Source organism: Stenotrophomonas sp. STK16_22 (assembly GCF_051984505.1).
Lineage (GTDB): Bacteria > Pseudomonadota > Gammaproteobacteria > Xanthomonadales > Xanthomonadaceae > Stenotrophomonas > Stenotrophomonas maltophilia_A.
On record NZ_CP196972.1, the window covers coordinates 3,746,359 to 3,975,382 of the forward strand.

Sequence of the window (229,024 nt, forward strand, 5' to 3'; positions counted from 1 at the left end):
GTTCACCTTCATCCACAGGCTGCGGCCCGGCTCGTTGATGCGCACCGGGTCAGCCGGAAAACCGAAGTCGGCGCTGCCGGCCAGATTCAGGTGCTCGCTGTAGGCACGGTCGAACAGGTTGTCGACGCCCGCGCTGAGCTGCAGCTGCGAACTGAAGCGGTAAGCAGCGTTGAGCGCGAAGGTGGCGAAGCCGGCACTCGGCCCCAGGTCCTGCGCGACCACATTGCCTTGGCCATTTGCGACACGATGCTGGTGGGTCACCGCGCGCAGCAGCGCACCGGCACTCCAGCGCTGGCCTTCCCAGTTCGCGCTCAGGCGTGCTTCCAGTGGTGGCATCTGCGGCAGCGGGCGATGCTGGTCGCGGTTCTCGCCCCAGGCATAGGCCAGCGTGCCGCCCAGCTTCCACTGCTCGGCCACGCTCACTTCCAGGCCCGCCTCGGCACCGGCAATGCGGGCATCGACGTTGCGGGCCTGGCTCATGCCCATCATGCCGCTGCCGTGGTAGGTGAACAGGATGTAGTCCTGGATCTGCCCGGCGTACGCCGACACCCACGCCTGCACACGGGGCCCCTTGTATTGCATGCCCACATCAAGCTGGGTGGTGCGCTCGGGCTGCACGCCGGTGAACGCGTTCACTGCACCGGCCGGGCCGTGGTTGGGCGAGAACAGCTCCCAGTAGTCGGGCATGCGTTCACTGTGGCCGAGGCCGGCGTACCAGGTCAGGCCATCGGCCAGGTCCTGCTCGTAGCGCAGGAAGCCGCTGCCAAGCCATTCCTTGCGCTGCAGGCCAGCGGTCGGGTTCGGCCGGCTGCCCATCATCCCGCGCACCGACTGCCGCTCATCGCGGACGCTGGCGCGGTCGATGCGCAGGCCGCTGATCCAGCGCTGCTCGGTGCCGGCGCCGAGGGTCAACTCGGTGAACACGCCATAGCGGCGGAAGTTGGCATCGGTTTCCCAGGCGGCCTGGCGGTAGGTGTCGCGGCCCATGCCCATGCGCCCACGATGGCGGCTGTCTTCGCCATCCACACCCGCCACCAGCTGCACATCCTGCCAGCGCCACTCGGAACTGACCCGGCCGCCCTGGGTACGGCGGTCCACGTTCGACGCCATCGGCATCGGCATCATGCTGTTCGGGTTCGGCGTGCGCAGCGTGTAGTTGTCCATCACATGGTCGGCGTTGTTGTAGTACACGTTGGCCTGCAGCGTGTCCCATGCCCCCGGCAGGTTGCGCTTCTCGAAACGCGCCGCGTAGCTGGTGCGTTCGAACGCGGCACCGTCCATGCCACGGCCCGCGTAACGCGCGATCGCATCACCGGCACCGGCGGAAATTTCCAGCAGCGTGTCGGCATCCGGCGTCCAGCCGATGGCTACGTCACCGTTCCACTTGCGCCACTTCGACGGCACCACGTCACCGTGGCCGTCCTTGTAGTCATCGGCTTCGGAACGGTTGCCGCTGGCGCGTACGTAGCCTGTCGGGTTACCCAAGGTCAGGTCCAGCACCTGGTCGTTGCGGTTGCGCGAACCGACCAGCGCACTGGCATCGGCACGCAGGCCCGGCTCCTCGAAGCGCGGCGTATCGCGCTCGAAACGCACGGTGCCGGCCGACGCGCCCGCCCCCCAGCGCACGCTCTGCGGGCCCTTGATGATGGTCAGCCGGTCGAAGCTTTCCGGCGCGATGTAGGACAGCGGATTGTCCATGCGCGACGGGCAGGCACCGATCAGGTTGCCATCGTTGCTGAGGATGTTCAGGCGCGAACCGAACATGCCGCGCAGCACCGGGTCGCCGTTGGTGCCGCCGTTGCGGATGGCGGAGAAGCCGGGGACGGTCTTCAGGTAATCGGCACCGTCGCTGGCCGGCACCGGCTGCCGCGGCAGGCGCGGGTCGGTCACCCAGTGCAGCGGGGACGACGGTGCGGCGGCGGTGACCACCATCGTGTCGAGGGTACGTGCCTCTTCGGCAGGCGCAGCGTGGGCCAGTGACGCGGCCACGGCCAGGCCAAGGGCAACCGGCAGGCGCGCGCAGGCGCCCGCGGGGCGGGAAGTCATTTTCATCGGAACAGCTCCAAAGTACGCACGCGCGCACGGCGCCGGGTCAGGCGTCGTGCGGCAGATTCGATAGGGATATCAGCGGACGAAGGAGAAGCGCGGTGGCCCGCGCGCGGCATGCGCCGGCCAACGCAGTGCCGGCAGCACCTGTTGCGACCACGGGAACACCAGGCGCGGCCGCCACAGCAGCGGCAACAGCAGCACCAGCACCGCCAGCCACGGCAGCAGGCGCATGGCCAGCACGCAGTATTCGCAGGCTTCGCCGTGCACGGCGTGGGGGTCGGGCGGGCGGCTGGGCGCGGCCGGCGCGACGCCGTGCTGATCGTGCCCGGCCATGGCCATGTCGTGCATGTCATGGCCCATGGCGGCGTGGTCCATGCCTGCCATCGCGGCATGCTCCATCGGCTGCGCCTGCAGCGCGCGGCTGACCAGTGGCGCAAGCACCATCAACAGCGTCGCCAGGACGGCGAGCTGGAGCAGGAGGCGCTGCGGGCGGGACAGGCGGGTCACCCCGCTAGTTTAGAGCCGGGTCCAGGGTTGCCCGTGCGACGAACCGTCGCAGGAGGGGTTTTTCGGCAGGGCTGCGCCCTGCACCCGCAGAGGCCACGTCCACGTCAAGAGCCGAAGCAACATCAAAAGCTGGCTTCCTGTGGGTAGGCGGGGTGGGTCCGGTTGCGGGGGCCGCTGCAAGTACGTCCATGTAAGCTCGGTCGCCGCATCCATGCGGCTCACGTCCCCGCAACCGGACCCACCCCGCCTTCGACAGATTTCTGCGATCTGCAGTAGATCCACGCCATGCGTGGATGAATCTCCATCGGAATCGAACATTTCGAACTGGAATCGAAAAGCATCCACGCATGGCGTGGATCTACCGTGTCGACCAAGGTCGACACCTACCAACAGCCGCCGGAATCTGTCAGAGGTGGGGCGGTGTCGGAGTGCGGGGTGTCAGCCGCATGGATGCGGCTGCCAAGCTTACAGGGACGTACTTGCAGCGTCCCCGCACTCCGACACCGCCCCGCCAACCCACGGAATGCCGCTTCTGCTGTTGCTGTTGCCTTTGTCCACAGCAGGTGCAGGGCTGCAAGCCCTGCTCGACCAACCCCTCACACCGTGATGGTCTGGGTCAGTGACTCCCACGTCGGTGGCACCGGCCACGCCGCCGCCTGGTTGCCATCCAGCACCCTGCGCAGATCACGCGGATCGATCTGCGGTGCCAGCACGTGCACCAGCTCCAGCGCGTAATCACGCAGCACGCGATCGCGAGGCAGCACCGCCCAGGCAATGCACTCAGTGATCGGCTCCGGGGCCGGCCACGACCTCAGGTCTTCGTCGTTGGAACTGACCGCCATCTCCGCCAGCAGGCCCACGCCCAGACCGGTACGCACGTAGGTCTTGATCAGGTCGGCATCCAGCGCGGTCAGCGCCAGATCCGGCACCAGGCCGTTCGCAGCGAAGGCGCGCTGCAACGAGGAATTCGGCCGGGTCGAGGATTCGTAGCTGATCAATGGCTGGCGGGCCAGCGCGGCCAGGTCTGGGGCGCGGCCGACGCGGTCCAGCGGGTGGCCCTTCGGTACCACCACCAGACGTCGCCAGCGGAACAGCGGCACCGCGATGCCGTCGGTGGGCTCACCGCCAGCGGTGCTGATGATCGCAATGTCGGCATCACCCTGGTTCAAGCGGTCCAGCGCGTCGGCTTCGCCGGCCTGCTGCAGGTGCACGCTCACCTGGGGATAGGCCTGCTTGATCGCTGCCACCGCCGGCGGCAGCACGAAGCGCGCCTGGGTGTGGGTGGTGGTCAGGATCAGCTGGCCCTGGCTCTCGCGGCGCTGGTTGGCCGCGTAGGTGCGGATGTTGTTGGCCTCGGCCAGCACCGCACGAGCGCGGGCGATGACCTCGGTGCCGGCCGGGGTGACCGACTCCAGGCTGCGGCCCTTGCGCACGAACAACAGGAAACCCAGCTCGTCCTCCAGCTGCTTGAGCTGCTTGGACAGGCCGGGCTGGGTGGCGTGCACGCGCGAGGCGGCCAGCGTGATGTTCAGCTCGGCGTCGGCGATGGCAACCAGGTAGCGCAGCTGGGTCAGCGTCATGGGAGGCAGGCGGCGTGGGGCGGAGGTCCACTCTAGGGTCAATTGCCGTCACCAGCTTATAACCAAAGGTTGTTTAAGAAAGGTATCTGGTCATTTCCGGGCGTCATATGCCGGCGCTACGGTCAGCCGGCAGCCGCTGGCCTGAACAGCCAGCCCTCCCCCTTCGCCCGCCGAAGCCCGGCGCGGCCCCGTTTCCGGAGCGCTTCCATGGCCCTGTACGACTCCATCCTCGATACCGTCGGCAACACCCCCATCGTCAGGCTGCAGCGCCTGGCGCCCGCGCAGGTCAGCGTCTACGCCAAGGTCGAGTCGTTCAACCCGGGCGGTTCGGTGAAGGACCGTCTGGCGCTGGCGATCATCCTCGACGCCGAGGCACGCGGCCTGCTCAAGCCGGGCGACACCATTGTCGAAGCCACTTCAGGCAACACTGGCGTGGCACTGGCGATGGTCGCCGCCGCGCGCGGCTACAAGTTCGTGGCCACCATGGTCGAGACCTTCTCGGTGGAGCGCCGCAAGCTGATGCGCGCCTATGGTGCCAAGGTGATCCTGACCCCGGCCGCCGAGCGCGGCAGCGGCATGGTGCGCAAGGCGGCCGAACTGGCCGAGCAGCACGGCTGGTTCCTGGCCAGCCAGTTCGCCAACCCGGCCAACCCGGCCTACCACCGCAACACCACCGCCGCCGAGATCCTGCGCGACTTCGCCGGCAAGCGGCTGGACTACTTCGTCAGCGGCTGGGGCACGGGCGGCACGCTTACCGGCGTGGGCGAAGTGCTGAAGGTCGCGCGCCCGCAGACCCGTATCATCGCCACCGAACCGGCCGGCGCCGCGCTGCTGAAGGGCGATGACTGGAAGCCGCACAAGATCCAGGGCTGGACCCCGGACTTCGTGCCGGACGTGCTCAACCGCGATGTGGTGGACGAACTGGTCTCGGTCGAAGATGACCGCGCGATCGCCACCGCGCGCCGCCTGGCTGCGGAGGAAGGCATCTTCGTCGGCATCTCCGCCGGCGCCACCGTGGCCAGCGCGCTGGACGTGGCCGCCCGCGCTGAACCGGGCTCGGTGATCCTGGCAATGCTGCCCGATACCGGCGAGCGCTATTTCTCCACACCGCTGTTCGCCGATGTGAATGAGGGTTCCGACGACGACTGGCTGGCCGGCCTGCCGTGATGCATCGGGTCGGATCCCTTTCCTGCAGGGAAAGGGCTCTGACCCGGTTTGCCAGAACCATGGATCGCAGGGGTCAGAGCCTTTTCCGTGCGGGAAAAAGCTCTGAGCCCTTTCTGCTTCAGCCTGCGTGAAGGCGTCGCCCGCCATCGTGCGTGAAGGCCGTCGGATCGCAGCGCGTGAGACGGTCATGACGCAGTATCGATGCCCTGTCCCCTACCGTGGGAACAGCCGGCGCAGATGCTGCGCGGAACACCTCACAGGCAGGAGACGGACGCATGAAGATCGAAGTTTGGCAGGGCGATATCACGACCCTGGCGGTGGATGCGATCGTCAACGCGGCCAATGAAACACTGCTCGGCGGCGGCGGCGTCGACGGCGCGATCCATCGCGCGGCCGGGCCGGCATTGCTGGCCGAGTGCGAGCAGTTGCCGGAACTGCGTCCGGGCGTGCGTTGCCCGACCGGCGAAGTGCGCGCCACCGACGCTTACGCATTGCCTGCGCGGCATGTACTGCACACGGTGGGCCCGGTCTGGCACGACGGCCAGCGCGACGAACCGGCATTGCTGGCCAACTGCTACTGGAAATCGCTGCAGTTGGCCGAGTCGCTGGGCGTGAAGTCGATCGCCTTCCCGGCGATCAGCTGCGGTGTGTATGGCTATCCGCTGTACCAGGCCGCGCAGATCGCAGTGACGGAAACACTGGCGTGGCAGCGCAGCCATGCACAGCCGATGCGCATCGTGCTGGTGGCGTTCAACACTGCTACGGCGAAGGCCTACCAGCAGGCATTGAGCGCCGCGGGACAAAGCACGGACAACGAACCGCGCGGATCGATGCTGCCGCCTCTGGGCGATGCGGGCTTCGCCGCTGCGCACTGAACCGCAGCGCTTCCGGTAAAAGGAAAGGCCGGGCATTGCCCGGCCTTTCCCGTTGCGGCCTTGAGGTCATCCACGCTACGTGTGGATCACCTCAACGGCTGGCTGCTTCCACCGCAGCAGCGGCGTCATCGGCCACGGCAGCAGCTGCATCGGCAGCGGCGCGTGCGGCCGAGGCGGCAGCACCGTCGGCGCTGGCACCTTCGACCTGCACGCGCACTTCCACCAGGCCCGCACCGTTGTTCAGGCTGGACACGTCGACGGTGTAGTGACCTGCCGGCAGCGTCTCTTCCAGGCGTGCATTGGTGCCATTGCCACCGTCGTCGTCGGTCAGCTCGACGTCGCCGCCGACCACGCGCAGCACGGTATCGACCTGGCTGGAAATCGCGTCCAGGCGCACGTCGGCCGGACGATCCAGGGTCAGCAGGAAGCGGCGGCGGCCTTCGTTGTCGAGCATGGTGTACGCGCTGCCCGACTTCGGCAGTGCCGTGCCATCGCGATCCACCAGGTTGCCTGGCAGTTCAATGCGGGTGGCCGACAGGGTGAACATGCCATTGACGCCGTCGCCGAGGCCGCGTGCAGTCAGGGTGTACTTGCCCGGCTTCAGCGAGAGGTTCAGGCGCGAGTTGGTGCTGTCGCCGCCGTCATCGTTCTCGGCATCCACGCCCTGGCCGGACAGCTTCAGCACCGGATCGAAGACATCCGAGACCAGGCGGATCTCGTACAGGCCCGCCTTCTCCACCTGCAGGGTGTAGTCCTGCGAGTTGCTGGCCAGCATATCGACGATCTCACCACTGCCCACCAGCGGCTTGCCGTCGTACGGCTTCAGCTTCTCGGCGCGCAGGCGGTACGGACCAAAGGCACTCGGACCGTTGGCGTTGACCGCCACCTGGTAGGTGCCGCCACCGTTGGCACGGAAGGCCAGCGAGACATCGCCTTCGCGTTCGTAACCGGTATTGCTGGTGGACACCAGGCTGCCGTTGTTGAACACGGCGATCGAACCGGTCAGTGCGCCGGTGAGCTTCAGGCCGACCAGTTCCCTGTCTTCCAGCTTGATCTGGTACAGCTGGTGATGGCTGCCGTCGTTGAAGTTGATGCCGCTGCGCGAGGTGATCTCGCCGGACACCGGCTTGTCGAAATCGAGCGACGCGGCCTTGCCTGCGTCACCACCGCCACCGATGCGGTTGCAACCGCCGGCGATCAGGACCGTGGCGACGGCCAGTGTGATTGCTGCCAAACGCATGTTTTTTCTCCTTGGCCTTCCATGTATGTCCCGCACACCGGCCCGGTGCGTGGGGGCGGAAAAGATACCCGCAAAAGCAAACGCCGGCGTGATGCCGGCGTTGCCCTGTTCATCCTGCGATGGGACGGATCAACCGTTCCACTTGCCCAGCGCGGCCAGGCCGTTGTCCTTGGCGCGCTCGTACACGGTCTTCTGGGCGGCAGCGTAGTTGCCCTTCATGTCCTTGGCCCACAGCTTCAGCGCGGCCTGCTGCATGGCGCGGCCGTAGGAGAAGCTCAGCGGCCACGGCAGGTTGCCCAGCTGGTTCATCGCGTTCAGATGCTCGGTGGACTGCTCGTCGCTCTGGCCACCGGACAGGAACACCACGCCCGGCAGGATGGCCGGCACGGTGCTCTTCAGGCACATCACGGTCGACTCGGCCACTTCCTCGACGTCGGCCTGCTCATCGCAGCCCTTGCCGGAGATGACCATCGAGGCCTTCAGGATGGTGCCTTCCAGCAGCACGTTCTGCTGGTACAGGGCATCGAACAGCGAACGCAGGGTGGCTTCGGTGACTTCGTAGCAGGTCTCGATGTCGTGGTCGCCGTCCATGATCACTTCCGGCTCGACCATCGGCACCAGGCCGCATTCCTGGCACAGGGCGGCATAGCGGGCCAGCGCGTGGGCGTTGGACTCGATGCAGGTGCCCGACGGAATGCTTTCGCCGATGTTGATCACCGCACGCCACTTGGCGAAGCGCGCACCCAGCTTGTAATACTCCTGCAGGCGCTCGCGCAGGCCGTCCAGGCCTTCGGTCACCAGCTCGCCCGGGCAGCCGGCCAGCGGGTGCGCACCCTTGTCCACCTTGATGCCCGGAATCATGCCGTGGTCGGCCATGTACTTGGCGAACGGCACGCCGTCCTTGGTCGACTGACGGATGGTTTCGTCAAACAGGATGGCGCCGGAAATGTGCTCGTTGAGCTTCGGCGTGGTCAGCAGCAGTTCGCGGTAGGCACGACGGTTCTCCTCGGTGTTCTCGATACCGACGCCTGCGAAACGCTTGGCGATGGTAGCGGTGGATTCGTCGATCGCGATGATGCCCTTGCCCGGGGCAACCATGGCCTGGGCGGTTTCAGCCAGCTGTTCGATGCTCATGTACTTCCTGTGGCGGGTGCGGGAAAAACGTAAGTATAGCCCCGCCGCCCGTTGCACCGACGTGCAGGGCAGTCTGGAAACGATTCCAATGTCCGCACCGGACAGACGATGTCCTGTTGCGCCGGGTCACGACCCCTTCAGGGATCTGACCCCGGGTCGGACCCGCGCAGCGGCTCCGACCCAGGGCCGCCTGGGTTTACAGATCGCCCAGGCCGCTGGCGCGGCCGTCTTCGCCCACTTCCAGCAGGCGCAGGGTGTTGGTCGCGCCCAGGGTTTCCATGTGCTCACCGCTGGTGAACACGACGCGGTCACCGGCCTGCAGCAGTTCGGCTTCCACCAGCAGGCGGATGCTGCCGCGTGCGGCTTCACGCGGGGTCAGGCCACGGCTGTCGAAGTTGATCGGGTAGACATCGCGCATCAGCGCCATCTGGCGGCGTGCACCGTCGTGGCGGGTGACCGCGAACACCGGCGCCTTGGCGCGGAAACGCGACAGGTAGCGGGCGGTGCCACCGGATTCGGTCATCGCCACGATCGCGCGCACGCCCACGTGCTGCGACAGGAACATGGTGGCCATGGCAATGGCCTGGTCGGCACGTTCCAGGTTGCGCGGCGAGGCGTTGAAGTCGGTCTCGGTCTGGAACTGGCGCTCTGCACCCAGGCAGATGCGCGCCATCGCTTCCACCGCCTTGACCGGCCAGGCACCGGCAGCGGTCTCGGCCGACAGCATCACCGCGTCCGTGCCATCGATGACCGAGTTGGCCACGTCCAGCACTTCGGCACGGGTCGGGATCGGGCTTTCGACCATCGACTGCAGCATCTGCGTGGCGGTGATCACCACCTTGTTCTGCGCCAGCGAGGCCTTGATGATCTTCTTCTGCAGGCCCGGCAGTTCGGCATCGCCGATTTCCACGCCGAGGTCGCCACGGGCCACCATCACCACGTCGCTGGCCTCGACGATCTCTTCCAGGTTCTCGATGGCCTCGGTGCGCTCGATCTTCGACACCAGCGCGGCATCGCAGCCGTGCGAGCGGGCGATCTCACGCGCGTCGTTCATGTCCTGCGCATTGCGGCAGAACGACACGGCGATGAAGTCGACACCGATCTTGGCGACGATGCCGATCAGTTCCTTGTCGCGCTCGGTCAGCGCGCCCAGCGACAAGCCACCGCCCTGCTTGTTCAGGCCCTTGCGGTCGGAAAGCACACCGTCGTTCAGTACGGTGTTGATGATGCGTTCGCCCTGCACTTCCACCACCTGCAGCTGCATCAGGCCGTCGTCGAGCAGCAGCACATCGCCCGGACCCACGTCCTGCGGCAGGCCGAGGTAGCTCACGCCCACCTGGGTGGCGTCACCCGGGCCGGCGCTGGTGCTGGCGATCAGGTCGAAGCGGTTGCCCGCCTTCAGCTGTACCTTGCCTTCGGCGAAGCGCTCGATGCGGATCTTCGGGCCCGGCAGGTCGGCCAGGATGCCGACTTCCACGCCCACGCGGGCCGCGGCAGCGCGCACTTCGGCAGCACGCTTGGCCTGGCCGGAGGGATCGCCATGGCTGAAGTTCAGGCGCACCACGTTGACGCCGGCGCGGAACAGATCCTCCAGCACGCCCGGCGGATCAGTGGCCGGACCGAGGGTGGCAAGGATCTTGGTGCGACGCTGACGCTCGAACATGGTGGATGGGCCTCTCCCGATAAAGAACGGAAATTAGCACATCCTTCACGCCGCATGTATACGGTTACAGCCTTGTGCTGCCTGACTTCGCGGGTCATGGAACGGACATCACCCGGACATACGCTGGCGCAGGGAGTTCTGCAGAGCCGAGCATGGGCTCGGCTCTGCAGGGGACTAGGCCAGCAGCGTTTCCAGCTGCGCCGGCTCACGGGCCAGCTGCCCGGCACCGGCTTCGGTGAGTTCGGCCTCACCGCCAAAGCCCCACAACACACCGACGCTGCGCAGGCCATGGTGACGCGCGCCTTCAATGTCCATGCGGCGGTCGCCGATCATCCAGCACTGCGCGGGCTGCACCTGCAGCCGACGCAGCGCCTCACCGACCAGTTCCGGCTTGTGGCTGCGCGAGCCATCCAGGGTCGAGCCGACGATCTCCTCGAACAGCCCACCGAACGGCAGGTGGGCAAGGATGCGGCGCGCGTGCGGCTCATTCTTGGCAGTGACCACCGCCAGGCGATGGCCACGACCATGCAGCGTGCGAAGGGTGTCTTCCACCTGCGGGTACACCGTGTGCTCGCGCCAGCCCTCGACGTCGAAGCGCTCACGGTAGTAGCCCACCGCCTGTTCCACCCGCGCCGGTTCACCGAACAGCGGCGCGAAGGTGGTGCGCAGCGACGGACCGATCCAGCCCAGCAGGGTCTCCTGCGGTGGCACCGGATGGTCCATCTTCTGCAGCGCATAGGCGATGCAGGCGGTGATACCCACCTGCGAATCGATCAGCGTGCCGTCCAGGTCGAAGAACAGGACATCCTTGCTGCGATCGGCACTCATGCGCCGCGCGCGTCGAGTGCGGCCACCGCCGGCAGGGTCTTGCCTTCCAGGAATTCCAGGAACGCACCGCCACCGGTGGAGATGTAGCTGACCTGCTGGGCGATATCGAACTTGTCGACCGCGGCCAGGGTGTCGCCGCCACCGGCGATGGAGAACGCCGGCGAACTGGCGATGGCACGGGCCAGCGCTTCGGTGCCCTTGCTGAAGGCCTCGAATTCGAACACACCGACCGGACCGTTCCAGACCACGGTACCGGCCTTCCCGATCAGTTGCGCGTACTGCGCCGCGGTCTGCGGGCCGATGTCCAGGATCAGGTCGTCTTCGGCAACGGCGTCGACCGCCTTCACTTCGGCAAGCGCGTCCGGCATGAACTGCTTGGCGGTGACCACGTCCACCGGCAGCGGGATATCGGCGCCACGCGCCTTGGCATCGGCCACGATCTTCTTCGCGGTGTCCAGCAGGTCCGGCTCGTACAGCGACTTGCCGACGTTGTAGCCGGCGGCAGCGATGAAGGTGTTGGCGATGCCACCACCGACGATCAGCTGATCGACTTTGCCGACCAGGTTGGCCAGCAGTTCCAGCTTGGTGCTGACCTTGCTGCCGGCGACGATGGCCAGCAGCGGCTTGGCCGGTGCATCCAGCGCCTGCGCCAGCGCGTCCAGTTCGGCCATCAGCAGCGGGCCACCGGCAGCGACCGGGGCGAAGCGGATGACGCCATGGGTCGAGGCCTGCGCGCGGTGTGCGGTACCGAAGGCATCCATCACGAACACATCGCACAGGGCGGCGTACTTCTTCGACAGGGCTTCATCGTCCTTGCCCTCGCCGAGGTTCATGCGGCAGTTTTCCAGCAGCACCAGCTGGCCCGGCTGCACGTCGACACCGTCGACCCAGTCGCGCACCAGCGGAACCTCGCGACCGAGCAGCTCGGACAGGCGCTGGGCCACCGGCGCCAGCGAATCGGCTTCGCTCCACACGCCTTCCTTCGGGCGCCCCAGGTGCGAGGTGACCATCACCGCCGCACCCTGCTCCAGCGCGCGCTTGAGCGTCGGCAGCGAAGCGGTGATGCGCTGTTCGGAGGTGATGCGGCCATTCTCGATCGGCACGTTCAGATCCTGGCGGATCAGCACGCGCTTGCCGGAGAGGTCGAGGTCGGTCATGCGGACGATGGACATGGGCAACTCTTTGGCTCAGGGACGGGATGCCGGGCTGCGGCAGACGGCCATTGTATCGGGTGCGGGTGGTGGGGGGTCGATGCCTGCGGCAGGCAGAGGCGCACAGCAACTGCAACAGCTACGGCAACGGCCAAAGCGCTGGCGCTTCGTGATGCTGGGGCTGGGCCGGGGTGGTGAGGGCTGGCAGGGGACGCCGTGAATCCGTCCCTGGAGGCTTAGCCGCGCCATCCATGGCGCGGATACCCCTGCCAGCCCACACCACCCGGCCTCGAAAGGTTCATGAGGCGGAGCGGATGGCAAAGGCACAAGCAGTGTGTGGTGTCGGATGAAGAACGAAGAGGTCAGATCCGTTTTCCTGCGGAAAACGGATCTGACCCCGATGGCCGTCGAGCGAAGCGACCCGCTTCCGCTCTTGCTTTTCTTTTTCCTCTTCCGTGGGTGGACGCACACGGAAACTGTCAGAGGCCGGGCGGGGTGGGTTCGCGGGGGTGTCAGCCGCATGGATGCGGCTGCCAAGCCTACAAGGACGTACTTGCGGCGTCCCCCGCGAACCTACCCCGCCCGGCCAAGCGCGGCTTTTGCTTTTGCTTTGCACGACCAACCCCACCCACGAGGGGCTGCGCCGTTCGCCGGAACCTACGCCGAAGGCGCAGGCTTCTGCCGAAGCAGACTGACCGCCAGGCCGCCAACAACCAACACACCCAGCCCCAGCAACGCCCACAGCAGCCACGACTTCCAGTCGTGCTGCGGCTTCAGTGCCGACTCACCGGCCAGCGGTTCCGGGCTGCCTTCCAGGCGCGCCAGCGTCGGCTGCCACGACGGATCATTGCGCTGCCGCAGCTCCTCGATCAGCACACCGATCGGCGCCTCCATCCGGCGCGCAGTCGAGCTGCCCACCGCCAGCGCATACGGCGCCGCGCCCTGGCTCAGGAACACCAGCACTTCCGGCTGATAACCCAGACGCAGGGTTGGAGCCGTCGCCGTTTCAGCCGGATTCGCTACCAGCTTCCAATAACGATCCCGATGCACGCCGCCCAGCGGCTGCGCAGCCGATTGCTGACGCTGGCCCTGCGCGCCCTGCTGCAGCTGATAGGCAATCCACGGTGCACTACGGCGCTGCCATTCCGCGCTCTCGTCATCGCGGCTGAACAATGTCCACTGCACCAGGCTGTTGTCGGTGCTGGCCACGTCAGCACGCGCCGCCGGGAAGCGGCCATCCATCTCGAAGGTGTATTCGCCCTTGCGCTTCGAGGTCGGTTCCAGCGACAGCCACTCCCACGGCAGTGTGGCCGGTGCCGGCGGCAGCTCGGCCAGTACGCTGCGCAACGTTGGCAGACGGGCATCGCCCTGCGCCAGCACACGCAGATAGCGCGCTTCACCATCCACCTGCAGACGGCGCTGCAGCAGGCGCTTGCCGGCGCGCTGCAGATCCACCAGCGGAATGTCGCGGCCAATCGCACGCCAGTGCTGCAGGTCGTCGCTGACGTCCAGCTGCACCTGTGCCTGCAACGGCTGGCCACTGTCCGCCCAATCCAGCACCAGTGCCGCCAATGGTTGCTGGCCGAGCACGCTGGCATCGATCAGCCAACCGCCCTGCCCGTTCGCTACCGCGCCACCACCCACACGCGCCTCGACCCGGCGTACGCGGCCATCGGTATCGCGCTCGGTCAGCAACTGCAGGTCGTTGCGCTGCGCTTCGGCCAGCGGCGGCAACGCGAACCACGGCAGCTCACGCTGCACCGGCGGCTGTGCCAGCGGCTGGTCCGGCGCCAGCAAGGCCGACGGCAACGATTGGCCGGCGGCATTGAACACCTGCACATCACCCAGGTCCGCACTACCGGCGCGACGGTAGATCGCCGGTTCCAGCACAACACGGTAGGCACCCGATTGTGCGCTGGACAACGTCAGCGGCCACTGCTCGGCGTACTGGGTACGGTAATCGGCGGCCTGTGCGGTGACGGCGGCCAGCATGCCGAACATCGCCGGCAGCAGCGCCCTGCTCCACGTCTTCATTGTTTTTCCTCCACGGTCGGCGCCGCGCTCGGCGGTGCCGGTGCCAGATAACCCACGACCGTGCACAGCAGGCCGTAGGCGATGAACGATGCGATGCCCAGCAGGTTGCCCAGGTGCTGGCGATCGACGATGACCAGCTTGGCCAGCACCACGCCCATCAGCACCGCACCCACCATCCACAACACGCGCTGGCCACGGCGCGAGCCCCACACCCAGGCAATCACGCCGAGCACGCTCCACAGCACGGTCAGGCTGGTCTGCGCCAGGCTGAAGCGCATCATCGACGCGTTCCAGGACAGGCCGCCCCACTGATGCACGCCATGCAGCACAACGCTGGTCAACGCGACGAAGGTTGCCAGTGACAGCAGCGGCATGCGGATACCCAGCAGCGCCTGCGGCGCCTGATCGCTGTACAGCCAACGCGCCAGCAGCAGCAGGCTCAGCCACTGCCCGATCTCCGCCGGATTCAGCACCGGCAGCCACAGCAGCGGCGCAGCATCGCCCGGCAGCAGCTGGCCGGACAGCCAGCCGATCGACAACAGGCCGAACAGCACGCACTGCAGCGGCTGGCGCACGCGGTCGAACGCTGCACCCAGCGGCCAGCGCAGCGCATTCCAGCGCCACAGCGACAGCGCCGCCATCAGCAGCCACGGCAGCGTCACCAGCAACGTGGTCCAGCCCTGTGCCAGCCCGGCTTCACCACCGCCCCACAGGGCCAGCAGCGAAAGCAGCGACGGCCACAGCAGCCACCACAGGAACTGCGCGATGCGTGCCACGGTATTGCCGCCTTGGCGCAGGCACAGCAGCGTGCGCACGCCCAGCACCGCGAACACCGCCCAGGCCAGCGCGCCGTAGCCGGCGAACGGCTGATGGTGCGCGTCGCTCTGTATCAGCGCCAGTGGGAAGCCCAGCGCCAGCATCGCGAGTGCGGTCACCCCCAGCGCACGCGCCGGCTGGCGCCGCTGTACTTCGGCGGCCAGCCATGCGGTAACGGCAGCCAGCACCAGCAGTGCATCCACTTCGATGCGGTACGGGAAGAACCGGGTGATCTCGTGCACCAGGCCACCCAGCCACCACAGCAGGCCCCACAGGTAGTAGACCAAGGCAATCTCGTGGCGCTGCCTGCGCTGGTAGCTCCAGGCCGACGCGAAGCCGGCAACGGCCAGCAGCAATGCACCGATCGCGGTCGGGTTGAGCAGGAAGCGCAGGTCCTCATGCCAGTGATCGCCACCGGCCACGAAAGCGAACGCCGCGCCCATCTGCAACAACGCACCGGACACCTGCGGCAGCCAGCGCTTCTGGCGCAGGCCCAGCCAGGCCAGGCCTGCACCTTCCAGCGCGAACACCGCGCCGGTGGCACGCGCCGACAAGGCCAGCGGCACCGCCAGCGTGGCGAAGCCCACCGCCAGCACCGCATGCGACTGCGCCAGCACGGTGTACGACGCGCGCGCAATCAGTGCCCGCGCCAGTACGGCGTAGATCGCCGCCAGGCCCAGTGCGCACAGCGCCAGCGTCATCGGCTGCTCGTGCAGCATGCCGGCCTGCAGCGAGAAGGCGACCAAGGGCGTACCGAACACCAGGCTGCCGTCGACCAGGTCACGCCGCCCGGCGGGCTGCCGGCGTGCGTACAGCAGCGGGATCAGCAGGTAGAAGGCGAAGAACAGCAGCAGGAACGGCTCGGTGCTGCTGAACTTGTCCGGCGCGTACTGCAGCACGCCCCAGAACGTACCGATGCCGAAGGTGAAGGCGAAGCCCAGCAGGTTCAGCGCGCGCCACGGCCGGAACCAGGCAATGGCGAAGATGCCGGCGTTGAGCACCGCGTAGTAGCTGAACAACCCCACGTGGTTGCCGCTGCCGGTGGACAGCCACAGCGGTGCCATGAAGCCTGCGAGGATGCCCAGCACCGCCAGCGTGCGCGAGTTCTGCACCACCGCCAGCACGCACAGCCCGGCCACCAGCGCGATCGAACTGGCGAAGGCAAACCCGGGGTTGAGCAGCTCGAACCGCTTGAACGCGGCGAAGATGGTCAGCAGCAGCACGCCGATGGCACCGCCCTGCAGCGCCAGTGCGAACAAGCGCCGGCGCTCGCGCTGATGCCAACCGAACGCCAGCAGGCCCAGCGCACCCACGGTGACACCGGCCAGGCGCAGCTCGATCGGCAGCACCAGCCAGCCCTGGTCACTGACGTACTTCAACAGCGCGGCAACACCGGCCAGCAGCACCAGCATGCCGATCTTGACCGGCACGTTGCCCTCGGTGAACCAGCGCTTGACCGCTCCGATGCCGCGCTCGATGAAATTCGGCAGCGTCGGTTCGGAAGGCAACGGCGGCTGCACTGGCACGGGTGGCACCGGCGGTGGCGTGACCGGGCGCGGCGCCTCCGCTGCCGCAGGCACCGGTTCGTGCACCGGCGGCGGCGTTGGCTGGGGGGGAGGCGGCGCGGCAGCCGCCACCGGCCGCAGGAACGGCGGATCGGCGCCAGCCGCAGGCATGGGCGCAGCCCGTTCCGGCGCAGGCTCGGCTGCAGCCGGGCGGGCGGCCGGCGCGGTGGCCAAGGCACCTTCCAGCGCGGCCACTCGGCGGCGCAGGCCGGCAATCATCACCAGCGCCACCACCAGCAGCAGCGGGATGGCCAGCAGAACCAGTACCACCAGGGCTATCAATGCTTCCATTGCATGCTTCCATTGCAATCCCGCGCCCCAGCGGCAGCGGTCGACCGCCCCATGCTACGACAGGGCTGGCCCCATAAACGACGAACCCCGGCCAGGCCGGGGTCCGTGCGCGATCTTGGCCGGCCTTACTTGGCGGCGACGACCTTGGCCATTTCCAGGCACTTGTTCGAGTAGCCCCACTCGTTGTCGTACCAGGTGACCAGCTTGACGAAGGTGCCGTCCAGGGCGATGCCGGCTTCGGCGTCGAACACCGAGGTGCAGGTCTCGCCGCGGAAATCGGTGGCCACGACCTTGTCTTCGGTGTAGCCCAGGATGCCCTTCAGCGGGCCTTCGCTCTGTGCCTTCACTTCGGCGCAGATCTCGGCGTAGGTGGCTTCCTTTTCCAGCTCGACGGTCAGGTCGACCACCGACACGTCCGAGGTCGGGACACGGAAGCTCATGCCGGTCAGCTTCTTGTTCAGTTCCGGGATGACCACGCCGACGGCCTTGGCCGCACCGGTGGACGACGGAATGATGTTCTCCAGGATGCCGCGGCCACCACGCCAGTCCTTGTTGGACGGGCCATCGACGGTCTTCTGGGTAGCGGTAGCCGCATGCACGGTGGTCATCAGGCCACGCTTGATGCCCCACTTGTCATTGATGACCTTGGCCAGCGGGGCCAGGCAGTTGGTGGTGCACGACGCGTTTGAGACGATCGCCTGGCCGGCGTAGGTCTTGTCGTTCACGCCGTAGACGAACATCGGCGTGTCGTCCTTCGACGGGGCCGACATGATGACCTTCTTGGCGCCGGCATCGATGTGCTTCTGCGCGGTTTCCTTGGTCAGGAACAGGCCGGTGGATTCGATCACCACGTCCACGTCCACTTCGTTCCACTTCAGGTTGGCCGGGTCGCGTTCCTGGGTCAGGCGGATCTTCTTGCCGTTGACCAGCAGGTCGTTGCCCTGCACCGCCACGTCAGCCTTGAAACGGCCGTGCACGGAGTCGTACTTGAGCATGTACGCCAGATAGTCCGGCTCCAGCAGATCGTTGATGGCCACGATTTCGATGTCGTCGCCGAAGTTCAGCACCGCCGAACGCAGGACGTTACGCCCGATGCGACCGAAACCGTTGATACCAACCTTGATTGCCATGTTCTCAAGCTCCTGCGGCCGCGACGGGTGCGGCGGGATGGATAGGGCCCACAAGTCTAGCAAACCGGGGCTGGCCACCGCCGGCCAGCCCCGGCAGGCAGCAGGCCGGCGGACAGGATTTGATCCGGATCAAAGCGTTAGCGCGATGTGAGGCCGAGACTGGCCGCATCCACCCAGCAACGAGATCACCCCCATGCGCAAGACCTCCCCCCTGATCGTGGCCAGCCTGGCCGCCGCCCTGTCCCTCGCCGCCGCCCCGGCCATGGCCCAGTCCAAGGGCGACTGGACCCTCTCCGCCGGCGTGCACCAGGTGGCCCCGAAGTCGAACAACGGCTGGCTGGCCAACCACACCCTGAAGGTCGACGTCGACAACGACGTCAAGCCGACCATCACCGGTGAGTACTTCATCGCCGACAACCTGGGCATCGAAGTGCTGGCCGCGCTGCCGTTCAAGCACGACATCAACATCAACGGCCTGGGCCGCGTGGGCAGCACCAAGCAGCTGCCGCCGGTGGTGACCGTGCAGTACCACTTCAACAGCAAGGGCAAGGTGTCGCCGTTCATCGGTGCGGGCGTGAACTACACGACCTTCTTCAGCGAAGACACCACCGGTGCGCTGAAGGACAGCCGCCTGAAGCTGCAGGATTCGTGGGGCCTGGCCGCGCATGCGGGCGTGGACTTCGCGATCGGCGAGAAGGGCGCACTGCGCGTGGACATGCGCTGGATCGACATCGACAGCAAGGTGAAGTTGAACGGCGAGAAGATCGGCACGGTCAACATCGATCCGCTGGTCTACGGCGCTTCGTACGTCTTCAAGTTCTAAGCGGTGTGTTGAGCGCGGGGGCTTCGCCCCCGCTCCCCCGCTACACGCAAAACCCTCGCAGCATGTTGCCCCGGTGATTGCCGGGGCTTTTTTGTTCCTGGGACTGAAGCGGTTTCGGAGCGGGGGCGAGGCGGGGAACGGAGCCCCTCCCGCTGCGCTCCCCCTTCGGAACAGGAACGCGCCGCTCTTCAATCCACCTACCCCCGCTAGAATGTGCGCATGAAAGCCCTGCACTCCCTGTTCCTCGCCGCCGCCCTGGCGCCGGCCCTGCTGTCCGTCTCCGCCCCCGCCCATGCCTGGGGCGCGCAAGGCCACCGCCTTGTCGCCGAAGTCGCCGACGCCCGCCTCAACCCCACCGCCCGCGCCGAAGTGGACCGCCTGCTGGCTACCGAACCGGATGCCACCCTGGCCAGCATCGCGCCGTGGGCCGACCAGCTGCGCGCCAAAGACCCGGGCCTGGGCCGTCGCTCGGCCGGCTGGCACTACGTCAACATCGCCGAAGACAACTGCCACTACGAAGCACCGAAGCACTGCAAGAACGGCAACTGCATCGTCGAGGCCCTGAAGGCACAGAGCGCCATCCTCGGCGACCGAAGCCTGACCGACGGCGAGCGCCTGCAGGCGCTGAAGTTCGTCGTGCACCTGGTCGGCGACATCCACCAGCCGATGCACGCCGGTTACGCCCACGACAAGGGCGGCAACGACTTCCAGCTGCAGTTCGGCAACCGCGGTACCAACCTGCACTCGCTGTGGGACAGCGGCATGCTCAACACCCGCAAGCTGGACGACGCCGGCTATCTCCCGCTGCTGCAGAGCCAGCGCGCGCCGAAGCTGGCGCGCCAGTCCAACCCGCAGCGCGACCCGCAGACGTGGGCCGAAGCCAGCTGCCGCATCTCCATGCAAGCTGGCGTTTATCCGGCCTCGCGTAAAATCGGTGACGAATACACCGAGCGCTACCGGCCGCTGGCCGAAGCGCAGCTGCGACTGGCCGGTGAGAACCTGGCGCAGTTGCTGAACCGCGTGCTCGGCACGCGCTGAGGAGAGTTCCGATGCCGGTCCAGGTGCAGTCGTTCTTCCACCGTGACAGCAACACCTTCAGCTATCTGGTCAGCGACCCGGCCAGCGGCGAGGCAGCGCTGATCGACCCGGTCCTGGACTACGACCCGGATACCGACGCCAGCAGTGAAGCGCCGCTGCATGCCGCGTTGCAGGCCATCGAACAACAGGGCCTGCAGCTGCGCTGGCTGCTGGAAACCCATGCCCACGCCGACCATGTGTCGGCTGGGCGCCGCCTGAAGGAGCGCTTCCCGCAGGCCACGCTGGCCATCGGCGAAGGCATCCGCGCGGTGCAGGCCACCTTCGCACCGCGCTACGGCCTGCAGCTTCCTGCGGCCGATGACATCTTCGATCACCTGTTCAGCGATAGCGAAACCTTTGCTCTGGGCGAACTGCGCTGTCAGGTGATCGCCGTGCCCGGCCATACCAGCGACAGCATCGCCTACCTGATCGGCGATGCGCTGTTCACCGGCGACTCGCTGTTCATGCCCGACGGCGGTACCGCCCGCTGCGATTTCCCAGGTGGCGACGCCGCGCAGTTGTACCGTTCAATCCAGCGCCTGCTGGCGCTGCCCGATGCGACGCGCGTGTTCGTCTGCCACGACTACGGCCCCGGCGGCCGCGCATTCGCCAACGAGACCACCATCGGCGAGCAGCGCGCACACAACATCCACGTGCATGACGGCGTGGCCGAGGCGGAGTTCGTCAGCGTGCGCCAGGCACGCGATGCGACGCTGGAAGAACCCAAGCTGATGCAGCCCGCGGTGAAGGCCAACATCCAGGGCGGTGCCTGACACACACCGCTGCGCTCGCCGGGCATGGCCCGGCGCTACCCCGGTCATCGCAAGCGGTCATTTTCCCTGCGTACGCACCACGTGCTGTCCCTTCACGATCTCGAAGGTGAAGGCATACTGCAGGGTGACCGCCACCGGCTCGACGCGCTCGGCGCCGCGACAGTCGCCACGGTCGGCAGGCACCTTGCCAGCCGCGAAGTGGCAGACCGCTGCGGACGAGTATTTCCACATCGCCACGGCGTCCTGCGCAGCCTGCAGCAGGGGCGCATTCTCGCGTGCAGCCCCTGCGGCACAGTCCTGGCGATCGGTCAGCGGCATGCTGCGTTCGACGCTGCCCTGCGCATCCACCACCACCTGCAGGCAGATCGTAGTCGGCGCCAGTTCCGCGCGCGGATCACGATCGCCGACCTCCGGGTCCGGTGCCGCGTAGAGCTGTGGCATCCGGTAACCCTCGGTCGCACCCAGCGAATACACCTGCAACTGCCCACTGCCACCGCCCGCCTGCGGCTGCAGGCGCTGATGGCCGACATTCTCGCTGCGGGTATCAACGGTGGTCAGGCGATCCTGGGTCGCGCATCCTGCCAACAGCGCCGCCATCATCAACAGCGGCGCGGTCTTCACTGGGAGTCCTCGGTGTTGTCCATGGCATAGGTGATCGGAATCTTCACAGCCCCTGCAACGGGCTTTCCGTTCTTTATCGCCGGACGATAGGTCCAGCTCCGCGCAGCGGCGATCGACACCGCATCGAACACACCCGGATTGGTTGCACTGAGCACCTGGACGTCAGTCGGATGGCCGTTGGCATCCACGTCCACGCGCAGGTTCACCACGCCCACCTGGCGCTGTTCGATGGCGGACTTCGGATAGGACGGTGGCGGCATCTTGTCGACCTGGATCGGACGGTCCAGCCCCGCCTTGGCCGCATCTTCTTCAGCATGTTCGAACGGCTCGACGCTGATCGACGGCACGCCCGTCGCGCCACCCTGGCTGGCCCACGCCACCGCGCCCATTCCCAGACACAACCCGACCACCAGCACCTGCCCCGACACCCACGGCAATGCCTTCCGCTTGGACTGCTTCAACATGGCGATACGCTCCTTCAACACGGGTTGGCTGCGCCAATGGCAGACCGCTGGCGCAACCGGATGGACCAGCTGCGCCTTCAGCAGCGTGCTGGCGTAGAGACCGCGCAGCGCAGGCTGCGGGGCAATGGTGCGGGCATCGCAGGCCAGCTCCTGGTCACGCAGGAATCGGCGGGCGGCCCACGGCAGAAGCGGATGGAACCAGAACACCGCGCGTGCCATCAGCAGCGCCCCATTGGCCCAGTGATCGCCATTGCGACGGTGGCTGCGCTCGTGCTGCAGGATCAGTCCCTGCTCCTGTGCGGTGAACTGCTGGTCGAAGTCCGGGCCTACCACGATGCGCGGACGCCACAGGCCGACCAGCGCGGGCAGCCCGGGATCAGCGCTGGCCTGCCAGCTGCCATCTGCGCGTGCACACAGTTGGCCCATGCCACGTTCAAAGCGCCGCTGCGCACGTAGATCGCGTAGCAGACAAAGGACCGCCCCCATCATCCATGCCAGCAGCAACAGCCCGGCCCACGGCAACGACTGCCCTGCCATGCCTTCGACGGCGCCGGGTACCACTTTCAGCGGCAGCGTCGGCACATGCTCCAGAAGTGCCACCTGCGGCAACGGCAGCATCAGTGCCAGCAGCAGCAACGGCAGCAGCCACCAGCTGCGGTAGGCCAACGCCACGCCCCCCAGTCGCACCAGCAAGGGTCGCAGCACCGCCAGCACGACCACGCCCACCGCCAGCCACAGGCTGGCCTGCCACAGCCCATCGAGCAGCTCAGTCATGGTCCAGCTCCTGGATCAGTTTCTTCAGTTCGGCGATGTCCTGCGCACTCAACTGGCCGCGTTCGCTGAAGTGCGCGACCAGCGGCGCAACGCGCCCTTCGAAGACACGACCAATGAAGTCCTGGCTCTGCGCCTCCACCCAGGCCTGCCGCTGCAGCAGCGGCCGGTACAGGTAGCGCCGGCCATCGCGCTCGGCAGTAATCGCGCCCTTGGTCAGCAGGCGGTTGAGCAGGGTCTTGATGGTCGGCTCGGCCCAGTCACGGTGGGCCAGTGCGGCGACCACGTCATCGGCGCTACGCGGTGCCTGCTGCCATAGCACCTCCATCACAACGGCTTCGGCTTCGCTGATCGGGGTCATGGTTTACATCCGTAATCGACGACCCGATTACGCGCGTAATCGAATCGTCTGTCAAGCCCCTCGACTCCAGGTTCATCCCGGCTGCGCCAGCATCGATTCCTCCCGCCCCAGGCCCCGGATGAAAGCGCTGCCCAAGAAGGAATTCCCGGTCGAGCAGGCCCGCCGCTTCCTCGAACCCGGGCCGGTCGTGCTGGTCAGCACCGCCTGGCGCGGCCAGCGCAACCTGATGACGATGGGCTGGCACATGGTGATGGGCTTCTCGCCTTCGCTGGTCGCCACCTTCCTGTGGGACGCAAACCACAGCCATGCGCTGGCGCGTGGCAGCGGCGAGTGCGTGATCAATGTGCCGGGGGTGGAACTGCTCGATACCGTGGTGGACATCGGCAACTGCAGCGGCCGCGAGGTCGACAAGTTCGCCCGTTTCGAGCTTGATGCGCTGCCCGCGCGCGAGGTCGGCGCGCCGCTGGTCGGCCAATGCCATTCGTGCTTCGAATGCCGCTTGTACGACGACAGCCAGGTGGCGTCGAACAACCTGTTCATCTGGGAAATCGTACGCGCCCATGTTGCGCCCCGGCCGAAACTACCGCGCACGATGCATTACCGGGGCGATGGGCAGTTCATGGTGTCTGGCGCCGAAGTCTCCCGTCGACGGCGGTTCAAGCCCGACATGCTGTAATGCCCGCACTCCCCCACACGCAGGACCGCCGCGCATGACCGAACACCTCACCGACCTGGACGCCGCCGTCGACTGGTTGTTTGCGCGCGTGGACGGGCCGCTGCGGATCGGGGCACCGCTGGCACTGGGCAAGCCGCATCGGCTGCTCAATGCCCTTTACGCACGCGTCGAGCACGATCCGTCGCGGCCACTGCAGCTGTATACCGCGCTGTCGCTGAACCCGCCGAAGGCGCGCGGCAAAGGCCTGGAAGCGCGCTTCATGGCGCCGTTCGCGCAGCGCCATTTCGGCGACGATTTCCCGCGCCTGGCCTATGCCGATGCGATCGCGCGCGACGCGTTGCCGGCACATGTGCAGGTGGAAGAGTTCTACATGCAGTCCGGCGCCCTGCTCGGCTCGCGGCAGGCGCAGTCCAGCTATACCAGCCTGAACTACACCCACGCCGCCGATGCGGTGGCGCAGCGCGCGCCGCAGATGATCGTGCAGAAGGTGGCGATGCGGCCGAACGACCGCCGGCTCTCGCTGTCGTGCAACAACGACATCACCCAGGACACGCTGGATGCGATGACCGCTCGCGGGCTGCCTCGCCCGCTGCTGATCGCCGAGATCGATCCGCAGCTACCCTACCTGGGTGGCTCGGCCACGGTCGATGTGTCGTTCTTCGATCTGGTGATCACCCCGCCACCACCGTACCCGGCGTTGTTCGGCCTGCCGCGGCAGCCGGTCGGCGATGCCGACTACGCGATCGGCCTGTATGCCAGCACGCTGGTGCGCGACGGCGGCACCCTGCAGATCGGCATCGGCACGCTGGCCGACGCGCTCAGCCATGCGCTGGTGCTGCGCCACACCGACAACGCGCGCTACCGGCGCGTGCTGCATGCGCTGGATCCGCAGCTGGCCAGCCACCCGCTGGTGCAGGAAATCGGCGGCGTGGACCCGTTCGAAGTGGGCCTGTACGGCTGCAGCGAGATGCTCAACGAGGGCTTCCGCCGGCTGGTACAGACCGGCGTGATCAAGCGCAAGGTGCACGACGATCTGGCGCTGATGCAGCGCATCGAGAACGGCAGCACCCTGTCCATCGACCACGCCACCCTGGCTGCCGAAGGCGAGTACCTTCATGGCGCCTTCTACCTGGGCTCGCCGGAGTTCTACGAGTGGTTGCGCACGCTGCCGGAAGACGAATGCCGTGCGATCGGCATGCGCCGCATCAGCGAGATCAACCAGCTGTACGGTGGCAACGAGACACTGGAACGCCTGCAACGCCGCCACGCGCGCTTCTTCAACTCCTGCATGATGGCCACCGCGCTGGGCGCGGCGGTGTCGGATGCGCTGGATGATGGACGTGTGGTGTCCGGCGTGGGTGGTCAGTACAACTTCGTGGCGATGGCACATGCGCTGCCGGAAGCGCGCAGCGTGCTGATGTTCCGCGCCGCGCGCGATGACAAGGGCCAGCGGGAATCCAACGTGCGCTGGAACTACGGGCACACCACCATCCCGCGCCATCTACGCGACATCTACCTCAACGAATACGGCATCGCCGACCTGCGCGGCCTGACCGACGAGGACTGCGTGCATGCGATGACCGCAATCACCGAGGCCCCGTTCCAGGGCGGCCTGCTGCAGCAGGCACACACTTCGCGCAAGCTGCTGGCCGCCGCACAACCGGATCCGGAGCGCCAGCAGCGCAACACGCCGCAGGCACTGTCCGCGGCACTGGCACCGTTCCGCGTCGATGGCAGCCTGCCCGACTATCCGTTGGGCAGCGACTTCAACGAGATCGAGCAGGTGCTGGTGAAAGCGCTGGGCTGGCTGAAGGCCAACACGCAGACCCGCGGCGACAAACTGCGTACCGTCTGGGCAGCGCTGCGGCAACCGGCTGGCGACGGCGATGCGGTGTACTTGCAGCGCATGGGCCTGCAGGCACCGAAGGATTTCGGCGAGCGCCTGGACGCGAGACTGCTGCGCCTCGCACTGGCACGCACCGCCTGAAAAAAGGGGACGGAGGGGATTAAGTCGTTTGTGCATAAACGACTTAATCCCCTCCGTCCCCTTTTTCTCATCCACGCATGGCGTAGATCTACCGCTCTATCCTCACTGCATCCTCAAGATACAGACGGGCAATCGGTGGATGCGCTCGATGCTCGACCTGCCACAGGTCGTATGCCGCCTGCATCGCCAGCCACATGCGGGCATTGCCCAGACCTGCAAGCTCAAGGCGGAATGCAAGTTCCGCGGAGATGCCAGCGTGCCCGTTGATGATGGTCGACAGCTGTCCGCGCGAATAGCCAAGATGCTGCGCCAGCGCACTGATCGACATGCTTATCGCCGGCAGGATGTCTTCGCGCAGCGACTCTCCGGGATGCGGTGGATCATGCAACGGCATCGAGCAGACTCCTAGTGGTAATCAAGGTAATCGACCAGTTCGACGTCCAGCCCACGAAAGCGGAACACCAATCGCCAACTCGCCGAGACACTTACAGCCCAGTAGCCGCTATAGCTCCCGCGCAGTGGGTGCAGGCGATTTCCGGGCAGCCCCATGTCTCCAGGCAGCCGGGCTTGATCCAGCTGCAGAAGCAAACGCCGCAACCGAGCCACATGATCGGCACGGACTCCGGACATGTCGCCCCGCTCATAGAGCGCCTTCAGGCCCTTGTGCCTGAAGCTGACGATCATGCGGCGCCAGTGTAAGGCATCACCTTACACCCCGTAAATCCACCATGGGTTTCTGCGCCGCTCTTCTTGTCCATGACTACTTCCGGGGGTACCTCGGCAGGCCCTCCTTTTCGCAAGGAATGCAGGCTAGATGAAGAGGCCAACGCGACACTGGTGCCGCAGGGCGCAACATGCCGGACGAAAAAGGGACGGAGGGGATCAAGTCGTTTGTGCAAAAACGACTTAATCCCCTCCGTCCCCTTTTCTCTCGAGCAAAGAAAAGGCCGGCGTGCGCCGGCCTTTCCCTTCCTGCTTCGCGAGGCTGCTTACAGCGCCTTGGCGGCTTCCACCACGTGGGCAGTGGTGATGCCGAAGTGCTTGTACAGCTGGTCGGCCGGGGCCGAGGCACCGAAGGTGTCGATACCAATCACCGCACCGTCCAGGCCGACAAACTGGCGCCAGAAGCCGGTGACACCGGCTTCCACCGCCACGCGCTTGCGCACGGCGTTCGGCAGCACCGATTCACGGTAGGCCGCATCCTGGCGCAGGAACACGTCGGTGGACGGCATCGAGACCACGCGGGTCTTGAGGCCGGCCGCATCCAGCTGGGCCTTGGCTTCGGTCGCCAGCGAAACTTCCGAACCGGTGGCGATCAGGATCACGTCCGGGGTACCGTCGGCATCGGCCAGCACGTAGCCACCGCGCTCGATCTGGGCGATCTGCTCGGCGTCGCGCGGCTGGTGCGGCAGGTTCTGGCGGCTGAACACCAGGCAGCTCGGGCCGTCCTGACGGGTGATCGCGGCCTTCCAGCTCACCGCCGACTCGACCGCATCGCACGGACGCCACACGTCGTTGTTCGGGATGTAACGCAGCGAAGCCAGGTGCTCCACCGGCTGGTGGGTCGGGCCGTCTTCGCCCAGGCCGATCGAGTCGTGGGTGTAGACGTGGATGGCGTGGGCCGGAATCAGCGCGCTCATGCGCACGCCGTTGCGGGCGTAGTCGCTGAACACCAGGAAGGTGGCGTCGAACGGAATGAAGCCGCCGTGCAGGGCCAGGCCGTTGGCAATGGCGGTCATGCCGAACTCGCGCACGCCGTAGTACACGTAGTTGGCGTTGGCGTCGTCGCTGGCAACCGACTTGCTGCCCTTCCACAGGGTCAGGTTGGAGTGCGCCAGGTCGGCCGAGCCGCCGACGATTTCCGGCAGCAGCGGGGCGTAGGCTTCGATGGCCAGCTGCGAGGCCTTGCGCGAAGCGATCGTCGGGCCTTCAGCGGCTACCTGGGCGATGTAGGCATCGGCCTTGGCAACGAAGTCGGCCGGCAGCTCGCCGTGCGAACGGCGGGTCAGCTCGGACGCTTCAGCCGGGTACTGGCTGGCGTACTTGTCGAACAGCTGTTCCCACTCGGCCTGGCGCAGGGTGCCGGCGCCATTGGCGCGCCAGCCGTCGTAGATCGCCTGCGGAATCTCGAACGGACCGTATTCCCAGCCCAGCTGCTTGCGGGTGGCTTCCAGTTCGTCCTTGCCCAGCGGTGCGCCGTGGCTGGATTCCTTGCCCGCCTTGTTCGGCGAACCGAAACCAATGGTGGTGCGGCAGCAGATCAGGGTCGGCTTGTCGCTCTGCGACAGCGCGGCCTCGATGCCGGCCTTGATGCTTTCCGGGTCGTGGCCATCGACATCGCGCACGACGTTCCAGCCATAGGCCTCGAAACGCTCCGGGGTATTGTCGGTGAACCAGCCCTCGACGTTGCCGTCGATGGAGATGTGGTTGTTGTCCCAGAAGCAGACCAGCTTGTGCAGGCCCCAGGTACCGGCCAGCGAAGCGGCTTCATGCGACACGCCTTCCATCAGGCAGCCATCGCCCATGAACACCCAGGTGCGGTGGTCGACCACTTCCAGTTCCGGGCGGTTGAAGCGCTGTGCCAGCAGCTTCTCGGCCAGGGCGAAGCCCACGGCATTGGCGAAACCCTGGCCCAGCGGGCCGGTGGTGGTTTCCACGCCCGGGGTCTCGTGGCGTTCCGGGTGGCCGGCGGTGTGGCTGCCCAGCTGGCGGAACAGCTTCAGCTGCTCGATCGGCAGGTCGTATCCGCTCAGGTGCAGCAGCGCGTACTGCAGCATCGAACCGTGGCCGTTGGACAGCACGAAACGGTCGCGGTTGAACCAGTGCGGGTTGCTCGGGTTATGGCGGAGATAGTCGTTCCAGAGGACTTCGGCGATGTCGGCCATGCCCATGGGCATGCCGGGGTGGCCGGACTTTGCGGTTTCAACCGCATCGGCGGCAAGGAAGCGGATGGCGTTGGCCAACTGGCGACGGGTAGGCTGCGTCATGGTTCTGTCGGAATCGGGAGGCGGCCGCGGACGTGCGGGCGGCCTATTGTCCCATAGTCGCCGGGCGGGGGGTCGGTTCACCTTGCCCGGTCGTGCCGGCCGCTGGCCGGCAGTTGCGCGGAATTCAATGAAGATCATGGAGTTGCCGGCCAGCGGCCGGCACTACCCGCCCCCGGAGTTCGGGGGCTGCGCCATAGGCGCCGGGGTGTGGAGGCCGGTAAGGGGGGCCCGCGATTCGCATCGCGAAACGTGGGAGCGGCAGCGCGCATGCGATGACGCGTACCCGGCCAGCGGCCGGCACTACCCGCCCCCGGAGTTCGGGGGCTGCGCCATAGGCGCCGGGGTGTGGAGGCCGGTAAGGGGGCCCGCGATTCGCATCGCGAAACGTGGGAGCGGCAGCGCGCATGCGATGACGCGTACCCGGCCAGCGGCCGGCACTACCCGTCCCCGGAGTCCGGAGACGGGAATCCGGACTCAGTCCTGCTGCGGGCCCAGCGCCGGGCCATCGTGGGACTCGCCCTTGGCCACCAGGGTGGTCAGGGCCAGGTCGCCGGTCACGTTCAGCGCGGTACGGCACATGTCCAGGAAGTGGTTCACGCCCAGGATCAGGCCGATGCCCAACGGGTTCACGCCCACCATCGCGCAGATCATCGCCACCACCGGCAGCGAGCCTGACGGCACGCCGGCCGTGCCGATGCCACCGAGGATGCAGACCGCCATCACCATGATCTGCTGGCCGATGCTCAGGTCCACGCCGAAGAACTGGGCCAGGAAGATCACCGTCACGCCCTCGAACAGCGCGGTGCCGTTCTGGTTGGCGGTGGCGCCCACGGTCAGCACGAAGCGCGACACGCGCTGCGGCAGGCCCATCTGGTCGGCCACGCGCAGCGCGGTCGGCAGGGTGGCGTTGCTGGAGGCGGTGGAGAACGCCATCACCGTCGCTTCCTGGGTATCGCGGAAGAACGACAGCGGCGAACGACCGGACAGCCATACGGCCGTACCGTAGCTCACCACCATGTGCAGGCCGAGTGCCAGCACCACCACGCCCACGTAGGCACCGAGGCGGATGATCAGCTCGAAGCCGAACAGCGCGGCCAGGTTGAACATGAAGCAGGCCACCGCATACGGGGCCAGGCGGATGACCAGGTTGATCAGGGTCATCGAAATTTCGAACACGCCTTCGATGGCGCGGCGCAGCGGCGCGACCTTCTCGTTGTCGGTCAGCACCATGCCGATGCCGAACATCAGCGCGAAGAACATCAGCGACAGGATCGCGCCGTTGTCAGACGCGGCCTGCAGCACGTTGCTCGGCACGATCGACAGCAGCATGTCCATGCCCTTCGGCGTACCGTGGATGCCCGCGACAATCTCCTTGCTGCGCTCGGCGTTCTCCGACAGCATCATCGCAGCGACCTGCGGGTCGACGCCCACACCCGGCTTGAGCAGGTTCACCAGCACCAGCCCGATGCCCACGGCAATGCCGGACAGCAGCACGGTATAGGCCAGGGTCTTCCAGCCGATGCGGCCGAGGGCGCGGATGTCGCCCATCTCCGACACACCCATGATCAGCGCCGAGAAGATCAGCGGCACGATCAGCATGAAGATCAGGTTGAGGAACAGGCCCGAAGCCGGGGTGGTGATGTAGTCCATTACCCACTTGGCACCGGCCTGCAGACCATCGACGCTGCCGCCCAGGGCGTGCACGATCAGTCCCAGGATCAGGCCGATCGCAAAGCCGATGCCCATCTTCCAATGCAGGGGCAACTTCTTCTTGTCGGCAGCAGCTGCTGTCATGCGCGGGTTTCCTCGAAAAATGAATGCACTCTAACAAAGCGCGCAAGCGGCGCCGGTTCAGGTTCGCCGCGGCGGATACAGCGGCGCCAGGCCAGTGTCAGCGGTGCCTGCAGCCGCCGACCAGTGCGGTCCGTCACGGAAGACCTCGCGCAGGCGCGTGCGCAGCGGCGCAAGATCACCCTGCCCGCCCCATCGGGCCTGCTGCAGTTCCTGCAGCACCTGCCGCTGGGCCGGGTCATCGAGCCGCGTGATGACCTGCTCGATACGTTCGACACCGGCCATCGCACACAGCTGCGCTTCCACCTGATCAAACCCTTCACCATCCAGCGCGCGGCGCAGTTCGGCCACGCCTGCACGTCCAGTCGCCACAGCCGGCACAGCGCCCTTGGCCGCCACGGGCGCCGCCACGCGCGGGCGACGGCCTCGCTGCCAGCCCCACAACAGCGTCAGCAGCCACAGCAACGCCAGGCCGATGGCGGCGCCCATCCACGGCCACGGCCGCTCGGACAAACCACTGGCGCGCGGATCGGTCGCCGCGATACGGCTGTCCTGGCCATCGCCATCCGGCAGCGCCGCATCGGTGTCGATCGGCGGCAGCGGTGCAGGTGGCGCACTGCCAGCCCCGTTACCGGCCACCACGGCCAGCGTCAGGTCCGGCAGCTTCGCTTCCTGTGCCTTGCCATTGCGCACGTCCCACCACGGCAGGCGCGGCCCCGGCACCACCAGCGAACCCGGCTGGCGCGGCACGATGGAATAGCGGCGGGTGATCTTCAGCCGCGGCGTACTGCCATTGAAGGTCTCTTCGTACTGCGCAGGTTCTGCGAACACCTGCGCGGCGTTGCCGACGTCGGGCACCGGCAGATCGGTGAACTGCGCGCGGGTAGCGCCTTCGGCAATCGCCTCCACCACCACGTTGGCCGCCTCGCCGGTACGGGCGCTGGTCGGTGCACTGGTGTAGCGCAGCTGCAGGCCCTGCAGCGGCAGCCATGGCTGCGGCGCCTGTGCCGGTTGCGCCTGCACCTGCAACGTGCGGTCCGCGCCAGTGGCATTCATGCGCCCGTCGCCGCCGCCGAAGAAATCGTCGAAGAAGCCACCGGCACTGCGCCCGCTGAAGCGCGCACCGGCCAGCCGAAGTGCACCGCTGCGCTCGGGGATCAGCAGGAAGCGCCGCTCGACCACGTTGTAGCGGCGGCCGTTGACCTGTCGCACATCGGTGCGGTCATCGCCCACCCGCTGCAACGACGCGCCGGCCGGTGTATCCAGCACCAGTTCGCCGGAGGCCAGCTGCGAAGCGAAATACAACCGCACCACCACGCCTACGCTCTGCTGCACATACGGTGTCTCGTCATCGACAGCGGTTTCGATGAACGCCACCGCATTGCTGTCGGGACCGGCCACGGCAGCGGCATCCACCTGCAGGGTCAACGGTGCGGTACGTACGCTGCCCACCTGCAGGCCCGGCACCACCAGTGCACCGCTACGCCGTGGCGTGAGTGCCACGCCATACAGATTGCGCTGCTGCATGCTGCCGTTGCTCCACGCTACCTGGCGGCTGCTGGTCTGCCCGCTGAGGTCGAAGTCGGTGCGCAACGGTGTGAAGTCAGGGGCGCCCTGGTCGCTCTCGACATTGAGCGTGACCGTGTCGCCCATCGCGATGCGGTCGCGGTCCAGCCACGCACGCGGCTGCGCCCAGGCCAGCAGCGGCAGCCACAGCAGCAGCGCCGCCAGTACCTGTCGGGGCCAGTGCCCGTGCATGTTGATCGCCCGCGTCATCGCCCTTCCCTCTTCCTGCGTTCGTTTTCCAGCTGGAACTTGGCCCGCAGCAATGCGCCCGGATCATCCGGCACGCGCCGCATCCACGCCTCCACCGCCTGCTGCTCCTCGCGTTGGCGTGGGGTGGTGCCGTCGCTGCCTGGCACGGGCTTGCCATCCTGATCGCCTTTGCCCTCACGTGCCTGCTGCATGGCCTGCTGCATGCGCTGGCGCTGCTGCTCATCAGCCTGGGCCTGCGCTTTGGCATCCTCCACCTGTGGTGGCGCCTGCTGTCCATCGCGGCCACGCTCGCCGGGCTGCGGGCTCGACTGGTTCTTGTCGTCACCGGGATTGGGCTGGCCCTGCTGACCCGACTGCGACTGTCCCTGACCAGGATTCTGCTGGCCCTGCTGCGGCTGCTGGCCCTGCGGATTCTGCTGGCCCTGTGAATCGTTCTGCTGCTTCTGCTGCCCGTTCTGCGGTGGCTTCTGCTGATCCTGGCCTTTGCCACCCGACGGCTTGCGCTTGCGCGCGGCATCGACCACGGCACGGTTGGCGACCGCATCGGCCATGCCGGGATGCAGTGCCAGCGCGCGGTCGTAGGCGGCAATGGCTTCGTCGTAGTTGCCCTGGCGGGCCAGCGTATTGGCCAGGTTGTACCAGCCCGCATCGCTGTCGATGCCCTCGAACTGCTTGCGGGCACTGGCGAAATCACCGTTGCGGTAAGCCTGCGCACCTTCGGCCAGACGCTGGTGCTGCACCTGGTCGGCGCGCTTCCACAGCGTGCCCTGCGCCGGCGGTGCGGCCGGCACCGCAGGCGCCTGCGCCTGCGCCTGCACATCACTCATCCATGGCAGCAGGCCCACCGCCAGCACCGCCGCCAGCAGCGCGCGGCGACGGAAAGCGAGCAGCGCCAGCAGCATCACCGGTGGCAGCAGCCAGAACCCTTCATCACGCCATTGCTTGCCCTCGCCGGGCCGCTGCGCCGCAGTACCTTCGCGTGCATCAAGTACGCCCAGCGCACGCAGATCACTGTCATCGGTGGCGATGCGGGCATAGCGGCCTCCGCCTGCGGTCGCCACCGCACGCAGGCTGCCTTCATCCAGCGCGGCCTGGCGGATCTGCCCAGTGCCATCCCGGTACGCCGCACCGGCAGATGTGCCCAGCCCCAGTACCGACACCTGCATGCCGAGGCTGCGCGCCTGCGCTGCGGCCAGTGCCGCTTCATCATCCGCCTGATCGCTGACCAGCAGGATCTGCCCCCGCAATGCCCCGATCTGGCGCATCAACCGCGTCGCCCAGTCGATGCCACGGTCGGCGCGTTGTCCGTCGCGCGGCATCACATCCGGCGACAGCGCGTCCAGATACAGCGCGACGTTGCTGCCGTCATCGGTCAGCGGTGCCACGGTGTAGGCATCCTCGGCATAGACCACCAGGCCCACCTGGCCCCCCTGGCGGGCACGCAGCAGCTCGCCCACTTTCGCCCGAGCCTGCAGCAGGCGCGACGGCGGCAGATCGGTGGCATTGATCCGGCTGGACAGATCCAGCACGACCAGCAGCGGTGCGCTGGCCTGGAACATCGGTTGTGCCTGCTGCCGCCAACTCGGCCCGGCCATGGCCAGCGCTGCCAGGGTCCAGCCCAGCAGCACGGCCCAGGGCAGGCGTGCACGGCGGCGCGTGCCCGCAGCCAGCAGATGCGGCAACAGGTGGGCATCCACCGCTGTTCGCCACACGTCGCTGCGCCGCTGCCGATACAACGCCACAGCGATGATCAACGGCAGCGCCAGCAACGCCCACAGCCATTCCGGACGCAGGAAGTGCAGCGCGTTCCAGTCGGGAAGATTCGAAGCAAGCGCGATCATCGGCGACGCTCCGGCCACAGCCAGGCCAAAGCGCCCAGCAGCAAGGCCAGGCCCAGCGCCCATGCATAGCGTTCCTCGCGCGGTCGCAGGCTTGGTCCCTTCGCAGCGATCGGCTCGAGCCGGTCCAGTTCGGCGTAGATGCCGGCCAGCTGTGCAGTGTCGCGGGCGCGGAAGAACTGGCCGCCGGTCATGCTCGCGATCTTCTTCAAGGTAGCCTCGTCGACCGGATCCTGGTCGGCGGAAATGGGAATACCGAACAGGCGCATGCTGCCATCACCGCCAAAGGCGACGGTGTGGATACGCACGCCCTCGGCACGCGCGACTTCGGCGGCACGCAGCGGTTCCAGCACGCCGGCATTGCTGACGCCGTCGGTCAGCAGAATCAGTACGCGCTGGCCTTCAGGCTGGCTGCGCAGGCGCTTCACCGCCAGGCCGATGGCATCACCGATGGCGGTCTCGCGCCCGGCCAGGCCGACCACGCTGTCGCGCAGCTGGTCGCGCACGCTGGCCAGATCGGCCGTAAGCGGCGTCAGCGTGTAGGCGCGGTCGCCGAAGATCAGCAGGCCGATGCGATCACCGGCACGACGATCAAGGAAATCGGCCAACACGGCCTTGGCCGCGGTCAGGCGATCCACCGCCTGCCCGCCCAGCACCATGTCGCCCTCGCCCATGCTGCCGGACACGTCCATCGCCAGCATCATCTGCCGGCCCTCCTGCGGCGGCGTGATCGCTTCACCCAGCTGTTGCGGGCGAGCCAGTGCGACGCACAGCGCGCACCAACCCAGCCACAACAGCAGCGTGCGCAGCCACGACACGTCAACGCGGCCACCACCGGACAGCGCTTCCAGTTCCGTCGCCGCATAGGGCACCCGCAGCGCAGCGCCGGGATCGGCACGACGCTTCCACCAGCGCATCAGCAACGGCAATGGCAGCGCCAGCAGGGCCAACGGCCACGCCAGCTGCAGGTCCGGCCATGGCCAGTAACTTGCCAGCAGATTCATCGGCGCCGCTCCAGCAGCATGGCCAGATAGCGCTCGCGCGCCCAGCGGCGTACTGCGGCCACCTCGTTGACGTCCACGCGTGGGCGATAAGCACCTTCGGCCAACAGGCTTCGGCGTGCTTCCGGCAATGTGCCCTGCGGATCCACGCGCTGCCACCAGGCGTCATCGCGCAGGGATTCACTGCCGGGCTGCGCCTGGCGTGCGGCGCGACGCAGCAGTCCGGCGATCGCTGCCAGTTCCGCAGCAGCATCGGCGGTGGATGCCAGCTCCTGATCGAACAGCTGCAACCAGCGTTGGCGGCGACGGCGACGCTGCCACCAGAAGAATGCAGCCACCGCCAGCAACAGCAGCATCACGCCGCCGATCATCAGATAGCCCGGTGCCGGCGGCCACCATGATGGAGCGGGTGGCACCTGCACATCGCGCAGCGGCAGGTTCGCGCTCATGCCGGCACCTCGGTCGGGGATGGCGCCAGCCAGGCATCACTGGGCGCGTCGGTGGACAGCACCTGCACATCGACGCGGCGCGCTCCCAGCTGGCGCCGCAGGTCCTGCAGCGGTTCAACGAAATGCGCCTGCCAATGGGCCTGGACCTCGCTGCGGCGCAGGTCGAGGCCGATGCGCTGCTGCAGGGTCTGGAACTGCAGCGCGGCTGACGGAGGCTGCAGTTCCAATGGATCCACCAGCAGCACCAGGCTGAGGTCGTGGTGCTGGGCCAGCGCACTCCAGCGCGCCGGCGGAATACGGATGGCCTGCTGCGGATCGGCCAGCACCAGCACACGTGCACCCGGGCGCAGGACGCGACCGGCATGGTCCAGCGCACGTTCCAGGCCAAGGTCGTCGGCCGGGGGCTGCGCATACCAGCGGGTGAGCGCGTCCAGCACGCGCAATACGCCGCGCGGGCCGCCTGCCGGTGCAATCGGTGGTTCACGGTCGCTGCCACGCAGGGCGCCGATGCGATCGCCCCGACGCTGCGCCGACCACGCGGCGACGGCGCCCGCGCGTGCAGCCTGCACCGATTTGAAGCGCACGCGGGTGCCGAAGTACAGGGCCGGCGAGGTATCGGCCACGATCAGGCTGACCCGCTCGCGTTCGGCCTGGAACAGCTTGGTGTGGGCACGACCGGTACGCGCGGTCACCCGCCAGTCGATATGCCGTGCATCATCACCGGCCACGTACTCACGTGACTCGGCATATTCCATGCCACGCCCGCGCAGCGGCGACGGCGCCTGCCCGGCGTTGCCGGCGCGGCCACGGCGTGGCGGCGGCGGTCGCTGTGCAAGGCGGCGCAGCGCCACCAGTTCGGACAGTTGCGGGCGCAGCCCGTCACCGTCACTGACGGAGGAGGCGTGGTGCAGGGATGGATCGGTCATGCGCAGGCTCAGGGTGCCGGCACCCGGGCCAGCAGCTCCTGCACCAGGCGTTCGCCATCCCAGCCTTCAGCGGTGGCTTCGTAGCTGGGCAGCACGCGATGGCGCAGCACGTCGGCAGCAACCGCACGCACGTCATCGGGGGTGACGAAATCGCGGCCGGCCAGCCAGGCGCGCGCGCGCGCACAGCGTTCCAGCGCGATGGAACCGCGCGGGCTGGCGCCCCATGCAATGCGGCGGCCAAGGCCAGCGTCATAGCGCGACGGATCACGCGAGGCCAGCACCAGCTCGATCAGGTAGCGTTCCAGCGCCGGCGCCATGTGCAGGTCCAGCACTTCGCGGCGGGCATCGAACACATCCTGCATCGGCAGCTTTTCCGGCGCTTGTGCGGCTTCGCCCAACGCACCACGGGCGCGCTCGCGAGCCAGGCGCAGGATCTCCGATTCGGCGGCCTGGTCCGGGTAGCCGATGCGCACATGCATCAGGAAACGGTCCAACTGCGCTTCCGGCAGCGGGAAGGTGCCTTCCTGCTCGATCGGGTTCTGCGTGGCCATCACCAGGAACAGCGGCGGCAGCGCGTAGGTGTGGCGGCCCACGGTGACCTGGCGCTCGCCCATCGCTTCCAGCAGTGCCGACTGCACCTTGGCTGGCGCGCGGTTGATTTCATCGGCCAGCAGGATCGGATGGAAGATCGGGCCGGGTACGAATTCGAAGCGGCCTTCCTGCGGGCGCCAGATCTCGGTGCCGGTCAGGTCGGCCGGCAACAGGTCCGGGGTGAACTGCACGCGGGCGAAGTCGGCCTCCAGGCGCGAGGCCAGCGCGCGGATCGCCGTGGTCTTGGCCAGGCCCGGAGCGCCTTCCACCAGCAGGTGGCCATCGGCCAGCAGCGCGATCAGCAGGCGTTCGACCAGCGCGGCCTGGCCGACGATCTCGGCCGACAATGCGTCGCGCAGCTGGCTGAAAGCGGCATGCAGGCGGGAGGTGGCCGGCGCGGACGGCGGCGAGACGGTTTCGGGCATCGGCGGTGGCAGGTTCATGGGGGCCTTTGACCGGCGCGGGACGGCACGGGTTCCCGACATCATCGCAGGGTGCCCTGCGAATGGCATCAAGAACGGCTGAACGGCCCATCCACGCATGGCGTGGATCTACTGGACATGGGCGGCGTGGATCTACGGGCGGAAACGCAGAAGGGCCGCGCAGGGCGGCCCTTCTGCGTTTCGCGGAGGCGCGGGCTCAGTTCTGCTTGGCCACGCGCAGCACCTTCGGGGTCACGAACACCAGCAGCTCGGCCTTGTCCTTGTTGCGGCCGCGCTTCTTGAACAGGTTGCCCAGGAACGGCACGTCGCCCAGGAACGGCACCTTGCTGATGCTGCTGCGGTCGGTGAACTCGTACACACCACCGATGACCACGGTCTGCCCATCCTCAACCAGCACCGCGGTGTTGACCTCACGGCGGTTGATCGACGGTACCGTGCCGTAGCCCTGCAGTTCGATCAGGCGGTCAACTTCGTCCTTCTTCACCTGCATGTTGAGGAACACGCGGTTGTCGTTGGTGATGGTCGGGGTCACCCGCAGTTCCAGCACCACTTCCTTGAACTGCACGTTCGGGGTGGAACCGGCGCCACCGGCAGCACCGGTGCCACTGATGGTGACGTAGCCGATTTCCTTGCCCTGCTTGATCATCGCCTCGCGCTGGTTGGTGGTGACCACGCGCGGGTTGGAGATCACCTCACCCCGCGACTCTTCCTGCATGGCCGACAGCTCCACGTCCAGCAGGTAGCCTGCGTTGAGGATCGACAGCGCCAGCGAACCCGGATTGCTGGCCGTAGCCACCGGCAGGTTCCAGTTCAGGCCACGCTTGATGGTCGGGCCGCTGGGAACCGGCGCCGGGCCGACGCTGCCACCGGCCTGCCACTCACGGACCGCCTTGGCGTTGGCCAGTGCGGTATCGACCTGCGACTTGCGGGTTTCCTCGTTGGCAGCGAGGCTGCCGCTGAAGTACACGTTGTCGCGGCTGCCGCTGATGCCGAACTTCGCACCCAGCTCGCGGGCGAAGGTGTCGGTCGCGATGACGATGCGGCTTTCGATCAGCACCTGGTCGACCGGGCGGTCGATCACGCTGATCAGCTCGCGCATGCGCGCGATCTTCTTCGGAATGTCGCTGATCATCAGCGTGTTGGTGCGCTCGTCGGCGACGATGCGGCCCCGCCCGGACAGGAAGCCACTCTCCTCCTGCGACGAGCCGCCACCACCGCCATTGCCGCCACCACTGCCGCCACCGATGCCCTTGGCCTCGGTCAGCGCTTTGAAGATCTGCGTGGCGCTGTGGTAGTTGATCTGGACGTAATCGGTGACCAGGTCTTCGCGGTTCTCGATGGCGATGCGCGCGTCTTCTTTCTCCTGCTCGAACTTGGCCAGCTCAGCCTGCGGAGCGACCCAGATCACGCTGCCATCGCGACGCTTGTCCAGGCCCTTGGCACGCAGCACGATGTCCAGCGCCTGGTCCCACGGCACGTTGACCAGGCGCAGGGTCACATTGCCCTGTACCGAATCGGAAGCCACCACGTTGAGATTGGATTCCTCGGCGATCAACTGCAGCACGGTGCGCACCGGCACGTCCTGGAAGTTGAAGGTCACCGGCTTGCCGGTGAAACCGCGCTGACCAACAGCCTTGGCAGCCTGGGTGACGCTGCCGGCGGTGACTGCACCGACAGCGGCCGGCGCCTGCCGCGGGCTGATCTCCACCACGTACTCGTTGCCACTCTGGTAGGCCAGCGACTCCACCGCGCCACCGGTGCTCAGCACCAGCTGGGTACCGGCACCGGACGGCTTGGCGTCGATGCGCTGCACCGGCGTAGCGAAGTCGATGACGTTCATCGGCTTCTGCAGGTTGGCCGGCAGTCGGGCGTTACCGACATCGACCACCACGCTGTTGCCCTGCGTACGCAGGTCCGGAACCGCGCCCTGGCCGTCGAACTGGACGATCAGGCGCCCGGCGCCATCATCGCCGCGCTTGAAATCGATCTTGGCCACCGACAGGCCGGCCGGCGCTGCCGCCGGTGCCACGGTGGCGCCCACCGGCTTTTCCGCCGGTGCGGCGGCCAGCGCCGGAGCGCAGGCCAGCATCAGCGCGACTCCCAACGCGCTGACACGGTTCAAGGTAAAGCGCCGGATGGGACGCAGCCCCTTGGCTTGGTGAAAGGTCATCGTGCTATCCCCAGTAAACGATCATTGATCTTCAAGCGAGAGCGTTGCCGGCCGTTCCAGCCAGCCGCCCGCGCCATCCGGCACCAGTTCGATCAGCTCCACGTGGTCTTCGAAGACCGCCGTGACCCGCCCGTCGCTCTGCCCCAGGTAGCCGCCCGGGCGTACCCGGTAGGTCACCTTGTCCGGCCCCATCACCAGCGCCACGGTGGCGGCGCCGGTGCCGATGGTGCCGACCATGTCCAGTGCGTCCAGCGGGAAGCCTTCCAGCGGCTCCTTGCGCCGGTTCGGATCCGGACGCAATCCGCCATTCCCCTGCTGCGGATTGGTCCAGGCATCGGTGAACGGGTCGCGCAGACCCTGTGCGGAGTATTCGAAGGTTTCGAACTGCTGCATCACCGGCAGCGGCTCCAGCGGCTGTGCCGGTCGCGCACGCTCGCCTTCCACCCACTTTTCAAGATTCGGCGCATCACCCGGCGTGCTGGTCACATCGCGGCCGCACGCGGCCAGCATCAGCACGACGGCAGCCATCCCACAACGCGCAAAGAGGGAACGGATCACTTCTTCTCCTCCTTGCCGGCGTCAGCCGCCTGCTGTGCCTGCACCTCGGTCTCATCCAGATAGCGGTAGGTCTTGACCGTGCCGGACAGCTCCAGCGCACCACTGCGGGCGTTGCCGCTGGTCTTGTCCTTGGGCTTGAGGTTGATGTCGTGCATGGTCAGGATGACCACGCGCGGCAGCGACGCCACGCCACTGACGAAGGCACCGAACTGGTGGTAACTGCCCACCATGCGCAGCTTGATCGGCTTCTCGGCGTAGAACTCCTTGACCTGCTCCTGCTCCGGCTCGAACAGCTCGTTGGTCAGGCCGCTGGACAGCGCAGTCTGCGAGATGTCGATGATCAGGTCCGGCATTTCGGTCTTGCTGGGCAGCTGCCGCAGCATCTGCTGCAGCACCTGTTCCATCTGTGCCAGCTGCTGCTTCAGCGGCGCCAGGTTCACCGCACGCTCCTGCTGCTTGGTGAACTCCGAACGCAGCTCGACTTCCTTCGATTCCAGGCCGGCCAGTTCCTCGCGCTTGCCACTGATCAGCAGCATCCACGCCACGAACATGATCACCAGCGCCAACAGCGAGCAGAAGACGATCTTGGCCTTCTGCGGCCAGTTGCCGATGTCGTTGAAATCCAGGTTCTTCAGATCGATTTTCTGGCTCATGCGCGATCCCCCTGCAGCGGGGCGTTGAAGGCCTGCGGCGGCTGCGCCAGGCGGCTGCCCTCGGGCTTCGGCGCAGGCTTTGCAGCCGGGGCTGCCGGCTGGTTCGGCGTAGCCGGGGCCGGGGTGACAGCAGGTGCGTTGACCGGCGCGGCGGCGGGTGCGGGTGCAGCCGGTGCAGCAGCGGGCTGGCCTGCGGCCGGTGCAGCAGGTGCCGCTGCATCCGGGCCGGCTGCAAGCGGTGCCACTGCGGGCGGAGCCGGCGTTGCCACCGAACCATCGGCGTTGAGGCCTGGCGTACCGGCCACTTCCTCACTCTGTGCCGGCAGCTTCACCTTGACCACGAACACATAGGGCAGCGCCTTGATGTCGGCCAGCGGGCCCACCTTGCCGTCCTTGTCCTTCTCGGGATCACGTGCTTCGATGATCGACAGTTCCGGGTTGGTCATCCAACCGGAGGTCTCCAGATTGCGCATGTACGCCGAAACACGGGCATTGGACTGGGTACGGCCTTCCAGGGTCAGCACGTCGCCTTCCTGCTTCAGCGCGGTCAGCACCAGGCCATCGGGAATCGTGCGCACCAGCGCATCGAACAGGTGCACCATCTGCGAGCGCTTGGCCTGCAGTTCCTCGATCACCTTCTTGCGGGCCAGCAGGCGTTCCTTCTGCGCGTCGAGGCGGTCGATCTCCTTGTTCTGTTCCTTGACCTTCTCGATCTCGGCTTCCAGATAGGCGTTGCGGTCCATCTGGCCGCTCACCTGGCGGTCGTAGTAGAACCAGATCACCAGCGACAGCAGCAGGCCACCGATCGCGGCCATGCCCAGCATTGCGTAGAACTCGCGCTGGCGTTGCTTGCGCCGCTCGGCGCGCCAGGGCAATAGATTGATGCGTGCCATCAGTCGAAGCTCCTCAGCGCCAGACCGGTTGCGATCATCAGCGCGGGGGCATCCTGGGCCAGCGCATGCGCGTTCACCTTCGGCCCCAGGGTCATCTGCGCCAGCGGGTTGGCGACCACGGTCGGCACGCCCAGCTGCTCCTCGACCATTTCCGGCAGACCGCCCAGCACGGCGCAGCCACCGGCCAGCACGATGTGATCAACGCGGTTGAACTCGCTGCCTGCGTAGAAGAACTGCAGCAGGCGGCTGATCTGCTGGACCGTGGCTTCCTTGAACGGCTCCAGCACTTCCATCTCGTAGCTTTCCGGCAGCCCGCCCTGGCGCTTGGCCAGGCCGGCTTCCTCGTAGCTCAGGCCGTAGCGGCGCATGATCTCGTCGGTCAGCTGCTTGCCACCGAACACCTGTTCGCGGCTGTACAGGCTGCGGCCGCCACGCAGGACATTGAGGGTGGTCATGGTGGCACCGATGTCGACCAGCGCGACCACACCCTCGATGGATACCGGCAGCTCGCTGGCAACCAGGGCATAGGCGTTCTCGACCGCGAAGGCCTCCACGTCCATCACCTTGGCCTGCAGGCCACCCAGCTCCAGCGCCGACTGGCGCAGTTCCACGTTCTCCGAGCGCGACGCGGCCAGCAGCACCTGGACCATCTCCGGGTTGTTCGGGATCGCCCCGATCACCTCGAAGTCCAGGTTCACTTCCTCGATCGGATACGGAATGTAGTTGACCGCTTCCAGCTCGATCTGGGCTTCCATGTCGTTCTCGTCGAGCTCGGCCGGCATCGGGATCACCTTGGTGATCACCGCCGAACCGGCGACGGCGGCAGCGGCCAGCTTGGCCTTGCTCCCCGAGCGGTTCATCGCGCGGCGGATGGCCTCACCCACGGCCTCCACTTCCACGATGTTCTTCTCCACCACCGCATTCGGCGGAAGAGGTTCCACAGCGTAATGTTCCACACGAAAACGATTGCCACTGCGGGACAGCTGCAAAAGCTTTACCGCAGTCGAACTGATGTCGACGCCTACAAGCGGCGACTGACTTTTTGGGATGAGCCCCACGGTTTCTCCCCTGCCGACGGGCACTTGGACGCAAGACCTGCGCCCGAGCATTAATAACGTATTCTTAGCAAATGGCAACGGCCCTGCTGTGAAGTCCCTCACGGATTCACCATGCAGCCCCTGACTGTTCCCCTTGCGCTCCCCGGTGCCGACCCCAGCCGCCACCTTGCGTAATCTATACTCTGCGACCACGAAATTCGCAATCGGAATCTGAACCCGATGACTCGACTCCGCCGCTGGCTGCGCTGGATCTTCCTGATTGTCCTGGTCCTGGCGCTGATCGGCGCGGCCGCCGTGGGCGGTCTGTACTACGCCGTGTCCTCCAAGCTTCCCGACGTGCAGACCCTGCGCGACGTGGAAATGCAGGAGCCCATGTACGTCTATGCCGCCGACGGCAAGCTGATGGCGGTGTTCGGCGAGACCCGCCGTACCCCCATCACCATGAAGGACGTGCCCGAGCGCCTGAAGCAGGCGTTCCTGGCCACCGAGGATGCCCGCTTCTACGAGCATGGCGGTGTGGACTACATGGGCATCGGCCGTGCGGTGTGGCTGCTGGCCACCACCAACGACAAGCGCGTGCCGGGTGGCTCCACCATCACCCAGCAGGTGGCCCGCCAGTTCTTCCTCAGCTCCGAGTACAGCTACACCCGCAAGCTGGCAGAGATCCTGCTGGCGCGGAAGATCGAGTCCGAGCTGAGCAAGGACGAGATCTTCGAGCTGTACCTGAACAAGAGTTTCTTCGGCAACCGCGCCTACGGCGTGGCCGCCGCCGCCGAGTTCTACTACGGCAAGAAGCTGAACGAGCTGGACCTGGATGAAATGGCCTCGCTGGCCGGCATCCCCAAGTTCCCGTCTTCGGGCAACCCGATCTCCAACCCGGAACGTGCCCGCCAGCGCCGCGACAACTACGTGCTGCAGCGCATGGCCGACCTGAAGTTCGTCAGCCAGGCCGAGGCCGATGCGGCCAAGGCCGTGCCGATGCACGCCACCGCGCATGAACCGCCGGTGCAGGTCGATGCCCCCTACGTGGCCGAGCTGGTGCGCCAGGAAATGATCGCCCGCTTCGGCGGCGATGTGGTCAACAAGGGTTACCACGTCACCACCACCATCGATGCCACCCTGCAGACCGCCGCCAACCAGTCGGTGCGCGACGGCCTGCTGCTGTACGACCACCGCCACGGCTGGCACGGCGTGGAGAAGCAGGTGCAGGTGGGTGCCGGCGAAGACGCCGCTGCCCTGGCCGAGCACCTGCGTGGCATGTACGGCCAGGCCGGCCTGCTGCCGGCCATCGTCGCCAGCACCGGCGCCGATGGCAGCGCAACAGTGGTGCTGGCAAACCGCAGCGAGATCGTGCTGCCGGCCGGCGCCGCCAAGTGGACCAACAAGACCCCGGGCAAGCTGGTGCAGCGCGGCGACATCGTGCGCGTGCGCGCCGGTGCCAAGGAAGGTGAGTGGCTGCTGGACCAGATCCCGCGCGGCCAGTCCGCACTGGTCTCGCTGGATGCCCACAACGGCGCGTTGAAGGCGCTGGTGGGTGGCTTCAGCTTCTCCGGCAACAAGTTCAACCGCGCTACCCAGGCCCGTCGCCAGCCGGGTTCGAGCTTCAAGCCGTTCGTCTACGCCGCCGCCTTCGACAAGGGTTACAACCCGGCCTCGATCGTGCTCGACGCCCCGGTCGTGTTCCGCGACCGCCGCGGCAAGACCTGGGCCCCGCAGAACGACGGTGGCGGCTTCCGCGGCCCGATGCGCCTGCGTGAAGCGCTGGTGCAGTCGCGCAACCTGGTCTCGGTGCGCCTGCTCGATGGCATGGGCGTGGACTACGCGCGCAAGTACATCAGCGAGTTTGGCTTCGCCGAATCGGAGCTGCCGCCGAACCTGTCGATGTCGCTGGGTACCGCCTCGCTGACGCCGCTGTCGGTGGCGCGCGGCTACGCCGTGTTCGCCAACGGCGGCTCGCGCGTGGACACCTGGCTGATCGACCAGGTCAACGACCGCGACGGCAACCTGGTGTTCAAGGAAAACCCGGCACTGGCCTGCCGCGACTGCGCCGGCAGCAGTGACCAGCCGGTCAACCAGGTGGTCGACGGTTTCAACTTTGGCGCCCCGGCCCCGAAGGTGGACCCGGCTGCGGCGGCCAAGGCCGAAGCCAAGGTCGAAACCCCGGCGGCACCGGCCAACCCGGATGCCCGCACCGCCCCGCGCGCGATCGATGCCCGCACCGCCTACCAGCTGGTGTCGATGATGCGCGACGTGGTCCAGCGCGGTACCGGCGTGCAGGCCAAGGTGCTCGGCCGCGAGGACGTGGGCGGCAAGACCGGCTCCACCAACGACCACCGCGACGCCTGGTTCTCCGGCTTCGGCGGGCCGTACGTGACCACCGTGTGGGTGGGCCGCGACGACTTCCGCTCGCTGGGTTACCGCGAATACGGTGGCAAGGCCGCCCTGCCGATCTGGATCGACTACATGCGCACCGCGCTGAAGGACACCCCGATCGCGCAGAACGACCCGCCCAGCGGCATGGTCCAGGCCACCCTCAACGGCGCGACCGAGTGGGTGAAGGTGGAAGACATGGACCGCCTGACCGACTACGACCTGAACCTCAATACGCCGCAGGCCGACGCCGCCGCGTTCGATATCTTCTGAGGAAGGGTTCGGTAGGTGCCGCTCTGGTAGATGCCAACCTTGGTTGGCGCCGATGCCGCTCTGGTAGATGCCAACCTTGGTTGGCACCGATGCGGCTCTGGTAGCTGCCAACCTTGGTTGGCACCGATGCTGCTCTGGTAGATGCCAACCTTGGTTGGCGCCGATGCCGGCCCGGTAGTTGCCAACCTTGGTTGGCGCCCTGTGCCGACCAAGGTCGGCATCTACCAAAGCGTGGGTGGGGCCAACCTTGGTCGGCACCGATGCGCCTCTGGCAGCCGCCAACCTTGGTTGGCGCCGATGCCGCCCCGGTAGTTGCCAACCTTGGTTGGCGCCCCGTGCCGACCAAGGTCGGCACCCACCAAAGCAGTTGCATCCGCCATACCCACGCAGATGTCACATCCGTGCGCTAGTCTGTAGCCAGGTCGCAACAGGGAGTCATCGCATGCATCGCGCCCGTCAGCATGCTGCCAGCCAGACCCGCGAGCGGCGCCACCGCCTCGCCCACGAAGCCGCCCGCCTGATGGCCGAAGGCGGCATCCGCGACTACCACCAGGCCAAGTTGAAGGCCGCCAGCCGGCTCGGCATCCACGACGATGCCTCCCTGCCCCGCAATACCGAGATCGAAGACGCCCTGCGCGAGTACCAGCGGCTGTTCTCCGGGCCCCAGCACGGCAACGAACTGCAGCGCCGCCGTGAAGCCGCGATGCGTGCGCTGGAGTTCCTGCACGACTTCGCCCCGCGCCTGGCCGGCCCCGTACTGGACGGCACCGCCGACGCCAACAGCCCCGTGCAGCTGCACCTGCACAGTGACGACCCGGAAGCCGTGCATCGCTTCCTGGACGAACACGGCATTCCCGCCGAATCGCGGACGCGCCGCCTGCGCATGGACCGCGAACGCTGCCTGGATGTGCCGGTGTGGGTGTTCAGTGCCGAGGAGCTGACCTTCGACCTGGCGGTGTTGCCGTACGACGCCCTGCGCCAGGCGCCGCTATCACCGGTGGATGAGAAGCCGATGCGGCGCGCGTCGGTGGCGCAGTTGCGGCAGGTGCTGGCCGAGGCGGAGATCACCGCGTATATCGGCGGGTGACGGTAGCGCCGGTCCATGGCCGGCGAGCGCAGCGGTGCCTGCCTTGGGTGGGTGCGGACCGTTGGTCCGCACTGTGCTTCGGGCATTTCGATGGCTGACCGGAGAGCAGTCGAGCATGGCTCGACTCTACAGGGGCGCTGCACCCGTGTTTGGTAGGTGCGGACCGCTGGTCCGCACTGTGCTTCGTGCATTTCGATGGCTGAGCGGAGAGCAGTCGAGCAAGCTCGACTCTACAAAAGCGGTGTTACCTGCTCTGGCAGATGATGCCCATCTTGCTCCCGCTACCAGACAAAACGGGTATCGCGCAGCGGGTCGCTGAGCAGCCGCGGCAACCACGGTGCGGGGGCACGCTGCGGATACTCCCGCATCATCTGTGCGTGCATGGCCTGCAGGTCCCGCAACACCCAGGACTGGTAGTAGATGTCGTTGAACCCATCCGACCAACCACTCTTCACCCGCTCATGCTCGTCTGCCTCCAACGGCGGCATCTGGTCCAGCGGCACCTCCAGGATCGTCGCCAGCGCCGCGTTGATCTGCGCATTCTCCACACCGGCCTGGCGCACGTAGTCCAACCGATCCAGCACCCGCCGGCAATCGTAGGGAAAGCACCCACCTGTGGCCATGATGTAGTCAGCGATGTCCGCCAGCATGTCGGCTTTCAGCCGCCACACCACTTCGCTGTCCATCACCTGCCGTACCCGCATCGTGCGCAGCGTGCTCGCCCGCACCTCCTCCGGCGTAGTGAACGGAGCACCCGGCGTGCTGCCCGAGTGGCGCACCAGCACGATGCGATGGATCGCCTCCCTGGTGACACCCTCGATGCGCAGCGCCGCTGTCTCCGGGTGCACGCGCGGCGTCGGCACGCTCAGCATCCGCCACATGTACCACAGCACCAGCAACAGACCGGCGATGCACAGCCCGCTCATCAGCGTCCACAGATCCAGGTTCCGTGTGTAGTAGCGATAGCGCGCCCGCCAGATGTAGAACGTGCGATAGCTGATGATTCCCTTTACCCATCTGTACATTGCCATCTCCTGGGCAAGGACCCCGGCGCGACGGGGTGGATTACGCGCGTCACGCCGGGGCTCCATGGCTTACCAGCCGATGCCCACACCCACGCCCATGCTGCGCTCACCACTGTTGGTGAACGCACCATTGAGGCTGAAGGTGGCCGAGCCCTTCTCGTTGAGCACGCGCTGGTAGCCCACCGCCATCGCCGACTCACCCTCGCTGTAGCCCACACCCGCACCGAGGCGGTTGTAGGTGGCCAGGCCGGCGGTGTTCATCGCCATCGCCGTCTGCGCGCTGCTCATCGCCGCCATGCGGTTGAAGCGCTTGTCCATCTTGTCCAGGCGTCGCTCGACGTTGCTGATCGCACCATCGGTGTACTCGTTGGCACGGGCCAGCATCTTCTCCAGCTCGGCGGTGTCGACCTGCGGCTTCGGCGAGTCGTCCTTGTTGGCCTTCGGCTGTGGTGTGGGCTTGTCGCCCTCGCCTACCGAGGCGACCTGTTGGGAGTCCTTGCCTTCCGGCACCACAGGAGTTTCCTCGGCCTGCGGCTTCGGCACCGAGGACGACGCCAGTGCACGCGGTGCCGGGGCATCGTCGATGCGCTGCTCCAGCCCATCCATGCGGCCGTTGAGCTGCTGCTGCATCGAATGCAGCTGGCCACCGTTGACCGCATCGCGACTGCCGGCCGCGATCAGGCCGTTGGCCACGTTGGAGATGACCATGCCGTTGGCACCGGCGAGGGTGAGCTGGTTGACGCCGTCGGCGCGAACCGAGGGGGCATCCTGGAAGACAGAGCGGAGCTGGGTTTCGACCTTGTCCACGCGCGAGGCGTTGGTGACGACCGCACCATCCAGCGCTTCAAGTGCGCCATTCAAGGTGGACTGTGTCTGGCCCTGGACGTTGAAGCGCGGGCCGACGATGTTGCCGTTGGCATCGACTTCGCCGCCGAGAGCGGAAAGCGCACCGCGCAGCTGGCCGACGGTGGCGGCGTTGTGGTTGGCGGTGCCGTTGGCGATGTTTACGAGGCGGCGCTTCGTTCCAACATTACCAAACGATACAACTCCTGCCTCGGTCGCATGAGAGCTGGTTCCGAACGCGATAGAATCGCGGGCTCCGGGTTCGACCCTTGATCCAACGCCGAACGCAATGGCTCCGATTGCACCCGGCTCACCAGCCCTACCAACCTCAGCTCCGGTCCCGATGGCAAAGCTGGAATCTGAGCCTTCGTAGACAGTAGATGCTCGTCCGAGGGCAATTGAATTTCTACCCATTGCTTCGGCGAATGTTCCAATCGCCGTGCCACCCTCAATGCCCGTCTTTGCCAAGTTTCCAATGGCGAGACCAGCCGGACCAGCCTGAGCCTGACCATATTCTGGAGCCGTGCCCACGCTGACGTATTGACTGATGCCTTCCAAGGCCGACACACGGCTATTGGTCTCATAGAGCTGACTGCCGCGCACAACGTCCGAGCTATCAGCCGAAAGCTTCGCCTCGGCCACGCCAGTCAAACGCGCACCACCGTAGTCGATGACGCTCGCATCCAACCCACGCATTGCCTGCTGACCCATCTCCCGCTCCTTGCGCATCGCGTCCAGATCATCCCGATTCTGCGAGATCTTCTGCTCTGCGGCGTACAGCTGGCTGCCTGTTACGGCATCACGGCTTCCTTGCGCCACTCGGCCGTCGGCAAGATTGGTCAACACCATGCCATTCACGCCACTCAGCGCGATCTGGCTTGTGCCGTCGGCACGGGCCGAAGGTGAATCCTGGAAAATCGAACTGAGCTGACCTTCCACCTTGTCCGCGCGACGGCCGGCGGTAGTGACGGCACCATCGAGTGCCATCAACGCATCCTCGACGGTGTTCTGCGTACCGCCCTGCACCGTGTAGGTCGGGGCGATGATGTTGCCGCTGCCGTCCATGCCTGCGCCGCCCCCGAGGGTGGCGAGGGAATCATTGAGCTGGGAGACAGTGGTGGCGTTGTGGTCGGCCGTACCGCGCGCGACGTTCACCAGGCGACGAAAAGCAGTTGCACTTCCAAATGAAGCCACTCCGGCCTCATTCGCTTGAGAGCCTTCGCCAATCGCCAGCGAACCATTCGCTCCTTTGCCCACCTTTGCCCCGGCACCGATAGCAACGCCTCCCCGTGCGCCACCTCCCGCAATGCCAACCTCCGCTCCAGCACCTAGTGCAAATCCACTATCGGAATCCTCGTGCACGACTGAGGCGCGGCCAATGGCGACGGAGTTTCTACCGAGTGCCTTTGCCAGGGTCCCCACTGCCGTCCCTCCATCGCTGCCGGTCTTGGCTGAGTTACCTAAAGCGACCCCGGCCAGCCCAGCCTCGGCGCGTTCGATAGTGGGCGCCACGCCGATGCTCAGAAACTGACTTGCGTCTTCCAGAACTGAGATCCGTGAATTGGATGAATACAGTTGTTTCCCGGACACAGCCTCAGCACTGCTGACGCTCAACAAGCCATCCGCCACACCACTGATCTTCCGATTGGCATTGGCGCTATTGCGCACGTCCAAGGTCGTTCCGCTGTTCTTCTCGCCCAATCGCACATTGCCAGAAGCAGATACCTGCGCCACCAGTCCACCCAGCGCTGCGGTCTCGGTCAGCGCCCTGGCTGCATCTGTCTTTGCCGCGGCAGCTTCAGTGCCCGCAGACCTGGCAATGCCCTCCACCGTCGCCACCTTGTCATTGGTCGCGTTGAGCTGCCTGCCGTTGACGGCCTCATAGCTGCTGGCGCCGACCTCACCATCAGTCACACCGGCCAACTTCCGGTTCGCGTTCGCGCTGTTGCGCACATCCAGCACGGTGCCGCTGTTCTTCCCGCCCACACGGACGTCGCCGCTCGCACTGGCCTGGCTCAGCAGCCCGTTGAGCGTTCCCACCTGTGTCAGGGCGGTGTTCGCGGCGGTCTTGGCCTTGTTGGCGTCACTCTGCGCAGTGCTGACATGGGTATTGGTGGCAGCGAGCTGCCGGCCGGTCACCGCCTCTGTGCTGGTGGTGGACAATGCTGCATCGGCAACACCGGTGATCTTGCGGCTCGCATTGGCGCTGTTCCGCACGTCCAGCAGGGTGCCGCTGTTAGTTCCACCCAGCCGAACATTGCCCGAGGCGCCGCTCTCGTTCAGAAGCCCAGAGAGAGCGGCAGCCTTCGCCAGTGCACTGTCAGCTGCCGTCTGAGCCTTGGCTACCGACTGCTGGGCATCGAACAGCTGGCTCCCAGTAACAGCATCCGTGCTGCTCTTGCTGATACTGCCATCTGCAACGTACTGGATCTTTCGCTTGACCGAGGCGTTGCCCACCGAGACCGAGTTGGCGGAATAGGTGACGGACCCGGCTCCCAGTGCCACGGCGTTCTCATGCTTGGCCTGGGCACGATCACCCAGCGCGACCGCACTGACCGTGGTTGCTTTCGACAGATTTCCGAGTGCACTCGCGTACTGCGCAGTTGCCTCGCTGCCACGGCCCAAAGCGGTGCTCTGGCTGGCAGTCGCCTTGCTCAGATAGCCGACAGCGGTACTCTGATCGGCCTGCGCCTTGGCATCGGTCCCCATCGCCACGCTCCAGGTTCCGGTGGAGTCAGCCCTGAAGCCCGCAGCGACGCCTCCATTGCCACTTCGACTGTTGACACCCAGGGAGACACCTGAGTTCGATCCGACAATCTTCTTTCCGTCCACGTCCACACCCGCCAACGCGTTGGCCCCCAAGGCCACGCTGCCACTGTTGTAGGCCTTGGCGGCATCGCCAAGCGCAGTGCTGGCGCCGTAGGTTCCCGTTTCCGCAAGCGCGCCTCTGCCCAGCGCGGGTGCGGCCGCGTCAATACGCTGGGTGGCCTTCTGCGCGATCTCGCGCACCGCTACAAGATCCGTCTTCGCGGTATTGGCAGTTTTCTCGACCGCTGCAACCTTCGTGTTGGTGGCATGCAGCTGGTTACCCGTCATGGCATCCGTGCTGCCAGCACCAATCACGCCGTCGGCAAGATACTGGATGCGGCGCTTCTTGCTTGCGCTGCCAACAGACACCGTGTTGGCTGAGGCGGACACAGAGCCTGTCCCAATTACGAAAGCATCCGTGTGCGAACCCGCCTTCAACATACCATTCAATGATCCGATCTTCTGCTCGGTGGCGTAGAGCTGCTTGCCGGTCACTGCATCGGTACTGGAACTGGTCAGGCGGGCGTCATCAAGGTTGACGATACGGCGCTTCATGGTCTTGTTGCCCACCGATACTGTGTTCAGCTCATCGGCTATGGAATGCACTCCTAACGCCACTGCCCCTGCCTTTGACGCTTTGGAGTTGTAGCCAATGGAAACACCATCGAACTCGGCCGTGGACGCGCCTCCCAAAGCGACTGCCCCAGTGCGGCCTTGAGTTCCAGCCTTAGCCCCTGCACCGATCGCAATTCGTGAAATACCAGCATCAACACCCACTGTCTGCGCTGATCCACCAATGGCAATATCGCCCTCACCGAGTGACCGGGCGCTCTTGCCCAAAGCAATCGCAGCACGCGCAGTCGCCTTGGCCGAGTCCCCCACCGCCACAGAGTTCGTGGCCGCCGCGTTACTGTCCGCGCCCACGGCTACACTCCAGGCTTCATTGCTCTTCGCTCTAAGTCCAATAGCAATACCGCCATTACCACTTGCGCCTGCCAGATAGCCAAGCTCAATTGCGTTTTGGCCCGCACGCGCCGACATTGGAGCCATGCCCACAGTTGGCACCTCTTGGGCAGGTTCTGCGAAAGCGAGAGTCTGTGTGGTTTCAACCAGATCCAACTGCTCCCCGTCTGAATCCAACTCAGCGGAACCAGCCGCGAATGGCAGTGAAATCAGGCACCCCATCAGTACAGTGGCACGCCGTCCCGAAGTGCCCTTCCCCGTCGTGCGTGCCAGTTCACTGCCAACCACCCAGCACTGCTTCGCTGTGCTCCAGATACGACGATAGATATGGTTCATGCTCTCTCCTTAACAGGACAAGGGAAATGAAGCCCCGCACTTGGGCGGGGCAATGAAGGTCAGGCGCTCGGCGCCAGGGTCGTTACGTGATCGCGATAGCTGTCGTTCGACAGTCGATACTGCAACTGCAGGGTGCTGCCCGGCTGGAGCTGGAACGGCAAGGTCAGCGCGGCATCGGGGTAGAGACTTCTGGACAGCTCAAGCGGCGTGCACACGCCACCGGTGTTGCACTCGGCAGCACCGGTGATGCCGACGCGCAGCGTGCCGGTGTTGCGCAGGGTGTTGCCCTGCAGTTGCAGATCCACAGTGCCTTTGGCAGGCACTACGTTCACCAGCGCGCCCCAGACCAGGCTGACACCGACGTTGGCCTGCGCCGCCTGCTCGTCGCCTTCCAGAATGGTGCCGTCAGGGCCCTTCACGCCCTCGAAGTAGATGCGGTAGGCCGCCTCCTTCTCCACCGTCTGCAGCGGAATCACCCGGATCAGGCGATTGCCACCGCCACTGAGCGCGAACTTGCCGGGCGTGATGGCAATCGCCGCATCGGCGGCTTCCACTTCGATCTCTTCCTCGCCCACCTGTGCCGGGTTGGCGATGCGCAGCAGGCGTGCCTGCACGTACTGCGGCTGGGTAGATTGCGAGTACACGCGGATCTTCGTGCCGTGCTTGGCATCCACCGCTGCGCGCATCGGATGAATGGAAAGGTTGGCCTGTGCCGGCGGGGCCAGCAGTGCGCTCAACGGCAACAGGCAGAACAGCAGCTTCTTCATGATGAGCCTCCGTGGGGATCAGGGTTTGCCGGTCGGCACGCGCAGCTCTACCGTCAGCTCGCCGTCGTAGAGACCGGGGCGTTTGCTGGCGATGGGCGTGGGCGGTGTTTCCAGCGTCAGCGGCGTGGGCACGCAGTACACGGGTTGGCTGATGCCCGGCAGCAGCACCATGCGTAGTTGCGCGCTGTCGATGCCGCGCAGCAGCTGTTCCTCGCCGTGCTTCATGGCCAGCAGGTTGCCGCCGTAGTTCAGGCCGACCTGGTAGTCGAGACGCTGGGTGTCGTCGCTGCCGCCGTCCTGATGCCAGACCGCGAAGTCCCGCCCCGGCGGTGGCCGAGGCCCGCTGTCGCGCACGGTGACGCCGAGGAATTCGCTCTGCGAGCCCACGCCGTCGTACAGGCACATGTCTACTTCCTTGCGCCCGGCGACGACCTTGCGAATCGGGTCGTAGCGCAGGTCCATGTTGACCAGGGGAGCGACACCGTCGAAGCCGGGGAAGTAGATCGAGATGGCGTCGTAGTCGGTGACGGTGAAGTCAAAGTTGAAGACGGCGGTGGCTACCGGTGCGGCGGCGGGGTCGGCTTTGATGCTCAGGCGCATCGTGGCCTTCCAGTGGCCTGCGACTAGTCTGGAGAGTTCGGTAGAGGGGAGCTCAAGATTGGCACCGGTACCAGCTGGTTGACTCGAATCGCACTTGAACCAGTACGACGCATTCAAACGCCTCCTGGATAGGTCCCAGTAATCAGTGAAGCAGGACCAATCCGACATGACCCTCCGCAGATATCCCTGTACTCGAAGCTCACTACGCAAGCCGGTTCTCTGCTCTACGAACAGCAGATCAATGTCACTTATGCCAACCGACGCTTCTGGCTCACCATCTATGGCGCACTTCCCAAACTCACTATCAGAAGCAGACTCACAAACAACATGGATCTGCCCATACTTCATCGCCAGGTCGTGACTGAACCCCAACACCGTCCGCGGCGCCCAAAGCTCCACATCGCCCGGCACCGCTGAGCGATCCCAGGTCATCACGATGTCCCGGCTCTGGTCCGTCGGATGCGTTTCCGGCGGCCACTGCGCCCACGCCCTCGGCGCCAGCACCACCAGCGCGCACACCAGCATCAACACCAACAACACACGCCGGTTCATGGCGTTCCTCCTGCAGCAGCGGTCTGGGGCGTGGCGGCAATCAACGCGCGTTCCTGCAGCAGCCGGGTCACCCGGGCCTGCTGGCGGATCTCTGCCGGCAGCTGGGCCACGGCCAGCGGCTCGCAGTGCACGGCGCCGACCAGCAGCACCACCTGGCGGCGCTCGCGCACCTGCAGCGGGCAGTGCAGCAGGCGGTCGTCCTGCAGCAGGTACAGCGTTGTTTCGCGACGCGGGAAATCGGCGACGAAGCCGCCATTGGCGCTGGTGCCGGGCACCGGCGCGTTGAGGATGCGGGCGCCGCCCAGCGGCGCTCCGGCAAGATCCTTGGCGTTGCCGATGAAGGTGTAGGTCACCTCGATCGGCACCGGCATGCGCATCAGCCGCCCGGGGCTGAGGAACATCGGCCGTGCGCCACCCACGCCGGTCACGCGGATGGCGGCGATGCTGTCCAGCGTGCTGGCGTCCTGCACTTCGGCGCGGTGCGACTGGTACGACGACAAAGGCAGCAACCGGCGCTCACCAATCTGCAGGCGTTGCCTGCGCAGGCCGCCCACCTGCAGTTCGGCCGCCACACCACGCAGGTCGATGTCGTCGGTGTCGGCCACCTGCACGGCCAGGCCGGCGTCGGCACCGTTGCTGCCGCTCCAGTAGAAGCCGCGCTTGCCCAGCGCGAAACCGGAGCTGTGCATGCCGCTGTAGGCGGTCTCGCTGCGGCCGCGCTGCTGGTAGTGCGCCAGCGTGGCGCCGCTCTGGCCCAGGCTGTTCTGCAGCTGGCCGCTGAGCGTGGCGCTGTAGCGGTCGCTGTTGTTGGCGCGCAGTTCGGCTGACAGCTCGCGGTACTGCGCATCGACTTCCTGGCGCAGGCTGTGGCCGACGCTGTAGTTGATGTCCGGGCGCTGATGCTGCGGCTGGCGCACGTCCACGCTGTAGCGGCGCTGGCCGCTGCCGGCGGTACCGCGCAGCAGGCGGGTCAGGCTCAGGTTGAAGTAGATGCCGCGGTCGCGTTGCTCACTGCCGCGCAGGCTGTCGCTGGCGCGCTGTTGCCACACGCCCACGCGCGTGGAGACGCTGAAATCCTGCCAGCGATGGCTGCGGCTGAAGCTGGCCTGCCAGGTGCGGCTGAGTTGCGGCTCGCGGCGTGGTTGCCACGGCGGCGGCGGTGGCAGCAGCGGGTCCAGCCCGGCCAGCGGGTCGCCCTCCGCACCGGGGAGCTCGCGCCCGGCGCGCCAGGTCTGGCGCCGCGTGTAGCCCACATAGGCACTGCCACCGGCCAGCGGCAGCGCCATCGAGGCGCTGAGCGAATTGGTGCAGCCCAACTGGTCGCGGGCGTCGGCCTCGAACTGGCAGGCCTTGCCACGCATGCGCTGCTGATAGATGTTCCAGGACGCGGTGCGGCGGTACGAGAGCTGGTGCTGCTGGCCGGTGCTGCCATCGTTGCCGCGCATGCCACCGAAGCTGGCGCGCAGTTCCTGGGTGGCATACAGGCGGCGAAGGTCCACGCGCAGCTCGCCGTAGCGGAAGCCGCCCAGGTCGGCGGCGCCGGCCACCACCGCCACGTCGCGGCCCAGCGGCACGCGCATGCCGGCCACCGCCACGCGTTCGCCATCGAAGCGGTCACTGCGGCGCTCGTTGCGCTTGCCACCTTGCACGAACCACTGCCATTGGCTGTTGGTCCAGTCGCCACCCTTGTCGAACGGCGCGTCTTCGCTGCGCACCAGCACGCCGTCTTCGTAGATGCGCAGGGTGACGTTGTAGTTGCCGAACGGGAAGTTGCGGGTGTCGATCTGGTTGATGCCGGCCTGCAGGTAATAGGTCTGCAGCAGGCGCGTGCCGTCGTAAGCATCCACGCGTGCGTCGCGCGCCAGCAGCACGGTCAGGGGCGTGGCCTGCACGGCGGCATCGGCATCCACATAGGCCTGGGTGGTGCCCACGCGCAGGCCCTGCAGGCGGTCCAGCGGCAGCATGCTGAAGCTGAAAGTGCCGCCCTGCGGGCTGGACAGGTTGCGGCGGTCCATGCGCCCGGCCTGCAGGTAATGCGCCTGCCCCAGGTCATGGCGGTAGTAGACGTTGTCGAACTGGAACGCGCTGTCACTGCCGCGGCTGCGGTAGCGCTGCTGGTTGAAGTTCCATTCGGCGGAGACATGCCCGCGATCGAACAGGCCCAGCACGCCGGTGCCACGCGCGGACAGCGTCTGGTAGTCGCGGCTGCCACTCACATTGATCACCTGCTGGTGCAGGAAAGCGTTCTCGGCGTTGGCGCTGACGGTGTGGAAGCGCTCGGCAGCCGGCTTGCCGGGAATCCATTGGCGGGCAACGAACAGGCGCACCGCGCCCTCGCCTTCGTCGTACAGCGCGCGCACGGCGGCGGGGTCTTCCGGTGGGTCGAGATAGCCGCAGCCGGCAGTGGCGCCACCGAAGCGGCAGGCCAGATGGCTGTTGCGCGGCATGGGTTGCGAGAGCGCGGGCAGCAGCGCGGCCTGCGCCTCGGCGGGCAGGTCGAGCGCCTGCAGCACGCTTGCTGGATCTTCCAGCTGTACGTGCTCCAGGGTCACACTCACCGGCGACAGCCCGGCCGAGCGGCCGAACAGCTGGATGTCGAGTTGTTCGGTCTGGCCTTCAACCAGATCCTCGAAGCCGGGCGGGACGCCGCGCGCCGCCGCCAGCGGCGTTGCCAGCGCCAGGGCGAGCGCGACCGCCAGCCGGGTGATAGCGGGGGCGTGTGGGGTCATGGGGGTACCGCTGGAAAGGCAGCCGGCCCGGCGTGCGGGCCGGCGCGGGGATTACGGCGCGGCGGCTTTCTGGTTCAGCACGATGTTGACGACGCCGGTGTACGTGCCCTTGGTGGCGATCGGCTTCGGGGTGGCCTGGGCGATGGTCAGCGGCATCGAGATCGAAGCACCCGGGGTGGCACCTGCGCCGGTGAACAGATCGGCGGCCTTGAACTCAATCGGGGTCACCGCCAGCGTGCGGCTGTTGAGGCTGACCGTCATCGCCTCAGTGACCTTGCCATCGCCGCTGACCAACACGAACGCGCCGCCGATCTTTGCCTCGATATCGGCAGTCTGATCGTTGGAGTGGATACGAACGCGCTGGGTGTTCGGCAGCAGGCCGCGCACCGGGTCGTGGGTCAGGGTGACCAGATCCGGCAGCGCGCTGCCATCGTCGCGCAGCAGGGCCAGGGTCGGGTCGACGTCGGCGTAGACGGAGATCTTGGTTTCCACGGCGTGCGCGGACAGCGAAGCCGTGGCCAACGCTGCAGCGAGCGTGGCCTTCTTGATAATGGCGTGCATGGGTTGTCTCTCTCGGACAAGGGGGAATGAGAAAGCCCCCCTCCCCTAAGGAGAAAGGGAGGGAGGCGCCGCCCGCAGAGGTGGTTGCGGGCGACGGATAGAATGTTAGAAACCCATTGTCCTGCAAGCCATTCAAGCATTCCTAAAACGTTGAGCGTTAAGAAGAATCTTTGAATTAGTTCAACGTTCCAGGCTTATGCAATTTCCCTCATTCGGTAAATGCAAAAAATCTCATTGCTTCGCCCTTGTAGAGTCGAGCCATGCTCGACTGCTGTTCGCGCTGTGCGTGCGAGTCGAGCATGGCTCGACTCTACAGTGGTTCATCCACGCATGGCGTGGATCTACAGACAAGGTTATGCAACTTCCCTCACGCGTTGAATACAACAAACCCCATTGCCTCGACTCTACAGTGGGCCATCCACGCATGGCGTGGATCTACCGGCCCTGGCTATGCAATTTCCCTCATGCGTTGAATGCAACAAATCTCATTGCCTTGCTTTTGTAGAGTCGAGCCATGCTCGACTGCTGTTCGCGCTGTGCGCGTGAGCCTCAGCCTGCGGGCACCACGGTGACGCGATCAACATCGATGTCGGTCGGCTTGAACCGATGCGTGTCGACCTTGCCATGCAGTTCCACCACGGTGTCCGCACCAATGGTCTGCGGTGGCAGGTCTTCGTCATCGATCTCCACTTCGATCTGGCCACTGGCATCGCGGAACTGGTAACGCTCGTGGCCAAGCTTGGCGACCAGGGTGCCACGCAGCACCACCGGGTGGTCGTCGCGCTGGGCGCGCGCATCGGCCACGGAGCTGGCAGCGGTGCCCGCACCCGGGCCGGTGTACTGCGCGGATGCGTGCGGGCTCAACAGGGCCAGCGGCGTGGCGATGAGGGCAATGGCAAGCAGTCGATTCATGGCGTTCTCCATGGCTGAGTAAGTGCCCTCAGGTTCTATCGCCCCGGATGTGATGCCTATGCAATAGATCCGAAAAGATGTGAAAGCGACATTCAGTGTCAGAATTCGTTCAGATCCTGAAGCAAGGTTTTGTAGAGTCGAGCACGGCTCGACTCTACAAATACCCATCCACGCATGCGTGGACTTCGCGTTGGCGCGTGATCAGAAGAAGATCGCGTACAGGATCAGCAGCGGAATCGGTACGCCCAACAACCAGAGCAGAATCATTTTCATGGCAGGTCTCCTTGCATGGAACGGGGGTTACAGGTCGCGACGGCGGCCGCCCCAGGTGGCGCTGAGGCTGGCGAAGAACGCGCCGATCAGCAGCGTGATGAACAGCCACAGCGCGGCATACGCTGCTGCCTTGCGGGCATCGTCGGCCGCCTGCTTGGCAGTGTTCTTGGCCTTCTCCAGCGCAGCACGCATGCGCGTCTGCACATCGGTCACGCGCGCCTGCGCTTCGGCCTGACTCATGCCGGTCTCGCGCGCGATCAGCTGGGACAGGTACTGGGTGTCGGCCGGATCCAGGCCATCTCCCTGCAGACTGTTGACGATGATGCGATTCACCTCGGCACGCACTTCACGGCGGTCAGCCACCGGGCCATTGCCCGGCATCGGACGCGGCGGTGCGGCCAAGCGCGCGTCGCGCGGGCCGACGCTTGCGACCGGCGGCGGCGGGGCCGCATTCGGATCCATCGGCGCACCCGGCGGAGGCGGCGTTGCAGGATCAGACGGCCCTGCGCTGGTGGCGCTGCGGAACAGCGAGTCCACCCAGTAGTTGAGGTCGCCTTCCGGCGCAGCCGCGGCGGCGCTACCGGCACTCGCGGCGGCAACGCCTGCCGTGGAGGCAGCGGCGCCTGCAGTGGCACCGGCCACTTTCGCGCCCGTGCCGAGTACGCCGCCGATGGCCGAGGTGAGCAGACCGGCGGTGAGCAGCGTGGCCACCGCCCACGACACGAAGCCATGTGCGGTATCGCGGAAGTAGGTTTCGTCGCCGTGGATCTGCGTCCACTTGGTACGCAGGCGTCCTGCCAGATAGCCACCCAGACCGGAAGCCGCCAGCGCGGTGAAGGTGAGCCAGATGATGCTGGACCAACCGAAGGTTTCCTTGCTGACGCCTTCGAACGACCACGGCGACACCGAGGACAGCCCCAGGCCCACGCCGAGAATCAGCAGGATGAGGGACAACGCGGCGGCGGCGGCGGCACCGGCGAAGATTGCACCCCAGGACACGGCGCTTTCGCTTGGCGGGGCGACGATGGGGGCGGCGACGACAGTGCCGACGTCAGGGCCGAGCGGGCCGCGCTCGGGTGGGTCGAATCGGGTACTCATGGGACGGACGCTCCGGATCAGATGCTGCGGGTGCAGCTGGCGTCCTGAGGCTGCGCGAGCGCTTGTGAAGCTGGCGAGACCCTTGAATCACGCGGTCTTGGCGCGGTGAAGAGCGTGCCAACCAAGGTTGGCACCTACCAAAAAGCGGGAACGCGGTAGATCCATGCCATGCGTGGATGGGGAAGCGTGCCAACCAAGGGCGAGGACAAAGTAGATCCACGCCATGCGTGGATGATTTTTCACGAGTGTCGAAAGCGTGCCAACCAAGGTTGGCAGCTACCAGAGCCGAAGCAAAAAAAAACGCCCCGCGGATGCGGGGCGTTCTCGGCACAACCTACGCGAGCGATCAGCCCTGGTAGTCGCGCACGTCGCTGCCGGTGTAGACCTGGCGCGGACGGCCGATCTTCATTTCCGGGTCAACCTGCTGTTCCAGCCAATGCGACACCCAGCCGGAGGTACGGCCCAGGGCGAACATGACGGTGAACATTTCGGTCGGGATCTGCAGCGCCTTGTAGATGATGCCGCTGTAGAAATCGACGTTCGGGTACAGCTTGCGGGCGACGAAGTACTCGTCCTGCAGGGCGGCCTGTTCCAGCTTCACGGCCACGTCCAGCAGCGGATCCTGCACGCCCAGCTGCTTGAGCACCTTGCTGGTCATCTCGCCGATGACCTTGGCGCGCGGGTCGAAGTTCTTGTAGACGCGGTGGCCGAAGCCCATCAGGCGGAAGCCGGAGGTCTTGTCCTTGGCCTTGACCACGGCGGACTCGACGTTGTCGGCGCTGCCGATTTCTTCCAGCATCTTCAGCACGGCTTCGTTGGCACCACCGTGGGCCGGACCCCACAGCGCGGTGACACCCGCAGCGACCGACGCGTACGGGTTGGCACCGGTCGAACCGACCAAGCGCACCGTCGAGGTCGAGGCGTTCTGCTCGTGGTCGGCGTGCAGGATGAACAGCAGGTCCAGCGCCTTCACCACGTCCGGGTTCAGGTCGTACTGGCCGTCAGCCGACTCGAAGGTCTGCTTCAGGAAGCGGCTGACGTAGTCCAGCGAGGTGTCCGGCTTGTTGGCCGGCAGGCCCTTGCCATGGCGGTAGATCAGCGCCGACAGGGTCGGCACCTTGGCGATCAGGCGCACGGCAGCCTGGCGGCGCTGTTCGGCGTCGGACAGGTCCAGCGAGTCGTGGTAGATGGCCGACAGCTGCGCGATTGCAGCGGCCAGGATGGCCATCGGATGGGCATCCTTGGCGAAGCTGCCGATCAGGGTGTTGATCGACTCATCGACGTTGGCTTCGGCGGTCAGCTCATCGGTGAAGGCCTTCAGCTGCTCGGCGCTCGGGCGCTCGCCGTTGATCAGCAGGTAGGCCACTTCGACGTAGCTCGACTTTTCCGACAGCTGTTCGATCGGGTAGCCGCGGTACAGCAGCACGCCCTTGTCGCCGTCGATGTAGGTGATGGCGGACTTGCAGCTGGCCGTCGCGGTGAAGCCGGAATCGTAGGTGAAGAACCCCGTTTCCTTGGTCAGCTTCGCGATGTCGACGCAGTCGTTGCCAAGGGTGGGTTTGATGACGGGCAGAACGACCGACTTGTCGCCGGCGTTGAGCGTGACCTGATCAAGATCGGACACTGTGTGCGCTCCTTCATGGGAAGGCGCCTGCCCAAGCGCATTGGTCAGGCACGTGAATGACGTCCTCGGCCTGTGCCGGGGATCAGGTCATTATCGCACAGCAGCATTTGCCCGGCGCTAGACAGAAGTCGTATACGACAGGCAGCCAGACACCGGCCGTTGAGCGGCCCGGATCGGCAAAAGCGTTGTTACACGAACGCAGTGTTCCGCCCATCCAAACGCCCGTTGGGTTGGCGTTGGGGAAAAACAAACGGCCGCGCAGAGCGCGGCCGTTGGTTCGAAGCTGGATCGACAGATCAGCGCGCGTAGCGCTTCTGGAACTTGTCGATACGGCCCGAGGTGTCGATGACCTTGTGCTTGCCCGTGTAGAACGGGTGCGAAGCCGAGGAAATTTCAACCTTGACCAGCGGGTATTCGTTGCCGTCTTCCCACTGGATGGTTTCCTTCGTCGCCATGGTCGAGCGGGTCAGGATCTTGAAATCGGAGGTGACGTCATGGAAGACGACGTCGCGGTAGTTCGGATGGATATCGGCCTTCATGGGCTCACACCGTAAATGGGCTGGTGGTCAAGAGCGGCATTATAAGCACCGGTTGCCGCCCGGGGCAACCGGTGCCGGTCAATCGACGTCAGTCCGCACCCAGGGCCTGGCGCACCAGGGCCTCGAAACGCTGCTGGTCGTAGGCCATCAGCAGATCGCAGTTGTCCGGCTGGCCGGTCTGGCGGTTCCAATCGACGATGGTGGCGCCGCGGCTGAACGTGCCGTTCAGCTCCACGTTCAGCGGGCGCGACTCGACCTGCAGCTGCCCTTCCGGGTTCAGCGCCCAGGCCATGGCGACCGCATCGGCGGTATACCAGCGGCCACCCTTGCTGTCCTCGGACAGGCCACGGGTCTTGCGCGAGATCAGCTCGTAGAAACGGGCGCGATCGGAATCAGCCTGCAGCCACTTTTCAGCATCCTGCAGCGGCAGGCCATGGGCGACGGTGGCCTCCCAGTCCGACACCAGCAGGTGCTTGAACGAAGTGAACACCACGTGCGCCGCTTCCGGATCGAACGCGATGTTGAATTCGGCCGCCGGGGTGATGTTGCCGTGGCAGGTGACCGCACCGCCCATCACCACGATGCGCTTGATGCGCTCGGGCAGGGTCGGGTCCAGCTTCAGTGCCAGGGCCAGGTTGGTCAGCGGGCCAAGCATCACCAGCATCAGTTCACCGGCGTGCTCGTGCGACAGGCGCAGGATGGCCAGTGCGGCGTGCTCGGCTTCAGCCTGGCGGCTCGGCGGCGGCAGGTCCACGTCGCCGTAGCCGTCACGGCCATGCACGTGGGCGGCGTCAACGGAGGGATGCAGCAGGGGATCCGGGCTGCCGGCAAACACCGGTACGTCGGTGCGGCCGACGATGTCGCAGAGCTTGAGGGCGTTGCGGACGGTGTACTGCAGGCCGACATTGCCGGCGGCGATGGTCAGGGCGACCACGTCATGCCGTTCATCGGCAAAGGCCATCAGCAGGGCCAGGGCGTCGTCCACACCGGGGTCGGTGTCGATCAACAGGGGGATCTTGTGGGTCATCGTTGCCGTCTTCAGATCGGCAACGAAGTGTGGACCGGGATGATGACCGTTGCAATACCGGTCTGCCCCGGCGGCAAAGATGTAGTGGAGAGGGTTGGATCCGTTGCCCCCACCAACGCCCCCGCCCAACGCACTCACGAACATGAACAGATTTAGTTCGGTTCGCTTGGAGCGCCCAACATCATTTGCTATAAAAACTGTTGAACATTTTATAGAAAACAACCATGAAGCTGCCCGCGCCAGCTCCCGATCTGGCAACCCTCACCCGGAAGTACATGGAGACCCTCGGTACCATCCTGGACGCCCGGATCGGGCCCGAGGTGAACGGCGCCTATGAGCACTGGGACAAAGTCCGCCACAGAGCGCCACCGGCGGGCCTGAACGCGGAGCAGTGGTGGCTGGGCATCACGTGGACGCGCGCAGCATTGCTGAAGCCGCTACCGCTGTTGCTGGACAAGACGCAGCAACCCTTCAAGCTGGCACTTACCGATTCAATGCAGCGGCACCTGCACTACATTGATCGGGAGGCCGCAGGCTCGGTGAAGGGTGTGGATGCTGCCAGCGGCCAAGGACGGTTCCTGATCCGCTCGCTGATCGAGGAAGCGATGACCTCATCGCAGCTGGAGGGCGCCTCGACCACGCGGGCGGTGGCAAAGGAAATGCTGAGCACAGGCCGTGCGCCGCGCGACCAGTCCGAGCGCATGATCTACAACAACTACGTGGCAATGAACGTGATCCGCGAGCGCGGCATACGCCCGATCACTCCCGGCGAGATTCTGGAGCTGCACAGCATCCTCACCGACGGCACGCTGGAGCTTCCAACCGACAGCGGGCGTTTCAGAACCGCCGAAGACAACGTTGCGATCTTCGATCGCGGCTCACCACCTACGCTGCTGCACATCCCTCCTCCGGCCGAGGAAGTGCCCGCACGGATGGAGCGGCTGTGCACGTTCATCAATGAGGAAAGCACACCGTTCATCCATCCTGTCGCCAAAGCCATCGCACTGCATTTCCAGATTGGCTATGACCATCCTTTCGTGGATGGCAATGGCCGTACGGCACGCGCACTGTTCTACTGGGCGATGATGAATGCCGGATATTGGATGACCGAGTACTTCTCCATTTCCAGCGTCTTGAAGAAGTCCCCAGGCAAGTACATGCGGGCCTACCTCTACACCGAAAGCGACAACCGGGATCTTGGCTACTTCGTGGCGCAACAACTGGAGGCGATTGAGCAATCGATCCAGGGTTTGCATGCCTATATCGCCAGGAAGCATGCGGAGGATCAGGCAGCGCGACGCGTGCTGCGAACCGCCCGGCTTGGCGGTGTGCCTCTCAATCATCGTCAGCGCGCGTTGCTGGCCAACGCGCTGAAGGATCCTGACCGGACCTACACCGTCGCCAGCCACCAGGCGGCACACACCATTACCTATCCGACCGCATTGAAGGATCTGAACGGATTGGTGGCTTCCGGGCTTGTCAGCAAAGAGCGCGTCGGGAAGGCCTCCGAGTATCTCGTGCTTCCCGGCCTGTCGGAACGTTTGGCGCTGTAGATCTACGCCATGCGGGGATGAGCGTCCCGGGGATTGGGTCAGAGCCCTTTGCTGCGCAAAGGGGTCTGACCCCGCCACTTACGCCGAGGCGTAACGCACGGCGGTGCCGATCCAGCGTTGCACCACGCGATCGGCCAGCGCGGGTTGCTGGGCCAGCAGGCGTTCGGCCAGGTCATGCACGCCGGGCAGCAGGCCGGCGTCGCGGGCCAGATCGGCAATGCGGAATCCGGCCAGGCCGGTCTGGCGCGTACCCAGCAGTTCGCCGGGGCCGCGCAGTTCCAGATCCTTTTCGGCAATGACGAAACCATCGTTGGTTTCGCGCATGGTCTGCAGGCGCTCGCGCGCCATCTGCGAAAGCGGAGCCTGGTACAACAGCACGCAGCGCGATACCGCAGAACCACGGCCGACGCGGCCGCGCAGCTGATGCAGCTGGGCCAGGCCGAGGCGCTCGGCATTCTCGATCACCATCAGCGAGGCGTTCGGCACATCCACGCCCACTTCAATCACCGTGGTGGCCACCAGCAGGTCGATGTCGCCGGCCTTGAACGCCACCATCGTCGCCAGCTTTTGGGCGGCTTTCAGACGGCCATGCACCAGCCCCACGCGCACGCCCGGCAACAGCGCCTGCAGCGATTCGTAGGTGGCCTGCGCCGGGGTGGCATCCAGTTCTTCGCTTTCCTCGATGAGGGTGCACACCCAGTACACCTGCCGCCCTTCCTGGCAGGCCAGTGCGATGCGCTCGATCAGCTCGGGACGACGATCGTTGTTGAGCGCGACGGTCTGCACCGGGGTACGGCCCGGCGGCAGTTCGTCGATGGCCGACACATCCAGGTCCGCGTATTCGGACATCGCCAGCGTGCGCGGAATCGGCGTGGCGGTCATCACCAGCTGGTGCGGCACGCTGTTGCCGCCCGCGCCCTTGTCGCGCAGCGCCAAGCGCTGGTGCACGCCGAAGCGGTGCTGCTCGTCGACGATGGCGAGCGCCAGATCCTGGAACACCACCGCCTCCTGCATCAGCGCGTGGGTACCAACCACCACCTGCGCTTCGCCGCTGGCGACCTGCTCCATCACCTTGGCGCGCGCCTTGCCGGTGACCTTGCCGGCCAGCCACGCGATGCGCACACCGAGCGGTTCCAGCCAGCCGCGCAGGTTGTTGAGATGTTGTTCGGCCAGCAGCTCGGTGGGCGCAGCCAACGCAACCTGCTTGCCCTGCTCCACCGCCAGCATCGCCGCCAGCGCGGCGACCACGGTCTTGCCGGAGCCGACGTCGCCCTGCACAAGCCGCAGCATCGGGCTGGGCCGCGCGAGGTCTTCGCGGATCTGCTTGAACACGCGCGCCTGGGCGCCGGTCAGCGCGAACGGCAGCTGCTTCAGCAGCGCCTTGGCCAGCTTGCCGGGACCGGCCAGCGGCGGCGCATGGTGCGCCTGCAAGGCAATACGCTGGCGGCGCAGGCTGAGGTGATGGGCCAGCAGCTCTTCCATTGCCAGACGACGCTGCGCCGGATGGGTGCCTGCGGCCAGCGCGGCCAGATCGGCATCCGGCGGCGGCCGGTGCACGGTCAGCAGCGCGCTGCGCAGTGACGGCAGGCCGAGGCCATCCAGCCAGCCGCTGGGCAGCAGTTCCAGCGTGCTTTCCTCGGGCAGGCGGTCCAGCGCCTGGCCGATCAGCTTGCGCATGGTCATCGGGCCAACGCCTTCCACGGTGGGATACACCGGGTCGAGGCGGTCGCCGAGTTCGGGATCGTCATTGCGGCCCAGCACCTGGTAGCTGGGGTGGACGATTTCCAGGCCGAGGTGGCCGGGTTTGGGCGTGCCGAAGCAGCGCAGCCGGTTGCCGACCGCGAACTGGCCGACCTGCTGCTGGCGGAAGTGGAAGAAGCGCAGCACCAGGGTGCCCTGCCCTTCGTCTTCCACCGCCACTTTCAGCATCGGCCGGTAGCGCATGCCGCGCTCGACCGCGACCACCCGCCCTTCCACCTGCGCCGGTACGCCGTTGCGCAGGTCTTCGATGCGGGTCAGCCGGGTCCGGTCTTCATAGCGCAGCGGCAGATGAAGCCAGAGATCCTGCAGGGTGGCCAGGCCACGCGCCTGCAGTTTGGCGGCCACGGCCGGACCGACGCCGGCGAGCATCGCCAGGGATGCTTCGCCGGACGGTGACAGGACCGGGGTGACCGCCGCCTTGCGTGCCACGTGGCGGTCAGTCGATGACCATCACCGCGTCGACCTCGAAGTTGGCGCCCTTCGGCAGGCCGGAAACTTCGATGGTGGAACGGGCCGGGTACGGGGCCTGGAAGTAGTCCTGCATGACCGCATTGACCTTGGCGAACTCGCCCAGGTCGGTCAGGTACAGGCCCAGGCGCACGACCTTGTCCAGCGAGCCGCCAGCGGCTTCGGCCACGGCCTTGAGGTTGTCGAAGGCGCGGCGGGCCTGCGCTTCGACGTCACCGGCGCCGACGACGTCGCCGGTAGCCGGGTCGAGCGGGATCTGGCCGGAGAAGTACACGGTGTTGCCGGCGCGCACGGCCTGCGAGTACGGGCCGATGGCGGCGGGAGCCTTTTCGGTGTTGATGATCTGGCGGGACATGGGTCGCTCCGGTGCTTGGGGGAAAACAGAGCGGTGATTGTACCGGGTGGGGGCGCATCCACGCATGGCGTGGATCTACCGCGCCGCTTCGGTAGTGCCGGCCGCTGGCCGGCAAACCCATGAACGTCGGAAGCACCGCGAAGTTGCCGGCCAGCGGCCGGCACCACCGGGTTCTCGTTACTGGCGGCGTACCGACTGCACGACCGACAGGCGGCGCAGGCGGCGCATCACTTCGGCCAGATGGTTTCGGTCGCGCACCTGGATGCTGAACGCCAGCACGGCGGCGTTGAAATCACGGTCCAGGTAGTCCACACGCTCGATGTTGGAATGGCTTTGCGCGATAGCGGCGGCCAGCTGCGCCAGCACGCCGGTGCCGTTCTCCACTTCCACCACCAGCGAGGTGTCGTAGTCGCCGGAAACAGTGGTGTCCCAGCCGATCGGCACCCAGCGCTCGGGCGACTTGCGCAGCTCGGCCAGGTTCGGGCAGTCCATGCGGTGCACCACGATGCCCTTGCCAGCGGTGTGGTAGCCCATGATCTCGTCGCCGGGAATCGGCTGGCAGCAGCCCGCGAAGGTGACCACGCCGCGCTCGCTGCCGTTGATCAGGATCTTTTCCTGCGAATGGTGGCGCGAATGCGGGCCGCCACGCAGTTCGGCGTAGGCCATCAGCGCCTGTGCAGCCTGCGTCGGCATCCAGTTGCCCAGTGCGACCTCAGCCAGCAGCGCCTCCAGGCGCGGGAAGCGGTGCTCGGCGAGGAACGCATCCAGGCGCCCCTTCGGCAGCCGCTCCAACGAGGAATCCATCGCCTCCAGCGCACGGTCGAGCATGCGATGCCCCAGCTGTACGGCGTCTTCGTGCTCCAGCTGCTTGAGCTGGTGGCGGATGGCGGTGCGCGCCTTGCTGGTAACCACGAATTCCAGCCACTGCGGTTTCGGCGTGGCCGAGCGCGCGGTGATGATCTCCACCGACTGGCCCGACACCAGCTTGGTGCGCAACGGCACCAGCTTCTTGTCCACGCGCGAGGCCACGGCCATGTTGCCGACGTCGGTATGCACGGCGTAGGCGAAGTCCAGCGCGGTGGAATTGCGCGGCAGGGCCAGGATCTTGCCCTTCGGGGTGAACAGGTAGACCTCGTCCGGGAACAGGTCGACCTTGACGTTGTCGAGGAACTCCAGCGAGGAACCGGCGGCACGCTGCGAGTCGATCAGTTCAACGATCCAGGCGTGTGCGCGGCTCTGCGCGCTGTTCGGTGAATCGCCGCCGAACTTGTAGGTCCAGTGCGCGGCCACGCCACGTTCGGCGATCAGGTCCATCTCTTCGGTGCGGATCTGCACTTCGATGGGCGAACCATACGGCCCGAACAGCACCGTATGCAGCGACTGGTAACCGTTGGCCTTGGGAATGGCGATGAAATCGCGGAAACGCCCATCCAGCGGCTTGAACGTGGCATGCACCGAACCCAGCGCGTGGTAGCAGCTGGGCACGCTGCGCACCACCAGGCGGAAGCCGAACACGTCCATCACCTGGTCGAAGGTTTTGTTCTCGTCGCGCATCTTGTTGTAGATGCTCCACGGGGTCTTGATGCGGCTGACCAGGCGGTGCTCGATGCCTTCCTTCGCCAACCGCTGCGACAGCTGCACTTCTACCTGCGCCAGCGCTTCGCGGCGGACCACCGGCTGGCTGCGGATGTGCTTTTCCAGGATCGCGTGGCGCCACGGATACAGCGCCTTGAAGCCGAGGTTCTGCAGCTCGCTCTTGACCAGGCTCATGCCCAGGCGCTGGGCGATGGGCGCATAGATCTCCAGCGTCTCGCGGGCGATGCGGCCGCGCGCTTCGCGGCTCTGCGCGCCCAGCGTGCGCATGTTGTGCAGGCGGTCGGCCAGCTTGATCATGATCACGCGCAGGTCGCGCGACATCGCCAGCAGCATCTTGCGGAAGCTCTCGGCGGCCGCTTCCTGGCGGTCGCGGAACTTCAGCTTGTCCAGCTTGGTCACGCCGTCGACCAGTTCGGCCACGGCTTCGCCGAACTCGGCAGCCAGCGCCTCACGGGTCAGCGGGGTGTCTTCGATGGTGTCGTGCAGGATCGCGGCGATCAGCGCTTCCACGTCCAGGCCCAGCTCGGCCAGCACCTGGGCCACGGCCACCGGATGGGTGATATAGGGCTCGCCCGACTTGCGCGTCTGCCCGGCGTGTGCGGCGGCTCCGACTTCCCAGGCACGGCGCAACAGCGGCAGCTGTTCCGGCGGCAGGTAATGGGCGGCGCGTTCAAGCTGGAGGACGTAGTCGGGTACGGCGGCAGCGGGGGCTGCGGCGACCTTGGCAGTGGGGCCTGGGTTCATGCCCGAAGCCTATTCCAGCGCGACGTTTACGGCAAATCCTGAATGCGAAACAGCCCGCACGGGGCGGGCTGTTCGGCACATCCAACGATTGCGTTGATCGATGCGATCAATCGTCGTTCTTGGACATGTCTTCGTCGGCGACCACTTCCGCGGCAGCCCACTCCAGCGCTTCGCGCTCGGCGCGCTCACGCTCGGCCTTCTCGACTTCGTCGATCAGCGCGTTGTCGATCTTGCGGGCGGCGATTTCGCGCAGCGCCAGCACGGTCGGCTTGTCCTCGGTCTCGCTGTTGTCCAGCGTGGCCTGCACGCCGTTGGCGAGCTGGCGGGCACGCTTGGAAGCCATCATGACCAGTTCGAAACGGTTGTTAACGACTTCCAGGCAATCTTCTACGGTGATGCGGGCCATACGGGCTCCCGGCGACCGGTCGGCCGCTCAGTCGAATGAGGGAAAGGGGACGGAGTGTACTGGCAGGGGCTGGACAAAATCAAGCCAACCCCTACCCGATTCTTTTGGAATCAGTCAGTTGCGCCCGGATCGGGGGTCAACAAGGCTTGGATCAGGCCTGCGTGGCGGACCTTCTGGGCCTCCCGGCGCAGGCGGCTGGCGGTGAAGATGGCGCACAGCTCGTCCACGGCGGTGTCGAACACCTCGTTGACGATGACGTAGTCGAACTCGTTGAAGTGCAGCATCTCGTCACGGGCTGCGCCCAGGCGCTGGGCGATGACCGCCTCGCTGTCCTGGCCGCGCTTGCGCATGCGGTCCTGCAGGGCCTGCTTGGACGGCGGCAGGATGAACACGGTGACCGTGCCCGGCACCAGCTGGCGTACCTGCTGCGCGCCCTGCCAGTCGATTTCCAGCAGCACGTCCTGGCCGGCGGCGAGCTGCGGCTCCACCGACTGGCGGGCGGTGCCCTTCCAGTCGCCGTGCACCCAGGCATGCTCGAAGAAGTCGCCGGCGGCGATCATTTCCTCGAACTTTTCCGCAGAGACGAAATGGTAGTGCTGGCCGTTCACTTCACCGGGGCGCATCGCGCGCGACGTGAAGGAGATCGACAGGGCGATCTGCGGGTCACGCGCCAGGGTGGCATTGACGATGCTGCTCTTGCCGGCACCGGACGGGGCGGCAACGATGTACAGCGTGCCGCGCGCAACGGCGTCCGACGGCTTCGACGGGGCGCTCATGCGCGGGATCCAACGGGTTGATTTCGCAAAATTTTTCCTCGATGTTCCAGATCCGGCGCGGAGGATCGCGCCAGGACGGCGGGGGCTGCGCGGAACATCCTGGAACCAGGCCCGGCAGACGCTTCCCCGGGGGGCGGGCACGCAACTTTACCAGAGCGGCCCGGTTGCGCGCCCGTCCGGCAGGCGCCGGGCCTTGTGCCACATGGGCATCCGGGGGCCTGTGCTATAACCGGGCCGTACCCAACGACAGCCCGGAGGCCTGCGCCTCCCCGCCATCCCAGGAGAACGGCATGCCATCGATGAGCCGCCGCCAGTTCCTGAAAGTGACCGGGACAACCCTGGTCGGCTCCAGTCTGGCACTGATGGGCTTCGCGCCCGGCATCGCGCTCGCGGAGGTCAGGCAGTACAAGCTGACCCGCGCGACCGAGACCCGCAACACCTGTACGTACTGTTCGGTGGCCTGCGGCATCCTGATGTACAGCCTCGGCGACGGTGCCAAGAATGCCGAGCCGAGCATCTTCCATATCGAGGGCGACCCGGACCACCCGGTCAACCGCGGCACGCTGTGCCCGAAGGGTGCCGGCCTGGCCGACATCATCCACAGCAAGTCGCGCCTGCTCTACCCCGAGTACCGGGCGCCGGGCTCGAACGAGTGGAAGCGGCTGAGCTGGGACGATGCGCTGGACCGCATCGCGCGGCTGATGAAGGAAGACCGCGATGCCAACTTCGTGCAGAAGAACGAGGCCGGGCAGACGGTCAACCGCTGGCTGACCACCGGCATGCTCGCCGCCTCGGCCACCAGCAATGAAACCGCGGTGCTGACCCACAAGGTCGTGCGCTCCCTTGGCATGTTGGCATTCGACAACCAGGCACGTGTCTGACACGGCCCGACGGTGGCAGGTCTTGCCCCGACGCTAGGCCGTGGTGCGATGACGAATCACTGGGTCGACATCAAGAATGCCGACCTGATCCTGATCATGGGTGGCAATGCCGCCGAGGCACACCCGTGCGGGTTCAAATGGGTGACCGAGGCCAAGGCACACAACAAGGCCCGGCTGATCGTGGTCGATCCGCGCTTCAACCGCTCGGCCGCAGTGGCCGACGTGTACGCGCCGATCCGTACCGGCACCGACATCGTGTTCCTGGGCGGCCTGATCAACTACCTGTTGACCGAGGACCGCATCCAGCACGAGTACGTGCTGAACTACACCGACATGTCGTTCCTGGTGAAGGACGAATTCGCCTTCAAGGACGGCCTGTATTCGGGCTACAACGAAGAGAAGCGCGGCTACGACCGCTCCAGCTGGGACTACGCGTACGGTGACGATGGCTTCGTGCGCAGCGACCCGACGCTGAAGGACCCGCGCTGCGTCTACACCCTGCTCAAGCAGCACTACGCGCGCTACACCGTGGAGATGGTCGAACGCATCTGCGGCACGCCCGCCGACAGCATCCGCCAAGTGTGGGAGATGATCGCGTCCACCGCCGGCAAGGACAAGGCGATGACCATCCTGTACGCGCTGGGCTGGACGCAGCACTCGGTGGGTGCGCAGAACGTGCGCGCCGGCACCATGGTGCAGCTGCTGCTGGGCAACATCGGCGTGGCCGGTGGTGGCATGAACGCCTTGCGCGGGCATTCCAACATCCAGGGCCTGACCGACATCGGCCTGATGTCCGACCTGCTGCCCGGCTACCTGACGCTGCCGAAACAGGACGAGCAGGACTACGACGCCTACATCGCCAAGCGCACGCAGAAGCCGCTGCGCGCCAACCAGATGTCGTTCTGGCAGAACTACCCGAAGTTCCACGTCAGCCTGATGAAGTCGTGGTGGGGCGACGCCGCCACCGCCGACAACAACTGGTGCTTCGACCACCTGCCCAAGCTCGACAAGCCGTACGACATGCTGCAGGCGTACGAGCTGATGAACGAGGGCAAGATCCACGGCTACATCTGCCAGGGCTTCAACCCGCTGGCCTCGGCGCCGAACAAGGGCAAGCTGATCAGTGCGTTCTCCAAGCTGAAATTCATGGTCAGCATGGATCCGCTGGAAACCGAGACCATCGCCTTCTGGCAGAACCATGGCGCACTGAACGACGTCGACCCGAGCACGATCCAGACCGAAGTATTCCGCCTGCCGACCACCTCCTTCGCCGAGGAGAACGGCGCGGTGGTGAACTCCTCGCGCTGGCTGCAGTGGCACTGGAAGGGGGCCAATCCGCCGGGCGAAGCGCGCAGCGACATCGAGATCATGTCCGAGCTGTTCCATCGCATCAAGGCGATGTACGAGAAGGACGGTGGCGCGTGGTGGGAGCCGGTGCGCGACCTGGCCTGGAAGTACTCCAACCCGGAACTGCCGACGCCGGAAGAACTGGCGATGGAATACAACGGCAAGGCATTGGCCGATGTGTTCGATCCAAAGGACCCGACCAAGCTGGTGCGCAAGGCCGGCGAGCAGCTGGCCGCATTCGGCGACCTGCGCGACGACGGCAGCACGTCCTCCGGCTGCTGGATCTACATCGGCGCCTGGGGCCCGACCGGCAACATGATGGCGCGGCGTGACAACAGCGACCCCACCGGCATCGGCAACACGCTGGGCTGGGCCTGGGCGTGGCCGGCCAACCGCCGCGTGATGTACAACCGCGCCTCGTGCGACGTGGCCGGCAAACCGTTCGATCCGCGCCGCACGCTGCTGGCATGGAACGGCAAGAACTGGGGCAGCGTGGACGTGCCGGACTTCAAGGCGGACGAAGATCCCGCCGGCGGCATGGGCCCGTTCATCATGAACCCGGAAGGCATCGCGCGCTTCTTCGCCAAGGCCGGCATGGCCGAGGGCCCGTTCCCGGAGCACTACGAACCGTTCGATACCCCGCTGCGCAGCAATCCGCTCAGCCCGGGGCAGGCACTGACGCTGAACAACCCGGCGGCACGCGTGTTCGCCAGCGATCGCGCACAGATCGGTTCGCCGGACGAGTTCCCGCATGTGGCCACCACCTATCGCCTGACCGAGCATTTCCACTTCTGGACCAAGCACGGCAAGCTCAACGCCATCATCCAGCCCGAGCAGTTCGTTGAGATCGGCGCGGCGTTGGCCGACGAGCTGGGCATCAACAACGGCAGCCGCGTGCGGGTCAGTTCCAAGCGCGGGCACATCGAAGCGGTGGCAATGGTGACCAAGCGCATCAAGGCCCTGCAGATTGATGGCAGAACTGTGCACCAGGTGGGCGTGCCGATCCACTGGGGCTTCCTGGGTGCGGCCAAGCCCGGATACATCGCCAATACGCTGACCAACGCCATCGGTGACGGCAATTCGCAGACGCCCGAATCGAAGTGCATCCTGGTCAAGGTCGAGAAGGTGTAGGAGACACGCCATGTCACTGCAATCCCTGGACATCATCCGCCGCTCGGCCACCACCACACCCTCGCCGGAGGCGCGTGGCGCACACACCGGCCAGGTCGCCAAGCTGATCGATGTGAGCAAGTGCATCGGCTGCAAGGCCTGCCAGGTCGCCTGCATGGAGTGGAACGACCTGCGCGACGAGGTCGGCAGCTGCGTCGGCAGCTATGACAACCCGCCCGACCTGAGCGAACAGTCGTGGACGGTGATGAAGTTCCGCGAGTACGAGGACGAGAAGGGCAAGCTGGAGTGGCTGATCCGCAAGGAAGGCTGCATGCACTGCAGCGACCCGGGCTGCCTGAAGGCCTGCCCGTCGCCGGGCGCGATCATCCAGTACGCCAACGGCATCGTCGACTTCCAGGAAGAGAACTGCATCGGCTGCGGCTACTGCGTGACCGGCTGCCCGTTCGATGTGCCACGCATTTCCAAGAAGGACCACAAGGCCTACAAGTGCACGCTGTGTTCGGACCGGGTGGCGGTGGGCCAGGAACCGGCGTGCGTGAAGACCTGCCCAACCGGCGCGATCACCTTCGGCAGCAAGCAGGCGATGACCGAGCATGCCGCCGGCCGCGTGGAGGACCTGAAATCGCGTGGCTACGAGAACGCCGGCCTGTACGACCCGCAGGGTGTGGGCGGCACCCACGTGATGTACGTGCTGCAGCACGTGGACAAGCCGGAGCTCTACGCCGATCTGCCCAAGGACCCGCGTATCAGCCCGATGGTGGAGGTCTGGAAGGGCGTCGCCAAGCCGCTGGGCGTGCTTGCGATTGCCGCCACCGCCTTCGCCGGCTTCCTGCACTACATCGGCATCGGCCGCAACACGGTCAATGACGAGGAAGAAGAGGAAGCCGAGCACGAGGCGAAGAAGATCGAAGAGGAGCAGCGGCCATGAAGTACGCCCCGCACCCGCGGCAGATCATCCGCTACCGCGCGCCGACCCGCATCAATCACTGGATTGTGGCGATCTGCTTCGTATTGACCGCGCTGTCCGGGCTGGCATTGTTCCACCCTGCCCTGTTCCCGCTGACCCAGTTGTTTGGCGGTGGGCCATGGACGCGCATCCTGCACCCGTTCATCGGCCTGGCCATGGTGGTGGGCTTTGCGCTGCTGGCGTTCCGCATGTGGCGCGACAATCTGCCGACCGCCGACGATGGCAAGTGGATGCGCGGCATGCGCGATGTACTGCGCAACGAGGATGAGAAGCTGCCGCCGGTGGGCCGCTTCAATGCCGGCCAGAAACTGCTGTTCTGGGCGATCATTGGTTGCCTGTCGGCACTGCTGCTGACCGGCTTCGTGATCTGGCGGCAGTACTTCAGCCACTTCTTCCCGATCGGGCTGATCCGCTTCTCGGTGCTCGCCCATGCGTTGTTCGGCTGGGTGCTGGTGTGCGCGATCGTGGTGCACATCTATGCGGCGATCTGGATCAAGGGTTCGGTGCGGGCGATGACCCAGGGCAAGGTGACCTACGGGTGGGCGTACAAGCATCACCGGCAGTGGTTCCGGGACATCCTGCGCGGACGGCGGGAAGAGGGGTAGCGGCAGGGCCTGCGGCCCTGCACCCGCTGGATCAACGTCAACATCAACGTCAAGAGCGGGTTTCCTGAGGAATGGCGGGGCGGGTCCGGTCGCCCTCGACAGGTCCGCGGTGCTTTTGGTGGGTGTCGACCTTGGTCGACACGATGAACATGGCAATGATCGAAACCGGCTTTTGTAGAGTCGAGCGATGCTCGACTGCTTTGCCTCGACACGCTGGACGCCAGCGACGACAACGGCGAGGATGGAGCCTGGTTCTTCTGGCTGGCCCTGCATGGCGCAACGCATCCTTGAACCCGGTGAGATCGAGACGCTGGCCTCGCGCGATGTGCCGCGCATCATCCTGCCCGATACCGCGTCGCTGTTTGCCGGACGTGCGGACCGCCTGCGCAGTCTGGCTGCACACAGTGCCATCGGTGGTTACCTGCAGCTGCTGGCGGCGTTGGCCGATGCGCAGCAGGCGCTGCTGGAGGATCTGACACCGCCGCAACGCGAGGAGCTTCAGGCACAGGCGCGTGCACAGCAGTCGAGTGCGGCGGCCGGCGCCGGGATGCCGTTGCGGCCGGCCAACACACTTCAGCTGGATGGCTGTTGGCGCGGCTGGCTGCGCACGCTATGCCAGCACTGCGCTGAAGAAGCCGGCCTGCCGGCGGAAACCCGCCAGGAACTGCAGCGCGTTGCTGCTGCCGATGACGGGTGGCTGGATGCGCAGGCGCATGCGGTACTGGAGCGTGATGACGCGCCGTCGGTGGATGCGGTGGCTGCGCTGCTGGTGATGAACGCGCTGCAGGTCTACTGGGCGGTGCTTGCGGACAGCTTCCGCCCCACCGAGCTGAAGCCGCTGGCCGATGCACCGGGGCTGTGCCCGCTGTGCGGCACCCTGCCGGTGGTCAGCATGGTGCAGGCGCGGCCGCCCTATGCCTCCTACCGCTACCTGTCGTGCTCGCTGTGTGCCTGCCAGTGGCACTACGTACGCGTGCAGTGCAGCCAGTGTGGTGCCGCCGGCAAGGACATCGCCTATCGCGCCCTGGCCGATGTGGACGGCGACAGCGGCGAGGCGGTGCGCGAGAGCGCGGTCCGTGCCGAGACCTGCGACCACTGCCACAGCTACCGCAAGATCCTGTATCTGGAGAAAGACCCGTCGCTGGAGCCGGTGGCCGACGACCTCGGCACGCTGGCGCTGGACCTGCTGCTGGGCGAGGAAGGGTATGCGCGCGCCAGCCAGAATCCGCTGCTGTGGCAATCCGACGGCGAGTGAGGCGATGACTGCCACGCCCCCCACCCCGGCATCGGCCGCTGCCCTGCCCTCGCTGGACCGGTTGCTGCGTCTGCCTGCCTTGGCAGCACTGATCGAGGGCCACGGCCGCAGCCGTATCACCCAGCTGCTGCGTTCGCACCTGAAGGCGCTGCGCGACCGTATCAGCGCCGGCCAGCTCTCGGCCACGCAGCTGCAGGAAGCGGTTGACGGCCCGGCGCTGGTGGCAGCAGTCGAGGCCGCACTGGCCGCTGACGCACGGCAGGATCTGCAGCCGATGTTCAATCTGACCGGCACCGTGCTGCACACCAATCTCGGCCGCGCCTTGCTGCCGGATGCCGCCGTGCACGCGGTCACCCGCGCGATGACCGCGCCGGTGGATCTTGAATTCGACATCAGCCGCGGCCGTCGCGGCGACCGCGATGCACGGGTGCAGGCATTGATCTGCGAACTGACCGGCGCTGAAGCCGCCACTGTGGTCAACAACAATGCGGCGGCGGTCCTGCTGCTGCTCAACAGCCTGGCCAACCGCCGCGACGTGGTGGTGTCACGCGGCGAGCTGGTGGAGATCGGTGGCGCCTTCCGCATTCCCGACGTGATGCGCAGTGCCGGTGCGCGGCTTCTGGAAGTCGGCACCACCAACCGTACCCATCCGGCTGACTTCGCCAATGCCATCGGCACGCGCACCGCGCTGCTGATGGAGGTGCACGCCAGCAACTACGCGATCACCGGCTTCACCGCCAAGGTCGACACCGCGGCGATGGCCGCGATCGCGCACGAGCACGGCCTGCCGCTGGTGGTGGACCTGGGTAGCGGCAGTCTGTGCGATCTGGCGGTCTTCGGCCTGCCGCACGAGCCCACCGTGCAGGAAACGCTGGCGGCCGGCGCAGATCTGGTTTCGTTCAGCGGCGACAAGCTGCTGGGTGGTCCGCAGGCCGGCATCATCGCCGGCCGCGCCGACCTGATCGCGCGGATCAACCGCAACCCGCTGAAGCGGGCACTGCGCATGGACAAGATGGGCCTGGCCGCACTGGAAGCGGTGCTGGCCCTGTACCGCGAGCCGGAGCTGCTGGCACAGCGACTGCCGACCCTGCGCACCCTGTCACGCACGCAGGAGGACCTCGACGTGCAGGCTCAGCGCCTGCTGCAGCCGATGCGTTCCGTGCTCGCGGCCGACTACGATCTTGAACGGTCACCAATGCAGAGCCAGATCGGCAGCGGCGCCCAGCCACAGGCGCAGCTGGCCAGCGCCGGACTGCGCATTACCAGCGCGCGCCGTGGCGGACTGGATCGCCTGGCCAAGCGCTTGCGTCAGCTGCCGCGACCCGTGCTGGGCCGCATTGCCGATGACGCGCTGTGGCTGGACCTGCGCTGCCTGGAACCGGCCGACGAAGCCGACTTCCTCGCCCAGTGGAGCACGCTGCAGGCATGATCGTCGGCACCGCCGGGCATATCGACCATGGCAAAACCAGCCTGGTACGCGCACTGACCGGCATCGAAACCGATCGCCTGCAGGAAGAGCGAACGCGCGGTATATCGATCGAACTGGGCTACGCCTATGTCCCGGTGGAAAGCAGGGACGCCGAAGGCCCGGCTGCGACGCTGGGTTTCGTCGACGTGCCAGGCCATGAGCGCTTCGTGCACACGATGGTGGCCGGCGCCACGGGTATCGATGTCGCCCTGCTGGTGATCGCTGCCGACGACGGCGTGATGCCACAGACCCGCGAGCATCTGGCGATCCTGCAGCTGCTGGGCGTGGATCGTGGTGCGGTGGCGCTGACCAAGATCGACCGTGTGGATGCGGCGCGCCTCGCCCGGGTCGAGATCGAGATTGCCGCGCTGCTGGCCGCGACACCGCTGCAGGATTCCCCTCTGTTCGCCTGCAACAGCACCGCACCCGACGATGCCGGCATCAGCGCACTGCGTACCCAGCTGCACGCGTGGGCGGCGGACGATGCCAGCACACGCCAGGCCGAACTGCGCAGCGAACTGTTCCGCATGCCGGTGGACCGCGTGTTCTCGCTGGCCGGCCACGGCACGCTGGTGACCGGCGCGGTACATGGCGGCATCGCCGCGGTGGGTGAGCATCTGCAGCTGATGCCAGCCGCCACCGACGTGCGCGTGCGCAGCATCCATGCGCAGAACCAGGCCAGCGAGCACGCGATGGCTGGGCAACGCTGCGCGCTGAACCTGGCCGCCATCGCCCGCGACGACATCCGCCGTGGCGACTGGATTGCCGATCCACGCGCGCTGCTGGCCACTACCCGCGTCGACGTGCGCCTGCGACTTTCCGCACTGGCGCCGCCACTGCGCGACTGGTCACCGCTGCACATCCACTGGGGCACGATGCACCGGCAGGCCCATGTGGTGCTGCTGGAAGACCACGACCACGGCGATGGTCAGTTGGTGCAGCTGGTGTTCGATGCACCAGTCTGCGCGATGTGTGGCGATCGTTTCATCGCCCGTGATTCAGCAGCCACCCACACACTGGGCGGTGGCGTCGTGCTCGATCCGGATCCTCCGCAGCGGCGTCGGCGCAGCCCTGCGCGTCTGGCGTGGCTGGGAGCACTGGAGCAACTGGCCGCAGGCACGGGAATCGGCCCGCTGCTGCAGCAGGCACCTGCCGGCATTCCCCTCACCGCGTTGCAACGCTATTGCCGACGCGCCGCCGACCGCATCGACCTGCCCGAGGACGCGCGACGCATCGCTACCCGCGATGACACGGTGATCATCCTCGCACCGCACTGGCAGGCGCTGCGCGAGCAGGTAATCACCTCACTGCGTGGATGGCATGAGCGACGCCCCGACGAACCCGGCGTCGACAGCGGGCGCCTGCAGCGCAGTACCCTGCCCTCGCTTGCAGCGAGCCTCTGGAATGCACTGCTGCAGGACCTGCTGGCCGATGGCACGATGCAGCGCGTGGGCGCATGGTGGCGCCTGCCCGGCCATGACCATGCGCCTCCGGAACGCGAACGCCTTCTGCTGGAACGCGTGCTGCCGCAACTGCATGCCGGTGGCTTCGATCCACCGTGGGTGCGCACCCTGGCAGCCGACGCCGGACTGGCCGAAGACGAGGTCCGCGCCGTCCTGCGCCGCGCCGCCGCACGTGGTGAACTGTTCCAGGTGGTACCGGACTTGTTTTATTCACCCGCGCGCATTGCGGAACTCGCTGCTATCGTCGCGCAGCTGTCACAGGCCAGCGGCACGGTGGATGCGGCAGCGTTCCGCGATGCCATCGGCCTGGGCCGCAAACGCAGCATCCAGATCTTGGAGTTCTTCAATCGCGTTGGCTACACTCGACGCGTCGGTGACCAGCATCGGCCGCGCGGCGACCTGCAGTGGAACGCGGCCCGCGACTGAGCCCACCGGTACCGCCGTACTTTCGGAAGGCATGCGCATCCGGGCATGCGGCTGGGCTTCAAACCCAGTAGGGGGCGTCGATCGTTCCCTGGTAGGTTCGACTCCTGCTGCCTTCCGCCATTCGTGTTTCCGCAGGAGATGTCGGCATGGCCACGCACGCGCAGTCCCCCGCTCCTTCAACGGCCGATGCCCCGCAACGACTGACGTCTCTCGCGCATGGCGGTGGCTGCGGCTGCAAGATCGCGCCCGGCGTGCTGACCGAACTGCTGCGTGGCGTTCCGGCGCTTCCGGCACCGGCCGAGCTGCTGGTCGGCCGCGAGACCAGCGACGACGCGGCGGTGTACCGCCTCGATGACCATCAGGCGATCGTCGCCACCACCGACTTCTTCATGCCGATCGTCGACGACCCGTTCGACTTCGGCCGCATCGCCGCCACCAATGCGCTGTCGGACCTGTATGCGATGGGCGCGCGCCCGCTGTTCGCACTGGCCATCGTCGGCATGCCAATCAACAGCCTGCCGCAGGACACCATCCGCGGCATCCTGCAGGGTGGCGAACGCGCCTGTGCTGATGCCGGCATCGTGGTGGCTGGTGGCCACAGCATCGATTCGGTGGAACCCATCTACGGCCTGGCCGCGATCGGTGTGCTCGACCCGCAACGGCTCAAGCGCAATGCCGATGCCCGCGCCGGTGACGTACTGGTGCTGGGCAAACCATTGGGGGTGGGCGTGTATTCGTCGGCACTGAAGAAAGAAGTGCTGGATGCCGAGGGCTACCGTCAGATGATCGAGTCGACCACCCGCCTGAACAGCGTGGGCATGTCCCTTGCCGCGCTGGATGGCGTGCACGCGATGACCGACGTCACCGGTTTCGGCCTGCTCGGCCACCTGCTGGAAGTGTGCCGCGCCAGTGGCGTGGCCGCCGAGGTGGACAGTGCACAGGTGCCGCTGCTGCCGCAGACCCTGGACCTGCTGCAACGCGGCTGCGTAACCGGCGCCTCCAACCGCAACTGGGCCTCGTATGGCGCCGAGGTGCGCTTCGCCGAGGGCATGGCCGCCCACTGGCAGCCACTGCTGACCGACCCGCAGACCAGCGGCGGCCTGCTGGTGTCGTGCGCCCCGGAAGCGGTGGATGCGGTGCTGGCCTGCTTCAACGATGCGGGGTTCGGCCAGGCGGCCGTGCTGGGGCGCTTGAGCGAGGGAGCGGCGGGCGTCAGGGTGGTTTGAGATGTTCTTGCCTCGGGCGCGCATCCCCCGTCGTTGAGATCCGCAGCCATGGCGGCGGCACCACTTCATCGGTTTGCTCGGATAACGTGCCACTGGGAGCAACCTCAGCACTATTAAAGCATGCTTTAATAGCGGCCGGGATTCTTAAAGATCCCTTTAACAACGCCTCGCCAGGAGCGCAAATGCCCAGGACCACCGGCACTTACACCACCACCGATTCGGGCGGCGAGCTTGTCAAGGCCTTCGTGCCCCATCCATTGCCGCCCCTTGATCCTGCTTGCTACATGGCCAATGCGGCAGCCGAGGCGGCGCTGGGACGGCTCTCCGCCATGTCAGGTTTGGTCGCTTCTGCTGAATGGCTGATCTACAGCTCCATCCGCAAGGAGGCCTTGTTGACCTCCCAGATGGAGGGAACTCAGGCGACACTGACGGATCTGCTGGATCAAGAATCCGGAATCGACGTGGCCAGTACCACAGACGTCAGCGACGTGACGAATTACCTGCAAGCGTTCGCGTATGTGCGAGACCAGCTGAAACACGATTGGGGCCTGCCGATCTCAACGCGCCTGTTGTGCGAAGCACATAGCATCCTTTTGAACAGTGCGCGCGGCGAGCAGAAGTTACCTGGTGAAGTGCGCCGCTCCCAGAACTGGATCGCAGGTACCCGGCCAGGCAATGCTCTTTACGTCCCCCCTCCTCACATGGAAGTCGGACGGTTGCTGGGTGAGATGGAGCGCTATATCCACGAGCCTACGACAGACCTTCCTCCTCTGGTCCGCATTGCCTTGATCCATGCACAGTTCGAAACGATCCACCCGTTCCTTGATGGCAATGGGCGCATAGGCCGCTTGCTGATTGCAGCATTGCTGGAAGACTGGAAGCTGCTGCCGGAGCCACTGCTCTATGTCTCTGGCGAACTCAAGAAACATCAAGACGAGTACTACCGGCTTCTGTCGGCCATCCGCGCCGATGGCGACTGGGAGAGTTGGATCCGCTTCTTCCTCGACTGCACGACCGAAGCCGCCGAGAACGCCCAAAGAAACATCATCGACATCGCCTCACTCATCGCAGCCGACCGGAGAAAGGTCATGGCTGCGAAAGACGGCACGGTGCAGGCGATCCGCTTGTTCGAAATGCTGCCTACGATGCCGCGCTTCACCATTACATTTGCAGCTGAAAGGCTGGGGGTGACATTTCCCACCGCCAGCGCGGCTGTCAAAGTCCTGCAAAGCGTTGACGTCCTTGTCGGTACCGGGAATCAGAAACGGAACCAGCAGTTCAGCTACAAGCAATACACCGAACTGCTGCAGCGCTAGGGAGGTAGGCGCAGCCCGCGCATCGAAGGGGAGACGTTGAATATCCCCCAAATGCGTACCCAGGCGGATCAATGATCACCCATCACACGCTCGTCCCAACCGCCAGGGCACGCATCTTCGATGACCTGACGGCACGCCCGGGCACGCCCTATCACTCGATGTTCTGCACCTGTTCGCGGATCTGGTCGATCAGCACCTTCAGCTCCACCGCGGCATTGGACGTACGGCTGTCCACCGACTTCGACCCCAGCGTGTTGGCTTCGCGGTTGAACTCCTGCAGCAGGAAGTCCAGGCGGCGGCCGACCGGCTCGCGCTGCTTGAGCACGCGGCGGATCTCGACGATGTGGCTGCCGAGGCGGTCCAGCTCTTCATCCACGTCCAGCTTCTGCAGCCACAGCACCAGTTCCTGCTCGGCGCGACCGGGGTCGACCGGGTGCGGCAGGTCAGCCAGGCGTGCGGCAAGCTTGGCGCGCTGGCCGTCGCGAATGGCCGGAATCAAGGTGCGCACTTCGGTAGCGATGCGTTCGATACCGTCCACGCGTTCGCTGATGGCGGCCGACAACTTGCCGCCTTCGCGCTCACGGGCCTCGACGAAGCCATCCAGCACCTGGTCCAGCAGGGCCAGTGCCTCGACCTGCAGGGCGGCGGCATCGGTGGCCTCGCCACGGGTGACGCCCGGCAGCTGCAGCAGATCGGTGAAGCTGACCTGCAGATTGGGGAAATCGGAGGTCAGGCGGTGTGCCAGGCGGCCCAGCTGGCCCAGCAGGGCCTCGTCCACCTGCAGGTTGGCGGCCGCTTCCGGCGCGCGCAGGCGCATCACCAGATCCAGCTTGCCGCGGCTCAGGCGCGCGGCGATACGCTCGCGCAACTGCGGCTCGAGCGCCCGCAGTTCCTCGGGCAGGCGGGTGCCGACCTCCAGGAAGCGGTGGTTGACCGAGCGCAGCTCGCAGCCCAGCGTGCCCCACGGGGTGACCCGCTCGCCGCCGGCATAGGCGGTCATGCTTCGAATCATGGATTGTGTCCGGTGCGTGCAAAGGGGGAATGGTACCCTAGCGCCCTCACCAGAGCCCCCTTGCCCGCCCCGTGAAGGCTGCGGGCGTGGCGGCGTACTCCCTCGCCATTACGGAACCCGCACCATGTCCGATTCCCGCCCCAGCGGCCGCCAGCCCGACCAGCTCCGCCCGGTCGTCATCCAACGCGGCTTCACCCGCCACGCCGAAGGTTCGGTGCTGGTGTGCTTCGGTGAAACCCGTGTGCTGTGCACCGCCAGCGTCGAGAACCGCGTGCCGGGCTTCCTGCGCGGCAAGGGCGAAGGCTGGGTGACCGCCGAGTACGGCATGCTGCCGCGCGCCACCCACACCCGCAGCGACCGCGAAGCGGCCCGTGGCAAGCAGGGCGGCCGCACGCTGGAGATCCAGCGCCTGATCGGCCGCAGCCTGCGTGCCTGCGTGGACCGCAACGCGCTGGGCGAGCGCACCATCACCCTCGACTGCGACGTGCTGCAGGCCGACGGCGGCACCCGCACCGCCGCCATCACCGGCGCCTACGTGGCCCTGGTCGATGCGGTGAATGTGCTGATGAAGCGCGGCGACATCAAGCGCAACCCGATCCTGGGCGCGGTGGCAGCGGTGTCGGTCGGCGTCTACCGCGGCACCCCGGTGCTGGACCTGGACTACGCCGAAGACAGCGACTGCGACACCGACATGAACGTGGTGATGAACGACGGCGGTGGCTTCATCGAGCTGCAGGGCACCGCCGAAGGCCATGCCTTCCGCCGCGATGAACTGGACGCGCTGCTGGGCCTGGCCGAAAAGGGCGTGCGCGAGCTGCTGGACGCACAGCAGGCGGCGCTGTCGGCATGAACCGGCGCATCGCCCTGACCACCCTGGTGGTGGCCGACTACGACGAAGCCATTGCCTGGTACACCGGCAAGCTCGGCTTCGCACTGCTGGAGGACATCGACCAGGGCCACAAGCGCTGGGTGGTGGTGGGGCCGACCGACGGCAGCGCTGCCGCCCTGCTGCTGGCCCGTGCCAGCGACGAGGAACAGCGCAGCCGCATCGGCAACCAGACCGGTGGCCGCGTCGCCTTCTTCCTCAACACCGATGACTTCCACCGCGACCACGCGGCGATGCTGGCCGCCGGGGTCGAGTTCCTGGAAGCGCCGCGCGAAGAACCCTATGCAACGGTCGCGGTGTTCCGCGATTTGTATGGCAACACCTGGGACCTGCTGGAGCCCCGTCAATGAAGAAACTGGTACTGGCCAGCCACAACGCCGGCAAGCTGGTGGAGATGCAGGAGATCCTCGCCGACCTGCCGCTGCAGATCACCTCGGCCGCCGAGCTGGGCCTGGGCGACGTGGAAGAAACCGGCCTGACCTTCGTAGAGAACGCGCTGCTGAAGGCGCGCGCGGCCTGCGAAGCGACCGGCCTGCCGGCGCTGGCCGATGATTCCGGCCTGATCGTCGATGCCCTCGGCGGTGCGCCGGGCCTTTACAGCGCGCGCTATGCCGGCCACCCGACCAATGCCGCGGCCAACAACGCCAAGCTGCTGGAGGCGATGGCCGACGTTCCCGATGGCCAGCGCGGCGCCCGCTTCTATGCGGTGATCGTGCTGCTGCGTCACGCCACCGATCCGCAGCCGCTGATCTGCGAAGGTCGCTGGGAGGGCCAGATCATCCGCGAACTGCGCGGCACGAATGGTTTCGGCTACAACCCGGTGTTCCTGGATACCACCCACGGCCTGACCGCCGCGGAGATGGAGCCGGCACTGAAGAACGCCATCAGCCACCGTGCCCTCGCCCTGCAACAGCTCAAGCAGCAGTTGGCGACGCTGTACTGACGCCACCCGATCGAACCAGGGAAGCCGGCCAGCGGCCGGCACTACCGAAGAAGCCCATGCCGCACGCCCACGACCACTGCAACCACCTGCCCGGCGAAGCCTGTTCGGCGGACCACGACACTTCGGTACGACTGGTGCCACCCCCGCTGTCGCTGTACGTGCACCTGCCGTGGTGCGTGCGCAAATGCCCGTACTGCGATTTCAATTCGCACCAGGCCAAGGGCGAGCTGCCGTTCGATGCCTACATCGATGCGCTGCTGCGCGACCTCGACCAGGACCTGCCGCTGGTCTGGGGCCGGGTGGTGCACAGCGTGTTCTTCGGTGGCGGCACGCCCAGCCTGTTCCCGCCGGAAGCAATCGACCGTTTCCTGCAACAGGCCAGTGCACGCCTGCGTTTCGCGCCCAATGCCGAGATCACCCTGGAAACCAACCCGGGCACCGCCGAGCATGGCCGCTTCGACCGCTATCGCGCGGCCGGCGTCAATCGCCTCAGCTTCGGTATCCAGAGTTTCGACGATGCGATGCTCAAGCGCCTGGGCCGCATCCACGACAGTGGCGAAGCCGAGCGCGCGGTGAAGATGGCGCAGGACGCGGGTTACGACAACTTCAACATCGACCTGATGTACGCGCTGCCGGAACAGACCCTGGCCGGTGCCGAGGCTGATCTGGAACGCGCGTTCGCGCTGCAGCCGGCACACATCTCGCACTACCAGCTGACCCTGGAACCGAACACGGTGTTCTTCGCGCGGCCGCCGCAGGGCATTCCCGATGAAGACAACGCCTGGGACATGCAGGAACACTGCCAGGCGCTGCTGGCGCAGGCCGGTTTCGGCCAGTACGAGGTGAGCGCCTACGCACGCCCTGGCCGGCAGAGCGCGCACAACCTGAACTACTGGCGCTTCGGCGATTACCTGGGCATCGGTGCCGGCGCGCATGGCAAGATCAGCTCGGGCGCCGAGGAACACGTGCTGCGACGCTGGAAGCTGAAGCATCCGCAGGCTTATCTGGACAGCGCGGGCACCCCGGCCTCGTTCGGGGGTGACGATGTGATCGCGCCTGAGCGCCTGCCCTTCGAGTACATGCTGAATCTGCTGCGCCTGCACGAAGGCTTCGGCCTGCGCGATTTCGAGTCGCGTACCGGGCTGTCGCGCAGCGTGCTGGATGCACCGCTGGCCGAGGCCGTGCAGCGCGGCTGGCTGGACGTGACCGATGGCCATGTGCAGCCGACCGAACTGGGCCGCCGTTTCACCAACGATGTGGTGAGCCTGTTCCTGGAGGAGTGATCCTCGCCTGACAGGGGGTAGTGCCGGCCGCTGGCCGGCAGCTCGATCGGCGCGGATTGCCGGCCAGCGGCCGGCACTACCGTTCATCGGTCGGGCCATGCCCGGCGAATGGGATGCACATTCGCCCTAAAGTAGCGCCGACAGCGGCCGACACGGTAGATTCACCAGATCGATCCGCGGGAATCCGGATACCGCCTGCCGATGTCAGCTGTCTTTTCCATCACTCCTGCCGACAAGAACCGCCTGGCCGCCAGCGACCTGCCACCGCGGGTACGTGAGCTGCTGGGCGCGCTGATCGGCCTGTGCCGGCAGACGCTGGCCGCGCCCCTGATCCTGACTGTCGAAGCGCTGGAGCAGACCCTGCTGCACGACGCCGATCGCGCACGCAATCCGCAGCAGCAGGCCGAACTGATGGCCCAGCGTGGACAGCTGCACGCCTTCGCTGGCCACTTCGCCGACCGCATGCTCGATGCCGTTGCCGACGCCCTCGCACGGTTGCGCGAACCGGCCAACGGTGTCAGCACCAGTGCTACGCCGCCAGCGCTGCCGGGCATGCTCGGGCTGTCGCTGGTTGATGAGCACGAAGTGGATCGCGACCTGCTGCTGACCGAGATGGTGCGGCGCGAAACCCAGCGTTCAACCAACACACTGAACCTGCTCGGCCAACGCCTGGGGGTACTGGCGGCGGCGCCGGCCTTCGAGGCCGACACCCTGCCGCTGGCGCCGCAGGCACTGTGCGCGATGGTGCGCCGGATTGCCGAACAGGACGCGCTGAGCGTCGACGTACAGCTGGCGCTGTATCGCAGTTTCGAACGACAGGTGCTGGAACGGCTGGGCGATATCCTTGACCGTGCCAATGCCCTGCTGGCCCAGTCCGGCGTACTGCCGGGGCTGGTCTACACCCCCTACCTGGCACGCTCGTCGAGCACGCGGCGGATCATCACCCAGTCGGTGGGTGGCGGCCGCACCACGCAGCCGGCCAAGCGCAGCGCGGCCCCCCTGACCGGCTGGAACGGTTCGGCACCGGCCGGCTCCTGGTCCAGCCTGGTACAGGACGCCTTCCACGAGGGTGGTGCAGCCGGCCCCGCCACGCCGGGCGTGACCACATCCACCGGCAGTGCTTTGCATGAGCTGCTGCAGCAGGCCCGGCACGCCAGCCCTGCCCCGGCGGACAGCGGCGCAGTGCCCAGTGCGGCAGTCGACGCGGTACTCGCGCGTCTGCAGGCTCAGTCCAGCGCGGCAACCGGCGTGGCCGACCTGCAAGCGGCCGTGGTCGCGCAGCTGCGCAGCGAGCATGGTGCGCAGGCCCAGCTGGGCAGTCACGACCGGGACAACCTGGACCTGCTGCGCATGCTGATGCAGCAGGTGCAACAGCAGCAACGTCCCGATCCGGTGCCGGCCGCCCTGCTGGCCCGCCTGCAGGTGCCCCTGGCACGCGCGGCCATGGCCGACCCGGGCTTCTTCGTACGCGACGAACATCCCGCGCGTGAGCTGCTCAACCAGATCGCCGAAGTCGGTGCCAACTGGCTGGGCGACGACGATGTCGATCCGCAGCTGCTGCAGCGCATGGCGCAGAGCGTGCAGGGCCTGCTCGGCCAGGATGCACGCGCGCCGGAAGCCTTCGCCGCTGCCAACGAAGACGTGCAGCAGCACCAGCGCGCGGCGGCCCATCGTGCCGAACTGGCCGAGCGCCGCCACGTGGAGGCCGCGCGCGGCAAGGAACGATTGGAACTGGCCCGTCGCCAGGCCACCGCACAGATCGACCAGTGCTGCGACACGCAGTCGCCACCGCGCTTCGTGCAGACCCTGTTGCGCCAGGCCTGGGCCGATGCACTGACCCTCACCCGCCTGCGTCATGGCGATGATTCGCCACAGTGGCAGGAACGCCTGCAACAGACCGAGCGTATCGCTGCCATCACCGCACAGGCCATCGACGCCCCCGGCGGCACCGATACCGCGTTGGCAGCGGACGTGGAGGCCGCACTGCTGCAGGTCGGCTACCACGCCGAGGAAGCCGCGGCCGTCGCGCGCAGGCTGGCCACGCCCGGCGGCGAGGATGAAAGCACCTCGCGTACCGAACTCAGTGCCCGCCTGAAGGCACGTGCGCGCCTGGGCGAACACGCCGGCGCGCCCACCGGCACGGCGCCTGCAACGCCCCGCAGCAGTGCCGAAGAAGCCGCCTACCAGCAGCTGTCCACGCTGCCGTTCGGCAGCTGGTTCGACATCGATACCGGTGATGGCACGCTGCGCCGCCAGCGCCTGTCCTGGTACAGCCTGCTGACCGGCCACGCCCTGTTCGTCAATCCACGCGGGCAGAAGATCACCGATACCGACCTGGATACGCTGGCACGGCAGATCAGTGCCGGGCGCGCGCAACTGGTCACCGAAGACAAGGGCCGGCTGGTCGACCGTGCCTGGGAAGCCAGCCTTGGTGCGCTGCGCGCACTGGCCACGGGCCGCGCACAGGAGACCCCCGCATGAAAGCCGTACCGCCGCAGGACACCCGCCGCGCGCCGCGCCGCCAGGTCTCGGACCTGGTGCCGGTCACCGACCAGATGCGCGAGTGCGTGGTCGGACGCCTCGGCAATGTCTCCGAAACCGGCATGCTGATGCTGGCCAGCGTGCCGCTGCGCGAGGATGCGTTGTACCAGCTGCGCTTCCCGTTGCCACTGGGTGATGGCCGCCAGCAGGCCATCGATGTGGGCGTGCACCTGCTGTGGAGCGAGCCCGCACACGTTCCCGGCCAGAGCTGGACCGGCTTCCGCTTCCTGACCCTGTCACGCGAACATCGGCAGCTGCTGCGCCAGTGGGTGGGCGAGGACAGCGACGAGGGACCGGTTTCGACGGCCTGAGTGCCGGTTCCGGCACAGCGGTTTTTCGCGGTATGCGGCAGAATCTAGGGCCGTTTTCCGTGTCGAGCCACCGCAATGATCCAGCAAGACCCCGGCGCCCTGTATTCCGACCACCTGGCCGTGCTGTGCCGACGCGCCGAACAGGCGCTGGCCCGCGGCGGCTTCGATCATCTGGTGGTGCCCAGCGGCACCCTGCACTACCAGGTGTTCGACGACCGCGACTACCCGTATGCGGTGAATCCGCAGTTCAAGGCCTGGCTGCCGCTGACCCGCGTGCCCAACAGCTGGATCGTGTTCACCCCCGGCAAGCGTCCGGCGGTGATCTTCCACCAGCCGTTCGATTACTGGCACGTGGTACCGGACGCACCGAGTGGCTGGTGGGTGGAGCACTTCGACATCCACATCATCCGCAAGCCCGAAGAGGCACTGGCCCAGCTGCCGGCCGACCCGTCGCGCTGCGCGATCCTCGGCGAGCCGCAGAGCACGCTGGGCAACTACGTGCCGAACAACCCGGCGCCGGTGGTGAACTACCTGGAATGGCACCGCGGCAGCAAGACGCCGTATGAAATCGCGCTGATGCGCCAGGCGCAGGTGCTGGGCGTGCGCGGCCACCGTGCCGCCGAAGCCGCGTTCCGCAACGGCGCCGACGAGTTCAGCATCCACATGGCGTACTGCCAGGCCGTCGGCCAGGATGCCAACGAGCTGCCCTACGGCAACATCGTGGCGTTGAACGAACACGCCGCTGTGCTGCATTACACCGAGCTGGGCCGCAAGGCACCGCAGCCGCTGCGCAGCTTCCTGATCGATGCTGGTGCCAGCGCGCACGGCTACGCCAGCGACATCACCCGCACCTACGCCGCACAGGGCCACGACGAATTCGCGGCGATGATCGCCGCTGTTGACGCCGCGCAGCAGCAGATGTGCGCGGCGGTGCGCCCGGGCTTCGACTACAAGCAGCTGCACGTGGACGCGCATCTTTCGCTGATGGGCGTCCTGAAGGACTTCGGCGTGATCAAGGTCTCGCCGCAGACCGCAGTGGAAACCGGCGTCAGCGCCGCGTTCTTCCCGCACGGCATCGGCCACCTGATCGGTCTGCAGGTGCACGACGTGGCCGGCTTCGCGGCCAGCGATGAAGGCGGCCGCATCGAGCGCCCGGCCGGCCACCCGTACCTGCGCCTGACCCGCGTGCTGGAACCGGGCATGGTGGTGACCATCGAACCGGGCCTGTACTTCATCGACATGCTGTTGAATGAAGTGAAGGATGCCGGCCATGGCGATGCAATCAACTGGGACCGCGTGGACTTCTTCCGTCCGTATGGCGGCATCCGCATTGAAGACGAAGTGCTGTGCACTGAAGGCGAGGCGGACAACCTGACGCGGCCGGAGTTTGCGGCGGCGAACGGCTGAGCCCCTCGTGGTTGGGCGCTTGGAGCTAAAGCCGGCCTTTGACAGTTTCCTGCCGCGTTCAACCACAGAAAAGAAAAAAGAAAAGCAGAAGCGGGTCGCTCGCTGCGCTCGCTCTGTGTCGACCAAGGTCGACACCTACCAACAGCCGCGCGTTCCAACGGCCGCAGTGGCCAGTAGATCCACGCCATGCGTGGATGATTCATTCGATATCTGACAGATGTGCCGACCAACGGTCGGCACCCACCAACAGCCGCCTGAACCTGTCAAAGGCGGGGCACTGTGGGTTTGCGGGGTGTGAGCCGCATGGATGCGGCGACCAAGCCTACAGGGACGTACTTGCGGCGTCCCCGCAAACCCACAGTGCCCCGCCCTCCCACGGAATGCCGCTTCGGTTTTTGACGTTGCCGTTGATTGCAGCAGGTGCAGGGCTGCAAGCCCTGCCGAAACCCCTTACCCCGCCATCACCGCTTCAATCTCGTCGGCGCTGCGCGCCAGGCCTTCGGTCAGCACGCGATGCCCGTCATCGGTGATCAGCACGTCATCCTCGGTACGGATGCCGATACCGCGCCAGCGCGGTTCCACCGTCGTATCGTCCACGCCGATATACAGCCCCGGCTCGATGGTGAATGCCATGCCCGGCTCCAGCAGGCGCGAATCGCCGGCCAGGCGATAGTCACCCACGTCGTGCACGTCCATGCCGATCCAGTGCCCGGTCTTGTGCCGGTAGAAACGCTGGTACAGGCCCTCGGACAGGTTCTTTTCCAGCGTGCCCTTCAGCAGGCCCAGCCGCAGCAGGCCTTCGGTCAGGGTCTGCACCGCCGCCAGGTGACCCATCTCGTAGGCCACGCCCGGCTTGGCCTGGGCCAGTGCCGCGGCCTGCGCGTCACCGACCAGGTCGTGCAGCGCGCGCTGCTCGGCGCTGAAGCGGCCGTTCACCGGGAACGTGCGGGTGATGTCGCTGGCATAGCCGCGGTATTCGGCACCGGCGTCGATCAGCACCAGCTCACCATCGCGCGAACGTGCGTTGTTGTCGCGGTAGTGCAGGATGCAGCCGTTGCGACCTGCACCGACGATGCTGCAATAGGCCGGCACCGCGTCGTTGGCGCGGAACACGCGTTCCAGTTCGGCCTGCAGTTCGTATTCGTGGATGCCGGCCTTCGCCGCTTTCATCGCCGCCAGATGTGCACGCACGCTGATCTGCGCGGCGTGGTGCATCAGCGCCACTTCAGCACCGGACTTGAACAGGCGCTGCTCATGCAGCAGGTGGCCCAGCTCCAGGAACTCATGCGGCGGCTGCGCGCCGTGGCGCACCTGCGAACGCACGCGGTTGACCCAGCCGATCAGCTTCAGGTCGAAATCGGCGTCGCGGCCGAAGTGGTAATAGACGCGCGAACGCCCTTCCAGCAGGCCCGGCAGGATGTCGTCCAGATCGTCGATCGGGTACGCATCGTCCATGCCGTACTGCGCCACCGCGCCTTCCTGGCCGGCGCGGCTGCCGTCCCAGGCCTCGCGCTCGGCGTCGCGCTCACGGCAGAACAGGATGGCCTCGCCGTGGCGGCGGCCCGGGATCAACACCAGCACCGCTTCCGGCTCCGGGAAGCCGCTCAGGTACTGGAAGTCCGAATCCTGCCGGAACGGGTAATGGGTATCGAGGCTGCGCACCTTCTCGGCCGCGGCGGGAAGCACCAGGATCGCATCCTCGCCGGCCATGTCCATCAGCTGGCGGCGGCGACGCTTGTATTCGCCGGCCGCGATGCCGGTGCGCTGCTTGATGTCCATCAGTTCAGGCGCTGCCGATGGCGCGAGGCCAGCACCACGTCACCGTGCAGCAGCAGTACCGCCACGCGGATGAATTCCTCGATCTCGGACAGGGCTTCGTCATCGTCATCGCCACCGGCCTCGAAATCCTCGCTGGAGGCACGCGCCAGGCTGGCCATGTCGGTCAGCGCTTCTTCGCCCTCTTCGGACAGGGTCGGGCGGCGGCCGCCGCTGCCCAGGCCGAAGCCGCCCAGGAAGGAACGGGTCCAGCTGAACATGGCATCAGCCTGCGCGGACACGTCGTCGCCATCGGTCAGCAGCAGTTCGAAGGCGAAATCGCGGTCTTCCAGTTGCTTGATGGTGACCTGCAGCAGCTGCCCCAGCACGCTGTCGGCGGCCACCGGCGGCAGGTTGTCGTCGGCCAGCACACGCGCCGGCCAATCATTGCCGGGGGCACCACCGGCGGCCAGCCAGCCGCACAGTGCGCCGTGCAGCTCGGCAGCGGTGGCGCCCAGGCCCAGTTCCTGGCTGGCGCGGGTAACGTCGTCGACGGAGGGAAGTTCGGTCATCGTGCGGCTCGTTCGGAAAGGAAACCCGGGGCGCGCACGCGCGCGCCCGTGAGACCCCGTAGTGTAGCAACCCGACGGCATCCTCTCTGCGACCGTCAGGCCTTGCTGCGACAACGCTTGACCGCCCTTACCCGGCTTGCCTATCGTGCCCGTATGGAACCCGCCGATCCCCTTGCCCAGCTGCAGGACTTCGCTGCCCGCGTGGAAGCGTTGCTTGAACGCAACCAGCGCCTGGCCGAGGAGAACCGCAGCCTGCGCCACCAGCAGGAACAGCTGGTGGCCGAGCGTTCCACGCTGCTGGCCAAGAACGAGCAGGCACGCTCGCGGGTGGAAGCAATGATCAGCCGGCTCAAATCCCTGGAGCAGCACACATGAGCGCCGAACCGGTCAGTGTCCGCATCCTCGATCGTGAATACACCGTGGGTGTCGGCGGCGATGAACGCGACAGCCTGATGGCGGCCGCGCGCCTGCTCGATGCGCGCATGCGCGAAATCCGCGGCAGCAACCGCATGGCCGCGGTCGACCGCGTCGCCGTGCTGGCGGCGTTGAACCTGGCCCATGAACTGCAACTGCTGCGCGACGAGAACGCCCGCCAGGCAGTCGCCCTGCAGCAGACGCTGGCCGACCTGAACCGGCGCCTGGACCGCGCGATCGACGGCACCCCGTAGAAGAGGGGACGGAGGGAATCAAGGCGCATTCGCCCCTTCCGTGCCGGAAACGTCTTAATCCCCTCCGTCCCCTTTTCTCATATCTGAATTGGCACGGACTGTTGCCGACGAACGGCCTATCCAGATGCTGCGTGCTGGCTATAATGGCCACGCGTTCTCTGCGGTACTCGACGGCATGTGCAAACATTCGCCTTGTCCCTTAAGAACGACACCGGGAGCGCGACAGCGCCGGGAGTGCAGGTCCGCCTTGTAGCGGGAAGCCCGATGGTTCTCCAGCGTTCCCACTTGAGCCCCCGGGTTCAAGGTCGTTTCGCATGCATCGACATTGCGGAGAATGCAATATTCCAGCAAGGGCGGCGTCTTCGGGCGTCGCCCTTGTTCTTTCCGGCACAATGACGGCTGATCCTTGCCGCACGCTGCCATGACCGACCCGCGCCAGGCCCTGCGCCACGACCTGCGGCAACGCCGCCGCGACCTTTCCGCCGCTGAGCGCATCGCCGCCGCCGAATCGCTTGCCGATGCCCTGCTGGCCCTGCCGTTCGCCCCGCGCGAAGGCGCCGTGGCCGGCTACTGGGCGCTGGATGGCGAAATCGCCCTTCACCGCTGGCAGCTGCAGCTGCCCGAAGGACTCACCTACTGCCTGCCAGTGCTGGCCGGCGACGTACTGCGCTTCGCGCCATGGCGGCCCGGGCAAGCATTGACCAGCAACCGCTATGGCATTCCCGAGCCGGACGTGGCCGTGGAAGACACCCTGGAACCGGCGCAGATGGCGCTGGTGGTGACCCCGCTGGTGGGCTTCGACACACAGTGCCGGCGGCTGGGCATGGGGGGCGGCTGGTATGATCGCAGCTTCGCCTTCCGCCACGACCGGCCGGCGCCGCCCTGGCTGGTCGGTGCTGCATTCGCGGTGCAGCAGGTCGAGTCCTTGCCGGTGGCGTCGTGGGACGTGCCGGTGGATGCGATCTGCACCGAAGACGGCCCCCTGTTCCCCTCCGCTGCCCCCGTGAACGCATGACCGCCCGCAAGCGCTACTGGCTGATGAAGTCCGAACCGGACGCCTTCTCCATCGATGACCTGGCCAAGGTCAAGGTCGAACCCTGGAACGGGGTGCGCAACTACCAGGCGCGCAATTTCATGCGCGATGGCATGCAGGTGGGCGACGGCATCCTGTTCTACCACTCCAATACCAAGGTGCCCGGCATCGTCGGCCTGGCCACGGTCGCCAGCCCGGCCTATCCGGACGACACCCAGTTCGACCCGAAATCCGACTACCACGACCCCAAGAGCACGCGCGAGAACCCGCGCTGGATGCTGGTGGACGTGGCCTTCGACCGCAAGCTCAAGCAGGTGATCGCGCTGGACGAGATCAAGCTGCACGCCGAGGAGCTCGGTGAAGGCTTCCCGCTGGTTGCCAAGGGCAACCGCCTGTCGGTGTTCCCGGTGACCGCCGCGCAGTGGAAGCTGCTGCTGTCGCTGGAAAAGAAATCCTGATTCCCTGCCTGAGAGTTCTCCCATGTCCGAAGCCAAGCGCCTGGCCGCCGAGAAAGCCATCGAGTACGTTGAAGACGGCATGATCGTCGGTGTCGGCACCGGTTCCACCGTGGCCTATTTCATCGATGCCCTGGCCCGCATCCAGCACCGCATCAAGGGTGCCGTGTCCAGCTCCGAACAGAGCACCGCGCGCCTGAAGCAGCACGGCATCGAGGTGATCGAGCTGAACCACAGCGGCAACCTGTCGCTGTACGTGGACGGCGCCGATGAGTGCGACGCCAACAAGTGCCTGATCAAGGGTGGCGGCGCCGCACTGACCCGCGAGAAGATCATCGCCGAGGCCAGCGAGCGCTTCATCTGCATCGTCGACCCGAGCAAGCAGGTGCCGGTGCTGGGCAAGTTCCCGCTGCCGGTGGAAGTGATCCCGATGGCGCGCAGCCTGGTCGCCCGCCAGATCCGCGACATGACCGGCGGCCAGCCGACCTGGCGCGAAGGCGTGGTCACCGACAACGGCAACCAGATCCTGGACATCCACAACCTGCAGATCACCGATCCGGAAAAGCTGGAGCGCGAGCTCAACCAGCTGCCCGGCGTGGTCTGCGTGGGCCTGTTCGCGCGCCGCCGCGCCGATGTGGTGATCGTCGGTGGTGAGCCGCCGGTCGTGCTCTGACCCTTTCGAAGGATCCTGACGATGTCGCTGTTGCGTTCGCTGCTGATGCTTCCGCTGCTGGCCCTGGCCGGCTGTGCTACCGACGCGGCCCGCCATTGGGTCGAGCTGGATGGCGCCCGCTACCAGGTGGAGCTGGCCACCAACGATGAAACCCGCGCGCGCGGGTTGATGTTCCGCGACCAGATGGCCGCCGATCACGGCATGCTGTTCATCCACGACCGCGAGGAAATGCAGGCGTACTGGATGAAGAACACCAAGCTTGCGCTGGACATCCTGTACTTCGACAGCCAGCGCAAGCTGGTCAGCCAGCAGCGCGATGTGCCGCCGTGCTCGGCCGGCGACATGTGCCCGCCCTACCCCAGCGGTGGACCGGCGCGCTATGTGCTGGAGCTCAACGCCGGTCAGGCCGAGAAGCTCAAGCTGAAGGACGGCACGGAGCTGAAATTCGGCCCAGGCATCGAGTAACAGGGTTCTGCCCGCGGTAGTGCCGGCCGCTGGCCGGCAACCCTGCAGGGGTCAGATCCCTTTCGCACGCGAAAGGGATCTGCCCCCGGATTTTTCACGCGACACCGCTTGAAACCGCCTGCAATTGCCGCCAGTCTGTGGTCATGCAGGACCAGATCTCACTCCCCGACTGGGATGCACTGGCCGACCTCGAAGACGAGGCGCTGCCACTGTTGCCGACCGCGCTGCTGATCGCGCGCGATGAATACCCCGATCTGCAGCCGTCCACCTACGACGCGCTGATCCAGAGCCATGTCGACCACCTCCGTTCGGAAGTGGACAGCATCGACAACAGCCCATTGAAGATGGCAGCGATCAATCGCCATCTGTTCGACGAGCTGGGCTACAGCGGCGACCACGACGAGTACTACGACCCGCGCAACAGCTACCTCAACCAGGTATTCGAGCGCCGCCTGGGCAACCCGATCTCGCTGGCGCTGGTGCAGATGGAAGTCGCGCGCCGGCTGGGCATTCCGCTCGACGGCGTGTCCTTCCCCGGCCACTTCCTGGTGCGCCTGCCGGTTGACGACGGCGTGCTGGTGATGGACCCGTTCAATGGCGGCCGCCCGCTGGACGTGGACGAACTGCGCGAGCGGGCCAAGTCACACCTGGGCGGGCAGATGCCCGACGACCAGGTGCTGGCGCAGATCCTCGACCCGGCCCCTGCGCGCGCGATCCTGATGCGGATGCTGCGCAACCTGCACGGTGTGTATGCCGAAGCGGGCGAATGGGACCGTGCCGCACGCAGTGCCGACCGCCTGCTGAAGCTGGCCCCGGAGCAGGACGACGCGCTGCGTGACCGTGGCCTGGCCTACCTGCAGCTGGAGTACCTGGCCGGTGCCCGGCATGACCTGGGGCAGTATCTGAAGCGCAACCCGGAAGCCAGCGATGCGCAGTGGCTGCGCGAGAAGCTGATCGACCTCGGTGGGCCGGTACCGCGGCTGCATTGAGGTTGTCCGGTGTGCGGACCAACGGTCCGCACCCACAGAAGGGCCTGCAGGCCCCGCCATCAATCGACCTCGACCATCTCGAAATCGGCCTTGGTCACGCCGCAATCCGGGCAGGTCCAGGTCTCGGGAATGTCTTCCCAGCGCGTCCCCGGCGCGATGCCTTCTTCCGGCAAGCCTTCCGCTTCGCTGTAAAGAAAGCCGCAGACCACGCACATCCAGGTACGCAAGGTGGTGGGGGTGGCATCGCTCATCGGATAATCAGGGCTGGATTCACGGGCCGCCATTGTCCCATCGCGGTCCACTCACCGGTAGCCATCGATGACTTCTGCTTCCCCGGCGCCCCGCGGCGTCTACCTGATCACCCCGGACGAGCCCGATACCGCACGCCTGCTGGCCCGCACCGCGCCGCTGCTGGCCGCCGGCGCGACCTGGCTGCAGTACCGCAACAAGACCGCCAGTGACGCGCTGCGGCGGGAGCAGGCCACCGCCCTGCAGGCGCTGTGCGCGGAACACGGCGTGCCGCTGATCGTCAACGACGACCCGGCGCTGGCCAAGGCGGTCGGCGCCGCCGGCGTGCATCTGGGCGGCACCGACGGTGACATCCCCAGCGCGCGCGCGCTGCTTGGTGCCGAGGCCATCATCGGCGCCTCCTGCTACGACCAGCTGGCCAATGCCGAGCAGGCCGTGGCCGCCGGCGCCAGCTACGTGGCCTTCGGCGCGTTCTTCCCGACCACCACCAAGATCACCAGCAGCCGCGCCCATACCGACCTGCTGCGGCAAAGCGCCGCACTGGGCGTGCCGCGGGTGGCGATCGGCGGCCTGACGCCGGACAATGTCGGTCCCATCATCGACGCCGGCGCCGATCTGGTCGCCGTGGTCAGCAGCGTGTTCGCCGCCGAAGACCCGGTTGCGATCCAGCGCGCCTACCTCGCCCAGTTCGCGTAATGCCCAGGAAATCCGCATGAACCACGACCAGTCCCACGCCCTGTTCTCCCGCGCCCAGCAGCTGCTGCCGGGCGGCGTCAATTCGCCGGTGCGCGCGTTCAAATCGGTCGGCGGCGAACCGTTCTTCGTCGAGCGTGCCGACGGCGCCTACCTGTACGACGTCGACGGCAACCGCTACATCGACTATGTCGGTTCCTGGGGCCCGATGATCGTCGGCCACAACCATCCGGCCGTCCGCCAGGCGGTGAAGAAGGCGATCGACAATGGCCTGTCCTTCGGCGCGCCCTGCGCGGCCGAAGTGACCATGGCCGAGACCATCACCCGACTGGTGCCGTCATGCGAGATGGTGCGCATGGTCAACTCCGGCACTGAGGCCACGCTGTCGGCGATCCGCCTGGCGCGTGGCGCCACCGGCCGCAACCGCATCGTCAAGTTCGAAGGCTGCTACCACGGCCATGGCGACTCGTTCCTGGTCAAGGCCGGCAGCGGCATGCTGACGCTGGGCGTGCCGACCTCGCCGGGCGTGCCGGCCGGCCTGAGCGAACTGACCCTGACCCTGCCCTACAACGACTTCGAAGCGGCTACTGCCCTGTTCGAACAGCAGGGTGACGACATCGCCGGCCTGATCATCGAACCGGTGGTCGGCAACGCCAACTGCATTCCGCCACGCGAAGGCTACCTGCAGCACCTGCGCGAACTGTGCACGAAGCATGGCGCGCTGCTGATCTTCGACGAAGTGATGACCGGTTTCCGCGTTGCCCTTGGCGGTGCACAGGCGCACTACGGCATCACCCCGGACCTGACCACCTTCGGCAAGATCATCGGCGGCGGCATGCCGGTGGGTGCCTACGGCGGCCGCCGCGAACTGATGCAGCAGATCGCCCCGGCCGGCCCGATCTACCAGGCTGGCACGCTGAGCGGCAACCCGGTGGCGATGGCCGCCGGCCTGGCGATGCTGGAACTGATCCAGCAGCCGGGCTTCCACGCCGACCTGGCCGAGCGCACCGCGCGCCTGTGTGCCGGCCTGGAAGCGGCCGCTGCCGACGCCGGCGTGGCGGTGACCACCACCCACGTGGGCGCCATGTTCGGCCTGTTCTTCACCAGCGAGAAGGTGGAGACCTATGCGCAGGCCACCGCCTGTGACATCCCGGCGTTCAACCGCTTCTTCCACGCGATGCTGGACCAGGGCGTGTTCCTGGCACCGTCGGCGTACGAGGCCGGCTTCCTGTCCAGCGCGCACGACGATGCCGTGATCGAGGCCACGCTGGCCGCCGCACGCGTGGCGTTCAAGGCCGCCAAGGGCTGAGCCCGCTCTGCACGAAAAAGGGGACGGAGGGGATTAAGTCGTTTGTGCACAAACGACTTAATCCCCTCCGTCCCCTTTTTTTCCTGGTAGAGCCACGCCATGCGTGGCTGCTCAACCGAAGACGAACTTGCCCTTCATCATCGCGAAGTGGCCGGGGAACGAGCAGAAGAAGGTGTAATCCCCACCCTTCTGCAGGCCCTGGGTAGAGAAGCGCACGCGCGCGGTTTCACCACCGCCGATCACCTTGGTGTGCGCCAGCACGCGCTTGTCGGCCTTCGGCAGGTAGCTGTCGGCCAGGGTCATGCGCATGCCAGCCATCGCCACCGGCTGGTAATCCGCGCTGCGGGTCAGCACCCAGTTGTGGCCCATCGCGGTAGCAGCCAGCTTGCCGGTGTGGCGCAGGGTCAGATCCACGGCGGTGCAATCAGCGGCCACCTTGATCTCGCGGCTGCTGAAGCTCATCTGGTCGGTGCTGTCGATGCTCACCGCACACACCCGCGCCATCGCCGACGGCGCCAGCATCAGCGCGCCCAGTCCCACTGCCACCATCCAAGCCTTCATCGTTGCATCTCCTGCGGATTCAAGCGCCATTCTAGGCAGGCCCCTGCGGCGCCGTCTGCGACCGTCTGTCGCACGCGCACTCCAGGGTTTCCGCGCATCCACCGCAATGGCATGCTCGACCAATGCGGATCGACCTGTTGCTGCTGGATGTGGATGGCGTGCTGGTGCACTACCAGCGCGCGCAGCGCGTGCTGTACCTTGCGCAGGCGCTGGATGTCGTGCCGGAAACCGTGCAGGCCGCGCTGTACGACAGCGGGCTGGAAGCGGCACATGACAATGGCACGCTGGATGGCCCGGCCTATCTGGCGCAGCTGGGAGAGCTTCTAGGCACGACGGTCGATGTGACTGCTTGGACCGCGGCGCGGCGGGCCGCCAGCCATCCGCAGGCTGCCGTGTTGCAGCGGCTGCAGGCCCTGCAGTTGCCGATGGCAGTGCTGACCAACAACGGCGCGCTGATGCAACAGGCCTTGCCCACCCTGCTACCGGAACTGTTCCCTGCCCTGCAGGACCGCGTGTTCTGCAGCGCCGATTTCGGCCTGCGCAAACCGGCGCCGGAAGTCTTCCTGCGCACGCTTGAGGTACTCGGCGTGGCGCCTGCGCGCACGCTGTTCGTCGATGACCTGTTCGCCAACGTGCGCGGCGCACGCGCCGCCGGCCTGCACGCGGAAACCGTGCGCGATGGCCGGGGATTGGGCAAGGTGTTGAAGCGTTACGCGGTGAGCTGATCGGGGTCAGAGCCCTCTCCGCAGGAGAGGGATCCGACCCCAGCGCCGCGGCGTCAGCGCGCGGCGATGAAAGCAGCAATCGCTGCGCGCAGGCGCTTGAGGCCTTCGGCCACTTCTTCGTCGGTGATGTTCAGCGACGGCACGAAGCGCAGCACGTCCGGGCCGGCCTGCAGGGTCAGCAGGCCCTGCTCGGCGGCGTGGTCGAGGATCGCACCGGCCTGGCCGGCGAAGTCCTTGCTCAGCACCGCGCCCAGCATCAGGCCACGGCCACGCACGTCGCTGAACACACCGAACTCGTCGTTGATGCGGGCGAAGCCATCGCGCAGCGCCTTCGACTGGCGGCTGACGTTGGCGGCGATCTCCGCCGAGGCCAACTTGCGCAGCGCCACGCGCGCGACTGCGGCCGCCAGCGGGTTGCCACCGAAGGTGGTGCCGTGCGCGCCGAACTGCATGGTCTCAGCCACCTTCGGGCCGGCCAGCATCGCGCCGATCGGGAAGCCACCGCCGAGCGCCTTGGCCAGGGTGACCATGTCCGGTACCACATCGTCCTGCCAGTGCGCGAACAGCGTGCCGGTGCGGCCCATGCCGGCCTGGATTTCATCCAGCACCAGCAGTGCGTTGTGCTGGTCGCACAGTTCGCGCACGCGCTTGAGGAAACCGGACTTGGCCGGCATCACGCCGCCCTCGCCCTGGATCGGCTCCAGCATCACTGCGGCCACGTCGCCGGCGGCCATCGCGGTTTCCAGCTGCACCTCATCGTTGAAATCGATGTAGCGGAAGCCACCGGGCAGCGGCTCGTAGCCTTCCTGGTACTTCGGCTGGGCGGTGGCGGTCACCGCGCCCATGGTGCGGCCGTGGAAGCTGCCGCGGAAGGTGATGATGACGCGCTTGTCGGCCGGGCGGCCTTGGCTGGAGGCCCACTTGCGGACCATCTTGATCGCCACTTCGTTGGCTTCGGCGCCGGAATTGCACAGGAACACGCGCTCGGCGAAGCGGCTGGCCTTCACCAGCTCCTCGGCCAGGTGCAACGGCGGCGCGCTGTAGAACACGTTGCTGGTGTGCCAGAGCTTGCCGGCCTGCTCGACCAGCGCGGCGACCAGGTCCGGGTCGTTGTGGCCCAGGCCACACACGGCGATGCCGGCGGCCAGGTCGATGAACTCACGGCCCTGGCTGTCCCACACGCGGGCGCCCTGGCCGCGCTCCAGTACCACCTGGCGGGGCTTGTAGACCGGCAGGTAATAGTGCGAAAGGGAGATCAGCGGATCGGTAGCGGCGGTCATGGCAGTCGGCAGGGTTCAGGAATCCCCATTCTCGCGCCGGAACCCCTGCGGCACAATGCGCCCATGCGACCGTTTTCCGCCCCCCAGCTGAACCCCGCCACCGAGACCGGCTGGCGCCGTCGGTGGTTCGACATCATCTACCGCCACGACACCCGGCCTTCGCGCAATTTCGACCTGATCCTGGTGGTGGCGATCATCGCCAGCATCCTGGTAGTGATGATCGACAGCGTGCAGCACCTGCATGCCGAATGGTCCACCGGCCTGTACATCCTGGAATGGGGCTTCACGATCATCTTCACCGCCGAGTACCTGCTGCGGCTGGCGGTGGTCAAGCGCCCGCTGCGTTACGCGGTGAGTATCTGGGGCATCATCGACCTGCTGTCGATCCTGCCCGCCTACCTGTCGATGTTCATCCCCGGCGCGCAGAGCCTGCTGGTGGTGCGTGCGCTGCGCATCCTGCGCGTGTTCCGCATCCTCAAGCTGACCCGCTACATCGAGGAAAGCGGCGTATTGATGACGTCACTGTGGCGCAGCCGGCGCAAGGTGCTGGTGTTCCTGTTCACGGTGATCACCATCACCATCATCGCCGGTGCGCTGATGTACGTGATCGAGGGCCCCGAACACGGCTTCACCAACATCCCGGCCAGCATGTACTGGGCGGTGGTGACCATGGCCACGGTCGGTTTCGGCGACATCGTGCCGCAGACCGTGCTCGGCCGCTTCGTCACCTCGGTGCTGATCCTGATCGGCTACAGCATCATCGCCGTGCCCACCGGCATCTATACCGCCGAACTGGCCAGCACCATGCGTGAAGCCGAGCAGGCCGCGCGCCGCGATGCGCGTGGCTGCCCGGACTGTGGGCTGGAAGGCCATGAACCGGATGCACTGCACTGCCGCAAGTGCGGCGGCAAGCTGCCGGATGCGTTCAACCATTGAGGTACATGCCGGCCAGCGGCCGGCACTACCTCTCGGCGGTTACGCATGGATGCGTGTGCCGTTGCTCACCGCATGCGGTTGCTGGTGGTCACCAGATCATTGTATGCGGCGAGGATCGTTGACTGCGCTCCTTCCGGGTCGGTGGTGAGCCAACTGCCCGACGCCTTCCGCTCTGCCGCCAGCGCTTCGGCGGTGATCGGCTTGTGCTGCTCCAGCCGCTCGACGCCACGTCCCGCAGTACGCACCAGCTTGTCCGCCGAACGCTGCACGTGGCCCCACATCGGGTCGTCCTTGCCGACACCGCCGTTCTGGATTTCCGTCACCAGTGCCTGATAGTCAGCCAGCTGCACGCGCAGCGCCGCAACATCCGGTGCGTCGTCCTGGAACGCCGTGGCCAGTAGCTTGCCGTCGCCCAGCAGGCGAAGGTGATAGTAGGCCAGCGAGCGCCCTTCGCTCTCCTCGATCTGCTTCAGCTGCGCGGCACGGCGATCGTTCTCGTTCTTTTCCAGCGCCACATCCATCGCTTCGCTGGCCTTGAAGAAATCAGCATAGGCCTGCATCAGCGGGGCATGCTGGCTGCGCATCCCTTCACCGCCATCACGACGATAATCCTCGCGGGTGAAGTAACCATCGGCGCGCTCGACCAGGGTGTTCAATGCCTGGAAGGCCTGCTGATAGTCACGCGCGGGGCCATCCATCGGCAAGGCCGGGGTCTTCGCCAGCGCGTCGGTCAGTGGCTGGCCGCAGTACTCGACGCGGTGCGACAGCACCTTCCCGGGCGAACGCGGTTGCGCTTCCTTGCCGGTCGGGCCGGCTTCAGGGTCCTTCATCCAGCTGGTGTAGGTCTGGAAACCCTCGTGAATGGGTTGTTCAACGCCGTTGTAGCACTCGATGTAGGCGTTCACCTTCTCCAGGCTGGGGTCGGCCAGCGACAACCCTGCCGATTTGTTGCAGCCGCTCAGGCCAGCCACAGCGCCGATCAGCAGCAGCGGCACGATACGCAGACAGGAAGTCATCATGGTCTCTCGCATGGGTGCTGGCGCGCCGGTCACTGGCGGTTGCTCTGGAAAACGAGCGTGTTGTATTCCTGCATCAGCTTGCTGGCCGATCCACGCGGCGCCATCGACGGCGAATCAAGCATGCGTCGTTCGAAATCGGTGTAAGGCTCTTTCTCGCTGACGCGCTGCAGCCGCGCCTTGCCTTCCCGACGGAAGTTCTCGGCCTCACGCTCGAAGCTGTTCCAGTCCAGCTTGCCCGGTTCCTGATCAGCCACCTTCGCATGCGCTTCGTCGGAAATGCGGTTGAACGCATCCAGACGCTCGCGGGCCTTGGCCTGATCGAAATCATCCTCGCTCATCAGATCCATGATGGCCTTGGCTTCCAGCATCATCGCCAGGCGGTAGTACTCGCGCGTGCGACCCTCGGCCTGCTCCAGTGCCTTGAGCTGCTCGCGCTGGGCGGCGTCGTTCTGGCGCTCCAGCTCGGCATTGAACGTTGCACTGGCAGCCACGAAATCCTTGAAGGCGGCCATCAAGGGCGCGTGCAGCTGCTTGCCCTTGGCGAACTGGTCGTCTTCGTAGTCCTGGCGATCGTAGTAGTCGTGCGCGTCCTTGCTGATCGGCACCAGTGCCTTCAGCGCCTGCTGGTAGTGGCCGGCAGCAGCATCGAGTTCGGCCAGCACTGGCTTGGCAGCGATCGCCTCGGTCACGGGGGCATCGCACTGCTTCATGTCGTAATCGCTGATCTCGAACGGACCGTACACCTGTGTCTCGCGACCGGTCGGGCCGGCGGCGACATCCTTGATCCAGCGCGTATAGGACTCGATGCTGCCGTGGGTCTTCGAATCAAGCGCGTTGAAGCAGCCGATGTAGGCGTTGAGCTTGGCGGTCAACTGCTGCTGCGGGTCGGACGGCGCCGCGCTGGCGTCCGGCGTGCCGGAGGCAGCGGCGCCGCCCGCAGCGGCGGGTGCCTTGCCACCGCAGGCGGCCAGGATCAACGACAGCGAAGCGGCCAGCGCCGCGACGGAAAGAGTGCGTGACATGTGTTCACATCCCTGTTGAAAACGATTACAGCCGCACATTCTAGCGCAGCAGGCCGAAGGTCGCAGCCCTCGGCCTCTTCCGGCGACGTGCGATCAATCCAGGAACAGATCCGGCAGCAACGGACGCGATGGATCCACTGAGTAGCCCGAAAGATCGGTGATACCCGCCTGCGCCAGCACGTCATCGTCGATCAGGAACTGGCCATGGAAGCCCGCCGCTTCGCGCACCAGCACCGCATGCGCGGCATCAGCCATGATCTGCGGCGTGCGGCAGCCGGCCGCATCCACGCCCGGGATCATGTTGATCGCATCGGTGGCGATGACCGTGCGCGGCCACAGCGCATTCACCGCCACGCCCTGCGGGCCGAATTCCGCGGCCAGGCCCAGGGTAACGAAGCTCATGCCCATCTTCGCCAGCGTGTAGCCGGTATGCGGTGCCCACCACTTCGGCTCCAGGCTGGGCGGCGGTGCAAGGGTGAGGATGTGCGGATTCGGCGCCTGCAGCAGGTACGGCAGGCAGGCCTGCGCGCACAGGAAACTGCCGCGCGCATTGACCTGCTGCATCAGGTCGAAACGCTTCATCGGCGTATCCAGCGTACCGCGCAGCCAGATCGCGCTGGCGTTGTTGACCAGGATGTCGATGCCACCGAAGGTATCGACCGTGGCCGCAACCGCCGCGTGCACCTGCTCTTCCTCGCGGATGTCGCACTTCAGCGCCAGGCCCTGCCCGCCTGCCGCCGTCACCGCTTCGGCCGCGGTATGGATGGTGCCTGGCAGCTTCGGATTCGGCACCGACGACTTGGCCGCAATGGCCACGTTGGCGCCGTCGCGCGCCGCGCGCAGTGCGATGGCCAGGCCGATCCCTCGCGAGGCTCCGGTGATGAAAAGCGTTTTGCCCTGCAGACTGCCCACGTTCCACACTCCAGCGTATGCAATGAGTCGCTAGTATGCCGCGCCGACGCGGAGTTCACCCGATCTTGACGATACTCGGGCCTCCAGCCAACGCACGAGGTCCACGCCATGCGCCGTTCCCGCCTGTTGCTGCCTGCCCTGGGGCTTGCCCTGCTGACTGCCTGCCAGGGCCGTTCGCCGGAACCCGGCAAGGAGCCGCCCGCCGGTGACGCGCCCAGCGCGGAGAAGGCCGCCGCCGACGGCAAGATGCGCTGGAGCGAAGCCGTGGTCTGGGATGGCGATCTGAACGCATGCCGCCAGGGCGAGAATGCCGCCACCCGGGATTGCCTGCGCGATGCGATGCGAGCGGGGGGAGCAAGCGCCGAGGCGATCACCGCGGCCGAGCAACTGTCCAGCGCCGGGGAACTGGCGTATGTGACCGCCTGGCATGAGAACGAGGGGCTGGGCATTGCCACGGTCGAGTATCCCTTCCGCGCCAACACCAACGAAGGCACCCGCCTGGTCGATGCCAGCGGCAAGCGCATCGATGTGGATGCCGTGCAGTTGGACGACACCCTGCGTGCCGACCCCACTGTGCAGGAGCTGCTGAAGGCCAACCCGCAAGCCACGCCGTTCGCACCGGCGCAGTCGGCCGGGGCCACGCCACTGGAGAATGGCGGCATCCGCGTGATGTATCGCACGCCACTGCGCGACTGCCACGCCTGCCCGGATGTGGGCCAGCTGCAGATCGCCTACGACTTCGACGCCAAGCGCAACTTCATCGGCCAGCAGGTGGTGCCGGCGACGCCGTAAGGTCACCGGCGTCTGTAGAGCCGAGCCATGCTCGGCTCATTGAATGCAGCCGAGCATGGCTCGGCTCCACATCATCGCCACTAGCAAGACCCTTCACTCGAATTCGCAAGAATCGTCCGTGACGTCCACCGGCTCTTCGAGGCCGGCCATCCGCACATCGTGCTTGTTTCCACCAGAACCCTTCATCGCCACCTCAGGCATAGCAGACCAAGCTGTCAATTCGAGGAGATATCAGCTCGGCACCGTCCCAGCGGATGATTTCCAGCTCCAGTAGACGGTCATTTGCGTCCGCATGAAGAATCGGCGTGAGTTCAGCACCATCTGCGTCCTGCATCTGCAACTCGACGGGATACGCGTGCTGCCCTTGATACGGCGGACGCTCATATCCGGAAATGACAAATCCCACCCGAGCTCCACCAGGACCCATTTCTACGGCCGCTGCGGAAGCAAGGTCGGCGTGAAGCTGCAAGGCAGAGGCCTCAGGCAGATGAGATGCCACAGCCTCGATCAACTGCCTTTCAAAGCCGGAAACGGCACGCGTCGGATTGCTCATCGCATCGTTGATCTCAGGGCTGCTCCCGTACCGCCTCACCGCGCCTCCGGTCCTGCTTTCATCGCGTTGGACTGATGCTGTAGTGCCGCATGCAGAATCCACGTTTCAGTGACACTTGGCAATGACCGACGAGCATGTAATGGATCGCAAACCGCATCCACGCATGGCGTGGATCTACCGGTAAGCCTGCACCTGCTTCCTCAGCAGATGCGGCACGATCAGCTGATGAACCGGGGCAACCGGCAGCATGTACACGCGCCCGAACGCGTTGTGCGTATGCACCACCGTCGCCACTTCCAGCACGTCGCCCTGCCACTGCAGGGCCAGCTGCACACGCAGGTGGCGGTCGTCGTCTTCCAGCACGATGGCATCGTCGTCCAGCGACTGCAGGGTGAAGATGCCCAGCCGTTGCCCCGGACGCGGCTGCGCGATGTCCTGTACCGCACGCAACGAGCCCAGGTGCTTCATGCCGAGCAGGCGCATGCCGCGATTGCGCAGCGCCATCAGCCCATCGAACCAGCCGGGAATGGTCGCCGCCATGTCGCGATAGGCCTGCAAGGCCGAGCGTCCATCACGATGGGTCGTTGCCTGGCAGGCATGCACGAAGTCGGCGCCGGCCAGCTGTGGGCGCAGGACGCTGCCCGCGCTTGGCGGGCCGGTCACCACCTGCGCAGGGCTCACGGCTTCGGCCCCTGCCCCTCGTTGTCTTCCCAATGCAGGATGCGGCGGGTGACGAAGCGGTAGACCGGCTTGCCGGTGGCGAACCACAGCTCGCGCACCCACGACGTACGCTTGAGCACGCGCTTCTCCACCGGGGTGAGTGATTCGCGGCAGTACATGCGCTTGTGCTTGAGCAGGTGGCGCAGGTCCTCGCGGGCCAGCAGCCGCATCCAGCGCGAGCGCGGGTTGCCGATCACCGCCAGCTGGAAGTCGATCAGCGCCGGTCGTCCATCTTCAGTGACCAGCCAGTTGGCTTCCTTGGCCAGATCGTTGTGGGCCACGCCATTGCGATGCAGCTGCTGCAGCAGGCGACGCGCAGCGCGGAACCAGGCCAGGTCACCGCGTGGCGGACGCTGGTACATGGCATCGCCGGCCATGAAGCTGCGGTCGAGATGACGGCCATCCCACGCCAGCAGCTGCGGCACATCGGCCATGCCGTGGATGTGCTGCAACGCGCGTGCCTCGCGGCGGGCCAGCCACCAGGCCGGCAGCCGCAACCACAGCGGCGTGGCGCCCAGATCACGGCGTACGAAGGGGCCGGCAGGCCCTTCCACAAGGAGGATGCGACCGAAGCTGTCGGCCTTCAGGGCGTGCGAGGGCGTGTCTGGCGAATGCGGCATGTGCCCATTCTAGGCGATGGCGCCCGTTGCAAACGGTCACGAAGCGGCTGGGAACCAGTCACCTTCACGCCCCTATAATCGGGCAATGGACTCTTCATGGATCGACGCCACCCTCGCGTGGATTGCCGCTCACCCCGTGCTGGCGGGTGCCGTTATCTTCCTCATCGCCTTCTGCGATGCGGTGATCATTCTTGGCGCCATCGTGCCGGCGCTGCCGTTGCTGTTCGCGGTGGGCGTGTTCATCGGCCTGGGCCAGATCTCCGGGCCGTACGCGGTGGCGGCTGCAGCCCTGGGCGCATTTGCCGGCGACGGTATCAGTTACTGGATCGGCCGCCGCTGGGGTGACCGCCTGCGCGGCGTGTGGCCGTTCAGCCGCTACCCGCAGCTGCTCGACCGCGGCGAGAACCTGTTCCGCCGCAATGCCTTCAAAAGCATCCTGATCGCACGCTACGTCGGCGCGATCCGACCGTTCGTGCCGGCCATCGCCGGCATGATGAAGATGCCCGCCAGCCGTTACGTGCAGGCCAGCGGCATCGCCAGCATCTCCTGGGCGGTGCTGTTCCTGGCGCCGGGCTGGATTCTTGGCGAGGCGTATGACGCCGTGGCCGCCGTGGCCGGACGACTGGTGGTGGTGGTCGGCCTGCTGGCGGTGATCCTCGGCCTGGTCTGGGCCATCGTGCTGTACGGCTATCGCTGGTCGGCCGCGCGCATGGACAACTGGCTGGCGCGCCTGCTGGATTGGTCCAACCGTCACCCGACGCTGGGCCGCTACACCGTTGGCGTGCTTGATCCCAAGCGCCGCGAATCGGTGCCGCTGGCGATGCTGGCGTTGATGCTGCTGGTACTGGGCTGGGGCTGGTTCGCGTTACTGACCGTGGTGGTCGCACACGGCGAGCCGCTGGCGATCGACCTCCTGGTGCACCAGGCCATGCTGGCGCTGCGCAATCCGCTGGCCGACTACCCGATGGCCGCGCTGGCATCGCTGGGCGCCTGGCAGGTACTGCTGCCGGCCACCGCGGCGGCGATGGGCTATCTGATCTGGCGCCGGCGCTGGATGGCAGCCGCGCACTGGCTGGCCGCGCTTGCCTTCGGCCTGGCCCTGACCATGCTGCTCGGTGCCACCGTGGATGTGGTGCGCCCGGTCGATGCCAGCAGCGGCTTTGGCTTCCCGTCGGTGTCGGTGACCATGGCCACCATCACCTTCGGTTTCTTCGCGGTGCTGATCGCCCGCGAGATGCCCGGTCGCACCCGCGTCTGGCCCTACCTGGTGTCGGGCATCGTGGTCAGCCTGATCGGCTTCTCGCGCCTGTACCTGGGTGCGCATTGGCTGAGCGATGTGATCGGCGGCATGCTGTTCGGCACGTTCTGGCTGCTGGTGCTGGGCATCGCCTACCGCCGCCGCTTCAACCGCTCGTTCTGGGTGAAGCCGGTGGCCTGGCTGTTCTACGGCGTCTTCGCCGTGGCGGCGATGTGGTACGCGCCGCGCCACATTCCGGTGAAGCTGGAGCGGTTCGAGCCGACCCTGCCGGCACCGCAGGCGATGGATGCGCAAGCCTGGTGGCAGCACGACTGGGCCACGCTGCCGGCGCGCCGCAACGAATTCGACGACGACCAGCGCTGGCCGCTGGACGTGCAGGTGGCGGGCCCGCTGGCGCCGCTGCAGGCGCAGCTGGAAGCCCGCGGCTGGAAGCGGCAGGAGCAGGCCGGCTGGCAGCAGGCGCTGCTGATGCTGGACAAGAACACCGGCGCCGATGAGCTGCCGGTATTGCCGGCCACGCTGGACACCCGCGTGGAAGCACTGCTGATGGTGCGCCAGGGTGCGAAGCCGGATGAGCGCTATGTGCTGCGCCTGTGGCCGGCACCCGCGCAGCTGCAGCCGGGCAACACGCCGCTGTGGCTGGGCAGTGCACAGACCCTGCGTTACGAGCGCCACTTCGAATGGATCGGCATGTGGCACCCGCTGCGTGGTGTCGACCCGGCGTTGAACGCGGTGAAGGACGCCGTGCAGAACCTGCCGCAGCGGGAGGATGTGCACAGCGAAACCGGGCTGCCGGTGCTGCGGTTGAAGACCAAGCCGTGATCGAGCCGGTGCTTCTCTGGTAGTCGCCAACCTTGGTTGGCGCTTCGGGTGAAGGCTGCTAACCAAGGTTGGCATCTACCGGTTCCGGCGCGCTCTGGCCGTCGCCAACCAAGGTTGGCAGCTACCGGTTCCGGTGCGCTCTGGCTGTCGCCAACCCTGGTTGGCGTTTCCCGGTTCCGGCGCGCTCTGGCTGTCGCCAACCCTGGTTGGCGTTTCCCGGTTCCGGCGCGCTCTGGCTGTTGCCAACCCTGGTTGGCGTTTCCCGGTTCCGCTGCGCTCTGGTAGTGGCCAACCTTGGTTGGCGGTTATCGGTTACGGCATCCAGCCCAGCAATTGCTGCAATCGCTGGTGCGGGTCATCCATCTGCAGCAGCTGCAGGCGCTGCTGCTCGCTCAGCGGCAGCAGTTCGGCCAGCCGCCAGCCGACCCAGCTGGCCTGGTCCAGCAACGCCGGGTTGGCCGGCGCATAGGCCTCGCCGGCCTGTTCGATGATGTGCCCCAGCACCGTGGCCAGCAGCGCATGCTGCGGCCGTAGCTCATCGTCCGGGTCTTCATCACACCAACGCACGTCGGCCACCACCAGGCCGTTGTCGCGTACGCGGGTGCGCTCGACATGGAAGCGGCGGGTACCACGCAGGCGCAACTGCAGCACGCCGTCGGCGCCGACATCGAAGTCTTCGATGCGTACCTGCACGCCATAGGCGGCCGGCGTCGCTGGTGCGCCGACTTCCTCGCCATCGAGGATCAGACAGACACCAAACCCCTCACCACTGCGGCCGCTGTCGCGGACCAGATCCAGGTAGCGGCGCTCGAACACGCGCAGGCCTACCGCCGCACCCGGCACCAGCGTGGTGTGCAGCGGAAACAGCGGCAGCGAACCGTCGACGCTCATCGGGCCTGCAGCGCGGCGAGGAAGCGACGCGGCGCGCCGTCGAAGCCACCGTTGGACATGAACACCACGTGGTCACCACTGCGCGCGCTGGCCTGCAATTGCGCCAGCAACGCGTCGGTATCGGGCACCGCGTGCGCTTCGCCACGCACCGCGGCGATCACCGCGGCGGCATCCCAGGCCAGTTCCGGGCGATGCAGGAACACCACTTCATCGGCCAGCGCCAGCGACGGAGCCAGCGCCTGCGCGTGTGCGCCCAGTCGCATCGAATTGCTGCGCGGCTCCATCGCGACCACGATGCGCGCATCACCCACCTTGGCACGCAGGCCTTCCAGTGTGGTGGCGATCGCGGTCGGGTGATGGGCGAAATCGTCGTAGATGGTGATGCCGTCATGGTGGCCGATCACTTCCATGCGGCGCTTGACGCTGCGGAAGCGTGACAACGCAGGAATCACGTCGGCCGGTGCCACGCCCACCGCATGCGCGGCGGCCAGCGCAGCCAGGCCGTTGAGCACGTTGTGGCGGCCCAGCAACGACCACTGCACGTCGCCCATTGCCTGCCCGCGGTGATGCACGCGGAAGGCGCTGCCATCGGCGGCCAGCAGCTCGGCATGCCATTCCAGCGACGGATCGAATCCGAAGCGTTCGACCGGCGTCCAGCAGCCCATCGCCAGCACTTCGGCCAGGTGCTGATCCTCACCGTTGACGATCAGTCGGCCACGCGCCGGCACCGTGCGCACCAGATGGTGGAACTGGCGCTGGATCGCGGCCACGTCGGGGAAGATATCGGCGTGGTCGTATTCAAGGTTGTTGAGGATGGCCACCAGCGGCCGGTAGTGCACGAACTTGCTGCGCTTGTCGAAGAAGGCGGTGTCGTACTCGTCGGCCTCGACCACGAACTCGCGGCCCTGGCCCAGGCGGGCGGAGACGCCGAAATCCTCGGCGACGCCGCCGATCAGGAAACCGGGCGAACGACCGGCGCTTTCCAGCAGCCAGGTGAGGATGGTGGTGGTGGTGGTCTTGCCGTGGGTACCGGCCACGGCCAGGGTGTCGCGGCCCGGCAGCACCTGTTCGGACAGCCACTGGGCGCCGGAGATGTAGCGCTGGCCGGCGTCGAGCACGGCCTCCACGGCCGGGTTGCCGCGCGAGAGCGCGTTGCCGATCACCACCTCATTGGTGCCGGCCGGCACGCTGTCGGCGCGGTAACCCTGGTCCAGGGTGATGCCCAGCTGTTCGAGCTGGGTCGACATCGGCGGATAGATGGCCTGGTCGCTGCCGCTGACCGTATGGCCCAGTTCCCGCGCCAGGGCGGCCACGCCGCCCATGAAGGTGCCGGCAATTGCAAGGATATGTACGCTGCTCATGACCGAGGATTGTGACCGATGACGGCTGTATAGGGCCAATGTCCGATCCGGGGTAAGACAAGTCCTACACAGGATGTGAGAAAACTCCAATCATCTGTCAGGGAAATCCCGATAGCGATGTTCTGTGAACCCGGACACAATTCGAACTGCCAGCCGCAGTACCCGAACCGGTCCTACTCCCCAAGAGGCCATCCCCAAGGGAGCTCATGCTGCGGGGCCCTGAGCAAGCCCTCTGCTGGCGCCTATCAAACGACACAGGCCTGGTCCTCGCGGACCAGGCCTGTGCTTTTTGCGCCCGAAGGACCGGCAGTGCACCGGCCCTGCAGGATCAACCCTTGATCGCCGCCAGGATGCGGGCTTCGATCTCGTCCAGCTCACCGACGCCGTCGACGCGGGCCAGGGTGCCACGGCCGGCGTAGAAGTCGACCACCGGGGCGGTCTGGTCGTTGTAGACCTGCAGGCGCTGGCGCACCGCTTCCGGCGTGTCATCGGCGCGGCCCTGTTCCTTGGCACGACCGGCGATGCGCTCGACCAGCAGTTCGGTGGCCACGTCCAGCTGCACCACGGCATCCAGCGGCTGGCCGATCTTGGCCAGCAGGCCGTCCATCGCATTGGCCTGGGCCACATTGCGCGGGTAGCCATCGAGGATGAAGCCCTTGGCGACATCGGCCTGGGTCAGGCGCGACTCCAGCATGCCCAGCAGGATGTCGTCCGACACCAGGTTGCCGGCATCCATCACCGTCTTGGCCTGCTTGCCCAGCTCCGTGCCCGCGGCGATTTCCGCGCGCAGCATGTCACCGGTCGAAATGTGGGCGATCCCCAGCTTTTCCTTCAGGCGCGTCGCCTGTGTCCCCTTGCCCGAACCGGGCGGTCCCAACAGAACCAATCGCATTGACCTGACTCCAACGTGTTGAAAACAAAGAAGGTTCGCGTCCCGGACGGACCGGTATCGCTGCACCGCAATAGCGCCACTTTACCGCATCCGGGTAATGTCCCTGCAATGTCCCCTCCCCCGAGCAGGTAGAAGCATGCGCAACGGTACTCTCCTCTACGCCCAGTCCGGCGGTGTCACCGCGGTCATCAACGCCACGGCGGCGGCGGTGATCGAGCAGGCCCGGGCCAAGGGCATCAAGGTTCTGGCCGCCCGCAACGGCATCCTCGGCGCCCTGCGCGAGGAGCTGATCGACACCAGCAAAGAGAGTGCCGCCGCGATCCGCGCGCTGGCCCATACCCCGGGCGGCGCCTTCGGCTCGTGCCGGGTCAAGCTGAAATCGCTGGACGCCGACCGTGCCCGCTACGACCGCCTGCTGGAAGTGCTGCGCGCGCACGACGTGCGCTGGTTCCTCTACAACGGCGGCAACGACTCGGCCGACACCGCGCTGAAGGTCTCGCAGCTGGCCAAGGCCTCCGGCTACGACCTGACCTGCATCGGCGTGCCCAAGACCATCGACAACGATCTGGCGGTGACCGACACCTGCCCCGGCTTCGGCTCGGCGGCCAAGTACACCGCCGTGTCGGTGCGCGAGGCGGCGCTGGACGTGGCGGCGATGGCAGAGACCTCCACCCGCGTCTTCATCTACGAGGCCATGGGCCGCCACGCCGGCTGGCTGGCTGCGGCCGCCGGCCTGGCCGGCAACGGCGATGACGAAGCGCCGCACATCATCCTGCTGCCCGAACGCGCCTATGACGAAGCGGCGTTCCTGGCCAAGGTCAAGGCGGTGGTCGAGCGCGTCGGCTACTGCGTGGTGGTGGCGTCGGAAGGCATCGCCACCGCCGATGGCCGCTTCGTCGCCGACGCGGGCGGCGGCAAGGACTCGTTCGGTCACTCGCAGCTGGGCGGCGTGGCCGCGCACCTGGCCGGCCGGGTCAAGGATCAGCTGGGCCTGAAGGTGCACTGGGCGCTGCCCGACTACCTGCAGCGCTCGGCCCGCCACCTGGCCAGCAAGACCGACTGGGAGCAGGCGCAGGCGGTCGGCAAGGCCGCCGTGCAGCTGGCGCTGAAGGGACAGAACGGCGTGATGCCGGTGATCGTGCGCAGCAGCGATGCGCCCTATCGCTGGAAGATCGAAGCGGCGCCGCTGTCGAAGATCGCCAATCATGAAAAGAAGATGCCCGCCGGCTTCATCCGCCGCGACGGCTTCGGCATCACCGCCAAGGCACGCGCCTACCTGTCGCCGCTGATCAAGGGCGAAGCCCCGCTGCCGTACGGCACCGACGGCCTGCCGAAGTACGTGACGCTGAAGAACGTGGCCGTGAAGCAGAAGCTGCCGGCCTTCGAGGGCTGAGCCGAAAAAGGGGACGGAGGGGATTAAGTCGTATACGCCCCTTTGTGTTGAGCCCTGTGCGGAGCGCAGGGCACATTGCGGCGGCCGCCGAAGCACCCCACAATCGGGCTCCGGCCCGGGGCAAAGGGGCCGCCGCAAGCCAGATTCGACGCTGCCCGGCCTTCAAGGCCCGGGCCTGTGCTGCCATTTCACAAGGACTGTAACCATGAAGCACCCGATCCTGATCGCCGCGCTGCTGTGCGGTGCCGCCGCGCCGGCCTTCGCTGCGACCTGCGAAAGCAACTTCCAGAAGAAGGGCAATCCCTTCGTCGGCACGACCTTCACCTCATCGGTCACCCATCCGGACCTGACCGTGGCCAGTGCCATCGGCCAGATGCGGGTGATCGCCAAGAACGCCAACATGGACGTCCTCAGCGAGGACGTGGAAGGCGGCTCGATGCTGATCGAAGAGCCGGAATCCATGGCCCACAAGCCGATTCCGATGATCATCAGTGCCACCTCCGAAGGCGGCCAGGGCACCGTCGGCATGGTGGTGAAGGTCAACAAGGGCGCCATTGCCTCGGCCGATGGCGTGCGCGAAGAAATGTGCAAGCTGCTCAACCAGATCAAGCCGGGCAAGGCTGGCGAACAGGCGGCCAAGGCCACTCCGCAGGCGTCGGTGGTGACGATTGCCGCCGACCGCTTCGGCTTCCAGCTGCGCAACCAGAACAAGGACAACCCGGCCGCGGTCGAGCCGCGCTACAAGGGCAAGACCTACGCCATCACCGGTCGCATCACCTCCGTGCTGCGCAGTGGCGGCACCTACAACACCAGCTTTGACCTGCCCAGCGATGGCAGCATCGACTTTGAGCGCGTGGCCATTTCCTGCTCGTTTGCAGCCAACCAGGCCGCGTATGCGCTGGCCCTGCGCCCGCGCGAGAAGGTGACGCTGACCGGTGTGGTCGACAGCTACGACCAGATTGGTCGTGTGTTGTGGTTGAAGGACTGCCGCGGCAACTGATCGCTGCCAGCATGGGAAAAGGCCCGGGTGCGCAGGCGCCCGGGCCTTTTCGTTTCCACAGCGGTTCACACCTGGCGCACGTGCATCGCAGGATGATGGATGCCCCGTCCGGAGGTCATCATGGCACTGCGTGTTGTTCGACTGGGTACGCCGCGCCACCCCGGCGAAGGGCTGCGCATCGGTACCGTGCGGCGGCCGCCACGCGGCGTGCCGCGCAGTGAGTTCGCGACACAGGACTGGTACGACGTCTGGTTCCCGACCCTGTCACCCAGCGCGGAACTGGTAAAGCGGGCGCACGAAGCGAAAACCGCGGCCGACTGGAATGCGTTCTTCCGCCACTACAAGGCCGAGATGAAGGCGCCGGATGCAGCCCACGCGCTGGATCTTCTGGCCGCGATGTCACAGCACAGCGACATCAGCGTGGGGTGCTACTGCGAGGATGAAGCGCATTGCCATCGCAGGGCCCTGCGAGAGCTGCTGGTGGCGCGCGGGGCGACGCTGGCGGAGTGATGATTGCAGGGTTGCCGGCCAGCGGCCGGCACTACCAGGTTGCCCGCCGGGCATGGCCCGGCACTACCGATGCGCAGCGAAGTAGATCCACGCCATGCGTTGATGCGCGCTGCTGGACGGCCTCAATTGCAGGCCTTGCCTTCCATCTGCAGCTGCGCGGCGAACATCGTCACCTGCGGAATCTGGCCGGCGGCGGCCTGCTTCTTGGCCTCTTCCAGATAGATGCGCGACTGGCCCTGCCCGTCCAGCTCGACCTTGTTGCTCGACGGCAGGCGCCACACGCGCACCACGGCCTGCTGTGCCGGGCAGGCGGCGCTGGGCACGCGGATCACATCATTGAGCTTCCAGCCCTTGTCCACACTCGGCTGCGCCTTGGCATAGTCGACGAAGCGCGCGCGCGGCTGGCACTGCTCGCTGGTCCGCACCGGTGCGAAGCGATACGGCTCGGCCGCCTGACCGGTGAAGGCACCTTCCAGGCGCGCGCAGGCCTCGGGAATCTGCCGCAGGGTGTGCACCGCGCCCACGGTCTGGGGGGCACCCACGGCGCGCTGCAGCTCCGGGGTTTCCGCGGCGAGTGCCGGTACGGCCGGGACCAGGGTGGCAAGCATCAACAGGGACAGGCGCATGGGGAATCTCCTACGGGACTGGGCGCAGGCTTGCAGAGGCTGGCTTAACGGGGTGCAAAGGCCTGCGGCTTTCGAATCATGCCCATGGACTGGCGGCATGCGGCGGGGCTCGTAAAAACCAGTCGAGCACGGCTCGACTCTACAGTGCGCGGCACGCATACTGCGGCCACCAGGGAATGCTGAACACCGCCATACGTCGGACGACCACCAAGGTCGGTACGGGTTGGTTCCAGGCTGCAGCCCGTCGTCCCCCTCGTGGTGCCGTTCATCGCCACTGGATGCCTACATCCATTCTGCGGAGGGGTCTAATGCTGGAACGTCACGGGCTGTCATTGGCGCTGGGCTGCGCCATTCTCGCGATCCTGTTCGGAATCGTCTCGGCGCGCTGGATCCTGCGCCAACCCACCGGCAATGAACGCATGATCGCGATCGCCACCGCGATCCAGGAAGGTGCGCGTGCCTACCTCAACCGCCAGTACCTGACCATCGGCGTCGCCGGCGTGGTGCTGTTCGTGCTGGTCGGCATCTTCCTCAGCTGGTACACCGCGATCGGCTTCGCCATCGGTGCGGTGCTGTCCGGCGCGGCCGGCTACATCGGCATGAACGTGTCGGTACGCGCCAACGTGCGCACCGCCGAAGCTGCCCGCCACGGCATCAGCGCGGCGATGGACGTCGCCTTCCGCGGCGGCGCGATCACCGGCATGCTGGTGGTAGGGCTGGGCCTGCTAGGCGTGGCCGGCTATTACGCGCTGCTGCTGCGGATGGGCCTGCAGATGGACCAGGCGCTGCATGCACTGGTCGGGCTGGCGTTCGGCTCCTCGCTGATCTCGATCTTCGCGCGCCTGGGCGGCGGCATCTTCACCAAGGGTGCCGACGTCGGTGCCGACCTGGTGGGCAAGGTCGAAGCCGGCATTCCCGAGGATGACCCGCGCAACCCGGCGGTGATCGCCGACAACGTGGGTGACAACGTGGGCGACTGCGCCGGCATGGCCGCCGACCTGTTCGAGACCTATGCGGTCACCGTCATCGCCACCATGCTGCTGGGCAGCCTGATGCTGGCCGAGGCCGGCGCCAATGCAGTGCTGTATCCGCTGGTGCTGGGCGGCGTATCGATCATCGCTTCGATCATCGGCGCACTGTTCGTCAAGGTGGGCGAACCGGGTAGTGGCCGGGGCAGCTCGATCATGGGGGCGCTGTACAAGGGCGTGATCGTCTCCGGCGTTCTGGCCGCCATCGCCTTCTACCCGATCACCACCGGGTTGATGAGTGACAACGTGCATGGGCCGATGGCGCTGTATGGCTGCGCATTGATCGGGCTGGTGCTGACCGGCCTGATCGTGTGGATCACCGAGTACTACACCGGCACCCAGTACAAGCCGGTGCAGCACGTGGCACAGGCCTCGACCACTGGGCATGGCACCAACATCATCGCCGGCCTTGGCATTTCCATGAAGTCCACCGCGCTACCGGTGGTGGCGGTGTGTGCGGCAATCTGGGGCGCGTTCGCGCTTGGGGGCCTGTACGGCATCGCCATCGCCGCCACCGCGATGCTGTCGATGGCCGGCATGATCGTCGCCCTCGATGCCTATGGACCGATCACCGACAACGCCGGTGGCATCGCCGAGATGGCCGAGCTGCCCTCGGAGATCCGCGACATCACCGACCCGCTGGATGCGGTGGGCAACACCACCAAGGCAGTGACCAAGGGTTACGCGATCGGCTCAGCGGCGCTGGCGGCACTGGTGCTGTTCGCCGACTACACCCACAACCTGCAGGCGGCACATCCGGGGCAGGAATTCCGCTTCGACCTCAGCGACCACACGGTGATCATCGGCCTGCTGATCGGCGGCCTGATTCCGTACCTGTTCGGTGCGATGGCGATGGAAGCGGTCGGCCGCGCCGCCGGTGCGGTGGTGGAAGAAGTGCGCCGCCAGTTCCGCGAGATCCCCGGCATCATGCAGGGCACCGGCAAGCCGCAGTACGACAAGGCGGTGGACATGCTGACCCGCTCGGCGATCCGCGAAATGATCGTGCCCTCGCTGCTGCCGGTGGCGGTGCCGGTGGTGGTCGGCCTGCTGCTGGGGCCGCGCGCACTGGGCGGCCTGCTGATCGGCACGATCGTGACCGGCCTGTTCGTGGCCATTTCGATGACCACCGGCGGCGGCGCCTGGGACAACGCCAAGAAGTACATCGAAGACGGCCACTTCGGCGGCAAGGGCAGCGAGGCGCACAAGGCGGCAGTGACCGGCGATACCGTTGGCGATCCCTACAAGGACACCGCCGGTCCGGCGATCAATCCGCTGATCAAGATCATCAACATCGTGGCGCTGCTGCTGGTGCCGCTGCTGTAGATCCACACCATGCGCAAACCCGTAGAGTCGAGCTTGCTCGACTGCTTCTGGCCCACACCGCAAGAGCGGTCGAGCAAGCTCGACGCTACGAGGTCAACGCCCGCGCAGGAAGAACGACACCGGCACCATCACGTCCACCGGGTCGCCGGCCACTTCGGCCGGCGGCGCCGGTACCGGGCTGGCCCGCTGCACGGTGTCCAGCGTCTCCTGGTCGAGCAGCGCGAAGCCACTGCTGCGGCCCAGTTTCAACCCCGAGACCGCGCCATCGCGGGCAACCGCAAAGCGCACGTAGACCACACCCTGCTGGCGCAGACGCTCGGCCTGGCGCGGATAGCGGCGGTGTTTCTGCAGGTGCCCGAGCAGGCGTCCTTCCCAGGTCGCCTCGGCACGACTGCGCTCACCCGCCGTGGTCTGCGGTGCGGTGTTGCGTGTGGCCGCATCAGCCGCCACCTGCGGCGGTGCGCTGGTCTGCGCGACATTGGCGTCAGCGGTGTCCGGCGACGGCGTCGGCTCCGGTGTACGCGGCGGCGGCAGGTCACCCTGCAGCTGCACCGGCGCCTTCGGCTGCTCGCGAAGGGCCGGCTTCGGCGCCTGCCGCTGCTGTTGCTGCTGCAGCGGGCCGGTCGCAACCTCGCGCGGCGGCACCGGCGGTGCCTGCGCCATCGGCGCCAGTTCCAGCATCAGCGCAGCGGGCGGCGCCGTCGTAGCCAGCACCGGTGCGCGCGTCGCCCACCAGCAGGCCGCGCCGATCAACAACGCATGCACCAGCAGCACGATCGCCAGGCTGGTCGCCCAGCGCCGCAGTCCACTCATCGTGCGCCCTGCTCCAGGCCGACCAGTGCCACCTTCAGGTAGCCGGCCGCGCGCAGCGCATCCAGCGTGGCCATCAGTTCGCCATAGGGCACGCGGGTATCGGCACGCAGGAAGATGCGCTGCGTGGTGTCACTGTGAGTGGCCGCCTGCAATGCAGCCGCCAGCCCGTCGCGCGCTACGGCCTGTTCACCAACGCGCAGCGACAGATCGGCCTGCACGGTCACATACACCGGTGCCTGTTCCGGCGGCGTGGCGCTGGCATTGCTGGCCGGCAGCTGGACCGGCACCGACACGGTGGCCAGCGGTGCGGCCACCATGAAGATGATCAGCAGTACCAGCATCACGTCGATGAAGGGCGTGACGTTGATCTCGTGCGCTTCTTCCGGTGCATCGTCACGGTCGGACGCGGTCCTGATCGCCATCGTCGTGCCTCAGTGAACCGCACGCAGCGGTGCCGCTGCGGTACGCAGCACGGCACGATCGAGATCGCGCGAGACCAGCTGCTGCACGGCCGCCGACAGATCACCGAGCAGGCCCCGCAGGCCGGCCAGTACACGGCTGAAGTGGTTGTAGACCAGCACGGCGGGAATCGCTGCGACCAGACCCAGCGCGGTCGCCAGCAGAGCCTCGGCGATGCCGGGCGCGACCACCGCCAGGTTGGTGGTGTTGCTGTGGGCGATGCCGATGAAACTGTTCATGATGCCCCACACCGTGCCGAACAGGCCGACGAACGGCGCCACCGCGCCGATGCTGGCCAGCACGCCGATGCCGCGCCGTTGCACGCGCGCGGTTTCCAGTTCGATGCGGTCCAGGCGCGAGGCAACGCGTTCCTTGATGCCATCGCGGCTGTCCAGATCCTGCGACAGGCGCAGCTCGGTTCGCGCCGCGTCCAGCATGGTGAGTGCGGTGCCCTGCTGCAGGCTGGCCTCTGCGCTCCCGCCGGGCAGGCTCGGCGCCTGCAGCAACAGCGCGCGCGCTGCACGCAGCTGCCGGCCCTGCCGGGCCAGCTCCCAGCCCTTGGACAGCAGCACGGTCCAGGTGGCCAGCGAGGCAAGTGCCAGCGCGATCATCACTGTCTTCACCACCACGTCGGCGGCCAGATACATGCCCCAGGGCGTCAGTGCAGGGGCAGCCACGGGGGCCAGGTCAGCAGGCAGCATCGTCTCGTTTTCCATCAGCATCAGGGGTCGCTGCACGGCGGCGTACCGTGCGCGGATCATTGGCGTCGTCCACTTCCACGACCGGGTTGGGCTCCAACCGCGGTGCGGGCCGACTGAGCACGTAGCCGGCGCTGACCGCGAAGAACAGGCCCACGCCCAGCAGCAGCCGCCAGGACGGATGTGCGCCCCAACAGAACAGCGCGAAGCCCACCGCCATGCCGGCGCTGGCAAACGTCTTGCCCTTGCGCGACACCGCGCCCTGCTCGCGCCACAGCCGCAGTGATGGGCCGTAGCGCGGGTGCGCCAGCAGGCGTTGCTCGAACTTCGGCGAACTGCGCGCGAAGCAGCCAACGGCCAGGATCAGGAAGATGGTGGTCGGCATCACCGGCAGCAGCGCGCCGATCACCCCGAGGCCGACCATCACCCAGCCCAGCGCGAACCAGAGCCAGCGCATCAGCGTTGCGCCGATAGGCGGGAGGCGTGCATCAGGCGAATTCCACTTCGACGTGGCCGTGCACGCTGCGGAAGGCGGCGTCCGCCGCATCGATCACCTGTTGCTCCTGCTCGGTGCTCAGCGGCACCGCATCCAGCGCAGCGGTGAATTCACGCCAGTGGCGCGCCGCGCCATCCGGGTGCGCGGCCAGGTGACGGGCGCCGAAATCACGATCCAGGCCGAGCTTGGCAGCCATCTTGTACAGAATGGTGCCGCCGAGATTGGAGCCTTCGGCCACATACAGCCACCCCAATGCGGCGGGTAGCTCCAGATCGGACGGCAACGCCGCGATGTCGGCCCCCGGCAGGGTCTGCTCCAGATCCTGCAGGTCGCGCGCCACCTGGGTCAGGCGGCGGCGCTCACCCAGGTCCGGCAGCAGTGCATCCAGCGCAGGGTTGGCATACAGCGCATCGATGCTGCGATGAAAGCGGTACTGCACGCGCAGGAAACGGGCGAAGTTGCTGCGGTCGGCGAAGATGTCGCCGGCCATGATGCGCTTGTCCAGCGCGCCATGGCTGTCGCGGGTGGCGGCCTTGAGCCGCAGGCTGCGGCTGTCTTCAGGGGCGATGTGTGCGTTCATGGGGGATGCCAAGGGGGTCGTCCTGCTGTAGACGTTCGCCACGGGGCTTTCCCCAAGGCCATGTGCACCGATAATGGCGTATCCCTTCTTCCCGCAGGAACCGACGATGATCACCACCGAACCGCGCATGACCAACCTGTTCCTGCAGCTGGGCCTGGACGCCAGCGCCGAGGGCATCGCCCGCTTCATCCGCGAACACCAGCTGGCCACCGATGTGGAAGTGGTCGAAGCGCCGTACTGGAACGATGCCCAGCGCCAGTTCCTGTCCGAGTCGCTGCAGGCCGATGCGGCATGGACCACGGTGGTGGATGAGCTGAACGAGTCGCTGCACGAAGATGCCGTGAAGGCGGCGACCGGGCTGTAACTGGCTGGAGGAAGGCGCCGGGCATGGCCCGGCGCTACCGTTGTCTCCCGCTGGGGTCAGAGCCCTTTCTGCAGGAAAGGGATCCGCCCCCGACGATCAGTACTTCCAGGTCAACGCCAGGCGCGCGGTGCGGCCCGGGGCCGGCATCACGCCCAGGGCCAGCGGATCCAGGTAGTAGCGGTCGGTCAGGTTGTCCACGCCGGCTTCCACCGACAGCTGGTCGTTGAAGCTCCAGCTGGCGAACAGGTCGACCAGGGTGGTCGGCCGGTACAGCTGCTGGATCGCTGACAGGCCCACGTTCCAATCCTTGTCCAGCTTGCTGATCGGACCGGCGTTGTGGACCACGCGGGTACCGAAGGTCAGGCGCTCGTCGAACAGGCGCGAGCCCAGGGTCAGGTTGACCATGTAGCGCGGCGGGTTCTGGGTATTGGTGTACGAGCCCTCGAAGCCGCCGTCCACGCAGTTCGGCGTGTTGGCCAGTTCATCGTTCCTGCGCTGTGCACCATAGGCACGGCGCTCGGCTGCGATGTCCGGTGCGCAGGTCTTGGCCTTGAAGTAATAGTGCGCGGACAGATCAGCAAATACCTTGCCGCTGTCATAGCTGGACTGGAACTCCATGCCCGAGACCTTGAACTGGTCGACGTTGCGGATCAGGCCGGCCGAGAGCGTGCGGTAGTCACGGGTGATCAGGTCGTCGATGCGGGTATCGAAGTACGCCAGCTTCAGCGCCAGGCGGTCGCCGGCGGTGAACAGGTCATAGCGGATGGTGCTGGCACCGATCTCCCAGCTGCGCGCACGCTCCGGCTTCAGCTCGCCCACCGGCTTGGCGGCGGTGAACAGGCCCAGCGTGGTCTCGAACAGGCTCGGCAGCTTGGTGCCTTCGGCATACTTCACGTAGACCATGGTGTCTTCGCTGAAGCGGTAGGCCACGCTGGCGGTCGGCGAGAACGCGGTGTCGCGGCGACGGATCGGCTGCGACCAGCTCCAGCTGACCGGCACCTCCAGGTCCTGCGCCTTGCCGGCGTCGTAGAAGTTCCAGCCACCGATGTCGCCCACCGTACCCTTCTTGTACGGTGAAGCCAGCAGCGATTCCTGGGTGAAATTGCCGTTGGCGTCCGGATACCAGTTCAGCAGCGCGATGCGCTTGGCCCGCCACGACGGCAGCGCCGGGTTGCCATTGAGCAGCTCGGTGTAGCGGTACTGGCCCTGCACCTCGTAGGCATCGGGCGTGGCCAGGCGGTTGCGGTCATGCACATCCACGCGGTTCCAGCGGCCGCCGGCCAGCAGTTCCCAATGCTCATCGGGCTGCCACTTCAGCGAGGCCACGGCACTGTATTCCTTGCGCTCGGCGTTGCGCAGGAAGCGGTTGTTGATCAGGTCATCGTGCATGACCGGCCCCGAGCTGCCAGGTGCAATGTCCTCATCGCTGTAGGACAGGCCGTAGTCGAGGGTGAATGCACCGGCGTGTGTATCGAACTTCGAGGTGTTGCTGGCATCCAGGCCGAAGCGCTTCTGCCGCAGCGGATTGCGGTAGGCATCCTTGTAACCGGGGTCGCCACTGAAGCTGGGCGCGTCGTACCACTCGGTACGGCGATCGAAGTACCAGGGGGTGATGCCGGTCAGGCTGTTGTACATCACGCTGTCGGTGTCGGTGTACGTGGCGTTGACGCGCAGGTCGACCAGCTCGCTGTCCGGGTTGAAGCGATAGCGCAGGGTGTAGCTGTCCATGTCGACGTGGCCCGGGTCCCATTGCGGAATGCGGTCACGATCCACACGGATGATCTGCGAGGCCATTATCTCGCCGGCGGTGCCCTCGTAGCGGCGGTAGCCCGCTTCCAGGGTCTGTGCATCGTCGATGCGCCAGGTGCCCTTGAGCAGCGCCGACTTCGAGCGCGCCGAGGTATTGAACACCTCGGTACGCGGCGGATTCAGCGGTGCCAGCGTGCGCCGGGTCTGCGGGAAGTCATCGTAGCCATGCTTGCCGGAGAAGTAGTTGCCGTTGTCGCGGTAGGCGTAGGCGGCAACCAGATCGAAGCGATCCCAGTGTCCCGCAGCGGCCACGTTGAAGAACTGGCTGCCGGTGGCGCTGCGGTCGGTACGCGGCGCGGCGCTGTAGGACGGCAGGTTGTTGGCGCTGTTGTTGGCCAGGCCGCCACGCACGCGCACGCCGAAGTCCCGGCCTTCGCGCAGCACGTCACCGATCTTCAGCGTCTCCATCTCGACCACGCCGCCGATGCCACCGGAGGCGTTGGCCTGCAGGCTCGGGCCCTTGGTGATGGTCAGGCTGGAGATCAGGTCCGGGTCGAGGTAGGTGCGCTGCGACTGGCCGGCATAACCACGGTAGGTATCCATGCTGGACTGGCCACCGTCGATGATCACCGGCACACGGCCCTGGCCCTGGATGCCACGGATGTTGACGTCAAAGCCGTTGCCCACGCGCGGATCACCGGCGGTGACGCCAGCCACGCCCTTGACGATGTCGCCGTTGGACGTACCGCGGAATCGCTCCAGGTGCGTGCGGTTGAGCGTGGCGGTGGAGCCGACGCTGCGATAGCCGTCGAGCAGGCGCGCCTCGTCGCTGGTTGCGCCGCTGTCGATACGGTCGCCGGCCACGCTCAGCGTATCGGTGACGATCACACCGCTGTCGGCCTGCGCCGACGCTGCCGCTTCCAGGGTCACCGCATCGGCACTGACCCGGCGCACCGCCAGGCCACTGCCCTGCAGCAGGTGCTGCAAAGCCTCGCTGGCCGACAGGCTGCCGCTGACCGCACGCGAGGTCACACCCCGGGCCAGGGTGGCCGGGTACACGACCTGCACGCCGGACTGGCGCATGTAGCTGCGCAGCGCCTCGTCCAGTGGCTGCGCGGGGATATCGAAGCGCTGCACGGCAGCGTGGTCACCGCTGGCATCCTGCGCGAGTACGGAGGGCGCGGCGCTGGCCAGGCCGGCCGCCAGCAGGGCGATGCACAGGCGGGACGGGCGCGGCATGCGGCCCGGACGATGGAGATCGAACATGGGGGAACCTGTCAGGTAATCGGTGCCGCGGGCGCGGCGACATCCGCAACACGGGCGGACACGGCGACGTACTGGCGGCGGCGGGTACGTTCGCGGAGTAAGACGGATGAAAGCGCGGCAACCCCAAGAGCGATTTGCGGCCGCGGCAGGTGCCGACCGTGGGTCGGCTGCTTGCTGCGGTGGGTGCCGACCGTTGGTCGGCACAGGGACGGTCATCCACGCATGGCGTGGATCTACTGCACGATGGCGACGCCGAATGGAAGACGAGTAACCCGAAGACCTGCTGTTGCCGCCAACGCATCCAGCGCCTGCTCCGGGCGATCGATGCGCAATGCTGCACTGACGGCCGGCAGCTGCGACAGATCGCCACGCACGAAGGTCGGGCCAGCGCGATAGCGCCCGACCCATTGCACGGCCTCGGCGACGCTGGCCTGCTCCAGCAGCAGTTCACCCTGCCGCCACGCGCCCACACTGTCGGCCGCCACATCCTGCAGACGCGTCACGCCACTGCGCTCGCCATAGACCGCGCGCTGTCCCACCTGCAGGTAGGTCCAGCCACCGTCGGCCGGGCTGGCCACGCGCACCCTGCCCTGTCCGACCTGGGTTTCCACCTGATCGTTGTCGCGTGCGACGGAGAACGCGGTCGAGATGTCCTCGACCACGCCATTGCCCGCGCGCACGCTGAAACGCCGCTGGGCATCCGGGCTGACCTCGAACCAGGCGCGCCCGCGCAGCAGCTCGATCCGGCGTGCATCGGCATCAAACCGCACGGCGATCGCGCTGTCCGCATCCAGCACGGCGCGACTGCCATCGGGCAGTTGCACGTTCTGCACGACATGCGTACTGCGATGGTCGGCCTGCAGCCGCAACCAGGCCTCCGGCCATGCCACCAGCATCGCCAGCGCAGCTGCAGCGGCCATTGCCCAGCGCAGCCGCCGCGGGCGCCGGCGTTCGGCGGGCCGGGCCTGCGGGCGTGGTCCGACGCTGCGCCACAGCGCGCGCTCGTGCTCGAAGGCCCGACGGTGCCCCGGCTGTGCCAGCCAGCGTTCGAACTCATGCATGCGCCCCTCGCCGATGTCACCCGAGGCCAGCCACGCGATCCAGCCCCGGGCCTGTTCGGCCAGGGCATCGTCATTGGCGGCGGGCAGCGTGTTCGGCGGGCTCATCGGCTGGCGGACAGGCGCATTCAAGCGCGGGCGGAGGAACTAGACCGCATCCACGGTCCAGTGATCAAGACGTTTCAGCGAGGGCCAGCCCCAAGCCGGGGCGATCATCGGCCGCTGCGCGCCCAGGCCAGGCGTTGCAGCGCGGTGCGCACATGGTTCTCGACGGTAGTCACCGACACACCCAGACGGCGTGCGATCTCGGCCTGGGTCAGGCCCTGCAGGCGGTTGAGCCGGAAGATGGTGCGGGTCGGCTCCGGCAGGTGTCCCGCCGCGTCGAGCACCCGCTGCAGCTCGTCCTGTGCCATCGCCTGCTCCTCGGTCGAGATCACCTCGTCCGGCCCCCACAGGTAGTGGTCGGCCAGCAGACGGTTGCGCCGGGTCGATTCGCGGCCATGGTCGGTGGCCAGGTTGGCGGCCAGCCGGTACAGATAGGCTCGCGGGTTGTCGATGGCCTGGCTGTCGTCGACCCCGCGCGCCTTGAACCACACCGCCTGGATCACGTCTTCGGCGCCGTTGTCGCCCCCCAGGATGCGTTGCACCCGGCGCAGCAGCGCGGGCCGCTCGCGGATCAGCAGTTCGGTGAGGGAGGCGGCATTGGAGGACATGCGCGGAACCGGGACGACAGACGGAAGGCGCCGCGCATGCTACTCCGTTAATGAGAATCAGTCACGTTCTCATCAATGGATGCACCCGGTCAGCCCGTCATAGACGCTCTGCGAGGTCCCCGGCAGCGGGTCATGCAGTGGATTGCGCGCGGCGAGCGCGGCATGGAAGGCTTCCACCGGGGTTCCCGCCACCAGCGGCAGGCGGCACAACCAGGTCGGTTGCCGGGCCACGATCGCGCCATCGTTGCGGGACACCTCCAGATCGCTGGCGGCGAATGCCCACAGGCATTCATGCACGGTTCCCCGCACCGCATCCACCGAACAGCGCAGGCGCAGGGCGCGGATATCGCTGTATTCGCCCTCGCAGAAGGTGTCGCCACAGATGGCATCGAAGCCATGCTGCAAACGGCCTTCCAGGGCAAAGAAGCGGTCCCAGTTGGCCTCCTGGTGCGGGTAGTCGATCAGGTCGACATAAGGGGACGCCTGGGCCAAAGGCGCAACCAGCAACATGCAGGTCAGGCCAAACGACAGGGCAGACACGTTCATGGGCAGACTCCTTGGGAAGGTTGGTCCAGCCTGCGCTCCCATGCCGGCCGCCCCCATCAGCCAATCCCGGCCTGCCCGGTAGGCCCCCGCCCCGCAGCGCCGTCGGCCCCTCCCTCTGCACAGCGCCCGGCAAAGGCATAAAATGGGGGGCTATCCGTCTACATCCCCCACCTGGAGCACGACCATGGGTCTGGAACTCGTCTCGCCCGGCAAGAACCCGCCGGAAGAAATCAACGTCATCATCGAGATCCCGAAGGACTCGGAGCCGGTGAAGTACGAAGTGGACAAGGAAACCGGCGCGATCTTCGTCGACCGTATCCTGTCCACCCCGATGCGCTACCCCTGCAACTACGGCTACGTGCCGAGCACCCTGTGCGGCGACGGCGATCCGGCCGACGTGCTGGTGGTGCTGCCGCTGCCGCTGGTGCCGGGCTCGGTCGTGCGCTGCCGTCCGGTCGGCGTGCTGAAGATGAGCGATGAGGCGGGCAGCGACGAGAAGATCCTGGCCGTGCCGGTGTCGAAGATCTTCAGTGGCTATGCCCACGTCGAAGACATCGCCCAGGTGTCCAGCCACTGGCTGGAGCGCATCGGCCACTTCTTCGAGCACTACAAGGACCTGGAGAAGGGCAAGTGGGTCAAGCTCGACGGCTGGGGCGGCGCCGCTGAGGCCAAGCAGATCCTGATCGAGGCGCACCAGCGCCATCTCGACAGCAAGGCCTGAGCCTGAACCGGATCGCTCCGGCGGCACCCCGCTGGAGCGATGCGGGTCACGTTTCATGACGACGGCACATCACACGTGCCGCCGTATTAGGTAAATTGCGTCACTTCACACGTCGTCGACATCCATCGTCGAGACAGCCAGGGGAATGTGTCGTGCGTATTCTGCTTGTTGGGGATGCAGCCAGCCTGCCGGCCGAGCTGACCGAATTCATTGCCGATCTTGGGGAAGACTGGCAGCCGCTGACCGCCACCGATGGCCAGACCGCGATGGCTGCGGTGGCCACGCAGGGCGTGGATGCGGTGATCGTCTGCCCGCAGCTGCCGGATCTCAATGCCACCACGCTGCTGGGCCAGATCCGGACCTTGCGCCCGGAAACCATCCGCATCGCGCTGATCGATGCCCAGCACGGCAACCGGCCGCCGCCGGCACGCCTGATCGGTGTCGCTCACCGTTTCCTGCCGTTGCCACTGGCACCGGAAGTGCTGCTGGAAGCGCTGACCAGCCTGGAAGAGCTGCGCGAAGTACTGGACAGCCCACGCCTGCGCGATGCCATCGGCCGTATCGAGAAGCTGCCCTCGCCGCCGCACCTGTACCTGAGCCTGACCCAGGCGCTGGAGCATGACGACGACGCCGACAGCGCCGACGTCGCCAAGCTGGTGGCGGCCGACCCGGCCATTGCCGCGAAGGTGCTGCAGCTGTCGAACTCGGCGTTCTTCAGCCAGGGACGCACCATCGCTGACCTGCGCACGGCCGTGACCCGCCTGGGCCTGTCGACGCTGCGCGACCTGGTGCTGGCCAGCGAGGTGTTTTCCGCACCCACGTTGTCCACCGCCGAACGCAATTCGCTGCAGCAGCGCGCCCTGCTCGCCTCGCGCCTGGCCGCGCGCCTGCTGCCCGAATCCAGTGCCGAACTGGGCGCGACCGCCGCCCTGCTGGCCGACATCGGCCTGCTGCTGCCCGGCGTACGCAACGAGCGCAGCGAACCGTCGCTGGCCGGTGACACCCGCCCCGGCCATGCCGAGGCCGGCGCCTACCTGCTGGGCCTGTGGGGCCTGCCGATGCCGATCATCGAAGCGGTTGCCTTCCACCTGCAGCCGCAGCGCGCCAATACGCGCAGCTTCTGGGTGACCGGTGCGGTGCATGTGGCGCTGGCGCTGGTCAACGGCGATCCGGTGGATGAGGACTACCTGCAGCGCGCAGGTGTACTCAACAGGCTGCCGCAGTGGCGCGAGCATGCCAATGCGTTGATGGGACTGGTACCCAGCGAGGCCTGAGCTGTCAACGCAGGAACAACCTCGAAGGCGCGCCCAAAGGCGCGCCTTTTTTTGCATCAGCGCGCGCCGCAGGCGTCCTGCACGCAGTGGCGATACTGCAGATCGCACATGACCTTCGAATTGCCTGCAGCCAGGCATTGCTGGCGCAGCTCTTCGCAGTACAGCCCGCCCCCACAGACGCCACCGGTCTGGGCGAACACCGCACCCACCAATGTTGCATAGATCAGTGCAGCAGCAGACAGTTTGTGCAACAGCGTGCTCTTCATCGCTCTCTCCATGTGCAAGTGTCCGAAAGTGGACCCAGCAACTGTGTTGATTACGACACGACAGGAACGTGACTCTGCTCACCTTCCACGACATTTCGGAATTCCCCTACAAAAAAAGAGGGCGGACCTTGCGGTCCGCCCTCCCGGTATTGCTATCGCACTTCGAACGATCAGAAGCGCTGGGTGTACTTCATGTACAGGAAGCGACCGACGTCGAAGCCACCGTAGTAGGCGAAGCTCGAGTTCGGCGCCGAGTACTGCAGCGCACCGCGGTGATCGAACACGTTGTTCGCACCCAGGGCGATGGTGGCATCCCACGGAGCCTTCCAGCTGACCTGCACGTCGTGGAAGGTGTTGGAGCCGGTGTGGCGCAGCGGATCCGGCTCACCATTGGCATAGTGGTTCGGGGCGTCGCACCATGCGTCGTCGATGCAGCTTTCCTTCATGCCCGAGTAGTAACGAGCAGTCCAGTTGACACCGAAGTCACCCAGCTCCCAGTTCACGCCCAGGTTCGAACGGACGCGGAACAGGCCCGGCTCACCAACGCGACCGATGGTGATGTTCTCACCCTTCTTGTTCTGGCCGGCTTCGTCGTACTTGGCCAGGTAGCTGGTCTGCCAGTCGATGCTGAACTTGCCGATCGACAGTTCCGGCAGGCGGTACTTGACACCCAGGTCGTAGCCTTCGGTCTCCATCGAGCCGAGGTTGGCCAGGCCGTAGGTCAGCGCCTCGATATGGCCATCGGCGGCACGGGTGACGCCTTCGCAGCGAGCTGCGTTGCCCAGCACGTAGCAGTCACGCAGGATGCGATCAACGCTGTCAGCGATGATCATGTTCTTCAGCTCGTAGCGGTACCAGTCGAGCGAGATGTCCAGGCCCTGCACCCAACGCGGGCTCCAGACCAGGCCAACCGTCTTGCTCTTGGAGGTTTCCGGCTTCAGAGCCGAATTCGAACCGCTGACGAACTGGTCCGGGGTCGCGCACGGGAAGGTGCTGCAAGGCGCGAAGCCCTGGCCGACCTGCACGTAGTTGGCCGGCACGCCAGCCCCGGCGCAGGCAGCATTGCCAGCGACGTTGCCCGGCGAGGTCGAACCGCACGGGTCGGTGTAACGCTCGAAGCTCGAGTTGGTGCCGCCGTACAGATCGTCGACGGTCGGCGCGCGGAAGCCTTCTGCGTAGGTACCGCGGACCAGCAGCTCTTCGATCGGGCGCCACACCAGGCCGAACTTCGAGTTGATCGTGTCACCGAAGTTGCTGTAGTCGGAGTAGCGGCTGGCGACGTTGAAGGTCAGTTCCTTGGCAAACGGCAGGTCCGACAGGATCGGCACGTTCAGTTCCAGGTAGAACTCATCCAGCGAGTAGTTGCCCGAGGTGGTGGTCGACGCCAGGCCGGTCGACTGGCCCGACTGACGGAAGGCGTCCGGCACGAAGCGGCCTTCTTCCTTGCGGTGCTCGTAGCCCATGGCCACGCCCAGGTCACCGGCCGGCAGCTCGAACAGCGAACCGGACAGGTTGGCGGTGTAGCTGGTGGTCTTGGTCACACCGGTGTCGGTGTAGGTCGGGAACAGGAAGTTCTGCAGATCACGGTCGGCAAGCGAGCCCTGGCCGTTGACGCCATACGGCAGCAGCGGGTTCCACGGACGGCACTGGCTCAGCGGGATCGGGTTGGCGGCGGTGCCGCACTGGGCAACACCCTGGCCGTTGATGAACGACTTGCCAAGTGCCTGCTCGGATGCGATCAGGCTCATGTCGCCGTAGCCGGTCTTGGTCAGCTCGTTGCGGTTCCACAGCGCACCGACGTCCCAATCCCAGGTCTTGCCGGCGAATTCGAAGAAGCCGCTCAGGCTCGGCGCGAAGCGCAGGGTCTTAAGATCGCTCTTGGTGGTACGCGGCACTTCCCACAGGCGGCGACGGAACTCGACGTCCTGACCGATCGGGTTGAACGCGCTGTCCTTCGACAGCGGGGTACCGAACGACAGCGACTGGTACGGGTAACCCGCGATCTGCTGGTCGGTGGTGCGCTGGTTGTACAGCACGTCAGCATTGAAGGTGATCGAGTCGGCCAGATCGTAGCTGCCGTTGACGTACACGGACTTACGCTCGATGCCGGTCTGCACCATCATCTGCTGGTTGGCATTGGAGTACTCGGCCGGGGTCAGCTGGTGGTAGTCGGCCGCATTCTTCGGGTCACCGCCCGGATTCAGGGTCATCCACTCCGGCTGCGGCTGGCCTGCAGCGCGCGGCTTGCAGTCGCCCCACACGCGCGGGTCGCACCAGGTGCTGTTCTGGCTCAGCGGGCTCCAATCACCGGAGGTGGTGTTCGGGCCCAGGCCGCCGTCGCGGCTGAACCAACGATCCTTCGCCCACACCGGATCCTGCTTGGAGTATTCGGCCGACAGGGTCACGCCGCCACGCTCGCCTTCGGAGCCGAGGGTGAACGAGTAGGTGTTGGTGTCGCCGTCGCCGCGGCCGTACTGGCCGACGTAGACGCTGGCTTCAGCACCGTCGAAGCGCTTGCGGGTGATCACATTGACCACGCCAGCGATGGCGTCCGAACCGTAGATGGCGGAGGCGCCATCCTTCAGCACTTCGATGCGCTCGACGGCGGCCATCGGAATCTGGCTCAGATCCTGGTAGCCGGCAGTGGTCGCGCCCAGGCGCTTGCCGTTCATCAGCACCAGGGTGCGCTGCGCGCCCAGGTTGCGCAGGTCGACGTAGTAGCCGCCAACGTTTTCGCCGGAGGACAGCGAGTCCGCACGGGAAATGGCCGGCGAACCTGCCGAGGTCAGGTTCTGCAGGACATCGGCGACGGTGGTGTAGCCCTGCTTTTCCAGGTTCTCACGGCTCAGGGTGAGGACCGGCTGCTGGGTCTCCATCGAGGCGCCGCGGATGCGCGAGCCCGTGATTTCGATGCGATCCAGGGTGGTCGCATCCTTTGCTTCCTGTGCAGAAGCAAAGGCGGGCGTCAGCGCCAACGCAATGCCAGCCGGCAGAAGGCCCAGCCGCACTGCGGGATTACGAACGTTCATCTATCTCTCCAAGGTACGTGTTAGCAGCGTGTTAAAACACCCCAGCACGTTACGATTGCGTTGCAGCGCTGTATTTGCGCGAACCAACCGGAGACTTTGCAGATTGTGGCGGCAGCAAGCCGCCGTTCTCCCTGAAGCGCGATGCGGACTGGCCGTAGCGGGCGCGGAACGCACGCGCGAAGCTGCAGCAGTTGTCGAAGCCACTGGCTGCAGCAACTTCGCCGACCATCATGTCGGTGTCACGCAGCAGGTCGGCAGCGCGCTCAAGGCGCAGCCGCGCCGAAAGCGACTGCGGGCTTTCCTCGTACAGGCTCTGGAAGGTCTTGGAGAGATACCAGCTGGAGAAGTTGGTCAGCTCGGCCAGTTCACCGATGCGCACCACGCGGTGGCTGTTGCCTTCCAGGTACAGGCGGGCGCGCTGCATGCGGCCGAACACCTGGCGCTTGCGGCTGCGCGAGCGCCCCGGGCAACGCTGCACGTTGTCGGCCAGCCCACGCTGCAGGCCCGCCAGGTGCAGCAGCAGCGGGCGCAGTGCCTGTGCCGGCTGGCCACTGGCCAGCGCATCGCGCCACAGGCGCAGCGCAACGCGGGCATCGCCACGGTTCATGCGGCCACGCCCGGCATACAGACCGCAATCGGCCATCTCGGCCAGCACGCGCAGCGCTTCGACCGTCAGGTTCAGGCCAACGCACAAGCCGTTGCGACCGGCCTGCACCAGCGGCCGCGACTCCTTCTCGAAGGCGATCCACTCGCCCTGGCGCAAGCGGAAGCGTCCTTCCTTGGCTTCCACCCAGGAGCTGCCGCGCACCTGCATCCACACAGTGAAGCTGCTGCCTGCGGTCTGCAGGCTGCCGAGCCGGGCCACGCCCAGGCAGGTCGGCGCAGCATCGTCGAGCGACCGGTCCAGAGAGACGGTTTGGCCGCGATCGGCCAGCGAGAGTTGACGCATGGGGGCACCACGGATTTGCCTAGTACAGGCCTCCGTTTTGCCAAATCAGGCGGCACCACGTCAGGAAAGTCAGACGAGATCGCCACGAATTCGCGGCGAGGTCGCCACGAAGAAATTACGAAGGCCCATTTCCGTTGAACAACAACAACTTGGAGAACGCCGGAAGCAGCGTCGGCGAGCGCTCGGGCAAACGCATCACACCGATGTCGGCACCGTCGCTGACCGCCATTGCCACGAACAGGGTGCGCCCATCGGCGCCGGCACTCAGCCCGTTGCCGGCACTGAGGCGTTCCGCATCCAGGCAGCGTTCCGGTTCCTCGCGCCCGGCCTGGATCAGCACCAGTGTCGTACCGCAGCGGGTGGACGTACCGAGATAGCCGATCGCACTGTTGCCGGCCACGGTCCAGGCCCGGTACCGCCACCGGCTGGGCTGGTCATCGCTGATCTGCTGCACGCTGCCTGGCGCCAGCGCCGCATCCACCGACCACAGGCCGCCTGCCGCCAGGCGGGTGAACAGCACACGCCCGCTGCTGCGATCGAACCGCGCCTGAGACACGCCCTCGATGCTGGCAAGGCGGCGCCAAGGCTGCACGCTTCGATCAAACAGGCTCAGCCGGGTCTGTTGCTGGTCATCGCGCTCGACTACCAGCAGCTGGTCCGGGTTTGCGCCGTACAGTGCCTGCAGCGGCTGCTCCGACGGTACCGGCAACGGCTGGACGCGTTCGTCACGTGGGGCGATCTCATAGACCACCGTGCGTCCGTGTTCGTCGCGCCCGACCACCAGCAACCGCCGGCTGTCGGCCGACCAGTCCGGTGCCTGACGTGCCTCAGGCCGCAATCCTTCGATAGGCCGCAGCGAATCGGGGCGCTCCATGTCCGCCCACCACAGCGCGAAGCTGCCTGAACGATCGGACGTGAACACCAGTTGGCGTCCATCCGGCGCCGCCATCGGCTGCCCATCCCGGCCGCTGGACGCAAACAAGCGCTGCGGGGGTGAACCGCCCTCCATCGGCACCTTGAAGATGCCGAACTGCGCGCGGCGGTGAACGAAGGCCAGCATGCCCGCGCGGCGCGCCGTCGCCGGCCATTGTGCGTCGTCGAGCCCGGCGTCGCGCAGCGTGCGGCTCTCGACGTCCAGGTAGTACAGGCGCACCTCACTGTCGACACGGCGTCCAAACACGATCGTCCGGCCATCACGCAACCAGGCCCAGCCACGCAGTTCAGCGGCCTCGTTGGTCAGCTGCTCGGGCGTGCCACCCGCGGCCGGCATGCGCCACAGGTCGCCCAGCTGCGGATTGCGCACGAATACCAGCCACTTGCCATCAGGCGAGTAGCGCGGCGCATAGTCGAAGTCATCCTCGGCGACACCGTAGTCCAGCGCCTCCCATTGGCCACTGGCCAGATCAAGCTTGCGGATGCCGCGATGGGCATAGCGCCCCACCATGCTGCCGAACACCAGACCACGGCCGTCCGGCGTCCAGTCGAAACTGAGCAGCTCGGTGCCATCGCACCGTGTGGCCTGGCGCAGGGCACCACCGGTCGCGCTGGCGATCAGCACCTGGCAACCGCCGTTGTTGCTGAACCGCGCGAAGGCGATCTCGCGTCCATCCGGCGACCAGCTCGGGAAGCGATCGACCGAGCCGGCCGGCGGAGCCAGCAGCTGCCGTGCAGGCGCGTTGCCGGAGGTCTGCACCTTGATCGCACCACCGCCCTGCCCGTCTTCGTTGGCGCCCTCATAGGCCACCAATGAACCATCGGGTGAAAGCGTGGGATAGGTTTCAAAGCCGCTGGTCGCGGTGATCAACCGATAGGGACGCTGCGGGCTGCCGATCACGCGCGTGCCGTTCTCCACGGCCGCGTCCACAGCTGAACTGCTGGCCGGTGCCCGCCGCAGCAGCAGCGCGGTCAGCACCACCACCGTGGCCAGCATCAGCACGCCCAGCACCAGCAGTACGCGCCGGCGGACGTGGCGCCAGCGGCGGCGCGATGCCTGCAGGTGTGGCGGCATCACCTCGGCGATGGCCATCGCCGGTTGAATGTCCACGATTTCGTCATCGGCTCCCGCCGGCGGCGCCGGCTCGACATCGTCCAGTACCTGCACCGGCACCAGCAGGCGATAGCCGGTCTTGGCGATGGTCTCGATATAGGCCTGGCCGTTGTCGTCGTCGTTGCTGAACGCCTTGCGCAGCTGGGTGACGGCCTGGGTAAGCACATCATTGGTCGGCAGCGTGTCCGGCCAGACTTCCGCGAACAGTTCATCGCGGGTGACAACACGCCCCGGCTGGCGCAGCAGCACACGCAGCACGCCCAGCGCCTTCGGCGTCAGCCGACGCGGGCGACGCGCACCGACGACCTCGACTTCGCGCGAGGACAGAGTGACAGTGCACTCTCCTATCCGGATCCGATCGAATCCGGGGGGCTGGTTTTCACTGCTGTTCATTTTCCGCTACACAGTAGAGACAGGTCCGGGGCAGCGTTTGCCTTCGATACCCTCCCGTCCTGGGAACAGCAAAAAGCCAGACTCCGCACAAAGCATCGGCGCATACCGCAAAAACAATGAAGCGGGCGAATACTAGCCTATGCGGGTTACCTCGCCTATCGCGTGGTCGACATCCAGGCTCTCTCTCGCCGACGCATTCACATAATCTGCTGCACCATTCGCGCCCTGCGGGGCGCGAAATTTTTATCTGGCGTTCATTTTCACATGCGCCGCAGCATGGTCAATCCAACCAGTCGCGAAACCACCAAAGCTACGTACATCACGCCTGAAAACTGCTCCAGCATGACCAAGGCGCGCGCCTGCGGATGCAGTGGCACAACGTCGCTCAAGCCAACACCCGAGAGCAAACTGAAGCTCAGATAAAGAAGCTCCATCCAGGTGCGCTGCGCGCCACCACCGGTGCCCTGGAAACTGCCCGGATACCATTGCTGGCACACGGCGAAAGCAAACGCGAAGGCCCACGCCAGCAACGTGAATGTCGCACCTGCTGCGAACAGTTCATCGCGGGTGACTTTATGGTCCTGGAGCATGTAGGCGATGAGCGCACCGGCCGTATAGAAGTACAGCAGGCTTTCCAGCAGCTGCGCGGTGGTCAGCAGCGCACTGCGATCCAGCAGTGCGCCGGCCAGCGAGAACACCACCGAAGGAATGGCCAGCAGCAGTGCCAGCCAGGTGCCCAGCGGACTGCGCTGGACCACCCACAGCGCCAGGCCGAGTACCGCCATGCCGAACATGCCCAGCGCCGCACGGCCGCCGGCGGTGTCATCAAGTGCGGGATACAGCAGCACCGCGATCAACTGGGCACCCAGCAGCCAGGCCGAAGGATGGCGGCGGGCAATGGCCAGCCAGCGGGTGGTGATGGCAACGGGCATGGCGTCCTTTCCCCAGGGTGATGGGCGGAGGATAGCCGGGAGCGGCGTGATGAGCGGTAGTGCCGGCCACTGGCCGGCACTCTCCCTGGTCCCACGCACGACGGAATGCCGGCCGACGGCCGGCACTACCCGTTACACGTCAGCCCTGGTGATAGACCTCGGCGCCGGCGGCGCGAAACTCCTTCGACTTCTCCTTCATGCCGGCCTCGGCGTAGTCGCGCACGTCCTGGGTGATCTTCATCGAACAGAAGTGCGGGCCGCACATCGAGCAGAAATGCGCCAGCTTGTGCGCATCCTTCGGCAGGGTCTCATCATGGAATTCCTTGGCCTTCTCCGGGTCCAGCCCGAGATGGAACTGGTCTTCCCAGCGGAACTCGAAGCGTGCCTTGCTCAGCGCGTTGTCGCGCACCTGTGCGCCGGGGTGTCCCTTGGCCAGGTCGGCCGCATGCGCGGCGATACGGTAGGCCATGATGCCGTCGCGCACGTCCTGGCGGTTGGGCAAGCCGAGGTGCTCCTTCGGCGTCACGTAGCAGAGCATGGCCGTACCAAACCAGCCGATCATTGCCGCACCGATCGCGCTGGTGATGTGGTCGTAGCCCGGTGCGATGTCGGTGGTCAGGGGGCCCAGCGTATAGAACGGCGCTTCGCCACACTCGCGCAGCTGCTTGTCCATGTTCTCCTTGATCAGCTGCATCGGCACGTGGCCGGGGCCTTCGATCATGGTCTGCACGTCGTGCTTCCAGGCGATCTTCGTCAGTTCGCCCAGCGTCTCCAGCTCACCGAACTGCGCAGCGTCGTTGGCATCGGCGATGCAGCCCGGGCGCAGGCCGTCACCCAGCGAGAAGGTCACGTCGTAGGCCTTCATGATTTCGCAGATGTCTTCGAAATGCGTGTAGAGGAAGTTCTCCTTGTGGTGTGCCAGGCACCACTTGGCCATGATCGAGCCACCGCGGCTGACGATGCCGGTGACCCGCTTGGCGGTGAGCGGCACATAGCGCAGCAGCACGCCGGCGTGGATGGTGAAGTAGTCCACGCCCTGCTCGGCCTGCTCGATCAGTGTGTCGCGGAAGATCTCCCAGGTGAGTGCTTCGGCGCGGCCATCGACCTTCTCAAGCGCCTGGTAGATCGGCACGGTACCGATCGCCACCGGCGAGTTGCGGATGATCCACTCGCGGGTCTCATGGATGTGCTTGCCGGTGGACAGGTCCATCACCGTGTCACCGCCCCAGCGGATCGCCCACACCAGCTTCTCCACCTCCTCGGCAATGCCCGAGGACACGGCGCTGTTGCCGATGTTGGCGTTGATCTTGGTCAGGAAATTGCGGCCGATGATCATCGGCTCGCTTTCCGGATGGTTGATGTTGTTGGGCAGCACCGCACGGCCGCGGGCGATTTCGTCGCGCACGAACTCCGGGGTGATGATCTTCTGGATCGAAGCGCCGAACGCCTCGCCCGGGTGCTGCTGCAGCAGGCCGGCATCGCGGATCGCGTCCAGCCGCTGGTTCTCGCGGATGGCGACGAATTCCATTTCCGGCGTGATGATGCCGCGGCGCGCGTAGTGCATCTGGGTGACGTTGGCACCTGCACGCGCACGGCGTGGCAGGCTGCGCGCGGGGAAGCGCACCGCATCGAGCTTCGGGTCATGCTCGCGATCGCGACCGAACGAAGAACTCAGTCCTTCCAGCCGCTCGGTATCACCGCGTTCTTCCACCCAGCCGCGACGCAGTGCCGGCAAACCAGCGGACAGATCGATGCGCACCTCCGGATCGGTGTACGGGCCCGACGTGTCGTAAACGGTCACCGGTGCATTCTCTTCGCCGCCGAACAAGGTCGGCGTGCGGGTCAGCGCGATCTCGCGCATCGGCACCTGCAGATCCGGGCGTGAACCGGGCACGTGGATCTTGCGCGAGCCGGGAATGGGCCGGGTCACGGATTCGGAGAGTTGCTGGGCCTGTTGCTGCAGGGCGGAGAGCTGTGCGTTCATCGGGCATCGTCCAGGAAGGTCAGGGACGAAGCGGCGGCGCACTGCTGCCGCGCCAGGACGGTCCTTGGGCGGAGTCCGGGCATGGCTGCACTGCAAAGCTTCCCTACGCCGGTATGAGCCGGATCAGGTTCCAAGGGACTGTCTCAACCGTGGCCACATGGCCGCGGTACCCCCGCTTCTTGGTGTGCATTAGAGCATAGAACGCACTGCAGCTCCTGGTGGTTCCATCCACGCACGGCGTGGATCTGCTGTTTCTGTATTAACAGAACCGTGACATCGCATTCAGTAACGTGCACGCGCATCGTGCCGCTGCGGCCGGTGTTTCCCCGCCGCCTCCGCGGCCCCTGCCCGGTCTGTGCTGCATGTCGCCGGCCCCTCGCAGCAAGCTCTGCTCGCTCCCCTCAATCCCTTGATCGGAGAAGCTCCTTCATGGTGTTTCGCGTTTCCATCGCACTGGTTCTGCTTCTGGTGCTGCTTGCCGGTGTTGCACCCGGCCCCTTCAATACCGTGGTGCAGTCGGTACTGGCCGATGTCATCCGCAGTGTCGGCTGGCTCTATCTTCTGGTCGTGTTCCTGGCGCTGACTTTCCTGATGTACCTGGCATTCGGTCGCTTCGGCAACCTGCGCATCGGCGGTGAAGATGCCGAGCCGGAGTTCTCGCGCGCCAGCTGGATGTCGATGCTGTTCGCCGCCGGCATGGGCATCGGCCTGGTGTTCTGGGGCGCCGCCGAGCCGATTTCCCACTTCACCAAGCCTCCAGAAGGCCTCGCACCGCAGAGCATGGACGCGGCGCGGGCTTCGATGCGCTATGCATTCTTCCATTGGGGTCTGCATCCATGGGCAATCTACGCGCTGATCGGCCTGGCGATGGCCTGGTTCCAGTTCAACCGCAATGGCCGTGGACTGGTCAGTGACATGCTGCAACCGATCATCGGCCGGCACCATCGCGGCTGGATCGGACGCGTGGTCAACATCGCCGCGGTTGTTGCCACTGCCATTGGCGTGGCCACCACGCTGGGGTTCGGTACCATCCAGATCGCTGCCGGCATGGAACGCGTGTTCGGCCTGCACGCGGGTGTGCCACTGCAGCTGACCATCATCGCCATCGCGTTCGTGCTGTACATGGCGTCCACCGCCAGCGGAGTCGAGCGCGGGGTGAAGTGGCTGTCCAACTTCAACCTTGCGCTGGCCGCGCTTCTTGCGGCCACCGTACTGGTGCTGGGTCCGACCGGATTCATCTTCGATACGTTCACCACCACACTGGGGTCGTACCTCAACCAGCTGGTGACGATGAGCCTGCGCATGTCGCCGTTCTCGGGCAGCACATGGGTGGCGGACTGGACCATCTTCTACTGGGCGTGGTGGATTTCCTGGGCCCCGTTCGTCGGCTCGTTCATCGCGCGCATCTCGCGTGGGCGCAGCGTCCGCGAGTTCGTCATCGGCGTCGTGCTGGCACCCACGGTGCTGGGCTTCTTCTGGTTCGCGGTGTTTGGTGGTACTGCGCTGTGGGCGCAGATCTTCGGCCACGCCGACCTGGTGCAGGCGCTGGGCAATGGCTATGAAACGGTGCTGTTCACCCTGTTTGACAGCATGCCGCTGCCCTTGCTGCTTTCCTGCATCGCACTGGTGCTGCTGATGATCTTCTTCGTGACATCAGCCGATTCGGCGGTGCTGGTACTGGCCAGCATGTCCACTGACGAGGCAGGCGATCCGCCGTTGAAGCGCAAGCTGGCCTGGGGCATCGCGGTGGCGCTGATTGCAGCGGCGTTGCTGCTGGCCGGTGGCCTGGATGCACTGCAGGGCATGATCACGATTGCGGCGTTGCCATTCGCGCTGCTGATGGTGCTGGTGATGGTGTCGCTGTACCGGGTGCTGGACCAGGAGTACACGCGCGAGCGGCGGCAGGCGCAGCGCCAGCGGCACATGATCGATGCGTGGATCGCGCGCGAGATGGCGGCTCAGGAGGAGACCCCGGCGGAGGCGGCGCGCGCGCACGATCAGGATTGAGTGGGTTTTGCAGCCTGCGGCTGCACCGCTTTTTCAAGCAAGTGCAAATTCAAAAGCCAGGGCAGCTCTGGGTTTCTGCTGGTTGGGCGGGGCGGTGTGGGTAGGCAGGACACGCCGTAAACCCGTCCCTGGGGGCTCGATGGCGCCATCCATGGCGCCAACGGTCCTGCCCACCCACACCGCCCCACCCCCGACAGGTTACGTGTGACGGTTGGTCCATCCACGCCATGCGTGGATGAGGTGTATCGGAAAACAAGAAGGGGTCGGATTCGTTTTCCTGTGGGAAACGGATCCGACCCCAACCCACAGCACGCGGCTGTTGCCGTTGCCTTTGCTCTTGATCTTCTTTTTTCTTTTCCTGCGGTGATGGACACGGAAACTATCCGTGGCCGGGCGGGTGGGCTGGGCGGGGGTGTCCGCGGCATGGATGCCGCGGCCAAGCCTCCAGGGACGGATTCACGGCGTCCCCCGACCAGCCCACCCGCCCGGCCCAATCACATGATCCCGCTTCCACGAACCATCACCGCGGAGGGGGCTGCGCCCGGTGGCCGGGAAACCTCAATACCCCGCCGCCTGCCCATCCTTTCGACTCTCAGACGCACCGTAGTAAACGCCGGATTCCGGATCACGCATGATCGCCTGATACCCGCCATACGGACCATCGGCGAACACGATGCGATGTCCCTTGCGCATCAACGCACGCACCGTCTCATACGGGAAGCCGGTTTCCAGATTCACCTCACCACCGTCGGTCATCGCCGTGGCCTGCCCGGTCGGTTCGGTCGAGCCTTCATGCTGGATGCGCGGTGCATCACCGGCTTCCTGCAGGTTCATGCCGAAATCCACCAGGTTCATCACGATCTGCGCGTGGCCCTGCGGCTGCATCGCGCCGCCCATCACGCCGAAGCTGGCGTACGGCTTGCCACCCTTGGTGATGAAGGCCGGAATGATGGTCTGGAACGGGCGCTTGCCCGGCGCATAACCGTTGGGATGATTCTTCTGCAATACGAACATCTCGCCACGGTCCTGCAGGATGAAGCCCAGCCCCGGCGGCACCATGCCGCTGCCCATGCCGCGGTAATTGGACTGGATCAGCGACACCATCATGCCGTCGGCGTCGGCCACGGTCATGTAGATGGTGTCGCCCTCTTCCAACTGCTTCGGCGTGCCCGGCTGCACTTCCTTCAGCGCCTTGTCCATCGAGATCAGCGCGCGACGTTGCGCGGCGTACTCCTTGGAGATCAGCTTCTGCACCGGCGCCGGCTGGAACGCCATGTCGGCATAGAAGCGCGCACGGTCGGCGAAGGCCAGCTTCTTCGCTTCGACAAACAGGTGCACGTGTTCCGGCGATCCGAACGGGATCTTCGAGAAGTCGTAGCCTTCCAGCACGTTGAGGATCTGCAGCGCGGCGATGCCCTGGCTGTTCGGCGGCAGCTCCCACACGTCGTAGCCACGGTAGTTGCTGCTGACCGGTTCGACCCACTCACCGTGGTGGTCGGCCATGTCCTGGTAGCTCAGGTAGCCACCGTTGGCCTTGAAGTAGTCGCCGATGGTGCGGGCGATATCGCCCTTGTAGAAGGCATCGCGGCCGCCGTCGGCGACCTTCTGCAGCGTGCTGGCCAGGTTCGGGTTCTTCCACATCTCGCCCTTGCGCGGGGCGTGGCCGTTGATCGTGAACTGTTCCTTGAAGCCCGGGTACTGCGACAGCTTGGGCACCGAGCGGTCCCAGTAGTAGGCGATCACCTCGGCCACCGGATGGCCCTCGCGGGCGTAGCGGATCGCCGGCGCCAGGTTGTCGGCCATCGGCTTGCGGCCGAAGCGGTCGTGCAGCGCGAACCAGCCGTCGACTGCGCCGGGCACGGAGACCGGCAGTGGGCCGGTAGGCGGGATGTCCTTCAGGCCACGGCGTTGGAACTCGGCCAGGGTCAACGACTTCGGCGAACGGCCCGAACCGTTGTAGCCATAGAGCTTCTGCGTCTTCGGGTCCCAGACGATGGCGAACAGGTCGCCGCCGATGCCGTTGCCGGTGGGCTCCATCAGGCCAAGCGCGGCATTGGCGGCAATCGCCGCGTCCACCGCCGAGCCACCGCCCTTCATCACGTCCAGCGCGATCTGGGTGGCCAGCGGCTGCGAGGTGGCGGCCATCGCATGCGGGGCGATCACCTCCGAACGGGTGGCGAAGGTGTGGCCGGTGATGCGGTCGGCGGCGGAAGACAGCGCGGGCACGGAGGCCAGTACAGCGGCGGCCAGCAGGGAACGGGCAAGGCGTCGGGACACGGTCGGGTTCCGATGGAAGGGTGGTCCCTCGATCTTCGCCGCTGCGGCCTTCATGCGGTATCGGGCAGAGGTCATGGACGTTGATCCTGGGATGGGGGCGGAAGGTCCGCACCCACCAAGGTGAAAATCCGCCGGATTCCGCGCAAAAACCGCGCTGAAAGGAGTGAATTCCGGTTCACCGAAACACTTTCAGCGGCAACCATCCTTGTGCCACAAGCGATTGCGCTGGATGCAGCGGAAACCGATAAAAATTCCATCGCGAGGGTTGACATCGCCGAAACGGCTGTGTTTCTCTCGATCACATGTTGCATCACAACACGCCACCGCGAACACACATCGTAGCCGCCGACACCGGCGCCGCCTCGCTGCGTTCGATTCTTGTGCTCGTACTTATTACCCAACCAACAGGTGCGGGACGAGCCAGCGTGTAAGCAACAAACACACCGGAACTCTTCAAAAACCCGCACCCGCCCCGGTGCGGGTTTTTTCATTTCAGGACCTGGTTTCAGACGCAACCACCATGCACAACGCCCAACGCAAAACCCGGACCCACACCACCACGATGCCTCGTGGTGGCTGTGCCTGTGCGATGCGCGGCGCCCCCTCCACCGCTTTCCCCTGACCGGCCGGCACGTCACCTCGACGACCGGCCGTTCTTTTTCTTCCCACCGCAAGGAACCTCCCCCATGAGCACCAACGACCTGCCCCAGACCAAGATCGCCGTCATCGGCTACGGCAGCCAGGGCCGCGCCCACGCACTGAACCTGCGCGAATCCGGCTTCGACGTGGTGGTAGGCCTGCGTCCGGGTGGCCCGACCGAGGTCAAGGCACAGGCCGATGGCTTCACCGTGAAAGCACCGGCCGACGCGGTGAAGGATGCCGACCTGGTTGCCGTGCTGACCCCGGACATGGTGCAGAAGAAGCTCTACGACGACGTGCTGGCCGCGAACATGAAACAGGGTGCGGTGCTGTTGTTCGCGCACGGCCTGAACGTGCACTTCGACATGATCAAGCCGCGCGAAGACCTGGATGTCGTGCTGGTCGCGCCCAAGGGCCCGGGTGCGCTGGTGCGCCGCGAGTATGAAATCGGCCGTGGCGTGCCGTGCATCTGGGCGGTCTACCAGGACAAGAGCGGCAAGGCGGCCGAGTACGCCCTGGCCTATGCGGCCGGCCTCGGCGGCGCCCGCGCCAACCTGATCCAGACCACCTTCAAGGAAGAGACCGAGACCGATCTGTTCGGCGAACAGGCGGTGCTGTGCGGTGGTGCCTCGGCGCTGGTGCAGGCCGGTTTCGAAACCCTGGTCGAAGCCGGCTACCAGCCGGAGATCGCCTATTACGAAGTGCTGCACGAACTGAAGCTGATCGTGGACCTGTTCTACGAAGGCGGCATCTCGCGCATGCTGGAGTTCATCTCCGAGACCGCGCAGTACGGCGACTACGTCAGCGGCCCGCGCGTGATCGACGCCGGCACCAAGGCACGCATGAAGGAAGTGCTGAAGGACATCCAGGACGGCACCTTCACCAAGAACTGGGTGGCCGAGTACGAAGCGGGCCTGCCGAACTACAACAGGTTCAAGCAGGCCGACCTGGAGCACCCGATCGAGAAGGTAGGCAAGGAACTGCGCGCCAAGATGGTCTGGTTGCAAGGACAGGCCGCGTAACCGCGCGGCCCTCCCCCACCCGCTTTGCAAGGTTCCCCCATGAACTCTTCGACACATCGCAGCGCGCCGCCCAACGGCGCGCGCTGGCTGACCCAGGCGCTGGAGGCCGAAGGCGTCCGCACGCTGTTCGGCTATCCCGGTGGCACCATCATGCCGTTCTACGACGCGCTGGTGGATTCGTCGCTGAAGCACATCCTGGTACGCCATGAGCAGGGCGCGGCGCTGGCCGCCAACGGTTTTGCCCGCGCCAGCAACCAGGTGGGTGTCTGCGTGGCCACCTCCGGCCCGGGCGCCTCCAACCTGGTCACCGGCATTGCCGATGCGATGCTGGATTCGGTACCGATGGTCTGCATCACCGGTCAGGTCGGCACGCCGCTGCTGGGCACCGACGCCTTCCAGGAACTGGATGTGTTCGGCCTGACGATGCCGATCGTCAAGCACAGCTGGCTGGTGCGCAGCGTCGATGACCTGCCGCGCGTGGTCGCCGATGCGTTCCGCATCGCCCGCGAAGGCCGGCCCGGCCCGGTGCTGATCGACCTGCCCAAGGACGTGCAGCTGGCCGATGCCAGTCATCTGCCAGCGCACGTGCCGAGCAGCATCGAGCCGCCGCCTGCGCCGGCCGAAGCGGCCATCGCCGAGGCCATCGCCGCACTGGCAGCCGCCGAAAAGCCGGTGGTCTACGCCGGTGGGGGCATCGCGCTGGGCGACGCGGTGCAGGACCTGCGCGACTTCGTCGAGGCCAGTGCCATCCCCACGGTGATGACCCTGCGTGGGCTGGGCGCACTGCCGGCCAACCACCCGCAGTCGCTGGGCATGCTGGGTATGCACGGTACCCGCGCGGCCAACATGGCGGTGCAGGAAAGCGACCTGCTGCTGGTGCTGGGTGCGCGCTTCGATGACCGTGCCACCGGCAAGCTGGCCGAGTTCGCACCGTTCGCCCGCGTCGTCCACATCGACGCCGACGCCTACGAGATCTCCAAGCTGCGCAGCGCCGACGTCGCCGTGCCCGGCAACGTCGGCCATGCCATCCGCGCCCTGCGTGCGGCCTTCCCCTCCCCCAAGGCCCACCAGGACGCATGGCGCAAGCGCTGTGCACAGCATCGCGATCGTTTCGCCGCACGCTACGACGCGCCGGGCCAGCACATCTACGCACCGGCCCTGCTGAAGCGCCTGAGTGAGCTGGCACCGGCCGATGCGGTGATCGCCTGCGATGTCGGCCAGCACCAGATGTGGGTCGCCCAGCACTGCCGTTTCAACCACCCGCGCAATCATCTGACCAGTGGCGCGCTGGGCACCATGGGCTTCGGCCTGCCGGCCGCGATGGGTGCGCAGTTCGCATGCCCCGAGCGCACCGTGGTGCTGGTCTCCGGCGACGGCAGCTTCATGATGAACGTGCAGGAGCTGGCCACCATCGCGCGTTGCCGCCTGCCGGTGAAGATCGTGCTGCTGGACAACAGTTCGCTGGGCATGGTGCGGCAGTGGCAGGAGCTGTTCTTCGCCGAGCGTTACAGCGAGATCGACCTGTCCGACAACCCGGACTTCGTGGCACTGGCACAGGTGTTCGGCATCGCCGCCACCCGCATCGACAACCGCGACGACGTGGAAGGCGGCCTGGCCGCACTGCTGGCCGAACCAGGCCCGGCGCTGCTGCACGTGGCCATCGATGCACGCGCCAACGTGTGGCCGCTGGTGCCGCCGAACACCGCCAACAGCACGATGCTGGAAAGCAACCCCGCCCATGCCCGCCAGGAGACCCCCAATGCAATACCGGCTTGACCTGGTGCTGCACCCGGCCGAAGGCGCGCTGCTGCGCGTGATCGGCATGGCCGAACGCCGTGGCTTCGCGCCGCGTGCGATCAGTGGTGCGCCGGTGGCCGCCGACGATGGCCGCTGGCACCTGCAGCTGGTGGTGGATGGCCAGCGTCCGGCGGAAACGCTGTGCCGGCAGATCGAGAAGATCTACGACTGCGTGTCCGTGCAGGTCACCGCCGTGGAAGGAGCATCCGTATGAACACCCGTACCGTAGCGACCACGGTGCCGGTACGGAGGCGTCTTCTTCGCCGCCCGTGCCCGCATGCGGCGGTCTTCTGCACTGCGCTGGTGGCCCATGCCGGCCGCTGACACCAGCCAGGAAAGCGATGTCGGCGACGTAAGCGTCGCCGACGTACTGGCGGCGCAGGCTCGTCTGCGCCGCTTCCTGCCGCCCACCCCGCTGCACCATGCCGAACGCTTCGGTACCTGGCTGAAGCTGGAGAACCTGCAGCGCACCGGTTCCTACAAGGTACGCGGCGCATTGAATGCGCTGCTGGCCGGCCGCGAGCGCGGCGATACCCGGCCAGTGATCTGCGCCTCGGCCGGCAACCATGCCCAGGGCGTGGCGTGGGCGGCCTACCGCCTGGACGTGCCGGCCATCACCGTGATGCCGCATGGCGCGCCCGCCACCAAGATCGCCGGCGTCGCCCACTGGGGCGCGACCGTGCGCCAGCACGGCACCAGCTATGACGAGGCCTACGCCTTCGCGGTCGAACTGGCACAACGCCACGGCTACCGCTTCCTGTCCGCGTTCGACGATGCCGATGTGATCGCCGGCCAGGGCACGGTCGGCATCGAGCTGGCCGCGCACGCGCCGGATGTAGTGATCGTACCGATCGGCGGCGGCGGCCTGGCCTCCGGCGTTGCGTTGGCGCTGAAATCGCAGGGCGTCCGCGTCGTTGGCGCGCAGGTGGAAGGCGTCGATTCGATGGCCCGCGCGATCCACGGTGACGTGCGCGAGATCGCCCCCGTTGCTTCGCTGGCCGACGGCGTGCGGGTGAAGATTCCCGGCTTCCTGACCCGCCGCCTGTGCACCTCGCTGCTGGACGATGTGGTGATCGTGCGCGAAGCCGAACTGCGCGAAACCCTGGTCCGCCTGGCATTGGAAGAACACATCATCGCCGAGGGCGCCGGTGCGCTGGCGCTGGCCGCCGGCCGCCGCGTCGCCGGCCGCCGCAAGTGCGCGGTGGTCTCCGGCGGCAACATCGATGCCGGCGTCCTGGCCGGCCTGCTCACCGACATCCGCCCGCGCCCGCCACGCAAACCACGGCGACGGCGCAGCGAAACACCGCGCTCGCCCGCCAAGGCCAGCGCCATCGCTTCCCCCACCTCTTCCCCTTCCCCCCTGCAAGCCGTCGCACCCGCTGTCGAGGAGATTTCCCTGTGACCACCATCGAACGAATTACCACCCCGCGCATCCGCATCTTCGACACCACCCTGCGTGACGGCGAGCAGTCCCCCGGCTGCAGCATGAGCCCGCCGCAGAAGCTGGTGATGGCGCGTGCGCTGGACGAACTGGGCGTGGACATCATCGAGACCGGCTTCCCGGCCAGCTCGCAGTCCGACCGTGAGGCGATGGCACTGATCGGCCGCGAACTGCGCCGCCCGAGCCTGACCCTGGCGGTGCTGTCGCGCTGCCTGCAGGCCGACATCGAAACCTCCGCACGTGCGCTGGAGGCCGCTGCCAACCCGCGCCTGCACGTGTTCCTGTCGACCAGCCCGCTGCACCGCGAGCACAAGCTGCGGATGACCCGCGAGCAGGTACTGGAGTCGGTACGCAAGCACGTATCGCTGGCCCGGTCCTATATCGACGATGTCGAATTCTCGGCCGAGGATGCCACCCGCACCGAGCTGGACTACCTGATCGAAGTCGCGCGTGTGGCCATCGCTGCCGGCGCCACTACCATCAACCTGCCCGACACCGTCGGCTTCACCACGCCGGAAGAGATCCGCGCGATGTTCCAGCAGGTCATCGCCGGCGTCGCCGACGTGCCGAATGCCGCCAATGTGATCTTCAGCGCGCACTGCCACAACGACCTGGGCCTGGCCGTGGCCAACTCGCTGGCCGCCATCGAAGGCGGTGCACGCCAGGTCGAGTGCACCGTCAACGGCATCGGCGAGCGCGCCGGCAACTGTTCGCTGGAAGAGATCGCGATGGTGCTGAAGGTGCGCCAGGCCTTCTACGAGCAGGACAGTTCGATCAACACCCCGCGCATCGTCGGCACCTCGCAGCTGCTGCAGCGCCTGGTCGGCATGCCGGTACAGCGCAACAAGGCCATCGTCGGTGCCAATGCCTTCGCCCACGAATCGGGCATCCACCAGCATGGCATGCTGCGCCACCGCGGCACCTATGAAATCATGCGTCCGGAAGACGTGGGCTGGGAGGATTCGCAGATGGTGCTGGGCCGCCACAGTGGCCGCGCCGCTGTTGAAGCGCGCCTGCGTGCGCTGGGCTTCTGGCTGGACGAAGACGAACTGAAGCTGGTGTTCGAGCAGTTCAAGGGCCTGTGCGAACAGCAGCGCGTGGTCACCGATGCCGACCTGCAGACGCTGATGCAGGGTGGCTCCAACGCGCAGGGCTATCGCCTGGCGTCGATGACCATCAGCGACGTCGGCAGCCGCGCCAATGCACTGGTCGAACTGTCCGACCCGGACGGCAACCGCGTAGCCGAGACCGCGCAGGGCGATGGCCCGGTCGATGCACTGTTCGGCGCGCTGTCGGCCGCTACCGGCGTGCAGCTGATGCTGGACAGCTACCACGTGCACAGCGTCGGCATCGGCGCCGATGCGCGCGGCGAAGCCAATCTGAGCGTGCGCCACGAGGGCGTGGAGTACGACGGCACCGGCACCAGCAAGGACATCATCGAAGCCTCCGCGCTGGCCTGGCTGGATGTGGCCAACCGCCTGCTGCGCCAGCGCCAGGCTGCCGCCCACAGCAACACCGACGTTGCCACCCCCGCCACCGCCTGAGGACCCCGCCATGAGCGCCTTCGACACCCCCACCCCGGCCAGCGCCGCTGGCCAGCAGTGGAACGCCCAGGATTATGCGATCGACGCCGGCTTCGTGCCGCTGCTCGGCGGCGCGGTATCGCGCCTGCTCGACCCGCGCGCCGGTGAACGCATCCTCGACCTGGGCTGTGGCGATGGCGTGCTCAGCACCGAGCTGGCGCTCAGCGGCGCGCACATCCACGGTGTGGATGCCTCACCGGAACTGGTGATCGCCGCGCGTGCGCGCGGCGTCGATGCGCAGGTGATGGATGGCCACGCGCTGTCGTTCGACAGTGAGTTCGATGCGGTATTCAGCAACGCAGCGCTGCATTGGATGAGCAACCCCGACCGGGTGATGGAAGGTGTGCGCCGCGCACTGCGCCCGGGCGGCCGCTTCGTTGCCGAGTTCGGCGGGCATGGCAACGTGGCCACGATCATCGCGGCGGTGCAGGCTGCACGCGCGGCCCATGGCCACGGCGCCAGCGCATTCCAGTGGTACTTCCCCACTGCCGATGCCTACGCCGACCGCCTGCGCCAGCATGGCTTCCAGGTGCAGCTGATCGAGTGCACGCCGCGCCCGACTGCTCTGCCGACCGGCGTGGCCGGCTGGCTGCGTGTGTTCGCCGCACCGCTGCTGGACGATCTGCCGGCCGAGGCACGCGCCACCGTGCGCGAGGCCGCCACCGTTCTGCTGGCCGAGCTGCCGCGCAACGCCAGCGGCCAGCCGCTGGCCGACTACGTGCGGCTGCGGGTGCTTGCCCGTCGCCGCTGACTTGACCGTTCCGTTTTCTTTACTGATGTTCGCTATTTCGTACTTCTGCCAGGCACACGCATGACTTCCGCACCCCGCACCCTGTACGACAAACTGTGGGACGCCCACGTGGTTGTCCCTGAATCCGACAGCGCGCCCGCCGTGCTGTACATCGACCTGCACCTGATCCACGAGGTCACCTCGCCGCAGGCGTTCACCGAACTGCGTGAGCGCGGCCTGTCGCCGCGCCGCCCGGATCGCACCAAGGCGACGATGGACCACTCCACGCCGACCCTGCCGGCCTCTGCCGACGGCACGCTGCCCTACGCCAGCGCCGCCTCTGAAGCGCAGGTCGCCACGCTGGCACGCAACTGTGCCGAGCACGGCATCGAGCTGTTCGACATGGCCTCGGACAACCGCGGCATCGTCCACGTGATCGCGCCGGAACAGGGCTTTACCCAACCCGGCATGACCGTCGTCTGTGGCGACAGCCACACCTCCACCCATGGTGCGTTCGGTTCGCTGGCGTTCGGCATCGGCACCAGTGAAGTCGGCCACGTGCTGGCCACGCAGTGCCTGCTGCAGCGCAAGGCGAAGACGCTGGCGATCACCGTTGATGGGCCGCTGGCACCCGGCGTTGGCGCCAAGGATGTGGTCCTGCACATCATCGGCGTGATCGGCGTCAATGGTGGCACCGGCCACGTCATCGAGTTCCGTGGCAGCACCATCGAAGCGATGGACATGGAACAGCGCATGACCCTGTGCAACATGTCGATCGAGGCCGGCGCACGCGCCGGTATGGTGGCCCCGGACCAGGTCACCTTCGACTTCGTCGCCGCGACCCCGCGCGGCCCCAAGGGCGCCGACTTCGACGCCGCCGTGGCACGCTGGCAGCAGCTGCGCAGCGATGACGGCGCGCATTTCGACAGCGAAGTGCACATCGACGCTGCCGACATCCGCCCGACCCTGACCTGGGGCACCCATCCGGGCACCGCGATCGCAGTGGATGCGCCGATTCCGGCGGCCAACGATGCCGCCGCACAGAAAGGCCTGGACTACATGCATTTCCAGGCCGGCAAGGCGCTGGCCGGTACACCCGTGGACGTGGTGTTCGTCGGCTCATGCACCAACGGCCGGTTGAGCGACATGCGCGAGGTCGCACAGGTCCTGCGCGGCCGTCGTGTCGCTGACCGGGTGCGCATGCTGGTGGTGCCCGGTTCGGAAATCGTCAAGCGCGAGGCCGAGGCCGAAGGCATCCATGAGATCGTGCGCGCGGCCGGCGCCGAATGGCGCGAGCCGGGCTGTTCGATGTGCATCGCCATGAACGGCGATCTGGTCGCTCCCGGCCAGCTGGCCGTGAGCACCAGCAACCGCAATTTCGAAGGCCGCCAGGGCCCCGGTTCGCGCACGCTGCTGGCTTCGCCGATGAGCGCCGCCTGGGCCGCGGTGAACGGGCACGTCGCCGATACCCGCGAACTGTTCGCACAGGAGGTGGCGTGATGGCCGGTTTCCGTACCCTGACCTCGTCCAGCGTGGTACTGGCGCAGACCAACATCGACACCGACCAGATCATCCCGGCGCGGTTCCTGTCCACCACCGAACGTGCCGGCCTCGGCCGCAACGCGTTCAATGACTGGCGCTGGCAGGCCGACGGTTCCCCGGTGGCCGACTTCGCCTTCAACCAGCCACACAACGCCGGCCGCAGCATCCTGCTGGCGGGCCGCAACTTCGGCTGCGGTTCCTCGCGCGAGCATGCACCATGGGCGCTGACCGACCTCGGCCTGCGTGCCATCGTCAGCAGCGAGATCGCCGACATCTTCCGCGGCAACTCGCTGAAGAACGGCCTGCTGCCGATCGTGCTGGACGAGGCCGATGTGCAGGCGCTGATGCAGCGCCCGGACGACGAGCTGACCATCGACGTGGCCGCGCGCGAACTGCGCACGCCAGATGGTCGCGTCTATTCCTTCCCGCTGGATGGCTTCTCGCAGACCTGCCTGCTGGAAGGTGTCGACCAGTTGGGGTATCTGTTGGGCCGTGTCCCTGAAATCGAACGCTACGAGAGTGAGCATGCACGCTGAAATTGTTGTCCTGCCCGGTGATGGCATTGGCCCGGAAGTGGCCGCCGCGGCAGTCGCCGTCCTGAAGGCCGTCGCCGAACGCTTCAACCACACCTTCACCTTCAGCGAGCACGACATCGGTGGCGTCGCCATCGATCGCCATGGCGAGCCACTGCCCGCCTCTACGTTGACCGCCTGCCAGGCCGCCAACGCCGTACTGCTGGGTGCAGTCGGCGGCCCGAAGTGGTCCGACCCGAATGCCAAGGTGCGCCCGGAGCAGGGCCTGCTGGCGATCCGCAAGGCGCTGGGCCTGTATGCCAACCTGCGCCCGGTGCGTACCCATGAAGCCGCCCTGCACGCCTCGCCGATCAAGGCCGAGCTGCTGCAGGGGGTGGACTTCGTGGTGGTGCGCGAGCTGACCGGCGGCATTTACTTCGGCGACAAGACCCGCGACGCCGACAGCGCCAGCGATCTGTGCCGCTACACCGTAGCCGAGATCGAGCGCGTGCTGCGCAGTGCGTTCCGTCTGGCGCAACAGCGTCGCGGCAAGGTCACCTCGGTGGACAAGGCCAATGTGCTGGAAACCTCGCGCCTGTGGCGTGACGTGGCCGCGCGCATCGGCCGCGAGGAGTTCCCGGACGTTGCGCTGGAGCACCAGCTGGTCGATTCAATGGCGATGCACCTGCTGGCCAAGCCGCGCGAGTACGACGTGATCGTCACCGAGAACATGTTCGGCGACATCCTCACCGATGAGGCGTCGATGCTGGCCGGCTCGCTGGGCCTGCTGCCCTCGGCCTCGCTCGGCGAACCCGGTGCGGTCGGCATCTACGAGCCGATCCATGGTTCGGCCCCGGACATCGCCGGCAAGGGCATCGCCAATCCGTACGCGACGATCTTCAGCGCCGCGATGCTGCTGCGCCATTCGCTGGGGCTGGAAGCGGAAGCCGCCGAGGTGGAAGCCGCCGTGCACGCCGTGCTGGACGATGGCGTGTTCACCGCCGATCTGGCGGCGAAGGGCCAGGCCGTCAGCACCGCTGCCGCCACCGACGCGGTGCTGGCCAAACTCAACTGATCCGATAGCGCCACGCCATGCGTGGCGCCCCTCCCTTTGGACATTGTGCGCAGCCACCCATGGGGTGGCTCTACTGTAGATCCACGCCATGCGTGGATGCGCCATCCGTGCCAACCAAGGTTGGCACCCACCACCGCAGTAGAGCCACGCCCTGCGTGGCTGCTTTACTTGGTGGTGTAACCGCCATTGACGAGGATGGTCTGCCCAGTCATCCACCAGCCATCGGTCACGAGGAAGCGGATCCACGGCACGATGTCGGCGATGTCGGTCAGGCCGGTGCGGGTGAAAGGCGACAGTGCCGCCGCGGTCTTGTGGTACGCCTGCGCATCGGCACTCTCGGCCGGATAGAAGAACGGCGTGTCCATCGGACCGGGGCCGATCGCGGTCACCGAGATGCCACGCTCACCGAACTCCTTGGACGCCGCGCGGGTGAAATGCTCGACCGGTGCCTTGGTGCCGGCATAGCTGGAATAGAACGGCGTGAACGCACCCAGCAACGAGGTGACCAGAGTGCAGATGCGGCCGCCGTCGTTGACGTGGCGGCCGGCCTCCCTCAGGAAGAAGAAGGCAGCCTTGGCATTGACCGCGCTCATCTCGTCGTACTCGGCTTCGCTGATCTCCAGCATCGGCTTCTTCAGCACTTTGCCGACGGTATTGATGGCGATGTCCGGCCGGCCGACTGCAGCCACGGCATCGGCGAACAAGCGCTCCATCGCTGCGGCCGAAGTCAGGTCGCCCTGCAGCGCCACCGCCTTGCTGCCAGCGGCCTGCACGGCGGCGACCGTTGCTTCCGCATCAGCCTGGGTGGCGGCACTGTTGTAGTGGATGACGATGGCTTTGGCGCCCTGGCTGGCGAAATCGCGGGCGATCAGTCCGCCCAGGTTCTTGGCGCCACCGGCGATCAGCACGGTCTTGCCCTTGAGGGAATGGTCGGTCATGGCGTTTGTCTCAGGAGGGGGCTGCCCGGGGTGGCAACCCTGCCCTGACGACGATATCGTGCAGAAAATGCGGATAAAGCCCGCCACATTGACTTAACTTTCCAGAGTAGGCGAACAATGGACCGGATCGATCGCTTCCGCATCTTCACCCGGGTGGTGGAATGCGCCAGCTTCACCCGCGCCGCCGACCAGCTCGGCCTGCCCCGCTCCACCGTTTCCGCGGCGGTGGCCGAGCTGGAGCAGCGGCTCGGTACCCGCCTGCTGCAGCGCTCGACCCGGCGGGTCTCCACCACCCACGACGGCGACGTGTTCCATGCCCGCTGCCTGCGCCTGATCGCCGAAGTTGAAGACGCCGAATCGCTGTTCCGGCAAGTCGATGCGCAGCCGGTGGGCCTGCTGAAGATCGATGTGCCCAGCCGGATCGGCCGCCGCATCCTCGCCCCGGCCCTGCCCGACTTCTTCGCGCGCCATCCACAGGTGGAAGTGGACCTGGGCATGACCGACCGCGCGGTGAACCTGATCGAAGACGGCTGTGATGCGGTGCTGCGGGTCGGCCAGCTGGGTGACTCCAGCCTGGTGGCCCGCATGCTGGGACAGCTCGACTTCGTCAACGTCGCCGCGCCGGCCTACCTGCGCGAACACGGCGTACCGCAGCATCCTGCCGACCTGCAGCAGCACCGCGCGGTGAACTACGCATCGCCGACCACGGCGCGGGTGGAACCGTGGGAATGGCAGGACGGTGGCCAGCTGCGCACGCTGCCGATGCCTGGCTGGGTACGGGTAAACAGCGCCGAGGCCTCGATCGCGTGCTGCGTGGCGGGGCTCGGCCTGCTGCAGATTCCGCGCTACGACGTGCAGGCCGAACTGCAATCTGGTGCGCTGGTGGAAGTGATGCCACAGCACGTGGCGCAACCGCTGCCGGTGACCCTGTTGCAACCGCATCGGCAGCACCGCGCGCAACGCGTGCAGGTGTTCATCGAATGGCTGTTGCCGGTGCTGCGGAGCGGCCTGCAGCTGCAGTAGATCCACGCCATGCGTGGATGCGTGCAACAGTGCCAACCAAGGTTGGCACCTACCAGGGCCAAGACCCGCTGCGGTAAATCCACGCCATGCGTGGATGCGTGCATCAGTGCCAACCAAGGTTGGCACCTACCAGGGCCAAGACCCGCTGCGGTTAATCCACGCCATGCTTGGATGCGTGCAACAGTGCCAACCAAGGTTGGCACCTACCAGGGCCAAGACCCGCTGCGGTAGATCCACGCCATGCGTGGATGCGCGCAACAGTGCCAACCAAGGTTGGCACCTACCAGGGCAGTGGCCGCCGAACCCGGGGCGTTACGCCCCGGATTCGTCCGGCTTGACCCGGAACCACGCGGCGTACAGCGCCGGCAGGAACACCAGGGTCAGCACCGTGCCCACGATCAGGCCACCCATGATCGAAATCGCCATCGAGCCATAGAACGCACTGCGCGAGAGCGGAATCATCGCCAGCACAGCCGCCAGCGCGGTCAGCACGATCGGGCGGAAGCGGCGCACCGTGGCATCGATGATCGAATGCCAGCGGTCATGCCCGGCATCGATGTCCTGCTGGATCTGGTCGATCAGGATCACCGAGTTGCGCATGATCATGCCGGCCAGTGCAATCGTGCCCAGCAGCGCCACGAAGCCGAACGGGGCGCGGAACAGCAGCAGGAACAGGGTCGCACCGATGATGCCCAGCGGCGCGGTCACCAGCACCATCGCCGCACGCGAGAAGCTGCGCAGCTGCAGCATCAGCAGCGTGGCCACCACCACCAGGAACAGCGGCATGCCGGCCTTGATCGAGTTCTGGCCACGTGCCGAATCCTCCACGGTACCGCCGGTTTCCAGCAGGTAGCCATTCGGCAGCTCGGCACGGATGCCATCCAGCGTCGGCAGGATCTGATGCACCACGTCCAGTGGCTGCATGCCATCACTGATGTCGGCGCGCACGGTCACCGTCGGCAGACGGTTACGGTGCCAGATGATGCCATCCTCGAAGCCGTACTCCATCGTCGCCACCTGCGACAGCGTGATGCTGCCGCCGTTGGCGGTCGGCATCGACAGGCTCGACAGCAGCTCCAGCTGGTTGCGTTCATCGGCCGGCCCGCGCAGCAGCATCTCGATCTGGCGGTTGCCTTCGCGATACACGCTCACCGACTGCCCGGCCAGCGAGCTGGACAGGAACTGGCTGACCTGGGCACTGCTCACACCCAGCGCGCGCGCACGCTCCTGGTCGATCACCAACCGCACCACCTTGCTCGGCTCGCTCCAGTCCAGGTTGACGTTCATCACGTGCGGGTTCTCACGCACCTTGGCCTCGACCTGTCGTGCGATCGCCTGCACCTTCTCGATGTGCTCGCCGGAAATACGCATCTGCACCGGATAGCCGACTGGTGGGCCGTTCTCCAGGCGGGTCACGCGCATCTGCACGTCCGGGAACTTCGGGATCACCTCATGCAGCAGCCAGTCACGGGTGCTTTCGCGCGACTTGATGTCCTTGGCCAGCACCACGAACTGGGCGAAGTTGGTGGCCGGCAGCTGCTGGTCCAGCGGCAGGTAGAAGCGCGGCGAACCGGTGCCCACGTAGGACACGTAGTTGGCGATGCCATCGCGGTTGGACAGCAGCTTCTCCAGCTTCTCGGCCTGGGCCTGGGTCGAGCGCAACGACGCACCCTCGGCCAGCTCGATGTCCACCATCAGTTCCGGCCGGGTCGAATCCGGGAAGAACTGCTGCGGCACGAAGCGGAACATCATCAGCGAGAACACGAACAGGGCGATGGTCGCGGCGATCACCCACCAGCGGTGGCGCAGGCAGCCATCGAGGAAGCGACGGAAGCTGCGATAGAACGGGCGCTGGTACGGATCATGGTCGTGCCCGTGCTGCGGCGGCGCGATCAGGTTGGCCAGCGCCGGATAGCGGTCGGCCCACTGCTGGCGCTTGGCCAGCCAGCGCGCGGACAGGCTGCCCGGCTTCGGCGGCTGCGGATTGAACAGGTCCGGCAGCATCTTGTCGCCCAGGTACGGGATGAACAGCACCGCGGCAATCCACGACACCACCAGTGCGATAGTCACCACCTGGAACAGCGAGCGGGTGTACTCACCCGTGCTCGATGCCGCCGTGGCGATCGGCAGGAAGCCGGCCGCCGTGATCAGCGTACCGGTCAGCATCGGGAACGCGGTCGACTCCCAGGCGAAACTGGCCGCACGCAGGCGGTCGTAGCCCTGCTCCATCTTGGTGGCCATCATCTCCACCGCGATGATCGCATCGTCCACCAGCAGGCCCAGCGCCAGCACCAGCGCGCCCAGCGAGATCTTGTGCAGGCCGATGTCGAAGTAGTGCATGACGAAGAAGGTCATCGCCAGCACCAGCGGAATGGTCACGCCCACCACCAGGCCGGTGCGCAGGCCCAGCGAGAAGAAGCTGACCAGCAGCACGATCACCACCGCTTCGGTCAGCACCTGCACGAACTCGCCGACCGACTCCTCCACCGATTGCGGCTGGTCGGACACCTTGCGCAGCTGCATGCCGGCCGGCAGGGTCTTCTGCAGGCGTTCGAACTCGGCATCAAGGTTGGCGCCAAGCTTGAGAATGTCACCGCCGTCCTTCATTGCCACGGCCAGGCCGATCGCCTCCTCGCCCATGAAGCGCATCTTCGGCGACGCCGGGTCGGCGAAGCCGCGCTTGACCTCGGCGATGTCGCCCAGGTGCACGGTGCGGTCGCCAGCGCGGATCGGGAACTGGCGGATGGCGTCGATGTCGTTGAACTGGCCGGTCACGCGCAGCTGCACGCGGTCGGTGGCGGTCTCGAAGAAGCTGGTGCCGGTGACCGCGTTCTGGTCGGCCAGTGCCTGCTGCACCTGCTGCATCGACACACCCAGCGTGGCCAGGCGGGTGTTGGACAGCTCGATCCACACCTTCTCGTCCTGCAGGCCGACCAGGTCGATCTTGCCGACGTCGGGCACGCGCTGCAGCTCCAGCTGGATACGGTCGGCGTAATCACGCATCACCGCGTAGTCGAAGCCCTTGCCGGTCAACGCATAGATGTTGCCGTAGGTATCACCGAACTCATCATTGAAGAACGGACCGACGATTTCACGCGGCAGTGTCGGGCGGATGTCCCCCACACGCTTGCGCACCTGGTACCAGAGGTCGGGGATCTGCTTGGACCGCAGGCTGTCGCGCGCCATGAAGATGATCTGCGACTCGCCCGGCCGAGAATACGAGCGGATGAACTCGTACTCGCCGGTATTCATCAGCGCCTTCTCGAGCGGCTCGGTCACCTGCCGCGAGACCTGTTCGGCGGTAGCGCCCGGCCACAGCGTGCGCACCACCATCGCCTTGAAGGTGAACGGCGGATCCTCGGACTGGCCCAGATGCTTGTACGACCACGCGCCGATCAGCGCGAACGCCAGCATCGCGAACAGCACCAGGGGTCGGTTGGCCAGCGCCCACTCGGAGAGATTGAAGCGGCGCACCGGCTTACTCCTTGGCCTTGGCGGCTGCGGCCGGCGCGGCCGGCTTCAGCACCGGACGGTTCTGCCGGTCCACGGCGATCACCGGCTGACCGGCACGCAGCAGATGGCCACCAGCAGCAACCACCCAGTCACCTGCGCTCACGCCGGACAGCACCGGCACGGTCTCACTGCCAAACGCACCGGTGGTGACCGCTGCAGCCTTCAGCGTGCTGTTGGCCGGGTCGACCAGCCACACGCTGGCGGTACCGTTGGCACCGCGCTGCAGCGCGCCCAGCGGCAGCTGCAGGGTGCCGTGGCGGCCGGCGCTGCTGTAGACGCGTGCGCTCTGGCCCAGTTCGACATCGGCCAGCGCATCGGCGGCCAGGCTGACCCGGGTCGCGTAGGTACGTGCCTGCGGATCGGCGGCGGCGGCGATCTCGCGGATCGTGCCCGGCAGGCGCTGGCCAGGACGGTTCCACAGCTCCACCTCGACCGGCTGGCCCACCGCATAGTCGCGGATGGTGGCCTCGGGCAGGTCGATCAGCACTTCGCGCCCGCCATCGGCGGCCAGGTTGAAGATGGTCTGGCCGGCCGACACCACCTGCCCGGCCTCGGCCTCGCGGCTGGCGATCACGCCGTCGGCCGGTGCGCGCAGCTGGGCGTAATCGGCCTGGTTGCGCAGCACATCGAGGTTGGCGCGGGCGGCGTTGGCCTGGCCCTGCGCGGCCTTGAAGGCGGCGGACTGCTGGTCCAGCTGCGAGCGGCTGACCAGTTGCTGGTCGGCCAGCACCTGGTAGCGCTTGAGGTCATCGCGGGCACGTACCAGATCGGCTTCGGCCGCAGCCAGCTGCGCCTGCGAGGCGCGGGCCTGCAGCGCGAAGTCGGCCACGTCCAGCTCGGCCAGCACATCGCCCTTCTTGACCCGCTGCCCGGCATCGACATGGCGCTTGACCAGGTTGCCACCGACGCGGAACGACAGCGGGCTTTCCTGCCGGGCACGCACCGTGCCCGGGAACGCCGCCGGGGCCTGCCCGGCCTGTTCGCCGGGGTGAACCACCAGCACCGGTACGGCCGCCTGTGGCGCCTGTTCCTGTCCCGAACAGGCTGCCAGCGCAGCCACCCACACCATACCGCCCATCCAGCGCACGATCTTCATCGGTCAACGTCCTGAAAACGCAGGGTTGCAACTAAGGGGGGAGCCGCGACTGCCGGCCCAATTTAATAAACCGGCCGGTATAGTATAAATATCGAACCGCTTGGTCTAGTATTGTCGCGATGAGTTCTCCCACTTCCCGCAAGCCGTCGGCCAAGCCCGCTGCCAAGGCCGCCGGACCCGGGCGTCCCAAGGACCTCGGCAAGCGCGCGGCGATCCTTGAAGCAGCCAAGGCACTGTTCATCGAACAGGGCTATACCGGCGTGAGCATGGACACCATCGCCGCTCAGGCCGGCGTCTCGAAGCTGACTGTGTACAGCCACTTCGGCGACAAGGAAACCCTGTTCTCCGAGGCCGTGCAGTCAAAATGCATTGAAATGCTGCCTGACGCGCTGTTCGTGGCCGACGCGGACGGCCCCCTGCGCGACCAGCTGATCGGCATCGGCCTGGCCTTCTTCGAGCTGATCACCTCCGACGCAGCGATCTCGATCCAGCGCATGATGATGGCGCCGGAGACCGACGAACGCCTGCGCGAGCTGTTCTGGCAGGCCGGCCCGGAACGTACCTGCGAGGCCCTGGCCGATTTCCTGCGCGCGCGCGGCGAACGCGGCGAACTGGACATCCCCGACTATTACCTGGCTGGCCAGCAGTTCCTGACCCTGGTCAAGGGCGAAGTGCACATGCATATGATGTGCGGCATGCCACTGTCACCGGTGGAGTGCGACCCTCTTGCCCATGTGACCGCCAGCATCGACTTCTTCCTGCGCGCCTATGCGCCGCGAGGGGCCGGGACGGCCGGATAACCAAAACTGAACGAACCGGAGGTCGCGATGACTTCCGGCACTGCGACCCCGGCCACCCGGCAGCTGATGCTCTGGGCGCGCCGCCGGCCTCCGGCACCGGTAAAATGGCCGGCCCACTGCGCTGGATTTGAACCTCATGACGATTGATTACGCCCACGCCCGCGAACTGATGGTGGAACAGCAGATCCGTCCCTGGGACGTGCTGGACATCAAGGTGCTCGACGTCCTGGCCCGCCTGCCGCGCGAGGCCTTTGTCGCCGATGCACACCGGGCACTGGCCTATGCCGATGTTGAACTCCCGATCGGCCATGGCCAGAAGATGATGAAGCCGGTCATCGAGGGCCGTACCCTGCAGGCACTGGATCTGCAGCCGGGTGACGAAGTGCTGGAAATCGGCACCGGCAGCGGCTTCCTGGCAGCCTGCATCGGCGCGCTGGCGCGCGACGTGCTGAGCCTGGAGATCGACCCGGAACTGGCCGCCGCCGCGCGTGCCCGCCTGGACGCTTCCGGCCTGGGCACCAACGTCCGCGTGGAAGTGGCCGACGCCCTGTCCTGGCAGACCGAACGCCGCTTTGACGTGATCTGTGTCACTGGTGCGGTCGACGTGGTGCCGTCACAGTTCGCCTCGTGGCTGCGTCCGGGTGGTCGCCTGTTCGTGATCCATGGCCGTTCGCCGGCGATGGAGGCCCTGCTGGTCACGGCCGACGGCAGCACCGAGTCCCTGTTCGAGACCGATATCGATTACCTGCGTGGTGCCGCCCCGGCCCCCCAGTTCCACCTCTGAGTCCAAGGAAGCCGCAATGATCCGCCGATCCCTCGCTGTTGCGCTGGCCACTGCCCTGCTGCCGTTGTCCGCCCATGCCGCCGACCTGCTGCAGGTCTACGAAATGGCGCGCAATGGCGATCCGCAGCTGTCCGCCGCCGAATCCACCCGGCTGTACGACAAGGAAGGCGCCGTGCAGGCCCGCGCTGCCCTGCTGCCGCAGATCAACGGCCAGGCCACGCTGAACCGCTCGCGCAGCGAGGCGGACCATGACGCCAACTCCGGCACCGTGACCAGCAAGCGCCGCAACTACACGATCGAAGGGAGCCAGACGCTGTTCAACTGGACCCAGATCAACAACCTGCGTTCGCAGCGCGAGCTGAGCAAGGCGGCGGACTTCACCCTCGATTCGGCCAACGACAGCCTGATCGTGCGCACCTCGGCGGCCTACTTCAACGTGCTGGTGGCGATCGAATCGCTGAACGCCGCACAGACCAATGAAGCGGCCGCGAAGAAGCAGTTCGACTTCGCCGACAAGCGCCTGGAAGTGGGCCTGGCGCCGATCACCGACGTGCACGAAGCACGCGCCCAGTACGACCAGGCGCGTGCCAACACCATCGTTGCGCAGAACACCCTGGCCGATAACTACCAGGCCCTGACCGAACTGACCGGCCAGCCGGTGGTCAACCTGCGCGGCCTGCCGGCGGACTTCCGCCCGGAAGTGCCGGCCAACCGTGGCAACATCGATGAGCTGGTGCACCAGGCCACCAACCAGAATCCGGCGCTGAAGGCCCAGGAACTGAAGGTCAGCGCCGCCGAGGCTGGCGTGCAGGCCGCTCGTGGCGGCCATTACCCGACCCTGTCGCTGGGCGGAAGCTGGGGCAAGAGCGCAACCTGGGGTGACAGCACCGGTGCCGGCTCGTTGTCGCCGGATGCACGCACCAACAGCATCGGGCTGACCCTGAGCGTGCCGATCTTCGCCGGTGGCGCCACCCAGTCCGGCGTCCGCCAGGCACTGGCCCAGCGTGACATCGCCCAGGATGGCTACGAGCAGCAGAAGCGTGCCCTGGACCGCAACACCCGCAATGCCTACCAGACCCTGGTACAGGGCATCAGCGAAGTGGAAGCCCGCCGCCTGGCGGTGGTCTCGGCGCAGAGCGCGTACGACGCGTCGCAGGTCGGCCTGGAAGTCGGTACCCGTACCGTGCTGGACGTGATCCAGAACCAGCGCATCCTGTTCTCGGCGCAGCTGGATTATGCACAGGCCCGCTACACCTTCCTGCAGAACCGCTTGCTGCTGAGCCAGTCGCTGGGTGCGCTGGACGTGGCCGAGCTGCAGGACGTGAACCGCCTGCTGACCCAGGACGCGGGCAACCCGTCGACGACCACGCACTGAGTCGTCGCCCTGCCGGCAACGAAGAAGCCACCCGCGAGGGTGGCTTTTTTGTGGGCAGCGCGTACGGCCCCACCCAGGCATGGCGCAGATCCGCCGGCCGTCAGCCCGGCCACGCGCCTGCCCGCTCCACTGCGGCCAGCACGCACAGCGCCGCGGCCAGGGGCGCAAGCACCATCGCAGCCCCCGGCATAGGCGCGCGCACACGCAGTGCTGCCAGGCACAAAGCCGCCATCACCAGCAGGGTGGCCGGGCCCGGCAGCACCGGCAATGCATCGACGGGTGTTCCCAACGCCAGCAGCGCCGCCAGCACCACGGTGACTGGTATCAGCCGCGTCCGGAACCCGGGCGCTTCATCCGCGGCCACAGGCCAGAGCTGCGCTGCCAGATGTGTGGCCAACGACAACAGCACCAGCAACAGTGCTGCCAACCCGGCCATGCCCGCCAGCGGCAGCAACGGCAGCAGCCACTGCAACTGCGGATGGCCCTGCAATGCCACCGACAACGGCCGCGTACTGGCCAATGCCGGGAACTCGACCAGGCCGGCCTGCAACGCCGCCAGCACGATCAGCAGCAGCATTGCCAGCAGCAGCGCGGCCGCCAGCAGCCCTGGTGACCGCGCACGCACCTGCGGGCCACGCCCAGGAAACCCCAATGCCAGACCCACACTGGCAAACACCGCCAGCAAGGGCACGCTTGCCGCCAGCACCCCGCCGGGTCCAAACCGATAGGGCGCGGTGGCGTCCGGCAGCCACGGGATCCAGTTCGCGTAGTGCACGTGGCGGACCGCCAGCGCCAGCAGCAACAGCCCTACACCGATCTTCGCCGTCAACAGCACGCAGACCATCAGCGCGATGCGACGCGGAGGCAGCAACACGAACGCACCCAGCACCAGCAGGCTGGTGACGGCCATCACCGGATCCGGCAATGCGCTGCCGGTTTCAATACCGCGACTGGCAAACACCGCACGCGCGTGGCCCGCCATGGACTGCGCCACGCCGGCGCTGGTCACCACCAGCTCCAGCAGCAGCACAGCACCCAGCAGGCGCGCGACTGCCGTGCCCCAGGCGGCCCGCAGCGGGCCGTACAGGCCATCGGCTTCCGGCTGCTGCTGGTTCAGCTCGTGCAGGCAATACAGCATCGGCGCTGTGCCCAGTGCGGCCAGCAGCAGACTCAGTACGATGGCCGGGCCGGCCTGGGCGGCGGTGTACTGGCCGACCAGGGCGATCACGCTGCCCCCCAGCACCAGGGTCAACGCCACCAACGCGAAGTGATCCATTCCCAGCAGCGCGTGCCGGCCACGGCGGTTGTCGCTGTCCATCGCAAGCCCTCTTGATTCCGCCCATGCGCGGTCGACAGCAGGCTGGCAGCCTGCGCCAAAGGGCGGTATCAGAATCCGTACCGTGCGCATCGCGATGTGACCACAAACACGTTCGCAGCCACGCATCCGGTCCTGCTGCGACAGGAATCCGGTTGCTAAGCAGAATTGATGCAGTCGATCACGTCAGTCGGTCCACGTAGTGTCCGCCCTGGCGGTGTTGCTGCCCGGCTCAGCTGCGCGGCGGCGGCAGATGTGGCGCGACCAGCGCCAACGTGCGCTGCAGGGCACCGCGGCCATTGCTGACCAGCGTGCATCCAGCACGGGCCATGTCCTCGCGCGCCGCTGCGTCGCCCAGCAGGTGCTGCAGCAGGTCACCTACCGCCTGCACGTCCTCGCCGATCAGCAAGGCACCGGCCTCACGCATGCGCCGTGAGATCTCGGCGAAGTTGTGCAGGTGCGGACCGGTCACAGCGGCAGTGCCCATCGCCGCCGGTTCCAGCAGATTGTGGCCACCGATCGGCTGCAGGCTGCCGCCGACGAAGGCGACCTGCGCGCAGGCATAGAACGGCATCAGCTCGCCCAGGGTGTCGATGACGAATACATCCGTGCCGGCCTCCGGCCATTGCTTCGCGCGACGGGTCGTCACGTTCCAGCCCTGCTCGCGCGCCAGCGCCTCCACCTTCGGGAAGCGCTCGGGGTGCCGCGGCGCCCACAGCAACAACAGGTCGGGGTGCTGCTGGCGCAGGCGCCGATGCAGGTCGATCACCGCCTGCTCCTCACCATCGTGGGTACTGGCCGCGATCCACACCGGGCGCCCGGCGGGCACGCAGGCGTGGAACTGCTCGACGAAGCCCTGCACATCCGGCGTGGCGATATCGAACTTGAGGTTGCCCAGCGCCTGCACCTGTTCACGCGCAGCACCCAGCTGCACGAAGCGCTCGGCGTCGTCCTGCGACTGCGCGGCCACGCAGGTGACCGTGCGCAGCGCACGGCGGATCAGCGCCGCCAGCACCCGGTAACCGCGCAGCGAACGCGCGGACAGGCGGGCGTTGAGGATGTAGACCGGGATGCGACGGTCGCGGCAGCCGAACAGCATGTTCGGCCACAGCTCGGTTTCCAGGATCAGTGCCAGGCTGGGCTGGAAATGGCCGAGGAAGCGGTTGACACTGCCCGGTACGTCGTACGGCAGATAGACGTGATCCAGCGCGTCTCCCCACAGCGCGCGCACGCGCTCCGAGCCGGTCGGGGTGATGGTGGTGATGACCCAGCGGATGTCCGGACGCTGCTGGCGCAGGGCATTCACCAGCGGCGCGGCGGCATTGACCTCGCCCACCGAGACCGCGTGCAGCCAGACCCGCGGCTGGCCGGTCGGCTGCGGATACGAGGCATAACGCTCGTCCCAGCGCCGGAAGTATTCACGGACCCGGAAACCGCGCCAGACCAGGTGGTACACGGTGATCGGCAGCAGGATGTAGAGCACGGCCGAGTACAGGCCGCGCAGGATCCATTCGACAGGGTCTTTACGCATGCGGCAAGGATACGGGAGCCCCCCGGGAAAGACACGCAGCCGGGTTGGTAGAATGGCGCCATGTCCGATGCCACCACCGCCGTCCGCCCGTCGCTGCGCGATCCCCGCAACTGGCCGATGTTCGCCGCCATGCTCGGCGCCTTCGCCATCGCCCGCCTGCCGTGGATGCTGCAGCGTGCGCTCGGCCGGGGCGTCGGCTGGATCAGCTGGCGCCTGCTCGGCAGCCGCCGTCGCGCCGCCGAGGTCAACCTGCAGCTGTGCTTCCCGGAGAAGGACGAAGCCTGGCGCCAGCGCCTGGTGCGCGACAGCTTCGACGCGCTGGGCGTGGGCGTGCTCGAGTGCATCCGCGCCTGGTGGGGCAGCATCGACCGCATCCGCCCGCAGGTGAAGATCGAAGGCCTCGAGCATCTGCGGCAGATGCAGGCCGAAGGCCGCGGCGTGCTGCTGGTCTCCGGCCACTTCATGACCCTGGAGATGTGCGGCCGCCTGCTGTGCGACTACGTTGACCTGTCTGGCATGTACCGCAAGCACAAGAACCCGGTGTACGAATGGGCGGTGAAGTTTGGCCGCCTGCGTTATGCCAAGGCGATGTTCGCCAACGAGGACATCCGCGCGACCGTGCGCCACCTGAAGAAGGGCGGCTTCCTCTGGTATGCGCCGGATCAGGACATGCGTGGCAAGGACACCGTGTTCGTGCCGTTCTTCGGCCATACCGCATCCACCATTACCGCCACCCACCAGCTGGCGCGGATGACCGGCTGCGCGGTGATTCCGTACTTCCACCGCCGCGAGGGCGGGAAGTACTTCCTGAAGATCGGCGCACCGCTGGAGAATTTCCCCAGCGAGGATGTGGAAGCCGATACCACGCGGGTCAACCAGGCCATCGAAGAAATGGTGCGCGAAGCCCCGGACCAGTACCTGTGGATCCATCGGCGGTTCAAGCGCCAGCCCGGCGGCCGGAGCGATTTCTACAAGTAGCGGTGGGAGGGATGGCTTCATCCACGCATGGCGTGGATCTACTGCCTTGTGCGGCTTCATCCGCGTATGGCGTGGATTCAATGACGTGGGGCATTCTGAAGTAGATCCACGCCATGCGTGGATGCTCTTCGATTCCGTGCCGGGATTCACAACGGCCAGCGGCACCAGGCGTACGGGTACTCCCCCACCACGCACGCCAAGCCCGCACGGACCGGATTGGCCAGGATGTACATCGCCTTTTCGTGAAGGGATTCATCGCTGCGTACGGCGTGATCGTGGTAACCGTGCTGCCACAGCGACCCTCGCCGCTCCAATCGCCGATTCAGCAGCCGGCTGCTGCGTGATTTGAGCAGGGCCATGCACTCGGCCAGGGTTCCCCCGCGCAATTCCATCAACCAGTGCAGATGGTCGGGCATCACCACCCAGGTGAAGCTGTGGCTCACCCCCTTGCGCTCTACGAAGCGCAGTGCCTCAACCAGAATCGCTACGTTGGAAGCATCGGCAAAGAAGGGTTCACGATCGAGGGTTACCGTAGTCAATGAATAGACGTTACCGGTGCAGGAGTAACGACCGTAGCGGAGTCTTGGGCTGGCCATGGCCTCAGCGTGCGATACACACGGAGGCACGGCTAGTGGAGGTTGGCGCGTGTTTGCGTCGGTAAAGCCCCATCCACGCATGGCGTGGATCTACTACGGCGACGTTCGTTCGGTGACCGCCCCATGCACGCCATGGCGTGGATCCACCATGGGGACGTTTGTTCGGTACGTGGAGTAGAGCCACGCCATGCGTGGATGGGCGATCACACCACCGTCGGCGTGTCATCCGTTTCGCGGGCCAACAGGCTGCCGGCGAACAACGCGGCCAACAGCACGGTCAGGCCACCCCAGAACGCGGAATAGAACGCCAGGTGCGTGTTAAGCGGGAACACGGTGACCGCCAGCGCCAGCATCGCAGGGCGCGCGCGGTCACGGGCCGCGGGCGGTGCGAAACGCCAGGCGCGCCACGCCTGGGCGACGGCGGCCAGCCACAACAGCAGGCCCAGCACGCCGGTTTCGGCAAGGATTTCCAGCACGATCTGATGGGCATGCAACGCCGGGGCATCGCCCCACACCGCCGGTTCGTCGCCAGACACGCAGGCCGGATAGGCATCGCGGAAACCGCGCGCGCCGACCCCGTTGATCGGGTGCTCTTCAATCATGCAGGCCGCGGCGTCCCAGATCCGCGCGCGCCCCGACAACGCCTCGTCGACACCGCGTTCGCTCCCCTCCCAGGCCATCGCCGTACGTGCGAAGCGCTCACGCAGCTGCGGCACGCTGGCGGTCAGCACACCCGCTCCGAGCACAGCGACCAGCCCCAGCAGCACCAACCGCTTCCAGCCGAACTGGCGCACGCCGCTGTAGGCCAGCACCAGCGCGAAGGTGATCCACGACGCGCGCGAGCCGGCCAGCAGCAGCACGCAGCCCAGCGCCGCCGCAGCCAGGACCCACCCTGGATTGCCGAAGCGGCGCGCCAGCGGCAGCAACAGGAACGGTGAAAGGCTGGCCAGCACCTGGCCGAACTTCAGGTTGCACGGCCCCAGCGCGCCACTGAGGCGATCGACCCATGCTGCCTCGCTGGCCGGGCACAACGCGTGACCGCTTACTGCAAACTTCAGTTGCTCAAGTGACCAGAACCACGGACTGGTACCCACGACCGCCTGCACCAGTGCATCCAGCGTCCACGCAGCGGTAATCAATGCGAGGCCACCGAAGGTCAGCCGCCGGCGTTCCGGCGTGGCCACGGCGATCGCCACCAGCCACATGAAGGGCAGATAGCGCAGGCCGGCGGCCGCCTTGGTCCACGACGCCGCCGGATCGATCGCATCGAAGGCGGAGAACGCCTGCGGCAGCCAGTAACCGAGGAACAGGATCGAGGTCAGCGCCCACGCGGCGGGTGTCAGCAGGTGCGGGCGGCGCTGCAGGCGGCGCATGATCATGCGCACCGCGGCATACAGCGCGCCAAGACCCAGCACGGTTTCGGCGATGCCCGGCAACGGCCACAGCGCCACGTACGCCAGCACCCACCAGGGCGCCCAGCGCCCGGCGCGGTCCTCGCGCACGAGGGTTGCGGGGTCAGCCGGCGAGGTCGGCATAGAGGCGGAGGGTGTCGCGCTGCATGGCCTGCAGGGTAAACGGGATGCGGGTCGGCAAGGACGGCGGCTGCGCCAGCAGGGCCAGCGCACGTTCACCCAGCGCCCGTGCATCGCCCAGCGGCACGGCGCCGGCCGGCTGCAGCTGCTGCAGCAGTTCGCCGACGCCGCCATGGTCCCAGCCCAGTACCGGGCGACCGACCGACAACGCTTCTACCACGGTGCGGCCGAACGCTTCGGGCTTGTCCGACAGCTGCAGGACCAGATCGCTGGCCGCATAGGCCTGGGCGATGCGCGCGGTCGGCGTGCTGATCTGCACGGCGTCGGTCACGCCCAAAGCAGCCGCCTGCCGGCGCAGGTCGGCCACGTAGGCTTCACGGCCGGGTTCATCGGTGCCCAGCATCCACAGCTGTGCCGGCACACCGGCCGCGCGCACATCCGCCAGCAACTGCAGCGCATGAGCATGCCCCTTCAGCCGGGTGCCCCGCCCCGGCAGCAGCAGCAGCGGGCCCTCAACCTGCGCCAGCCACGGGTAATCGGCTGCCAGCGCCAGTCGTGGCCGACGGTCGGCGCGGGCCACGCGGGGAAACTGTGCGACATCGACGCCGCGCGGAATCACCTGCAGCCTCGCTTCGGGAACCGTGGGGTAGTGCCGCTGCACATAGTCGCGCACGGTATTGGACACGCAGATCACGCGTTCACCGCTGGTCATCACCGCGCTGTAGCGGCTGGGCGAGTTCAACCCGTGCACGGTGGTCACCCAATGCGGGCGCTGTGCGGCAGGCATCGCGCGGATCGCGTACAGGCCCAGCCAGGCCGGCAGCCGCGAACGGGCATGCACGATGTCGGCGCCAACTTCAGCGAACAGGCGGCGCAGGGTCGGCAGGTGGCGCAGGGTCAGCAGCGATTTGCGGCCGATATCAAGGGTGAGGTGCTCGGCACCGCTATCGAGCAGCGGCTGCACCAGGCGGCCACCGGCGGAGACCACCAGCGCACGATGGCCGGCAGCGACCAGGGCCGCAGCAATTTCCAGGGTCGAGCGCTCGACACCGCCGGAGTGCAGCGCCGGCAGCAACTGCACCACGGTCAATCGGCGCATCGAAGGGGCGGCCGCTTAGTCGGCCAGCACGAACACGGAACCGCAGTACGGGCACTGCGCTTCGCCGTTGGGCTCGTCTTCGATCGGCAGGTACACGCGCGGATGCGAGTTCCACAGCGCCATTTCCGGGGTCGGGCAGCTCAGCGGCAGATCGCTGCGGTGCACGGTGTAGCGCTTCTCGGCGTTGGCGGGCGCGGTGGCGGTATGGCTCATGGCGGATGTCGATGAACGGGTTGCGAGGCCTGTGATTCTAGCATCTGGGCCGCCCCGACATTGCGCCGCAACGGGTCTTTGCGCGTACCGGGCCGATTCCCTGCGGCCCTGCATGCCACCTCGGGACGGGGTGCCGGTGGAAATTCCCGATCGATCCTGCAGGTTCACGCCGAAAATCCGCCGACAACAATATTTCCCGCATTTGGATCGAACTAAATGGCACTTGTCAGGTTGCCACGGCTGTTGCAGGATCGGGCCAGGTCGTAAACCGGCCCACTCCAATCCGACCCGATCGCATGGCCCGCCCCCACCGGACCGGTATCGCTTCTTCCACTGCCATCCCGGCGGGCGGAGCGATGCTGTCCGTGGTGTCCGCCGATGCGGGTTCTGCCCGCCGCCTGCCCTTCCGGGAGACCCTTGCATGACCCTGTCCGATCCACGCCGCGCCCTGCTTCCGCTCGCCCTGGCCCTGGCCTGTGCGACTACCGCGATGCCGGTGCTGGCACAGGGACTGCAGACCTCGTTCGAACCGGGCCAGCCGGCGCCGGCACCGGCCGCAGGCGCACTGCAGGTCACGATCGGCAACGGCCCTGCTGCGCCTTACGCCGCCAAGCGCAATGCGGGCTACAGCGGCCTGCATGCACTGCGCTACAGCAGCGAAGGCGGCAGCGCGCGGCGCGAACTGTTCAAGGCGGACGTGACCATCGAGGCGGATACCACCCTGTCGTGGTTGGTGCTGCCGGAGATCGTCGGCAAGGACACCGTGGCTTCGACCTATGTGTCTCTGGACCTGCTGCTGGACGATGGCAGTCGGGTTTCGGCCGGCGCTGCGCGTGACCAGCATGGGGTGGCCCTCGGCGCCCGCGCGCAGGGCGACTCGAAGACGCTGTACCCGCAGCAATGGGCGCGCAAGGCGGTGCGGCTGGGCGATGTGCCCGCGCTGAAGGGCCGCCGCGTGGTGGCGATCGAACTGGAGGTGGCCAGTGCCGACGGCGCACCGGTCTCCGGCTGGATTGATGACGTGCGCCTGGCCACCGTGCCACGGCAGCAGCCAGCGCGCGTCTCCGACTGGGTGCTGACCACCCGCGGCACCCAGGCCAACGGCACCTTCTCGCGTGGCAACAATTTCCCGGCCACGGCGGTGCCGCACGGGTTCAACTTCTGGACCCCGGTCACCGATGCCGGTGCGCTGAACTGGCTGTACCGCTGGAACGAGCAGAACGACGCGCAGAACCGTCCGCAGCTGCAGGCGCTTGCGCTGAGCCACCAACCCAGCCCGTGGATGGGCGACCGCCAGACCTTCCAGGTGATGCCATCGGCCAGTCGTGGCGTGCCGGAGGCTGACCGCCGCAAGCGTGCCCTGTCGTTCGACCGCAGCCATGAAAGCGCCCGCCCTTACCGCTACGACGTGCGCTTCGACAACGGCGTCGCGGCTTCGATCGCGCCGACCGACCATGCCGCGCTGTTCCGCTTTGACTTCCCGGAGGACGGCGACGCCAACCTGCTGTTCGACAACGTCGATGCACGTGGCGGCCTGACTCTGGACGCCGCCACGCAGACGCTGTCCAGCTACACCGACACGCGCAGCGGCCTGTCCAACGGCGCCAGCCGCATGTACGTGGTGGCCCGCTTCGACAAGCCGTGGCGCAGCAGTGGGCGCCTCGACACCGGCCGCCCGACCGGCTACATCAAGTTCGATGCCGGCAGCGACCGGCGGGTGACCATGCGCATCGCCACTTCGCTGATCTCGGTGGAGCAGGCACGACACAACCTGGCGCTGGAAATCGCCGCCACCGATACGCTGGAGAGCGTGGCCGGCCGTGCGCAGGATGCATGGGATGCGCGCCTGGCCCGTTTCGACATCGGCGATGCCAGCGACGACCAGAAGACCACGCTGTACTCCAGCCTGTACCGGCTGTTCCTGTACCCCAATTCCGGCCATGAGAACGTGGGCAGCGCCGCCGCACCGGAGTGGCGCTACGCCAACCAGGCCAGCGCCAGCGATGACAACACCGAGGGCAGCGCGACCCGCAGCTATGCCGCCGTGCGCGACGGCAAGGTATTCGTCAACAACGGCTTCTGGGACACCTTCCGCACCACCTGGCCGGCCTATGCGCTGTTCACGCCCGACGATGCCGGGCAGCTGGTGCAGGGCTTCATCGAGCAGTACCGCGCCGGCGGCTGGATCGCACGCTGGTCATCGCCGGGCTACGCTGATCTGATGGTCGGCACCAGCTCCGATGTGGCCTTCGCCGATGCATGGCTGAAGGGCGTCGGCGGTTTCGATCCGGCCGAGGCCTATGCCGCCGCGCTGAAGAACGCGACCGTGGTGCCGCCGGACCGCCATGTCGGCCGCAAGGGCATGAACCGTTCGACCTTCCGCGGCTATGCCAGCGCCGACGTGCACGAAGGCATGTCGTGGACGATGGAAGGCGCACTCAATGACTTTGGCATCGCCAACATGGCCGATGCCCTGGCCAAGCGCGCGACCGCGCCCGCCGCACGCGAGCGCTACAGCACCGAGGCCGACTACTTCCGCCATCGCGCCGCCAGTTACGCGACGATGTTCGATCCGGCGGCAGGCTTCTTCCAGGGCCGCAAGGCCGATGGTCGCTGGCGCGTGGACGCAAAGGCCTACGATCCGCGCGTGTGGGGCCACGACTACACCGAATCCAATGGCTGGACCTTCGCCTTCACCGCCGCCCACGATGGCGAAGGCCTGGCCGCGTTGTATGGCGGCCGCGAAAAGCTGGCGGCGAAGCTGGATACCTTCTTCGCCACACCTGAAACCGCGGACCCGGCACTGGCCGGCTCGTACGGCGGCACCATCCACGAGATGACCGAAGCGCGCGACGTGCGCATGGGCATGTATGCGCACAGCAACCAGCCGGCGCACCACATCCCGTGGATGTACCTGTACGCCGGGCAGCCGTGGAAGACCCAGCAGCACGTGCGCGAGATCCTGTCGCGGTTGTACGTCGGCAGCGAGATCGGCCAGGGCTACCCGGGCGACGAGGACAATGGCGAGACCTCGGCATGGTACGTACTGGCCTCGCTGGGCCTGTACCCGCTGCGCATGGGCGCCCCGGAGTACGTGATCGGCTCGCCGGCATTCGAGCATGCACGGGTGGAGCTGCAGGGTGGCGCGGTGCTGACCGTGAACGCGGCCAACAACTCGCGTGAGAACGTCTACGTGCAGTCGCTGAAGATCAACGGTACGCCGTGGACGAAGACCTGGGTGCCGCACGACCTGATCGCCAAGGGCGCGACCCTCGACTTCGTGATGGGACCCCGCCCCTCGCGCTGGGGCAGCGGCGTGGACGATGTGCCGCGCTCGTTGACCGCGCGCGGCCAGCACCCGCAGCTGCTGCACGACCTGCTCGGCAGCGGCGCGAAGGCGACGCTGGCCGATGGCCGTACCCTGCCCGCGCTGGTCGATGACGATGCCGGCACCACAGTGGGTCTGGGCGCCGGTGCAACCATCGCGCTGACCGGCCTGGCCGAGGGCACCCCGACGATGTACACGCTGACCAGCGGTGACGGCCGCATCCAGGGCGGTGAATGGACGCTGGAGGCGCGCAACGGCGGCGGCAGCTGGGCCGTGCTCGACCAGCGCAGCGGCGAAGACTTCGAATCCGCCCGCCAGACCCGTCCGTTCCGCATCGCCAAACCTGGTCGTTACGGCGAGTACCGCCTGCGCCTGGCGGCACCGGCACGGCTGCCGCTGGCGGAGATCGAACTGCTGGCGGCCGGCACCGTACAATGAGCTGCATGCGCTTCCGTCTACTGCCTCTGGCCCTTGTTGCCCTGTCCTTCTCAAGCTTCGGCCAGACCCAGGCGTTCGATACGCAGCTGACCCGCGACGGCGTGACGCTGAACTACCAGGACGCCCGTGGCGCCCTGGCCGCACCGCAGCGCAAGCGGGTGATCGATACGTTCTTCTTCGCGTACCTGCGCGAACGTGCGGACTTCCATCCCGCTGCGCCGTCAATGGTGCGTATCGTGATCGATCCGGCCTACACCGGCATCGCCTTCGTCGGCGACAAGGACCAGGCAGCGACGATCACCATCAATCCGGGTTGGCTGGAGCAGCATCCGAACGACATCGACCTGGTCACCCATGAGGCGATGCACATCGTGCAGGGGTATCCCGGCTATGGCGATGCACGGGTACCGGGCTGGCTGGTGGAAGGCATCGCCGACTACGCGCGCGACCGCTACGGCATGGACAATGCCGCGGCCGGTTGGGCACTGCCCGGCAAGGTCGAGAAGGGGCAGAACGTGGACAGCGGCTACCGGGTGACCGGTGCGTTCCTGAAGTGGGCGGAGGCGGAACATCCCGGCCTGGTGCTGGCACTGGACAAGGCCCTGCGCGACGGCCGCTATGCACCGGCGCTGTGGCAGAAGCATACCGGCAAGGCACTGCCGGCGCTGTGGGCGCAGTACGCCAAGCCGCGTTCGGACGCACCACCGCCGGCGCCGGCACGGCGCGGCAAGCGGCACTGACACCCACGCACCGCACGTTCGCCGGGCATTGCCCGGCGCTACCGCATTGCTGCCTCAGCGCGACTGCACGAAACCTGCGTAGAGCGCGAACAGCTGCTGGAAATACCGCCGGGTCACTCGATTGCGCATGACACTTTCGCCGATGGGGAGGTGGTCGGGCCCAGGGTGGGAAGGCCGGTCCGGTCCCTTCCCACGGCCGGGCCGCGTGGGCGTATTGGGCCGCAATGGCGTTGCAGGGAAATGACCGGGTTGCGTAGCGCGTGTGGCACAGCCCGGAGGTAGAGCCGGCCGCTGGCCGGCTGCCGTCGTGCGCCTGGACATCATCGGGGTTGCCGGCCAGCGGCCGGCACTACCCGTTTCCGCTTTGCGGAAACAGAAACGCGCAGCGACCGCGGCGATTGCGAAATGACCGGGTTGCGTAGCGCGTGCGGCACAGCCCGGAGGTAGAGCCGGCCGCTGGCCGGCTGCCGTTGTGCGCCTGAACATCATTGGGGGTTGCCGGCCAGCGGCCGGCACTACCCGTTTCCGCTTTGCGGAAACAGAAACGCGCCCCGGGGGGCGCGCTTCTGCAGCTGACGCTGGAAAGAAGGCTTACGCCTTCTTTTCCGCTTCCAGCTGCTTGCGGATCTGCGCATCCACCGCCGCAATGGCGGTCATGTTCAGGATCCTGCGCGAGGTCGCGCTGGTGGTCAGGATATGCACCGGCTTGTTCACGCCCATCAGGATCGGGCCGATCGCCACGCCGTCGGTGAACACACGCACCAGGTTGTAGGCGATGTTGGCCGCTTCCAGGTTCGGCAGCACGAACAGGTTGGCTCGACCCTGCAGGGTCGAGCCCGGCAGCAGCTTCTGGCGCAGCGCTTCGTCCCACGCGGTGTCGCCCTGCATCTCGCCGTCCACGTTCAGACGCGGGTTGCGCTTGAGCAGCAGCTCGCGTACCTGGCGCATCTTCAGCGCGTCCTTCGAATCGTGGCTGCCGAAGTTGGAGTGCGACAGCAGCGCCACCTTCGGCTCGATGCCGAACAGCTTCATGCGGTAGGCCGCCTGCAGGGTCGCTTCGCACAGCTGCTCGGCGGTCGGGTCTTCCTGCACGTGGGTATCGACGAAGAAGAACACGCCCTGCTGGTTGATCACGCCGGTCATCGCCGAGGTCGAGGTGACCTTCGGCTCCAGCGGCAGCACGCTGCGCACGTAACCCAGCTTCTTGTGGAAGCGGCCGACGATGCCGGTCAGCATCGCATCGGCTTCGCCACGGGCCACCATCACTGCAGCGATCAGGGTCGGGCGCGAACGCATCAGGTTCTTCGCCGCGGCCACGGTCACGCCACGACGGCCGGTCAGGCCGTGGTAGTACTGCCAGTACTCGTTGAAGCGCGGGTCGTCGTTGATGTTGGTGACTTCAACGTTCTCGCCGATCCTCAGGCGCAGGCCGAGGCGCTCGATGCGCGACTCGATCACTTCCGGGCGACCGATCAGGATCGGGTGCGCCAGGCCGTCATCGACCACGTTCTGCACCGCCTGCAGCACCACTTCCTCTTCGCCCTCGGCATACACAACGCGCTGCTTGTCGCTGCGCGCGCGGTCGTAGACCGGCTTCATCATCAGGCTGGTGCGGTAGACGAACTGGGCCAGCTTGTCGCGGTAAGCGCCCATGTCGTCGATCGGGCGCGAGGCCACGCCCGAGTCCATCGCGGCCTGGGCCACGGCGGCCGACAGCTCCACCAGCAGGCGGCGGTCGAACGGGCGCGGGATCAGGTATTCACGGCCGAAGCTCGGCGTCTCGCCACCGTAGGCCGAGCCCATGTCGGTGGCCGCACGACGCGCCAGCGCCGCAATGGCGCGCACGCAGGCGATCTTCATTTCCTCGTTGATCGCGGTCGCGCCCACGTCCAGCGCACCACGGAACAGGTACGGGAAGCACAGCACGTTGTTGACCTGGTTCGGGTAGTCCGAACGGCCGGTGCCGATGATCGCATCCGGACGGGCGGCGCGCGCCAGTTCCGGCATGATTTCCGGAGTCGGGTTGGCCAGCGCGAAGATCACCGGATCCGGCGCCATGGTCTTGACCATGTCGGCAGTCAGGATGCCCGGCGCCGACAGGCCCAGGAAGATGTCCGCGCCGTCGACGATCTCGGCCAGGGTGCGCTTGTCGGTGTCGCGCGCATAGCGCTGCTTTTCCGGGTCCAGGTCGGTACGACCGGTGTGGATCACGCCCTCGCGGTCGAAGGCCAGGATGTTCTCCGGCTTCAGGCCCAGCTGCACCAGCATGTTCACGCAGGAAATGCCGGCCGCGCCCATGCCCGTGGTCGCCAGCTTCACTTCCTCGATCTTCTTGCCGGTGATCGCCATGGCGTTGAGCACCGCTGCGCCGACGATGATCGCCGTGCCGTGCTGGTCGTCATGGAACACCGGGATCTTCATGCGCTCGCGCAGCTTGCGCTCGACCACGAAGCATTCCGGCGCCTTGATGTCTTCCAGGTTGATGCCGCCGAAGGTCGGCTCCAGCGAGGCGATGATGTCGACCAGCTTGTCCGGGTCGGTTTCATCCACTTCGATGTCGAACACATCGATGCCGGCGAACTTCTGGAACAGCACACCCTTGCCTTCCATCACCGGCTTGCCGGCCAGCGCGCCGATGTTGCCCAGGCCCAGCACCGCGGTGCCGTTGGAGATCACCGCCACCAGGTTGCCGCGGGCGGTCAGCTCGCTGGCCTGCTGCGGGTCGGCCTTGATCGCTTCACAGGCGTACGCCACGCCCGGCGAATACGCCAGCGACAGGTCGCGCTGGGTCAGCATGGGCTTGGTAGCGGAAACCTTGATCTTTCCCGGCGGGGACATCCGGTGGTAATCGAGGGCGGCCTGTTTGAAATCTTCGTTGGACATCGATGTGGGTTACATGAATGGGCAGAAGGGACAGGGGATGATACCCCCGTTGGAGCGTCTGGACCTGTCGCTATCCTGTCGCAGGCATGCTGCGACCGCACAATTCCGTGCCGTATGCGACGGTACCGCGACACCTGCTTCGGTGCGTCCCATGACAGCCATGGGACGCCTTGAAACGCCGCGGGGCCGTACCACTGTCGTGATCGGCCCCGCGGTACCACACACTTGGATCAGCCCCTGGCCGGCAGCGCCTCGGGCACGGCATCGATCAGCGGCGGCAGTTCGCTTTCGCGGCCGTCCAGCGCCAGCTTCAGGCGGTTGCGGTCCAGCGCCCCCTCCCAGCGCGAGACCACCACCGTGGCCACGGCATTGCCGATGAAGTTGGTCAGCGAGCGGCATTCGCTCATGAAGCGGTCCACGCCCAGGATCAGCGCCATGCCGGCCACCGGCACCTCCGGCACCACGGCCAAGGTGGCGGCCAGGGTGATGAAGCCGGCGCCGGTGACGCCGGCCGCGCCCTTGGAGCTGAGCATGGCGACCAGCAGCAGGGCAATCTGATGGCCCAGGGTCAGTTCGGTGTTGGTGGCCTGGGCGATGAACAGCGCCGCCAGGGTCATGTAGATGTTGGTGCCGTCCAGGTTGAACGAGTAGCCGGTCGGGACCACCAGGCCCACCACCGACTTGCTGCAGCCGGCGCGTTCCATCTTCTCCATCAGCGACGGCAGCGCCGACTCCGACGAGGAGGTGCCCAGCACCAGCAGCAGTTCGGCCTTCAGGTAGCGCGCCAGCTTGAACACCGAGAAGCCGCACAGGCGGCAGACCAGGCCCAGGATGACCGCCACGAACAGGAAGGCGGTGAGGTAGAACGAACCCACCAGCCAGGCCAGGTTGATCAGCGAGCCAACGCCGTACTTGCCGATGGTGAAGGCGATTGCGCCGAAGGCACCGATCGGCGCGGCCTTCATCAGGATGTGGACCAGCTTGAACACCGGGGCGACCAGCGCCTCCAGGAAGTTCACGATCGGCTTGCCCTTCTCGCCCACCGATGCCAGCGCGATGCCGAACAGCACGGCCACGAACAGCACCTGCAGGATGTTGCCATCGACGAACGCGCTGAGCAGCGTCTTCGGGATGATGTCCATCAGGAAGCCGACCAGGGTCAGGTCATGCGACTTCTCGACGTAGCTGTGCACCGCGGTCTGGTCCAGCTCGGCCGGGTTGATGTTCATGCCGGCGCCGGGCTGCACCACGTGCGCCACGATCATGCCGACGATCAGCGCCAGCGTGGAGAAGAACAGGAAGTACGCCATCGCCTTGGCGAATACGCGGCCCACCGTGCGCAGGTGGGTCATGCCGGCGATGCCGGTGACGATGGTCAGGAAGATCACCGGTGCGATGATCATCTTCACCAGGTTGATGAAGGCATCGCCGAGCGGCTTCATCTTCTCGCCGATCAACGGTTCGTAGTGGCCGAGGATGGCGCCCAGGACGATCGCCACGATCACCTGGAAGTACAGCTGGCGATAGATCGGCAACGGCTTTGCAGGCACCGGTGCTGCGGTCGGGATGTGCATGGCGGACTCCGGAAGGGGCGTTTTCAGGCACGTACGGCCCCGGGACTGCACGGGAACCGTTACCGTGGAAACTGACCGCAGGCCCTGTGCAGCACGCGCAGGGGGTGCGACCAATGGACGCCTTTGTACGCGCCGGGCACGCTGGCGCAGATAACCTATTGGTACTAGCCCCCCGGTTCAGGTGGCCGCGGTGCCTACACTGGCGCCGCACCGCCCGATCACGGGGAGGCCGGTGGCCCGAGCTGAACGGCCGGGCGCGTCATTGCGAAAGTTCCGGCCCTTGCGGCCGTTGTTGTCCTGTCCACACGCAATCTGAGAGAGCCGCACCCAACATGCGCCCGATTCCCACCTTGCTGGCCCTGTCGCTGGCCGCGCTTCCCGCCTTCGCTTCGGCTGCCGATTTCGACAACTGGCCGACCAAGTACGCCTTCGGCGACGGCACCGAGCTGGCCGCTACCGCCAACATCGCCTACGACTACAACGATTTCTCCTCGGGCAGTGGCCTTGAGGACGACGACGCCGTGCGCCGCAAGGAGTTCGGAGCGACGCTGAAGAAGAAGGGCGTCTACGACGCGATGGTCTATTACGACTTCCAGTCCGATACCTGGCTGGACGTGTTCGTGCGCTTCGAAAGCAAGGCCTTCTTCGGCCGCGACATCGGCCGCTTCCGCTTCGGCTACATGAAGACCCCGGTCGGCCTGGACGCGAACACGTCCTCGCGCGCCGGCAGCTTCCTGGAAACCGCACTGCCGGTGCAGGCCTTCTACGCTGGCCGCCGCACGGGTGTGGAATGGGTGCTTGAGCGCCCGCAGTACCTGCTGCAGGCCGGCGCCTATGGCGGCAAGGACCTGCAGGGTGACAACCCGGGCACCACCCAGGCCGTGCGTGCGGTGTGGACCCCGGTGAAGGCGCCGGGTGACGTGATCCACCTGGGCCTGGCCTACTCGCAGGAAAATCCGCGCGGTTACAGCGATGGCCGCGACGTGCACCACGAGGCCAGCGCGCGCCTGCGCGCACGTCCGGAAGCCGGCCTGACCGACATCCGCTATGTCGATTCCGGCGCGCTGGTCACCGCCGACCAGATCCGCCGCACCGGCCTGGAAGGCATCTGGATCCGCGGCCCGTTCTCGCTGCAGGCCGAAGCCCTGCGCGCCACGGTCACCCGCAATGACGGCAAGCCCGACTACACCGGCAGCGGCCAGTACGCGATGGCGAGCTGGGTGCTGACCGGCGAATCGCGCCCGTACAACGCCGGTGCGGTGGCCAACATCAAGCCGGCGCACGACTACGGCGCGGTGGAACTGGTGGCCCGTTACAGCCGCATGGACCTCGACGATGGCAGCATCCTCGGCGGCCGCCAGCACGACCTCACTCTGGGTGCGAACTGGTACCTGACCAGCCACTTCAAGTTCCAGGCCAACTACGTCAAGGTCGACGCCAGCCGTCGCGGCGTGCACAGCACGCCGGAGATCTTCGAACTGCGCGCGCAGATGCACTTCTGACCCCTTCCACGTCAGATCCCGGCGGGCGTGTACGCCACGCCCGCCGGCCCTGCGTAGACTGCCGCCATGTACTGGCTCAGCCGCCACCGGATGCTGTTGCTGACCATCGCGGTGATGGTCGGCGGCACCGTGCTGTGTGCGGTCGCCGCCGGCCACTACGCCTGGCGGCGCGCCCTCGGCGAGGAAAGCAGCCAGGTACAACGCCAGCTGCAGTTGTATGGCCAGGGCCTGCAGCAGCGCATCGACCGCTTCGGCACCTTGCCGCAGGTACTGGCACTGGATCCGGATCTGCTGCACGCGCTGCGCGTACCGCCCTCGCCCACCGAACGGCAGCGGCTGAACCTCAAGCTGCAACGCGCCAATGAAGTCACCCGTGCCTCGACCCTGACCCTGGTCGGCCACGATGGCGTGGCGGTGGCGGCGAGCAACTGGGACCAGCCGACCACCAACGTCGGTGAGAACTACAGCTATCGTCCCTATTACCGCCAGGCGCTGGCCCAGGGCCGCGGCCGCTTCTACGGCATCGGCATGACCACCGGCGTGCCCGGCTACTACCTGTCGCAGGCCATCGAGGAAGACGGCAAGCGGCTCGGCGTGGTGGTGATCAAGGTCGAGCTGTCGGCACTGGAGCAGGAGTGGCTGAGCAGCCCTGACGTGGTGCTGGCCAGCGACGACCACGACGTGGTGTTCCTGGCCAACCGTGACAGCTGGCGCTACCGCCTGCTGCGCCCACTGGGCGCCGATGAGCGCCGCGAGATGCTGGACGCCCGCCAGTACGCCGATCGCACCCTGCAGCCACTGCGCGCACGTACCGAGGATGTACTGGCCGATGGCGGCCGCATGGTGCGCCTGCTGGATCCGGCATTGCCGCAGCCGATGCTGTGGCAGAGCCTTGCGCTGCCGGCCGAAGACTGGAACCTGCACCTGCTGCACGACGCCAGTGCCGCCACCGCCGCCGGCCGTGCGGCCGCGCTTACCGGAGGTGCTGCGTGGCTGGCGCTGGGCTTCCTGGTGCTGTTCGTGCAGCAGCGCCGGCGCCTGGCCAAGCATCGCCTGCGCAGCCGCCGCGAGCTGGAAACCCTGCTCAAGCAGCATGCACAGGAACTGCGCACCGCACAGGATGGCCTGCTGCAGGCCGCCACCGATGCCGACAGCGGCCTAAGCCGCAGCCTTGAACACCTGCCGCAGGGCGTGGTGGTGATCGACCGGGACCTGCGTCTGGTCGCATGGAATTCGCGCTACCTGGAACTGTTCCGTTTCCCGCTGGACCTGGTGCGCGTGGGGCGGCCCATCGAGGAACTGTTCCGCTTCAACGCACGCCGTGGCCTGCTCGGTCCCGGCCCGGTCGACGAGGCCATCGAGCGTCGCCTCAACCACCTGCGCAGCGGCCGTCCGCACATGCGCGAAAGTGAGAAGGACGACGGTACGGTGCTGGAGATACGCGGCAACCCGCTGCCCGACGGCGGTTTCGTCACCAGCTACGCCGACATCACCAGCTACAAGAATGCTGCACGCGAACTGCGCTCGCTGGCCGATGCACTGGAACACCGCATCGCCGAACGTACCCACGACCTGGACGAAGCACGCCGCGAGGCCGAACAGGCCAACCGCTACAAGACCCGCTTCGTCGCCTCGGCCGTGCACGACTTGCTGCAACCGCTCAACGCAGCGCGCATGTTCGTCTCGGTGCTGCGCGGCAAGCTGAGCGACCCGGCGCAGCAGCAGACCAGCGATCACATCGACGCTGCATTGGCCGCGCAGGATGCGATCCTCAACAGTCTGCTGGATATCGCGCGGCTGGAATCGGGCAGCCTGCCGACCCGTGTGCAGGCGTTCCGGCTCGGGCCGCTGCTGCAGACACTGGCGCGCGAATTCGGCATCGCCGCGCAGTCACGTGGCCTGGTGGTGGACTGGGTCGATACCGATGCGGTGGTGGTCAGCGATGAAGCGCTGCTGCGCCGCATCCTGCAGAATTTCCTGTCCAACGCGCTGCGCTACAGCGAGCGCGGTCGCGTGCTTCTGGGCTGCCGTCGCCGCGAAGGCCTGCTGTGGATCGAAGTGCACGACCAGGGCCCCGGCATTCCCGATGCGCTGCAGGGCGAGATCTTCGAGGAATTCCGCCGCCTGCACGACGGCCAGCAGCGCGGTGCGGGCCTTGGCCTGGCCATCGTCGACCGCATCGGCCGCCTGCTCGGACATCCGATCCGGCTGCGCTCGCAGCTGGGCCAGGGCAGCGTGTTCGCCGTGGGCGTGCCGTTCGGCGACGCGGGCGCGATTCCCGCCACCGCGCCCGCCCCGGTGCTGGCGCAGGAACCGGCGGCGGACAACCCGCTGCGAGGGCGCCGGGTGTGGGTGATCGATGACGATCCGCACGTGTGCGCGGCCAGCCGCGCGCTGCTGGAGCGCTGGGGCTGCGAGGTGCTGCTGGCCGATGGCCCGCAGGCCGCACTGCAGTTGGCCACGACGGCAACCGTGCCAGAGCTGGTGCTGCTGGACGTGCGCATGGGCGATCACCACGGGCCGGTGCTGTACGAGACATTGGCAGAGCTGTGGCGGGCCCGGCCACCAGTGGTGCTGGTCACCGCCGAGCGCGATGCGGGATTGCGTGAGATGGCCGCCGAGCGTGGCTGGGGAATGATTGCCAAGCCGGTGAAACCGCCGGCGCTGCGGGCGCTGATGAGTCAGTTGCTGGTGCGGTATCGCGGGTGACAGTTGTCACCTTTGGAATGGCGGCACACACGATGGGGATCCGCTTACCGGATGCGCTTGAGGCCACATGCTGGCCCCTCGCGGCAAGGCGTGGCACTGTAGCAAGGCATTCCACCTGCTTGATGCACCATGATCAACGGCCCTCGCGAACGTCTTGAACGCTATCTGCTGGCACGTTCTCGGCATCCAGCGTGGCAGATCGTCGCTGCACGCCGGGCACCACTGATGCTCAGCTGCCTGCAGACGCTGTTCGAGGGCAGTTCGGACGGCGTTCCGGTCGAGGACGCGCAGACGGCCCTGGCCGACCTGTTCAGCGCCCACGCCGGCAACAGCGAACTGGACATCCAAGGGGATCCCGCAGCAGTCGCACGGCGTGAACTACGCGACTGGATTCGGCGCTCGCTGGTGATTGAACGCGAGAGTCGGCTGCACGCCACCGATGCACTGGAAAGCGCGCTTCGCTTCATCGGTTCATTGGAAGGACGGATCATGACCTCCACGGCCTCGCGCTTGGCGGTAGTGCAGCGCGAGATCGAGCATCTGGATGCGCGATTGAATAGCGACCCGGAAGCCCGCGCGATACAATTGCGTCAGCAGATCAAAACACTGCAGGATGAACTGACACGCGCCGAGGCCGGGCATGTCGAAGTGGCCAGCGCACAGGAAGCCAGCGAGGCGATCCGTGAACTGTACACCCTCGCCGTCGGCCTGCGCGCAGACTTCCGGCGCGTGGAAGACTCCTGGCGCGAGGCCGATCAGCGTCTGCGTCACGACATCGTCGCCGAAGGCAATCATCGCGGCGCGATCCTGCAGACCTTCCTGGATGGCCATGACGAACTCCTCCAGACTCCAGAAGGACGGGTATTCCAGACCTTCCACCTGCAACTGCGCGATGACGTCGAATTGCATGCCATGCAGCGGCGCCTGCGCAGGATCCTGGAGCACGAGGGCGCGCGCAATGCCCTGAATCCACCACAGGAAACCGAACTGCGACTACTGGTGTTGCGCCTGGTGAAGGAATCAGCCGTCGTGATCCGCACTCGCTCGCGCAGCGAGCGCGATGTTCGTGGGTTCCTGCGCACCGGCGTGGCCGCCGAACACAACCGCGTGGGCCAGTTGCTGAATGACGTGTTCCAAGCGGCGCAGCATGTCGATTGGTCGCGCCAGTCCGAACGACGCGCTCACTCGCCGTTGCCTCCAATCGCCTTCTCCTGCGGTGGTCTGCCCTTAGTCGAGCGCCTGCGCTGCAAGGACCTGGATACAGAAACGCGCCGCGAGCTGGCGCTGGAGCGCCGCGCCGCCGACATCACCGAGGTAGAACCGGACTTCTGGGACGCGCTTGATGGCCTCGATCGGGAAGCACTGGTGCACGACACACTCGACTGGGTTCGCGAGGCCGGCACACCGGTGTCGCTTGTCGAACTGGCTGCGGCACTACCGCCCACGCATGATCTGGAGAGCCTGGCGGTATGGATCGGCATGGCACGCGAAGCCGCCAGTGACTTCACTGGCGACACCGAGCAGCTGAATGTGCTGGCCCGCGATGGTGGCACGCTGCGCTTCACAGTGCCGCACGTCCGGCTGGATCCGGATGCCTTGAACGACTTCGCGTGGGAACCATGACTCAAGCATCCAGCTCATTCCCGTTTTCCGATAGCGAGGCTCTGATGCCCTCCGTTCCCGATCCGACCCCAGCGCCGTCGACCACACTCCCCTTGGACACGCTGGTGCGGCAAGCTCTGCTTGAACTGCTCCGCCACGGCCTTGTGGACGGTGCAAAGCCCAATCTGTACCAGATTGTGCTGAGCCAGGCGGATACCATCCGTGCGGTGCTGGCCAACCTCGACCTCGACGTCCGCATCGATGACATCCGTGGACTGGCCTATCTGGTCGTGGCCGATGGCGGCGATGACTTGGATGAGTGGTCACACCCGCTGGTACGCAAGCAGCGTCTAACCCTGGAACAGTCGCTGCTGGTGGCGATCCTGCGCCAGCAGTTCATTGCCCACGAAATTGAGTCGGGCGTCGGCGCCCTCCCCCCACAGCTGGATATCGATGACCTGCTGCCGCATCTGCAGGCCTACCTGGGTTTCCTCGGCAGCGACCAGCAGGAGCGCAAGCGGCTGTTGGCACTACTGGAACAACTCAAAGGCCATGGATTGGTATCGGACATCGACGAGCAGGAACGCGTCACCATCCGTCCGATCATTGTCCACCTTGCCAACCCGGAAAACCTGCAGGCCCTGCTGCAGGCCATGAGCGACGCTGCCGATCGCGCGGGTGAATCCGCTGACAACAATGCGCGGGAGGAGGCATGAGCGACTCATCCCTGCTGCCCAGCAGCGTCCTGACCGATCTGGACCTGTACAACTGGGGGCCATTCGAAGGGCGCCACAGCGCATGCATGGACCTGGCCGGCACCGCCATCATAGGCCCGACGGGCAGTGGCAAGACCACCCTGATCGACGCGCTGATGACGCTGCTGGTGGCCGCGCCCCGATATAACCTTGCCTCCACTGGCGGACACGAGAGTGACCGCGATCTGGTGTCCTATGTACGGGGTGTGTCTGGTGCCGGCAACGACAGCAGCGATACCGCCCACATCGGTCGCCCGGGCGCCGTGGTCAGCGCGATCGCTGCGCGATTCAGCGACGGTGCGTCCACCGTCCGCGTCGGCGCCGTGTTCTGGTTCGATGGCACCAGTTCTGCGCTGGCCGACCTGAAAAGGCGCTGGCTGTTCTGCCTCTCCGACGAACCCGGACTGGACGCCTGGCTGGAAGCACATCGCGATGGCAGCGCACGAGGCCTGAAGGAACTGGAACGCCAGGTCCCAGGCGTGAAGGTCTATGAAACAAAGCAGACGTTCCTGTCCCGGCTGCGCAGCCATTTCGAGGTGGGTGAGAACGCCTTTTCGCTGCTCAACCGTGCCGCCGGACTCAAGCAGCTCAACAGCATCGACGAGGTGTTCCGCGAACTGGTGTTGGATGACCGTTCCGGCTTCGAAGGCGCGCGCGCGGTGGCGGACGAGTTCACGGTGCTGGTTGGCATCCGCGCCGAACTGGAAACCGCGCGCCGGCAGCGCGACGCGCTGCTGCCGGTGGAGCGCACCTGGAAGGACTACCAGGCGGTGCAGGCCGAGAACCAAGCGGCCCAGGAACTGCAGTCGCTGCTGCCGGTTTGGTATGCGGAGCGTAGGCACGACCTGTGGTCAGCATGGTTGACAGAGCTGCAGCAGCAGCGCACGGAGGTGCAACGGCAGCAACAGCAGGCCGAGCAGGACATCGCGCAGGCGCGCGAGCGGGAAACCCAGCTGCAGGCCATCTACATTGGCAGTGGCGGCGCCCAACTGGAAGTGCTCCGGCAACGCATCGACGCACAGCAGGTGCTGTTGGACCAGAAGCGCGAGCGGGCCGCACACTACCGTCAGATCGCCGCCGGACTGGATCTCCCGGTCCCTACGGATGATGCGACATGGCATGACAACCAACGAGCGCTGGCCGAACTGCGCGACGTCCAGACACAGGCATCCCAGCAACAGCGCAGTGCCGCTTGGGAGGCCGGCGCACGCTGGCAGGCGCTGGACAACGACCGGCAGAGGCTGGCCGCCGAACTGGCGCAGGCACGCCGCCATACCACGTCCAATGTCCCGGTAGCCCAGCAGATGTTTCGCCTCGAGATGGCCAATCATCTGCAACTGGACGAGAACGACCTTCCCTTTCTAGCCGAACAGGTGCAGGTCCTACCTGAGCATGCGCAATGGCGCGGCGCGATCGAGCGTGCCTTGGGCAGCGACCGCCTGCGCCTGATCGTGCCAGCGGCACGATTCGCGCAGGCCTTGGCCTGGATCAACAGCCGGGACAACAAGCTACATGTGCGCCTGCTAGATGCGCAACCATCCGCACGGGCACCCTCGTTCTTCGCTGACGGGTTCGCGCGCATGCTGGAGTACGCCCCCGGCCCGCACCGCGACGCCGTGAAGGCCTTGGTCTCAGGAAAGGATCGCCATTGCGTAGCCGACACACAGGCGCTACACCGCACAGCACATGCGATGACCGTGCAGGGCGGTCTCTCCGGAAGTGGCGGACGATTCGAAAAACAGGACCAGAAGCCACTGGACCGCGACTGGATGACCGGTTTCGATAACCGTGACCGGGTGCAGCAGCTGGAGCGATCAGTGCGCGAAAATGCCGAGGACACTGCCAGGGCAGACACTATAAAGCACGACGCGGTCCAGTGTGCCGAGACCACCGAGCGTGGCCTGCAGCTGATCACCCAGTTGCAAGCGATGCGTCTGGAGGACTTCGATCATGGCCGGATTGAACAGGAACTGCAGCACCTGATTTCCCAGCTGCAAGAGCTGACGTCCCCCAGCTCCAAGATTGAACACGCGCGCCTGGCCCTGGAAGCAGCCCAGGCGCATACGCGGATGAAGCTGGATGAACGCGCGGCCTTGACCGCCTCATCCGCGCAGTTCGAGAAGGACATCGCCGCAGCTGCGCAGCAGATGGACGCAGCTCGCACCAGTATCCAGGCGCCACTGGACAGTCAGCAACGGCAACGTGCAGCTGCTTACTTCACCGCTCCCCTGGCTGCCGATCCACACGCGTTGGATGCCCAGGAGCGTGTCGCCAGCCAGCGTATGGCCGATGAGGTCAAACGCAGTTCGACACGCCTGAACACCCTGACCCAGGCGCTCCTGCGCGAGCTGGCCGCCGCCAAGGCGCAAGATACCGGTGCGCTGAGCGAGGCCGGGATCAGCGTGGAGGATGTTCCGGCCTATCGCGCCCGATTGACCACCTTGGTGGAAGAAGCCCTGCCCGAGCGGCTGAGCCGCTTCCTGGACTACCTGAACCAGTCCTCCGACCAGGGCGTCACTCAACTCCTCAGCCAAGTGGACATCGAAGTTGCACAGATCGAAGAGCGCATCCACGCGCTCAATACCACGCTGTGCCGGGTCGACTTCCAGCAGGACCGCTATCTGCAACTTGAGCCCCAGCGCGTGGAGCACGAGTCATTACGCACATTGCAGAAGGCACGGCAGTACCTGCGAGCGGCACAGTTGAAGGACGACGAAGGCGAAGCCCACTATGAAGCGTTGGCGCAGGTCGTCGCGCTGCTGCGCGACGCCGCCGAACGGCGCAAGACCCAGGGCGCGCTGGCTCTGCTCGACCCGCGCTACCGCCTGCGTTTCGCAGTGCTGGTCTGCGAGCGCGGCAGCGGACGCATCATTGAAAAGCGGACCAGTTCCCAAGGAGGCAGCGGTGGTGAGAAAGAGATCATCGCCAGTTACGTACTGACGGCATCGCTGAGCTACGCACTGTGCCCATTGGGCAATGAACGCCCTCTGTTCGCCACCGTGGTGCTGGACGAAGCGTTCTCCAAGAGCTCGCACGCGGTGGCCGGCCGCATTGTGCGGGCACTTCACGAATTCGGCCTGCACCCGTTGTTCGTTACCCCGAACAAGGAACTTCGCCTGCTGCGCAACCATACGCGTTCGGCCATCGTGGTCCACCGGCGGGGCCGCCAATCGACCCTGACATCGCTGAGTTGGCAGGCGCTGGAGGATCACGCCCAGGTACGGCGGGCCGCAGAGTCCCTCCGCAGATGAAAACGCCTGAACAGATTAGCCTCTTGCTGGCGCGCCAGTGGGAAAAAGCGCAGGCCCGCGTGGACCTGACACTTGATGCCGCCGCGTGGCCACGGATCGTAGAGATCCCGCAACCCACGCCACTGCAGCTGGAACGGGACACCTCCGTCGTGCGTGCGCATCTCCAGCACTGGCGTAGCGTTGCTGTAGGCCACGTACGCTGGCAGCCACGCCGCTACCGCAGCGTCGCATCTGCCATCGAGCTGCCGGTCGCGTGGGAGTTCGCCAGCCTGCAGGAATGGGCGGCGGCGGCCGGCGCCGACGTCCAGCTCCAAGCGCAGCGGTTGCAGTTCCTGCAGCAGCATGCTCCCCAGGATATGCGCGGGCTGCTGGCGCGCCGCCGCGCCCTATGGCGCGAACGCAGCGACGAAGACGTAGTTCGCGCGTGCGCGGTGGCGGCACTGCTAACCCCGGGTATCGCCCAAGGGCAGCCACTACGGTCGCTGGCCCTCGGCGGCATGGACACGAAGTTCCTCGAACGCCACCAGGGCCTGGTCACTGCCCTGCTCGACCAGCGCTTCGACAACCAGGCCAGTGCGCAGGGCCTGGCTGCCTTCCTCGGTGGCCAGGACTGCGGCGAACACTGGCTGCGGGTGGTGCCGCTGACAGCGGGGCTGCTGCCCTTCGACCAGATCCGGGTGCGAGCCAGTGAGCTGATGCACGCGCCGCTGCCCGGCACACGGCTGCTGCTGGTCGAAAACGAGCACTGCGTTCACTTGCTGCCGGCACTGACCGATACCGTGGCTGTGCTCGGTTCAGGCCTGGATCTGGGGTGGCTACAGGCTCCCTGGCTGCGTGGCCGCGCAGTGTGCTATTGGGGAGACATGGACAGCTGGGGCCTGCTGATGCTGGGCCGCGCGCGCCTGCACCTGCCGGAACTGCAGCGCGTACTGATGGACCGCCCCATGTTCGATCGCTACTGCGCAGCACTGGCAGTGAAGGAGCCGGTTCCCACCGATTCCACCCCACCCTTGGGACTGGACCAAGACGAGCAGGCGTTCCATCGCCATCTACTCATGCAACCGAAGGGGCGGATCGAACAAGAGCTTCTGCCCCGCGAGGCTGTGCTGTTGGCATTGCAGGCCTGGGGAGCGACGCACGGGGCGCAGTGATCGGTGTGTTACAGCCTCCCGCCGGCGTCGCCCTCGGGCTCCAGCGCCTTCACCAGCACCGCCGCCTGCGTGCGGCTATGGCATTCGAGCTTCTTCAGGATCGCGGTGACATGCACCTTCACCGTGTTCTCCGCCAGCCCCAGCGTATAGGCGATCTGCTTGTTGAGCAGGCCATCGGCCAGGCACAGCAGCACGCGGAACTGCTGCGGGGTCAGCTGCGCCAGGCGGCTGGCCAGCAGGGCGTCGGCCTCGGAGCGTTCGGCGGCCATCGCCGGGAACCACAAGCCGCCATCAAGGACCGCCTGCACCGCCTCGCCAATGGTCTCGGCCGGGGCCGACTTCGGGATGAAACCGGCGGCACCGAACTGCTGGGCGCGGCGAATCACACGGGGGTGGTCGTTGGACGAGAGGATCACCACCGGGATGTCCGGATGCGAGCCGCGCACGTGCAGCAGCGCGGAAAAGCCGTGCGCGCCGGGCATGGTCAGGTCGAGCAGCACCAGGTCCACGTCCGGGTGCGCGTCGAGGGCTTCGGCCAATGCCTCGGCGCTGGCGACCTCGCGCACCTGCGCCAGCGGCAGGCTCTGCCGCAATGACTGCACCACCGCCGAACGCAGCAGCGGGTGGTCATCGGCGATCAGGATGGTGTATTCGCTCATGCCGCCATTGTACGGGCAGGCCGTCGCCTCAGCGCCCTGCCGGCTCCACGCTGCTGCGCCAGGCATCGAGGAACTGGCGGCGCTTGAGTGCATCCAGGTACACCAGCAGGCCCGGGCCCAGCTGGATCGGGCGGCGGCTGCGGCCGGGCGCATCGTCGCCACGTGCGCTGCCGGTGACGATCGGCATCAGCCGTGCCTCGCGTGACAGCACCTGCTGGCCACGCGGCGACAACAGGTAGTCGAGGAAGCGCCGGGCTTCTTCCGGGTGTGGGCCGGTGCGTGGAATCACCGCGGTACGCAGTACCACCAGCGTGTAGTCCTCAGGCTCCACAATCGCCAGCGGAGCACCCGCGTCGATGCGCGCCTGCGCGTAAGAGCCGAGCACGTTGTAGACCAGCGACAGCTGTCCGCTGGCCACCTTGTCCAGCAGCACGCCGGTGCGCTCCTCGCGCACCACGTCGTTGTCGCCCAGCGCGCCCAGCAGCGCACCGGCGATGCTGCCACGCTGCGCATCCTGCGTTGACAGCAGGTAGCCGACGCTGCTGCGTTCGATGTCATAGGTGCCGACCCTGCCGCGCAGCGGTGCGCCTTCGGCGCGCAACCGGTCCAGCAGTTGCCGGCGCGTGTGCGGCACCTTCGCCGACGGCAGTGCACGGGTGTTGTAGACCATCACCACCGGCTCGTAGCTGATGCCGAATGCCTCGTTGCGCCACTGCGCCCAGGCCGGCAGCGCGGCGGTCTGAGCGGAGCGGTGCGGCAGTGCATGACCATCGTTGACCAGCTTGGTCTGCAGGTCCATGCCACTGGAGATCAGCAGGTCCGGCGATGCCGGTCCGCCGCGGTCGTGCAGGTACCGCGCGTACAGGTCCTGGGTGATGATGTCCTCGTACACCACTTCGGTGCCCGGGTGCAGCCGCTGGTAGTCGGCGATGACCACCGCGAACACTTCGATGTCGGTGGTGCCGTGGATGCGCAGCTGCGCCGTGGTCTTTGCCTGTGCGGGAAAACGGCGCACATCGCCGGGCGCGGCCAGCACCGGCAGGGCCAACAGCAGGGCAACGGCGGTGGCGAACAGGCGGATCATGAACTGCTCCGGGGCAGGCGGATGGTAGCGATCAAACCACCCTGCGGACGGTTGCTGAGATCGATGCGGCCGCCATGGCTGTCGACCACGCGCTTGACGATGGCCAGGCCCAGCCCGGCGCCGCCGGACGGCGCGCCCTCGCCACGGGCGAAGCGCTCGAACACGCGTTCGGCATCAGCGGCGGCAATGCCGGCACCGTGGTCGGCGATGGTCAGCACGGCCTGCCCGCCTTCCACGGTCAATGCGATCTGCAACGGACCGTCGCCGCCGTACTTGAGTGCATTGTCGACCAGGTTCTTGATCGCCTCGCGCAGCAGCAGCGCATCGCCATGCACCTGTACCGGCTCGGCGGTCATCGCCAGCTGCACGCGCGGCGCCGGGCCGGCCTGCGGCAGCGCTTCATGCAGGGCCTGGTGCACGGTCTCGGCCAGATCCACTGCAGCAAAGCGCTGCAGATGCGAACGATGGATCACGCTGGCATCGCTGAGCAACTGATTCAACAACCGGCTCATGTGGGTGGCGTTGCGCTCGATCGCCTGCAGGCTGCGCCGCATGTCTTCGGGATCGTCGTCATCCAGCGCCAGCTGTGCCTGCGCACGCAATGCCGCCAACGGCGTGCGCATCTGGTGCGCGGCCTCGGCCATGAACGCACGCAAGGTCTCGTTGCTGCTGGACAGGCGTTCCATGAAGCGGTTCAACGCCGCCACCATCTGGTCCATCTCGCGCGGTACACGGGCATCCAGCGGCTTCAGGTCAGAGGGCTCGCGGCGTGACAGCTCGCGTTCCACCCGCACCAATGGCCGGAATGCGCGATGCACGCCAAAGGCCACCAGCGCCAGCAGCAGGCCGGACAGCACACCGATCGCCAGCAGTGCGCGGTTGACCATGTCCTGCGCGACCGCTTCACGCGCACGCCGGGTCTGGCCGACCTGCACCTGTACTTCGCCCTGCGCCGAGGCGGCGGCGAAACTGCGGCCGACCACCACGAAGCGCACGGTCTCGCCACTGTACGCCGCATCAAACAGCTGCGGTTGCGTGCCGGGCCGGCGCGGCGGCGCCGGCAGGTCGCCATAGCCGGTGATCAGGTTGCCACGGCTGTCGGCGACCCGATAGAACACGCGGTCTTCCGGGGCCATCGCCAGCAGGTCCAGCGCCGCATAGGGCAGATCGACCTGCCATTGGCCATCGACCAGGGCCACCGAATCGGCAATGGACAACGCCGAGGACACCAACAGGTGATCGTAGGAACGGTTGGCGGCGCGCTGGCCATAGCCGCGCGCGGCAAACAGCAGAGCCACCGCGAACACCGCCAGCAACGCGCCGAGGTAGAGCAGCAGCGTGCGCCGCAGCGAGCCCGGTGCGGCGTTCGCGGTCCGCGCGTCAGCCATCGGCGTCGGCGCTGTCATCACTGGCTTCCAGCAGGTAGCCAACGCCGCGCACCGTGGTGATGCGCAGCGGTGCACCTGCCAGCTTCTTTCTCAGGCGCCCCACATACAGCTCGATGGCATTCGGGCCGGCTTCATCGTCGAAGCCGAACAGGCCATTGCCTATCTCATCCTTGCCGACCACCTGGCCGAGGCGGCCGACCAGGATCTCCAGCAGCCGGTACTCGCGGTTCGGCAGTTCGATCGGTTCGCCGTCGAGGCTGACCCGGTGCGCGGCATTGTCGAACTGGAAGCCACCGATCTGCACCACTTCGCTGGCCTGGCCGCGCGCGCGTCGCAGCAGCACGCGGCAGCGCGCTTCGAACTCGCGGAAATCGAACGGCTTGCCCAGGTAATCGTCGGCGCCGACGTCCAGCGCCTGCACACGGTCTTCGATGCCGTCGCGCGCGGTCAGCATCAGCACCGGTGTGCTGTCGCCGCGCTCGCGCATGCCGGCCAGCACGCGCAGGCCATCGAGCTTGGGCAGGCCGATATCCAGAACCACCAGGTCGAAGCTCTGGTAGCGCAGCACGCTGGCGGCCGCCAGGCCATCGGCCTGCCAGTCCACGGCGTGCCCACTGCGGCGCATGCGGCGGATGATCGCATCGGCCAGATCCGGGTTGTCTTCGACCAGCAGCAGGCGCATGGGCACGGGGGTGGGAGGGGAAACGAATGCTACCGCATGCCGCCGCCGCGCTTGCCGGGCGTGGCCCAGTGAGCGCAGTGGCCGGTTTTACGCTGCACCGCACAATCCGTTGACAGGACGATGACAGCTACGGCAACCCAGACTGCGGCCGCGCACCGTCCGGTGCCCACGATTGCCGCGCGCCTGGCGCGCACCTGGGAGGGTTTGTGGAATTCACGTTTGCCTGGCGGCGCCCTGCCGCCATGATGGCGCTGGCTGCCCTGTCGGCGCCGGCCTTTGCCGCCGAAGACGATCGTCCGGTCACGGCTTCGCTCGGAGGCCGCCTGCACCTGGACTTCGCCACCTTCGACAACGACAACCGCGGTACGCCGAACAAGGATGACACCGAGATCCGCCGTGCCTGGGTCGATGTGTCCGGCAAGTTCTTCGTGGTCGACTACAAGCTGGAAGCCGATTTCTCCGGCGACCGCGTCGAGGCCAAGGACGTGTACCTGGCACGCAGCTTCGGCAAGGCCGGCAAGCTCACCGTGGGCCAGTTCAAGCAGTACTTCTCGCTGGATGACCGCACCAGCTCCAACTACGGCAGCTTCCTGGAGCGCGGCAACGCCGGCACCACGCTGGCGCCGCTGTACCGCCTGGGTGCATCGTGGCAGGCCAGTCCAGGTGACTTCACCTGGGCGGCCAGCATCTACAGCCTGGAAAGCATCGACGCCTGGCAGGTGAAGGGCCGCGCCGCCGGTGGCCGCGTCACCTGGGCGCCCTCGCCCAGCGATGGCGACGTGCTGCACCTGGGCCTGTCGCTGGCCCGTGAGGCCTACGACAACCCCGGCGCCAATGGCGTGCCTGGCCTGCGCATCCGCCCGCGCCCGGCCGGCCACCTGTCCGACGAGAGCCGCCTGACCCTGGTCGACTTCTCCGCTGGCCGCGATACCGACGTCAACAAGTGGTCGCTGGAATACGCGCAGGTGCGCGGCCCGCTGTCGTGGCAGGGCGAGTTCAGTGGTGCCACCTTCGATGACGGCGCGCAGCGCGGTGACGTGATGGCCGCCTACGGCATGCTCAGCTGGTTCGTCACCGGCGAAAGCCGCGCCTACGACCGCAAAACCGGCCGCTTCGCGCGGGTGAAGGACATCCGCCACAAGGCCGGTGCCTTCGAAGTGGCACTGCGCTACGACCAGATGTGGGGCGCACAGCACCTCGACGGTGCAGCCGACCTGCGCCGCGGCAGCACCGAAGCGTGGACGCTGGGTGGCAACTGGTACCTGCGCGACAACCTGCGCTTCATGCTCAACGTGATCGAAAGCCGCAACCGCGACCGCCTGGCCGGGGTCACGGTGGACCGCACGCGCGCGGTCACCGGGCGCCTGCAGTACGACTTCTAAGCCCGACATTCCGGGTATTCCGCCCGGGCCCCTTCCACTCCCCCACGTCCTGTTTTCGCAAGGAGTCCGCAGATGATGCTGAGCATCCTCGGCTTTGGCATGGTCATTACGTTCATGTACTTGATCATGAGCAAACGCCTGTCGCCGCTCGTCGCCCTGATCACCATCCCCATCCTGTTCGCGCTGATCGGCGGCTTCGGCGCCAACATCGACGAGATGATGCTGGAGGGCATCAAGAAGATCGCGCCGACCGGCGTGATGCTGATGTTCGCCATCCTCTACTTCGGGGTGATGATCGACGCCGGCCTGTTCGATCCGCTGGTGCGGGTGATCCTGCGCTTCGTGAAGGGCGATCCGATGAAGATCGTGCTCGGCACCGCGGTGCTGGCGATGCTGATCTCGCTGGACGGTGATGGCTCGACCACCTACATGATCACCGTCTCGGCGATGCTGCCGCTGTACCAGCGGCTGGGCATGAACGCACTGAACATGACCTGCGTGACCATCCTCGCCGGCGGCGTGATGAACCTGACCCCGTGGGGCGGCCCGACCGCCCGCGCGGCCACCGCGCTGCACGTGGACCCCGCCGATGTGTTCGTGCCGCTGATCCCGTCGATGGTGATCGCCTGTGCCGGCGTGCTGCTGCTGGCCTGGTACCTGGGCCTGAAGGAACGCCGTCGCCTCGGCGTGGTGACCCTGCCCAAGGGTGGCAGCTGGATGGACAACAGCGTGTCCGACGACAGCAACCCGCTGCCGACCGTGGAAGACGCCGAGGACATCAAGCGTCCGAAGCTGCTGTGGGTCAACCTGGCCCTGACCGTGGCGCTGATGACGGCGCTGATCATCGGCGTGCTGCCGATGCCGGTGCTGTTCATGGTCGGCTTCGCCATCGCCCTGGTGATCAACTACCCGAACCTGGCCGAACAGCGCCGCCGCGTAGTCAACCACGCCGGCAACGTGCTGTCGGTGGTGTCGCTGATCTTCGCCGCAGGCATCTTCACCGGCATCCTCAACAACACCGGCATGGTCGAAGCGATGTCGCACAGCTTCCTGGCGGTGATCCCGGAATCGTGGGGCCCGTACCTGGCGGTGATCACCGCAGTAGCGTCGATGCCGTTCACCTTCTTCATGTCCAACGACGCGTTCTACTTCGGCGTGCTGCCGATCCTGTCCGAGGCCGCCGGCAACTACGGCATCACCCCGGTGGAGATGGCGCGCGCCTCGCTGGCCGGCCAGCCGGTGCACCTGCTCAGCCCGCTGGTGCCGTCCACCTACCTGCTGGTGGGCCTGGCCAAGGTCGAGTTCGCCGACCACCAGAAGTTCACCCTGAAGTGGGCCATCGCCATCTCGATGCTGCTGATGGTCGGCAGCCTGCTGTTCGGCCTGTACCCGCTCGCGGCCTGATCCCTTACCAAAGGAGCCTTCTGCAATGACGCTTCGAATCGCTTACGTCACCAGCGGCATGGGCAGTGTCGGTACTGCCATCTGCCAGAGCCTGGCCCGCAGCGGCCACACCGTGGTCGCCGGTTGCGCGCCGAACTCACCGCGCAAGGCCAACTGGCTGCGCGAGCAGCGCGAACAGGGCTTCGACTTCATCGCCTCCGAAGGCAACGCGACCGACTGGGCCTCGACCAGCGCGGCGTTTGCCAAGGTCCGCGCCGAAGTCGGTGAAGTGGACGTGCTGGTCAACAACTCCGGTGGCAGCCGCGACCTGCTGTTCCGGCAGATGACGGTGGAGGACTGGAACGCGGTGATCGCCTCCAACCTCAATGCGCTGTTCAACCTGACCAAGCAGGTGGTCGACGGTATGGCCACGCGGGGCTGGGGCCGCATCATCAACATCGGCTCGGTCAGCGCCCACAAGGGCCAGATCGGCCAGGTGAACTACGCCACCGCCAAGGCCGCGATGCATGGTTTCAGCCGTGCGCTGGCCGCCGAAGTGGCCTCACGCGGGGTCACCGTCAACACGCTGTCGCCGGGCTACATCGCCAGCCAGGCGGTCAGCAGCTTCCCGCCGGACGTGCTGGACCGGCTGGCCGCCTCGGTGCCGGTGCGACGCCTGGGCCGTCCGGAAGAAGTGGCCGGCCTGTGCGCATGGCTGGCCTCGGATGAAGCCTCGTACGTGACCGGCGCCGACTATCCGGTCAACGGTGGCCTGTACATGGGTTGAGCCCGTCTCCACGCAGCGCGTGGACCGCCTCCCCCACGGAGTGCGCGGGGCCGGTGAACCTTCGCTTGCGAGGGGGATCCGGCCCCTTTTTGTTTCTGCATTTCTGAGATGCACTTCCCGATGCATCGGCAGAACCGGTGCTATACCTGCCAGCGCTTGCCGCGCCCAATGGACGAACGGCTGACATCGCGGATCAAGGAGGTTGGCATGCGTGCAATACTGATTGCGCTTCTTGCGGTCGCCACCACGCCACTGGCGGCAACCCCACCCGCTGCCACTGCAGAAGAGGCGGACGCAACCTGGCGGCTCGTGGAGCGCTGGTCCTTCCAACTGGCACGCTCTGACCTTGTCGCGCAGCTGTCACCACTGGCTCCGGCCGGCTCGCGTTCGGAAGCAGGAAGGGGCCGGGGCGACAGCGCCACCATCGATCTGGCGCCATTCGTGGTCGCCGGAAGGATCAAGGGGCCTTCTGGCCAGATCCACACCGACGCGTCGGGGCGAATCATCAAAGGCATTACGCTGTCGCTGGGCGGCGCCTGCATCTCGCGAAAGCAGATGGGTCGTCGCTACCCCGACTTCAACGTCCTTTCCGTCCCGTCAGGGCATAGTCTGGACGAGTCGACGGTGTTCGGCACGGTACTGAACGGCATCCAGATCGGGTTCTCATTCTCCGAACATGATCGTGACTGCATGGACCAGCTCAAATTCAGCTGGCCCGGTGAGCGCTTCTGATTCTCTCCGGCATACCACCATGACGAACAGGTTGCAGGACGCACACCACTGTCCTGCACCGTTCGTTGGTTTTCCGTAAAGAAGGTTTCATGTTCCGTTCGCATAGTGGCCATGCACCGCGCACGCGTGCCGGTGACCACCCCCAATGCAACGGACCACCATGCAGACCCGACACCTGACGATCGCCGTGGCGATCGCGCTCTCCGCCGCCGCCAGCGCCCATGCCGCCACCGCCGCCGATGCCGGCGCCAGCACCGATGCCGCGCTGAGCGCGCAGACGCTGGATACCGTCTCCGTGATCGGCCAGGGCGAGACCCGCCAGGTGCAGCGCATCACCACCGTCGACAAGCAGGTGCTGCCGCCGGGCACCAGCGGCCAGAAGATCCTCGATCGCCTGCCGGGCGTGTCGGTGCAGTCCAACGACGCCTTCGGTGCCAACGAGGAATCGCAGACCATCAGCCTGCGTGGCTTCGACAAGAGCCGCCTGGGCTACACGCTGGACGGCATCCCGCTGGGCGACAACAGCTACGGCAACTACAACGGCCTGAGCATCGCCCGCGCGATCATCGCCGAGAACCTGGCCGGTGCCGAGCTGTCGCAGGGCATCGGTTCGCTGGGCGTGGCCTCGACCAGCAACCTGGGCGGCACCATCCAGTACTTCTCGATGGACCCGTCCACCGAATTCGGCGGTCGCGCCAGCGTCACCGTTGGCGACAACAGCCAGCGCCGTGGCTACCTGCGCGTGGATACCGGCGACATCAACGGCTTCTCGGCCTACGTGTCCGGCGTGCACCAGGACCAGGACATGTGGGCTGCGCCGTACCAGAACCAGACCACTCGCCAGTTCAACGCCAAGGCGGTGTGGAACGTGGGCGACCATCGTTTCGGTGCGTTCGTGGCCACCTCGCGCGCCAGCCAGGCCAACTACGCCTACCTGTCCAAGGACATGCTGGCACGTGGCCTGGGCTATGACTGGAACATCTACGCGCCGGACTGGGATCGAGCCGTGGCTGCTGCGTACTGCGCGCCGGGCACGCTGGACCGCAGCAAGTGCAGGTTCAGCGGTGGCGTCACCAGCATCGACGATGCGTACTACCAGAGCCGTGCACTGCGTGACGACAACCTGTACTCGGTGGATGCCGACCTGCGCCTGGGTGAGCAGGGTCGCCTTAAGCTGCTGGCCTACCACCACGACAACCGTGGCCAGGGCCACTGGTGGGCACCGGGCCAGCCGTCCTACCCCGGCACCGACAAGATGCTGCCGATCTCGATCCGCAGCACCAACTACACGATCAACCGCGATGGCCTGACCGCCGCGCTGTCGTGGACGGTGGGCATCCACGAACTGGAAGCCGGCCTATGGTACGAGCAGAACGACCATAACGTGTCGCGCAACTTCTACTACATCAGCGGCCCGTTCCTGGACGACCTGTACCTGAAGAACCCGGACCGCCTGCTGTTCAACCAGGACTTCGACATCCGCACGCGCCAGTTCTACGTGCAGGACCGCATGCGCTTCCTGGACCAGCGCCTGACCGTGGACGTGGGCATCAAGAGCCCGAACACCCGCATGCGCGCCACCGCCAACCCGGGCGTGGAAACCAGCATCGCCTCAGGCACGCTGACTGCCAAGGAATCGGTGCTGCCGCAGCTGGGCCTGGGCTTCAAGCTCAACGCCAACAACGAGCTGTTCGCCTCGTATGCCGAAAACATCGCCGCCTTCGTCGGCGGTGGCAGCGGCGGCCCGCTGCAGGTGTCGCCGGAATCGTTCGCGGCCAGTGCCGGGCTGGAGCCGGAGAAGTCCAAGAGCCTGGAAGCCGGCTTCCGTACCTTCGGCGAGAAGTACCAGGCGTCGATCGCGGGCTACAAAGTGAAGTTCGACAACCGCTTGCTGTCGCTGAACCCGTGCTCGAGCATCGAAGTCGGCACGCGTCCGGAGTGCGTGACGCGCTTCATCAACGTCGGTTCGGTGAAGAGCTACGGCGCGGAACTGACCTTCATCCTCAAGCCGATCGATGGCCTGCAGTGGTACAACGCGCTGTCCTGGAACAAGACCACCTACGAGGACGACTACCTGTCCGGCGGCGCGGTAGTGCCGGTGGCCGGCAAGATCACCGTGGATACGCCGCAGCGCATGGCCTCCAGTGAAATCAGCTGGAACCGCGATGGCTTCTTCGCCAGCCTGCGTGCCAAGTACACCGGCAAGCGCTACTACACCTACACCAACGACCAGTCGGTGCCGGGCGTGACCACCTTCGACGCCGGTGCGGGCTACGATTTCGGCCCGGGCCTGGGCCTGCGCAATGTGCGGGTGTCGTTGAACGCGACCAACCTGACCAACAAGCGCTATGCGGGCCAGTTGAGTTCGTTCGCACCGACCGATCCGGAGGGCAAGCGCTATGCGATCCATGCGAGCGCGCCGCGGCAGTTGTTCATGACGGTGGCGGCGGAGTTCTAAGTCAGAAGCGGGCGCTGCGGCGCATCAGTACCGCAGCGGGGCGAGGTGGGACGGGCCGAGGCAGGACACGCTGCAAGTACGTCCCTGTAGGCTCGGTCGGCGCATCCATGCGCCTCACGGTCCTGCCTCGGCCCGTCCCACCGCGCTCGACAATTTCCTGCGCCGGCGCGGAGGCAATGAAAAGCAAAAGCAAAGAGCCGGGCATTGCCCGGCTCTTTGCTTTTCAAGCGCAATCCCTCTGGTGGGCCTGCTGCCGCGCCCGCAGGAAACTGTCTGGAGGAGGCGGGGCACCTTGGTCAGGACCGTTGGCGCCATGGGCCCGAGGCATGCCTCGGGCGGGTTGGGCAGGACGCCCAACCCCGGTCTTGCCGTGTGCGCAGGACAGCGCGCACGAGCAAGGCACCATCGAGCACCATGGAGGGGTTTTTGCGTGTCCTGGCCAGGGTGCCCCGCCTCCTCCCCACCGATAGCAGGCAGGCGCTGGAGGATCCGCCAACGCCTTTCATTCCGGCGCCAGCTGGTCCATCCGTATCCGGTTGGCAAACAGCGAGAACGCCAGCATCCCGGCCAGGCCATTCGCCCGGCTCACCCAATGCGGCAGCCAGCGCGGCGGCTTCAGCACCCCCGCGTCGAACAACGGCGCGAACGCGATCGCATCGGTCAGGCTCATCTTGCCCGCGAACAACCAGCGGCAGACCTGCAGGCGGTCCTCGGCCAGCATGTGGCGGAAGAACGTGTGCACCGACACCAGGCCGCGCAGGTACACCGTGTCCTTGGTGAAGGCCAGGCCGCCACTCGGGGGCACGCCGCGGAACACGCGCTGTGCCGAGGCGAAGCTCTCCTCCGCGTTCTGCCCGGCATCGCAGAAATAGCGGAACACTTCGATGAAATCAGCACCTTCGCGGGCCATCGCAATCGCTTCGGTACGCAGGCTGATGCGCTTGAGGCGCTCGATGTCGATGCTGCCGGTGATCTGCTCGGCAAAGGTGGCCAGCCCTTCCTGGGTTGCCGTCACCCGCGGCGAGGACAGTGCCAGGCTCGGCAGCACCGGCTGCTCGCGGCCGTTCAGGGCGGTCAGCGAATGCACCAGCGCTTCATGGTGGAACAGCTGCGCGCGGTCGTAGGCACTGAAGCGCGCACTGGTGCGCAGGCGGATGCGGGTCGGGCCGGCGGCGGCCTTGGACACCAGCTCCGGGTCGAGCTGTACCTGGATGATGCGCGATTCGAAGAACGCGTCCAGATCGTTCTGCAGTTGCAGTTGCAGCGCGATGGCCGAGACCGGCACCTGTTCTTCCGGCGCCAGCAGTTCGTGGTCCAGTTCGGCGGCGATCTGGATGAAGTGGCGTGCAGCCTCACGCGTACTGGGGCCATTGCCCGGCAGCGGCTGCTCGGGGGCGCCGAACAGCTGCACCGAACAGGTATCGACTGCAGCAGTGCCCAGCCCTTCCAGCAGCTGTGCGGCCAGGTCCCAGCTCTGCGCCGACTGCCGCACGTAGTGGCCCAGCGGGTGGCTGTCGTCGCAGTCGGCGGCGATCGCGGCCAGCGCGCGACGTTCTTCGCTGAAGTCCAGCTTCGGGTAGTCCACCTTCGGCAGTACCGGCTGGCCACGCGCCACGCTGTCCAGGAACGGTGCCTGCACCGTGGCTGGCCAGCTGGTCAGGCCCAGCAGGCGGATGCCTCCCACGGCCTCGACCAGGCGCGCATCGAGCGCTGCATGGTGGGCCACGTCACGGTCCAGCGTCGCAGTCGGTTCCATGCGCGGACTATAGCGCCCTGCCCGCACGTTGGTAGGTGCAATGGATCGGGTAGCTGCCAACCTTGGTTGGCATCCGCCGAAGGCGGGCGTCGGATACATCCGTGCCAACCAAGGTTGGCACCTACCAGGAGCGGGCAGTTGGCATCCACCCGAAGCAGGCAGAGGCGGGTTTCATTGCAGGGGTCAGAGCCCATTGCGGTGCAATGGGATCCGACCCCGCGATACCGATCAACGCCTGCGCGGCTTGCCTGCCGGGCGGAACTGCTGGCCCTTGCCCTTCTTGCCGCCGCGTTCCTGCGCGGTCTCGGCCTGGCGCACCGCCAGCTTGGCGGCAGCGGCGGCCACTTCTTCCTTCAGCTTGAAGTAGTTCAGCAGCCGGCTCTCTTCGATCTCGCCGGCCTCGATCGCTGCACGCACGGCACAGCCCGGTTCCTGCTGGTGCTTGCAGTCGTTGAAACGGCACTGTGCGGCCAGCGCTTCGATGTCCGCGAACCCCCCCTCGGACAGGGTCTCTTCGCCGGTCGGCTTCAGCTCGCGCATGCCCGGGGTGTCGATCAGGCAGGCGCCGGTCGGCAGCGGCATCAGCGCGCGGTGCGTGGTGGTGTGGCGTCCGCGCGAATCGTTGGCGCGCACCGCGTTGGTCTTCATCCGCTGCTCGCCCAGCAGGGTGTTGGTCAGCGTGGACTTGCCGGCACCGGAGGAACCGACCAGCACCACCGTGCGGCCCGGGCCCAGCCACGGCTGCAGCACCGCCACGCTGTCGGCATCCAGGCCGTTGATCGCATGCAGCGCGATGCCCTGCATCTCCAGCTCTTCCAGCACCGCCAGCGCATCCTCGCTGTACTCGGTCTGGTCGGCCTTGGTCAGCACCACCACCGGTTCTGCACCGCCACCACCGACCAGCAGCAGGTAGCGTTCGATGCGGCGCGGATTGAAGTCGGCATCCAGGCCACAGACGATGAACACCGTATCGATGTTGGCGGCGATCACCTGCTGGTGGTAATGCTCGCCGGCCGCACCGCGCTTGATCGCGGTACGCCGTGGCAGCAGGGCGACGATGCGGATGCCATCGAGCAATACCCAGTCACCCACCGCTGGCCGTTCATGGCTGGGGAAGCGCGGGCGCTGCCATTCCGGCAGCGACTCGGCCTTGATCGACGCATCCGGGCCATCGGCCACCACGTAGTGGGTGCGGTGCTGTTCGATCACCCGTGCCGGGCGGGCCTGCGGATGTGCGGCCATCGCGGCCTGCCAGTCGGCCTGCTGCGCCGGGCCCGGCCAGGGCCAGCCAATGGTCTGCAGGGCGATGAAATCGGGGGTCTGGGTCATCGCCGCCATTCTACCTGTGCCGGCGCCCTGCCAGCCCAGCAATGACGGGCCCGGAGCCCTTGCCATGCATTGCAGCAATTCCGGTAGGATGGAAGCCCCATGCCTTTTGACGGCCCAGCCCCCATGTCCACCAACTCGCCCAAGCCCCTGGCCATCCGCGAGCGCCTTTCCGAAGTGCGCTACGAAATCCGCGGAGAACTGGCGCGGCGAGCCCGGGAGCTGGAGGCGCAGGGCCGCAAGCTGATCAAGCTCAACATCGGCAATCCCGGCGCCTTCGGTTTCCGCGCGCCGGAGCACCTTCAGCGTGCGATCGCCGACGACATGGGCCGCACCGACCCCTACACGCACCAGCAGGGCCTGCCGGTCGCGCGTGAAGCCATCGCCAGCTACTACGCCCGCCGTGGCGCGCCCGATGCGCACCCGGACCGCGTCTTCCTCGGCAATGGCGTCAGCGAACTGATCGACCTGTCGCTGCGTGCGCTGCTCAATCCCGGCGACGAAGTGCTGGTGCCCTCGCCCGACTACCCGCTGTGGTCGGCCTCGACCATCCTCAACGATGGCCGCCCGGTGTACTACCGCTGCGCACCGGAGAACGGCTTCCAGCCGGACCCGAGCGAGATCGAGACGCTGGTGTCCTCGCGCACCCGCGCCATCGTGCTGATCAACCCGAACAACCCCAGCGGCGCCAGCTACCCACGCGAACTGCTGGAGCGCGTGGTGGAGATCGCGCGCCGCCACAACCTGCTGTTGCTGGTTGATGAGATCTACGACCAGATCCTGTACGACGACGCGGTGTTCCAGCCGGTCGCGCCGCTGGCCGGTGATCATCCGTGCCTGACCTTCAGCGGCCTGAGCAAGGTGCACCGCGCCTGCGGCTGGCGCGTGGGCTGGGCCCACCTCAGCGGCGATGATGCCCGCCTGGGTGACTTCCGCGCGGCGCTGGACCTGCTCGGTGCGCTGCGCCTGTGCGCCAACGTGCCGGGCCAGTACGCCATCGAGGCCGCAGTGAACGGCCCGGACACCATTTCCGAGCTGTGCACGCCGGGCGGCCGCCTGTACGAAACCCGCCGTGCGGTGATCGAAGCCTGCGAAGCCAGCGAACACCTGTCGCTGGTCGCGCCGGCCGGTGCGCTGTACGCGTTCCCGGCCGTGGTCGGCGCTGCGGCGAAGGGCTTCGACGACCACAACTTCGCGCTGGACCTGATGAACAACGAGGGCGTGCTGGTGGTGCCGGGCTCGAGCTTCAACGTGCCCTACCGCCACCATTTCCGCGTGACCCTGATGCCGGAAGCCTCGGTGATGCGCGATGTATTCGCGCGCATTGACCGTGCCCTGGCCCGCCGTGCCGAGGACGCGACCAAGGTCGTGCCGCTGAAGCCGCGCCGTTCGGTGGCCTGACCTGTGACCCTGTCCTACCTGGCGCTGGGCGATTCGTACACCATCGGTGAAGCGGTTGCAGTCGAAGGCCGCTGGCCGCACCAGCTGGCCACCGCGCTGCGTGCGCAGGGCATTGAGCTGTCCGATCCGCAGACCATTGCGACCACCGGCTGGACCACCGACGAACTTGATGCAGGCATCGATGCGGCCGCGCCGCAGGGGCCGTTCGATTTCGTCAGCCTGCTGATCGGCGTCAACAACCAGTACCGTGGGCGTCCGCTGGACGAATACCGCAGCCAGTTCCAGGCGCTGCTGCAGCGGGCCATCGGTTTCGCTGGCGGTGATGCCGGCCGCGTGCTGGTGCTGTCCTTCCCCGATTGGGGTGCGACCCCGTTCGGCGCCGGCAGTGGCCGCGACCTGGCCACGATCGAGATCGAGACCGACGAATTCAATGCGGCTGCCGAGGTGATCAGCACCCAGCAGGGCGTGGCCTTCGTCGACATCACCGATATCAGCCGTGACCACGGTGACGACCCGGCGATGATTGCCGAAGACGGCCTGCACCCTTCGGCGCGGATGTACGCGCTGTGGAGCGCGCGCGCCCTGCCGGTGGCCGCGCACCTGCTTGGCGGCACGGACTGAGGCGATGGACGGCACGCCACGGACTGGCACGCCCCTGCCCTGCACGCCCCTGGCGGCCCCGCAAGCCCGCTTGATCGCCGACGCATTCCGGCCGGCGCAGGTCTGGGGCAGCCGCCGCGACTACTACTACACCCGCGGCAAGCTCGGCAGCGATCCGCTGTACGACGGCGTGCTGCAGCATCTGCCTGACGATGGGCAGCCGGTGCTGGACCTGGGCTGCGGGCTGGGCCTGTTCGCCCATGTGCTGCGCCAGCGCGGCGGTACCCAGCATTACCTGGGCGTGGACGTGGATGCCGGCAAGATCACCCGCGCGCAACGTGCTGCCGCCGACCTGCAGGACGTGCGCTTCGACTGCGTGGATGTGCAGGCGCCGCTGCCGGCGCAGGCCGGGCACGTCCTGCTGCTGGACGTGCTTCAGTATCTGGACGCGGGCCCACAGCAGGCCCTGCTGCGCGCGGCCAGCGCGCAGGTGGCCCACGGCGGCTGCCTGTTGCTGCGTACACCGCTGGCCACCGGCGATGGCCGCGACCGCACCACGCGGGTGGCCGACCGGCTGGCCTGGCTGATCGGCTGGATGGGCACACGACCGCGCCACTATCCCGATCCGCAGGTGTTGCAGGCGACATTGATCGAGGCCGGATTGCAGGTGACGTCGCCCCGGCCGCTGCACGGGCGTACCCCGTTCAACAGCTGGCTGCTGGTGGCGCACCGCATCCGGTAGCGCGGGGCCATGCCCGGCGGATTCCATCCATGCCGCTGCGCTCGCCGGGCGCGGCCCGGCGCTACCGGTTATCCGGCCGGCAGCTGCGCCTTCAGCCCGCGCTCGTCCAGCGCCTGCAGCACGCGCTCGATGATCACCAGGTTGTGCCCATGGGCGGCACCTTCGTGCAGCAGCACGATCGCGCCCGGGCACAGGTCTGGCAGCAGCCGTGCCAGCACGCCGTCCGGCGTGCAGCCGACGCCGTCGTAGCCGCGCGCGCTCCAGCCTACCCGGACCAGCCCCAACCGCTGCAGCACCGGCGCCACGAACGGATTGGTCATGCCCACCACCGAGCGGTACCAGCGCACCGGCTGGCCGCTTACCGCCTGCAGGGCATGCTGGCAGCCCTCGATCTCGGCGCGCATCGCCGCCGGGCCCAGCCGCCAGAAGCGCGCCTGCGGATGGCTGTGGCTGTGATTGCCCAGGTCATGGCCACGGCGCAGGATCTCCTGCACCAGTTCCGGCTGCGCCAGCGCACGTTCGCCCACCAGGAAGAAGGTGGCGCGTGCCTGGTGGCGGTCCAGCAGGTCGAGCACGGCACGGGTTTCCGGACCGGGGCCGTCATCGATGGTCAGCCATACCGTGTTGCCGGCCTCCGGCAGTCGGCTCAGCACCGGCGCATAGAAGCGGCTGTTGGGCAGGAATATCGGCACCATGAACAGCGCGTGGCTGGCCACCATCAGCGGCAGGCCCCATTTCCAGCCTGCCAGTACCCATACCAGGATCACGACCAGCTGCGACGCCACCAGCCGGGGCAGCCAGCGCCAGGGCCGGGTCGGGATGCGATGCAATGTTCCTGCGTTGCTCATCCCCCATGATGCCATGAGGGGTAGAATTGATGATTCGAATTCCCGGAAACCCGACGTCCATGTCCCTCGATCCCGCCCTGCGTTCGCGCATCGAATCCATCCTCAACGCCAACCGCGTCGTGCTGTTCATGAAGGGCCAGCCGTCGATGCCGCAGTGCGGTTTCTCGGCCAAGGCCGTGGGCGCCCTGCAGGACCTCGGCGTCGAGTTCGCCCACGTCAATGTGCTGGCCGACCAGGAAATCCGTGAAGGCATCAAGGCCTATGGCGACTGGCCGACCATCCCGCAGCTGTACATCGACGGCGAACTGGTCGGTGGCAGCGACATCGTGCTGCAGATGGCCGCCAGCGGCGAGCTGAGCAGCGTGCTGGGCATGGCCGCACCGGACCGCACCCCGCCGAGCATCACCGTGACCCCGGCCGCCGTGGAAATGCTCAAGGGCGCGCTGGCCGATGCCCCGGGCGCTGCCCTGCAGCTGAGCATCGACGCCGGCTTCCAGCCGAACTTCCAGCTGGCCCCGCACGACGAAGGCGCGATCGCTGCCGAGTCCAACGGCCTGCGCGTGCAGTTCGACCTGACCAGCGCGCGTCGCGCCAACGGCATCACCATCGACTGGGTCGACGACATCCGCGGCAAGGGCCTGGCCATCGACAATCCGAACGCACCCAAGCCGGTGCAGGAAATCAGCGTGCGTGATGCCGATGACCTGGTGCGTGCCGGCAACATCACCCTGGTGGACGTGCGCCCGGCCGACGAGCGCGAGATCGCTGCCGTGGGCGTGCCGTTCAAGAGTTTCGACGGCAACGGCCGTGCGGAGCTGGAGGCCCTGCCCAAGGACACCGCACTGGCGTTCATGTGCCACCACGGTGGCCGCAGCGCGCAGGCCGCCGAGCAGTTCCGCGCCCTGGGCTTCACCAAGGTGTTCAACGTCACCGGCGGCATCAACGCCTGGTCGGAAGACGTCGACAACGGCGTGCCGAAGTACTGATCGGCACTGAAAAAGGGGGCGGAGGGGATTAAGTCGTTTGTGCCTCAAACGACTTAATCCCCTCCGTCCCCTTTTTCTTAGCCGGCGAACCCGCCTTCGGCCAGGTAATCCAGTTCTTCCGGCGTGGGGATGCGGCCCAGCACGGCGTTGCGATGCGGGAAGCGCCCGAAACGGCGGATGATGTCGCGGTGCAGTTCGGCGTACTGCAGGTATTCCTTGTCACCCAGCACGTCGAACATCGCCACCGAGCGGTCCTGGTCCAGCGGATCCTCGGAGTGCTCGAACGGCAGGTAGATGAAGGCGCGCAGCTTCGGCACCAGCTGCAGGTCCAGGCCCTCCTCGATGGCACGCATGGCGTAATGCCGGGCCAGGCCATCGGTGGCGTAGGAATGGGCAGTGCCCCGGAAGCAGTTGCGCGGGAACTGGTCCAGCAGCAGCATCAGGGCCAGCGCCCCTTCGGCACTGCCCAGCCAATGCTCGCGCCCGCGCGAAGCGGCGGCGAAATGCTCATCCAGAAACAACTGGCGGAACTGCGCGTCGAACGCGTCGTCGCGGGCGAACCACTTCGCAGGGCCCGCCTCCTTCCAGAATTCCACCACTTGCGCGGCAACGTCCATTACCTACTCCCAGGCCCGGACGCCCCGCGCCCGGCCTTCATCATCATTCGTCGAAGCGCAGGTGGCGGACCGACTTGCCGTTGCGCCGGATAAGCTTAAGCGCCTCGATGCCGATCTGGATATGGTTTTCCACGAACTGGGAGCTGACCTTGGCATCGGAGGCCTCGGTCTTGACCCCGTCCGGGATCATCGGCTGGTCCGAAACCAGCAGCAGCGCGCCGCTGGGGATGTGGTTGGCGAAGCCGGCGGCGAACACCGTGGCCGTTTCCATGTCGATGGCCATGCAGCGCATCGCCCGCAGCCGCTCCTTGAAGGCCTCGTCGTGCTCCCAGACCCGGCGGTTGGTGGTGTAGACGGTGCCGGTCCAGTAATCGTGGCCGAGGTCGCGGATCATGGTCGAAACCGCACGCTGAAGCGCGAAGGCCGGCAGCGCCGGTACTTCCGGCGGCAGGTAGTCGCCCGAGGTACCCTCGCCACGGATCGCCGCGATCGGCAGCACCAGGTCGCCCAGCTGGTTCTTGCGCTTGAGACCACCGCACTTGCCCAGGAACAGCACCGCCTTGGGCATCACCGCCGACAGCAGGTCCATGATGATCGCGGCATTGGGACTGCCCATGCCGAAGTTGATCATGGTGATGCCATCGATGGTGGCACTGGCCATCGGCCGGTCCAGGCCGATGACCGGCGCGCCGGTCAGCTCGGAGAACGTATGCAGGTAGCCGCCGAAGTTGGTCAGCAGAATGTGCTGGCCGAACTGGTCCAGCGGTACGCCGGTATAGCGCGGCAGCCAGTTGTCGACGATTTCCTGCTTGCTCTTCATGGGCAGTCCGGTACGGCGGGGGACCGGGTATTTTCAGCCACCCGGCCGGTGCCGTCGAGCCACCGTCGACAGGCCTGTGAAGAAGGTCACTTGGCAAGCCCGCCGCCTCCGGGCTAGCGTCGACGGTTGGACCAGCTGCAAGGGGAACTGCATGGCATCGACGTTGTTGCGCGCCGGGGTAGCCCTGGCACTGCTTTCATTGAGCACGGCTCCGGCGGTGGGCGCCTCGCGCTTCGTCGCCGATCCCTACCCCAGCACCTACCAGGCGCATCCCGATGCGCCGGTGCTGATCCAGAACGCCACCGTGCTGACCGGCACCGGCCAGCGCCTGGACAATGCCGACGTGCTGCTGCGCGAGGGCCGCATCGTCGCCGTCGGCCGCCAGCTGCAGGCCGATGCCGGTGTCACCCGCATCGATGCGCAGGGCAAGTGGGTCACCCCCGGCCTGATCGACGTGCACTCGCACCTGGGCGTGTACCCCAGCCCCGGCGTCGGCGCGCACAGCGACGGCAACGAGATGACCGCGCCGGTCACCGCCAACGTCTGGGCCGAACACTCGGTGTGGCCGCAGGACCCGGGCTTCGCCACCGCGCTGGCCGGCGGCGTGACCAGCATGCAGGTGCTGCCGGGCTCGGCCAATCTGGTGGGTGGCCGCGGCGTGACCCTCAAGAACGTACCCGCGGTGACCTACCAGGCGATGAAGTTCCCCGGTGCACCCTGGGGCCTGAAAATGGCCTGCGGCGAGAACCCCAAGCGGGTCTATGGCGAAGGCAAGGGCGTGACCCCAGCCACGCGCATGGGCAACGTGGCCGGCTACCGCGCCGCCTTCATCGATGCCGCCGACTACATCGCCAAGAACAAGCCGAAGCCGGCCAAGCGCAAGGGTTGGTTCGGCAGCGACAAGGGCGACAGCGCCGGTGATGCCGGCGGCAAGCGCGATCTCAAGCTGGACACGCTGGCCGGTGCGATCGAAGGCGACATCCGCGTGCACATCCACTGCTACCGCGCCGACGAGATGGCCACCATGCTCGATCTGGCCAAGGAATTCGGCTTCAAGGTAGCCGCCTTCCACCACGGCGTGGAGGCCTACAAGCTGGCCGACCGGCTGGCCGCCGACGGCGTCTGCGGTGCGCTGTGGGCCGACTGGTGGGGCTTCAAGATGGAAGCCTTCGACGGTATCCCGGAGAACATCGCGCTGGTCGACCGGCCGAAGAACAGCTGCGCCATCGTCCACTCCGACTCACCCGAAGGCATCCAGCGCCTGAACCAGGAAGCGGCCAAGGTGATGGCGTCCGCGCGCCGCGCGCGCATGCCGGAGATCACACCCGAACACGCCATCACCTGGATGACCGCCAACGCCGCCAAGGCGCTGGGCATTGAAGGCCAGACCGGCACCCTGGAGGCCGGCAAGATGGCCGATGTGGTGGTCTGGAACGGCAATCCCTTCAGCTCGTACGCGCTGGCCGAGCAGGTCTTCATTGATGGCCGCAGGTTGTACGACCGCAGTGCACCGGCAGCGACGCCGCGTTCCGATTTCCAGCTTGGCCAGGAGGTGCGCTGATGGGCGTGTTGAACAAGCGTCGCCGGGCATGGCCCGGCGCTACCGTGGTGGCGTTGCTGTTGCTGGCAACCACGGCATCGGCGCAGGACCTGCTGGTGCGCAACGCAACGGTGCACACCGCCAGCGCACGTGGCAGCCTGCAGAACGCCGATGTGCTGGTGCAGGGCGGCATCATCCGCGCGGTGGGCAACGGCCTGTCGGCGCCGGCCGGCGCCAGCGTGGTCGAGGCCAATGGCCGTCCCCTGACACCGGCACTGTTCGGTGGCATCACCGAGACTGGCATCGAAGAAGTTTCCGGTGAATCGAGCACGGTGGACAGTTCTCTGAAGCTCGGTGAGCAGCCACTGCGGCCGGAATTCGACGTCACCCTCGCCTACAACCCGGCCTCAGTGCTGATTCCGGTCACGCGGCTGGAAGGCATCGGCTTCACTGCGCTGGGCGCTGCCACCGGCGGTGGTTTCGTGGCCGGCCAGGGCGGCGTGATGCGGCTCGATGGCAGCGCCGATCCGATCGGCCCGCGTGCCCTGTTCCTGCGCATCGGCGCGGCCGCCTCCGAACTGACCGGGCATTCGCGCGCCGCGCAATGGATGCTGTTGCAGCAGATGATCGACGAAGCACGCGGACAGGTGGCTGCGGACTCGCCGCACGCGCTGCTGACGCCAGCCGGACGCCGCACACTCAGTCGCTACCTGGCCGGCCAGGGCCGCATCGTGGTGGAGGTGGATCGCGCCTCCGATATCCGCCAGCTGCTGCGCTGGGCCACCCGCGAAAAGGTGAAGATCGCCATCGCCGGTGCCAGCGAAGCCTGGCAGGTAGCCCCAGAGCTGGCCGCTGCGCACGTACCGGTGTTCGTCGACGTGCTGGCCAACCTGCCGGCCAGCTTCGACCAGATCGGCGCCACCCTGGAAAACGCCGCGCGCCTGCAGCGTGCCGGCGTGCCGGTGTCGTTCGTGCAGCGCGGCGACGCCACCCACAACGCGCGCAAGATGCGCCAGCTGGCCGGCAACGCGGTGGCCAACGGCCTGCCGTGGGCCGATGGCCTGGCCGGGCTGACCCGGGTGCCTGCACAGGCGTTTGGGGTGGCCGACCAGATCGGCAGCATCGAGCCCGGCAAGCGCGCCGACCTGGTGCTGTGGGAGGGCGATCCGCTGGACGTGGCGCACTATGCCGAGCAGGTCTGGCTGGGCGGCCGTGCGATGCCGATGCGCTCACGCCAGACTGAACTGCGTGACCGCTACCTGCAGCGCAACGCGCAGCCCTGACCGCACACGAGGACACACCGATGGCGACACTGCGCTGGTACTTCGACCTCATCTCGCCCTACTCCTACCTGCACTGGCAGAAGCTGAAGCAGCTGCCGCAGTTCGCGCAGATCCAGACCGTGCCGATCGCCTTCGGTGCGGTGCTGCATCACCTTGGCAATCTCGGTCCGGCGGAGATTCCGGCCAAGCGGCGCTTCATCTACCGCCAACTGTTGTGGACCGCGCAGGCCGAGGGCACACCGCTGCGATTCCCGCCCGGCCATCCGTTCAACCCGCTGCCCGCCCTGCGCCTGTGCCTGGCCGCGGGTGCCAGCGTGCAGGCGGTGGACGTCCTGTTCGACTGGATCTGGCGCGACGGCAACGCGGCCGACAGCCCTGACGCCCTGCGCGAACCGGCCGCACAGCTGGGTATTGACGATGTCGCCAGCGCCATCGCCGACCCGGCGGTGAAGGAGCAGCTGCGCCGTAACACCGAGGCCGCAATTGGCGCCGGGGTGTTCGGTGTGCCGACCCTGGCTATCGATGAGGAGCTGTTCTGGGGCAACGACGCGCACCCGCTGATGGCTGCCGTTCTGGCCGATCCTGACCTGCTGCGGCAGCCCGAATGGCTGCGCCTGGCCACCCTGCCGGTGGCGGTGCAGCGCAGTCGCTGAACAGGGCGTGGCGCGTTTCCCTCGCGCGCCTGGCTGGGATTTGAGATAGATTTCACGTTTCCGAACCTACAACCGCCCTGGAGGGGGAGCCGCGGATGCGCATCGGAATCGTCGTCGACTCGGCCTGCGACCTGCCGCCGGACTTCATCGCCACCCACAACATCGTGCTGCTGCCGATCACCGTACGCATCGGCGAAGCGGTGCTGGCCGATCATCGCGATGAACAGGCCACCCTGAGCTTCCTGCACGCGCACGTGGCCGAACACGGCGCCGAGGCGGAAACCATCCCCTTCAGCGTCAACCAGATCCGCGACCTGTTCCTGCAGCAGCTGGTGATCGATTACGACCACGTGTTCTGCATGACCATCACCAAGACCCGCAGCCCGATCCACGACAACGCGCTGCAGGCCAGCTTCGCCATCCTCAACGACTACAAGCCGGTGCGCCAGGCGGCAGGCTACAACTCACCGTTCGCGCTGCGCGTGCTCGATACCCAGAACCTGTTCGCCGCGCAGGCGGTTACGGCGGTGGAAGCCGTGCGCCTGCGCGAGAGCAACGCCAGCGTGCAGCAGATCCGCGAGCGGCTGGAGGAACTGGCCGGCAACGTGCACGGCTACATGGTCACCCGTGACCTGTACTACATGCGTGCGCGCGCACGGCACAAGGGCGACCGCAGTGTCGGCCTGCTCAGTGCGGCGCTGGGCAGCGCGCTGGACATCAAGCCGGTGCTGCACGGCTACCGCGGCGAAACCGGGCCGGTGGCCAAGATCAAGGGATTCGACAATGCCGTGCAGAAGCTGTTCGCGGTGGTCGGCCAGCGCGTACGTGCCGGACTGATGACGCCGACGGTGTGCGTCAGCTACGGCGGAGAACTGGACGAGCTGCGTGCCCTGCCCGGCTACGCACAGCTGAAAGAGGTCTGCGCCACCCATGGCGTGACCGTGTACGAATCGGTGATGAGCCTGACCGGCATGGTCAACGTCGGCAAGGGCGCGGTCACCGTAGGCTTCGCCGATGGGCCGCATCGGTTCGAATGAGCGCTGGCCACGGCCGGAATCTGCACATCGATTCCACTGCGGTTGTGCCAGTCTTGCCGCACTTCAAGGAGAACTCCATGCCTGCGCAGTACCACATCAGCCTGCCCGACCCGTCCAAGGCCCGCGGCAATGACCCTGACCTGTCCTTCCACTCGCAGGGCGCCGCCGGTTTCGCCGAAGAGCTGCAGGATGCGCTGCGCAATGGCAGCCTGTTCGAGCGCTGGAAGGCCAAGCAGCCTGACCCGGACGCGGTGGAACCGCAGTGGGGCGTGACCGATCCGGATGCCACCGTGACCGGCGAGCAGAAGGACCTGCGCATCAACCTGGTGGCCACCACCCGCATCGACAGTGACGTGTTCAAGCAGCGCCTGCGCCTGCTGGCAGGCCACCATTGGGAACTGCGCGACGTGCGTTGAGGCACCCGCCCGCCGGGCATGGCCCGGCGCTACCGTGCCCGTGTCGTGATCGACCCGGTGCCGATGACCATGCTCTGGTAGACGCCAACCTTGGTTGGCGCTTGCACAAACGGCTGCCAACCAAGGTTGGCCACTACTGACGCGCCGCCGGACATGGCCCGGCGCTTCCGAGGGCTGCTCCGGTAGATGCCAACCTCGGTTGGCGCTTTCCAACCCGCCGCGCATGTGGCTGGCACACTGTGGGAATGAGAAACAGAGATGCCATCACCCGGCCGGGTACGCGCGGCGAGAAGAAGCTGCGCGATGCCCCACGCCGACTACGCGACCTGCAGCATTGGGCTGACTGCTTCAGTGGTGCGTTTCCCTCGCCAGAGGAGTTGGGCAGTCAAGCTCGCTACTGGAACTACAAGGTTCCGACCCGAGCCGGTCTGATCGAAGGCCCGGCCACCACCCTGAGAATCCAGCGTGCCTGCGCCCAATCGCTCATCAGCGCCTGCGCAAATCTGATCCAGTCGCGGCCCGCTTCACAAGCTACTGTGCGGGTAACCTGCTGCATCGCCCAGCCAGGGATGTTCTCCAGCGAGATTTGCCTTTACCTGGACGAAGCGTACTTCCAGGGCCACGTCGCCTCGACAGCGGATGGCCAGGTCACCGCCATCACCTCGCGCAGTCTTTCCGCCGAATGGCAGCTCGTCCTACCCCAAGGCGTTGAGGAGCGAGGTGTGCAGGTCAGCATTCCTCCCACCGACCACGATGACGGTCTGGAACAGGAATACTGGTTTTACGGCGAGGTAGCGGACCGGCGTTGATGCGTCCACCGGGTCCACAGCACGTGGCCCGGCGCACGACGGGCTCTGGTAGACGCCACCCTTGGTTGGCGCTCCAAAAAAACTGCCAACCAAGGTTGGCAACTACCGACGAACCGCCGGGCATGGCCCGGCGTTTCCCTATCGCTACCAGCCTCCGCCCAGCGCGCGGTACAGCTCTACACGCGCGATCGCGGCGGTGGCCTGGCTGTTGGCCAGCGCGGCCTGGTTGTCCAGTGCGATGCGCTGGGTGGTCAGCACGTCCAGCATGTCGACCACGCCGGCCTGGTACTGCCGGCGCGCCGCCCCCAGTGCCGTCTCGCTCTCATCCACTGCCACGTGCAGCTGCACCGTGCGCTGCTGCTCGGCACTGTAGCCATCCATGGCGTCATCCACTTCGTGCCATGCCTGCAGCACGGTACGGCGGAACTGCAGCGCCGACTGTTGCTGCTGCAGCCTGCTCAGCGCGAGGTTGGCCTTCAGCCGCCCGCCCTGGAAGATCGGTACGCTGATGGACGGCCCGATGCTGAAGCGGTGCGCGTTCCAGCCATCCAGATCATCCAGCTGCTTGGCCTGGAACCCAGCGTCGCCATTCAAGGTGATGCGCGGCAGGAAACTGGCCTTGGCCACGCCGATGCCGGCCGTTGCCGCATGCAGTGCCGCTTCGGCACGACGGATGTCCGGGCGACGCTCGGCCAGTTCGCTGGGCAACCCCACCGCTACGGCCGGCAACGCCGGCCAGTCACGGCGTGCATCCTGCAGCTGCGCGTCCAGCGCCTGCGGCGGCTGCGCCAGCAGGAACGCCAGCGCATTGCGCAGCTGCGATTCACGATGCCGCAGCGGCGCGATGCGGGCCTGCAGCGATGCCACCTGCGCGGACGCGCTGGACACCTGCAGCGTGCTGGCCACGCCCTGCTGCTGGCGTGCCTCGGTCAGGCGCTTCATGTCGTGGGCGATGCTGAGGTTGTCCTCGGTGATCGCCAGCAGCTGCCGCGTCGCACGCAGCTGCAGGTAATCACGCGCGGTTTCCGCCAGCAGCGCGATGCGCACCGCATGTGCATCCTCCTCGGCCATCTGCACGCGTGCGTCGGCCGCTTCCACCTGGCGGCGCACACGCCCCCACAGGTCCAGCTCCCAGCTCAACCCGATGCCGGCCTGGAACAGCCCGTAGTCATCACGGCCGCCGTTGCCGGACGGATCATTCAGGCCCACCTCGCTGTTGCGTGCACGCACGCCACTGGCGCTCGCGCTGACGCTGGGCAGGCGATCGGCGGCGGTGATGCCGCGTGCAGCACGGCTCTGCTGCACGCGGTTGGCCGCCAGCTGCAGGTCCAGGTTGGCCGCCAGCACCTGGTTGGCCAGCTGCCCCAGCAGCGGATCGTCGAAACCGGCCCACCAGGCCGCGTCCTGGTCGATGGCGTTGCCGGCGACGGCCTCACCCTGCCAGTGGCTGGGCAGTTCCGCCTGCGGGCGTACGAAGTCCGGCCCCATCGTGCAGGCAGCCAAGGCCGTGCACAGGCTGGCCGCAACGAAGGTGCGGAACACGGTGACTGCGCTCATGCGCCCTCCCCGCTCTTGTGGCCCGGACTGTGCTGCACGCTCTGCGCGCGCGCGCGGCTGCCCAGGTCAACGCTGGCTTCCACCGACATGCCGGCACGCAGCTGGTCCAGCAGCGGCTGGCCCGGCTCCAGCACGATCTTCACCGGAATGCGCTGCACCACCTTGGTGAAGTTGCCGGTGGCGTTCTCTGGTGCGACTGCAGCAAAGGTGACGCCGGTGGCTGGTGCAATGCTGTCGATGTGCCCGCGCAGCGGCTTGCCCGGGAATACGTCCACCTTCAGTTCGACCTGCTGGCCGGCCTGCATGCGGGTCATCTGCGTTTCCTGGAAGTTGGCGACCACGAAGGCGCGCTTCAGCGGCACCACCGCGGCCACCGGCGTACCCGGCGTCAGGTAGGCACCCACGCGCACCGCGCGGCGACCGACCATGCCATCGATCGGTGCGCGCAGCACGGTGTGCGACAGATCCAGTTCGGCGCGCGCCTGCGCCGCTTCCGCACGCTGCACCGCCGCCTGTGCAGCCTGCACGCCCGCGCTGAGGATGTCGGTGCGCTGGCGTGCGGTCGACAGCGCGGCCTGGCCCTGCTGCAGATGCGCACTGGCCACGGCCTGCTTCGACTGCGCCTGCTGCGCGTTCTGCACGGTACCGGCGCCGTCACGGGCCAGTTCGCGGTAACGCTGCTGGTCGGCACTGGCCAGGGTCAGCTCGGAACGGCTGACATCGACACTGGCCCTGGCCTGCGCGATCAACGAGTCCTGCTGGGCCAGTGCGGCCTGCGCATTGGCCAGCTGTGCACGGGCATTGGCGAGGTCGGCACGGGCCGCCTGCAGGGCGACCTGGTAGTCGCGGTCGTCGATGCGGGCCAGCACATCACCGGCCTTCACCGACTGGTTGTCCTCGACTTCCACAGCACTGACGAAGCCGGGAATCTTCGGCGCTACCAGGGTGTAGTCGGCCACCACGTACGCATTGTTGGTGGTCTGGTGGCCGCCATCGCGCAGCAGCAGCCACGCGCCGACGGCCAGGGCCAGCACGCCCAGGCCCAGGCCGGTGTTGAGGGTGGTTCGATTGATCGTCATGAGGGGGTTCCTGCGAAAGGTTCAGGCCACGGCACGTGGCGGATGGATGCGGGTGGGCATCCAGGCAATGAGGGGAATGAAGGCCAGCGCCACCAGCGCGACCACCCAGTACAGGTCGGCCGAGGTCAGCGCCTGCACCTGTGCATGCAGGCGCGCGCCCAGCTGCGGGCCCTCGGCCAGCCACGGCTGCTCGCCAAGGCGGTCGACCAGCACGGTGGAATGGAAATGACGGCGGCCCTGGGCGACGGCATCCAGCACGCCGCTGGCGAGCACGGCAGCAAAGCCCTTGACCGTGTTGAACCACGCCGAAGCGAACGGACCGTCCTGCGGTGCCAGCCCGCCAGTGGCCAGCATCAGCAGCGGCAACACCGCCATCGGCTGGGCGAATACCTGCAGCAGCTGTACCCACAGGAAGTTGTCGCGGATCCAGGCCACATCCAAGTGCGAGCCCAGCCAGCAGGCCAGCGCCAGCATCGCCAGGCCGGTGGCCTGCACCCAGCGGCAATCCACTGCGCGGATGTTCAACAACGCCGCCACCAACGGCAGTGCGATCACCTGTGGCAGCGCCACCCACAGCAGCATCGGTGCGGTCTGCAATGGCCGGTAGCCCTGCACGCTGGCCAGGAATCCGGAGGGAATCGAGATCACCGCCAGCAGCACGAACAGCACGCCGCCCAGCGTCACCAGCGAGTAGCTGAGGTTGCGGTTGGCCAGCAGCTGCAGCTTGAAGAACGGCAGCGGGTGGAACCATTCATTGATCATGAACAGCACCATCAGGCCGGCGCCGCCACCGATCATCAGGGTGATCATCGGCGAGTCGAACCAGTTCAGGCGCGGGCCCTGCACCAGGCCCAGCACCAGCAGCACCAGCGCCGGCAGGCCCAGCGCCAGGCCCACGCCATCGAACTGGGCAAAACGCTCCAGCCGCAGCGGGTCCTGCGGCAGGCCCCAGCTGACCATCGCCATGGCAGCCAGGCAGTACGGCACGATCTGCCAGAACGCCCAGTGCCAGCCCACCTGCTCGACCCAGAACGCGGCCAGCGGCGTGCCCATGCTCGGGCCGAAGGTAGCGGTCAACGCGTAGCCCGCCAGGCCATACAGCTTGATGCCGGGCGGCAGGAAGCGCAGTGCCACGCTCATCAGCAGCGGCGGCAGCGCACCACCACACAGCCCCTGCAGCGCGCGCAGCAGCAGGAACACCTGCAGGTTCGGCGCAAGCGGGCAGAGCACGCCCAGCACCATGAAGCCACCGATCATCGCCAGCGCGAAGCGGCGCAGCGAGAAGGTGGCGGCACACCACGGGGCGAAGGCCATCGCGCTGACCGACATCGCGCTGTAGAGGGCGACGATCCAGCTGCCGTCATCGACGCTGAAACCCATCGCACCACGGATGTCGGCCAGGGCGACCTTGGTGATGTTCTCGTTGAAGCCCGACACCAGCACCGCCAGCAGCACGCCACACAGGCCGACCAGAACGCGGCGGTCGAGCCCGGGGGCGGCGGCAGGACGGGGCGCAGCAGCGGCCAGGACAGCGGCGGCCGGCGTACTCATCGCCGGGCACCGATCCGTGCAGTGCACGGCATGTTGGGGGTCATTGGAATGCGCTCAGAGAAACTCCGGGGAGCGCAGTCTAGGGAGCTGGTACCCTGCGAAAAATGGCGCAACCCGCATCCCAGGCGTGCGTCACGCGCACGCATGAAAGTGTCAGCGCGGAGCCTCCCCTGCGCTAGCGCGGAGCCTCCCCTGCGCTTTCGCACATGGTCTTGATCGAGCGCCGCAGCCACTGGTGCGCAGCATCGTTGTCCAGCCGCGGGTGCCAGGCCTGGACGATGGCGGCGGTGCGCACCGGGATCGGCAGCGGGAACAGGCGCAGCGGCAGGCGCATGCTGACGATCCGCTCCAGCATCACGCTCGGCATCTGCGGCAGGATCAGGTCCGACTCGGCGGCAGCGAAGATCGCGCCGTGGAAGGTCGGGCTGATCAGCGCCACCCGCCGCTGCAGGCCCAGCGTGGCCAGGTCGTCATCGATCGGGCCACGCGGCAGCCCCCGCCGCGACACCGCGATGTGGTCGCAGGCAGCAAAACGCTCGGCGCTGATCTCCTCATCGAACAACGGATGATCTTCGCGCGCGGCGCCCATGAACGAGGTACTGAACAGGTTCTGCACCTTGGTATCGGGTGCATGCTTGCCGGCGGTGCTGATGTACAGGTCGATCCGGCCCTGCGCCATCGCGTCGTCGTCGGTATCGCCCTCGGGCACGAAGCGCAGCACCGCGCGCGGCGCCTGCTGGCGGAACAGTTCACGCAGGCGTCCGCCGAATCCACCGATGAAGACATCATTGGCGCGGACATTGAAGGTGCGCTCCAGGGTGCGCAGGTCGATCTCGCGACCGGCGTTGAACACACGGTGGGCCTGCTCGATCACATCGCGGACCTGCTCACGCAGCTGCAGCGCGCGGGGCGTGGGGGCCAGACCGCGGCCGGCACGCACCAGCACCGGGTCGCCCAGCGCGGTGCGGATCCGGCCCAGGGTACGGCTCATCGCCGGCGCGCTCAGGTTCATCCGCCGCGCGGCGGCGGCCACGCTGCATTCGTCAATCAGCACGTCCAGTGCCAGCAACAGGTTCAGGTCCGGCAGGGGCATGACAGTCTCCAGTAAATCAGATGACTCTACGACACTTGTAACCACAGTCGATTGCGTTTTACGCATTCATTGACTGCCGCGCACGGCATGGGTGCGCGCAGTGACATCGGCGACCATCCCCGGCCTGCCAAGGAGACATCCATGTTCAATACCCTGCTGGTCGCCCTGGACGGTGGCCCCCAGCACGCACGCGTGCTGGACCTGGCCGCAGCCATCGCCGGCCCCCACAGCCGCCTGCACCTGCTGTGCGTGCTCGACCCCGAATTCGCGCTGGCGGCCGATGCCAGCGAAGCCGACCGCATCGAGTACCCGGAAGCCGCCCGCCAGCGCTCGCGGGCCGAAGCGGTGCTGGCCGAAGCCCTGGCCGAGCTGCGCGAGCGCGGCGTCGACGCCATCGCGCAGATTCCCTCGGGTGACCCGGGCGAAGTGATCAGCGAGCAGGCCCGGCGCCTGAAGTGCGACCTGATCGTCATCGGCCACCGCCACCTGTCCCGCCTGGAACGCCTGTTCGAACCCTCGATCGGGCAATGGACCATCGACCACGCGCCCTGTCCCGTGCTGGTGGAAACCCGCGACCCACAACCCTAGCAACCATGGCCTCCCGTTCCCCGTTGTTTCCCACCCGCGTCAACTACCGCGCCTTCGGCCGCCAGTTCGGCCGCGGCGAACAGGCACTGCTGGCGGCGATACGCCAGCTGCACGATCCTGATCAACAGGCCGATGGACTCGCCCAGCTGAGCAGCCTCGGTATTGATCCCGAAGGCTGCGACGCGTTCGTCGGCCTGCTGCCGCTGCTGGCCACGCCCACCGCCCCGATCGACCTGCTGCCCGCTGGCTCACCGTTCATCGCGGCCAGCGAACTGGACCTGCTGGTCTGCCTGCTGCGCATCGCCCAGTGGCGGCATGCACGCCCGCGCGAAGATGACACGCTGGCACCGTTGCGCCAGCAGCTGGCGCGCTGTGCGATGGCCGTGCAGGCGGCAAACCTGCCGTTGCGCCAGCGCTCGTTGTCACCGGTCGGGCTGAGGCTGCTCGATCCGACCGGCTGGTTGCGGCAGCGATAAGCCGTCGCGCCCCCCGTGTGATCGCATGCAGAGAGCTGCTCAGCAGTCCATCGTTCCGTGCGTGCTGCCCTCGTCATCCAGCACGTGCGCATGCAGGATCACCTGGTTGCGGCCAGCCCGCTTGGCGGCATACAGGCCGGCATCGGCGTCTGCCAGCAACTGATCGGCACTGGCCAGAGCCGGCGGATGCAGGTAACCCACGCCGACGCTGATGCTGACCGGGCCTTCCGGCAATGGCAGCGCTTCGACCGCTTCGCGCAGCCGCTCGGCCAGCGCCAGCACGCCCGACAACGGGCTTCCGGGCACGATGACGGCGAACTCTTCACCGCCATAACGCGCAACGCTGTCACCACCGCGACCGGCTATGGCCTTCAGCACCCCGGCCACCGCCTGCAGGCAACGATCACCGGCCGGATGGCCGTGCTGGTCGTTGAAGGCCTTGAAGTGGTCGATATCCACCAGCAGCAGGCCCAGCTCGGTGCCGCTGCGCCGTGCGCGATTCCACTCGGACGTCAGCCGTGCGTCGAACTCGCGGCGGTTGGCCACGCCGGTCAGGCCATCCTGCCGCGCCAGTTGATCCAGTGCTGCCTGGCGTTCCAGAAGATCGGTCTGCAGCAGGACGCTGCGCAGGCCGAAGCCAAGGGTGGCTACGACGAAGCCGGCAACGGCCAACGGCCGCGCATGATCGACCACCAGCGTGCCGACCACCAGCAGCAGCAATGGCAGGATGATCGGACCGGCGGCCTGCACCGTCCTCGCCAGCCGCGGGTGTGCCGTGGTGCCTGTGTCCGGCCTCGTGTCCAGCGCCAGGCAGGCGATCAGCAGAAAAGGTACGTCGATCAGCAGATCGTTGAACGCACCGAATGCATCATCGGAGGTGTAGTGGTTGATGTAGTAGGCCACCAGCAGATAGGCCAGTGCGTACAGCGCCAGTGCGCGGAAGAACCTGCGCCGTTCGGGCACGTCGCCGGCCAGCCATCGCACCACGGCGAACGCGGCGATACACAGGTTCTGGATGTCGAACATGCGCTGCATGTTGGACATCGCATGGGCGTCGATGTCGACACGGGCGGCGAACGATGCGGTGTGCACGAAGAACAGCACACCCAGCAGCGCCGCCATCGCCGCGTCGATCAGGCTGATGCTCAGACGCTCGCGGCGTGCCCGCGCCAGGATGAACACCAGGGGCACGCCATACAGCACGTAAAGGAACAGGCTTGCGCGCGGGGTGAAATCAGCACGCCCGGCGCCCAAGGCGTCGATCATGTTGAACGCCATGCCGCCGGCCCACAGCAGCAGTGCCAATGCCGTGGCGCGCCACCCCAGTGCCGCGCGGTCGCGGCGGGCCCGCCACAGGCAGGCCGCCGCCGCCAGCAACGGGGCGCCCGTGAGGAACCCGAAGGAACCCGCACCGGCGGGACCCGGCCACAGGGCCACGACCAGGCCGTGGCACAGCACATACAGCAGCGCCAGCACTACCGGCATGCATCCCCCGATCCGCAAGGCCGTATGGGCGCACGATAGCCCCGCCCGCGCCACGGCCACGTGATCCAATACGGCAATACGACACTTCGCGTGCCCCGCCATGGGAGTGCCGGCCGCTGGCCGGCAATCCCGGGGAATCACAGGGCTGCAGGTTGCCGGCCAGCGGCCGGCACCTACCGGAAAGCCGTCAGCCGTGCAGGGCGCGGGCGTGGTGGGCGATGTGCTCGCCGATGAAACTGGCGATGAAGTAGTAGCTGTGGTCGTAGCCCGGCTGCAGGCGCAGGGTCAGCGGATGACCGGCGGCATCACAGGCCTGCTGCAGGCGCTGCGGTTGCAGCTGGGTCTGCAGGAATTCGTCCGCCTCGCCCTGGTCGACCAGCAACGGCAGGCGCTCAGTGGCCACGGCGACCAGTTCGCTGGCATCCCACTGCGCCCAGTCCGCCGGGTTGTCGCCCAGGTAGGCGTGGAAGGCCTTCTGCCCCCACGGCACGTGGCTGGGCGCAACGATCGGCGAGAACGCCGACACGCTGCGGTAGCGCCCCGGGTTGCGCAGCGCGATCACCAGCGCACCGTGACCGCCCATCGAGTGGCCGCTGATGCCGCGCGCATCGGTGACCGGGAAATTCGCCTCGATCAGTGCCGGCAGTTCCTGCGCCACGTAGTCGTGCATGCGGTAGTGCTTCGCCCACGGTGCACGGGTGGCATTGAGGTAGAACCCCGCCCCCTTGCCCAGGTCATAGCCCTCGGCATCGGCCACGTCATCGCCGCGTGGGCTGGTATCGGGCGCGACGATGATCACGCCATGCTCGGCCGCGTAGCGCTGCGCGCCCGCCTTGGTGATGACGTTCTGCTCGGTGCAGGTCAGCCCGCTCAGCCAGTACAGCACCGGCAGTTTCTGCGTTTCCGCCTGCGGCGGCAGGTACACGGCGAACTGCATGTCGCAGCCCAGCGTGGTGGAATGATGCCGGTAGACGTCCTGCCAGCCGCCGAAACAGGCGCGGTGTTCAATACGTTCCATGGTGCTCTCCTGCGCGGCGCGTCAGCGCACGCGTGCTTCTGGTAGATGCCGACCTTGGTCGGCTTATCCACGCGCGGCGTGGATGCCTTTGTTGATCCGTTCATCCAGCTGCGCCAGCAGGCGCAGCAACGATTCGACGCCAGGCTGGCCATCAAGATTGCGCCAGGCCGCCACGGCCACATCGCTGCGCGGCGGCCACTGCCCGGCCGCGCGCGCCTCATGAAGGCGCGGCAGGAATACCTGCGCAAGCCACTGCTCGAACGGCATGCCATCGTCGCGGCCGAAGGCCGAAGTCACCGCACGCGGTGGCCCCACCTCCCCCGCTACCCAGCCCAGCGCACGCAACGCCTGCTCGATCGGGACCACCAGGGCCGCGCGCGGGTCTTCCGCACGCGGCCGGCGCAGGGCATCCAGCCAGCCCATGACGCGGCTCAGTAGTGGACCACCGACCGGATCGACTTGCCTTCGTGCATCAGGTCGAAGGCTTCGTTGATCTTGTCCAGGTCCATGGTGTGGGTGACGAACGGTGCCAGTTCGATATCGCCCTTCATCGCGTCCTCCACCATGCCCGGCAGCTGGCTGCGGCCCTTCACGCCGCCGAAGGCGGTGCCCATCCACTTGCGCCCGGTCACCAGCTGGAACGGACGGGTGGAGATCTCCTGGCCCGAACCGGCCACGCCGATCACCACGCTCTGGCCCCAGCCACGGTGCGCGCATTCCAGCGCCGCGCGCATCACGTTGACGTTGCCGATGCACTCGAAGCTGTGGTCCACGCCCCAGGTGGTCATCTCCACGATGACCTGCTGGATCGGCTTGTCGTAGTCCTTCGGGTTGATGCAGTCAGTGGCGCCGAATTCGCGCGCCAGTTCGAACTTGGACGGGTTGGTGTCCACCGCGATGATGCGGCCGGCCTTGGCCTGGCGCGCACCCTGGATCACCGCCAGGCCGATGCCACCCAGGCCGAACACCGCCACGCTGTCGCCTTCCTGCACCTTGGCGGTGTTGTGCACCGCGCCGATGCCGGTGGTGACGCCACAACCGAGCAGGCAGACGTGCTCCGGGTTCGCGTCCGGATTGATCTTCGCCAGCGAGACTTCGGCCACCACGGTGTACTCGCTGAAGGTCGAGCAACCCATGTAGTGGTACAGCGGCTCGCCGTTGTAGCTGAAGCGGCTGGTGCCGTCGGGCATCACGCCCTTGCCCTGGGTGGCACGCACCGACACGCACAGGTTGGTCTTGCCGCTCTTGCAGAACAGGCACTCGCCACACTCGGCGGTGTACAGCGGAATCACGTGGTCGCCGGGCTTGACGCTGGTCACGCCCTCACCGACCTCCACCACGATGCCGGCGCCTTCATGGCCCAGCACCACCGGGAACAGGCCTTCCGGATCATCGCCGGACAGGGTGAAGGCATCGGTATGGCAGACACCGGTGTGGGTGATCTTGACCAGCACCTCGCCCTTCTTCGGCGGGGCGACGTCGATCTCGACGATCTGCAGCGGCTGGCCGGGACCAAAGGCGACGGCGGCACGGGACTTCATGGTGGACTCTCCAGACATAGGGAAAACGGGATGTATGGCGCGGTGATGCGCCATCGCTTACTTCAGGTACGAACGGATCAACGCGCTCATGTCGCGCACGCGTTCGGCGCGCTGTTCATCGGAGGCCGCAGGCTGGCCGAACTCCTCGCGCAGATGGGCCTCCATCACCTCGGACATCAGGCCGTTGACCGCGCCACGGATGGCGGCGATCTGCTGCAGCACCGGCCCGCAGTCGGCACCGGCTTCCAGCGCGCGATCCAGCGCATCGCACTGGCCGCGGATACGGCGCACGCGGGCCAGGACCTTCTTCTTCTCTTCGGGGGAGTGCGGCATGGCGGGGCCACCTTGGAACTATACTGGGGGATAGTATACCCACAGGGGCGAATGAAGCCATCTGGTGCTGCCGAGGCATGCCCCAGGGACAGACCAGCCCAGAATATGAATGAACAATAAATAGATTCATTTGTTATTTTTTCATGACGTAGGGTGTCGCATTCGCCCCTGCGTTTACCCCTGAGTCACATTGGCGTGACCAGGGAGAAATCATGTACCGACCGTTGTTCGCCCGCAGTCGCTTGTCTGTCGCGCTGGGTTCGGCATTGGTGCTGGTGGCCGCCGCACCGGCCATGGCGCAGCAGGCCGCCACGCAGGAACAGAAGGCCGAGCCCGCCAGCAGCAAGACCCCCGTGCAGCTGGACCGGATGACCGTCACCGGCTCGCGCATCTACCGCGCCGGTTTCGACACGCTCGAGCCCGCCGCGGTGGTCAGCCGTGAATCGATCGAGAACTATGGCGACACCAACCTCATCGATGCCCTGACCCGGATTCCCGGGGTCAGTGCCGGCGTCAGTTCGCGCGGCGACCAGGCCGGCTTCGGTGCAGGCGTCAACTTCGCCAGCAAGTTCGGGCTGGGCAGCAATCGCCTGCTGACCCTGGTCAATGGACGCCGCTTCGTCACCTCTACACCGCCCACCATCTTCGGAGCCGGCGGCGGCTCGGGCATCCAGGTCGACATGAACGCCATTCCCAGCGTCATGGTGCAACGCATTGAAAGCCTGAGCGTTGGCGGTGCACCCACCTATGGCTCGGATGCGATCTCCGGCGTCAACAACATCATCCTGCGCGACCGGTTCGAGGGTGCCGAAGTCGAGCTGGGCTACGGCAGGACCAGCAAGAACGACAACGAGCGCTACTCCTGGTCGGCCATCTTCGGTACCGACTTC

General features: G+C 66.7%; 192 protein-coding genes, 1 tRNA gene, 1 other RNA gene and 1 riboswitch (2 of these 195 running past the window's edge). Of the genes, 88 read left to right on the forward strand and 106 right to left on the reverse strand.

What is annotated here, in order from left to right; all coding sequences use genetic code 11:
- From ACSYAO_RS17420 to ACSYAO_RS17430, 3 genes are all read right to left on the reverse strand, one after another.
- Positions 1–2,052, reverse strand: the 5' portion of a protein-coding gene (locus tag ACSYAO_RS17420) for a TonB-dependent copper receptor (protein WP_049461868.1). The gene continues 12 nt to the left of window position 1, outside the view; the window shows 2,052 of its 2,064 coding nt (coding positions 1–2,052); its start codon is at positions 2,050–2,052; its stop codon lies off the left edge, out of view.
- A 72-nt stretch (positions 2,053–2,124) separates the two neighbouring features.
- Complete coding sequence (locus tag ACSYAO_RS17425; protein ID WP_049461867.1) at positions 2,125–2,556, reverse strand: DUF2946 domain-containing protein; 432 nt, start codon at positions 2,554–2,556, stop codon at positions 2,125–2,127.
- Between the two features lie 596 nt (positions 2,557–3,152).
- Positions 3,153–4,136, reverse strand: coding sequence for a LysR family transcriptional regulator (locus ACSYAO_RS17430; protein ID WP_149908735.1), 984 nt, complete (start codon positions 4,134–4,136; stop codon positions 3,153–3,155).
- A gap of 207 nt (positions 4,137–4,343) precedes the next feature.
- On the opposite strand from ACSYAO_RS17430, the gene cysK reads away from it, so the two are divergent.
- A complete protein-coding gene (gene cysK, locus ACSYAO_RS17435; protein WP_032127874.1) occupies positions 4,344–5,303 on the forward strand; it encodes a cysteine synthase A in 960 nt (319 codons plus the stop codon).
- A gap of 275 nt (positions 5,304–5,578) precedes the next feature.
- Positions 5,579–6,178, forward strand: a complete 600-nt coding sequence (locus ACSYAO_RS17440; protein ID WP_032127873.1) for an O-acetyl-ADP-ribose deacetylase — start codon at positions 5,579–5,581, stop codon at positions 6,176–6,178.
- 91 nt (positions 6,179–6,269) lie between these two features.
- Here the strand turns inward: ACSYAO_RS17440 and ACSYAO_RS17445 are convergent, their stop codons facing one another.
- From ACSYAO_RS17445 to gap, 8 genes are all read right to left on the reverse strand, one after another.
- A complete protein-coding gene (locus ACSYAO_RS17445) occupies positions 6,270–7,418 on the reverse strand; it encodes a hypothetical protein (protein WP_049400593.1) in 1,149 nt (382 codons plus the stop codon).
- A 129-nt stretch (positions 7,419–7,547) separates the two neighbouring features.
- Positions 7,548–8,552 carry a class I fructose-bisphosphate aldolase gene (locus tag ACSYAO_RS17450; RefSeq protein ID WP_010481439.1) on the reverse strand — a complete coding sequence of 335 codons (1,005 nt, stop codon included), beginning with the start codon at positions 8,550–8,552 and terminating at the stop codon, positions 7,548–7,550.
- Positions 8,553–8,748: 196 nt separating this feature from the next.
- Positions 8,749–10,215: a pyruvate kinase gene (gene pyk, locus ACSYAO_RS17455; protein WP_032127871.1), complete on the reverse strand. Its 1,467-nt coding sequence runs from the start codon at positions 10,213–10,215 to the stop codon at positions 8,749–8,751.
- Positions 10,216–10,389: 174 nt separating this feature from the next.
- The gene (locus tag ACSYAO_RS17460) at positions 10,390–11,043 is read right to left on the reverse strand and encodes an HAD hydrolase-like protein (protein ID WP_049463104.1); all 654 of its coding nucleotides are present in this window, start codon (positions 11,041–11,043) and stop codon (positions 10,390–10,392) included.
- On the reverse strand, positions 11,040–12,215 hold the full coding sequence (locus ACSYAO_RS17465) for a phosphoglycerate kinase (RefSeq protein ID WP_049463105.1): 1,176 nt from the start codon (positions 12,213–12,215) through the stop codon (positions 11,040–11,042). Before ACSYAO_RS17465 ends, ACSYAO_RS17460 begins: the two co-directional genes overlap by 4 nt.
- A 636-nt stretch (positions 12,216–12,851) precedes the next feature.
- Positions 12,852–14,228 (reverse strand): DUF3999 domain-containing protein, encoded by a 1,377-nt coding sequence (locus ACSYAO_RS17470; RefSeq protein WP_049422663.1) that lies wholly within the window; start codon positions 14,226–14,228, stop codon positions 12,852–12,854.
- On the reverse strand, positions 14,225–16,900 hold the full coding sequence (locus ACSYAO_RS17475; protein WP_049461821.1) for a DUF2339 domain-containing protein: 2,676 nt from the start codon (positions 16,898–16,900) through the stop codon (positions 14,225–14,227). The genes ACSYAO_RS17470 and ACSYAO_RS17475 overlap by 4 nt, the downstream gene beginning before the upstream one ends.
- 125 nt (positions 16,901–17,025) lie before the next feature.
- Positions 17,026–18,030, reverse strand: a complete 1,005-nt coding sequence (gene gap, locus ACSYAO_RS17480) for a type I glyceraldehyde-3-phosphate dehydrogenase (protein WP_032127866.1) — start codon at positions 18,028–18,030, stop codon at positions 17,026–17,028.
- A 193-nt stretch (positions 18,031–18,223) separates the two neighbouring features.
- Between gap and ACSYAO_RS17485 the strand changes: the two genes are divergently transcribed.
- The 3 genes from ACSYAO_RS17485 (at position 18,224) to ACSYAO_RS17495 (ending at position 20,703) form a co-directional block, all read left to right on the forward strand.
- Positions 18,224–18,853, forward strand: a complete 630-nt coding sequence (locus ACSYAO_RS17485) for an OmpW/AlkL family protein (RefSeq protein ID WP_019338734.1) — start codon at positions 18,224–18,226, stop codon at positions 18,851–18,853.
- 219 nt (positions 18,854–19,072) lie between these two features.
- On the forward strand, positions 19,073–19,891 hold the full coding sequence (locus tag ACSYAO_RS17490; protein ID WP_049461819.1) for a S1/P1 nuclease: 819 nt from the start codon (positions 19,073–19,075) through the stop codon (positions 19,889–19,891).
- Between the two features lie 11 nt (positions 19,892–19,902).
- Complete coding sequence (locus ACSYAO_RS17495; RefSeq protein WP_049461818.1) at positions 19,903–20,703, forward strand: MBL fold metallo-hydrolase; 801 nt, start codon at positions 19,903–19,905, stop codon at positions 20,701–20,703.
- Between the two features lie 57 nt (positions 20,704–20,760).
- On the opposite strand, the gene ACSYAO_RS17500 is transcribed toward ACSYAO_RS17495, so the two are convergent.
- From ACSYAO_RS17500 to ACSYAO_RS17510, 3 genes are read right to left on the reverse strand one after another with little or no spacing between them, the layout of a single operon-like run.
- Positions 20,761–21,324 (reverse strand): hypothetical protein, encoded by a 564-nt coding sequence (locus ACSYAO_RS17500; protein ID WP_049461817.1) that lies wholly within the window; start codon positions 21,322–21,324, stop codon positions 20,761–20,763.
- Entirely contained in the window at positions 21,321–22,562 is a 1,242-nt protein-coding gene (locus tag ACSYAO_RS17505; RefSeq protein ID WP_049461816.1) for a M56 family metallopeptidase, read from the reverse strand. The genes ACSYAO_RS17500 and ACSYAO_RS17505 overlap by 4 nt, the downstream gene beginning before the upstream one ends.
- A complete protein-coding gene (locus ACSYAO_RS17510) occupies positions 22,555–22,920 on the reverse strand; it encodes a BlaI/MecI/CopY family transcriptional regulator (RefSeq protein ID WP_014648244.1) in 366 nt (121 codons plus the stop codon). Before ACSYAO_RS17510 ends, ACSYAO_RS17505 begins: the two co-directional genes overlap by 8 nt.
- A gap of 118 nt (positions 22,921–23,038) precedes the next feature.
- On the opposite strand from ACSYAO_RS17510, the gene ACSYAO_RS17515 reads away from it, so the two are divergent.
- Together ACSYAO_RS17515 and ACSYAO_RS17520 are read left to right on the forward strand one after the other, a co-directional pair.
- A complete protein-coding gene (locus ACSYAO_RS17515; RefSeq protein WP_049461815.1) occupies positions 23,039–23,596 on the forward strand; it encodes a flavin reductase family protein in 558 nt (185 codons plus the stop codon).
- Between the two features lie 34 nt (positions 23,597–23,630).
- Positions 23,631–25,583 (forward strand): acetyl-CoA hydrolase/transferase C-terminal domain-containing protein, encoded by a 1,953-nt coding sequence (locus tag ACSYAO_RS17520; protein ID WP_049461814.1) that lies wholly within the window; start codon positions 23,631–23,633, stop codon positions 25,581–25,583.
- Positions 25,584–25,671: 88 nt separating this feature from the next.
- Here the strand turns inward: ACSYAO_RS17520 and ACSYAO_RS17525 are convergent, their stop codons facing one another.
- From ACSYAO_RS17525 to ACSYAO_RS17595, 15 genes are all read right to left on the reverse strand, one after another.
- On the reverse strand, positions 25,672–25,977 hold the full coding sequence (locus ACSYAO_RS17525; RefSeq protein WP_014038309.1) for a HigA family addiction module antitoxin: 306 nt from the start codon (positions 25,975–25,977) through the stop codon (positions 25,672–25,674).
- Between the two features lie 11 nt (positions 25,978–25,988).
- The gene (locus ACSYAO_RS17530; RefSeq protein WP_049422655.1) at positions 25,989–26,267 is read right to left on the reverse strand and encodes a type II toxin-antitoxin system RelE/ParE family toxin; all 279 of its coding nucleotides are present in this window, start codon (positions 26,265–26,267) and stop codon (positions 25,989–25,991) included.
- A gap of 305 nt (positions 26,268–26,572) precedes the next feature.
- Positions 26,573–28,570 (reverse strand): transketolase, encoded by a 1,998-nt coding sequence (gene tkt / locus ACSYAO_RS17535; protein ID WP_149908736.1) that lies wholly within the window; start codon positions 28,568–28,570, stop codon positions 26,573–26,575.
- Between the two features lie 474 nt (positions 28,571–29,044).
- Complete coding sequence (locus tag ACSYAO_RS17540) at positions 29,045–30,364, reverse strand: dicarboxylate/amino acid:cation symporter (protein ID WP_032127858.1); 1,320 nt, start codon at positions 30,362–30,364, stop codon at positions 29,045–29,047.
- 57 nt (positions 30,365–30,421) lie between these two features.
- On the reverse strand, positions 30,422–32,137 hold the full coding sequence (locus ACSYAO_RS17545; RefSeq protein WP_149908737.1) for a BatD family protein: 1,716 nt from the start codon (positions 32,135–32,137) through the stop codon (positions 30,422–30,424).
- Positions 32,134–33,978 (reverse strand): tetratricopeptide repeat protein, encoded by a 1,845-nt coding sequence (locus ACSYAO_RS17550; RefSeq protein ID WP_134952059.1) that lies wholly within the window; start codon positions 33,976–33,978, stop codon positions 32,134–32,136. The genes ACSYAO_RS17545 and ACSYAO_RS17550 overlap by 4 nt, the downstream gene beginning before the upstream one ends.
- Positions 33,975–34,979: a vWA domain-containing protein gene (locus ACSYAO_RS17555; RefSeq protein WP_049400749.1), complete on the reverse strand. Its 1,005-nt coding sequence runs from the start codon at positions 34,977–34,979 to the stop codon at positions 33,975–33,977. Before ACSYAO_RS17555 ends, ACSYAO_RS17550 begins: the two co-directional genes overlap by 4 nt.
- Positions 34,976–35,425 carry a DUF4381 family protein gene (locus ACSYAO_RS17560; RefSeq protein ID WP_049461751.1) on the reverse strand — a complete coding sequence of 150 codons (450 nt, stop codon included), beginning with the start codon at positions 35,423–35,425 and terminating at the stop codon, positions 34,976–34,978. The genes ACSYAO_RS17555 and ACSYAO_RS17560 overlap by 4 nt, the downstream gene beginning before the upstream one ends.
- On the reverse strand, positions 35,422–36,351 hold the full coding sequence (locus ACSYAO_RS17565; RefSeq protein WP_049422629.1) for a DUF58 domain-containing protein: 930 nt from the start codon (positions 36,349–36,351) through the stop codon (positions 35,422–35,424). The genes ACSYAO_RS17560 and ACSYAO_RS17565 overlap by 4 nt, the downstream gene beginning before the upstream one ends.
- A gap of 8 nt (positions 36,352–36,359) precedes the next feature.
- Entirely contained in the window at positions 36,360–37,385 is a 1,026-nt protein-coding gene (locus tag ACSYAO_RS17570) for an AAA family ATPase (protein WP_032127852.1), read from the reverse strand.
- Positions 37,386–37,581: 196 nt separating this feature from the next.
- Positions 37,582–39,555, reverse strand: coding sequence for a type IV pilus secretin PilQ (locus tag ACSYAO_RS17575; protein WP_049400745.1), 1,974 nt, complete (start codon positions 39,553–39,555; stop codon positions 37,582–37,584).
- Positions 39,556–39,576: 21 nt separating this feature from the next.
- Positions 39,577–40,083, reverse strand: a complete 507-nt coding sequence (locus ACSYAO_RS17580) for a pilus assembly protein PilP (RefSeq protein ID WP_010484064.1) — start codon at positions 40,081–40,083, stop codon at positions 39,577–39,579.
- A 26-nt stretch (positions 40,084–40,109) separates the two neighbouring features.
- Positions 40,110–40,766 (reverse strand): type 4a pilus biogenesis protein PilO, encoded by a 657-nt coding sequence (locus ACSYAO_RS17585; RefSeq protein ID WP_049400744.1) that lies wholly within the window; start codon positions 40,764–40,766, stop codon positions 40,110–40,112.
- Positions 40,763–41,659, reverse strand: coding sequence for a PilN domain-containing protein (locus tag ACSYAO_RS17590; protein ID WP_049461749.1), 897 nt, complete (start codon positions 41,657–41,659; stop codon positions 40,763–40,765). Before ACSYAO_RS17590 ends, ACSYAO_RS17585 begins: the two co-directional genes overlap by 4 nt.
- The gene (locus ACSYAO_RS17595; protein WP_010484061.1) at positions 41,659–42,717 is read right to left on the reverse strand and encodes a pilus assembly protein PilM; all 1,059 of its coding nucleotides are present in this window, start codon (positions 42,715–42,717) and stop codon (positions 41,659–41,661) included. The genes ACSYAO_RS17590 and ACSYAO_RS17595 overlap by 1 nt, the downstream gene beginning before the upstream one ends.
- A 219-nt stretch (positions 42,718–42,936) precedes the next feature.
- On the opposite strand from ACSYAO_RS17595, the gene ACSYAO_RS17600 reads away from it, so the two are divergent.
- Positions 42,937–45,360: a penicillin-binding protein 1A gene (locus tag ACSYAO_RS17600; RefSeq protein ID WP_049461748.1), complete on the forward strand. Its 2,424-nt coding sequence runs from the start codon at positions 42,937–42,939 to the stop codon at positions 45,358–45,360.
- Positions 45,361–45,802: 442 nt separating this feature from the next.
- Complete coding sequence (locus tag ACSYAO_RS17605; RefSeq protein WP_049461747.1) at positions 45,803–46,447, forward strand: hypothetical protein; 645 nt, start codon at positions 45,803–45,805, stop codon at positions 46,445–46,447.
- A 281-nt stretch (positions 46,448–46,728) separates the two neighbouring features.
- Here the strand turns inward: ACSYAO_RS17605 and ACSYAO_RS17610 are convergent, their stop codons facing one another.
- From ACSYAO_RS17610 to ACSYAO_RS17660, 11 genes are all read right to left on the reverse strand, one after another.
- Positions 46,729–47,472: a hypothetical protein gene (locus ACSYAO_RS17610; protein ID WP_049461746.1), complete on the reverse strand. Its 744-nt coding sequence runs from the start codon at positions 47,470–47,472 to the stop codon at positions 46,729–46,731.
- A gap of 69 nt (positions 47,473–47,541) precedes the next feature.
- The gene (locus ACSYAO_RS17615) at positions 47,542–52,422 is read right to left on the reverse strand and encodes an ESPR-type extended signal peptide-containing protein (RefSeq protein ID WP_049461745.1); all 4,881 of its coding nucleotides are present in this window, start codon (positions 52,420–52,422) and stop codon (positions 47,542–47,544) included.
- 59 nt (positions 52,423–52,481) lie between these two features.
- Positions 52,482–53,189, reverse strand: a complete 708-nt coding sequence (locus ACSYAO_RS17620; RefSeq protein WP_049461744.1) for a pilus assembly protein — start codon at positions 53,187–53,189, stop codon at positions 52,482–52,484.
- Between the two features lie 18 nt (positions 53,190–53,207).
- Positions 53,208–54,341: a CfaE/CblD family pilus tip adhesin gene (locus tag ACSYAO_RS17625; RefSeq protein ID WP_049461743.1), complete on the reverse strand. Its 1,134-nt coding sequence runs from the start codon at positions 54,339–54,341 to the stop codon at positions 53,208–53,210.
- The gene (locus tag ACSYAO_RS17630) at positions 54,338–57,070 is read right to left on the reverse strand and encodes a TcfC E-set like domain-containing protein (RefSeq protein ID WP_049461742.1); all 2,733 of its coding nucleotides are present in this window, start codon (positions 57,068–57,070) and stop codon (positions 54,338–54,340) included. Before ACSYAO_RS17630 ends, ACSYAO_RS17625 begins: the two co-directional genes overlap by 4 nt.
- A gap of 51 nt (positions 57,071–57,121) precedes the next feature.
- Entirely contained in the window at positions 57,122–57,631 is a 510-nt protein-coding gene (locus tag ACSYAO_RS17635; protein WP_049461741.1) for a CS1 type fimbrial major subunit, read from the reverse strand.
- Positions 57,632–58,180: 549 nt separating this feature from the next.
- Positions 58,181–58,543 (reverse strand): NirD/YgiW/YdeI family stress tolerance protein, encoded by a 363-nt coding sequence (locus tag ACSYAO_RS17640; protein WP_049461740.1) that lies wholly within the window; start codon positions 58,541–58,543, stop codon positions 58,181–58,183.
- Positions 58,544–58,843: 300 nt separating this feature from the next.
- Complete coding sequence (locus ACSYAO_RS17645; RefSeq protein WP_049461739.1) at positions 58,844–59,914, reverse strand: hypothetical protein; 1,071 nt, start codon at positions 59,912–59,914, stop codon at positions 58,844–58,846.
- 346 nt (positions 59,915–60,260) lie between these two features.
- A complete protein-coding gene (locus tag ACSYAO_RS17650; protein WP_005410870.1) occupies positions 60,261–61,538 on the reverse strand; it encodes a citrate synthase in 1,278 nt (425 codons plus the stop codon).
- A gap of 296 nt (positions 61,539–61,834) precedes the next feature.
- Positions 61,835–62,077: a type B 50S ribosomal protein L31 gene (locus ACSYAO_RS17655; protein ID WP_005410871.1), complete on the reverse strand. Its 243-nt coding sequence runs from the start codon at positions 62,075–62,077 to the stop codon at positions 61,835–61,837.
- 88 nt (positions 62,078–62,165) lie between these two features.
- Positions 62,166–63,104, reverse strand: coding sequence for a nucleoside hydrolase (locus tag ACSYAO_RS17660; protein WP_049461738.1), 939 nt, complete (start codon positions 63,102–63,104; stop codon positions 62,166–62,168).
- A gap of 224 nt (positions 63,105–63,328) precedes the next feature.
- On the opposite strand from ACSYAO_RS17660, the gene ACSYAO_RS17665 reads away from it, so the two are divergent.
- Positions 63,329–64,657, forward strand: a complete 1,329-nt coding sequence (locus ACSYAO_RS17665) for a Fic family protein (protein WP_065428848.1) — start codon at positions 63,329–63,331, stop codon at positions 64,655–64,657.
- A gap of 78 nt (positions 64,658–64,735) precedes the next feature.
- On the opposite strand, the gene recG is transcribed toward ACSYAO_RS17665, so the two are convergent.
- From recG to gmk, 5 genes are all read right to left on the reverse strand, one after another.
- On the reverse strand, positions 64,736–66,847 hold the full coding sequence (recG, locus tag ACSYAO_RS17670) for an ATP-dependent DNA helicase RecG (protein WP_149908738.1): 2,112 nt from the start codon (positions 66,845–66,847) through the stop codon (positions 64,736–64,738).
- A 7-nt stretch (positions 66,848–66,854) separates the two neighbouring features.
- A complete protein-coding gene (locus ACSYAO_RS17675) occupies positions 66,855–67,241 on the reverse strand; it encodes a RidA family protein (RefSeq protein ID WP_049461736.1) in 387 nt (128 codons plus the stop codon).
- A gap of 177 nt (positions 67,242–67,418) precedes the next feature.
- Entirely contained in the window at positions 67,419–69,581 is a 2,163-nt protein-coding gene (locus ACSYAO_RS17680) for a RelA/SpoT family protein (RefSeq protein ID WP_049461735.1), read from the reverse strand.
- 106 nt (positions 69,582–69,687) lie between these two features.
- Positions 69,688–69,987 (reverse strand): DNA-directed RNA polymerase subunit omega, encoded by a 300-nt coding sequence (gene rpoZ, locus ACSYAO_RS17685; RefSeq protein WP_005410877.1) that lies wholly within the window; start codon positions 69,985–69,987, stop codon positions 69,688–69,690.
- Between the two features lie 110 nt (positions 69,988–70,097).
- Positions 70,098–70,763, reverse strand: coding sequence for a guanylate kinase (gene gmk, locus ACSYAO_RS17690; RefSeq protein ID WP_014038334.1), 666 nt, complete (start codon positions 70,761–70,763; stop codon positions 70,098–70,100).
- Between the two features lie 290 nt (positions 70,764–71,053).
- Here gmk and fdnG point away from each other — a divergent pair, with 290 nt between their 5' ends.
- The 9 genes from fdnG (at position 71,054) to ACSYAO_RS17735 (ending at position 82,848) form a co-directional block, all read left to right on the forward strand.
- Complete coding sequence (gene fdnG, locus ACSYAO_RS17695; RefSeq protein WP_149908740.1) at positions 71,054–74,122, forward strand: formate dehydrogenase-N subunit alpha; 3,069 nt, start codon at positions 71,054–71,056, stop codon at positions 74,120–74,122.
- A 10-nt stretch (positions 74,123–74,132) separates the two neighbouring features.
- The gene (fdxH, locus tag ACSYAO_RS17700; protein WP_012481154.1) at positions 74,133–75,050 is read left to right on the forward strand and encodes a formate dehydrogenase subunit beta; all 918 of its coding nucleotides are present in this window, start codon (positions 74,133–74,135) and stop codon (positions 75,048–75,050) included.
- Positions 75,047–75,694: a formate dehydrogenase subunit gamma gene (locus tag ACSYAO_RS17705; protein ID WP_049461733.1), complete on the forward strand. Its 648-nt coding sequence runs from the start codon at positions 75,047–75,049 to the stop codon at positions 75,692–75,694. The genes fdxH and ACSYAO_RS17705 overlap by 4 nt, the downstream gene beginning before the upstream one ends.
- 271 nt (positions 75,695–75,965) lie before the next feature.
- A complete protein-coding gene (gene fdhE, locus ACSYAO_RS17710; RefSeq protein WP_049461732.1) occupies positions 75,966–76,949 on the forward strand; it encodes a formate dehydrogenase accessory protein FdhE in 984 nt (327 codons plus the stop codon).
- Positions 76,950–76,953: 4 nt separating this feature from the next.
- Complete coding sequence (gene selA / locus ACSYAO_RS17715) at positions 76,954–78,378, forward strand: L-seryl-tRNA(Sec) selenium transferase (protein WP_049461731.1); 1,425 nt, start codon at positions 76,954–76,956, stop codon at positions 78,376–78,378.
- Entirely contained in the window at positions 78,375–80,306 is a 1,932-nt protein-coding gene (selB, locus tag ACSYAO_RS17720; RefSeq protein ID WP_049461753.1) for a selenocysteine-specific translation elongation factor, read from the forward strand. Before selA ends, selB begins: the two co-directional genes overlap by 4 nt.
- Before the next feature lie 24 nt (positions 80,307–80,330).
- A tRNA-Sec gene (locus ACSYAO_RS17725) sits at positions 80,331–80,426 on the forward strand.
- Between the two features lie 26 nt (positions 80,427–80,452).
- The gene (selD, locus tag ACSYAO_RS17730) at positions 80,453–81,532 is read left to right on the forward strand and encodes a selenide, water dikinase SelD (RefSeq protein ID WP_149908741.1); all 1,080 of its coding nucleotides are present in this window, start codon (positions 80,453–80,455) and stop codon (positions 81,530–81,532) included.
- Positions 81,533–81,714: 182 nt separating this feature from the next.
- Positions 81,715–82,848, forward strand: a complete 1,134-nt coding sequence (locus ACSYAO_RS17735; RefSeq protein ID WP_049461729.1) for a Fic family protein — start codon at positions 81,715–81,717, stop codon at positions 82,846–82,848.
- A gap of 151 nt (positions 82,849–82,999) precedes the next feature.
- Here ACSYAO_RS17735 and ACSYAO_RS17740 read toward each other — a convergent pair whose 3' ends face one another.
- Complete coding sequence (locus ACSYAO_RS17740) at positions 83,000–83,860, reverse strand: YicC/YloC family endoribonuclease (protein WP_019661992.1); 861 nt, start codon at positions 83,858–83,860, stop codon at positions 83,000–83,002.
- A gap of 124 nt (positions 83,861–83,984) precedes the next feature.
- On the opposite strand from ACSYAO_RS17740, the gene rph reads away from it, so the two are divergent.
- The 7 genes from rph (at position 83,985) to pepQ (ending at position 91,231) form a co-directional block, all read left to right on the forward strand.
- The gene (gene rph / locus ACSYAO_RS17745; protein ID WP_012512000.1) at positions 83,985–84,710 is read left to right on the forward strand and encodes a ribonuclease PH; all 726 of its coding nucleotides are present in this window, start codon (positions 83,985–83,987) and stop codon (positions 84,708–84,710) included.
- On the forward strand, positions 84,707–85,096 hold the full coding sequence (locus ACSYAO_RS17750) for a VOC family protein (protein WP_032956062.1): 390 nt from the start codon (positions 84,707–84,709) through the stop codon (positions 85,094–85,096). The genes rph and ACSYAO_RS17750 overlap by 4 nt, the downstream gene beginning before the upstream one ends.
- Positions 85,093–85,689 (forward strand): RdgB/HAM1 family non-canonical purine NTP pyrophosphatase, encoded by a 597-nt coding sequence (gene rdgB, locus ACSYAO_RS17755; RefSeq protein ID WP_049461728.1) that lies wholly within the window; start codon positions 85,093–85,095, stop codon positions 85,687–85,689. Before ACSYAO_RS17750 ends, rdgB begins: the two co-directional genes overlap by 4 nt.
- A 56-nt stretch (positions 85,690–85,745) precedes the next feature.
- Positions 85,746–86,972: a radical SAM family heme chaperone HemW gene (gene hemW, locus ACSYAO_RS17760; RefSeq protein WP_049461727.1), complete on the forward strand. Its 1,227-nt coding sequence runs from the start codon at positions 85,746–85,748 to the stop codon at positions 86,970–86,972.
- 201 nt (positions 86,973–87,173) lie between these two features.
- The gene (locus ACSYAO_RS17765) at positions 87,174–89,453 is read left to right on the forward strand and encodes a DUF1631 family protein (RefSeq protein ID WP_149908742.1); all 2,280 of its coding nucleotides are present in this window, start codon (positions 87,174–87,176) and stop codon (positions 89,451–89,453) included.
- Positions 89,450–89,824 carry a PilZ domain-containing protein gene (locus ACSYAO_RS17770; RefSeq protein WP_010484030.1) on the forward strand — a complete coding sequence of 125 codons (375 nt, stop codon included), beginning with the start codon at positions 89,450–89,452 and terminating at the stop codon, positions 89,822–89,824. Before ACSYAO_RS17765 ends, ACSYAO_RS17770 begins: the two co-directional genes overlap by 4 nt.
- Before the next feature lie 75 nt (positions 89,825–89,899).
- Positions 89,900–91,231: a Xaa-Pro dipeptidase gene (pepQ, locus tag ACSYAO_RS17775; protein ID WP_049461725.1), complete on the forward strand. Its 1,332-nt coding sequence runs from the start codon at positions 89,900–89,902 to the stop codon at positions 91,229–91,231.
- 450 nt (positions 91,232–91,681) lie between these two features.
- On the opposite strand, the gene ACSYAO_RS17780 is transcribed toward pepQ, so the two are convergent.
- Both ACSYAO_RS17780 and ACSYAO_RS17785 read right to left on the reverse strand, forming a co-directional pair.
- On the reverse strand, positions 91,682–93,004 hold the full coding sequence (locus ACSYAO_RS17780) for an aminopeptidase P N-terminal domain-containing protein (RefSeq protein ID WP_100437673.1): 1,323 nt from the start codon (positions 93,002–93,004) through the stop codon (positions 91,682–91,684).
- Positions 93,005–93,009: 5 nt separating this feature from the next.
- The gene (locus ACSYAO_RS17785) at positions 93,010–93,558 is read right to left on the reverse strand and encodes a YecA/YgfB family protein (RefSeq protein ID WP_032128368.1); all 549 of its coding nucleotides are present in this window, start codon (positions 93,556–93,558) and stop codon (positions 93,010–93,012) included.
- A 153-nt stretch (positions 93,559–93,711) separates the two neighbouring features.
- Between ACSYAO_RS17785 and ACSYAO_RS17790 the strand changes: the two genes are divergently transcribed.
- From ACSYAO_RS17790 to ACSYAO_RS17825, 8 genes are all read left to right on the forward strand, one after another.
- On the forward strand, positions 93,712–93,933 hold the full coding sequence (locus ACSYAO_RS17790) for a TIGR02449 family protein (protein ID WP_005410898.1): 222 nt from the start codon (positions 93,712–93,714) through the stop codon (positions 93,931–93,933).
- The gene (locus ACSYAO_RS17795) at positions 93,930–94,226 is read left to right on the forward strand and encodes a cell division protein ZapA (protein ID WP_005410899.1); all 297 of its coding nucleotides are present in this window, start codon (positions 93,930–93,932) and stop codon (positions 94,224–94,226) included. Before ACSYAO_RS17790 ends, ACSYAO_RS17795 begins: the two co-directional genes overlap by 4 nt.
- 152 nt (positions 94,227–94,378) lie before the next feature.
- Positions 94,379–94,564, forward strand: a non-coding RNA gene (ssrS, locus tag ACSYAO_RS17800) — 6S RNA.
- A gap of 83 nt (positions 94,565–94,647) precedes the next feature.
- Positions 94,648–95,241 (forward strand): 5-formyltetrahydrofolate cyclo-ligase, encoded by a 594-nt coding sequence (locus tag ACSYAO_RS17805; RefSeq protein ID WP_134951474.1) that lies wholly within the window; start codon positions 94,648–94,650, stop codon positions 95,239–95,241.
- Entirely contained in the window at positions 95,238–95,717 is a 480-nt protein-coding gene (locus ACSYAO_RS17810) for an EVE domain-containing protein (protein WP_032128370.1), read from the forward strand. The genes ACSYAO_RS17805 and ACSYAO_RS17810 overlap by 4 nt, the downstream gene beginning before the upstream one ends.
- Before the next feature lie 22 nt (positions 95,718–95,739).
- A complete protein-coding gene (rpiA, locus tag ACSYAO_RS17815; protein WP_006389802.1) occupies positions 95,740–96,387 on the forward strand; it encodes a ribose-5-phosphate isomerase RpiA in 648 nt (215 codons plus the stop codon).
- Positions 96,388–96,408: 21 nt separating this feature from the next.
- Positions 96,409–96,852, forward strand: coding sequence for a DUF192 domain-containing protein (locus tag ACSYAO_RS17820; protein WP_049421686.1), 444 nt, complete (start codon positions 96,409–96,411; stop codon positions 96,850–96,852).
- Positions 96,853–96,995: 143 nt separating this feature from the next.
- On the forward strand, positions 96,996–97,841 hold the full coding sequence (locus ACSYAO_RS17825) for a SirB1 family protein (RefSeq protein WP_049400716.1): 846 nt from the start codon (positions 96,996–96,998) through the stop codon (positions 97,839–97,841).
- A 59-nt stretch (positions 97,842–97,900) separates the two neighbouring features.
- Here ACSYAO_RS17825 and ACSYAO_RS17830 read toward each other — a convergent pair whose 3' ends face one another.
- The gene (locus ACSYAO_RS17830; RefSeq protein WP_014038358.1) at positions 97,901–98,125 is read right to left on the reverse strand and encodes a rubredoxin; all 225 of its coding nucleotides are present in this window, start codon (positions 98,123–98,125) and stop codon (positions 97,901–97,903) included.
- Positions 98,126–98,159: 34 nt separating this feature from the next.
- Here ACSYAO_RS17830 and thiE point away from each other — a divergent pair, with 34 nt between their 5' ends.
- Positions 98,160–98,786 (forward strand): thiamine phosphate synthase, encoded by a 627-nt coding sequence (gene thiE, locus ACSYAO_RS17835; protein ID WP_032128373.1) that lies wholly within the window; start codon positions 98,160–98,162, stop codon positions 98,784–98,786.
- A gap of 16 nt (positions 98,787–98,802) precedes the next feature.
- Positions 98,803–100,092, forward strand: a complete 1,290-nt coding sequence (gene hemL, locus ACSYAO_RS17840; protein ID WP_049462706.1) for a glutamate-1-semialdehyde 2,1-aminomutase — start codon at positions 98,803–98,805, stop codon at positions 100,090–100,092.
- Positions 100,093–100,203: 111 nt separating this feature from the next.
- Here the strand turns inward: hemL and azu are convergent, their stop codons facing one another.
- Positions 100,204–100,653, reverse strand: a complete 450-nt coding sequence (gene azu, locus ACSYAO_RS17845; protein WP_049460658.1) for an azurin — start codon at positions 100,651–100,653, stop codon at positions 100,204–100,206.
- 122 nt (positions 100,654–100,775) lie between these two features.
- Between azu and ACSYAO_RS17850 the strand changes: the two genes are divergently transcribed.
- Positions 100,776–101,378: an HAD-IA family hydrolase gene (locus ACSYAO_RS17850; RefSeq protein ID WP_149908744.1), complete on the forward strand. Its 603-nt coding sequence runs from the start codon at positions 100,776–100,778 to the stop codon at positions 101,376–101,378.
- Between the two features lie 53 nt (positions 101,379–101,431).
- Here ACSYAO_RS17850 and ACSYAO_RS17855 read toward each other — a convergent pair whose 3' ends face one another.
- On the reverse strand, positions 101,432–102,658 hold the full coding sequence (locus ACSYAO_RS17855; protein WP_006467246.1) for an acetylornithine transaminase: 1,227 nt from the start codon (positions 102,656–102,658) through the stop codon (positions 101,432–101,434).
- A 63-nt stretch (positions 102,659–102,721) separates the two neighbouring features.
- Between ACSYAO_RS17855 and ACSYAO_RS17860 the strand changes: the two genes are divergently transcribed.
- Entirely contained in the window at positions 102,722–103,594 is an 873-nt protein-coding gene (locus tag ACSYAO_RS17860; RefSeq protein ID WP_032128376.1) for an ion transporter, read from the forward strand.
- Between the two features lie 65 nt (positions 103,595–103,659).
- On the opposite strand, the gene ACSYAO_RS17865 is transcribed toward ACSYAO_RS17860, so the two are convergent.
- The 3 genes from ACSYAO_RS17865 to ACSYAO_RS17875 form a co-directional block, all read right to left on the reverse strand.
- Positions 103,660–104,610, reverse strand: coding sequence for a YiiG family protein (locus ACSYAO_RS17865; RefSeq protein WP_049460660.1), 951 nt, complete (start codon positions 104,608–104,610; stop codon positions 103,660–103,662).
- Positions 104,611–104,642: 32 nt separating this feature from the next.
- Positions 104,643–105,635, reverse strand: a complete 993-nt coding sequence (locus ACSYAO_RS17870) for a YiiG family protein (protein WP_149908745.1) — start codon at positions 105,633–105,635, stop codon at positions 104,643–104,645.
- Between the two features lie 93 nt (positions 105,636–105,728).
- Complete coding sequence (locus ACSYAO_RS17875) at positions 105,729–106,547, reverse strand: SDR family oxidoreductase (protein ID WP_049460653.1); 819 nt, start codon at positions 106,545–106,547, stop codon at positions 105,729–105,731.
- Positions 106,548–106,655: 108 nt separating this feature from the next.
- Between ACSYAO_RS17875 and ACSYAO_RS17880 the strand changes: the two genes are divergently transcribed.
- Positions 106,656–107,339, forward strand: a complete 684-nt coding sequence (locus ACSYAO_RS17880) for a hypothetical protein (RefSeq protein ID WP_049460652.1) — start codon at positions 106,656–106,658, stop codon at positions 107,337–107,339.
- A 193-nt stretch (positions 107,340–107,532) separates the two neighbouring features.
- Here the strand turns inward: ACSYAO_RS17880 and ACSYAO_RS17885 are convergent, their stop codons facing one another.
- From ACSYAO_RS17885 to ACSYAO_RS17895, 3 genes are all read right to left on the reverse strand, one after another.
- A complete protein-coding gene (locus tag ACSYAO_RS17885) occupies positions 107,533–107,892 on the reverse strand; it encodes a DUF6984 family protein (protein ID WP_149908746.1) in 360 nt (119 codons plus the stop codon).
- Positions 107,893–108,066: 174 nt separating this feature from the next.
- The gene (locus ACSYAO_RS17890) at positions 108,067–108,573 is read right to left on the reverse strand and encodes a DUF2867 domain-containing protein (protein ID WP_049460649.1); all 507 of its coding nucleotides are present in this window, start codon (positions 108,571–108,573) and stop codon (positions 108,067–108,069) included.
- Positions 108,570–109,232: a serine/threonine-protein kinase gene (locus tag ACSYAO_RS17895; protein WP_049460648.1), complete on the reverse strand. Its 663-nt coding sequence runs from the start codon at positions 109,230–109,232 to the stop codon at positions 108,570–108,572. The genes ACSYAO_RS17890 and ACSYAO_RS17895 overlap by 4 nt, the downstream gene beginning before the upstream one ends.
- Positions 109,233–109,317: 85 nt before the next feature.
- Between ACSYAO_RS17895 and ACSYAO_RS17900 the strand changes: the two genes are divergently transcribed.
- A complete protein-coding gene (locus tag ACSYAO_RS17900; protein ID WP_049460646.1) occupies positions 109,318–111,312 on the forward strand; it encodes a bifunctional DedA family/phosphatase PAP2 family protein in 1,995 nt (664 codons plus the stop codon).
- Positions 111,313–111,624: 312 nt separating this feature from the next.
- On the opposite strand, the gene ACSYAO_RS17905 is transcribed toward ACSYAO_RS17900, so the two are convergent.
- From ACSYAO_RS17905 to ACSYAO_RS17915, 3 genes are all read right to left on the reverse strand, one after another.
- The gene (locus tag ACSYAO_RS17905) at positions 111,625–112,203 is read right to left on the reverse strand and encodes an LON peptidase substrate-binding domain-containing protein (RefSeq protein ID WP_032128383.1); all 579 of its coding nucleotides are present in this window, start codon (positions 112,201–112,203) and stop codon (positions 111,625–111,627) included.
- Positions 112,200–113,564 (reverse strand): UDP-N-acetylmuramate:L-alanyl-gamma-D-glutamyl-meso-diaminopimelate ligase, encoded by a 1,365-nt coding sequence (mpl, locus tag ACSYAO_RS17910; RefSeq protein WP_049462870.1) that lies wholly within the window; start codon positions 113,562–113,564, stop codon positions 112,200–112,202. Before mpl ends, ACSYAO_RS17905 begins: the two co-directional genes overlap by 4 nt.
- A 328-nt stretch (positions 113,565–113,892) precedes the next feature.
- Positions 113,893–114,456, reverse strand: a complete 564-nt coding sequence (locus ACSYAO_RS17915) for an adenylate kinase (RefSeq protein WP_032128385.1) — start codon at positions 114,454–114,456, stop codon at positions 113,893–113,895.
- Between the two features lie 136 nt (positions 114,457–114,592).
- Between ACSYAO_RS17915 and ACSYAO_RS17920 the strand changes: the two genes are divergently transcribed.
- The 3 genes from ACSYAO_RS17920 (at position 114,593) to ACSYAO_RS17930 (ending at position 117,359) form a co-directional block, all read left to right on the forward strand.
- Positions 114,593–115,849, forward strand: a complete 1,257-nt coding sequence (locus tag ACSYAO_RS17920; protein ID WP_049421714.1) for a 6-phosphofructokinase — start codon at positions 114,593–114,595, stop codon at positions 115,847–115,849.
- A 205-nt stretch (positions 115,850–116,054) separates the two neighbouring features.
- Positions 116,055–116,849 carry a hypothetical protein gene (locus ACSYAO_RS17925; protein WP_049400701.1) on the forward strand — a complete coding sequence of 265 codons (795 nt, stop codon included), beginning with the start codon at positions 116,055–116,057 and terminating at the stop codon, positions 116,847–116,849.
- 120 nt (positions 116,850–116,969) lie between these two features.
- On the forward strand, positions 116,970–117,359 hold the full coding sequence (locus ACSYAO_RS17930) for a DUF488 domain-containing protein (RefSeq protein WP_049462878.1): 390 nt from the start codon (positions 116,970–116,972) through the stop codon (positions 117,357–117,359).
- Positions 117,360–117,481: 122 nt separating this feature from the next.
- Here ACSYAO_RS17930 and ACSYAO_RS17935 read toward each other — a convergent pair whose 3' ends face one another.
- Positions 117,482–117,985 (reverse strand): hypothetical protein, encoded by a 504-nt coding sequence (locus ACSYAO_RS17935; RefSeq protein ID WP_049462871.1) that lies wholly within the window; start codon positions 117,983–117,985, stop codon positions 117,482–117,484.
- A 308-nt stretch (positions 117,986–118,293) separates the two neighbouring features.
- Between ACSYAO_RS17935 and ACSYAO_RS17940 the strand changes: the two genes are divergently transcribed.
- Entirely contained in the window at positions 118,294–120,336 is a 2,043-nt protein-coding gene (locus tag ACSYAO_RS17940; RefSeq protein WP_049462872.1) for a sodium-translocating pyrophosphatase, read from the forward strand.
- A 93-nt stretch (positions 120,337–120,429) separates the two neighbouring features.
- Here ACSYAO_RS17940 and ACSYAO_RS17945 read toward each other — a convergent pair whose 3' ends face one another.
- The 5 genes from ACSYAO_RS17945 to ACSYAO_RS17965 are packed head-to-tail and all read right to left on the reverse strand — an operon-like array spanning position 120,430 to position 123,382.
- Positions 120,430–121,149, reverse strand: coding sequence for an energy transducer TonB (locus ACSYAO_RS17945; protein WP_049462873.1), 720 nt, complete (start codon positions 121,147–121,149; stop codon positions 120,430–120,432).
- The gene (gene exbD / locus ACSYAO_RS17950; RefSeq protein ID WP_012512025.1) at positions 121,146–121,571 is read right to left on the reverse strand and encodes a TonB system transport protein ExbD; all 426 of its coding nucleotides are present in this window, start codon (positions 121,569–121,571) and stop codon (positions 121,146–121,148) included. Before exbD ends, ACSYAO_RS17945 begins: the two co-directional genes overlap by 4 nt.
- A 9-nt stretch (positions 121,572–121,580) precedes the next feature.
- Positions 121,581–122,309 carry a tonB-system energizer ExbB gene (gene exbB, locus ACSYAO_RS17955; protein WP_049462874.1) on the reverse strand — a complete coding sequence of 243 codons (729 nt, stop codon included), beginning with the start codon at positions 122,307–122,309 and terminating at the stop codon, positions 121,581–121,583.
- Positions 122,296–122,763: a YbaN family protein gene (locus ACSYAO_RS17960; RefSeq protein WP_049462875.1), complete on the reverse strand. Its 468-nt coding sequence runs from the start codon at positions 122,761–122,763 to the stop codon at positions 122,296–122,298. The genes exbB and ACSYAO_RS17960 overlap by 14 nt, the downstream gene beginning before the upstream one ends.
- A 31-nt stretch (positions 122,764–122,794) precedes the next feature.
- Complete coding sequence (locus ACSYAO_RS17965) at positions 122,795–123,382, reverse strand: biliverdin-producing heme oxygenase (RefSeq protein ID WP_049462876.1); 588 nt, start codon at positions 123,380–123,382, stop codon at positions 122,795–122,797.
- A 106-nt stretch (positions 123,383–123,488) separates the two neighbouring features.
- Here ACSYAO_RS17965 and ACSYAO_RS17970 point away from each other — a divergent pair, with 106 nt between their 5' ends.
- Complete coding sequence (locus ACSYAO_RS17970) at positions 123,489–123,746, forward strand: DUF2789 domain-containing protein (protein WP_006390068.1); 258 nt, start codon at positions 123,489–123,491, stop codon at positions 123,744–123,746.
- Positions 123,747–123,842: 96 nt separating this feature from the next.
- Here ACSYAO_RS17970 and ACSYAO_RS17975 read toward each other — a convergent pair whose 3' ends face one another.
- From ACSYAO_RS17975 to ACSYAO_RS17990, 4 genes are all read right to left on the reverse strand, one after another.
- Positions 123,843–126,761, reverse strand: a complete 2,919-nt coding sequence (locus ACSYAO_RS17975; protein ID WP_149908747.1) for a TonB-dependent receptor — start codon at positions 126,759–126,761, stop codon at positions 123,843–123,845.
- A gap of 233 nt (positions 126,762–126,994) precedes the next feature.
- Positions 126,995–127,927: a FecR family protein gene (locus ACSYAO_RS17980; RefSeq protein WP_049461390.1), complete on the reverse strand. Its 933-nt coding sequence runs from the start codon at positions 127,925–127,927 to the stop codon at positions 126,995–126,997.
- 104 nt (positions 127,928–128,031) lie between these two features.
- A complete protein-coding gene (locus ACSYAO_RS17985) occupies positions 128,032–128,532 on the reverse strand; it encodes an RNA polymerase sigma factor (RefSeq protein WP_014038389.1) in 501 nt (166 codons plus the stop codon).
- 72 nt (positions 128,533–128,604) lie between these two features.
- A complete protein-coding gene (locus ACSYAO_RS17990) occupies positions 128,605–129,078 on the reverse strand; it encodes a hypothetical protein (protein WP_032128396.1) in 474 nt (157 codons plus the stop codon).
- Positions 129,079–129,262: 184 nt separating this feature from the next.
- On the opposite strand from ACSYAO_RS17990, the gene ppa reads away from it, so the two are divergent.
- Positions 129,263–129,799 carry an inorganic diphosphatase gene (gene ppa, locus ACSYAO_RS17995; protein WP_005410935.1) on the forward strand — a complete coding sequence of 179 codons (537 nt, stop codon included), beginning with the start codon at positions 129,263–129,265 and terminating at the stop codon, positions 129,797–129,799.
- 152 nt (positions 129,800–129,951) lie between these two features.
- Entirely contained in the window at positions 129,952–131,073 is a 1,122-nt protein-coding gene (locus ACSYAO_RS18000) for an HDOD domain-containing protein (protein WP_049461388.1), read from the forward strand.
- Between the two features lie 56 nt (positions 131,074–131,129).
- On the opposite strand, the gene ACSYAO_RS18005 is transcribed toward ACSYAO_RS18000, so the two are convergent.
- From ACSYAO_RS18005 to thiC, 6 genes are all read right to left on the reverse strand, one after another.
- The gene (locus ACSYAO_RS18005) at positions 131,130–131,339 is read right to left on the reverse strand and encodes a hypothetical protein (protein ID WP_032128398.1); all 210 of its coding nucleotides are present in this window, start codon (positions 131,337–131,339) and stop codon (positions 131,130–131,132) included.
- Positions 131,340–131,509: 170 nt separating this feature from the next.
- A complete protein-coding gene (locus tag ACSYAO_RS18010; protein WP_049400560.1) occupies positions 131,510–134,368 on the reverse strand; it encodes a TonB-dependent receptor in 2,859 nt (952 codons plus the stop codon).
- Positions 134,369–134,417: 49 nt separating this feature from the next.
- The gene (locus tag ACSYAO_RS18015) at positions 134,418–135,317 is read right to left on the reverse strand and encodes a helix-turn-helix transcriptional regulator (RefSeq protein ID WP_032128400.1); all 900 of its coding nucleotides are present in this window, start codon (positions 135,315–135,317) and stop codon (positions 134,418–134,420) included.
- 115 nt (positions 135,318–135,432) lie between these two features.
- Positions 135,433–137,757, reverse strand: a complete 2,325-nt coding sequence (locus tag ACSYAO_RS18020; RefSeq protein WP_049461386.1) for a winged helix-turn-helix domain-containing protein — start codon at positions 137,755–137,757, stop codon at positions 135,433–135,435.
- Between the two features lie 260 nt (positions 137,758–138,017).
- Positions 138,018–138,689: an ion channel gene (locus tag ACSYAO_RS18025; RefSeq protein WP_032128402.1), complete on the reverse strand. Its 672-nt coding sequence runs from the start codon at positions 138,687–138,689 to the stop codon at positions 138,018–138,020.
- A gap of 139 nt (positions 138,690–138,828) precedes the next feature.
- Entirely contained in the window at positions 138,829–140,673 is a 1,845-nt protein-coding gene (gene thiC / locus ACSYAO_RS18030) for a phosphomethylpyrimidine synthase ThiC (RefSeq protein WP_049461385.1), read from the reverse strand.
- A gap of 82 nt (positions 140,674–140,755) precedes the next feature.
- A riboswitch (TPP riboswitch) is annotated at positions 140,756–140,857 on the reverse strand.
- Positions 140,858–141,102: 245 nt separating this feature from the next.
- On the opposite strand from thiC, the gene ACSYAO_RS18035 reads away from it, so the two are divergent.
- Positions 141,103–142,680, forward strand: a complete 1,578-nt coding sequence (locus ACSYAO_RS18035) for a BCCT family transporter (RefSeq protein ID WP_049461383.1) — start codon at positions 141,103–141,105, stop codon at positions 142,678–142,680.
- 558 nt (positions 142,681–143,238) lie between these two features.
- On the opposite strand, the gene ggt is transcribed toward ACSYAO_RS18035, so the two are convergent.
- Complete coding sequence (gene ggt, locus ACSYAO_RS18040) at positions 143,239–145,032, reverse strand: gamma-glutamyltransferase (protein ID WP_223224664.1); 1,794 nt, start codon at positions 145,030–145,032, stop codon at positions 143,239–143,241.
- Between the two features lie 611 nt (positions 145,033–145,643).
- On the opposite strand from ggt, the gene ilvC reads away from it, so the two are divergent.
- From ilvC to leuB, 9 genes are all read left to right on the forward strand, one after another.
- Positions 145,644–146,618, forward strand: coding sequence for a ketol-acid reductoisomerase (ilvC, locus tag ACSYAO_RS18045; RefSeq protein WP_014038401.1), 975 nt, complete (start codon positions 145,644–145,646; stop codon positions 146,616–146,618).
- Between the two features lie 39 nt (positions 146,619–146,657).
- A complete protein-coding gene (gene ilvG, locus ACSYAO_RS18050) occupies positions 146,658–148,394 on the forward strand; it encodes an acetolactate synthase 2 catalytic subunit (RefSeq protein WP_049462520.1) in 1,737 nt (578 codons plus the stop codon).
- Positions 148,378–148,629 carry an ACT domain-containing protein gene (locus ACSYAO_RS18055; RefSeq protein WP_014038403.1) on the forward strand — a complete coding sequence of 84 codons (252 nt, stop codon included), beginning with the start codon at positions 148,378–148,380 and terminating at the stop codon, positions 148,627–148,629. The genes ilvG and ACSYAO_RS18055 overlap by 17 nt, the downstream gene beginning before the upstream one ends.
- A 96-nt stretch (positions 148,630–148,725) precedes the next feature.
- Positions 148,726–149,817 (forward strand): threonine dehydratase, encoded by a 1,092-nt coding sequence (locus ACSYAO_RS18060; protein ID WP_049462521.1) that lies wholly within the window; start codon positions 148,726–148,728, stop codon positions 149,815–149,817.
- Positions 149,814–151,400 carry a 2-isopropylmalate synthase gene (locus ACSYAO_RS18065; RefSeq protein WP_049462523.1) on the forward strand — a complete coding sequence of 529 codons (1,587 nt, stop codon included), beginning with the start codon at positions 149,814–149,816 and terminating at the stop codon, positions 151,398–151,400. Before ACSYAO_RS18060 ends, ACSYAO_RS18065 begins: the two co-directional genes overlap by 4 nt.
- A gap of 10 nt (positions 151,401–151,410) precedes the next feature.
- Positions 151,411–152,190 (forward strand): class I SAM-dependent methyltransferase, encoded by a 780-nt coding sequence (locus tag ACSYAO_RS18070; RefSeq protein ID WP_049462526.1) that lies wholly within the window; start codon positions 151,411–151,413, stop codon positions 152,188–152,190.
- Between the two features lie 60 nt (positions 152,191–152,250).
- Positions 152,251–153,669, forward strand: coding sequence for a 3-isopropylmalate dehydratase large subunit (gene leuC / locus ACSYAO_RS18075; protein WP_049462528.1), 1,419 nt, complete (start codon positions 152,251–152,253; stop codon positions 153,667–153,669).
- Entirely contained in the window at positions 153,669–154,247 is a 579-nt protein-coding gene (gene leuD, locus ACSYAO_RS18080) for a 3-isopropylmalate dehydratase small subunit (RefSeq protein ID WP_006390726.1), read from the forward strand. Before leuC ends, leuD begins: the two co-directional genes overlap by 1 nt.
- Positions 154,237–155,298 (forward strand): 3-isopropylmalate dehydrogenase, encoded by a 1,062-nt coding sequence (gene leuB, locus ACSYAO_RS18085; protein WP_049462530.1) that lies wholly within the window; start codon positions 154,237–154,239, stop codon positions 155,296–155,298. Before leuD ends, leuB begins: the two co-directional genes overlap by 11 nt.
- A gap of 164 nt (positions 155,299–155,462) precedes the next feature.
- Here leuB and ACSYAO_RS18090 read toward each other — a convergent pair whose 3' ends face one another.
- Positions 155,463–156,236, reverse strand: coding sequence for an SDR family oxidoreductase (locus ACSYAO_RS18090; protein WP_049462531.1), 774 nt, complete (start codon positions 156,234–156,236; stop codon positions 155,463–155,465).
- A gap of 117 nt (positions 156,237–156,353) precedes the next feature.
- Between ACSYAO_RS18090 and ACSYAO_RS18095 the strand changes: the two genes are divergently transcribed.
- On the forward strand, positions 156,354–157,259 hold the full coding sequence (locus ACSYAO_RS18095) for a LysR family transcriptional regulator (RefSeq protein WP_049462533.1): 906 nt from the start codon (positions 156,354–156,356) through the stop codon (positions 157,257–157,259).
- Between the two features lie 312 nt (positions 157,260–157,571).
- Here ACSYAO_RS18095 and ACSYAO_RS18100 read toward each other — a convergent pair whose 3' ends face one another.
- Entirely contained in the window at positions 157,572–160,733 is a 3,162-nt protein-coding gene (locus tag ACSYAO_RS18100) for an efflux RND transporter permease subunit (protein ID WP_100437662.1), read from the reverse strand.
- A 4-nt stretch (positions 160,734–160,737) separates the two neighbouring features.
- A complete protein-coding gene (locus tag ACSYAO_RS18105; protein WP_032129094.1) occupies positions 160,738–161,868 on the reverse strand; it encodes an efflux RND transporter periplasmic adaptor subunit in 1,131 nt (376 codons plus the stop codon).
- A gap of 119 nt (positions 161,869–161,987) precedes the next feature.
- Here ACSYAO_RS18105 and ACSYAO_RS18110 point away from each other — a divergent pair, with 119 nt between their 5' ends.
- From ACSYAO_RS18110 to ACSYAO_RS18120, 3 genes are all read left to right on the forward strand, one after another.
- Positions 161,988–162,668, forward strand: a complete 681-nt coding sequence (locus tag ACSYAO_RS18110) for a TetR/AcrR family transcriptional regulator (protein ID WP_049398377.1) — start codon at positions 161,988–161,990, stop codon at positions 162,666–162,668.
- Between the two features lie 136 nt (positions 162,669–162,804).
- Positions 162,805–163,452, forward strand: a complete 648-nt coding sequence (locus ACSYAO_RS18115) for a protein-L-isoaspartate O-methyltransferase family protein (protein WP_049460781.1) — start codon at positions 162,805–162,807, stop codon at positions 163,450–163,452.
- A 16-nt stretch (positions 163,453–163,468) separates the two neighbouring features.
- The gene (locus tag ACSYAO_RS18120; protein ID WP_049460783.1) at positions 163,469–164,827 is read left to right on the forward strand and encodes a TolC family outer membrane protein; all 1,359 of its coding nucleotides are present in this window, start codon (positions 163,469–163,471) and stop codon (positions 164,825–164,827) included.
- A 100-nt stretch (positions 164,828–164,927) separates the two neighbouring features.
- On the opposite strand, the gene ACSYAO_RS18125 is transcribed toward ACSYAO_RS18120, so the two are convergent.
- Both ACSYAO_RS18125 and waaA read right to left on the reverse strand, forming a co-directional pair.
- The gene (locus tag ACSYAO_RS18125; protein WP_049460785.1) at positions 164,928–166,145 is read right to left on the reverse strand and encodes an amino acid permease; all 1,218 of its coding nucleotides are present in this window, start codon (positions 166,143–166,145) and stop codon (positions 164,928–164,930) included.
- Positions 166,146–166,374: 229 nt separating this feature from the next.
- Positions 166,375–167,673 (reverse strand): lipid IV(A) 3-deoxy-D-manno-octulosonic acid transferase, encoded by a 1,299-nt coding sequence (gene waaA / locus ACSYAO_RS18130; RefSeq protein ID WP_049398381.1) that lies wholly within the window; start codon positions 167,671–167,673, stop codon positions 166,375–166,377.
- A 60-nt stretch (positions 167,674–167,733) separates the two neighbouring features.
- Between waaA and ACSYAO_RS18135 the strand changes: the two genes are divergently transcribed.
- Complete coding sequence (locus tag ACSYAO_RS18135) at positions 167,734–168,651, forward strand: LpxL/LpxP family Kdo(2)-lipid IV(A) lauroyl/palmitoleoyl acyltransferase (protein ID WP_049398382.1); 918 nt, start codon at positions 167,734–167,736, stop codon at positions 168,649–168,651.
- A 146-nt stretch (positions 168,652–168,797) separates the two neighbouring features.
- Here the strand turns inward: ACSYAO_RS18135 and ACSYAO_RS18140 are convergent, their stop codons facing one another.
- The 4 genes from ACSYAO_RS18140 to ACSYAO_RS18155 form a co-directional block, all read right to left on the reverse strand.
- A complete protein-coding gene (locus ACSYAO_RS18140) occupies positions 168,798–169,247 on the reverse strand; it encodes an REP-associated tyrosine transposase (protein ID WP_049460787.1) in 450 nt (149 codons plus the stop codon).
- 203 nt (positions 169,248–169,450) lie between these two features.
- Positions 169,451–170,782 carry an O-antigen ligase family protein gene (locus tag ACSYAO_RS18145; RefSeq protein ID WP_049460789.1) on the reverse strand — a complete coding sequence of 444 codons (1,332 nt, stop codon included), beginning with the start codon at positions 170,780–170,782 and terminating at the stop codon, positions 169,451–169,453.
- The gene (locus ACSYAO_RS18150; RefSeq protein ID WP_032129103.1) at positions 170,763–171,878 is read right to left on the reverse strand and encodes a glycosyltransferase; all 1,116 of its coding nucleotides are present in this window, start codon (positions 171,876–171,878) and stop codon (positions 170,763–170,765) included. The genes ACSYAO_RS18145 and ACSYAO_RS18150 overlap by 20 nt, the downstream gene beginning before the upstream one ends.
- A gap of 15 nt (positions 171,879–171,893) precedes the next feature.
- The gene (locus tag ACSYAO_RS18155) at positions 171,894–172,091 is read right to left on the reverse strand and encodes a zinc-finger domain-containing protein (protein WP_005410967.1); all 198 of its coding nucleotides are present in this window, start codon (positions 172,089–172,091) and stop codon (positions 171,894–171,896) included.
- A 421-nt stretch (positions 172,092–172,512) separates the two neighbouring features.
- Here ACSYAO_RS18155 and ACSYAO_RS18160 point away from each other — a divergent pair, with 421 nt between their 5' ends.
- Together ACSYAO_RS18160 and ACSYAO_RS18165 are read left to right on the forward strand one after the other, a co-directional pair.
- Positions 172,513–175,857, forward strand: a complete 3,345-nt coding sequence (locus ACSYAO_RS18160) for a GH92 family glycosyl hydrolase (RefSeq protein ID WP_049460791.1) — start codon at positions 172,513–172,515, stop codon at positions 175,855–175,857.
- Positions 175,854–176,597, forward strand: a complete 744-nt coding sequence (locus ACSYAO_RS18165) for a basic secretory protein-like protein (protein ID WP_049460793.1) — start codon at positions 175,854–175,856, stop codon at positions 176,595–176,597. The genes ACSYAO_RS18160 and ACSYAO_RS18165 overlap by 4 nt, the downstream gene beginning before the upstream one ends.
- A gap of 591 nt (positions 176,598–177,188) precedes the next feature.
- On the opposite strand, the gene ACSYAO_RS18170 is transcribed toward ACSYAO_RS18165, so the two are convergent.
- Together ACSYAO_RS18170 and ACSYAO_RS18175 are read right to left on the reverse strand one after the other, a co-directional pair.
- The gene (locus ACSYAO_RS18170; RefSeq protein ID WP_049463649.1) at positions 177,189–179,480 is read right to left on the reverse strand and encodes an NADP-dependent malic enzyme; all 2,292 of its coding nucleotides are present in this window, start codon (positions 179,478–179,480) and stop codon (positions 177,189–177,191) included.
- A gap of 230 nt (positions 179,481–179,710) precedes the next feature.
- Positions 179,711–181,054, reverse strand: coding sequence for a dicarboxylate/amino acid:cation symporter (locus ACSYAO_RS18175; RefSeq protein WP_049398388.1), 1,344 nt, complete (start codon positions 181,052–181,054; stop codon positions 179,711–179,713).
- A 332-nt stretch (positions 181,055–181,386) separates the two neighbouring features.
- Between ACSYAO_RS18175 and ACSYAO_RS18180 the strand changes: the two genes are divergently transcribed.
- From ACSYAO_RS18180 to ACSYAO_RS18205, 6 genes are all read left to right on the forward strand, one after another.
- Positions 181,387–182,556, forward strand: a complete 1,170-nt coding sequence (locus ACSYAO_RS18180) for an OprO/OprP family phosphate-selective porin (RefSeq protein WP_049463650.1) — start codon at positions 181,387–181,389, stop codon at positions 182,554–182,556.
- Between the two features lie 66 nt (positions 182,557–182,622).
- Positions 182,623–185,265: a hybrid sensor histidine kinase/response regulator gene (locus ACSYAO_RS18185; RefSeq protein ID WP_049463651.1), complete on the forward strand. Its 2,643-nt coding sequence runs from the start codon at positions 182,623–182,625 to the stop codon at positions 185,263–185,265.
- A 129-nt stretch (positions 185,266–185,394) separates the two neighbouring features.
- The gene (locus ACSYAO_RS18190; protein WP_049463652.1) at positions 185,395–186,888 is read left to right on the forward strand and encodes a DUF3375 family protein; all 1,494 of its coding nucleotides are present in this window, start codon (positions 185,395–185,397) and stop codon (positions 186,886–186,888) included.
- Positions 186,885–187,583: a DUF4194 domain-containing protein gene (locus ACSYAO_RS18195; protein WP_049463653.1), complete on the forward strand. Its 699-nt coding sequence runs from the start codon at positions 186,885–186,887 to the stop codon at positions 187,581–187,583. The genes ACSYAO_RS18190 and ACSYAO_RS18195 overlap by 4 nt, the downstream gene beginning before the upstream one ends.
- Entirely contained in the window at positions 187,580–190,873 is a 3,294-nt protein-coding gene (locus tag ACSYAO_RS18200; protein ID WP_049463654.1) for an ATP-binding protein, read from the forward strand. The genes ACSYAO_RS18195 and ACSYAO_RS18200 overlap by 4 nt, the downstream gene beginning before the upstream one ends.
- Positions 190,874–190,932: 59 nt before the next feature.
- The gene (locus ACSYAO_RS18205) at positions 190,933–192,024 is read left to right on the forward strand and encodes a Wadjet anti-phage system protein JetD domain-containing protein (RefSeq protein ID WP_440566075.1); all 1,092 of its coding nucleotides are present in this window, start codon (positions 190,933–190,935) and stop codon (positions 192,022–192,024) included.
- An 8-nt stretch (positions 192,025–192,032) separates the two neighbouring features.
- On the opposite strand, the gene ACSYAO_RS18210 is transcribed toward ACSYAO_RS18205, so the two are convergent.
- From ACSYAO_RS18210 to ACSYAO_RS18225, 4 genes are read right to left on the reverse strand one after another with little or no spacing between them, the layout of a single operon-like run.
- Positions 192,033–192,683: a response regulator gene (locus ACSYAO_RS18210; RefSeq protein ID WP_049463669.1), complete on the reverse strand. Its 651-nt coding sequence runs from the start codon at positions 192,681–192,683 to the stop codon at positions 192,033–192,035.
- A 28-nt stretch (positions 192,684–192,711) separates the two neighbouring features.
- Positions 192,712–193,767, reverse strand: coding sequence for an ABC transporter substrate-binding protein (locus ACSYAO_RS18215; RefSeq protein WP_049463656.1), 1,056 nt, complete (start codon positions 193,765–193,767; stop codon positions 192,712–192,714).
- The gene (locus ACSYAO_RS18220; protein ID WP_049421788.1) at positions 193,764–195,155 is read right to left on the reverse strand and encodes a sensor histidine kinase; all 1,392 of its coding nucleotides are present in this window, start codon (positions 195,153–195,155) and stop codon (positions 193,764–193,766) included. The genes ACSYAO_RS18215 and ACSYAO_RS18220 overlap by 4 nt, the downstream gene beginning before the upstream one ends.
- Complete coding sequence (locus tag ACSYAO_RS18225) at positions 195,148–195,837, reverse strand: response regulator transcription factor (RefSeq protein ID WP_049463657.1); 690 nt, start codon at positions 195,835–195,837, stop codon at positions 195,148–195,150. Before ACSYAO_RS18225 ends, ACSYAO_RS18220 begins: the two co-directional genes overlap by 8 nt.
- A gap of 242 nt (positions 195,838–196,079) precedes the next feature.
- Here ACSYAO_RS18225 and ACSYAO_RS18230 point away from each other — a divergent pair, with 242 nt between their 5' ends.
- The 5 genes from ACSYAO_RS18230 (at position 196,080) to ACSYAO_RS18250 (ending at position 202,579) form a co-directional block, all read left to right on the forward strand.
- The gene (locus ACSYAO_RS18230; RefSeq protein ID WP_100437663.1) at positions 196,080–197,219 is read left to right on the forward strand and encodes an OprO/OprP family phosphate-selective porin; all 1,140 of its coding nucleotides are present in this window, start codon (positions 196,080–196,082) and stop codon (positions 197,217–197,219) included.
- A gap of 75 nt (positions 197,220–197,294) precedes the next feature.
- Positions 197,295–198,623, forward strand: coding sequence for a CitMHS family transporter (locus ACSYAO_RS18235; RefSeq protein ID WP_032130486.1), 1,329 nt, complete (start codon positions 197,295–197,297; stop codon positions 198,621–198,623).
- Positions 198,624–198,648: 25 nt separating this feature from the next.
- Entirely contained in the window at positions 198,649–199,389 is a 741-nt protein-coding gene (phbB, locus tag ACSYAO_RS18240; RefSeq protein WP_149908648.1) for an acetoacetyl-CoA reductase, read from the forward strand.
- 207 nt (positions 199,390–199,596) lie between these two features.
- Positions 199,597–200,121, forward strand: coding sequence for a hypothetical protein (locus tag ACSYAO_RS18245; RefSeq protein ID WP_049400271.1), 525 nt, complete (start codon positions 199,597–199,599; stop codon positions 200,119–200,121).
- A gap of 160 nt (positions 200,122–200,281) precedes the next feature.
- Positions 200,282–202,579: a TonB-dependent receptor gene (locus ACSYAO_RS18250; RefSeq protein WP_149908649.1), complete on the forward strand. Its 2,298-nt coding sequence runs from the start codon at positions 200,282–200,284 to the stop codon at positions 202,577–202,579.
- Positions 202,580–203,081: 502 nt separating this feature from the next.
- Here ACSYAO_RS18250 and ACSYAO_RS18255 read toward each other — a convergent pair.
- Both ACSYAO_RS18255 and rsgA read right to left on the reverse strand, forming a co-directional pair.
- Entirely contained in the window at positions 203,082–204,335 is a 1,254-nt protein-coding gene (locus ACSYAO_RS18255) for a flavohemoglobin expression-modulating QEGLA motif protein (protein ID WP_049463662.1), read from the reverse strand.
- Positions 204,336–204,563: 228 nt separating this feature from the next.
- Positions 204,564–205,673 (reverse strand): ribosome small subunit-dependent GTPase A, encoded by a 1,110-nt coding sequence (gene rsgA, locus ACSYAO_RS18260; protein WP_032129866.1) that lies wholly within the window; start codon positions 205,671–205,673, stop codon positions 204,564–204,566.
- A gap of 114 nt (positions 205,674–205,787) precedes the next feature.
- Here rsgA and ACSYAO_RS18265 point away from each other — a divergent pair, with 114 nt between their 5' ends.
- The 3 genes from ACSYAO_RS18265 to ACSYAO_RS18275 are packed head-to-tail and all read left to right on the forward strand — an operon-like array spanning position 205,788 to position 208,404.
- Positions 205,788–207,062, forward strand: coding sequence for a pyridoxal phosphate-dependent aminotransferase (locus ACSYAO_RS18265; protein ID WP_032129867.1), 1,275 nt, complete (start codon positions 205,788–205,790; stop codon positions 207,060–207,062).
- A 3-nt stretch (positions 207,063–207,065) separates the two neighbouring features.
- Positions 207,066–207,683: an SGNH/GDSL hydrolase family protein gene (locus ACSYAO_RS18270; RefSeq protein ID WP_149908650.1), complete on the forward strand. Its 618-nt coding sequence runs from the start codon at positions 207,066–207,068 to the stop codon at positions 207,681–207,683.
- A 4-nt stretch (positions 207,684–207,687) separates the two neighbouring features.
- Positions 207,688–208,404 (forward strand): class I SAM-dependent methyltransferase, encoded by a 717-nt coding sequence (locus ACSYAO_RS18275; protein ID WP_149908651.1) that lies wholly within the window; start codon positions 207,688–207,690, stop codon positions 208,402–208,404.
- A gap of 68 nt (positions 208,405–208,472) precedes the next feature.
- Here the strand turns inward: ACSYAO_RS18275 and ACSYAO_RS18280 are convergent, their stop codons facing one another.
- The gene (locus ACSYAO_RS18280; protein WP_049463666.1) at positions 208,473–209,252 is read right to left on the reverse strand and encodes a polysaccharide deacetylase family protein; all 780 of its coding nucleotides are present in this window, start codon (positions 209,250–209,252) and stop codon (positions 208,473–208,475) included.
- 59 nt (positions 209,253–209,311) lie between these two features.
- Between ACSYAO_RS18280 and grxD the strand changes: the two genes are divergently transcribed.
- Positions 209,312–210,238 carry a Grx4 family monothiol glutaredoxin gene (gene grxD / locus ACSYAO_RS18285; protein ID WP_149908652.1) on the forward strand — a complete coding sequence of 309 codons (927 nt, stop codon included), beginning with the start codon at positions 209,312–209,314 and terminating at the stop codon, positions 210,236–210,238.
- Between the two features lie 77 nt (positions 210,239–210,315).
- On the opposite strand, the gene ACSYAO_RS18290 is transcribed toward grxD, so the two are convergent.
- Together ACSYAO_RS18290 and ACSYAO_RS18295 are read right to left on the reverse strand one after the other, a co-directional pair.
- Positions 210,316–210,855, reverse strand: a complete 540-nt coding sequence (locus ACSYAO_RS18290) for a DUF924 family protein (RefSeq protein WP_006384394.1) — start codon at positions 210,853–210,855, stop codon at positions 210,316–210,318.
- Between the two features lie 43 nt (positions 210,856–210,898).
- Positions 210,899–211,675: an AMP nucleosidase gene (locus tag ACSYAO_RS18295; protein WP_005414446.1), complete on the reverse strand. Its 777-nt coding sequence runs from the start codon at positions 211,673–211,675 to the stop codon at positions 210,899–210,901.
- Between the two features lie 151 nt (positions 211,676–211,826).
- Between ACSYAO_RS18295 and ACSYAO_RS18300 the strand changes: the two genes are divergently transcribed.
- The 6 genes from ACSYAO_RS18300 to ACSYAO_RS18325 all read left to right on the forward strand — a co-directional run bounded on the left by ACSYAO_RS18300 (position 211,827) and on the right by ACSYAO_RS18325 (position 217,413).
- Positions 211,827–213,236, forward strand: a complete 1,410-nt coding sequence (locus tag ACSYAO_RS18300) for an amidohydrolase (RefSeq protein WP_049462465.1) — start codon at positions 211,827–211,829, stop codon at positions 213,234–213,236.
- Positions 213,236–214,498 (forward strand): amidohydrolase family protein, encoded by a 1,263-nt coding sequence (locus ACSYAO_RS18305; RefSeq protein WP_149908653.1) that lies wholly within the window; start codon positions 213,236–213,238, stop codon positions 214,496–214,498. Before ACSYAO_RS18300 ends, ACSYAO_RS18305 begins: the two co-directional genes overlap by 1 nt.
- A gap of 20 nt (positions 214,499–214,518) precedes the next feature.
- Positions 214,519–215,151 (forward strand): 2-hydroxychromene-2-carboxylate isomerase, encoded by a 633-nt coding sequence (locus ACSYAO_RS18310; RefSeq protein ID WP_049400251.1) that lies wholly within the window; start codon positions 214,519–214,521, stop codon positions 215,149–215,151.
- Between the two features lie 95 nt (positions 215,152–215,246).
- Complete coding sequence (locus ACSYAO_RS18315) at positions 215,247–216,188, forward strand: DegV family protein (RefSeq protein WP_149908654.1); 942 nt, start codon at positions 215,247–215,249, stop codon at positions 216,186–216,188.
- A gap of 77 nt (positions 216,189–216,265) precedes the next feature.
- Positions 216,266–216,604 carry a hypothetical protein gene (locus ACSYAO_RS18320; RefSeq protein ID WP_032129876.1) on the forward strand — a complete coding sequence of 113 codons (339 nt, stop codon included), beginning with the start codon at positions 216,266–216,268 and terminating at the stop codon, positions 216,602–216,604.
- Between the two features lie 245 nt (positions 216,605–216,849).
- Positions 216,850–217,413, forward strand: a complete 564-nt coding sequence (locus ACSYAO_RS18325) for a DUF3916 domain-containing protein (RefSeq protein ID WP_014038449.1) — start codon at positions 216,850–216,852, stop codon at positions 217,411–217,413.
- Between the two features lie 144 nt (positions 217,414–217,557).
- Here the strand turns inward: ACSYAO_RS18325 and ACSYAO_RS18330 are convergent, their stop codons facing one another.
- The 4 genes from ACSYAO_RS18330 to ACSYAO_RS18345 all read right to left on the reverse strand — a co-directional run bounded on the left by ACSYAO_RS18330 (position 217,558) and on the right by ACSYAO_RS18345 (position 222,693).
- On the reverse strand, positions 217,558–218,970 hold the full coding sequence (locus ACSYAO_RS18330) for an efflux transporter outer membrane subunit (RefSeq protein WP_049462471.1): 1,413 nt from the start codon (positions 218,968–218,970) through the stop codon (positions 217,558–217,560).
- Entirely contained in the window at positions 218,967–220,049 is a 1,083-nt protein-coding gene (locus tag ACSYAO_RS18335) for an HlyD family secretion protein (RefSeq protein ID WP_012481236.1), read from the reverse strand. The genes ACSYAO_RS18330 and ACSYAO_RS18335 overlap by 4 nt, the downstream gene beginning before the upstream one ends.
- A 21-nt stretch (positions 220,050–220,070) precedes the next feature.
- On the reverse strand, positions 220,071–221,600 hold the full coding sequence (locus ACSYAO_RS18340; protein WP_049462474.1) for an MFS transporter: 1,530 nt from the start codon (positions 221,598–221,600) through the stop codon (positions 220,071–220,073).
- 175 nt (positions 221,601–221,775) lie between these two features.
- The gene (locus ACSYAO_RS18345) at positions 221,776–222,693 is read right to left on the reverse strand and encodes a LysR family transcriptional regulator (RefSeq protein WP_032129879.1); all 918 of its coding nucleotides are present in this window, start codon (positions 222,691–222,693) and stop codon (positions 221,776–221,778) included.
- A 141-nt stretch (positions 222,694–222,834) separates the two neighbouring features.
- On the opposite strand from ACSYAO_RS18345, the gene ACSYAO_RS18350 reads away from it, so the two are divergent.
- Positions 222,835–223,281: a universal stress protein gene (locus ACSYAO_RS18350; protein WP_032129880.1), complete on the forward strand. Its 447-nt coding sequence runs from the start codon at positions 222,835–222,837 to the stop codon at positions 223,279–223,281.
- A 5-nt stretch (positions 223,282–223,286) separates the two neighbouring features.
- Complete coding sequence (locus ACSYAO_RS18355; protein ID WP_049400257.1) at positions 223,287–223,757, forward strand: hypothetical protein; 471 nt, start codon at positions 223,287–223,289, stop codon at positions 223,755–223,757.
- A 39-nt stretch (positions 223,758–223,796) separates the two neighbouring features.
- Here the strand turns inward: ACSYAO_RS18355 and ACSYAO_RS18360 are convergent, their stop codons facing one another.
- The 5 genes from ACSYAO_RS18360 to frmR form a co-directional block, all read right to left on the reverse strand.
- Positions 223,797–225,242, reverse strand: coding sequence for a GGDEF domain-containing protein (locus tag ACSYAO_RS18360; RefSeq protein ID WP_149908655.1), 1,446 nt, complete (start codon positions 225,240–225,242; stop codon positions 223,797–223,799).
- Positions 225,243–225,429: 187 nt separating this feature from the next.
- Positions 225,430–226,260 carry an S-formylglutathione hydrolase gene (gene fghA, locus ACSYAO_RS18365; RefSeq protein WP_006384580.1) on the reverse strand — a complete coding sequence of 277 codons (831 nt, stop codon included), beginning with the start codon at positions 226,258–226,260 and terminating at the stop codon, positions 225,430–225,432.
- A 63-nt stretch (positions 226,261–226,323) separates the two neighbouring features.
- Complete coding sequence (locus tag ACSYAO_RS18370; RefSeq protein WP_149908656.1) at positions 226,324–226,683, reverse strand: YqcC family protein; 360 nt, start codon at positions 226,681–226,683, stop codon at positions 226,324–226,326.
- Positions 226,684–226,691: 8 nt separating this feature from the next.
- Positions 226,692–227,801 (reverse strand): S-(hydroxymethyl)glutathione dehydrogenase/class III alcohol dehydrogenase, encoded by a 1,110-nt coding sequence (locus ACSYAO_RS18375; protein ID WP_012512082.1) that lies wholly within the window; start codon positions 227,799–227,801, stop codon positions 226,692–226,694.
- A gap of 57 nt (positions 227,802–227,858) precedes the next feature.
- A complete protein-coding gene (frmR, locus tag ACSYAO_RS18380) occupies positions 227,859–228,134 on the reverse strand; it encodes a formaldehyde-responsive transcriptional repressor FrmR (protein ID WP_005411009.1) in 276 nt (91 codons plus the stop codon).
- A 212-nt stretch (positions 228,135–228,346) separates the two neighbouring features.
- Here frmR and ACSYAO_RS18385 point away from each other — a divergent pair, with 212 nt between their 5' ends.
- On the forward strand, positions 228,347–229,024 hold the 5' end (the start) of the coding sequence (locus ACSYAO_RS18385; protein ID WP_121504397.1) for a TonB-dependent receptor domain-containing protein. 2,412 nt of this gene lie beyond the right edge of the window; the window shows 678 of its 3,090 coding nt (coding positions 1–678); it begins with the start codon at positions 228,347–228,349; its stop codon lies beyond the right edge, outside the window.

What these genes read in the sequence shown, in the direction of transcription:
- ACSYAO_RS17580 (WP_010484064.1), bottom strand. Translation starts at nt 40,083, where the DNA reads ATGGCTGCCGTCGTGCTGATGCTGGCCGCGTGCGGCCGCGATGTGACC.
- gap (WP_032127866.1), bottom strand. Translation starts at nt 18,030, where the DNA reads ATGGCAATCAAGGTTGGTATCAACGGTTTCGGTCGCATCGGGCGTAAC.
- ACSYAO_RS17785 (WP_032128368.1), bottom strand. Translation starts at nt 93,558, where the DNA reads ATGACCGAACTTCCCTCCGTCGACGACGTTACCCGCGCCAGCCAGGAA.
- ACSYAO_RS18200 (WP_049463654.1), top strand. Translation starts at nt 187,580, where the DNA reads ATGAGCGACTCATCCCTGCTGCCCAGCAGCGTCCTGACCGATCTGGAC.
- mpl (WP_049462870.1), bottom strand. Translation starts at nt 113,564, where the DNA reads ATGAGCAGCGTACATATCCTTGCAATTGCCGGCACCTTCATGGGCGGC.
- leuC (WP_049462528.1), top strand. Translation starts at nt 152,251, where the DNA reads ATGACTTCCGCACCCCGCACCCTGTACGACAAACTGTGGGACGCCCAC.
- ACSYAO_RS18010 (WP_049400560.1), bottom strand. Translation starts at nt 134,368, where the DNA reads ATGAACGTTCGTAATCCCGCAGTGCGGCTGGGCCTTCTGCCGGCTGGC.
- ACSYAO_RS17740 (WP_019661992.1), bottom strand. Translation starts at nt 83,860, where the DNA reads ATGATTCGAAGCATGACCGCCTATGCCGGCGGCGAGCGGGTCACCCCG.
- ACSYAO_RS17990 (WP_032128396.1), bottom strand. Translation starts at nt 129,078, where the DNA reads ATGAACGTGTCTGCCCTGTCGTTTGGCCTGACCTGCATGTTGCTGGTT.
- ACSYAO_RS18185 (WP_049463651.1), top strand. Translation starts at nt 182,623, where the DNA reads ATGTACTGGCTCAGCCGCCACCGGATGCTGTTGCTGACCATCGCGGTG.
- ACSYAO_RS17625 (WP_049461743.1), bottom strand. Translation starts at nt 54,341, where the DNA reads ATGAACCGGCGTGTGTTGTTGGTGTTGATGCTGGTGTGCGCGCTGGTG.
- ACSYAO_RS17770 (WP_010484030.1), top strand. Translation starts at nt 89,450, where the DNA reads ATGAAAGCCGTACCGCCGCAGGACACCCGCCGCGCGCCGCGCCGCCAG.
- tkt (WP_149908736.1), bottom strand. Translation starts at nt 28,570, where the DNA reads ATGACGCAGCCTACCCGTCGCCAGTTGGCCAACGCCATCCGCTTCCTT.
- ACSYAO_RS17945 (WP_049462873.1), bottom strand. Translation starts at nt 121,149, where the DNA reads ATGAGTGGACTGCGGCGCTGGGCGACCAGCCTGGCGATCGTGCTGCTG.
- ACSYAO_RS18255 (WP_049463662.1), bottom strand. Translation starts at nt 204,335, where the DNA reads ATGGAACCGACTGCGACGCTGGACCGTGACGTGGCCCACCATGCAGCG.
- ACSYAO_RS18215 (WP_049463656.1), bottom strand. Translation starts at nt 193,767, where the DNA reads ATGATCCGCCTGTTCGCCACCGCCGTTGCCCTGCTGTTGGCCCTGCCG.
- ACSYAO_RS17635 (WP_049461741.1), bottom strand. Translation starts at nt 57,631, where the DNA reads ATGCACGCCATTATCAAGAAGGCCACGCTCGCTGCAGCGTTGGCCACG.
- ACSYAO_RS18310 (WP_049400251.1), top strand. Translation starts at nt 214,519, where the DNA reads ATGGCGACACTGCGCTGGTACTTCGACCTCATCTCGCCCTACTCCTAC.
- ACSYAO_RS17865 (WP_049460660.1), bottom strand. Translation starts at nt 104,610, where the DNA reads ATGACTTCCTGTCTGCGTATCGTGCCGCTGCTGCTGATCGGCGCTGTG.
- ACSYAO_RS17610 (WP_049461746.1), bottom strand. Translation starts at nt 47,472, where the DNA reads ATGTACAGATGGGTAAAGGGAATCATCAGCTATCGCACGTTCTACATC.
- ACSYAO_RS17810 (WP_032128370.1), top strand. Translation starts at nt 95,238, where the DNA reads ATGACCGCCCGCAAGCGCTACTGGCTGATGAAGTCCGAACCGGACGCC.
- ACSYAO_RS18155 (WP_005410967.1), bottom strand. Translation starts at nt 172,091, where the DNA reads ATGAGCCATACCGCCACCGCGCCCGCCAACGCCGAGAAGCGCTACACC.
- ACSYAO_RS17765 (WP_149908742.1), top strand. Translation starts at nt 87,174, where the DNA reads ATGTCAGCTGTCTTTTCCATCACTCCTGCCGACAAGAACCGCCTGGCC.
- thiE (WP_032128373.1), top strand. Translation starts at nt 98,160, where the DNA reads ATGACTTCTGCTTCCCCGGCGCCCCGCGGCGTCTACCTGATCACCCCG.
- grxD (WP_149908652.1), top strand. Translation starts at nt 209,312, where the DNA reads ATGTCCCTCGATCCCGCCCTGCGTTCGCGCATCGAATCCATCCTCAAC.
- ACSYAO_RS18225 (WP_049463657.1), bottom strand. Translation starts at nt 195,837, where the DNA reads ATGCGCCTGCTGCTGGTCGAAGACAACCCGGATCTGGCCGATGCGATC.
- ACSYAO_RS17795 (WP_005410899.1), top strand. Translation starts at nt 93,930, where the DNA reads ATGAGCGCCGAACCGGTCAGTGTCCGCATCCTCGATCGTGAATACACC.
- ACSYAO_RS17645 (WP_049461739.1), bottom strand. Translation starts at nt 59,914, where the DNA reads ATGAGTACCCGATTCGACCCACCCGAGCGCGGCCCGCTCGGCCCTGAC.
- ACSYAO_RS18220 (WP_049421788.1), bottom strand. Translation starts at nt 195,155, where the DNA reads ATGGCTGACGCGCGGACCGCGAACGCCGCACCGGGCTCGCTGCGGCGC.
- ACSYAO_RS17545 (WP_149908737.1), bottom strand. Translation starts at nt 32,137, where the DNA reads ATGACGCGGGCGATCAACATGCACGGGCACTGGCCCCGACAGGTACTG.
- ACSYAO_RS18325 (WP_014038449.1), top strand. Translation starts at nt 216,850, where the DNA reads ATGAGAAACAGAGATGCCATCACCCGGCCGGGTACGCGCGGCGAGAAG.
- ilvC (WP_014038401.1), top strand. Translation starts at nt 145,644, where the DNA reads ATGAGCACCAACGACCTGCCCCAGACCAAGATCGCCGTCATCGGCTAC.
- ACSYAO_RS17505 (WP_049461816.1), bottom strand. Translation starts at nt 22,562, where the DNA reads ATGACTGAGCTGCTCGATGGGCTGTGGCAGGCCAGCCTGTGGCTGGCG.
- ACSYAO_RS17540 (WP_032127858.1), bottom strand. Translation starts at nt 30,364, where the DNA reads ATGACAGCAGCTGCTGCCGACAAGAAGAAGTTGCCCCTGCATTGGAAG.
- ACSYAO_RS17960 (WP_049462875.1), bottom strand. Translation starts at nt 122,763, where the DNA reads ATGCGCTGGCTCTGGTTCGCGCTGGGCTGGGTGATGGTCGGCCTCGGG.
- ACSYAO_RS17920 (WP_049421714.1), top strand. Translation starts at nt 114,593, where the DNA reads ATGCGCAACGGTACTCTCCTCTACGCCCAGTCCGGCGGTGTCACCGCG.
- ACSYAO_RS18035 (WP_049461383.1), top strand. Translation starts at nt 141,103, where the DNA reads ATGGTGTTTCGCGTTTCCATCGCACTGGTTCTGCTTCTGGTGCTGCTT.
- ACSYAO_RS17565 (WP_049422629.1), bottom strand. Translation starts at nt 36,351, where the DNA reads ATGACCGATCCATCCCTGCACCACGCCTCCTCCGTCAGTGACGGTGAC.
- ACSYAO_RS17615 (WP_049461745.1), bottom strand. Translation starts at nt 52,422, where the DNA reads ATGAACCATATCTATCGTCGTATCTGGAGCACAGCGAAGCAGTGCTGG.
- ACSYAO_RS18305 (WP_149908653.1), top strand. Translation starts at nt 213,236, where the DNA reads ATGGGCGTGTTGAACAAGCGTCGCCGGGCATGGCCCGGCGCTACCGTG.
- ACSYAO_RS18245 (WP_049400271.1), top strand. Translation starts at nt 199,597, where the DNA reads ATGCGTGCAATACTGATTGCGCTTCTTGCGGTCGCCACCACGCCACTG.
- ACSYAO_RS18090 (WP_049462531.1), bottom strand. Translation starts at nt 156,236, where the DNA reads ATGACCGACCATTCCCTCAAGGGCAAGACCGTGCTGATCGCCGGTGGC.
- rdgB (WP_049461728.1), top strand. Translation starts at nt 85,093, where the DNA reads ATGAAGAAACTGGTACTGGCCAGCCACAACGCCGGCAAGCTGGTGGAG.
- ACSYAO_RS18350 (WP_032129880.1), top strand. Translation starts at nt 222,835, where the DNA reads ATGTTCAATACCCTGCTGGTCGCCCTGGACGGTGGCCCCCAGCACGCA.
- ACSYAO_RS17520 (WP_049461814.1), top strand. Translation starts at nt 23,631, where the DNA reads ATGACCGAACACCTCACCGACCTGGACGCCGCCGTCGACTGGTTGTTT.
- ACSYAO_RS18170 (WP_049463649.1), bottom strand. Translation starts at nt 179,480, where the DNA reads ATGTCCAACGAAGATTTCAAACAGGCCGCCCTCGATTACCACCGGATG.
- azu (WP_049460658.1), bottom strand. Translation starts at nt 100,653, where the DNA reads ATGAAGGCTTGGATGGTGGCAGTGGGACTGGGCGCGCTGATGCTGGCG.
- ACSYAO_RS17825 (WP_049400716.1), top strand. Translation starts at nt 96,996, where the DNA reads ATGCAGGACCAGATCTCACTCCCCGACTGGGATGCACTGGCCGACCTC.
- ACSYAO_RS17930 (WP_049462878.1), top strand. Translation starts at nt 116,970, where the DNA reads ATGGCACTGCGTGTTGTTCGACTGGGTACGCCGCGCCACCCCGGCGAA.
- ACSYAO_RS17935 (WP_049462871.1), bottom strand. Translation starts at nt 117,985, where the DNA reads ATGCGCCTGTCCCTGTTGATGCTTGCCACCCTGGTCCCGGCCGTACCG.
- fdxH (WP_012481154.1), top strand. Translation starts at nt 74,133, where the DNA reads ATGTCACTGCAATCCCTGGACATCATCCGCCGCTCGGCCACCACCACA.
- ACSYAO_RS17820 (WP_049421686.1), top strand. Translation starts at nt 96,409, where the DNA reads ATGTCGCTGTTGCGTTCGCTGCTGATGCTTCCGCTGCTGGCCCTGGCC.
- ACSYAO_RS17895 (WP_049460648.1), bottom strand. Translation starts at nt 109,232, where the DNA reads ATGCCGCATTCGCCAGACACGCCCTCGCACGCCCTGAAGGCCGACAGC.
- ACSYAO_RS18105 (WP_032129094.1), bottom strand. Translation starts at nt 161,868, where the DNA reads ATGAAGATCGTGCGCTGGATGGGCGGTATGGTGTGGGTGGCTGCGCTG.
- ACSYAO_RS18375 (WP_012512082.1), bottom strand. Translation starts at nt 227,801, where the DNA reads ATGAAGTCCCGTGCCGCCGTCGCCTTTGGTCCCGGCCAGCCGCTGCAG.
- ACSYAO_RS18280 (WP_049463666.1), bottom strand. Translation starts at nt 209,252, where the DNA reads ATGAGCAACGCAGGAACATTGCATCGCATCCCGACCCGGCCCTGGCGC.
- selA (WP_049461731.1), top strand. Translation starts at nt 76,954, where the DNA reads ATGACTGCCACGCCCCCCACCCCGGCATCGGCCGCTGCCCTGCCCTCG.
- rpiA (WP_006389802.1), top strand. Translation starts at nt 95,740, where the DNA reads ATGTCCGAAGCCAAGCGCCTGGCCGCCGAGAAAGCCATCGAGTACGTT.
- ACSYAO_RS17900 (WP_049460646.1), top strand. Translation starts at nt 109,318, where the DNA reads ATGGACTCTTCATGGATCGACGCCACCCTCGCGTGGATTGCCGCTCAC.
- ACSYAO_RS17805 (WP_134951474.1), top strand. Translation starts at nt 94,648, where the DNA reads ATGACCGACCCGCGCCAGGCCCTGCGCCACGACCTGCGGCAACGCCGC.
- ACSYAO_RS17940 (WP_049462872.1), top strand. Translation starts at nt 118,294, where the DNA reads ATGCTGGAACGTCACGGGCTGTCATTGGCGCTGGGCTGCGCCATTCTC.
- ACSYAO_RS17870 (WP_149908745.1), bottom strand. Translation starts at nt 105,635, where the DNA reads ATGTCACGCACTCTTTCCGTCGCGGCGCTGGCCGCTTCGCTGTCGTTG.
- ACSYAO_RS17470 (WP_049422663.1), bottom strand. Translation starts at nt 14,228, where the DNA reads ATGAAGACGTGGAGCAGGGCGCTGCTGCCGGCGATGTTCGGCATGCTG.
- ACSYAO_RS18120 (WP_049460783.1), top strand. Translation starts at nt 163,469, where the DNA reads ATGATCCGCCGATCCCTCGCTGTTGCGCTGGCCACTGCCCTGCTGCCG.
- ACSYAO_RS17850 (WP_149908744.1), top strand. Translation starts at nt 100,776, where the DNA reads ATGCGGATCGACCTGTTGCTGCTGGATGTGGATGGCGTGCTGGTGCAC.
- leuD (WP_006390726.1), top strand. Translation starts at nt 153,669, where the DNA reads ATGGCCGGTTTCCGTACCCTGACCTCGTCCAGCGTGGTACTGGCGCAG.
- ACSYAO_RS18335 (WP_012481236.1), bottom strand. Translation starts at nt 220,049, where the DNA reads ATGACGATCAATCGAACCACCCTCAACACCGGCCTGGGCCTGGGCGTG.
- ACSYAO_RS18110 (WP_049398377.1), top strand. Translation starts at nt 161,988, where the DNA reads ATGAGTTCTCCCACTTCCCGCAAGCCGTCGGCCAAGCCCGCTGCCAAG.
- ACSYAO_RS18300 (WP_049462465.1), top strand. Translation starts at nt 211,827, where the DNA reads ATGGCATCGACGTTGTTGCGCGCCGGGGTAGCCCTGGCACTGCTTTCA.
- ACSYAO_RS17445 (WP_049400593.1), bottom strand. Translation starts at nt 7,418, where the DNA reads ATGCGTTTGGCAGCAATCACACTGGCCGTCGCCACGGTCCTGATCGCC.
- ACSYAO_RS18230 (WP_100437663.1), top strand. Translation starts at nt 196,080, where the DNA reads ATGATGGCGCTGGCTGCCCTGTCGGCGCCGGCCTTTGCCGCCGAAGAC.
- ACSYAO_RS18290 (WP_006384394.1), bottom strand. Translation starts at nt 210,855, where the DNA reads ATGGACGTTGCCGCGCAAGTGGTGGAATTCTGGAAGGAGGCGGGCCCT.
- ACSYAO_RS18005 (WP_032128398.1), bottom strand. Translation starts at nt 131,339, where the DNA reads ATGAAGAGCACGCTGTTGCACAAACTGTCTGCTGCTGCACTGATCTAT.
- exbB (WP_049462874.1), bottom strand. Translation starts at nt 122,309, where the DNA reads ATGCTGCCTGCTGACCTGGCCCCCGTGGCTGCCCCTGCACTGACGCCC.
- ACSYAO_RS17620 (WP_049461744.1), bottom strand. Translation starts at nt 53,189, where the DNA reads ATGAAGAAGCTGCTGTTCTGCCTGTTGCCGTTGAGCGCACTGCTGGCC.
- ACSYAO_RS17980 (WP_049461390.1), bottom strand. Translation starts at nt 127,927, where the DNA reads ATGAGCCCGCCGAACACGCTGCCCGCCGCCAATGACGATGCCCTGGCC.
- ACSYAO_RS17555 (WP_049400749.1), bottom strand. Translation starts at nt 34,979, where the DNA reads ATGAATCTGCTGGCAAGTTACTGGCCATGGCCGGACCTGCAGCTGGCG.
- ACSYAO_RS18320 (WP_032129876.1), top strand. Translation starts at nt 216,266, where the DNA reads ATGCCTGCGCAGTACCACATCAGCCTGCCCGACCCGTCCAAGGCCCGC.
- ACSYAO_RS18135 (WP_049398382.1), top strand. Translation starts at nt 167,734, where the DNA reads ATGTCCGATGCCACCACCGCCGTCCGCCCGTCGCTGCGCGATCCCCGC.
- ACSYAO_RS17575 (WP_049400745.1), bottom strand. Translation starts at nt 39,555, where the DNA reads ATGACCTTTCACCAAGCCAAGGGGCTGCGTCCCATCCGGCGCTTTACC.
- ACSYAO_RS17630 (WP_049461742.1), bottom strand. Translation starts at nt 57,070, where the DNA reads ATGACCCCACACGCCCCCGCTATCACCCGGCTGGCGGTCGCGCTCGCC.
- fdhE (WP_049461732.1), top strand. Translation starts at nt 75,966, where the DNA reads ATGGCGCAACGCATCCTTGAACCCGGTGAGATCGAGACGCTGGCCTCG.
- ACSYAO_RS17485 (WP_019338734.1), top strand. Translation starts at nt 18,224, where the DNA reads ATGCGCAAGACCTCCCCCCTGATCGTGGCCAGCCTGGCCGCCGCCCTG.
- ACSYAO_RS17640 (WP_049461740.1), bottom strand. Translation starts at nt 58,543, where the DNA reads ATGAATCGACTGCTTGCCATTGCCCTCATCGCCACGCCGCTGGCCCTG.
- ACSYAO_RS17970 (WP_006390068.1), top strand. Translation starts at nt 123,489, where the DNA reads ATGATCACCACCGAACCGCGCATGACCAACCTGTTCCTGCAGCTGGGC.
- ACSYAO_RS17570 (WP_032127852.1), bottom strand. Translation starts at nt 37,385, where the DNA reads ATGAACCTGCCACCGCCGATGCCCGAAACCGTCTCGCCGCCGTCCGCG.
- ACSYAO_RS18330 (WP_049462471.1), bottom strand. Translation starts at nt 218,970, where the DNA reads ATGAGCGCAGTCACCGTGTTCCGCACCTTCGTTGCGGCCAGCCTGTGC.
- thiC (WP_049461385.1), bottom strand. Translation starts at nt 140,673, where the DNA reads ATGAACGCACAGCTCTCCGCCCTGCAGCAACAGGCCCAGCAACTCTCC.
- ACSYAO_RS18265 (WP_032129867.1), top strand. Translation starts at nt 205,788, where the DNA reads ATGTCCACCAACTCGCCCAAGCCCCTGGCCATCCGCGAGCGCCTTTCC.
- ACSYAO_RS18195 (WP_049463653.1), top strand. Translation starts at nt 186,885, where the DNA reads ATGACTCAAGCATCCAGCTCATTCCCGTTTTCCGATAGCGAGGCTCTG.
- ACSYAO_RS17705 (WP_049461733.1), top strand. Translation starts at nt 75,047, where the DNA reads ATGAAGTACGCCCCGCACCCGCGGCAGATCATCCGCTACCGCGCGCCG.
- ACSYAO_RS18210 (WP_049463669.1), bottom strand. Translation starts at nt 192,683, where the DNA reads ATGAGCGAATACACCATCCTGATCGCCGATGACCACCCGCTGCTGCGT.
- ACSYAO_RS17605 (WP_049461747.1), top strand. Translation starts at nt 45,803, where the DNA reads ATGCATCGCGCCCGTCAGCATGCTGCCAGCCAGACCCGCGAGCGGCGC.
- ACSYAO_RS18115 (WP_049460781.1), top strand. Translation starts at nt 162,805, where the DNA reads ATGACGATTGATTACGCCCACGCCCGCGAACTGATGGTGGAACAGCAG.
- ACSYAO_RS18235 (WP_032130486.1), top strand. Translation starts at nt 197,295, where the DNA reads ATGCTGAGCATCCTCGGCTTTGGCATGGTCATTACGTTCATGTACTTG.
- ACSYAO_RS17975 (WP_149908747.1), bottom strand. Translation starts at nt 126,761, where the DNA reads ATGTTCGATCTCCATCGTCCGGGCCGCATGCCGCGCCCGTCCCGCCTG.
- ACSYAO_RS17495 (WP_049461818.1), top strand. Translation starts at nt 19,903, where the DNA reads ATGCCGGTCCAGGTGCAGTCGTTCTTCCACCGTGACAGCAACACCTTC.
- ACSYAO_RS17465 (WP_049463105.1), bottom strand. Translation starts at nt 12,215, where the DNA reads ATGTCCATCGTCCGCATGACCGACCTCGACCTCTCCGGCAAGCGCGTG.
- rpoZ (WP_005410877.1), bottom strand. Translation starts at nt 69,987, where the DNA reads ATGGCCCGCATCACCGTAGAAGATTGCCTGGAAGTCGTTAACAACCGT.
- ACSYAO_RS17430 (WP_149908735.1), bottom strand. Translation starts at nt 4,136, where the DNA reads ATGACGCTGACCCAGCTGCGCTACCTGGTTGCCATCGCCGACGCCGAG.
- ACSYAO_RS17440 (WP_032127873.1), top strand. Translation starts at nt 5,579, where the DNA reads ATGAAGATCGAAGTTTGGCAGGGCGATATCACGACCCTGGCGGTGGAT.
- ACSYAO_RS17550 (WP_134952059.1), bottom strand. Translation starts at nt 33,978, where the DNA reads ATGATCGCGCTTGCTTCGAATCTTCCCGACTGGAACGCGCTGCACTTC.
- ACSYAO_RS18070 (WP_049462526.1), top strand. Translation starts at nt 151,411, where the DNA reads ATGAGCGCCTTCGACACCCCCACCCCGGCCAGCGCCGCTGGCCAGCAG.
- ACSYAO_RS18360 (WP_149908655.1), bottom strand. Translation starts at nt 225,242, where the DNA reads ATGCCGGTAGTGCTGGCGCTGCTGTATGTGCTGTGCCACGGCCTGGTC.
- ACSYAO_RS18160 (WP_049460791.1), top strand. Translation starts at nt 172,513, where the DNA reads ATGACCCTGTCCGATCCACGCCGCGCCCTGCTTCCGCTCGCCCTGGCC.
- ACSYAO_RS18145 (WP_049460789.1), bottom strand. Translation starts at nt 170,782, where the DNA reads ATGCCGACCTCGCCGGCTGACCCCGCAACCCTCGTGCGCGAGGACCGC.
- ACSYAO_RS17855 (WP_006467246.1), bottom strand. Translation starts at nt 102,658, where the DNA reads ATGACCGCCGCTACCGATCCGCTGATCTCCCTTTCGCACTATTACCTG.
- ACSYAO_RS18025 (WP_032128402.1), bottom strand. Translation starts at nt 138,689, where the DNA reads ATGCCCGTTGCCATCACCACCCGCTGGCTGGCCATTGCCCGCCGCCAT.
- ggt (WP_223224664.1), bottom strand. Translation starts at nt 145,032, where the DNA reads ATGACCTCTGCCCGATACCGCATGAAGGCCGCAGCGGCGAAGATCGAG.
- ACSYAO_RS18345 (WP_032129879.1), bottom strand. Translation starts at nt 222,693, where the DNA reads ATGCCCCTGCCGGACCTGAACCTGTTGCTGGCACTGGACGTGCTGATT.
- ACSYAO_RS18370 (WP_149908656.1), bottom strand. Translation starts at nt 226,683, where the DNA reads ATGGGCTGGCTGGATGCCCTGCGCCGGCCGCGTGCGGAAGACCCGCGC.
- ACSYAO_RS17460 (WP_049463104.1), bottom strand. Translation starts at nt 11,043, where the DNA reads ATGAGTGCCGATCGCAGCAAGGATGTCCTGTTCTTCGACCTGGACGGC.
- ACSYAO_RS17985 (WP_014038389.1), bottom strand. Translation starts at nt 128,532, where the DNA reads ATGTCCTCCAATGCCGCCTCCCTCACCGAACTGCTGATCCGCGAGCGG.
- ACSYAO_RS17560 (WP_049461751.1), bottom strand. Translation starts at nt 35,425, where the DNA reads ATGAGCGCGAACCTGCCGCTGCGCGATGTGCAGGTGCCACCCGCTCCA.
- ACSYAO_RS18340 (WP_049462474.1), bottom strand. Translation starts at nt 221,600, where the DNA reads ATGAGTACGCCGGCCGCCGCTGTCCTGGCCGCTGCTGCGCCCCGTCCT.
- ACSYAO_RS17660 (WP_049461738.1), bottom strand. Translation starts at nt 63,104, where the DNA reads ATGACCCACAAGATCCCCCTGTTGATCGACACCGACCCCGGTGTGGAC.
- pyk (WP_032127871.1), bottom strand. Translation starts at nt 10,215, where the DNA reads ATGTTCGAGCGTCAGCGTCGCACCAAGATCCTTGCCACCCTCGGTCCG.
- ACSYAO_RS18055 (WP_014038403.1), top strand. Translation starts at nt 148,378, where the DNA reads ATGCAATACCGGCTTGACCTGGTGCTGCACCCGGCCGAAGGCGCGCTG.
- rsgA (WP_032129866.1), bottom strand. Translation starts at nt 205,673, where the DNA reads ATGGCGGCGATGACCCAGACCCCCGATTTCATCGCCCTGCAGACCATT.
- ACSYAO_RS17880 (WP_049460652.1), top strand. Translation starts at nt 106,656, where the DNA reads ATGCGCCGTTCCCGCCTGTTGCTGCCTGCCCTGGGGCTTGCCCTGCTG.
- ACSYAO_RS17530 (WP_049422655.1), bottom strand. Translation starts at nt 26,267, where the DNA reads ATGATCGTCAGCTTCAGGCACAAGGGCCTGAAGGCGCTCTATGAGCGG.
- pepQ (WP_049461725.1), top strand. Translation starts at nt 89,900, where the DNA reads ATGATCCAGCAAGACCCCGGCGCCCTGTATTCCGACCACCTGGCCGTG.
- ACSYAO_RS17790 (WP_005410898.1), top strand. Translation starts at nt 93,712, where the DNA reads ATGGAACCCGCCGATCCCCTTGCCCAGCTGCAGGACTTCGCTGCCCGC.
- ACSYAO_RS17590 (WP_049461749.1), bottom strand. Translation starts at nt 41,659, where the DNA reads ATGGCACGCATCAATCTATTGCCCTGGCGCGCCGAGCGGCGCAAGCAA.
- exbD (WP_012512025.1), bottom strand. Translation starts at nt 121,571, where the DNA reads ATGGCGATCAGGACCGCGTCCGACCGTGACGATGCACCGGAAGAAGCG.
- ACSYAO_RS17905 (WP_032128383.1), bottom strand. Translation starts at nt 112,203, where the DNA reads ATGAGCGTCGACGGTTCGCTGCCGCTGTTTCCGCTGCACACCACGCTG.
- ACSYAO_RS17515 (WP_049461815.1), top strand. Translation starts at nt 23,039, where the DNA reads ATGAAAGCGCTGCCCAAGAAGGAATTCCCGGTCGAGCAGGCCCGCCGC.
- selB (WP_049461753.1), top strand. Translation starts at nt 78,375, where the DNA reads ATGATCGTCGGCACCGCCGGGCATATCGACCATGGCAAAACCAGCCTG.
- ACSYAO_RS18150 (WP_032129103.1), bottom strand. Translation starts at nt 171,878, where the DNA reads ATGCGCCGATTGACCGTGGTGCAGTTGCTGCCGGCGCTGCACTCCGGC.
- leuB (WP_049462530.1), top strand. Translation starts at nt 154,237, where the DNA reads ATGCACGCTGAAATTGTTGTCCTGCCCGGTGATGGCATTGGCCCGGAA.
- ACSYAO_RS18020 (WP_049461386.1), bottom strand. Translation starts at nt 137,757, where the DNA reads ATGAACAGCAGTGAAAACCAGCCCCCCGGATTCGATCGGATCCGGATA.
- ACSYAO_RS18190 (WP_049463652.1), top strand. Translation starts at nt 185,395, where the DNA reads ATGATCAACGGCCCTCGCGAACGTCTTGAACGCTATCTGCTGGCACGT.
- ACSYAO_RS18175 (WP_049398388.1), bottom strand. Translation starts at nt 181,054, where the DNA reads ATGCACATCCCGACCGCAGCACCGGTGCCTGCAAAGCCGTTGCCGATC.
- ACSYAO_RS18295 (WP_005414446.1), bottom strand. Translation starts at nt 211,675, where the DNA reads ATGAAGAGCAAGCAGGAAATCGTCGACAACTGGCTGCCGCGCTATACC.
- ACSYAO_RS17675 (WP_049461736.1), bottom strand. Translation starts at nt 67,241, where the DNA reads ATGTCCCGCCAGATCATCAACACCGAAAAGGCTCCCGCCGCCATCGGC.
- ACSYAO_RS17655 (WP_005410871.1), bottom strand. Translation starts at nt 62,077, where the DNA reads ATGAAGGCCGATATCCATCCGAACTACCGCGACGTCGTCTTCCATGAC.
- ACSYAO_RS17750 (WP_032956062.1), top strand. Translation starts at nt 84,707, where the DNA reads ATGAACCGGCGCATCGCCCTGACCACCCTGGTGGTGGCCGACTACGAC.
- ACSYAO_RS18015 (WP_032128400.1), bottom strand. Translation starts at nt 135,317, where the DNA reads ATGCGTCAACTCTCGCTGGCCGATCGCGGCCAAACCGTCTCTCTGGAC.
- ACSYAO_RS17665 (WP_065428848.1), top strand. Translation starts at nt 63,329, where the DNA reads ATGAAGCTGCCCGCGCCAGCTCCCGATCTGGCAACCCTCACCCGGAAG.
- ACSYAO_RS18140 (WP_049460787.1), bottom strand. Translation starts at nt 169,247, where the DNA reads ATGGCCAGCCCAAGACTCCGCTACGGTCGTTACTCCTGCACCGGTAAC.
- ppa (WP_005410935.1), top strand. Translation starts at nt 129,263, where the DNA reads ATGGGTCTGGAACTCGTCTCGCCCGGCAAGAACCCGCCGGAAGAAATC.
- phbB (WP_149908648.1), top strand. Translation starts at nt 198,649, where the DNA reads ATGACGCTTCGAATCGCTTACGTCACCAGCGGCATGGGCAGTGTCGGT.
- ACSYAO_RS18275 (WP_149908651.1), top strand. Translation starts at nt 207,688, where the DNA reads ATGGACGGCACGCCACGGACTGGCACGCCCCTGCCCTGCACGCCCCTG.
- ilvG (WP_049462520.1), top strand. Translation starts at nt 146,658, where the DNA reads ATGAACTCTTCGACACATCGCAGCGCGCCGCCCAACGGCGCGCGCTGG.
- ACSYAO_RS18060 (WP_049462521.1), top strand. Translation starts at nt 148,726, where the DNA reads ATGCCGGCCGCTGACACCAGCCAGGAAAGCGATGTCGGCGACGTAAGC.
- ACSYAO_RS17885 (WP_149908746.1), bottom strand. Translation starts at nt 107,892, where the DNA reads ATGAGCAATCCGACGCGTGCCGTTTCCGGCTTTGAAAGGCAGTTGATC.
- ACSYAO_RS17680 (WP_049461735.1), bottom strand. Translation starts at nt 69,581, where the DNA reads ATGAACCCAGGCCCCACTGCCAAGGTCGCCGCAGCCCCCGCTGCCGCC.
- gmk (WP_014038334.1), bottom strand. Translation starts at nt 70,763, where the DNA reads ATGAGCGCCCCGTCGAAGCCGTCGGACGCCGTTGCGCGCGGCACGCTG.
- rph (WP_012512000.1), top strand. Translation starts at nt 83,985, where the DNA reads ATGTCCGATTCCCGCCCCAGCGGCCGCCAGCCCGACCAGCTCCGCCCG.
- fghA (WP_006384580.1), bottom strand. Translation starts at nt 226,260, where the DNA reads ATGGAACGTATTGAACACCGCGCCTGTTTCGGCGGCTGGCAGGACGTC.
- ACSYAO_RS17925 (WP_049400701.1), top strand. Translation starts at nt 116,055, where the DNA reads ATGAAGCACCCGATCCTGATCGCCGCGCTGCTGTGCGGTGCCGCCGCG.
- ACSYAO_RS17510 (WP_014648244.1), bottom strand. Translation starts at nt 22,920, where the DNA reads ATGACCCCGATCAGCGAAGCCGAAGCCGTTGTGATGGAGGTGCTATGG.
- ACSYAO_RS18250 (WP_149908649.1), top strand. Translation starts at nt 200,282, where the DNA reads ATGCAGACCCGACACCTGACGATCGCCGTGGCGATCGCGCTCTCCGCC.
- ACSYAO_RS18315 (WP_149908654.1), top strand. Translation starts at nt 215,247, where the DNA reads ATGCGCATCGGAATCGTCGTCGACTCGGCCTGCGACCTGCCGCCGGAC.
- ACSYAO_RS17735 (WP_049461729.1), top strand. Translation starts at nt 81,715, where the DNA reads ATGCCCAGGACCACCGGCACTTACACCACCACCGATTCGGGCGGCGAG.
- ACSYAO_RS18355 (WP_049400257.1), top strand. Translation starts at nt 223,287, where the DNA reads ATGGCCTCCCGTTCCCCGTTGTTTCCCACCCGCGTCAACTACCGCGCC.
- ACSYAO_RS17475 (WP_049461821.1), bottom strand. Translation starts at nt 16,900, where the DNA reads ATGGAAGCATTGATAGCCCTGGTGGTACTGGTTCTGCTGGCCATCCCG.
- ACSYAO_RS17830 (WP_014038358.1), bottom strand. Translation starts at nt 98,125, where the DNA reads ATGGCGGCCCGTGAATCCAGCCCTGATTATCCGATGAGCGATGCCACC.
- ACSYAO_RS18180 (WP_049463650.1), top strand. Translation starts at nt 181,387, where the DNA reads ATGCGCCCGATTCCCACCTTGCTGGCCCTGTCGCTGGCCGCGCTTCCC.
- hemW (WP_049461727.1), top strand. Translation starts at nt 85,746, where the DNA reads ATGCCGCACGCCCACGACCACTGCAACCACCTGCCCGGCGAAGCCTGT.
- cysK (WP_032127874.1), top strand. Translation starts at nt 4,344, where the DNA reads ATGGCCCTGTACGACTCCATCCTCGATACCGTCGGCAACACCCCCATC.
- ACSYAO_RS17450 (WP_010481439.1), bottom strand. Translation starts at nt 8,552, where the DNA reads ATGAGCATCGAACAGCTGGCTGAAACCGCCCAGGCCATGGTTGCCCCG.
- hemL (WP_049462706.1), top strand. Translation starts at nt 98,803, where the DNA reads ATGAACCACGACCAGTCCCACGCCCTGTTCTCCCGCGCCCAGCAGCTG.
- ACSYAO_RS18125 (WP_049460785.1), bottom strand. Translation starts at nt 166,145, where the DNA reads ATGGACAGCGACAACCGCCGTGGCCGGCACGCGCTGCTGGGAATGGAT.
- ACSYAO_RS17860 (WP_032128376.1), top strand. Translation starts at nt 102,722, where the DNA reads ATGCGACCGTTTTCCGCCCCCCAGCTGAACCCCGCCACCGAGACCGGC.
- ACSYAO_RS18165 (WP_049460793.1), top strand. Translation starts at nt 175,854, where the DNA reads ATGAGCTGCATGCGCTTCCGTCTACTGCCTCTGGCCCTTGTTGCCCTG.
- waaA (WP_049398381.1), bottom strand. Translation starts at nt 167,673, where the DNA reads ATGCGTAAAGACCCTGTCGAATGGATCCTGCGCGGCCTGTACTCGGCC.
- ACSYAO_RS17915 (WP_032128385.1), bottom strand. Translation starts at nt 114,456, where the DNA reads ATGCGATTGGTTCTGTTGGGACCGCCCGGTTCGGGCAAGGGGACACAG.
- ACSYAO_RS17600 (WP_049461748.1), top strand. Translation starts at nt 42,937, where the DNA reads ATGACTCGACTCCGCCGCTGGCTGCGCTGGATCTTCCTGATTGTCCTG.
- selD (WP_149908741.1), top strand. Translation starts at nt 80,453, where the DNA reads ATGGCCACGCACGCGCAGTCCCCCGCTCCTTCAACGGCCGATGCCCCG.
- ACSYAO_RS17525 (WP_014038309.1), bottom strand. Translation starts at nt 25,977, where the DNA reads ATGCCGTTGCATGATCCACCGCATCCCGGAGAGTCGCTGCGCGAAGAC.
- ACSYAO_RS17490 (WP_049461819.1), top strand. Translation starts at nt 19,073, where the DNA reads ATGAAAGCCCTGCACTCCCTGTTCCTCGCCGCCGCCCTGGCGCCGGCC.
- ACSYAO_RS17965 (WP_049462876.1), bottom strand. Translation starts at nt 123,382, where the DNA reads ATGAACGCACACATCGCCCCTGAAGACAGCCGCAGCCTGCGGCTCAAG.
- ACSYAO_RS17585 (WP_049400744.1), bottom strand. Translation starts at nt 40,766, where the DNA reads ATGAGCCAGAAAATCGATCTGAAGAACCTGGATTTCAACGACATCGGC.
- ACSYAO_RS18095 (WP_049462533.1), top strand. Translation starts at nt 156,354, where the DNA reads ATGGACCGGATCGATCGCTTCCGCATCTTCACCCGGGTGGTGGAATGC.
- frmR (WP_005411009.1), bottom strand. Translation starts at nt 228,134, where the DNA reads ATGCCGCACTCCCCCGAAGAGAAGAAGAAGGTCCTGGCCCGCGTGCGC.